The sequence below is a fragment of the Neisseria sp. 23W00296 genome, assembly GCF_044772855.1.
In the GTDB taxonomy this organism is placed as follows: Bacteria; Pseudomonadota; Gammaproteobacteria; order Burkholderiales; family Neisseriaceae; genus Neisseria.
The window spans coordinates 1,620,450-1,848,441 of sequence record NZ_CP173024.1; the positions used below are offsets into that span (position 1 = coordinate 1,620,450).

The following is a 227,992-nucleotide window of genomic DNA, read 5'->3' on the forward strand; positions in this document are numbered from 1 at the left end:
GTGCCGTGTCGCCCGCTTTCGCGCCGCTTCGCACATAGGCGTGGTGGCCGACGGACAGCGGTTCGATCAATGCGGCTTGGTCAAGCGGAATTTTGTCGGAAATCGGATGCACCCAGCGGCGTTTGACGGCGATTTTTTCGGACAAGCCGCCGCCGCAACCACCCAAGCCGATGAAGTTCATGTCTTTGGAAAGATGGTAGTTGCTGCCCGGGCCGGTCGGCACGTCATCGCGCACGATGTAAGGTTCGACCACAACGTGCTGGCCGACTTTGATGTCGTCCACGCCTTCGCCGACGGCATACACCACGCCGGAAAATTCGTGTCCCATCGTTACCGGCGCCGATTCGCCGGAAATCGGGTGCGGGTGGCCGCAGGGCGGAATGAAGATCGGGCCTTCCATAAATTCGTGCAGGTCGGTGCCGCAGATGCCGCACCAGGCCACATTGATGCCGACCGTGCCGGGGGCGACGGTGGGTTCGGGGATGTCTTCGATGCGGATGTCGCCTTTGTCGTAGAAACGTGCTGCTTTCATGAGTCTGCTCCTTATTTGAGGTAGGAAGAAAACCGGGCAGGTTGTGCGGGCAGGCGCGGCCGCGGGGCGGGAGGTCTGCCGGACAGCCCGAACCGGCAGTGAAACGTTTGTTTCGGCAGCATTCTACTCCCGCCGCCGTGCTTTGGAGAGAGCGGCGGCACGAAAGATTTTTTTGCAAAACGGCCGTGCAGATGCAGCGGCCGAATGCAGCCGACCGAACTGCGGTATCTGAAAAGTTGAGGCCGTCTGAATGTTGTGGCCGTCTGAATGTTGTGGCCGTCTGAATGTTGTGGCCGTCTGAATGTTGTGGCCGTCTGAATGTTGTGGCCGTCTGAATGTTGTGGCCGTCTGAATGTTGTGGCCGTCTGAATGTTGTGGCCGTCTGAATGTTGTGGCCGTCTGAAAAACGCCGCTTCTGTCGAAGCGGCGTTTTTCAGACGGCCTTTGGCGGTATCAGTCGAGCAGCAGGCTGTCGTCGGCGATCTGTTCGCCGCGCGTCTGCTCGAACAGGGCAAGCAGGTCGGCAACGTCCATGCCCGCGCGTTCGCTGCCGCCGACGTCCAGCACCACCCTGCCCCGGTGCAGCATGACGGTGCGGCTTCCGTAATCGAGCGCCTGGCGCATGGAGTGGGTGACCATCATGGCAGTGAGGCGGTTTTCGGCGATGATTTTTTCTGTGAGTTCGAGCACGAAGGCGGCGGTTTTCGGGTCGAGGGCGGCGGTGTGTTCGTCAAGCAGCAGGATTTTGCTCGGGCGCAGGCTGGCCATCAGCAGGCTGACGGCCTGGCGCTGGCCGCCGGAGAGCAGGCCGATGCGGTCGGTGAGGCGGTTTTCCAGACCGAGTTTGAGCATGGCGAGTTTTTCGCGGAAGAGTTCGCGGTTTTGCCGGTTGAGGGCGAAACCGAGGCCGCGCCTGCTGCCGCGCGCGTAGGCCAGCGCCATGTTTTCTTCGATGCTGAGGGCTTCGCAGGTGCCGGCGATCGGGTCTTGGAAGACGCGGGCTACAAAGTGGGCGCGTTTGTGGGCAGGCTCGCGGGTGACGTCGCGGCCGTCGATGGCGATGCTGCCGCTGTCGACGGCGATGTCGCCGCTGACGGCGTTGAGCAGGGTGGATTTGCCCGCGCCGTTGCTGCCGATAACGGTGACGAACTCGCCTTCGCGGATGTGCAGGCTCATGCCGCGCATGGCGGGATTGGCCATCGGCGTGCCGGCGTTGAAGGTGACTTTGAGGTTGTCGGCGCACATCATGGGGCGGGTTTCCTTTTTTTCAGACGGCCTTTGAGCGCGGGGATTTGCAGGGCGGCAACAACCAGGAGGGCGGTGATGAGGTTGAGGTCGGTGGGGCGCACGCCGAGGTTTTGCAGGGCGTCGTTGCCCAGGGCAAAGGCGATGAGCAGGCGGTAGACGACGGCGCCGATCACGGCGGCGAGGGTGACGAAGACGATGCGTTTGGCGGGCAGTAGGTTTTGGCCGATGATAACGGCGGCCAGGCCGATAACGATGGTGCCGATGCCGCCGGTGATGTCGGCGCTGCCGCTGGTTTGCGCGAACAGGGCGCCGCCGAGGGCGACGAGGGCGTTGGAGAGCGCCATGCCGAGGATGATCATTTTGCCGGTGTTGACGCCTTGGGCGCGCGCCATGCGTTCGTTGACGCCGGTGGCGCGCACGGCGAGACCGGTTTTGGTGTTGAAAAACCAGTCGAGCAGCAGCTTGGCCGCCAGTACGAAAGCGGCGGCGACGAGGGGCTGCACCCAATATTGGTTGGAAAAATCGGCGGCGACAAAGGGGGAGAAGACGCTGGGGCTGTCGATAAGCGGCAGGTTGGGCGAGCCGCCGGCGATACGCAGGTTGACAGAATAAAGCGCCACCATCACCAAGATGCCCGCGAGCAGCGGCAGGATTTTCAGGCCGACGTGCAGCCAGGCGGTGGCCGCGCCCGCCGCCGCGCCCGCGAAGGCGGCGAAAAGGCAGGCAATCCAGGGGTTGACGCCCGCGCCGACGGACACGGCGAACACGATGGCGCCCAGCGGGAAGCTGCTGTCGGCGGTGAGGTCGGGGAAGTCGAGGATGCTGAACGAAATCAGCACGCCGAGGGCGACCAGGGCGTAAATCAGGCCGGTCTCGATACCGCCGAAGAAGGCTATCAGGCTCATGGTTTGTCGGTTCTTTCGCGCTTGCGCTCGATGTTTTCAGACGGCCTCATGTGTACCTGAGGCCGTCTGAAAACGCGTGGCGCTTATTCTTTCACTTCTTTTGCCGTTTTCAGCAGCGCTTCGGGCAGGGCGATGCCCAGCGCGGCGGCGTGTTTTTTGCTGAGGTAGAGTTCGAGGCTGTCGAGTTTTTCCGAGGGCAGTTCGCCCGGTTTTTTGCCTTTGAGCACGGCGGCGGCGAGTCTGCCCGCCTGCTGTCCCGTGCCGAAGGAGTCCATGCCGAGAGCCGCGACGGCGCCGCGTGTGACGGAATCGGCGTCGGAGGCCACCAGCGGGATTTTCATTTCGACGGAGGCTTTGTACATGGATTCGTAGGCGGAGACGACGTTGTTGTCGAGCGAGGTGAAAATCACGTCGGCCTTGCCGCCCAGGCTGCGGGCGGCGGTGAGCACGTCGGCAGAGCGGGCGGCGGGCGCTTCGGCCACTTGCAGACCCTGTTCGGCCGCTTTGGCTTTCAGGCGTTCGAGCACGGTGACGGAGTTGACTTCGCCGGGGCTGTAAACGTAACCGATGGTTTTCAGATTGGGCACGAGCTGTTTCATCAGGTCGATTTGCGGGCCGACGGGCAATTCGTCGGACACGCCGACGATGTTGCCGCCCGAAGGCTCGAAGTTGGCGATGAGTTTGGCGGCAACGGGGTCGGTGACGGCGGTGAAAATGACGGGAACGGTTTTGGTGGCTGCTGCTGCGGCCTGCGCGCTGGGGGTGGTGATGGCGACGATGGCGTCGGGCTGGTCGCCGGCGAATTTTTTCGCAATCTGCGCGGCATTGGCGGTGCTGCCCTGCGCACTTTGGAAGTCGACGGTGAGGTTTTTGCCTTCTTCGAAGCCTTCGCTTTTCAGACCGTCGATCACGCCGGCGCGGATGGTGTCGAGGGCGGGATGGTCGGCGATGGCGGTGATGGAGATTTTTTTCGTATCTGCCGCCGCAGGCTCAGACGCACCGTCGGCAGGAGAAGCATTTTGTTCGGCGGGCGAGCAGGCGGCCAGTACGGCGGCGACAAGCGCGGCGGGGATGGCGGACAGGAAGGCGGCTTTGGCGGTCATGACGACGGGGATTCCATGCGTGTGAAAAGGCGCGATTATAGCGTTTTTTTGTAAGTTTTTGTCAGCGCGGCATAAGGCCGTCTGAAAACGCAAATCGGCGTTTTCAGACGGCCTGTTTGATACTTCGTTGACACTCCGCTTTCAGACGGCCTCCGCGCCCTCTTCCGCTTGCGCCGCATTTTCCTGCGGCGCTTCCAGCTTGGCCAGACGCGCTTCCAGTTCGGCCAGTTTTGTGCGGGTTTTGATCAGCACCTGCTGCTGGATGTCGAACTCTTCGCGCGTCACCAGATCCATTTTGTTGAACGCGCTGCCGAGCATGGCTTTGACGTTTTTTTCCACGTCTTTGGCCGGGCTTTCGGCGATGGTGGCGCTGATTTTGGCGGAGACTTCTTCGAGGATTTTCGAACCGAACATGGCTGCTTCCTTTAATGGCTGAACGATGGTAAGGCGGGCGATTGTAGCGGGAAAGAGGCCGTCTGAAAAGTTGCGGCACGGCGGCGTTTCTTTTGCAAAAAGGCTGTTTTTCCTGACGGGAAACGTCCGCTGCCGCCGAAACTTGCTACAATCGGTTTCCCTTTAACACCCGTTCTCAAGGAGAAAACGATGAAAAAAATCCTGTTTGTTTCCGTATTGGCCGCCGCGGCCGCCGCAGCTTGTGCCGCGCAATACGAAATCGACCCCTTCCACACCAACGCCCGTTTCGAAATCGACCATTTCAGCACCAGCAGCAATGTCGGCGGCGTGTACGAAGTCAGCGGCAAGGTAACGTTTGATGCGGCAAAAAAAACCGGCTCGGTGGAAGCCGTGATGCCGCTCGCCAACCTGCAATCGAGCAGCACGGCGTTCACCAAACATCTGAAATCGGCCGACCTGTTTAACGCGGAAAAATATCCGGAAATGCGTTTCGTGTCGGACAAATTCGTCTTCAACGGCAAAAAAGTCGCCGCCGTGCAGGGCAAACTCACCATGCTGGGCAAAACCCATCCGGTAACGCTCAAAGCAACCAAATTCAACTGCTATGTCAATCCGATGAAAAAGGCCGAAGTGTGCGGCGGCGATTTCACCGCGCTGATCGACCGCACACAGTGGGGCATGGATTATCTGGTATCCGCCGGCATGACGAAAAATGTGAAGCTGGCGATTCAGATCGAGGCGGTGAAGAAATAGGCCGTTTGAACGCAAAACGGCAGGCCGTCTGAAAGCGCCGCTTCGGCGCAGCCAAAACGGGGAGGCGTGTTAAAATCCGCGGCCTTGTTTTTCAGACGGCCTGCTTTTTTGCGCGCCCGAAGGCCGTCTGAATCTCCCCCTTCCCCACCACACTATGATTCCATCCGACTTCATCGACGAGCTTTTGGCCAAAATCGACATCGTCGACATCATCGACGAACAGGTGCCGCTGAAAAAAGGCGGCGCAAACTACATGGCCTGCTGCCCGTTTCACAAAGAAAAAACGCCGTCGTTTTCCGTGAGCCCCAGCAAACAGTTTTACCACTGCTTCAGCTGTGGCGCGCACGGCTCGGCCATCGGCTTCATCATGGAGCATCAGGGGCTGTCGTTTCCCGAAGCGGTGCAGTATCTGGCCGACCGCGCGGGCATGGTTGTGCCGCGTGTGCGCGGGCAAAGCGACAATCCCGAAATCCGCGCTGAGCGCAAAAAAAAGCAGCAGACGCTGGAAGAAACCACCGCCGCCGCCGCCGATTTTTACGCCGGACAACTCAAGCTGCACGCCGCCGCGCAACAATATCTCGACACGCGCGGCCTGAGTGCGGAAATCACCGCCCGCTACGGCTTGGGCTACGCGCCCGACGGCTGGACGCCGCTCGCACAAGTGTTCCAGCCCTACCCCAACACCGCGCTGGTCGAAAGCGGCATGGTCATCCACAACGAAGAGCAAGGCCGCCATTACGACCGCTTCCGCCACCGCATCATGTTCCCCATCCGCGACGCACGCGGCCAGGTTATCGGCTTCGGCGGGCGCGTGCTCGACGACTCCAAACCCAAATATCTCAACTCGCCCGACACGCCGCTGTTTGACAAAGGCAAAAACCTCTACGGCCTCTACGAAGGCCGCGCCGCCGTCAAAGAAGCGGGGCGGATTTTGGTGGTCGAAGGCTATATGGACGTGGTCGCGCTGGCGCAGTTCGGCATCGGCTACGGCGTGGCCGCGCTGGGTACGGCCACCACCGCCGAACATGTCAAAATCCTGATGCGTCAGGCCGACAGCATTTATTTCTGCTTCGACGGCGACGCGGCCGGACGCAAAGCCGCATGGCGCGCGCTGGAAAACGCCCTGCCCCAGCTCAAAGACGGCAAAGCGCTGCATTTTCTCTTCCTGCCCGAAGAACACGACCCCGACAGCTACATCCGCGCCTACGGCAAAGCGCAGTTTGAAGACGCGCTGATACACCAAAGCAAACCGCTGTCGGAATACTTCTGGCACGCGCTTTCAGACGGCCTCAACCTCAACACCCAAGAAGGCAAGGCCGAATTGGTGAAAACCGCCTCGCCGCTTCTGGCGCAGATTACCGCGCCTGCGCTCGCGTTTTTGTTGAAACAGACATTGAGCGAACTGGTCGGCATCGATCCCGCCAACCTCGCCCACCTGCTCGGCCAGGAAGCACCCAAGCGGCACGTCAAAGCCAAAAGCTACAAGCTGCCGCCGCCCGCCATGTCCGGCCGTCCGCAGATACTCACGCTGACACAGCAGCTTATCCGCAGCCTGATGGCCAACCCCGCCTGGGTCGTCCATGTCCGCCTGCCCGAATATTTCGTCCTCGACGGCGACGCCGCCTGCCTCGCCAACATCGCCGACTTCATCCGCAGCAGCCCCGCCCTGCCCGCCCACGCGCAGATTTGGGAACACTTCCGCGGCAGCACCGGCGAACAGATCCTGCGCGGCATCTACCGCAACGGCGGCGCCGACGGAGACGGCGCGGGCGAAGAAGACGAAGCCGCCTTCGCCGAAGGCATGGACAAACTCGCCAAAGCCTTCAAAACCGCCCAAATCGACACCCTAAAACGCAAAGCCGCCGCCGAAGGACTGGATGCGGCGGAAAAACAACTGCTGCTGAAACTGCTGGCTGAGAGGTGAAACCGTTCCCGCCTGCGCGGGAATGACGTTTCTGAAACCTGTTCCTTCTCCTGCTTACAGGATGGGCGGGGGTGATTTGAACGGCATCGATGCGGCGGCAGACAAGCGGTTCTGCGAACCGCCACCCCCTCCCCAGCCCTCCCCCGCGCTTTGGGCGCAGGGGAGGGAGCAGGACGGCTGCGCGACAGCCGAAAATTCAAGAGGCCGTCTGAAAGGGAAACTCCGACGAAGTTAAACACAGTTTCTGTCAAACCAAAATCCGAAAGGCCGTTCCCGCCTTCGCGTGAATGACGTTTCTGAAACCGCCAATCCCGCCGCGCACCAAACTCCCTCCCCTGCGCCAAAGCGCGGGGGAGGGCTGGGGAGGGGGTGGCGGTTCGCAGAACTGCTTTTGTGCCGTTTCTGCAAAAGTGGCCGCAGCGGCGGGACCCCCCAGTCTGCCCCGTTTATGCCCCAACGGGGTACAGGCGGATAGGGAACACGTTTTCAGAAACGTCATTCCCGCGCAGGCGGAAACGGCCTTTGCGGCCGTCTGAAAACAAGTGCGGCGCGGCTCATAGGTAGGGAGTGTCGCCCCCCAAGGCGACGCACGCATCATTCGTGGATTACGTCCCTGAGGCCGTCTAAAGCCGCAAAAAACCGCGTGCGTTGCTGCGCAACACACCCTACAGCCCGATTGGATCTGAAAGCGTTGAGGCCGTCTGAAAGGGGTGAGGCCGTCTGAAAAAACCTGCTTCGCAGGTTTTTTCAGACGGCCTCTTTGCCGTTGCGGCGGCGGTTTGCGGTTTATACGGTTTCGGCGGCGTCGGCTTGCGGCCGGGGTTTGCGCAGCTCTTCCACTTCGTCGAGCAGGCGCATGATGAGGCCGAGGGCGGGAATGCCGGCGTCGAAGTCGCGGCTGATGCGGGCGGCGCGGCGGACACGGGCGAGTTGGAAGCCGCTGAACTGCGCCTGTTCGGGACGGCCTTCGATGCTGATGATGTCTTCTTCTATCAGTTCGAGCAGCCATTCGCGGCGGCATTGTCCGATGCGGACGATTTCTTCAAAGCTGAGGGTGATGTCGGTTTGCATGGTGTTTGTCCTTTGCGGTGTCAGGCTGGGTGGCCGAAGTGGGCGGCAAGCTGCTCCCAGGCGCGGCGGTCGGCTTCGCTTTCGGCTTTGGGTACGGTGATGCGGATGGTGAGGTATAGGTCGCCCGCTTCTTTGGCGGGGATGCCTTTGCCTTTGAGGCGGATGGTTTTGCCGCTTTGGCTGTCGGCGGGCAGGCTGACTTGCAGGCGGCCGCCGGCGGTGGGGACGATGATTTTGCCGCCGAGCACGGCTTCCCAGGGTTTGACGTCGATGGTTTGGTAGACGTCTTTGCGGTTTTTGACGTAGAGATCGGGGCGCTCGTGGAATTTGATTTTGAGGTAGAGGTCGCCGTCGGCGCCGCCGTTGCGGCCGGGCAGGCCTTGTCCGGCAAGGCGTATCTGCTGGCCTTCGCTGATGCCCTGCGGGATTTTGACGTTGAGGGTTTTTTCGCGGTAGACGGGGCGGCCGTATTCGTCGGCGGAGGGGACGTTGAGGGTGAGGGTGCGCTCGGCGCCGGTGTAGGCGGCGTAGATGTCGACGGCGAGTTCGGCGTGCTGGTCCTGCCCTTTTTCGGGGCCTTCGGGGCGGCTTTGTGCGCGGCTGCCGAAGGCGGAGAAGAGGTCTTCGAAGTTGAAGTCGCCCGCGCCGAAGGGTTCGCCGCCGCGGTATTCGTAGCGGAAGCCGCCGTCGGCGAAACCGTTTGCATCAAAGCCCTGGCCGAAGGAGCTGCCGCCCGCGCGTCCGTAGGGGTTGGCCTGTTCTTCGTCGTAGGCGGCGCGTTTTTCGGTGTCGGACAGGGTTTCGTAGGCGCGGTTGATTTCGGCGGTGCGCCCGGCGGCGTCGGGTTCTTTGCTGACGTCGGGATGGTATTTGCGCACGAGTTTGCGGTAGGCTTTTTTGATGGTGTCGGCGTCGGCGGTTTTGTCGACGCCGAGTATTTCGTAGTAGCTTTTTTCTGCCATACGGATGTCCTCTGTAATTTGGTTTCAATTCGGCTGCCATGATGGGGGCGGGGCACCGGGATTCAAGGCGCGGCGGCGGGGAAAAACGGCAGGCCGTCTGAAACGGGTGTTTTGCTTTCAGACGGCCTAAATTTTACGCCTCTTCACGCTGCCACAGGGTTTTCTGGGCGAAGACGAGTTTGTTGTCGGTGTATTTCACGCTGTCGAGTTCGAGCTGCCAAACGTCGGTTTTCAGCGCCATGGCTTTGGCCAGCGGGTGTGTTTCCGTGTAGAGCGCCAGCGCGTTTTTGCGCGCTTCGCCTTCGAGCCGCAGGGCGCGGGCGGAGAGCTGGATGCCGCTGATTTGGCGGAAGCCTTCGGGCTGTCCGGCGATGGTGGCGGCCACCTGCGGCGAGGCCGACATCAGGCGGCCGTGACGGCTGTTGCGCGAGGTGAGGACGATCAGGCGGGCGGCGGCTTCGTCGAAGGCGTAGAAGCAGCAGGCGCTCCAAATTTCGCCCTCTGCTGCCGCGGCAATGCTGACGACGCGGTTGGCGCGGAAGAAGGCGGCGGTGTTTTCGGGCATGCTCTGCACGGTTTTTCCTTTCTCAATCTGTTTCCAATACGTTTTCAGACGGCCTGAAACGGACGGCATTTTAACCGAAAGGCCGCTTTGGTTTACAATGCCGCCCTTTCAGACGGCCTCTAAAAGGACTCTTCTTATGACCATTATCGTCACCGGCGCGGCCGGCTTTATCGGCAGCAACATCGTCAAAGGGCTCAACGCGCGCGGCATCACGGATATTGTCGCCGTGGACAATCTGTCAAACGGCCAAAAATTCAAAAACCTTGCCGACTGCGACATCGCCCATTACCTCGACAAAAACGAATTCATCCGCCAGGTGCGCGACCATATTTTCCCCTTCTCCGACATCGAAGCCGTGTTCCACGAAGGCGCGTGTTCCGACACCATGAACCACGACGGCCGCTATATGATGGACAACAACTACCAGTACACCCTCGATCTGCTGGACTGGTGTCAGGACGAGCGCATCCCGTTTCTTTACGCATCCAGCGCGGCCGTGTACGGCAAGGGCGAAACCTTCCGCGAAGAGCGCGAACACGAAGAGCCGCTGAATGTATACGGCTATTCCAAATTCCTCTTCGACCAAGTCGTGCGCCGCCGCATCGCCGAAGGGCTCAGCGCGCAGGTGGCGGGCTTCCGCTACTTCAACGTCTACGGCGCGCGCGAGCAGCACAAAGGCCGCATGGCTTCCGTCGCCTTCCATCATTTCCACCAATACCGCGAACGCGGCTACGTCGAACTCTTCGGCAGCTACGACGGCTACGGCAGCGGCGAACAGAGCCGCGACTTCGTCAACGTCGAAGACGTGGTAAACGTTAACCTGTTCTTCCTCGACCACCCCGAACAATCCGGCATTTTCAACCTCGGCACCGGCCGCAGCCAGAGCTTCAACGAGCTGGCCGCCGCCACCGTCAACGCCTGCCGCGCCGCCGAAGGCAAGGAAAAACTCGGCCTGGCCGAACTGGTGGCGCAGGGTCTGATCCGCTACACCGAATTTCCCGACGCGCTCAAAGGCAAATACCAAAGCTTCACCCAAGCCGACATCGCCCGCCTGCGCGACGCGGGCTACGCGCAAGACTTCCTCACCGTCGAACAGGGCGTGGAGCGCTACGTCGACTGGCTGCGCGAACACTGAACCTGAGGCCGTCTGAAAAGAGGTTTAAACCCTTTTCAGACGGCCTCTTTTTTTCCGACACACACATGAGACACAACATGGACAAACTCAAAGCATTCAGCGACTTTTTCGGCAAAACCTTCGCCCTGTGGGCGGCGCTCACCGCCCTTGCCGCCTACGCGCAGCCCGAACTCTTCCAATGGGTGAAACCCCTTATCCCGTGGCTGCTGGGCATCGTCATGTTCGGCATGGGGCTGACCCTCAGCCCGTCCGACTTCAAAATCCTCGGCCGCCATCCCAAATCCGTGCTGGTCGGCGTTGCCGCGCAGTTTGTCATTATGCCGCTCACCGCCTTCGTACTGGCCAAAGCCCTCGGCCTGCCGCCGCAGATTGCCGCCGGCGTCATCCTCGTCGGCGCCTGCCCGGGCGGCACCGCGTCCAACGTCATGACCTTCCTCGCCCGCGGCAACGTCGCCCTTTCCGTTGCCGTCACCTCCGTCTCCACCCTGCTCGCCCCTGTGCTGACGCCCGCCGTTTTCTACCTGCTGGCACACCAGTGGCTCGACATCTCCGCCGCCGCCATGCTGGTGTCCATTTTGGAAATCGTGCTGCTGCCCATCGTGCTGGGCGTGTTGGCCAACACCTTCCTGCACCGGCAGACACAGGCCGCGGCCGACGTGCTGCCGCTGGTGTCGGTATTGGCCGTGGCGCTGATTCTCGGCGGCGTCGTTGCCGTCAGCAAAGACAAAATTGCCGAAGCCGGCCTGCTGATTTTCGGCGTGGTCGTGCTGCACAACTGCATCGGCTACCTCCTCGGCTTCTTCGCCGCCAAACTCTGCGGCCTGCCCTATGACGAACAGAAAACCCTGTCCATCGAAGTCGGCATGCAAAATTCCGGCCTCGCCGCCACACTGGCGCTCAAATACTTCGACCCCGTCGCCGCCGTGCCCGGCGCGATTTTCAGCGTGTGGCACAACGTCTCCGGCTCGCTGCTGGCATCCTACTGGGCAGCCAAAGCCGACCGCGCCGCCGGTAAGAAATAAAACACGGCAAAAGGCCGTCTGAAAAACCCAAACAGGTTTTTCAGACGGCCTTAATTTTGCCGGCACGCATTCGGCACAACGACAGAGGCCGTCTGAAAGCACGTTTGTCCTTTCAGACGGCCTCAAACCGCATACCGCACTACGCACCGAACAATGCGCCGTAGTCGTTATCCTGTTTGCGGTAGGGCAGGCGGATGTCGACGCGGTAGATGCCGATGTCGTCCAGCGCCGACAGTTTCAGCTCGGCGTCATTGTCGTACATGATGTCCAGACGCTCCTGCAAATTTTTCAGCGCCATCGAATTGCCGCGGTGCGCCTTTTGCGTGTTTTCCATGTTTTCGTGCGGCGTGTAGGGATTTTCGATGCGGATATACAGCCAGTGTCCCTGCAAAGCGGTTTTCACCACAATATTGCCGGGACGGGCGGTGGTTTCCACGCCGTGGAAAACGGCGTTTTCCAGCAGCGGCTGCAACAGCAGTTGCGGCGTTTCCGCATCGTCGGGCGCTTCGTGCAGCCACTCGACCTGCACGCGGTGCGGCCCCATGCGGATTTGTTCGATGGCGATGTATTCCTGCGCCCATTCGATTTCCTGTCCCAGCGTGCTGAACTGGTTGCCCTCGCGCAGCTGGGCGCGGAACAGGTTGGCGAGGTTTTCCAGCAGGGTTTCCGCGTCATACGGACGCAGGCGGATGAGGCTGATGGCGGCGTTGAGGCTGTTAAAGAGAAAATGCGGGCGGATGCGGGCGGTGAGCGCGGTGAGCCGTGCTTCGGAAACGGCGGGCGACAGGGCGCGCAGGCGGTTGGCCTCGAAATACATGGCAAAGAGCACGCCGACGGTGTAGATAACCAAATGCTGAACGAAATGGGTGCGCTCACCCAATATGACGAAATCGACGACGAAAAGCTGCACCAGGCAAAACAGCAGGTTGAGCACCGCACCCTGCGGATGGCGGACGAGATAGCGGTCGGTGAAATAACCGGTAACGGCGTTGGCCGCCACCAGCGGCACGAGCCAGGCGGCGTGCTGCCACACCAGCATCCCATAGGGCGCACCGCTGCCGGAAATCAGCGGCAGCAGCAGCACACCTGCGGCGCAAAAAAAGAAAATCCGCACGGCCGTGCCCAAATTGCGCATATCGGGAACCGCAAACCACGCGTTTATTTGACGTATAATGTGCATTTCTTAATAGTAATTCGACTGACAAAATCCGCGCATTATATATGTTTCGACATGCAGAGCCATATATTAAAAGTGCCCCGATTCGGATAAAGTCAGGCTCCCCCGCCGCCAAACGGCGGGGCTCCAACCTTCAAGGAAATATTTGATGAACAGCAACAAAACATGGTCGGGAAGATTCAACGAACCCGTGTCCGAGCTGGTGAAAAAATACACCGGCTCGATTGATTTCGACAAACGTTTGGCCGAATGGGACATCCAAGGCTCGCTGGCGCACGCCGAAATGCTGCGGCAGGCGGGCGTGTTGTCGGACGAAGACGCCGCCGCCATACGACAGGGCATGACAGAAATCCTGGCCGAAATCGCAGCGGGCAAAATGGCCTGGTCGCTCGATTTGGAAGACGTGCACATGAACATCGAACGCCGCCTCACCGACAAAATCGGCGACGCGGGCAAACGCCTGCACACCGGCCGCAGCCGCAACGACCAAGTCGCTACCGACATCCGCCTGTGGCTGCGCGACCAAATCAGCATCATCCGCAGCCTGATACGCGACCTTCAGACGGCCTTAATCGAGCTGGCCGAGCAACACGCCGATACCGTGATGCCCGGTTTCACCCACCTGCAAGTCGCCCAACCCGTGAGCTTCGGCCACCATATGCTGGCCTATGTGGAAATGCTCGGCCGCGACGACGAGCGCATGGCCGACTGCCGAGGCCGCGTCAACCGTATGCCCTTGGGCGCGGCCGCGCTGGCGGGCACAACCTATCCGATTCGGCGTGAGATTACCGCCGAAATCTTGGGCTTTGAGCAAATCTGCCAAAATTCCCTCGATGCTGTATCAGACCGCGATTTCGCCATTGAGTTCACCGCCGCCGCCTCGCTGGTGATGGTGCACTTGAGCCGCCTGTCGGAAGAGTTGATTTTGTGGATGAGTCCGCGCTTCGGGTTTATCGACATTGCCGACCGCTTCTGCACCGGCTCGTCCATCATGCCGCAAAAGAAAAATCCCGACGTACCCGAACTTGTGCGCGGCAAATCCGGCCGCGTCATCGGCCACCTTATCGGACTGATTACGCTGATGAAATCGCAGCCTCTGGCCTACAACAAAGACAATCAGGAAGACAAAGAGCCGCTGTTTGACACGGTTGACACACTTATCGGCACCTTGCGGATTTACGCCGACATGATGCGCGGCGTAACGGCGAAACCGGAAAACATGCGCGCGGCCGTGATGCAGGGCTTTGCCACCGCCACCGACCTGGCCGATTATCTGGTGAAAAAAGGCATGCCTTTCCGCGACAGCCACGAAGTCGTTGCCCAAGCCGTGCGCCATGCCGACCAAAGCGGCGTAGATTTGAGCGAATTGCCGCTGGAAGTATTGCAGGGTTTCAGCAGCCTGATTTCAGACGACGTGTACCAAGTGCTCACGCCCGAAGGCAGCCTCGCCGCACGCAACCATCTGGGCGGCACCGCGCCCGAACAGGTGCGTTTCCAAGCCGAACGCTGGCGCAGGCTGCTGGAAAAGGCCGTCTGAAAAAGGCGGATTTCCCCCCGCTGTGCAGAGGCCGTCTGAAAACATTGCGAAAATAGCGGTTGCCCGCCGCGCGGCTTAACCGTATAATGCGCAGCTTCACGGAAAGGTGGATGAGTGGTTGAAGTCGCACGCCTGGAAAGCGTGTATACGTGAATAGCGTATCGAGGGTTCGAATCCCTTCCTTTCCGCCAGATTCGAAAGACAAGCCAGACGGCTTGTCTTTTTTCAGGTTTCAGAAACGCCGATCCCACGGCCGCATCCAAGCATATCCGCATCACCCTTAAATCAAACCGGTATTCTCCAAGCAGCAGCCAAAGCAAAAAACACATACACCGAACACGTGCAGCCGCGCACTTTTCTTTTGCCCTTTCAGACGGCCTCAAAGGCCGCCCTCTCCAACCCGACCAAACCCACTCCTATGCACGTCTCCGAACTACAAACCCAACACATCTCCAAACTGCTCGAACAGGCCGAACAACTCGGCATCGAAGGCGCCAACCGCCTGCGCAAACAAGACCTCGTCTTCGCCATCGTGCGCCAGCTGATGCAGCAGGGACAAGACTTCACCTGCTCGGGCACACTGGAAATCCTGCCCGACGGCTTCGGTTTCCTGCGCAGCGCCGACACCTCCTACCTCGCCGGCCCCGACGATATTTACGTATCGCCCAACCAAATCCGCCGCTTCAACCTGCACACCGGCGACACCATCGAAGGCACCGTGCGCGTGCCGAAAAACGACGAACGCTACTTCGCCCTGGTGCACCTCAACACCATCAACGGCGACCATCCCGAAGTGTGCCGCCACAAAATCCTGTTTGAAAACCTCACGCCGCTGTTCCCCAACAAACAGCTCAAGCTCGAGCGCGACATCAAATCCGAAGAAAACATCACCGGCCGCGCCATCGACCTCGTCTCCCCCATCGGCCGCGGCCAGCGCGCACTCTTGGTTGCCCCGCCCAAATCGGGCAAAACCGTGATGCTGCAAAACATCGCCCACGCGATTACCGCCAATTATCCCGAAGCCGAGCTTATCGTACTGCTCATCGACGAGCGCCCTGAAGAAGTGACCGAAATGAGCCGCTCCGTGCGCGGCGAAGTCGTCGCCTCCACCTTTGACGAACCTGCCGCACGCCATGTCCAAGTGGCCGAAATGGTGATTGAAAAAGCCAAGCGCATGGTCGAGCACAAAAAAGACGTGATCATCCTGCTCGACTCCATCACCCGCCTTGCCCGCGCCTACAACACCGTCGTCCCCACCTCCGGCAAAGTGCTCACCGGCGGCGTAGACGCCCACGCCCTGCACCGCCCCAAACGCTTTTTCGGCGCGGCACGCAACATCGAAGAAGGCGGCTCGCTCACCATCATCGCCACCGCGCTGGTGGAAACCGGCAGCCGTATGGACGACGTGATTTACGAAGAGTTTAAAGGCACGGGCAATATGGAGCTGCACCTCGACCGCCGCATGGCCGAAAAACGCCTGTTCCCTGCCATCAACATCAACAAATCCGGCACGCGCCGCGAAGAGCTGCTCGTACCTAACGACCAGCTCCAACGCATGTGGCTGCTGCGCAAATTCCTGCACCCGATGGACGAGTTGGAAGCAGCCGAGTTTTTGGTCGACAAACTCAAAGCATCGAAGGACAACAACGATTTCTTCGAACTGATGCGCGGCAAATAAAGCCGCCCGCCGACGATATGAGGCCGTCTGAAACCGTTTTCAGACGGCCTTTGTATCATTAAAGACGTGCCGCGCGACGGCACACGGTTTGCAGTTTTGCGGAAACCCGCGCGGACAGACAAAGGCCATCTGAAAAAACGATTGCGCTTTCAGACGGCCTTCGGGTGTATCGGGTACTGCAGGGAACGCGTGCGCCGCTGCGCGACACAGCCTATTGATGAGCTACGCGACGTTTACTGTTCCGTAAAAAAAAAAACAAAAACGGTTTTTCAGGATACCCTACCGCGCCGTATGCACAACCATGCAACCAGCATTCCGCATGTTCCCATCGACAGCCAGTTTTTTATCAGTGGCAGTGCGCCGATACAGGATGTCAATCCCCACAGCAGAGAACCGGCAAGCAGCCTGCCGTGCCAGCGCGGATGCCATATCTGATCCGACATCATCCAAGCCGGAACTGCCGCTGTCAGAGAGAAAATCAGTGCATTAAACAGACTCCACGGCAGCAGAGCCGTCAGAAAAAAAACAAGGGCTTTATCCATGTCAAAAAACGCTGCGAAAACCAAATTCGACACCGCTCCTACCAACAGATTGCCTGCAAATGCCGTTTTCACCACACGCCACAAATTGCGCCGTTCCATCTTGCACTATCCTCTTGCCCGCTATTTTTACTTTTCACCGAACCGCTGGGGCGGTTAATAAGCCCTGCCGACATGCGAACGGTCGACAGCCTTGTGCGTATTCCGACGCAAGGCAAAAGCCTGCGCGGCAGATTGTCCGCCGCGTTTACCGCGCGTGCAGGCTGTCGACATAGGCCACTTCGTCGCAGCTGCCGAGGACGACGGCGACGCGCTGGTGCAGCCCCTGCGGCTCGATGTCGAGTATCTGCCGTGCGGTGTCGGAGGCCGCGCCGCCCGCTTCGCGCATAATCAGGCTCATGGGGTTGGCTTCATACATCAGGCGCAGTTTGCCGGGTTTGGACGGATCGCGCGCGTCCTGCGGATATATGAACACGCCGCCGCGCATCAGGATGCGGTGCACTTCGGCCACCATGCTGGCCACCCAGCGCATATTGTAGTTTTTGCCGCGCGGCCCGGTTTCGCCCGCCAGCAGTTCGTCGATATATTGCCGCACGGGGGCGAACCAGTGACGGCGGTTGGAGGCATTGATGGCGAATTCCTTCGTCTGCGGCGGCACTTGCGGATTGCTCTGCGTGAGGATGAATTGGTTATCGGCGTTGAGCGTAAAGACGTTGACGCCGCGGCCGAAGGTGACAACCAGCTGGGTTTGCGGGCCGTAGAGCACATAGCCTGCGGCAAGCTGCTTACTGCCGCTTTGCAGGAAGGAGGCGGTGTCGAGCGCGCCTGCGGGTTTGGCGAGCACGGAAAATATCGTGCCGACGGAGATGTTGACGTCGATATTGGACGAGCCGTCGAGCGGGTCGAACAGCACGAGATAGCGGCCGTCTGAAGCGCAGGCGACGAAGCTGTCTTCTTCTTCGCTGGCGAGACCTGCCACATGAGGGTTGGCTTTGAGCGCGTCGATCAGGATGTTGTTGGCAATCACGTCGAGCTTTTTCTGCTCTTCGCCCTGGATGTTGCCGCTGCCCGCCGTGCCGAGCACGCCCGCCAGCGCGCCGAGACGCACTTGTGCGCCGATGTTCACGCAGGCGGCGGCTATGGTTTGCACGACACCGCCCAGCTCGGCGCTCAGGCCGTGTTGCTCGATGTGTTGTTGCAGGAATTCGGGGAAGGTGGTGTTCATGGCGTTATCCTTTGCTGAGGCCGTCTGAAAAGGCCGTCTGAAAACGAAAGCTGCGGTTTATACCCGTTTCAGACGGCCGCAACAAGCGCGGTTTTGCCCGTATGGCCGTCTGAAAGGCGCAGGCGGCGAAAATTCTTGGAAAAAAACCGCGCGCCATTTAGAATACGCCGTTTTTCGCGGCGCTTGCGCCGCAGCCGTTTTTTCCACACGAGACAAGGACAGAACCATGATTGGATTAGCCTACGCCGCCGATGCCGTGCAACAGCCCGGCGCCCTGATGCAGTTTGCACCCCTCGCGCTGATTCTGGTGGTGTTTTACTTCCTGATTATGCGGCCGCAGCAGAAGAAATTTAAAGCCCATCAGGAAATGCTGGCCTCATTGAAAGCCGGCGACAAAGTGCTTCTGGCTTCGGGCATTGCCGGCAAAATCACCAAAACCGGCGAAAAATTCTTCACGGTGGAAATCGCCCGCAATGTCGAAGTGCAGGTCGAACGCAACTCCGTGGCCGCGAAAAACCCCGAATAAGCCGTTTCTTTCCGACAAGGCCGTCTGAAAACGCCGCCTGTGATTGCAGGCATCAGACGGTTTTCCCTTTGAAGGTTTGATTATGAACCGTTATCCCCTGTGGAAATATCTCCTGGTCACAGCCGTGCTCGCGCTGGGGCTGCTCTACACCATACCGAATTTCTACGGCGACACGCTGGCGGTGCAGGTGTCCACCAACCGCCAGTCGCTCGCCATCGACAGCCGCACGGAGGCACGCGTTGCCGAAGCGCTCAAAGCGGCGGACATTGCCGACGACGGCATGTTTATTGCCGACGGCTCGCTCAAAGTGCGTTTCAAAGACTCGCAAACGCAGATGAAAGCCCGCTCAGTGATTGAAAACGCGCTGGGCGAAGGCTATATCACGGCTTTGAACCAAATCGCCAACACGCCCGACTGGATGGCGAAAATCGGCGCGAAACCGATGTTCCTCGGCCTCGATCTGCGCGGCGGCGTGCATTTCACCATGCAGGTGGACATGAAGGCCGCGATGCAGAAAACCTTCGAGCGCTACGCGGGCGACATCCGCCGCGAACTGCGCAAAGAGAAAATCCGCAGCGGCCAGATTGCCGTCAACGACAACAGCCTGGCCGTGCCCTTCCAAGACGCGGCGGAATTGGAAAAAATCCTGCCGCAGCTGCAACGCCTGTTTCCCGAAGCCACCCTCACTTCCGACGGCAGCCGCCTGATTCTCACCCTGCCCGAACAAACCGTGGCCAACATCCGCAAACAGGCCGTCGAACAAAACATCACCACCCTGCACAACCGCGTCAACGAATTGGGCGTGGCCGAGCCGGTTATCCAACAGGCGGGGGCCGACCGCATCGTCGTCCAACTGCCCGGCGTGCAGGACACTGCCAAGGCCAAAGACATCATCGGCCGCACCGCCACGCTCGAAGTGCGCATGGTCAACGAAGACCAGTCCGCCTATGCCGCCGCGCGTGAGGGCAATGTGCCCGAAGGCTACGAGCTGCTGAAAACCGCCGGCGAGCAGCCCGCCCAACTGCTGCTGAGCAAACAGGTGGAGCTGACCGGCGACAACATCGACGACGCGCAGGCCGGGCAAAACGACCGCGGCCTGCCCGGCGTCAACGTCAGCTTCAACAACGCCGGCGCCGCCATCTTCGCCGACCTCACCCGCAACAATGTCGGCAAACGCATGGCGATGGTGCTGGTGGAACAGGGCAAGGCCGAAGTCGTCACCGCGCCGGTTATCAACGAGCCGATTCCCAACGGCAAAACCATTATCTCCGGCAGCATGAGCCGCGCCGAAGCCGAAGACATTTCCCTGCTGCTGCGTGCCGGTTCGCTGGCCGCGCCGATGGAAATCGTCGAAGAGCGCACCATCGGCGCCTCGCTCGGTGCGGAAAACATCAAAAAAGGCATGGATTCGACGCTGTGGGGCTTTGTCGTCGTGGCCGTGTTCATGGTGGTCTACTACCGCCTGATGGGCTTCTTCTCCGTGATCGCGCTGGTGTCCAACCTGCTGCTTCTGGTGGCCGCCCTCTCCTGGCTGGGCGCCACGCTCACTCTGCCCGGCATCGCCGCCATGGCGCTGACGCTGGGTATGGCCATCGACTCCAACGTATTGATTAACGAGCGTATCCGAGAAGAATTGCGCGACGGCGTCAAGCCGCAGGCCGCCATTGCCGAAGGCTACAAACACGCCTGGGACACCATCGTCGATTCCAACATCACCTCACTGATTGCCGGCATCGCCCTCCTGCTGTTCGGCTCCGGCCCCGTGCGCGGCTTCGCCGTGGTGCACTGTCTGGGCATTCTGACCTCGATGTTCTCGTCGGTGGTCGTGTCGCGCATGTTCGTTAACCTGTGGTACGGCCGCAAACGCAAGCTGCAAAGCATTTCCATCGGCGGCGACATCCGTCCCGCCGCCGCGGCAGACAAGGAGTAAACCAATGGAACTGTTCCGCTTCAAACGCGACATCCCGTTTATGAAATACGGCAAGCTCACCACCTTCATCTCGCTTGCCACCTTTATCCTCGCCGTCGTTTTCCTTGCCGTCAAAGGCTTGAATTTCTCGGTGGAATTCACCGGCGGCACGGTGATGGAAGTCGAATACGCCCAAGCGGCCGACGTCGACAAAGTGCGCACGGATCTCGACGCGCTCAATCTGGGCGACGTGCAGGTGCAAACCGTCAACAGCGACCGCCACCTGATGATCCGCCTGCCCAACAAAGCGGGTACCACCACCGCCCAGCTCTCCAACCAAACCATGGACATCCTAAAAAAAAGCGATGCTTCCGTGCAGCTGCGTCAGGTCGAATTCATCGGCCCGCAGGTCGGCGACGAGCTGGTGCACAACGGCCTGATTGCGCTGGGCATGGTCGTCGTCGGCATCATCCTCTACCTCTCCATGCGTTTCGAGTGGCGCTTTGCCGTGTCGGCCATCATCGCCAATATGCACGACGTGGTCATCATCCTCGGCTGCTTCGCCCTCTTCCAATGGGAATTTTCCCTCACCGTGCTGGCCGGCGTGCTGGCCGTTTTGGGCTACTCGGTGAACGAATCGGTGGTGGTGTTCGACCGTATCCGCGAAAACTTCCGCAAAAGCACCATGCGCGACCACACCGTGCCCGAGGTTATCGACAACGCCATCACCGCCACCATGAGCCGCACCGTCATCACCCACGGCTCGACCGAAGCCATGGTGCTCTCCATGCTCCTCTTCGGCGGCGCCGCGCTGCACGGCTTTGCGATGGCGCTCACCATCGGCATCGTCTTCGGCGTCTACTCTTCCGTTCTCGTCGCCAGCCCGCTGCTGCTACTGTTCGGCCTCAGCCGCGAAAACATCGCCCGCGTGAAAGAGAAAAAAGAAGAAGCCGTCGTCTGACGCGGACAAAGAGGCCGTCTGAACGGAATGTTTTCAGACGGCCTCTTTCTTCCGCCGCCCCCGCAACGCCACACCGAGAGGCCGTCTGAAACCATGATTAGCAAACAACAATACCTCGCCCAAGCCGCCGCCGGCTACAACCGCATCCCCCTCGTGCAGGAGCTGCTGGCCGACCTGGATACCCCGCTGTCCATCTACCTCAAACTCGCCAACCGCCCCTACACCTACCTGCTCGAATCCGTCGTCGGCGGCGAACGCTTCGGCCGCTACTCCTTCGTCGGCCTCGGCTCGAACACCTACATCAAAGCCTCCGGCCGCGAAATCAGCCTGTATGAAGACGGCGTCATTATCGAACAGCACAGGGGCAACCCGCTGGAATTTATCGAAGCCTTCCACAAGCGTTTCCACACGCCCGAAATCCCCGGCCTGCCGCGCTTCACCGGCGGCCTCGTCGGCTATTTCGGCTACGAAACCGTCTATTACTTCGAACACCTCGCAGGCCGTCTGAAACACCCCGTCAAAGCCGACCGCATCGGCGCGCCCGACATCCTCATGATGCTCTCCGAAGAGTTGGCCGTTATCGACAACCTCAGCGGCAAAATCCACCTTATCGTTTACGCCGACCCGGGCGAGGCCGACGCATACGAGCGCGCCCGCGCCCGCCTCGAAGACATCCGCGTCCAGCTGCGGCAAAACTGCGCCATCCCGCTTTCCCTGGGCAGCGGCAAAACCGAAGCCGCCAGCAGCTTCGGCCAAGAACCGTTTAAAGCCTGTGTCGAAAAAATCAAAGACTACATCTGTGCAGGCGACTGCATGCAGGTCGTCCCCAGCCAACGCATGGGCATGCCCTTTGCCGACAGCCCGCTCTCGCTCTACCGCGCCCTGCGCACGCTCAACCCCTCACCCTATCTGTTTTATTACAATTTCGACGACTTCCACATCGTCGGCTCATCGCCCGAAATACTCGTGCGCCGCGAAAAAGACAAAGTCATCGTCCGCCCCATCGCCGGCACCCGCCTGCGCGGCACCACGCCCGAAGAAGATGCCGCCAACGAACAGGATTTGCTGAACGACGCCAAAGAAACCGCCGAACACGTCATGCTCATCGACCTCGGCCGCAACGACGTCGGCCGCATCAGCCAAACCGGCCAAGTGCGCGTGACCGAAAAAATGACCGTCGAAAAATACTCGCACGTGATGCACATCGTCTCCAACGTCGAAGGCCGTCTGAAAGAAGGCGTAAGCAACATCGACATCCTCGCCGCCACCTTCCCCGCCGGCACGCTCTCCGGCGCGCCCAAAGTGCGCGCGATGGAAATCATTGAAGAGCTCGAGCCCGAAAAGCGCGGCATCTACGGCGGCGCAGTCGGCGTATGGAGCTTCAACAACGACATGGATCTGGCCATCGCCATCCGCACCGCCGTGATTAAAAACGGCACGCTGCACGTGCAAAGCGGCGCGGGCGTGGTGGCCGATTCCGACCCCGAAGCCGAATGGCAGGAAACCCAAAATAAAGCCCGCGCCGTTATCCGCGCCGCGCAGATGGTGCAGGAAGGGCTGGACAAATAGTTTCAGACGGCCTCAATACAGCTTGAGGCCGTCTGAAAACATTGCCGCAACCTGCACCCGCCCCATCAAAAGAGATACGCAATATGAACCCGACTCCCATCCTCCCTCCCGCCATGCTCGGCATACTCGGCGGCGGCCAGCTCGGCCGTATGTTTGCCGCTGCCGCCAAAACCATGGGCTACGGCGTAACCGTGCTCGACCCCGACCCGAACGCGCCAGCCGCCGCGTTTGCCGACCGCCATTTGTGCGCGCCGTTTGACGATGCGGCCGCGCTCGCCGAGTTGGCAAAATGCGCCGCCGTAACCACCGAGTTTGAAAACGTCAATGCCGACGCGATGCGCGAACTGGCGCGGCATACAATCGTATCGCCAAGCGGCGACTGCTTGGCCGTAGCGCAAAACCGCATTTTGGAAAAAGCGCGTATCCGCGCGGCCGGTCTGCAAACCGCGCCGTATCAGGCGGTGAAATCTTCAGACGACCTTAGCGAAAACAGCGCGGCTCTGCTGCCCGGCATTTTGAAAACCGCCATGCTGGGCTACGACGGCAAAGGCCAAATCCGCGTGAAAACGGTTGACGAAGCCAAAGCCGCGTTTACCGAATTGGGCGGCGTGGAATGCGTGCTGGAAAAAATGGTGGATTTGCGCGGCGAAATTTCCGTAGTCGTATGCCGTCTGAACAGCGAAAACGTGTGCACCTACGACCCGGCCGAAAATATTCACGAAAACGGCATTTTGGCTTATTCCATCGTGCCTGCGCGTTTGAGTGCGGACATCCAGCAGCAGGCGCGGCAAATGGCCGTGCGCCTGGCCGACGAGTTGGACTATGTCGGTGTGTTGGCGGTGGAAATGTTTGTCGTCGGCGACACGAAAGAGCTGGTTGTCAACGAAATCGCGCCGCGCCCGCACAATTCCGGCCACCACACCATCGACGCCTGCGCCGCCAGCCAGTTCCAGCAGCAAGTGCGCCTGATGTGCGGCCTGCCGCCGGCCGATACCCGCCTTTTGTCGTCCTGCTGCATGGCCAATATTTTGGGCGACGTATGGGGCGCAGACGGCAGCGAACCGAATTGGCTGCCGCTGCAAAGCGACGCGCGCGCCCATCTGCACCTGTACGGCAAAAAAGCCGCCCGACCCGGCCGCAAAATGGGACATTTCACCGTGTTTGCCGACGATGCCGACACCGCGCTGCAACAGGCGCAAAAGCTGCACAGCCTACTGTAACCGCCGCTCCGTGCAACACAGAGGCCGTCTGAAAAGTGCTTTTCAGACGGCCTCTGTGTTGCAACTGTATCCCCCATCCCGCACGCGGTTTCGGCTGCCGGCACGATAAAACGCACGGCTGCCGTTTTCCGACAGGCACGCGGATTCGCCGCGATGCGGGGAGCGCATTACACATTTTTCAGACGGCCTTTTACCGCATGGTAGGGCGGCGGCGTGCCTTTATCCGCTATAATCGCCGCCTGCCCGCTTCCCGTTTGACCCGAGTTCCGCCCACAGGATATGTCATGCCCATCCTAACCGTACTGCGCCCCGCCGCACCGGCCGACTGCGCCGACATCTACCACGTCCACGAATACGCCGTCCAATACACCTGCCGCAGCAGCTACGACGCCACCGTCCTCGAAGCCTGGCGCGAACTGCTCGCGCCCGACAGCTACCTGGAAACGCTGGCCGACCCCAAACGCGAGCTGTGGGTGGCCGAATTCAAAGGCAACATACAGGGTTTCTTTCAGCTCGATTTGAAAGAAGCGCAGCTCGACGCCCTCTACGTCCACCCCTTCATGCACAACCAGGGGCTGGGCACCGCCCTGCTGCAACGCGCCGAAACCCTGGCCGAACAAGCCTTGCTGGGCTTTCTCAAACTCTACGCCTCCACCAACTCCGTCAGCTTCTACCGCCTCAACGGCTACGAATCGCTGGGCAAAGCCGTGCTGCCGCTCAATCCCTCCGTTTCCGTCGGCTGCGAACTGATGCGCAAAAACCTGTAACGCGGCACGCGGCCGCAAGCGGATAAGGTTTCAGACGACCTTCGGGGCATCCGCTGCGCCAACCCTGCGCCGCCTGATGAAAACCAAACCCGTTCAGGCCGTCTGAAAGCCCGTTTCGCCCTTTCAGACGGCCTCCGTCCGATACGCCGCCGCACAAAATCCGTATAATCCGCCTTCTTTTTCACACCACACACACTTTCGCCCATGACCGCACAATTCCCCGCCGCCGCTTTTTCAGACGGCCTTTACAGCTTTCTCGCCAGCCTGTTCGCCCCGTCCGAATTTACCTCCCACCTGCTCGAAAGCAGCATCCGCCAGACCTCGGGCTGGGTGGAGCTGGGCATCGCGCTGGCGCTGATGGCGGCAATGTGGCAGCTCTCCGAATGGCTGCTCAAACGCCGCCCCTCCCCGGAACAACACAAGCTGCTGCACCATATCGGCAGGCGCATCCTCTGGCCGCTGCTGATGTGGGTGGCGGCGGCGCTGGTGCTGGCGGCGTGGAACGCCTTCGGCCTGCGCTCCGTGTGGCTGCGCCTACTGCTCTTGGCCGCCAACTGGATGTTCGCCATCCGCATCGTCATGGCCGTGCTCCATGCCGCGCTGCCCGACAAACCGTGGAGCGACCGCCTCGAACGCAGCCTGTCCGCCGTTTTGTGGTGCGCCTTCGTGCTGTGGGTGTCGGGCATCGACGACATCATCATCCGCTGGATGCAGGGGCTGGTTTTCTCCGTCGGCTCGGCCAAATTGAGCCTGTGGACAGTGAGCACCGGCCTGCTGTGGATAGGCGTGATATTGGTCTTCACCATGTGGCTGGCGCAGTTTGTGCAGGCGCGGCTGATGGCCAACACCCATCTGGATTTGAGCCTGCGCATCATGCTGTCCAACATCGTACGCATCGTGCTCATCGTCCTCTCCGTGCTGATCGCCCTGCCGCTGGTGGGCATAGACCTCACCGTGCTTTCCGTCTTCGGCGGCGCGCTCGGCGTCGGCATCGGTTTCGGTTTGCAGAAAGTGGCGAGCAACTACATCTCCGGTTTCCTTATCTTGGGCGACCGCTCCATCCGCCCCGGCGACCGCCTCACCGTCAACAGCTTCACCGGCTACGTCACCAAAATCACCTCCCGCTTCGTCGTATTGCGCAGCGGCGCGGGCACGGAAGCGCTGATACCCAACGAAACCTTTATCACCAACATGGTGATCAACGAATCCTACACCGCCAAAGCCCTGCGCCAGAGCATCGACATCCAAGTCTCCTACGACTCCGACATCCTGCGCGCCATGCAAATCATGACCGAAGCCGCCGCCAAACAAAGCCGCATCGACACTAGCGAAGGCAGCCGCCCCAAAGCCTACCTCACCGGCTTTGCCGCCGACGGCATCGACCTGCAGCTGGGCTTTTGGGTGAAAGACCCGGAAAACGGCTTCCTCGACCTCTTCTCCGCCATCCGCCTCGACATCTGGCAGCGTTTCAAAGAAGAAAATATCTCCTTCCCCTACCCCCAGCGCGAGGTACGCATTCTCAACGACCTCCCTCACACCGCAGGCGGACAGGCCGATGCGCAGACCAAGCAGCAGGAAAACGACCATGCCGTCTGAAAACCGCCCCGCCAAAGCGCCGAAAATTCCCGTGTCCGTGCTCGTCGTCCTGCACGACGGACACGGCAACGCCCTGCTGCTCGAACGTGCCGACCGCGCAGGCTTCTGGCAGTCGGTCACCGGCAGCCTCGAAGCAGGCGAAAGCCCCACCGACGCCGCCCTGCGCGAAGTGTACGAAGAAACAGGCATCGCCCTTAAACGCGAAAACCTGCACGACTGGCAATACAGCACCGAATACGAAATCTACCCCCACTGGCGCCACCGCTACCCCGCAGGCGTCACCCGCAACACCGAACACCTCTTCTCTGCCCAAATCCCACGCAACACCCCCGTCCGCCTGAGCGAACACACCGCCCTCCTCTGGCTGCCCGCCGAAAAAGCCGCCGAAAAAGCCACCTCCCCCTCCAACCGCGACGCCCTCCTGCGCTTTGTGCAGCAAAAGGCCGTCTGAAACGCCCGATTCGAGATTTTCAGACGGCCTTCGGGCACAGGTATCCTACTACCTACGGGCTGCGTTCCCTCTCCCGCCCCTGCGGGGGAGGGAGTCAGGTATCGGCGTTTCGGTTTCAGACGGCCTTTTAGGTTTCAAACTGATTTGAGGCCGTCTGAAACCTATCGGGTAACAGCGTTCCCTCTCCCGCTTGCGGGGGAGGGTTAGGGTGGGGGCTTGCGCCGCTGCGGCAGCTTTTGCAGGACATCGGCCAAATGCAGTTCTGCGAACTGCTACCCCCTCCCCAACCCTCCCCCGCGCCTGGAGCGCAGGAGAGGGGGCAGGTGCGCGGCGGGATTTTCGGTTTCAGACGGCCTTTTGGGTTTCAAACCGATTTGAGGCCGTTCCCGCCTGCGCGGGAACGGCCTTTACCATTTGGCGGTGATGCCGAAGCGGAGGGTGCGGCCGGGGGCGGGCATGTAGGAAGGACTAAGCGGATCAAGATAATAGCGGTCGGTCAGATTCGTCCCCACCAGTTCGGCGGTGATGTTTTTGCGGATTTTGTAGCGCAGGTATAAATCCCATGTGGCGACGGGCTGCCATTCCTGCCCGATGATTTGATAATTGGGATACAGTGCTTTTGGGTCTTTGCGGTAATTTTCCCATGCCTCATCACGGTTTTTCTTAATGCGGCTGTGGTAGTGGAAGCGCAGTCCTGTTTCCAGTTTTTCGCCGAAGAAACGTGCGCCGAGGTCGGCATCAATCGACCAGCGCGGTTGCAGCGCAGAAGCCAGATAACCCGAATCGCTGACTCCTCCGTGGTTGCAAGAAGGTGCTTTACCGCCCGAGCCGGGTTTTAAATAGTCGTAATTTGATGATTCATCCCGCAGTATGGCATACAGCTCATCGCACATTTCATTTTTAAGATTTCTCAATACGCCCAAGCTTCCGAATACTCTGCCGCTGTCGAAGCGGGCAGAAAGCTCCACGCCTGTCTTCACTTGTTTTTCAAACTGTTCAAACTCCAAATATTGATCACGGTCGATGATGTTTTTGGTTTTGTTGTGGAAGTAGTTGACGCGGAAGTCGGCGCGGCGCATTTTGGGGAATGCGCCCGTTAAATCATGGATGTAGCCGACTTCCCAGTTTTTGGCGTGTTCGGGTTTCCAGCCCCAGCCGGCACGGTTGAAGCCGCCGTCAAAGTTGGAGAATCCGTATGTGCCTTCAAAAATACTGGGATAGCGCAGGGTTTCGGTATAGCGCAGGTAGACACGGGCGTGGTCGGTAAGGTTTATTGTGGCGGAAAAAGCGGGTGCCCAGCCGCCGCCTTTTTGATGCCGGATGCGGTTTAATTCGGCTTGGCTGGCGTTGTTTATATTTTCAAACTTATCCGTAACAATATATTTTTTAGCCGTTTTCGGACTATTAGGGTCATTGGGGTCGTAGGCGGGATTTTCCGCAGCGGCATCCAGAATATCTTTGTGCTGATTATTCAGCATGGGGTTGTTTTCAAGTTTCAGACGGCCTGATGAATCCTTATCCCAATACAAAACAGGCGGCAGAGGTCTGTCATAGGGCTCGGTATAGTGATAGGCAAATTTGGAAAAATCGGGATTGTCTTTTGTTTGCGGATTGATAAATCTCGAATCATATACAAGATAAGGCACGCCCTGATCGTTCAATTTGAGGAATTTCTGCTGCTCTTTAATTGTCTCCGCCCGAACAAACTCCTGCCTTTTCCACATCTCATCAAGCGTTTCATCGGATACGGCTTTTGCTGCTTTATAAACCGCATATTCTTCAGGTGTGGCAATGCGGGTAAAGACTATTCCCTGGCCTCTGTTTATCGGTATCGGATACCCGAAAACGGTCAAACCTTCTTTGGCAACCCTGCCGTCATCGTTAATGCTGAAATGCGTATATCTCACCCCCGCAGTCAAGTCCAGCCAGTTTGTAGGCTTAAAATGAAAATTGAAGCCCAAATTGGCTTCGTGCCGCCGCCCGTTGCGCGGGTAGCCGAAACGGCTTAATTCATAGTTAGCACGGATAGTATTGTTGGTAATTTCGTCTTTGTATTTGTCCATGCCCATCCAGCGCAGTTCGTCGGAATATTCGTCGCGCGAACGCAGTTTTTCGTATTGGTAGTCGCCCATCACGGTCAAATCCAGCTTGGGATGCAGTTTCATGCGGTTGGAGAAAGTGAAGCCGTTGCGGTCGTTTTTGGCGTAATAGGCTTGGCCTTGAACGGTATTGAACCTGCCGTCGGTGTTGGGTGTGGTGGGATCGACTTTGGGCTTTTTGTCGGGGCTGTATCCGGCATCAATCAAGTCCTGCCGTTCGCTGGGGCTCAAATGCGGCCATTGCTGCATCAGGGATTGCCACAAACCGATTTCGCTGTCGTAGCGGCGTTGGAATTCATTGTCTTCATATAAGGTGTCGCCGGGTGCGCCGCCGGCGGTGTTGGTTTTGGATTTGGTGCGGGTTGTCCACAGGGTTGCGGTGAAATCGATCCAGCGGCTGTTTTCGGGTTTGAAGGTGTAATCGATGTTGGCGGAATTCTGTTTCACCCACGAGCGCGGCCATTCGGCGATTTTGTTGAGGTCTTCGGCTTTGCTGCTGATGGGGCCGATGATGCGTGAGGGCATGACGTCACCGAAGGTGGTGTTGGTGCGCCGCAGGCCGAGTTTGAGGGTTTGGCGGTGCGGCAGGCGGAAGGTGGTTTTGCCTATCCATGATTCGGTTTCGAGCGAGGTGTTGGAAACTTCGCCGCCGGGGTGGAAAAACAGACCGACTCGGGCGATATTGGGTGAGCCGAGCATGTTTTCGCTTCCCCAAAACTTTTCTCCTCTTGCAGCGGCTTCTTCTTGGAGGCGTTTGAGCTTGTCTAGGGTTTCCTGCGTCCACGGCCCGATGTAGCCGTAGCGTTCCGCGCCTTTTTTGCCGGAAAAATAATTGCCTTTGCTGCGGTAGGCGTAGGCAAGCATGGCATCGAAGTTGTCCTGTTTGGTGGCGGCGGCGATGCGGTAAGCTTTGTCTTTGAAGAATTTGTTGCGGCCGGAAAAACGCTGATCTACGCGGTCGGAGCCGTCGAGCATGGCACGCCAGATGCCGCCGGTGGCGTAGGCGGGCTCGGGCAGGGTGCGGTAGTCAACCGAATCTTCGTAAACGTTTTTGCGCTGTCTGATGGAATTATTGGAGGTTTCGACTTTGACTTCGAGGCCGTATTTCTGCCCATCGGGGACAATATCGTCGGCGTCGATGGTTTTCATCGCCACCGAGCCGCCGATGCCGCTCTTGATGCCGCGGTTAAACGACGGGCCTTTTTCGACATAGACGCTGCTGATGATGTTGGGGTCGACATAGTTGCGGTTGTTCGCGCCCGCGTAGCCGCGCCACACGGTAATCGCCTGCTCGGTGCCGTCCACGGTTACGGGGATGCGTCCCTGCCCCTGCACGCCGCGTATGTTGGGATCAATGGCGCCGCTGTTGCGCGCGTCGCCGCTGTACACGCCGACCATGCCGCTTAAAAGGTCGGATACGGTGTTGCCTTTGAAGGTTTCGACTTCTTCCTTGCCTTTGTAGAGGTTTACCACTTCGCGGGTGTAGACGCGGTCGCGGCCGGTTTGGTGTTTGTTTTTGTTGCCTTTGACGATAACGGTTTCGAGAGCGGAGGATTCTGCAGCGTCGGCGGCGGTGTTGTCGGCGAAGGCGGCAGGCGTGCCGAGTACGGCGATGCAGGCGGCGAGGGTTTTGAGACGGGTTTTATTCATCGCGGAAGTCCTTGCAGAAACAGATTGATACGAATCTCTTAGATTTGTTTTTGTAAACGGATTATACGCAACTTAACAAATAAAAACAAAACCAAGGAAGAGGCCGTCTGAAAACCGCATTTTTGTTTTTCAGACGGCCTCAGGCTGCAAACAATCACCTGCCGCACATTCATTCTTTCCATCAAGTCTTTAATTTGAAAGGGAAATCAAATCTTCTCAAACCGTATATTGCGCGACATACCCAAGCGGTAACGGCAGAGGCCGTCTGAAACCCGATTCGGGGGTTTCAGACGGCCTCTGTTTTCGCAGGACGTTACACGGCGGTGCGGGCGCGGTGCATGGTTTCTTTCATTTGGGCGATGGCGGCGGGCAGGCCGATGAAGAGGGCTTGGGCGATGAGGGCGTGGCCGATGTTGAGTTCGGCGATAGGGAGGATTTTGGCGACGGGCGTGACGTTGTGGATGTTCAGCCCGTGGCCGGCATTGACAATCAGGCCGCGTTCGGAGGCGAAGTAGGCGGCTTCTTCGATTTGCGCGAGCCTTTGGGCGCGTTCGTTGTGGTTTGCGGCGTCGGCGTAGGCGCCGGTGTGCAGTTCGATTACGGGTGCGTCGAGGTCGGCGGCGGCTTGGATTTGCGCTTCGTCGGCGTCGATAAAGAGGGAAACGCGGATGCCCGCTTCGGCAAGCGTGCGGGTGTAGTCGGCGATTTTCTGCTGCTGCGCCAGGACGTCGAGACCGCCTTCGGTGGTGATTTCCTGCCGTTTTTCGGGGACGATGCACACGTCGCGCGGGCGCACGGCCAGCGCGTGCTCGAGCATTTCGGGGGTGAGCGCCATTTCGAGGTTGATGTGGGTGCGTACGGCGCGGGAGATGGCGGCGACGTCGTCGTCGCGGATGTGGCGGCGGTCTTCGCGCAGGTGCAGGGTGATGTAGTCCGCACCGTGGGTTTCGGCCAACAGGGCGGCTTCGAGCGGGCTGGGGTAGACCGTGCCGCGTGCGTTGCGCAGGGTGGCGACGTGGTCGATGTTGACGCCTAAGAGCATGGGGGTTCCTTTTTGGTGGTTGGTCGGATTCGGCTGCCGTACTTCAACTTCGTTGGCATTTCGGTTTCAGACGGCCTTAACGGGTTTGAGGCCGTCTGAAAAGGGTTTTCCCGTTCAGACGGCCTTTTTGCTGCTTTGGGTTTTTCAGACGGACTCGGGATTTTCAAAATAGGAAAACCAAAACCGCGTGCGTTGCTGCGCAACATACCCTACTTTGAGGCCGTCCCCGCCTTCGCGGGGATGAAGTTTCCGCAAGCCGTTTTACCGTGCCGCTTTGGCGACGCGCCGCCAGTGGTGCAGCAAGGGTTCGGTGTAGCCGTTGGGCTGTTCCGTGCCTTTGAAGACGAGGTCGCAGGCGGCGAGGAAGGCGGGGGAGGTGTCGAAACGTCCGGCCATCGGGGTGTAGGCGGGGTCGCCTGCGTTTTGTTTATCGACAACGGCGGCCATGCGTTCGAGGGCGGCGCGCACTTCGGCGGGGGAGACGATGCCGTGCAGCAGCCAGTTGGCGATGTGCTGGCTGGAGATGCGTAATGTGGCGCGGTCTTCCATCAGGCCGACGTTGTGGATGTCGGGCACTTTGGAGCAGCCGACGCCCTGTTCCACCCAGCGCACGACGTAGCCGAGGATGCCCTGGCAGTTGTTGTCGAGCTCCTGCCGTTTTTCTTCGTCGCTCCATGCGGTGTCGGCGGCGACGGGGATGGCGAGCAGGTCGGGCAGGTAATCGGTGGCGGGCTGCGCGGCGAGTTTGTCCTGCACAGCAAACACGTTCACTTGGTGGTAATGCAGGGCGTGCAGGGTGGCGGCGGTGGGAGAGGGCACCCAGGCGGTGGTGGCGCCGGATTTGGGGTGGCCGATTTTTTGTTTGAGCATTTCGGCCATCAAATCAGGCATCGCCCACATGCCTTTGCCGATTTGCGCTTTGCCGATCAGGCCGCATTGCAGGCCGGTTTGCACGTTGTTTGCTTCGTAGGCGGCGATCCAGCGGCTGGTTTTCATGTCTCCTTTGCGTATCATGGCGCCGGCGTGCATGGAGGTGTGCATTTCGTCGCCTGTGCGGTCGAGGAAGCCGGTGTTGATGAAGACGGTGCGGTCGGCGGCGGCGCGGATGCAGGCAGCGAGGTTGGCGGAGGTGCGGCGTTCTTCGTCCATGATGCCCATTTTGAGGGTGTGGCGCGGCAGGCGGCAGAGGTCTTCGATGGCGGCGAAGAGTTCGTCGGCAAAGCGCACTTCTTCGGGGCCGTGCATTTTGGGTTTGACGATGTACACGGAGCCGCTGCGGCTGTTTTTGTTTTCGCTACGCTCGAAGTCGAAGGGGGCGGTGAGGGCGGTGATGACGCCGTCGAGGATGCCTTCGGGGATTTCGTTGCCTGCGGAATCGAGCACGGCGGGGGTGGTCATCAGGTGGCCGACGTTGCGGATGAAAAGCAGCGAGCGGCCGGGCAGGGTGAAAGTGCCGCTGCCGTCGGGCTTGGTGTATTGGCGGTCGGGGTTGAGGCGGCGGACAAAGGTTTTGCCGCCTTTTTCGACGCTTTCTTCCAGCGTGCCGCGCATCAGGCCGAGCCAGTTGGCGTAGACGAGGGCTTTGTCTTCACCGTCGACAGCGGCGACGGAGTCTTCGCAGTCCATGATGGTGGAGAGGGCGGCTTCGAGGACGATGTCTTTGATGCCTGCGGGGTCTTGGCTGCCGATGGGGCTGTCTTTGTCGATGAGGATGTCGATGTGCAGGCCGTTGTGCAGGAAGAGGAGCGAGGTGGGCGCGGCTTCGCTGCCGTTGTAGCCGGCGAAGAGTTCGGGCGATTTGAGGCCGGTTTCGCTGCCGTTGATCAGGCGTACTTTCAGACGGCCTGCGCCGACGTAATACAGGGCGGCGTCTTTGTGGCTGCCGTGTTCGAGGGGCAGGCTTTGGTCGAGGAAATCGCGGGCGAAGGCGATAACGGCTTCGCCGCGCTGCGGGTTGTAGGTTTTGCCGGGGGCGAGGCTGCCGCTTTGGTCTATTGCGTCTGTGCCGTAGAGGGCGTCGTAGAGGCTGCCCCAGCGGGCGTTGGCGGCGTTGAGGGCGTAGCGGGCGTTGTTGATGGGGACGACGAGCTGGGGGCCGGCCTGTTCGGACAGTTCGCGGTCGACGTTTTGCGTGGCGATTTTGAAGGGGGAGGGTTCGTCGGCAAGATAGCCGATGTCTTTGAGGAAGGCGCGGTAGGCCGCAGCATCGCCGAGGCCGTGTTCTTTGTGCCATTGGTCGATTTTGGCTTGGATTTCGTCGCGTTTTGCCAAGAGTTCGCGGTTGCGCGGGGCGAAGCGTCCGACGAGTTCGGCAAAGCCCTGCCAGAAGGCGTCGGCTTCGACGTTGGGATGGTTCGCCAGAAGGTTTTCGCTGATGAAACGGTAGAGATGGGAGTCGATTTGCAGACTGGCTGCGGGGATGTAGCTGTACGCCATGTTGGTTCTCCTAAAAGTGTTTTTTCTTATTTGCACTGCGTTGCCGCAGCACGGCGCAACCTTAACAGTTTTTTGCAGACGAGAAAAGGCCGTCTGAAAACGCGGCGGCGCTTTCAGACGGCCTCTGCCGTTTGGCTTCAGCCGCGCCAGTAGTTGTTGGCGGCGGCGATGGTTTGAAAGTTGATGGCGATCACCTGCGAAGCGGCGGTGAGGCTGTCGGCATCGTTGGCGTAAACCGAACGCAGCTGTTTCAGCACTTCGACATCGGGCTGGGTGGTTTTCACGCCGCGGCGGCTGAGGGTAACGGCCAGTTCGAAACCGGCCTGCGGCGTGTCGGTGATGAGGGTGGTGAGCCAGGGTTGGTCGCTCATTTTTGTGTCCTTTTATATATGGTTATTGTGAAAAGAAAGCCCGCACGGGGCGCTGCTGCGGCCTTGGTGCGGCGGGGAAACTGCCCCGCCGCTGCCGCAAAAGGCCGTCTGAAACGGGTTTCAGACGGCCTCGATACCTGAATCCGGCTTACTTCGCGGCCACCAGCTCCTGCAATTCGCCCGCTTCGTACATTTCCTGCAAAATATCCGCGCCGCCGACGAATTCGCCGTTGACATAAAGCTGCGGGATGGTCGGCCAGTCGCTGTATTCCTTAATGCCTTGGCGCACTTCGGGGTTTTCCAACACGTTAACGGTAACGTATTGCGCGCCCGCGGCGTTCAGCAGCTGCACCGCGCGCGAAGAAAAGCCGCACTGCGGAAATTGTTTGGTGCCCTTCATAAACAGCACGATGGGATGGGTGGTAACCACTTCTTTGATTTGCTCTTGAATGCTCATGTTTGGTGTTCCTTAAAAAAACCGTTGGCGAAAAACGGCGGCATTATACGCGCCATTTTGATGAATTTGAAACGAATGTTTCGGCCGCCGCGCGGACAGGCTAAAATGCCGCCTTTTTTCTCCCGTCCGTCCGCGCCGCACCATGATCGAACTGAAAAACCTCACCCTGCAACGCGGCAGCAAACTGCTGCTCGACCAAGCAAACCTGACCATCGCCCCCGGCAAACGCGTCGGCCTGATCGGGCGCAACGGCAGCGGCAAATCCAGCCTGTTCGCTCTGATAAAAGGTGAAATTGCGCAAGATGGCGGCGACATTGTCCTGCCGCCGCACTGGAAAACCGCCTCCGTCGCCCAGGAAACCCCCGCGCTCGACACCTCCGCGCTGGATTACGTTTTGCAGGGCGACAAAGAATTGCAGGCTTTTCAGACGGCCTTGGCAGAAGCGCAAGCGCAAAACGACGGCATGAAGCAGGCCGAATACCACGGCAAACTCGAAGAAATCGACGCCTACACCGCCCCCGCCCGCGCCGCCAAACTCCTCAGCGGCCTCGGTTTCGCCCAAGAAGAACACAGCCGCCCCGTCAAATCCTTCTCCGGCGGCTGGCGCATGCGCCTCAACCTCGCCCAAGCCCTGATGTGCCGCGCCGACCTGCTCCTGCTCGACGAACCCACCAACCACCTCGATTTGGAAACCGTGCTGTGGCTGGAAAACCACCTCGCCGACCTGCCCTGCACCCAAATCATCATCTCCCACGACCGCGACTTCCTCAACGCCGCCACGACCCAAACCGTCGAACTCTCCGGCCGCAAACTCACCCTCTACGGCGGCAACTACGACTTCTACCAGAGCGAGCGCGCCCGCCGCCTCGCCCAACAGCAGGCCGCCTACGCCAAACAGCAGGCACACATCAAACACCTGCAATCCTTCATCGACCGCTTCAAAGCCAAAGCCACCAAAGCCGTGCAGGCGCAAAGCCGCATAAAAGCCCTCGACAGGCTCGAACGCATCGCCCCCGCCCACCTCGACAGCGGCTTCTCCTTCCGCTTCGACACCCCCGAACACCTGCCCAACCCCCTGCTCAAACTCGAAAAAGCCGATCTCGGCTACAACGGCGAAACCATCCTGCGCGGCGTCTCCCTCTCCCTCGAAAGCGGCGCCCGCTACGGCCTCCTGGGCGTCAACGGCAGCGGCAAATCCACCTTCATCAAAACACTGGCCGGCAGCCTGCCCCTGATTGCCGGCGGCATCGTCCGTGCCGAAAAACTCAACATCGGCTACTTCGCCCAACACCAGCTCGACACCCTGCGCCCCGACCAAAGCCCCCTGTGGCACATCCAAAAACTCTCGCCCGAAGCCAAAGAACAAGACATCCGCAACTTCCTCGGCGGCTTCAACTTCACCGGCGATGCCGCCCTGCAAAACACCGCCCCCTTCTCCGGCGGCGAAAAAGCCCGCCTCGCCCTCGCTATGCTCGTCTGGCAGAAGCCCAACCTCCTCCTGCTCGACGAACCCACCAACCACCTCGACCTCGACATGCGCCACGCCCTCACCCTCGCCCTGCAAAGCTTCCAAGGCGCACTCATCGCCGTCTCCCACGACCGCAGCCTGCTCGAAGCCACCACCGACAGCTTCCTCCTCATCGAAGAAGGCCGTCTGAAAACCTTCGACGGCGATTTGGAAGACTACCGCCGCTACCGCCTCGCCCGCGAAAACGCCGCCGCCGCGCCCGCCGCCTCCGCGCAAAACCAAAACCGCAAAGACAGCAAACGACTCGAAGCGCAAATCCGCCAGGAAAAAGCCAAACGCGGCAAACCCCTGCAACAGAAAATCGACCAAGCCGAAAAAGAAATCGCCGCCCTCAGCGAAATTCAGACGGCCTGTGAAGCATTTTTGGTACAGGAAAACGCCTACAACGAAGAAAACAAAGGCAAATTGCAGCAAACCCTTAGCCAACTGGCGCAAACCAAAGTAAAATTAGGACAAATGGAAGAAAACTGGCTTGCCTGGCAGGAAGAACTCGAAAGCATCCTGCTCGCCGTCGAAGAAGAACTACGGGGAATATCCGAATGACGAAACGAAACACCATGAAACCCAGCATCCTCACCCTTACTCTTGCCGCCGCCGCATTCTCCGGCGCGGCCGAAGCCAAAGTCTACGAATGCAGCGTCGGCGGCATTACCGTCTACACCTCCCGCCCCTCCGCCAGCTGCCGCGCGTCCGACCTGCCCAAAATCGGCAGCTATTCCAGCCTGCCCGTCCCGCGCAGCGCGCCGCAGCAGTTTGCCGCCCGCCAAGACACAACCGCGCCCGCCGCAACAAGGCACGTTTCCGTCAACAAAGCCTCCGCCACCCCCGTACGCAACGCCCCGTCCCTGCAAGCCGCCGACGCCGCCCTTCTGCCCCGCCCCTCCGGCAGCAGCGGCCGCCGCACCATCTTGGAACAAGAGCTGGCCAACGAGCGCCAGGCGCTCAATCTGGCACAAAACGAACTGAGCACCGCCCGCGCCCAGAAAAACCAAAACCGCGCCAGCCAGCTCACCGCCAGCATCCAAGACCGCCAGCAAAACATCCAGGCGCTGCAACGCGAACTGAGCAGAATGTAAAACCCGTCTTTCAGACGGCCTCCAACCTCCGAAGCCCCTCCGCCTCGGAGGTTTTCCCTATCCGGCGATTCCGCAGAAAATAAAAACCTCCACGCGAAAGGCCGTCTGAAACCGGACGGCGCGGGCATCGTGCAGGGCGTGCCGCCACAGCGGCGTTCCCGTTCCATACAAAGCCCCAATCCGCTTTTAAATTCGTTGAAGCCCCGCTTTCAGAAACGTCATTTCCGCGTAGGCGGGAACGGCCTGTATAATCCGCCGTTTCCCATTCCGCCGAAAAACCCGTCATGGCCAACCAAAGACTCATCTACGGCTTTCACGCCGTCAACGCCCGCCTGTGGCAAAACCCCAAATCCCTTACCGAACTCTACATCCAAGAGGGCAAAAACGATGCCCGCACGCGCGAAGTGTTGGAAAAAGCCGCCGCCGAAAACGTGCGCGTGCATTTTGCCGATGCCGACCGCCTGAACGCTATCGCCAAAGGCGCGCGCCATCAGGGCGTAGCCGGTTTTATCGATGCCTCGAAAAACCACGTCCACCTTGAAGACGTGTTGGAAAACCTGAGCGAACCGCCGCTTCTGCTCATCCTCGACGGCATCACCGACCCGCACAACCTCGGCGCGTGCCTGCGTACCGCCGACGCAATGGGCGTACACGCCGTGATTGCGCCGAAAGACAAAAGCGCGGGGCTGAACGCCACCGTGAGCAAAGTCGCCTGCGGCGCGGCCGAAACCGTGCCCTACATCACCGTAACCAACCTCGCCCGCACCCTGCGCGAGTTGAAAGAATACGGCATCTGGATAGTCGGCACCGACATGGGGGGCTCGGCCGATTTGTACCACGCCGACCTGCCCGAGAGCATCGCCTGGGTGATGGGCAACGAGGGCGAAGGCATGCGCCGCCTCACGCGCGAGCATTGCGATATGCTGGTATCGATACCGATGTTCGGCACGGTGGAAAGCATGAACGTGTCCGTCAGCGCTGGCATGGTGTTGAGCGAAACGCGGCGGCAGCGGGTGTTGAAAACTCTGGGACGCGGTTGAAACGCTGCCTGAAGGCCGTCTGAAAAACAGTAAAGAGGCCGTCTGAAAGATTCAGACGGCCTCCGCATCAAATCCTTGCCCTGCCCTGCTCCGCCAAACCGCGCAGACAGACATTATAGTGAGCCAAAATAAAAAATCTACGGCGTTGCTGCGCCTTGCCGTACTACCTGTACTGTCTGCGGCTTGCTGCCTTGTATCTTTTTTATTTTGACTCACTATATTTCCAAACCACGGCAGCCGTCTGAAAAAACGATAAGGCCGTCTGAAGATTTTCAGACGGCCTTTCCCGTTGGCGGCGTTTGGCGGCGGATTCAGTCGCGCACGTAGATGGTTTCGACGTCGTAGTCGTCTTCGTTCCAATCATTGTCTTCGTCGGCAAAGCGTTCCTGCCATTCTTCTTCGTGGCTGAGGGAGGAATCCATGCCGCTTTCGAGGCGCAGGACGGACAGCAGGTGGTAGATGTCGGCGGGCAGCGGCGCTTCAAAATGCACGGTTTCACCGCTTTGCGGGTGGACGAAGCTGAGGCGGTAGGCATGCAATGCCTGTCTGCCCAGTTGGCGCACGGTGCTTTTGACGGTGTCGGAGCAGGCGTGGCGCGGGTTGCCGTAGACGGGGTCGCCCGAGAGCGGATGGTTGGCTTCGCGCATGTGGACGCGGATTTGGTGGGTGCGGCCGGTTTCCAGTTGGCATTCTATATAGCTGTGCGCCTGATAGCGTTCGAGCACTTTCACGTGGGTGACGGCTTCTTTGCCGCCGAATTTCACCACTGCCATTTTGACGCGGTTGTGCGGGTCGCGGCCGATTTGGGTTTCGATTTTTCCGTCGAAGGGCACGATGCCGTCGGCCACGGCGCGGTAAACGCGTTTGACCGTGCGCTCCTGCATTTGTTTGACCAGGTGGTTTTGCGCGCTCAGGGTTTTGGCAACGACCATCAGGCCGCTGGTATCTTTGTCGAGACGGTGGACGATGCCCGCACGCGGCACGTTCTGCAAGGCTGGGCAATGCGCCAAAAGGCCGTTGAGCAGCGTGCCCGACCAGTTGCCCGCGGCGGGGTGTACGACGAGTCCGGCGGGTTTGTTCAGCACGATCACGCTGTCGTCTTCGTAAACGATGTCCAAATCGATAGGCTCGGGCGTGAAGGCCAGCGTTTCGTTGCTTTCCTGCACCTGTACGGCCAGTTTCTCGCCGCCTATCAGCTTGTCTTTGGGCTTGGCGGGTTTGCCGTCCACCGACACCGCGCCTTCTTTAATCCAGTCGGCCAGGCGCGAGCGCGAGTAGTCGGGCAGCAGCTTGGCTAAGGCGGCGTCGAGACGCAGCCCGGCCAAATCGAGCGGCACGGTTAAATTCAGACAAGTTTCGGCGGCAGGGGCTGCACCAAACTCAAAATCGTCGTTATAATCGCCGCCATTTTCAAATGAAGAGTTCTGCATGAAAAAAATTCTTTTAGTAGCGTTGCTGGGTGCGACGCTGTCCGGCTGTGCAAGTAAAGGCACAAGTGACAAAGACGCGCAAATCACCCAAGACTGGTCGGTGGAAAAACTGTACGCCGAAGCGCAAGACGAGTTGAACAGCAACAATTATACGCGTGCCGTCAAGTTATATGAACTGCTCGAATCCCGCTTCCCGCAAGGCCGTTACGCGCAGCAGGCGCAGCTTGACACGGCCTATGCCTATTACAAGGACGAAGAGCGGGAAAAGGCGCTCGCCGCCGTGGAACGCTTCCAAAAGCTGCACCCGCAGCATCCGAACATGGACTACGCCCTTTATCTCAAAGGGCTGATTCTGTTTAACGAAGACCAATCCTTCCTCAACAAACTCGCCTCGCAGGACTGGTCCGACCGCGATCCCAAAGCCAACCGAGAAGCCTATCAGGCCTTTGCCGAGCTGGTTCGCCGCTATCCGCAGAGCAAATACGTCGAAGACGCCACCAAGCGCATGACCAAGCTGGTGGACGCGCTGGCCGGCAACGAAATGGCCGTCGCCCGCTACTACGCCAAACGCGGCGCCTACCTCGCCGCCGCCAACCGGGCGCAAAACATCGTCACCGGCTTCCAAAACACCCGCTATGTCGAAGAAGCGCTGGCCGTGATGGAACTCTCCTACCGCAAAATGGAGCGCCCGCAGCTTGCCGACGACACCCGCCGCATCTTGGAAAAAAACTTCCCGCAAAGCCCCTACCTGACCCGCTCGTGGAAAGACAACGACGCCCCCTGGTGGCGTTATTGGAAATAACGGGCTTTACACACAACAGGCCGTCTGAAAACCTTTCAGACGGCCTGTCTGCCTATTACAATCCCCCTCTCCAACAGCAAAGCGAGAAACCAAATGGATCTGCGCCACATCCGCGAAGACTACAGCAAACAGCAGCTTTCCGAACAAGACTGCGCCGACAGTCCCGTCGTCCAATTTGAAAAATGGCTGAACGAAGCCGTCAAGGCGCAAGTCAACGAGCCCACCGCCGTCAACGTCGCCACCGTCGGCGAAGACGGCCGCCCGCAAAGCCGCATGGTGCTGCTCAAAGAAGTCAACCCGCAGGGCTTCGTCTTCTTCACGAATTACCACAGCCGCAAAGGCCGCGCCCTCGCCGATTGCCCCTTCGCCGCCCTCACCTTCTTCTGGCCGGAACTCGAACGGCAGGTACGCATCGAAGGGCGCGTCGAAAAACTCTCCGAAGCCGCCTCCGACGAATACTTCGCCTCCCGCCCCTACGCCAGCCGCATCGGCGCGTGGGCAAGCGAACAGAGCAGCGTCATTGCCGACAAAAACGTCCTCATCAAACGCGCCGCCGCCGTCGGCCTCAAACACCCGCTCAACGTCCCCCGCCCGCCGCACTGGGGCGGCTTCCTCGTCATTCCCGACCGCATCGAGTTTTGGCAGGGACGCCCCAGCCGCCTGCACGACCGCATCCGCTACCGCCTTTCAGACGGCCTGTGGATCAAAGAGCGCCTCGCGCCGTAGTTTCAGACGGCCTTTCAGACGGTCTCACGCATACCGAGGCCGTCTGAAAAAGGAAAAACCGCTTTCAGACGGCCTCCCCGAACCCCAAAGGCCGTTCCCGCCTACGCGGGAATGACGTTTCCGAAAACCAAGATTCAATAAAACAAACAAAGGAGAAACCATGCAGAACGCAGCAAAACCTTTTCCCCGCGTCCTCACCATCGCCGGTTCGGATTCCGGCGGCGGCGCGGGCATACAGGCCGACCTCAAAACCTTCGGCGCGCTCGGCGCATACGGCGCCAGCGTTATCACCGCCGTTACCGCGCAAAACACCCTCGGCGTGCAGGCCATACACACCGTCCCGCCCGAAACCGTACGCGCCCAATGCGAATCCGTGCTTTCCGACATCCGCATCGACGCCGTCAAAATCGGCATGCTGCCCGACTGCGAAACCATCCTCACCGTTGCCGCCGCCCTGCGCCGCCATCCCGTTCCCTTCGTCGTTCTCGATCCCGTCCTCATTGCCACTTCCGGCGACCGCCTCGCCCTCGAAAACACCGTCGAAACCCTGTTTGCCGAACTGGTGCCGCTGGCCGATTTGCTGACGCCCAATCTGGCCGAACTGGCAGCACTCGTCGGCAGCAGCCCGCCGCAAGACGAAAAAGAGATGCTGCACCAAGGAGCAACCCTGCTCGGTCGCGGCGCGAAAGCCGTGCTGCTCAAAGGCGGCCATTGGAGCGGCGACACCGCCCGCGACTGGCTGGTGCGGCAGAACGCCGAAGCGCAGTGCTTTATCAACAGCCGCATCAGCACCCGCAATACGCACGGCACGGGCTGCACCCTCTCCGCCGCCATCGCCGCCCTTTATCCGCACCGCAAACAGCTACCGCTCGCCGTGGCCGCCGCCAAAAGCTATCTGCACGGTGCCCTCGACGCAGGCAGCCGCTGGCAGCTCGGCCGTGGCGCCGGCCCCGTCGCCCATTTCTGGCGCACGGTGCGCTAGGTGCTATCAGAAACCCCGCTCGTTTTCCGTTCCGCAAAAAGATACCGCGCCTTTAACGGCGCGGCATTGCTTTTTCTCATGTCTGACCGAAAACGTCCTGCCGCTGCCGCCCGTTATCGGGCGGAACAGCGGCAGGCCGTCTGAAAGGGCGGTTTGTGCTTAAAAACCGGTTCAAAATCTCCGATACGGCTTTCAGACGGCCTGGAAAAGGTTTAAAGACGCGGATCTGTCTGTATGTCTGTTTGACGGCGGCAGGCCGTCTGAAAAGCCGGTTTTATTCTTTCGGGAAGCTCTCTTTAATCCACAGCAGGGCAATCAGCAGGGCGGCGGCCAGCGCGGCAGCGGTCATCAGCATGGCGTGCTGGTAGTCGGCCAGCAGCTCCTGCGTACCGGCGAGCAGTTTGCCCGGCAACCCCACCAGCAGGCCGCCTGCGATAAACATCGAGCCGTTGACGATGGAAGCGGATGTGCCGATCAGGTGCGGCGGAACGTTGTCCGCCGCAGCGGTGAAGTTGAGCATATGGCCGGCGTTGCAGAAGCCGAAGATGAAATACAGTACCATAGCCACGGCACCCGACATCGGCAGGTAAATGACGCACAGCAGCGACAGAACCTGTACCAGCGTGGTGACGGCTATCGGCCATTTGCGCGATTTGAGCGCGTTGGAGATTTTGTTGATCAGCGGGCTGCCGGCCGCCAGTCCCAGCCACAGGCAGGCGGTGGCGTGGTTGGCGGTGCTGGCGTCAATGCCGTGCGCCATCAGCAGTTTCGGCTCCCAGACGACGCCGAACGCCAGAATCATGCCGAATACGATGGCGCCTTGGATGCTGATCGCCCAAATCTGTTCTTTTTTTCAATACTTCGAGGATAGAGCGGAAGACGGAGGCGATGAACTCGCCCGCGCCGGATTTTTCGCCCTCCACTTCGGATGGGTTGTGGACAAACATCACGGCGGCAATCAGCAGAAGAACGCCGAATACGCCGAAGCCGGTAATGATGGCACGCCATTCCCAGCGGCTGAGGGCGAAGTCGAAGGCGGTTTGGCCGAAGGCGGAGGAGAGGGCGGCCACCAGTTGCACAAGGCCGAACATGATGCCGAATTTGGCCATGCCGAACCACACGCCGCCGACGTAGCCCGCGCCGACGAATCCGGCACACGATCCCATTGCCAGCACCACTTGCGAGAGCAGCAGCATTTCAAAACTTTGGGCAAAGGCGAACAGGAACACGCCCAAAATAACCAGGCCGATGGCGGGTATCAGCACTTTGCGGCTGCCCAGTTTGTCCAAGAGCGCGCCGGAGAAGAGTTGGGCGACGGCGAACACCCATGTGTAGGTGGCGGCAATCAGGCCGACTTGCTCGATGCTGAGGTTCAGCGTTTTCGCCACGCTGTTGTTGACGATGGCGTAGCCGGTCTGCACGTTGAACAGCCACACGACGAAAATCACGGCGATCGTCCATACCGTCCAGGCGCGTGCGCCGCCGAGTTCGTAGGTTTTGTTGTTTGTTTGCGTACTCATTTGATTCTCCTATCAATTATGCACTGTAAACTTCTTTGCCCGCGATATAGGTCGCGGCAATGGCGCGGTCGTCGGCCAAAGTCATTTGGATGAACAGCACTTCCTCCAAGCTCTTCGCGTAGCGCATGCGGTATTCGATGATCGGCGTCGATTTTAGGTTGATAACCGCCAAATCCGCTTCCATGCCCGGCTCGATGCTGCCGATTGTGCCGGCCAGCCCCAAGGCTTCGGCCGTGCCGCGTCCGGCAAGATAGAAGCTGTGCAGCGAGCTGTACGGCGTGCCGTTCATCTGAGCGGCTTTGTAGGCTTCGTTCATGGTTTGCAGAATGGAAAAGCTGGTACCCGCACCCAAATCCGTTGCCAGGCCGACATGGACGGGGTGTTGTTCCGATTCCAGTTTTTTCACGTTCAGACAGCCCGATCCCAAAAAGAAGTTGGAGGTCGGACAGTACACCACCGATGCGCCCGTTTCGTTGAACACGCCCAATTCGCGGTCGGTCAGATGGATGTCGTGGCCGTAGATAGCGCGGCGACGCATCAGGCCGTAGCGGGCATAGGCGTCGGTGTAGTCTTTCGCTTCGGAACACAATTCTTTTACCCACGCGACTTCGTTGACGTTTTCGGAAACGTGCGACTGAATCAGCATATCGGGATTTTCCTGCGCCAACGCGCCGATCATTTCCATCTGTTCGGGTGTCGAAGTGGGCACGAAACGCGGCGTAATGACATATTCCGCGCGGCCTTTGCCGTGCCATCTGCCGATCAGCGCTTTGGATTCGTCGTAGGCGCGCTGCGGCGTGTCCAGCAGGGCGGCAGGAGCGTTTCTGTCCATGCACACTTTACCCGCCATAATCCGCATATCGTATTTCGCCGCCGCCTCAAAAACCGCATCGACCGACTGCGGAAAAACCGTGCAGTAAACGGTTGACGAAGTCACGCCGTTACGCACCTGCTCGCGCAGAAACACTTCCGCCACTTCGTCGGCATGCTCTTTGTTTTTAAAGCCCTGCTCTGCGATAAATGTATAGTTGTTCAGCCATTCGATTAACTGTTCTCCGTAGGCTGCGATGATTTCCGTTTGCGGATAGTGGACATGGCAGTCGATAAAGCCGGGAACAATCAGGCTGTCCGCATATCTTTTGACAGGCACGCCGTCCAACTCGGGCAAAATCTTATCCGCCGCGCCCGCTTTGACAATCTTTCCGTTTTCCATCACCACCACGGCATCGGACTCATAAACCAAGCAATCTTCCATATCATGAAAAAACGGGTCTTTGCGAAAAGAAAGCATCGCACCGCGTATCGCAGTTTTTATACTCATAACATTCTCCTACTAAAATTTACACTTCGATTTATTTGCACAAATCAATTTGTGTGATTTAATTACACTATTAATAATGTAATATACATAAGAAGGAAAATGCCATGGGTTTATTGGCAAAAAGAACAGTCACTTTTATGATTTATTTTATTTCCAGATATAAATCAAATACAAATTAGAAAAAATTATTCCAACAAAATAAAATTTCAAAAATAATCCGATATTAATATGGATGTTTCTTTTACATTTGTTGATAAAGGTCAAATAGTGCAGTAGCCGTCAATAACGGCTCTCATTTCAGATTGAAATAAAAAAAGAAAAGGGCTATCCTGCGTTTGCCGGACATTACCGGCACGGCTTTTTTCCTAAACCCAGTCATTTGAGGAGATAGTTTATGACTGCCAAAAACCTGAATGTGTTTGACAAAGAATACGGATTGCTGATCAACGGCGAATGGACGAAGCCCGGTGCGCTTTTGGAATCGTATAACCCCGCCAACAACGAAGTGCTGGCCAAATTCACCGACGCAACCGATGCCGATGTCGATGCCGCCGTGGCCGCCGCGCAGCAGGCGTTTAAAAGCTGGCGCAAAACCACCGCCGCCGAGCGCGCCGCCATTCTGAACAAAATCGCCGACGTAATTGACGAAAACGCCGAGCTGTTTGCCTTGCAGGAAACGCTGGACAACGGCAAACCCATCCGCGAAACCCGCGCCGCCGACATCCCGCTTGCTTCCGACCACTTCCGCTATTTTGCGGGCGTGATTCGCGGCGAAGAGGGCACCTGCAACCAAATCGATCAGGAAGACCTGTCCATCGTCTTGCGCGAACCCATCGGCGTGGTCGGCCAGATTATCCCGTGGAACTTCCCCTTCCTGATGGCCGCCTGGAAAATCGCCCCCGCGCTGGCTGCCGGCTGCACCATCGTTATCCACCCCTCGTCCAGCACCTCATTGAGCCTCTTGTCGTTTGCCCAAAAAATCAACCATCTGCTGCCCAAAGGCGTGCTCAACGTCATCACAGGGCGCGGCAGCAAATCGGGCGAATACATGCTGCACCACAAAGGCTTCAACAAACTGGCCTTTACCGGCTCCACCGAAATCGGCCGCCGCATCGGCATCGCCGCCGCCGAAATGCTGATTCCCGCCACGCTCGAACTGGGTGGCAAATCGGCCAACATCTTCTTCGACGACATGCCGTTTGACAAAGCACTCGAAGGCGCGCAAAAAGGCATTCTGTTCAACCAAGGCCAAGTCTGCTGCGCCGGTTCGCGCATCTTCGTACAGGAAGGCATTTACGATAAATTCGTCGCCGCGCTGGCCGAAGAGTTCAAAAAAGTCAAAGTCGGCCTGCCGTGGGAAGACGACACCCAAATGGGCGCGCAAGTCAGCGCAGGCCAGCTTGAAACCATTTTGAAATACGTCAAAATCGGCGAACAGGAAGGCTGCCGCATCATCACTGGCGGCAAAAAAGTCGAAGGCACGCTGGGTAACGGCGAGTTCCTCGAACCGACCCTGATCGAAGCACCCGACAACAGAGGCCGCGTCGCACAGGAAGAAATCTTCGGCCCGGTGGCCACGGTTATCAAATTCAAAACCGAAGAAGAAGTTATCGCTATGGCCAACGACAGCGAATACGGCTTGGGCGGCGCGGTATGGAGTAAAGACATCAACCGCTGCCTGCGCGTCTCCAATGCGTTGGAAACCGGCCGCGTGTGGATCAACTGCTACAACCGACTGCCCGCAGGCGCGCCGTTTGGCGGCTACAAAACCTCCGGCATCGGCCGCGAGACTCACAAAATGATGCTCGCCGCCTACACCCAGGTGAAAAACATCTACATCAGCGCCCGCGAAGAGCGCGAAGGTTTGTACTGATCCGCAATGTAACCGTGTAATCGCCGCATAAGGCCGAAGGCCGTCTGAACGCTGTTTCAAACGGCCTTTTTTGTGACTCAAACACGCGGAACGCATTCGGCGGCATGGGCATCGGAGACCGTCTGAAAGCGAAGCTTCAACGAAGTTAAAAACCGAAATCTTTGCCCGACTCCGAATCTGCCCGAATGCCGCCAACGTTGTGCAGAGGGTTCAAACTGTCTTTCAGACGGCCTTTTTGTCTTCCCAACACACAACCGCATTCGGCGGCGCAAAAATCGGAGGCCGTCTGAAACCCGAACGGTTTTCAGACGGCCTTTACGCGACATGACTGTTTGCCCAAGCCGTTCAGTCATGTAGGTCGGGCATTCATGCCCGACATTTTCCGTTTTGTTTTTTTTAATCCTTGTCGGGCATGAATGCCCGACCTACGCTTCCCCATCTGCTTTTTTAACTTCATTGAGGCTTCGCTTTCAGAAACGTCATTCCCGCGCTGATGCTCCGAAGGGCTACAGGCAGAACGGCCTCTGTCTGCCCGCACGTTTTCGCAACCCCAATCCGCGCGCGCCATCTGCATTCATTCCGCAACGGCAAAGGCCGTCTGGAAACCCGTAACACAGGTTTTCAGACGGCCTCCGATGGCGTCTGAAAGCAGCTGTCTCATTTACCCAAGCCGTTCAGTTTTTTAATCACCTGCGGCGTATCCAGGCCGTAGCGGAACATATCGTTGGCCTGCCAGAGGTAGATTTTGCCGTTTTTGGCGGCGTTTGTGGCGGCGATTTCGGGGCGCTCGGCGAATTGTTTGACCGAGCCGATCATGGCGGTGTTGTGGTCGGCGATGATGATGATGTCGGGCTTGGCGGCAATCCACGCTTCGCGGCTCATGGGTTTGAGGCCGTCGATGGCGGCGGCGGCGTTGATGCCGCCGGCGCGGCGGATGATTTCGTCGGCGGCGGTGTTTTTACCCGACACGATGCGGCCGTCGTAGCTGAAGAGGTAGCGTTTGCCGTTGGCCGGCTGCTGCGTCATGCCCGCCTGCCAACTTGCGGCGATTTTGTCGGCCTGCGCTTTTTTGCCGATAAGCTCGCCGACGCGGCGGATGCTTTGCGGATATGCGGCGATGCTGTCGTCGGGCGCGACGTTGACGGCGTTGATGCCCGCTTTTTTCAGGTGCTCGAAAATGCTTGCCGGCTGCGCCATCCACGAGCCGATGGCGATGTCGGGCTTCGCGGCGGCGATGGGTTCGACGGTGAGGCGGCGGTGTACGCCGATGCTGGGTTTGCCTTTGAGGGCGGGGTTTTGCACGGTTTGGTCTTTGCCGACAATTTCGTCGAGCGAGCCGAGGGCGACGACCACGTCGGCCACGTCGGGGGTGAGCACGACAATGCGCTGCGCCTGCGCCTGGGCGGCGAGGGCAAGCATCATGGCAAGGGCGGGAAGTATGGTTTTCACGGGGTTTCCTTTGCGGGATGGGTTGGGAAATCGGGTTTCAGACGGCCTTTTGTCCGTTTGCGAGAGTAAAGGCCGTCTGAAAAGCCTTTCAGACGGCCTTTCTCCCTTTAAAACTTGATATGCACGCCTGCGGCGATGTTGCGGCCGCTGTCGGTATACAAATCGTTGAAGGCACTGGATTTGAGTCCGGCCACGTCGGCGTGCTGCCAGTATTTTTTGTTGCCGAGGTTGTAGACGGTGGCGCTCAGTTCGACGTTTTTCACGGGTTTGTACCAGGCGCCGACGTCCCATACGCCGTAGCCGGGGGTTTTGAACACGTCGTCGCTGCTGACGCGGTTTTGTTTGGCCGCCCAGCGCAGCTTGGTACCCGCGCCCCATTTTTCCTGCGCGTAGTCGATGCCGATTACGCCGTTGAGCGGGTGGGCGGAGTCGAGCGGGCTGCCGTCGGCCTGTTTGCCGCGCATCCAGGCGATGCTGCCGTTTGCCTGCCAGTGGTCGGCGAAGGTGTAGGCGGCGGCGGCTTCGAGGCCGTAGGTGCGGACGCGGTCGAGGTTTTGGTACTGGTATTGCAGGATGGGGCGGCCGCCGATGATGGCGGTGCCGATTTGGGTTTGGTCGATGAAGTTTTTGTAGCGGTTGTAGAAGGCGGTGACCTGCGCTTTGGCGCGTTCCCCTTTGAACTTCATGCCCAGTTCGAAGCTGTTGGAGCGCTCGGATTTGAGGTTGGCGTTGGGCACGATGGCGTAGCCGTAAGTGGTGTTGGCGAAGGCCATGGTGGCGCTGTCAAACGGCGGGGTGCGGAAGCCCTGCGAGTAGGTGGCAAAACCGGTGAATTTGTCGCCCAGCGGCACGCTCAGGCGCAGGCTGGGGGTGACGGCGGAATCGCTGAACTCGGGCATATCGGCGCTGTTGGGATTGGCGTTGCGGTAGGCGTCGTCGACGGTGGTGGAGAGCTTGTCTTTTTCGTAGCGCAGCGCGGGGGTGAGAACGATGCCGTTGTTGAAGGTCAGGCTGTCCTGCACATAGAGGCTGAAGGTTTTGCGCGTGCTGTCGGGGAAGGTTTTGTTGGGGAAGAGGCTGCCGGCGTAAATTTTGCTGACTGTGCCGGTGGTGTGGTTGACGGTGAGGCTGTCGCGCGGGCGGGCGGTTTTGGTGTGCTTGTATTCGGCGCCGGCGACGACGGTTTGCTTCACCGCGCCGTCAAACGCCCACACGCCGCGCGTGGTCAGGCCGCGGATGGTTTGGTTGAAGCCGTAGTCGGAATAGCGCGTGCTGCTGCTGGCGGTGCCCATGCGGACGGTGGTGCTGCTGTCGACGGCGTCGTCTTCGTTGCGCATTTTCTGTTGGTAAAGTGTGACGTTGGCTTCTTTCAGACGGCCTTCGCCGGTGTAGCGGTAGCCCGCTTCGATGCGCTGGCGGCGGATGCGGTCGTGCGCTTCGCTGCTTGTGGTGCGGGTGGTGACCGGCCCGTAGGAGGCCGTGCCCAGGCCGTTGGCGAGGACGGTGTCGTTTTTGCGGTAGAAACGCTCGTACAGCGTTTCAAAGCGGTGGCTCTCATTGCCGACGCTGCCTTTGGCGAGGATGTTGTAGGCGCTGTTGTTCTGCGGGTTGGAGGCGGTGCGCGCGGTGGAATAGCTTTTGTCCTTGCCCATGTTTTCGGTTTCGTGGCCGTGGCGGCGCGTGAGCATCAGCAAACCTTCGGCGTTTTCATGGAAACCGGCGGCGGTGGCGGTGACGCCGTGGCTGCGGTCGCGGCTGCGGTAGCCGTATTTCAGGCCGAAGTAGCCGCGTTTTTCCGCATCGACGAAATCGCGCGGCGAGTAGGTCACCATATTCACCACGCCGCCGAGCGCGTCGCTGCCGTAGAGCGCGGAATACGGGCCTTTGACGATGTCGACCTGGCGCAGGGTGTCGGCTTCGACCATGTCGCGGCCGGACACCGCGCCGTTGGTGCCGCCGCCTTCGTAGGCTTCGGGCACGCGCACGCCGTCCACCATCATCAGGATGCGGTTGCCGCCGATGCCGCGGATGTTGAAACCCGCGTGGCCGCGGCGGTTGTTGTCGGAGGCCACGCCCACGCCCGGCTCGTAGAGCGCGATGTCGTCGAGGTTGGCCGCTGCGGCGCGGTCGAGGATTTTGCGGGTTATCACCGACACGTTCGGCGCGGCTTTGTCGAGCGTTTGCGCGTTGCGGTCGGCGGTGACGACCACGGTGTCCAAATCGTTTTGCGAAACGGTTTCTGCCAAAAGCGGGGTAGAAAAAAGCGCGGCGACGGCGCAGGCCAGGAATTTGGGTTTCATGTTTTTCCGTTACGAATATAATAAAAATGGTTCGTGTTTATAAACCTTGCGACGGAAAATTGCAAGCGCGGGTTAAGGGCGGTAAAGACCGGTGTACCGGGCGCTTTATGTCTGTTTCGATGTATAGTGAGCCAAAATAAAAAATCTACGGCGTTGCTGCGCCTCGCCGTACTATCTGTACTGTCTTCGGCTTGCTGCCTTGTATCTTTTTTATTTTGACTCACTATAACGGAATGAGTTTGTTCGGATTTGCCCGACGGCGCTTTCAGACGGCCTCTGCCGCGCCATACAAAAAGGCCGTCTGAAACGCCTTGTGCATTTTCAGACGGCCTTTTGCGCGCCGCTGCGGCAGTCAGGAAAAATCAAACAAATCGGGCTGCGCCGTTTCGCCGGTCACGCGCACGTCGGCCTCGCCCTCGGCAAAAGTGATGTGCAGTGTCTGCCCCTGTTTGAGCAGCGCGGCGTCGCGCACGACCTGGCCGCGCCCGTTTTTCACCACGGAAAAACCGCGTGCCAGAATGTGCTGCGGCGACACGGCGTCCAACAGCGCGGCCTGTTTTTCCAAACGCTGCCGTTTCGCCGCCGACAGCAGGGCGAAGTTGCGCGACAAGGCCGTCTGAAAAGCGTTCAGACGGCCTTTTGCCGCCGCCGCATCGGGGCGGGCGTGTTGCAGCAGCAGGCTCTGCCGCGCCAGCGTTTCCCCTTGCAGGCGCAGGTTGGCACGCATGGCGGCGGACAGCCTTTGCGCGAGGACGGCGGTTTGCCCGCGCTGCGCGTCTAGTTTCTGGCGCGGGTGGCGGATTTGGCGGGCAAACCAGTCGACGCGCTGGCTGGCATCGTGGTAACGCTGCGTCAGCGCATCTTTCAGACGGCCTTCGGCCTGCGCCAGCTTGTGCAGCAGCTCGGTGCGGTTGGGCGACACCAGCTCGGCGGCGGCGGTGGGCGTGGGCGCGCGCACGTCGGCGGCAAAGTCGGTGAGGGTGAAATCGGTTTCGTGGCCGACGCCGCTGACCACGGGAATGCGGCAGGCGGCGACGGCGCGGACGACGGCTTCTTCGTTAAACGACCACAAATCCTCAATGCTGCCGCCGCCCCGGCAGACGATTAGCACGTCGCATTCGCCGCGCTCCGATGCCGCGTTTACGGCACGGGCAAGCTGCGCCGCGCTGTCCGCGCCCTGCACGGCGGCGGGATAAAGGATAACGGGAATGTCGGGCGCGCGGCGGCGCAGGGTGGTGAGCACGTCGCGCAGGGCGGCGGCGGCGGGGCTGGTGACGATGCCGATGCGCTGCGGATGCGCGGGCAGCGGCCGCTTGTTTGCTGCGGCGAACAAGCCTTCGGCCTGCAAGGCGGCTTTCAGTTTTTCGTAGGCTTCGTAGAGCCGCCCCAAGCCTTTGAGGCGCAAATCGTTCACCGTAATCTGAAATTCGCCGCGCGCCTCGTAAATGGAAATGCGGCCGCTCACTTCGACATGGTCGCCCTCTTTCAGGGCGGCAAACCGCTGCGCCGTGCCCTTGAACATGGCGCAGCGCACTTGGGCGCGGCTGTCTTTGAGCGAGAAATAATAATGCCCGCTGGCGGCGCGGGTGAGGTTGGACACTTCGCCCGCCACCCACAGGCCGGAGAGCTTGTCTTCCAGCAGCATTTTGGCGGCGGCGTTGAGTTCGGAAACGGACAGGGCGGCGGGTGCGAACAAATCGGACATGGCTTCGGGCGGCGGCAAAAGTGGCGGATTATACGGGAAAACGGCAGGCGGCTATAATGCGCGGCCTGCGCCGCCTGACCCCGGTTTTTCAGACGGCCTCATTATGTTTTTTCCCACGGAGAACAAGCACCATGAAACCCCGCCTTTCCGCCCTGCTCTGCGCCCTCGTCTGCCTGCCCGCCTTTGCCGCACCGCAGGAAAAAACCGTTTCCTCCGAATGCCACACCGTGATGCGCGATGCCGTGCTGCTGCAAAGCGCCTTCATCTTCTGCCCGCAAGAAATGTCGGCGGCAGCGGGCGGCTTGGGCAAGCTGGCAGACATCTACAAGCAGCTCGACGCGCCGGTGAGAGCCTGCGAGCAAAAATACGGCCGCCTGTCCGAGCAAAACGATATCGTCCGCAGCATCCCCGGCCTCATCGACCTCCTCGACACGGTGAAAATGGCCGACATGAAAGCGCCAAGCCCCGCCCTGCAAAAAAAAGCCGCCGCCTACTGCGCCGCGCAGAATGAGGAAATCGTCCGCGTTATCGGCCGACGCAAATAAGGGCGGAGGCCGTCTGAAATATGCGTTCAGAAACGTCATTCCCGCGAAGGCGGGAACGGCCTCATTCTGTTTTTCCCCCAAGAGAACAAGTGCCATGAAACCCCGCCTTGCCGCCCTGCTCTGCGCCCTCGTCTGCCTGCCCGCCTTTGCCGCGCCGCAGGAAACAACCGTTTCCGCCGAATGCCGCGCCGTGATGCGCGATGCCGTGCTGCTCAAAAGCGCGGAAACCTTCTGTTTTAAAGAAACCGTGGCGGCAACGGGCGGCTTGGGCAAGCTGGCAGACATCTACAAGCAGCTCGACGCGCCGGTGAAAGCCTGCGAGCAAAAATACGGCCGCCCGTCGCCGCAAAGCGCCATCGTCCGCAGCATTCCCGGCCTCGCCGATCTGCTCGGCATGGTTTGGACGGCCGGCCTGAATGCACCCACCGCCCCGCTGCACGCCAAAGCCGAAACCTACTGCGCCGCACAGAACGCGGAAATTGTCCGCGTTGTCGGCAAATACAAATAACAGAGGAGGCCGTCTGAAAGCCCGTTTTGTGCTTTCAGACAGCCTCCTTTATGCCGCTCCAAGCATTCAGGCCGTCTGAAAACGAAGTTTCAACGAAGTTAAAACCGTTTTTCAAATATCTATTATCTGTCTTCCCGCACCCGCCCAAAGTCATGCCCGTCTCCCGCCGCCAGTTTCTCGTTTCCGCCGCCGCCCTCGCTGCCGCTTCCGCCGCATCGTGGCAGACATGGCGGCATTTGAACCGCCTGCCGCCGGTCAGCGTCCGCCGCCCGGGTCTGCCGCCCGGCCACCTGCTGCGCGACGGCATGCTGGCGGAGGGCACGGACAGGCCGCCCTCACACCGCTGCGGCACGCTCATTCTCGGCAGCGGCGCGGCGGCGCTCTCGGCGCTGTGGTATCTCGTGCGAAACGGCCACCGCGACATCCTGCTGGCCGAAGGCTTGGAGCGCAACGGCAACAACGCGGGCTTTTACGATGCGGAGCTGGCCGCGCCGACGGGCGCGCACTATCTCGCCCTGCCCCCGCCGGAAAGCGTGTATGTCCGCCTGATGCTCGACGATCTCGGCATCATGCAAAACGGTGTGTTCAACGAAACGGATTTGGTGTACGCGCCGCAGGAGCGGCTGTGGTATCGCGGCAAATGGCAGGAAAGCCTGCTGCCGCAGCAGGACGCCGACAGCCGCCGTTTTTTCGCCCTCACAGGCCGTCTGAAAACCGCGTGCGGCCGCGACGGACGCAAGATTTTCGCCATTCCCGTCGCCCTGTCTTCGCAAGACGGAGAATGGCGGCGGCTCGACCGCCTGACCTTCGCGCAGTGGCTCGCACGCGAGGGCTACCGCTCTCCCTCCCTGCTCTGGTATCTCGACTACTGCTGCCGCGACGACTACGGGCGCGGCATTGCCGACGTATCGGCCTTTGCAGGACTGCATTATTTCTGCGCGCGCGGGCTGCACGCCGACGCGGTGCTGACCTGGCCGGACGGTTTGGCGCACGTTTCCGAAGCGCTGCGGCGGCATTGCGGCCTGCAAACGCTCGCGGCGCTGCCCGCAGCCGCTCAATGGCGTTTTACCGCGCCCGCAGCTTGGGACGGGGCTGCGGTGAAAATCGAAGAGCGCGAAGACGGCGCGGCGGTGTGGCTGCGCGGCAATGCCGACGGCAAAACCGTGGCGGTGCTCGCGCGGCACGTTGTCTGCGCCATGCCGCTGTCGGTGGCGGCGCACATCGTGGCAGACGCGCCGCGCTACGGCCTGAGGCCGTCTGAAAGCGCGCCGTGGCTGGTGGGCAATTTCGTCCTCAACCGTTTCCCCGCCGAACCAAACGGCAGCGGTTTGGCATGGGACAACGTGGTATACGGCAGCCCGCATTTGGGCTACGTTGCCGCGGGCAACCAGCTGATCCGCACCGCCAAGCCGCCGCGCACGGTGTTCACGTCCTACACCGCGCCCGTGCACGACACGCCGCGCAAGGTCCGCCGCTACCTGCTCGATGCCGACGCCGGCGAATTGCTGGCTTTGGCCGCCGCCGACCTTACCGCCGTATACGGCAGCGGCTTTTGGCGCCATGTGGAGCGCGTTTCCCTCACCGTGCGCGGCCACGGCATGGCGGTTCCCCGCCCGGGCTACCTCGACGCCGCCCCGCCGCAAACCGGCCGCCGCTCCGCCCTCTTCTTCGCCCACAGCGACATGAGCGGCTATTCGGTATTCGAGGAAGCGGCCTATTGGGGCGTGGAAGCGGCAAAACGGATATTGGAGGCCGTCTGAAAGGGCAGAGGCCGTCTGAAAAAACGGAAAGGAAGTAGCCACACGCCGCGTTTTAACGTAATCTCACGTTCCCTCTCCATTTCCTAACGCAAACGCCATGCCCGTTTACAACCACGCCGCCGCCTACACGGCCTTTCAGGATTTCTACCGCGAAGCGCTCGAAGGCAACCCGCTCTACGGCCATCTTGCCGAAGCGCTGAAAAACCCCGAAGCGCTGCCCGAAGCCGCCTACCGCGCCGCCGTGGCCGATCTGCACGAATTCGAGCGCGAGTGTTTTCAGACGGCCTATGCCCGCCTGAACGCGCTCTCCGACGGCCACGCCTGCGATGTGATCAGCCCCAACGATTTTTTCTTCTTCCGCACGCAGTTTGGCGGGGAATAAAGCGCCGCACGCATTCCGAACGGGTTGTCAGGCCGTCTGAAAAGCATCCGTTTTTTCAGACGGCCTGATTTCAGACGGCCCGAACAGCCGCCGCACGCTATAATCCCGCCCCTTTTGCATCCGAGCGAAACAGATTTATGCAGACACCCCCCCTCCCCTCCCCCGCGCAGGAATTCCGGCGCGGCATCCGCGACTGCCTGCCCATCATCATCGGCATGCTGCCCTTCGCCCTGATTCTCGGCATACAGGGCGCGCAAAAAGGCATGAGCGTGGTCGAAATGCCGCTGATGACCGGCCTGAACTTCGCCGGCGGCTCGGAATTCGCCACCGTCGGCCTGTGGGCAAAACCGCTGCCCATACTGCTGATTGTCGGCGTTACCTTTATGATCAACACGCGCCACATCCTGATGGGCGCGGCGCTCGCCCCCTATATCCGCCATCTGCCGATGAAAAAAGTGCTGCCCGCCCTTTTTCTGATGACCGACGAGAGCTGGGCGATGGCGATGGCCGACATCCGCAAGCGCAAAGACGCGGGGCTGGCGCTGTTCAGCCTGCAATACTATTTGGGCGTGAGCCTGACGCTGTATGTGGTGTGGGTGATTACTTCCGCCGTCGGCGCGGCTGTCGGCCCGGTGCTGGGCGATGTGGCCGCGTGGGGCTTCGGCATGGCCTTTCCCGCCGTGTTCCTCGTGCTGCTGCGCGGCATGTGGAAAGGCTGGCGCCCCGCCCTGCCCTGGCTCGTCAGCCTGATTGCCGCCGCCGCGGTCTACCGCACGACAAAAGGCGCGTGGTACGTTCCCGCCGGCACCGCCGCCGGATTGCTGACGGCCTATTTCCAAGGGAAGGACGCATGATTTCCCTTGATTCCGTCCTCGTTATCCTCGGCATGCTGATGGCAACATACAGCACGCGGCTGATCGGTTTTTTCGCCCTGCGCAACCGCACGCTGGGCAAACGTGCCGCCAAAGTGATGGACGCCGCGCCCGGCTGCGTGCTGATTGCCGTGATCGCCCCCTACTTCGCCTCCGACAAACCGCACGAGCTGATTGCCGTTGCCGTTACCGTGCTCGCCGCCAGCCGCCTGCCCATGCTGCCGACCGTGCTGATTGCCGTCGCGACATCGGGCATACTCGGTTATCTGATGGGCTGACCGCGCACACAAAAAGGCCGTCTGAAACTTCGCTTTCAGACGGCCTCTTGCCTTTGATCCGCCGCTCACACGGCAAACACCGGCCTGCCGCCGGCAGGCACATAAGCATCCAAAAGCCGCACCCCCGCCACCCGTTTCACGCACACCGCCGCGTAAACCAGCGCCAAAACCGGCAGCCCCGCCTCCCCATGCTGCGGCGTGTCCGCCAGCGGCCAGCAGACCAGCCATTCCACCGCCTCCGTCTCAAACCCCGCCTCTTCCAAAACCGCCTTCAAACGCCCCCAAGGCAGCGTGCGGCCGCTGTTGGGAAACAGTTTTCCCTCGGCACGGTAAAGCAGCCGCCACAGCGAATGCGGATTCAGCCCGCACAACACCAGCCGCCCGTTGCCCGCCAGCACGCGCCAGGCCTCGCGGGCAAACGCTTCACAATCCCCGTTTTCAAAACCGTGCGGCACCAGCAGCAGATCCATACTCTCCGCCGCAAACGGCAGCGCGGCAAAATCCGCCATCACATCGCGGCCGACGCACGGCACGCCGTCGGTTTCCCATTGCGGCATCCCGATCTGCAAGGCCGTCTGAAAAGGCCGCACCCGCGCCATGCTCTTGAGAAAATCCCGTTCGCAGCACGCCGCATAACGCCCCACCGCACCGCGTTCGAACCAAACCGTCCAATCCATAACGCACCCTCCTTCTTGCGTCCGAAAAAACGACAAATGCTTATTCTACCCCCGATGCCCGCCCGCCGCACCATTGCACAAAAATACGACGAACGGTCTAACGCATTGAAAATTTTTACACTTGGCAAACCTTGACGCTTCATGCCTGTCAAGTTAGTATCCCGCGCTGTTCCAGCGTCCGCCGAAACCCAAATACATGAAACCGATAAAAACACTCGTCATCGCCATTACGGGCCTCTCCTTCGCCTCGGCCGCCTCCGGCCAGACCTACACCAAAAACCAAATCGGCATGGCGCTGATGCGCGCCAACACCGTCGCCCTCGACCACGGCAAAACCAAAACCGGCCACAACAGCGTCTGGGCGCATCTGCGCAGCGACTTCCGCATGAACGAAGTCAACCCCGAACTGGTGCGCCGCCACGAAAGCAAATTCGCCGCCTCCGCTGCCTATTTCAACCGCACCATCGAACGCAGCCGCCCCTACATGTACCACATCAGCCGCGAAGTGGCCAAACGCAACATGCCCGCCGAAATCGCGCTGCTGCCCTTCATCGAAAGCGCCTATGTCACCAAAGCCAAATCCACCGTCGGCGCCTCCGGCCTGTGGCAGTTCATGCCCGCCACCGGCCGCCACTACGGCCTCGAACAAACCCCGCTCTACGACGGACGCCACGACGTCTACGCCGCCACCGACGCGGCGCTGAACTACCTCGAATACCTGCACGGCCTGTTCGGCGACTGGTCGCTGGCGCTGGCCGCCTACAACTGGGGCGAAGGCAACGTCGGCCGCGCCGTCAACCGCGCCCGCGCCCAAGGCTTGGAGCCCGTTTACGAAAACCTGAAAATGCCTGCCGAAACGCGCAACTACGTGCCCAAACTGCTCGCCGTGCGCAACATCGTCAACAACCCGCAATATTTCGGCATGAACTTCGCCGACCTCGACAACAAACCCTTCTTCAAAGCCGTCGACATCGACCAACCCATCGATTTGAGCGCCGCAGTCCGCCTTTCAGGCATCAGTCAGGCCGAATTCGACGCCCTCAACCCCGCCTTCAAAACCCCCGTCTACATCCCGAAAATCGGCCGCAAGCTGCTGCTGCCCGCGTCCGCCGCCGCCACTTTCGAGCGCAACTACAAAAAAGCCGACCGCGCCACCCTGCTCTCCTGGGACGTCTACACCCCCTACGCCGACACCGACATCTCCTCCATCGCCGCCGAAACCGGCATGAGCACCGCCGAAATCAAACGCCTCAACGGCCTGAGCAAAAACAACATCGCCGCCGGCCGCAGCATCCTCGTGGCGAAAAACAACTTCAGCGGCAAAACAGGCGGCACGCCCCTCAACTTCGCCGCACTGGACACCGACACCAACCCCAACGACAACAAGCTGCAAACCGTGCCACAGATGGGTACCGCCGCCGCAGTCGCCACCGCCCAGCCCAAGCTGATGCCCGCGCCGCGAACCCTGCCCGAATCCGCGCCCGTTTTTACCCAAACCGCCCCGCAGCCTACCGTCTCCGCCACACCCGTCTTTACCGCATCGGACAAACCGGCTCCCGCCCCTGCCGCCGCTCCTGTCGATTTTACCCGCGCTGCCGCACCCGCGCTGCCTGACGATCTGACCGTCAAAACAGAACCCGCCGCTCCGGCCGCCCCCGTTGTCGAAACCGCCGCCGCTCAAACGGCCTCCCCCGTTCAGACGGCCTCAGCCGCCCCCGCGCCCGCCGCAGAAGACGGAAACAGCGATCTGATCATGAACTTCGTCCAAACTTCCGGCCTGCAACAGGCAGAGACCGCACCCGTGCAAACCGCCGAAGCCGAAGCGGCAGAACACAACCGCCAGGCCAAAGCTGCCGCCGAAGCCCGCGCCAGACAGAAACAGGCGGCCGAAGCCCGCGCCTTGGCCGCGGCCAAAGCCGCCGCACCCGGTACCCACAAAGTTGCAGACGGCGACACCCTGTTCAACATCGCCAAACGCTACGACATGAACGTGGCCGATCTTGTTGCCGCCAACAACATCAAAGGCAACACCATCCGTCAGGGGCAGATACTCAAAGTGGCCGCCTCCAAAGGCAGAGCCGCCCCCGCAGCCGTCCGCCCCGTTTCCTACACTGTCCGCCAAGGCGACACGCTGGCCGAAATCGCCCGCCGCTTCAACGTCGATGTCAAAGACGTGCGCCGCTGGAACAACAACAGCACCGTCATCCGCCCCGGACAAAACATCAGACTCCAAGGCAGCTAAACCCGCCTTCCCGTTTCAGACGGCCTGCCCGCAGCAGGCCGTCTGAATATTTTTCCCCTTCCGCAAACAGGACAACGACATGGCACAAACCGCCCCCGAAATCTTCAAAGCCTACGACATCCGCGGCATCGTCGGTCAAACCCTAACCGAAGACACCGCCCGCCTGATCGGCCGCGCCATTGCCGCACGCGCCGCCGCGCAGGGCATCGGCAGCATCGCCGTCGGCCGCGACGGCCGCCTCAGCGGCCCCGCGCTTACCGCCGCACTCTGCCGCGGCCTGACCGAAAGCGGCATCAGCGTCACCGACGTCGGCATGGTCGCCACCCCCATGCTCTACTTCGCCGCCGTAAGCGAATGCGGCGGCAGCGGCATCATGATTACCGGCAGCCACAACCCGCCCGACTACAACGGCTTCAAAATCATGCTCGGCGGCGAAACCCTCGCCGGCGAAGCCATACAGCAACTGCGCGAAACCATCGAAGAGAATGCCTTCGTCAGCGGCAGCGGCAGCATCCGCCAAACCGACACCGCAGCCGCCTACCAAAATGCCGTCACCTCCCACATCCAACTCGCGCGCCCGATGAAAATCGCCATCGACGCGGGCAACGGCATTGCCGGCGCATACGCAGGCAGCCTCTACCGCGCCCTCGGATGCGAAGTGGAAGAACTCTACTGCACCGTCGACGGCAGCTTCCCCAACCACCACCCCGACCCCGCCAAACCCGACAACCTGCGCGACCTGATTGCCGCCGTGCAAAACGGCAGCGCCGAAATCGGCCTCGCCTTCGACGGCGACGGCGACCGCCTCGGCGTCGTCACCAAAAACGGCAACATCATCTACCCCGACCGCCAGCTCATGCTCTTCGCCCGCGACGTCCTCAGCCGCAACCCGCAGGCCAAAATCATCTTCGACGTCAAATCCACCCGCCTGCTCGCCCCCTGGATACGGCAGCACGGCGGCGAACCCGTCATGGAAAAAACCGGCCACAGCTTCATCAAATCCGCCATGAAACGCAGCGGCGCCCTCTTGGCGGGCGAAATGAGCGGCCACACCTTCTTCAAAGAACGCTGGTACGGCTTCGACGACGGCATGTACGCCGGCGCCCGCCTGCTGGAAATCCTCTCCCGCAGTGCCGACCCATCCGCCGAACTCGACAGCCTGCCGCAGGCAGTGTCCACCCCCGAAATCAACATCGCCCTGCCCGCAGGCCGCAACGGCCACGACACCGTCGCCGAACTGGCCGCCGCCGCCCGCTTCGAAGGCGCACAAGACATCGTCACCATCGACGGCCTGCGCGTCGAATACCCCGACGGCTTCGGCCTGATACGCGCCTCCAACACCACCCCCGTGCTGGTGCTGCGCTTCGAAGCCGACAACCGCGACGCCATCACCCGCATCCAAAACCAGTTCAAAACCGCCCTCGCCGCCCTGCCCGACCTGGCCTGGCCGCTGTAAATCCCAGCCGCGGCAAGGCCGTCTGAAAAAACGCCCGACATTGTCGGGCGTTTTTTCAGACGGCCACTTTCAGACGGCCACTTTCAGACGGCCACTTTCAGACGGCCACTTTCAGACGGCCACTTTCAGACGGCCTCTCGGCTGCATCGGCATTTCACTCCTTCCCTGCACCAAAGCGCGGGGGAGGGTTGGGGTGGGGGTGGCGGTTTGCAAAACCGCTTAGCTGCAAACCTTACCGATTCTGTCGGAACGTTGGAAACCGTGCATCGCGGGGCGGCACATTCCCCGCTGTCGAAAATAAAAAGGCCGTCTGAAACGGTGTTCAGATGGCCTTTTGCCATTGGCGGCTGCACGGGAAACGCGTTTGCAGAAACGCCATTCCCGCATTTATGCCCCGAAGGGGTATAGGCAGGGACGGCCTTATTTTTTCAGATCGGCCAGAATTTCGTCGACGGTTTTTTTCGCGTCGCCGAAGCACATAACGCTGTTTTCGTTGAAGAACAGCGGGTTTTGCACGCCTGCGTAGCCGGTGTTCATCGAGCGTTTGAAGACGACGACTTCTTTCGCCTTCCACACTTCCAGCACGGGCATGCCGGCGATGGGCGAGTTGGGGTCGGTTTGCGCGGCGGGGTTGACGGTGTCGTTCGCGCCGATGACCAGCACCACGTCGGTTTCGGGGAAGTCGTCGTTGATTTCGTCCATTTCCAGCACGATGTCGTAGGGTACTTTGGCTTCGGCCAGGAGCACGTTCATGTGGCCGGGCAGGCGTCCGGCGACGGGGTGGATGCCGAAGCGTACTTCCGTGCCGTTTTTGCGCAGGAGCTCGGTGATTTCGGCAACGGGATACTGCGCCTGCGCCACGGCCATGCCGTAGCCCGGGGTGATGATGACGCTTTTGGCTTCTTTGAGCATGTCGGCCACTTGCGCGGGTGAGGCTTCGCGGTATTCGCCGACTTCGCCGCCGCCATCTGCCGCCGCGCCGCCGTCTGTGCCGAAGCCGCCGGCGATGACGGAGATAAAGGAGCGGTTCATCGCTTTGCACATGATGTAGGACAGAATCGCGCCGCTGCTGCCGACCAGTGCGCCGGTAACAATCAACAGGTCGTTGGAGAGCATGAAACCAGCCGCCGCCGCCGCCCAGCCCGAATACGAGTTGAGCATGGACACGACCACGGGCATGTCGGCACCGCCGATGGAGGCGACCAGATGCCAGCCGAAGGCGAAGGCGATCAGGGTCATGAGTATCAGGGCGAAGGCACCGCCGCCGTTGGACACGAACACCAGCAGCAGGATAAAGGAGACAATCAGCGCGGCGAGGTTGAGCTTGTGTTTGTGCGGCAGTTTCAGCGGCGCGCTGCTGATTTTGCCGTTGAGTTTGCCGAAGGCCACCAGCGAGCCGGTGAAGGTGACCGCGCCGATAAAGATGCCGAGGAAGACTTCGACCAGATGGATGGTTTCCATATCGGCGGAGACGCTGCCCGGTTCGATGTAGCTGTTGAAGCCGACCAGCACGGCGGCGAGGCCGACGAAGCTGTGCAGGAGGGCGATCAGTTCGGGCATTTCGGTCATTTCGACTTTTTTCGCCTTATAGATGCCGACGGCGGCACCGATCAGCATGGCGATAATGATCCAGCCGAAGCCGTGCGTGTCTTCGGCGAAGACGGTGGCAATCAGGGCGGCAGCCATGCCGGCGATACCGGCGTAGCAGCCCTGTTTGGCGGTTTCCTGTTTGGACAGTCCCGCCAGGGAAAAGACGAACAGCACGGCGGCAACGATGTAGGCCGCTGTAACGATTCCTTGGGACATGGTGGTTCTCCTTAATGGGGCGGATGGTAAAAAACGGGGGCAAGAGGGCGGGAGGCCGTCTGAAAACGGGTTTATGCGCGCGAGTGCAGGCCGATGCGGTTGCCTTCCGTGTCTTCGATAAAGGCGGCGTAGCCGTCGGCGATGGGGTATTTGCCCTGCAACAGTCTGCCGCCTGCGGCAACGGCGGCCTGTGCGGTGGCTTCGCAGTCGGCGCACTCGAAGAAAATGGTGGTGCCGCCGTGGCCTGTTGCGGTGTCGGCGGGGTCGTGCCAGAGCATGCCGCTGGTGCCGTGGCTCTGCCAGTTGGCGGGGAATATGAAGAAGCGGTTGGCGCCCTCGGCTGCGCCCGCCTGTTGCAGGGTAAAGTCGAAGACGGTTTCGTAAAAGCGTTTGGCGCGGTCGAGGTCGGCGGCACGGATGCCGAACCAGGCGACGGGATTTTGCGGGGTGTTCATGGGTTTCCTTTCGCGGTGGGGTTTTCAGACGGCCTTGATGGAGCGGAGGCCGTCTGAAAACGGGTTTCGGGTTTCAGACGGCCTGAACGGCGCTGCTTTCCGCTGCCGCCTGTTCGTGGAACGCCCGTGCCTGCCGCTCGGCCTGTCTGCCCAAGTCGTCGAGCATAAAGCCGACGTATTCGGGAAAAATATAGGCGGAGCCGAGTTTGGCTTGTGCGGCTTCGGTGGCGGGCATCAGACTGGGGATGGGGGTGGTTTGGTCGATTTCGCCGTCCCATCCGATGATGAAACGCTTTTCTTCATAGCGGAAGGGGACAATCGGGCATTCGCGCTCGTGCCGCACGATGCACAGGGCTTGGCGGGTGAACACGTCGTACAGCCAGCCGTCGCCCCGGTCGGTGGAAAACAGCAGAAAGGCCGACGGCTCGGCGGTTTCGAAACCGGTGGCGGTAACGTAGTCTTCGCCGCGCCGGATGTGCTCTTCAAGGGTGTAACACTCTTCGGTCAGCGGGGTGCGGCCGTAACGTTCGCCTGCGGCATGGCAGGCTTGGGCATGCGACCAGTTTTGGTAGCCGGCTGCTTTGGCGGCAGCGCCGAGCAGGGCAGACATCTGCCCGCCCTGTTTGGACTGCTGTTTTTTCGCCTGCGCGCGCAGGTGTTCCAGGGTTTCGCCGGTGGTGTGGATGTATTTCATTTTTTGCTTTCGGGTTTCTTTGGAGGCCGTCTGAAAGCCTTTTTTTCTTTCAGACGGCCTTTTTCAGACGGCCTATCCTTTGCGGAACATATTGAGCATGCGGCGGGTGACGAAGAAGCCGCCGAAGATATTGATGCTGGCAATCAGGATGGCGATGAAGGCAAGCAGGGTAACGAAACCGTTGCCTTGGCTGATTTGCAGCAGTGCGCCGACGACGATGATGCCGGAAATGGCGTTGGTCACGGACATCAGCGGGGTATGCAGCGAGTGGCTGACGTTCCAGACGACGTAGTAGCCGATAACGCAGGCGAGGACGAACACGATGAAGTGGTTCAAAAACGCTTCGGGCGCGACCGCGCCGACCCACAGCACCAACACGGCGGCGATGACGGCGGGAGCGAGTTTTTTCCACAGGGGAACGGGTTTCGGCTCCGGTTTGGCGGCAGGCGCGGCTTTTTCAGACGGCGTTTGCTGCGGCTGTGCGGAAACCTGAATCGGCGGAGGCGGGAAGGTGATTTCGCCGTCGCGGGTAACGGTCATGTTGCGGATAATCACGTCTTCAAAATCCAGCGTGATTTCGCCGTCTTTGTTCGGGCTTAACAGCTTGGTCAGGTTCACCAAGTTGGTGGCGTAAAGCTGGGAAGACTGTCCGGCAAGGCGGTTTGCCATATCGGTGTAGCCGATGATTTTCACGCCGTTGTCGGTCACAAACAATTCGCCCGGTTTGGTGAGTTCGCAGTTGCCGCCCGTCGCCGCCGCCAAATCGACGATGACGGAGCCGGATTTCATGCTTTCCACCATTTCTTTGGTAATCAGCTTGGGCGCGGGTTTACCCGGAATGGCGGCGGTAGTGATGATGATGTCCACTTCTTTCGCCTGCTCGGCAAAGAGCTTCATCTCGGCGGCGATAAATTCGTCGCTCATCACTTTGGCGTAGCCGTCGCCGCCGCCGCCCGATTCTTGCGGGAAGTCGAGTTTCAGGAACTTACCGCCCATCGATTCGATTTGTTCCGCTACTTCCAAGCGGGTATCGAACGCGCGTACCACTGCACCGAGCGAGTTTGCCGTACCGATCGCCGCCAAACCCGCCACGCCCGCGCCGATAACCAAAACCTGCGCGGGCGGCACTTTGCCGGCGGCGGTAATCTGGCCGGTGAAGAAGCGGCCGAAGGCGTTGGCCGCTTCGATTACGGCACGGTAGCCCGAAATATTGGCCATCGACGAGAGGGCGTCGAGCGACTGGGCGCGGGAGATGCGCGGCACCATGTCCATCGCCAGTACGTTGATTTTCTTGTCGGCCAGTTTCTGCACCAGCTCGGGATTCTGCGCCGGCCAAATGAAGCTGACGAGCGTCTGCCCTTCTTTCAGACGGCCTGTCTCTTTGCCGTTGGGAGCGTTCACTTTGTAAATCAGCGGACATTTCCACACTTCGGCGGCGCTGCCGGTTTGCGCGCCTGCGGCTTCGTAGGCCGCGTCGTCAAAACTCGCGCCCAAGCCCGCGCCGGTTTCCACCAGCACGTCGAAGCCGAGCTTTTTCAGCCCGGCCACGGTATCGGGGGTGCAGGCGGTTCGGGTTTCGCCTGCCAGGGTTTCTTTCGGGATGCCGATTTTCATCATTCGCTCCTTACGGTTGGCGGTTTAATCAAAAAAACTGTACGGCGGATCGCCGTTAACGTTGTTTAACCTTATAACCGAAACGCTTCCCCCCCGCAACCGTTTTGCCGCTTTTGCACGCAGTTTGCCACCCGCAGCCGCGCTGCCTTACAATCGGCCGTCTGAAAAACCACAACGAAAAAGGAACACGAAAATGCGCCTGCTCCACACCATGCTGCGCGTCAGCGATTTGCAAAAATCGCTCGATTTCTACCAAAACGTCCTCGGCATGAAGCTGCTGCGGAAAAACGACTACCCCGAAGGCCGCTTCACGCTGGCCTTTGTCGGCTACGGCGAAGAAGCCGACAGCACCGTGCTCGAACTCACCCACAACTGGGACACGTCTGCCTACGATTTGGGCAACGCCTACGGCCACATCGCCATAGAGGTGGACGACGCCTACGCCGCCTGCGAAAAGGTCAAAGCCAAGGGCGGCAGGGTTACGCGCGAGGCCGGGCCGATGATGCACGGCACAACGGTAATCGCCTTCGCCGAAGACCCCGACGGCTACAAAATCGAGTTTATCCAGAAAAACAGCGGCCGCGATTCGGTGCAATACTGATTTGATTCCGCCCGTGCGGCAGGAGGCCGTCTGAAAGCGCAGCTTCGGCGTTTCGCTTTCAGACGGCCTTTTCGCTGCACCGGCCAAAGGTTCTTCCCTCCGAGATGCCTGTTTTTCAGACGGCCTGTTGTCCCCGCCGCCGCACATGTTTGCCGCCGCTTAACCTTTGTATTGACCGCTTAACCAAAATTAACTTAAAATTGTTATGGTATAACAAGGTTAAGAAAGTGCAAACACGCCATGTTCCATCAAAAAATCATTGTCTTATCCCTTCTCTCACTTCACGCCCTCGCCCGCGCCGAAACGGCCGACGATACCGGCACGCTGGACGAAGTCCGCGTCAGCGGCAAACGCAAACCCGTGCAAACCCTGCCTTTAACCGGCGGCCGAAAGGCCAGCGACGTCGTTATCGACGGCGAAAAATTCCACGCGCGTTCGGCCACTTTGGGCAACGCTCTGGCAAGCGAGCGCGGTGTGCACAGCAATCCTTTCGGCGGCGGCGCGAGTGCGCCGGTGATACGCGGTCAGGAAGGCGTGCGGGTGAAAATGCTGCAAAACGGTTCGGACGTTATCGATATGTCGGCCATCTCGCCCGATCACGCGGTGGCCGCCGATACGCTGCTGGCCAAGCAGGTTGAGCTGGTGCGCGGCACGCCGACGCTGCTGTACGCTTCGGCTTCGCCCGCCGGCGTAGTGAACGTGGCCGACGGCCGCATTCCCGAAAAGCAGCCTGAAAACGGCATCGAGGGTGAAATGCTGGTGCGTGCCGACTCGGCAAGCAAAGAACGTGCGGCCACGGCGGGTGTTACGCTGGGTTTGGGCAGACATTTCGCACTGCGGCTGGAAGGTTTGAGCCGCAAATCCGATTTGTACAAAGTGCCGGGCGTGAAGCTGGAAGAAACGGTTTTCAGGCTGCCCGATTCCAACAACAAATCCCACGTCGGCACGGTCGGCCTGTCGTATGTGGGCAGCAAAGGCTATCTCGGCGCGGCTTACAGCTACCGCAAAGACGATTACGGCGTAGTCGGCCACAACCATATGTTCGACCCGTGCAGCGCGCACATTTTCGACCCCGAGAGCGAGAAAACGCTGAAAAACCGCTACTACCTGCTGATGTATCCGCACCTGATGGACGACAGCGACCTCAACGAAAGCCTGCATTTCCACTGCGGCACGCCCTACGACGAAAACAAGCCGCACAGCCACGACAACGTTTACGGCCACAAACACGACCACAGCAGCCCCGGGCCGCAAATCGCCCTGTTTTCCAAACGCCTCGACCTGCGCGGCGAATGGCGGCAGCCCTTTGCCGGATTCGACAAATTCAAAATCAGCGCGGCGCGCGCCGAATACCACCACGACGAACTGAACGACGGCAAGTTCTACACCGACCCCTTCTACCCCGAAAGCGAACAGAAACGCCGCGCCGAAACCGCCGCCAAGCGCAAAGGCCGCCCCGACACCGTGTTCGACAACAAAGGCTTCAACGCCCGCCTCGAAGCCTACCACGCGCCCGTGGCAGGCCGTCTGAAAGGCGTGTTCGGCGCACAATACCAAACCCAAAAAAGCAGCGCCGTCCGCCTGATGGAAGACCGCGACGTCGAAAAAAACCGTTTCGCCCTTGTGCCCAACACCAACAGGCAATTCAGCCTGTTTGCCCTCGAGCAGCTCAAACTCGGCAACCTCACCCTCGAAGCAGGCGCGCGCTGGGAGCGGCAGACCGTTCCCGTCCACTACGACACCGACGCACTCGAGCGGTTTATCAAACGCCGCGAAAGCAAAACCTTCCGCGCCGAACGCCCCGACTTGAGCGCGTACCGGCAAAAAGCCCTTTCCTATTCCGGCACCGTATTGTGGGATTTCCACCCCGGCTACCGCCTCTCGCTCACCGCCTCGCACAACGAACGCCTGCCCGCCCCGATGGAGCTGTACTACCACGGCAAACACCTGGCCACCAACTCCTTCGAGCACGGCAACAAAAACCTCAAAACCGAGCGTTCCAACAACTTTGAAATCGGCATCGCCCACCACGGCACGCGCCTGCACTACAAAATCAGCGCCTACCACAACCGCTTTGCCAACTACATCCACAACGAAAACCTGCACCGCAGCGGCAACCTCTTCATCCGCCGCTACAACCAGGCCGCCGCCCGCTTCAGCGGCCTCGAAGGCGAAATCGGCTTCCACATCACGCCCAAACACGAATTCACCCTGTTTGGCGACTACGTCAGAGGCCGTCTGAAAAAACTGCCCGCCATCACCGGCGAAAAAATCTACAGCCAACGCGAAGACTGCACCGACGAAGACGGCGACCCGACCTACTGCGTACTGGGCACCGACACCCTGCCGCGCCCCGACCGCCACGCCGCCCGCGTGCCGCCCGCAAGGCTCGGTTTCCGCCTCGAGAGCGCTTTTGGCAAACATTGGACGGCCAATCTCGAATACACCCGCGTCTTCGCCCAACGCCGCACCTCGCAGGGCATGTTCAGCAAAACCTACCCCAAAGTCGATATGGACGACGAAGACATCAGCGACGAAGAAAAAGCGCACTCCGGCCGCCTGTATGCCGTACCCGTGCCCGAAGACTCCACGCGCGGCTACCACCTGGTCAACGCCGGCATCCGCTACAAAAACCGCATCGGCAAAGCCGACTACACCCTCTCGCTCGACGGCAACAACCTGCTGAACCAAAAAATCTACATCCACAACTCCTACCTGCCCTATGTGCCGCAGATGGGGCGCAACTTTGTGTTTGGTGTGAACGTGAAGTTTTGAGGCCGTCTGAACGCAGGCAATATCAAAGGCCGTCTGAAAACAGCTTGGCGCTTTCAGACGGCCTTTTCGATTTTGCCAAGACCGTGTTTTCAATTTGGCTTTAAGGCCGTTCCCGCCTTCGCGGGAATGACGTTTCCGAAATTTATCGGCACAACAGAATCCCCCCACCGGTACCCTTCGGGGCGCGCTGGGGTGGGGGTCTGGCACCGTTACAGCTTGCACGGCAGCATATGCAGTTCTGCGAACTACCTCCCCCTCCCAACCCTCCCCGCGCTTGGGTGCAGGGGAGGGAGTTTGGTGCACGGGGGATTTTCGGTTTCAGAAACGTCATTCCCTCCCCTGCGCTTGGGTGCAGATAAAGGAGAAAAAGGCCGTCTGAAACCCTAAAACGGGCTCTCAGACGGCCTTTGGGTATGACGCGCTTTACGGGTTGTTCATTTGCGCCAGTTTTTCCTGTACCCAAGCCATGGTTTCGCCGAAGGCGGCGCGCTCGGTGTGGCGGTTGATGTATTGCTCGAACACGTCGCAGGCGAGGCCGGGTACGGGCATGACGCGGGTGAATTGTGCCAGCAGCATGGCGTAATAAATGTCGAGTGCGGAAAAACGGTTGCCGACGATAAACTCGCGTGCGGCCAAATGTCGGCGCAGCGTGCCGAAGGCGGTGTCGAAGTCGCCGTAGCCGATGGTGTTGCGCCGCTCTTCGCTGCTTTGAATTTGGTTACGGCGGTCGAAGGCGGCGTATTCCAGTTGCAGGGCGAAGCAGAGCCAGCGGTAGTATTCGCCGCGCGCCAGCGTGCCTGCGGCGGGAATCAGGTTCTTTTCGGGAAACTGCTCGGCTAGAAAGGTAACGATGGCGGCGGTTTCGGTGATAACCGTATCGCCCGCTTTGAGCGCGGGCACTTTGCCCATCGGATTGACGGCGAGGTATTCGGCGGATTTCATCGCTTCGCCGAAGGGCAGCAATACGGTGTCAAAGGCTGCGCCGCATTCTTTGAGCATCCAAACTACGATGGTGCCGCGCGATTGGGGGTAGGTGTAGAGGGTGAGCTTGTTCATGGGGTTTCCTTTGTTGTGGGTAACGGGGCGAGTATAGGCGCGGCGGTTGACAGCTTTTGTCAGCAGCGTTTCAGACGGCCTTTTTGCAGCGGCAGGCCGTCTGAAAGCCCGTGGTTCCTTCAAATTTCAAACGCCGACAAATCCAGCCCTTCGCGTTTGAGCCATTGGCGCAGCAGCACCATGCGCTCGGCGGGGAACGCGCTGCCCGTAGCGGGGCGGGCGATGCGGTCGGTGCGGAAATGGCGGAAATCCTGCCGCATTTCGCACCATGCCGCCAGCACGCGGGCATCGTCGAAATAGCCCACGGCCAGCGGCCATACCGTGCGGCGGGTGGCGTTTTTCGCGGCATCGGTGTAATCGAACGAGAGCGCGAGGTTGCCGCGCATGGCGGCGCGAATCAGCGCGAGGGTTTCGCTTTCGGCGGGGGAGGCCGTCTGAATGCGGCTGAGTGGGTAAAGCGACTGGCTGTCGATGCGTTCGCGCAGCTTGGGCGGCAGCGCGGCATGGATTTTCGCCAGCGAGGAGCGGGCGTGTTGCGCCATTTCGCCGTCGGCATTGGCCGCCGCCCAACGCATTCCGAACACGAGTGCCTCGATTTCCGCTTCGTCAAACATCAAAGGCGGCAGGCCGAAATCGCCGCGCAACACAAATCCCAAACCCGCTTCGCCGCGTATGTCCGCACCCTGTGTGCACAAATCGGCAATATCGCGGTACACCGTGCGCGCGCTCACGTTCAGACGGCCTGCCAGCGTTTCGGCGGTAACGGGATGGCGGCGGCGGCGCAGCAGATCGAGCAGGGCAAGGAGGCGTTGGCTTTTGTTCATATTTGGTTTTCCGGTCGGAGGGCGGGCGGTTCAAATAGAGAAAGGCCGTCTGAAACGCGCTGCGCGGCGGCGGGTTTCAGACGGCCTTAGGGTCTGTTGACGATCAGCCTTGCGGCGGTGTTTGGGCAAAAATACCCGCAAGCCGAATGTCAACAGACCCTGCCGTTGATGAAAACAAAGCGGCTTAGCGGATGCCGCTGCCGATGCGTCCCAATTCGCCCAAATTCATCCAGATAAAGAAGGCCTTGCCGACGATGAGTTTGTCGTCCACAAAACCCCAGTAGCGGGAATCGGCGCTGTGGTCGCGGTTGTCGCCCATCATAAAGTAGCTGCCCTGCGGCACGGTGCAGGTGAAGCCGCTGCCGTCTTCTTCGTAACGGCAGTTTTGGTGCTGAATGTCGGTTTGCGCTTTTTTCCCCTGCGAATCGGCGGTGAAGACGTAGTTGCCGAGAGATTCGGTGCTGACGGAAGGCACGCCGTCGGCTTTGAGCACGTCGAAGTTCCGTCCGGAAAAATCGGCAGCAAAGCGGCGGGCTTCGACGGTTTGCTGCGGATTGTCGTCGTGCGGGTAGGCGTAGGCGCCCGCTTCGGTGTCGGTTTCGACGATGCTGCCGTTGACTTTGAGCACTTTGTCTTTGTATTCGACGGTATCGCCCGGCAGGCCGACGGCGCGTTTGATGTAGTTGACGGAGGGTTCGAGCGGATAGTTGAACACCACCACGTCGCCGCGCTCCACTTTGCCCGTGTCAATCAGAACGTTGTTGACAATCGGCGTGCGGATGCCGTAGGCGAATTTGTTGACGAGGATAAAGTCGCCTTTTACCAGCCCCGGGCGCATGGAGCTGGACGGGATTTGGAAAGGCTCGGCCACGAAGGTGCGCAGCACGAAAACGGCGAGGATGATGGGAAAAAAGCCCGCCATATAGTCGCGGAAGTGGTTTTCGTCGTCGAGCGAGCCGGTGAGGATTTTCTGGCCTTTTTCGTCGGTCTGCACCTGCCGCGTCGGCTTGAACGAGAGCTTGCGCCACAGCCACACGGCGCCGGTAAAGGCGACAAAAATCAGCAAAACGGCGGTGAAGCTGAGTTTGACCGCCAGCACGCCGAACACGCCGACCATCATTAAGAGGTAGCCCCATTGCAGGCCGTCGCCCCACTCGCCTTTTTCGTTGCGCTCTTTGCTGCTGAGGGAAAACAGGCCGATGCCCGCGATCAGGGCGGCAACGGCGAGATAGACAAATTGGTTCATGATGTTTTTTCCTTGTTGTTTGTGATTGTTTTCAGACGGCCTTTTCAAGCGTTGAGGCCGTCTGAAAGGTATTTCAGACAGGGACGAACTGCCGTTTGTAAGCAATGTGGTTGCGGATGTTTTCGGCGGCGTCTTTTTCGTCCCAGATTTGCAGTTCCCACGGGTAGCAATCATCGGGTTCAAAATAAATGTGTACGCCGATGCAGCCGTTTTCGTCGCGCAGATACCGGTTTTTCAGGCTGTATTTTCCAGTCGTCCAGCCGCTGCATGATTTCGGCGACGCTCTCCGACGGCAGAATCACGCGCGCGCCGAAGATGTCGTTCAGGATATTGTTGACGGGATATTGGTTTTCACGCTCGGTGTAGCGGCGGATTTTGTCGGCGATGCTTTCGGCGGTTTTGACGCGGTAGAAAAAGTCTATGCCGCGCGTGTCGGCGAATGCCAAGTAGTCGTTAATCGCTTCGTGCAGGTTGAGACGGTAGGACAAAATATGTTCGGCCGGCACATGGGCAAGCGTGCGGCTGAGATTGAGCTTGGCGACTTTGCCGGTTTCAAAATAATCCTGCGAATATTGGGCGTGGATGCGGTTGATTTCGCGGATTGGCGTTCGGTTTTTTGCAGGTTGGTTTCTTGCATGGTTTTGCCTTTCAGGCCGTCTGAAAACGGCTTTTACAGCTTTCAGACGGCCTTTTATCAACCTAGGCCGTCTGAAACCCTACTTATCCCCCACCTGCAAAATCGCCAAAAACGCGCTCTGCGGAATCTCCACATTCCCCACCTGTTTCATGCGTTTTTTACCTGCCTTTTGTTTTTCCAACAGTTTTTTCTTACGGGTAATGTCGCCGCCGTAGCATTTGGCGAGTACGTTTTTGCGCAGGGCTTTGACGTTTTCGCGGGCGATAATCTGCCCGCCGATGGCAGCCTGAACGGCGATGTCAAACATTTGGCGCGGGATGAGTTCGCGCATTTTGCTGGCGAGTTCGCGCCCGCGCTGCACGGCGGTTTGGCGGTGGACAATCAGGCTGAGTGCGTCCACTTTGTCGCCGTTTACCATAATGTCCAGCTTCACCAAATCGGCAGGCTGAAATTCTTTGAACTCGTAGTCCAGCGAGGCATAGCCGCGCGAGGTGGATTTGAGTTTGTCAAAAAAGTCCATCACCACTTCGTTCATCGGCAGGTCATAGGTCAGCATCACCTGCCGCCCCATGTATTGCATATTGCGCTGCACACCGCGTTTTTGGTTGCACAGCGTCATCACGTTGCCGACATAATCCTGCGGCACGAGGATGGTGGCGGTGATAATCGGCTCCATAATCGTGTCGATGGTGGCAATGTCGGGCAGTTTGGACGGGTTTTCCACGTCGATTTTTTCGCCGCTTTTCAAAATCACTTCGTAAACGACAGTCGGCGCAGTCGTAATCAAATCCATGTCGAATTCGCGTTCCAAGCGTTCCTGAACGATTTCCAAGTGCAGCAAGCCCAAGAAGCCGCAGCGGAAACCGAAGCCCAAAGCCTGCGACACTTCGGGTTCAAATTTCAGCGAGGCATCATTGAGTTGCAGTTTTTCCAGCGCATCGCGCAGGGCTTCGTAGTCGTGGCTTTCCACGGGATAGAGACCGGCAAACACTTGGCTTTGCACTTCTTTAAAGCCTGCCAGCGGCTCGGCGGCGGGGTTGTTGGCAAGGGTAACGGTGTCGCCCACTTTCGCCTGCCCCAGCTCTTTCACGCCGGTAATCAGAAAGCCCACTTCGCCCGCTTTGAGTTCTTGTTTTTGCACGGATTTTGGTGTAAACACGCCGAGCTGTTCCACTTGGCTTTCGGCTTTGGTGGACATGAAGCGCACTTTGTCTTTGAGCTTGATGGTGCCGTTTTTCACCCGAATCAGCATCACCACGCCAACGTAGTTGTCAAACCACGAATCAATAATCACAGCCTGCAAAGGCGCGTTTTCATCGCCTTCGGGCGCGGGGATTTTGGCGACGATTTCTTCCAGTACGTCTTCCACGCCGATACCGCTTTTGGCGGAACACTGCACCGCGCCCACGGCATCGATGCCGATGATGTCTTCAATTTCCTGCGACACGCGGTCGGGGTCGGCGGCGGGCAGGTCGATTTTGTTCAATACGGGCACGACTTCCACGCCCAAATCAATCGCCGTGTAGCAGTTGGCCACGGTTTGCGCTTCCACGCCCTGCGACGCGTCCACTACGAGCAACGCGCCTTCGCAGGCGGAAAGGCTGCGCGAGACTTCGTAGGAGAAGTCCACGTGTCCGGGGGTGTCGATGAGATTTAGGAGGTAGGTTTCGCCGTTTTTGGCTTTGTAGTTAAGCGCGGCGGTTTGCGCTTTGATGGTGATGCCGCGTTCTTTTTCAATATCCATGCTGTCCAGCACCTGGGTGCTCATTTCGCGCTGTTCCAAGCCGCCGCAGTATTGGATAAAGCGGTCGGCAAGGGTGGATTTTCCGTGGTCGATGTGGGCGATGATGGAGAAATTTCGGATGTTTTTCATGGCAGCGTTTTATTTAAGTTTGGAGGCCGTCTGAAAGCCTTTCAGACGGCCTGAATCTTCAAAAATGCAAACAGCCGCGCATTCTAGCGGAAAACGGCCTGTTCTGCGCACTCAAAGCAGAGTGAGGCCGTCTGAAAGGTTTTCAGACGGCCTCTGCCCCGTCGATGCCTGCGGCGTGGATTCAGACGGCCTTGTCCGTTTTCGCGGGACGTTTGATCCAAACGAAAAACAGCGGCACGAACAGCAGCCCGAGCACGGTGGAGGCGGCGGTGCCGCCGAGCACCGCCGTGCCGATGGCGATGCGTCCGCCCGCCCCCGCGCCCGTACCCAGCGCCAACGGCAGCACGCCGAGGCCGAAGGCGAGCGAGGTCATGACGATGGGACGCAGGCGCAGGCGGGCGGCTGCGACGGCAGCCTGCATGGGCGTTTCCCCCTGCCGCACGAGCTGCATGGCGAATTCCACAATCAGGATGGCATTTTTGGCGGCAAGGCCGACGGTGGTGAGCAGGCCGACTTGGAAGAAAACGTCGTTGTCCAGCCCGCGCAGGGCGGTGGCGGAAAGTGCGCCAAGCACGCCCAAGCCTGCGGCAAGGATAACGGCAAACGGGATGCGCCAGCTTTCGTACAGAGCGGCCAGACACAGGAAAACGAACAGGACAGACAGAGCATACAGCGCGGGTGCCTGCGAGCCGGCCTGTTGTTCCTGCAAAGACGCGCCCGTCCATTCGTAGCCGAAGCCTGCGGGCAGTTTGGCCATCAGGTTTTGCACTTCCTTCATCGCGCTGCCCGAGCTTTGTCCGGGCTGCACGCCGGCCTGCATGTCCATGGCGAGGCTGCCGTTGAAGCGTATCAGCTGCGGCGGCGCGGTTTCCCAACGCACGCTGCTGAATGCCGACAGCGGAATCATCTCGCCCGCACCGTTGCGTACCTGCCAGAGGCCGATGTCCTGCGGCTGCATACGGTAAGGCGCGTCGGCCTGAACGTATACGCGTTTGACGCGGCCTTTGTCGACGAAATCGTTGACATAGCTGCCGCCCAGCGCCTGGTTGAGCAACTGGTTGACGGCGGCGGGGGCGATCTGCATGGAGGCGGCCAGGTCGTTGTCGATATCGACGACAAGCTGCGGGCGCGGGTCTTGGTTTTTGGCGCGCACTTTGCGCAGATAGGGGCTGTCAGCGGCCGCTTCGATAAATTGGTCTTTGGCGGCGACGAGTTTGTCGTAGCCCGCGCCGTTCATGTCCTTGATAACGAAGCTGATGCCGTTGCCCGAACCCAGTCCGCGCACGACGGGCGGCTGGCTGACGACGATGCGCGCACCCGAGCGGCCGCCCGTTTCTTTGCCGTAGCGCGTTTCCAGCGCGGCGGCGCTCTGGTCGGGGCGGCGGCGCTCGTCCCACGGCTTGAGTTTGAGGAACATGGCGGCATTGCCCTGGCTGCCGCCGTTGCCGGTGATGGCGAGAAAACTGTCGATTTCGGGCTGCTTGGCAAAGTAGTGCGTCAGGTCGGCCACGGTTTTCTGCACCGATTTGTCGGTTGCGCCCACCGGCAGCGTGATGTCTACGGTGAGAAAACCCTGGTCTTCGTCGGGCAGGAAGGCCGTGGGCAGGTGTGCAAACAAAAAGGTGCAGGCAGCCAACACGGCCAAAAAGGCGGCAAACATGATTCTGCCGTGTGCAAACAGGCGGTTTACCGTCCGCCCGTAGCGCTCCGAGAGGCTGTCGAAGCCTTTGTTGAAGGCGCGGAACAGGCCGCCGGCGGGTTTGTCGTGCGGACGGGCTTTGAGAAATTGGGCGCACATCGCAGGCGAGAGCGTCAGCGCCACCAACACCGAAAAGCCCATCGCCGCAATCAGCGTTACCGAAAACTGGCGGTAAATCACACCGGTCGATCCGGGAAAGAACGCCATCGGCACAAACACGGCCGACAGCACCATGCCCACGCCCACCAGCGCCGAAGAAATCTCGTCCATCGATTTTTCTGTGGCCGCTTTCGCATCCAAACTCTCTTCGTGCATCAGCCGCTCGACGTTTTCCACCACCACGATGGCATCGTCCACCAGCAGGCCGATGGCCAGCACCAGCGCAAACATCGTCAGCATGTTCACCGAATAGCCCAAAAGCGAGAGTACGCCCAGCGTACCCGCCAACACCACAGGCACGGCCACGGCGGGCACCAGCGTCGCCCGCGTGCTCTGCAAAAACAGATAAATCACCACCACAACCAGCAGAACGGCCTCGCCCAGCGTGTGCAGCACTTCCTGTAACGAGGCTTTGACAAACGGAATGCTGTCTTGCGCGGTATCCGCTTTCAAACCGTAGGGAAACAGCGGCTCCATCTCGCGGATTTTCGCCTCCACGGCCGTGGCGACGTCGAGCGCGTTTGCGCCGTCGGCCATCACAATGCCCAGCGCACCCGCCACTTTGCCGTTGAGCATCGAATTGACGTCGTAGCCGTCGGCGCCCAATTCCACCCGCGCCACGTCTTTGAGGCGCACCACCATGCCGTCCGTGCCGCTGCGCAGAATGATGTTTTCAAACTGGGCGGCGTCGGTAAAGCGCCCGCGCGCCTGCACCGGCACGTTCAAATCCTGCCCGGGAACGGAAGGAAGCTGGCCGAGCTGGCCGGCCGACACCTGCGTGTTCTGCGTCTGGATGGCCGACACCACGTCGGAAGGCATCATCGCCAAAGCGGCCAGCTTGTGCGGATCGAGCCAGATACGCATCGCGTGCTGGTTGCCGTAGAGCGAGATTTCGCCCACACCGTCCACCCGCGAGAGCACGTCCATCACATTGCTCGCCAGATAATCGGTCACTTCCACGCGCGAAACGTGCTGATCCGTGGCAAACGTCCATGTGACCAGATTGTCCTGCCCGCCCTTGGTGACCGACACGCCGCGGTTCTGCACGTCCTGCGGCAGGCGCGACAGCGCACCCTGCAAGGCGTTCTGCACCTGCACCTGCGCCACGTCGGTGTCCGTGCCCGGCAGGAAAGTGAGCGTCGTGCGCGATTTGCCCGACGAATCGGCGGTGGAACTCATATAAATCAGCCCGTCCAAACCCTTCATCTGCTGCTCGACTATCTGCGTTACCGAGTCGTTCACCGTTGCCGCCGACGCGCCGCTGTATCTGGCGCTCACCGAAATCTGCGGCGGCACGATGTGCGGATACTGCTCCAAAGGCAGCGTGCGTGCCGCCAGCACGCCTGCCAGCACGACAAAAATCGCCAAAACCCACGCAAACACGGGGCGGTTGATAAAAAAAACGGGCCATAGGAAAACCAATCGTAACGGTGGAAAAACGCGCCGGCGCGAAAACGCGGGCGAAAAAAGGCCGCCAGCATAAAGCAGGCGGCAGCGGCGAACCTTAAGCCAAACTTAAGCAGGTGTAAAAACCTTCGTCAAAGGCCGTCTGAAAACCGCCCTGCCCTCTTTCAGACGGCCTTTTCACACCCCCGCAACGCATCTTTCAGACGGCCTCATCCTATAAACAAAGGCCGTCTGAAAACGGTATAATCCGCGCCTTAAATTTTTTACCGAAAGACATCCGCCATGCAAGAGCACTACCACCCCTCCGCCGTCGAACCCGCCGCCCGCCGAAAATGGGATGAAGCGGGCATTTTTCATGCCGCCGAAGATGCGTCCAAACCGAAATATTATTGTTTGTCGATGTTCCCCTACCCCAGCGGCAAGCTGCACATGGGGCATGTGCGCAACTACACCATCGGCGACGTATTGAGCCGCTTCAAGCTCTTAAACGGCTTCAACGTCATGCAACCTATGGGTTGGGACGCGTTCGGCATGCCTGCGGAAAATGCGGCGATGAAAAACAACGTTGCCCCCGCCGCTTGGACGTACGACAACATCGAATACATGAAAACCCAGCTCAAAAGCCTGGGTTTTGCGATTGACTGGGAGCGCGAAGTCGCCACCTGCAAACCCGAATACTACCGCTGGGAACAATGGCTGTTTACCAAGCTGTTTGAAAAAGGCATCGTCTATCGCAAAAACGGCACGGTAAACTGGGACCCTGTCGACCAAACCGTCCTTGCCAACGAGCAAGTTATCGACGGCCGCGGTTGGCGTTCCGGCGCGTTGATCGAAAAACGCGAAATCCCGATGTATTACTTCAAAATCACCGATTACGCCGAAGAGCTGCTCAATGATTTGGACAAGCTGGAACACTGGCCGGAACAAGTCAAAACCATGCAGCGCAACTGGATCGGCAAATCTCGCGGTATGACCGTGCGCTTCGCCGTTTCAGACGACAGCAAACAAGGTTTGGAAGGTGATTACGCGAAATTTCTGCAAGTTTATACCACCCGTCCCGACACGCTGATGGGCGCGACTTATGTTGCCGTTGCCGCCGAGCATCCGCTGGCAACCGCCGCAGCCGCCAACAAACCCGAATTGCAGGCATTTATCGCCGAATGCAAAGCCGGCTCGGTTGCCGAAGCCGATATGGCGACGATGGAGAAAAAAGGCGTGCCGACCGGCCGCTACGTCGTCAACCCGCTCAACGGCGACAAGCTGGAAGTGTGGATTGCCAACTATGTATTATGGGGCTACGGCGACGGCGCGGTGATGGCGGTTCCGGCGCACGACGAACGCGATTTCGAGTTTGCCACTAAATACAATCTGCCGAAAAAACAAGTCATTGCCGTCGGCGACAACGCATTCGACGCAAACCAATGGCAAGAATGGTACGGCGACAAAGAAAACGGCGTATTGGTCAACAGCGGCGACTTGGACGGCATGAATTTTCAGACGGCATTCGACGCCATCGCCGCCAAACTGCAAAGCCAAGACGCAGGCGAACCGAAAACCCAATACCGCCTGCGCGACTGGGGCATTTCGCGCCAACGCTACTGGGGCTGCCCGATTCCGATTGTGCATTGCGACACCTGCGGCGACGTGCCCGTACCTGCCGAGCAGCTGCCCGTGGTATTACCCGAAAACGTCGTGCCCGACGGCATGGGTTCGCCACTGGCCAAAATGCCCGAATTTTACGAAACCGCTTGCCCCAAATGCGGCGGCGCAGCCAAACGCGAAACCGACACCATGGATACCTTCATGGAATCGAGCTGGTATTTCTTCCGCTATATGTCGCCCGCGTTTTCAGACGGCATGGTCAAGCCTGAAGCGGCGCAATACTGGGGCGCGGTCGACCAATACATCGGCGGCATCGAACACGCCATTTTGCACCTCCTGTACGCCCGCTTCTTCACCAAACTGATGCGCGACGAAGGCTTGGTGAAAGTGGACGAGCCGTTTGAACGCCTGCTCACACAGGGCATGGTGGTGTGTGAAACCTACTACCGCGAAAACGCCGACGGCAGCAAAGACTGGATCAACCCGGCCGATGTGGATTTGACCTTTGACGACAAAGGCCGCCCCGTGTCCGCAATCCTCAAAGCCGACGGCCTGCCCGTGGTCATCGGCGGCACGGAAAAAATGTCCAAATCCAAAAACAACGGCGTCGATCCGCAAGAGCTGATTAACGCCTACGGCGCGGACACCGCCCGCCTGTTTATGATGTTTGCCGCCCCGCCCGAACAGTCGCTCGAATGGAGCGACAGCGGCGTAGAAGGCGCGCACCGCTTCCTGCGCCGCCTGTGGCGCACCGTGTACGAACACGTTTCCCACGGCATCGTGCCCGCCTTTTCAGACGGCCACGACAGCCTGGATAAAGCGCTGAAAGAACTGCGCCACAAGCTGCACGCCACCGTCGCCAAAGTTTCCGACGACTACGGCCGCCGCCAGCAGTTCAACACCGCCGTCGCCGCCGTGATGGAACTCTTAAACCAATACGACAAAACCGACACCGCCTCCGAACCGGGCCGTGCCGTCGCCCAAGAAGTATTGGAAGCCGCCCTGCGCCTCTTGTGGCCGATTGTGCCGCACATCTGCGACGAACTCTGGAGCGCGTTGAGGCCGTCTGAAACCCTGTGGGACGCAGGCTGGCCGAAAGTGGACGAAGCCGCCCTCGTCAAATCCGAAATCGAAATCATGGTGCAGGTAAACGGCAAGCTGCGCGGCAAAATCACCGTTGCCGCCGACGCGCCCAAAGACCAAATCGAAGCCGCCGCCCTCGCCACCGACGGCGCGATTAAGTTTATGGAAGGCAAACCGGCCAAGAAAATCATCGTCGTACCCGGCCGGCTGGTGAATATTGTGGTGTAAACCGCCATGCGGAAGGCCGTCTGAAAGCGCAGCTAAAACCTTTTCAGACGGCCTTTTCCACTTTAATACATCCGAGGCCGTCTGAAACCGCGCAACCGATTTTCAGACGGCCTGTCTTTACGGGAACCCCCATGACCGACTACACCGCCCACCCCACCGCCATCATCGACGAAGGCGCCAGCATCGGCGCAGGCTGCCGCATCTGGCATTTCGTCCATATCTGCGCCGGTGCGAAAATCGGCCGCAACTGCTCGTTCGGCCAAAACGTATTCGTCGGCAACAACGTCATTATCGGCGACGGCTGCAAAATCCAAAACAACGTCTCCGTGTACGACAACGTATTTCTCGAAGACGGCGTGTTTTGCGGCCCCAGCATGGTGTTCACCAATGTGTACAACCCGCGCTCGCTGATTGAACGCAAAAGCGAATACCGCGACACACGCGTCAAAACCGGCGCGACGCTGGGCGCAAACTGCACCATCGTCTGCGGCGTTACCGTCGGCCGTTTCGCCTTTGTCGGTGCGGGCGCGGTAGTCAACAAAGACGTGCCCGACTACGCGCTGGTGGTCGGCGTGCCCGCCCGTCAAATCGGCTGGATGAGCGAATACGGCGAACAGCTCGAACAACTGCCGCTCACAGGCAGCGGCAAAGCCGTCTGCCCGCACAGCGGCGAAACGTATATCCTTTCAGACGGCCTCCTCAGCAAAGCCTGAGGCCGTCTGAAAAATGCCCTACCCACCATGAGAAATACCATGCAATTTATCGACCTCGCCGCCCAGCAGGCGCGCATCAAACCCCAAATCGACGCAAACATACAAAAAGTCCTCTCGCACGGCCAATATATTTTGGGGCCGGAAGTGGCCGAACTGGAAGACAAACTCAAAGCCTACTGCGGAGCGAAACACTGCATCGGCGTCGCCAACGGCACCGACGCGCTGCAAATCGCCCTGATGGCTTTGGGCGTAGGCGCGGGCGACGAAGTGATTACTCCCGGCTTTACCTACATCGCCACCGCCGAAACCGTCGCCCTGCTCGGCGCAAAACCGGTTTACGTCGATATCGTCGAACAAACCTACAACCTCGACCCCGCCAAGCTCGAAGCCGCGATTACCCCGCGCACCAAAGCCATCGTGCCCGTATCGCTCTACGGCCAGTGTGCCGATTTCGATGCGGTTAACACCATCGCCGCCCGCCACAACCTGCCCGTCATCGAAGACGCGGCGCAGAGTTTCGGCGCATCTTACAAAGGCCGCAAATCAGGCAGCCTGACCACTGTTTCCTGCACCAGCTTCTTCCCCAGCAAACCTTTGGGCTGCTACGGCGACGGCGGCGCGGTTTTTACTGACGACGACAATCTGGCCGCCGTCATCCGCCAAATCGCGCGCCACGGCCAAGACCGCCGCTACCACCATATCCGCGTCGGCGTAAACAGCCGTCTGGACACGCTGCAAGCTGCCATCCTGTTGCCCAAACTGGCGATTCTGGAGGAAGAAATCGGCCTGCGCGGGCAGGTTGCCGCCGTTTACGCGCAGGAACTGGATAAAGCCGGTATCGCCGCACCGTTTATCGAAAGCCACAATATCAGCGCGTATGCCCAATACACCGTGCGCGTGAAAAACCGCGATGCCGTTCAGACGGCCTTGAAAGCGGCAGGCATCCCGACCGCCGTCCATTATCCGATTCCGCTCAACAAGCAGCCCGCCGTCGCATCCGATGCCGTGCTGCCCGTGGGCGATTTGGTGGCCGAAGAAGTATTGAGCCTGCCGATGCACCCGTATATGACGGAGGAACAGGTGCGGCAGGTAGTCGGCGCGCTGCATCAGGCTGTGAAACGGTAAACCCCGCAGGCATTAAGCGGCACGATTGAGGCCGTCTGAAACACCGTTTTACGGGCTTTCAGACGGCCTCAAACCGTTTTTGTGCAGGACGTGCACACAACGGCGAACGCGTTTTTTTGGGTTTTGTCGGAAACCGTGCGGGGGCGCGAAAGGCCGTCTGAAAGCCCCCAATCCGTTTTCCAACTCCGTTGAAACCGCACTTTCAGACGGCCTCCGCGTCCGTTTTCCCCTGCGGCGCGTCGGCGAAGTCGGGCTGTTTCACCAACACCAGCGCCAGAAGCAGGGCGAGGGCGGCGAGGCTGCCGCCTGCGTAGCCGATGTTGTTCAGGCCGAACCATTGGGCGGCGTAGCGGCCGAACAGGGCGCCGCCGCCGATGCCGACGTTGAACAGCGAGGAGTAGATGGAGCTGGCGACGTCGGTGGCGTCGGCGGCAAAGTGCAGCACGCGCGAAATCATGGCGAGGCTCAGGGCGGTAATCACGATGCCCCAGAAGAAGCACAGCGCCATCAGCAGCCAGGCGGGGGCAGACAGGGGCAGCAGCAGGAACATGGCGGCGGCCGTGGCGGCGGTGCCTGCGGCGAAGAAAACGCGGGCATTGCGGCTGAAATACCGTCCGAAAAGATACGATCCGGCAAAGCCCGCCGCGCCGTATACCAGGAGCAGCAGGGTGGCCTGCTGCGGGGCGAAACGCGCGCTTTGCAGGGCGAAGGGTTCGATGTAGCTGTATGCGGTGAAATGGGCGGTGATCATCAGGATGGTGAAGGCGTAGAGCAGCATCAGGCTTTTGCGTTTGGCCAGCACGGGCAGGCTGTCGAGCGAGCCGGTGTTGGCGCTGGGCAGCCTGGGCAGGCTTTTCGCCAGCACGAGGGCGACGGGCACGGCGGCCAGGCCGATAAGCAGGAAGCTGAGCCGCCAGCCGTAGGCGTTGCCCGCCAGCCGCCCCAGCGGGATGCCGAACACCATCGCCAGCACGGTGCCGGTGCTCAAAATGCCGAGCGCCTGGTTGCCCTTGCCCTGCGGTGCGACGCGCACGGCCAGCGCGGCGGTAATCGACCAGAACAGGGCGTGGGTCAGGGCGACGGCGACGCGCGAGGCGAGCAGCACGGCGAAACTCTGTGCAAAATACGACAGCACGTGGGCGGCGGAGAACACGGCAAACAGCACGAGCAGCAGGCCGCGCCGTTCGGTGTTGCGGGTAGCGAGCATCAGCGGCAGCGACATCAGGGCGACGACCCAGGCGTAGACGGTAATCATGATGCCGGTGTCGGCGGGTTTCATGGCAAAACCGGCACCGATGTCGCTGAGCAGGGCGACGGGGATGAATTCGGTGGTGTTGAAGATAAAGGCGGCGCAGGCAAGGGCGAAGACGCTGAGCCAGCGGGCGGATTCGCTGTTGGGCATGGGGGCTTTCGGGGTTGGGTGTATGGTGTGATTTCAGACGGCCTAAAACAACAAACGGCGTCATTCCCGCGCAGGCGGGAATCTTTCAGGAATTTCGGCAACGGATTGTTTTGTCGGAAATCGGCGGATCTCAAACAAGATTCCCGCCTGCGCGGGAATGACGTTGTTGGCAGACCGTCCGAACGTTTGGCAAATATGGCGGCGCGGCGTGTTCATACCACGCGAAAGGCCGTCTGAAAGCCTGTTTTCGCGCTTTCAGACGGCCTCTTGCCTTTATAGTGAAACAACATGGAAAGATACAAGGCAGCAAGCCGCAGACAGTACAAGTAGTACGACAAGGCGCAGCAACGCCGTAGATTTCCGTGTTGACTCACTATACATTCAGGCAAACGGGTGTTGCAGCAGAATAGTCTGCTCGCGGTCGGGGCCGGTGGAGATGATGGCGACGGGTGCGCCGCACACCTCTTCGATGCGTTTGAGATAGCGGCGGGCGTTTTCCGGCAGCGCGTCGTATTCGGTCACGCCGAAGGTAGATTCCGTCCAGCCGGGCAGGGTTTCGTACACGGGCACGCATTTGGCGACGGCGTCCGCGCCGAAGGGCAGGATGTAGGTGCGTTTGCCTTCAAATTCGTAGCCGACGCAGATTTTGATTTCTTCGATGCCGTCCATCACGTCGAGCTTGGTGATGCACATGCCGGTGATGCCGTTGATTTGGATGGAGCGTTTGAGGGCGGCGGCGTCGAACCAGCCGCAGCGGCGCGGACGGCCGGTGACCGAGCCGAACTCGTGGCCGCGCTCGGCCAAACCCTCACCCACTTCGTCGAAGAGCTCGGTCGGGAACGGACCCGAGCCGACGCGGGTGGTGTAGGCTTTGACGATGCCCAGCACGTAGTCGAGCATATGCGGCGGCACACCCGCGCCGGGGGCGGCGGCGCCGGCAGAGCAGTTGGACGAGGTGACGAAGGGATAAGTGCCGTAGTCGATATCGAGCAGCGTGCCCTGCGCGCCTTCAAACAGCAGGTGTTCGCCGCGCGCGTTTTTTTCGTAGAGCGTGCGGGCGACGTCGTGAATCATCGGCAGGATGCGGTCTTTGAAGCCTTCGATTTTCGCCATGATGTCTTCGTAGGAGACGGGCGCGGCGCCGTGCAGGTGTTGCAGCTGGATGTTGTAGAGTTCGACGTTGGCGCGGACTTTTTCCGCCAGTTTGCCGCAGTCGAAAAGGTCGACGGCGCGTACGGCGCGGCGGGCAACTTTGTCTTCGTAGGCCGGGCCGATGCCGCGGCCGGTGGTGCCGATTTTCTGGTCGCCCTTCGAGGCTTCGCGCGCTTGGTCGAGGGCGATGTGGTAGGGCAGGATAAGGGTGGCGGTGGGGGCGATTTTCAGACGGCCTTCGACGTTTTTCACGCCGGCGGCGGTGAGCTCGTCGATTTCGCCCAACAGGGCTTCGGGTGAAACGACGACGCCCGAGCCGATAAAGCAGTCGAGTTTTTCGTGCAGGATGCCGCTGGGTATCAGGCGGAGGATGGTTTTTTTGCCGCCGACGACGAGGGTGTGCCCGGCGTTGTGGCCGCCCTGGAAGCGGACGACGCCGCTGCTCTGCTCGGCCAGCCAGTCTACGATTTTGCCTTTGCCTTCGTCGCCCCACTGCGAGCCGACGACTACTACGTTTTGTGCCATATTGTGTTTGCCTTAAATGAGGGGAAAACGGGAGGCCGTCTGAAAAAGGCGGCCGCTGGAAATGTGCTGCTTGCTTGGCTTTTCAGACGGCCTGATGCTGCGTGCTTGGAGGCCGTCTGAAAACGCCGTATCGGGTCTGCCCTATTCCGTGACCGTCCACACGCCGTTTTGTTTTTGCAGGCGGCGCGTGCTGCCGCTGCTGCTGTTGGAGGGCAGACCGTAGTCGATAACGACGGTTTCACCCGCCGCGCGCAACTGTGCGACAGCTTCGGCGGCTTCGGCCGCGTCGGCCAGGGCGACGGAAATAGCGGGACGGCGCTCGTTTTGCGGCAGGCGTCCGAGGAATTTGCGCAAATCGAAGCTGAAACCGGTGGCGGGGCGGGCGCGGCCGAAGTGGACGCCCAAGCCGTCGTAACGGCCGCCGCGAGCTACCGCATCATGGCCGCCGCTGCCGTAGGCGGCGTAGAGCAGGCCGCTGTGGTAGTTGTCGACGCGCAGCTCGGCCAAATCGATGTGGACGCGCTGCTGCGGGAAGGCGGCGCACACGGCTTCGAGTTCGTCGAGGGCGCGGCTGACGGCGGAGAGTTCGGGCAGTTTCTGCCGCGCGGCGGCGAGGATTTCGCGGCCGCCGTAGAGCGCGGGCAAGAGGGCGAGGGCTTTCTGCCACATGCCGTCGAGCCGCCATTCTTTCAGACGGCCTGCGACGGCGGCGCCGTCTTTGTCCTGCATCAGCTCGAGCAGGGTTTCCGACTGCTGCGCGTCCAGCCCTGCGGCGGCGGAGAGGGCGCGGAAAACGCCGATGTGGCCGAGCGAGAGCAAAACGTCGCCGAAATCGGCGGTATTCAGGCTGTCGAGCATCAGGCCGATGATTTCGATGTCGGCTTCGATGCCGCCGTAGCCGTAAAGCTCCGCGCCCACCTGCAAAGGTTCGCGGGTGTTTAAAAAGCCTTCGGGGCGGGCGTGCAGCACCGAGCCTGCGTAGCACAGACGGTTGATGCCTTGGTTGGACGAGAGGAGGTGGGCGTCGATGCGGGCGACCTGCGGCGTGATGTCGGCGCGGATGCCGAGCTGGCGGCCGCTGATTTGGTCGGTGACGCGGATGGTTTTGAGAGAGAGGCCGGAGTCGATATGGGTGAGCAGCGAGCGGCTGTATTCCATCAGCGGCGGATGCACGAGTTCGTAGCCGTGCGAGCGGAACAGGGCGAGGATTTTTTCTTTCGCGCTTTCAAGCTGCCGCGCCCCGGTGGGCAGGATGTCGGCGACGTATTCGGGTAGCTGCCAAGACTGCATAGTAGTGGACGACGCATAAAAAAGCGGCCGTAAGACCTGCGTCTGCGTTGTTTTTAAAGCCGCACTTTAACATAAAAAAACAGCTTGTGCAGTTTGCTTTTCCATCGTTAAGCGGGGCAGACAGGGGCGGGACTGAGGCCGTCTGAAAGGCGGGAAACGGGCTTTTTAAACGGCCTCAAACCGCCCTGCCCCGCTACCGTTTCGGCGGCGGCGCGGAATGGGCAAACCGGGCCGCCCGCAGCATGCGGGCATCGCGAAAACGGTTGAGGTCGTCTGAAAACGCGGCTTCAACGAAGTTAAAACCCTTTTCAGACGGCCTGTTTTCTTTGGCTGACGGTCTGCTTAATACATTGAGATACTAGATATATTCGTCAAACACACTGCGCCCGGCCTTACGTTCTGCCTCGCGTTTTTTCATTTCATTACGGAAACTGCGCCGAGCGTCCGCTTCCCATTTTTTGCTGCCGAAATATTCTTCGGACTGTTTTTTCTTGGCCTGCTTGCCGGGCTTTTTGTTCTGCGCCGCATTGTCGCGGACGCTTGTTTTGCGCGGGGGCGACTGCACAAACGCTTTGGTTTGCTGCGCCCTTTCGTTCAAATACCGAGAACGCTCCGCCCCGTTTTCCACCACTCCCGATTCACGGAAGGACGCCCCTTCCGTTTGGCTGATACCCCTGCCGAATTCATAAACTTCTTCCGCCGCAACAACTGCCGGCGCAGCCAGCAAAGCCGAAACAAGAGAAACCCGTAAGATTTTGTATTTTTTATTTTTTTATCCATAATCAATGTTGCAATGAAATTAAAAAAACTTCCGAATAGACATAAACAAAAGGCAGCAAAATTATAGTTAACCAAAACAAAAAGTATATAATTCTCTCCCTTAACTCCACACCTTACCCGTTCCCGTTTTATGGCCTACTCACTCTATCGATTTCCGTCAAAAAGCATTAGACCACTACGAACAGCACGGCAACATCAGCCAAACCGCACGCACCTTCCGCATTACCAACCGAACCCTTTACCAATGGATTGCCCTCAAAAAGGAAACAGGTTCGCTGCAACACCGCACCAAAGGCGGCAATTCGGAACGTATCGACAAAGAAGAACTGCGCCGCTATGTGGCAGAACATCCCGATGCCTATCAATACGAAACAGCACAGCACTTGGGCTGCACCGCATCCAATGTCGGCTACCTGCTCAAAACACTCAAGATCACGCGTAAAAAAGACAACCGTCTACAAAGAACAAGACCTCCAAAAAGTAACCGCCTACCGAAAACAGCTGGAACAATATTCGGAAATGCCAAAGGTTTACTTGGATGAAACGGGTTTTGATACTTTCTATTACCGCCCGTATGCCTATGCCTTGAGGGGACAGATTGTCAAAGCGCGGATTTCCGGCAAGCGCTATGAAAGAATGTCATTGGTTGCCGCCCGTGCGGATGGGAAACTGATTGCGCCGATGGTTTACAAAGGCACAATGGACAGCAGCTTGTTTGAAGCGTGGTTTGGGCAGTTTCTGTTGAAGGAACTTAAAGAGCCTTCGGTCATTATTATGGATAACGCCCGTTTTCACAGGATGGCGGTACTGCGTGAAATGGCGCAGAGGGCAGGACATATCATTCTGCCGCTGCCGCCATATTCGCCTGAGTTGAACCCGATAGAAAAGGTGTGGGCGAATATCAAACGGCATCTGAGAAAAGTGATGTCCGGCTGTTTGTCTTTTGAGCAGGCTTTGTTGGATATTTTTTGTTTTGTTTGACTATATACGGCGGCGGACAAGCGGTTCTGTGCCCCCTCCTCTGCCCTCCCCCGCGCTTGGGCGCAGGGGAGGGAGTGAAATGCCGATGCAGCCGAGAGGCCGTCTGAAAAAGGCCGTCTGAAAAACCGCTTTCGCGGTTTTTCAGACGGCCTTTTGTTGCGGAACGGAAGTCTGCTCAGTCGCCCATTGCCATCAGGCTGGCGTTGCCGCCTGCGGCGGTGGTGTTGATGCTGCACGAAATTTCTTCAAACACTTGCAGGACATCGAGGCCGTTTTCCGAGGGCAGGATGCGGATGAGTGCGCCGTCGGTTTTGGCCAGCTCTTCTTTGCGTTCGGCGGGCAGTGCGTCCAGGGCGGCGACATGGCTGATGCCGAGGACTTCGGGGCGGTCGTTTACCGCCAGCAGGCCGTCGAGTTTGTCGGCGTATCCGGCCAGGGGGTGGCCGGGTTCGACGACGGTTTGGATGCCGGAGGCGGCCAATTGGGCGAGGGCGGCAAAGCTGCGGGCGAGGTCGCCGCCGTAGAGCCAGACGCGTTTGGGGGCGTGCCAGCTGGCGGCGTTGCGCTCGCCTGTGGGGCCGGGCAGGAGGGCTTCGGCTGCTTTCAGGGTGCGGAAGCGTGCCTGGCCGAGGGCGGCGGCGGCTTCGAGTTTCTGCTCTTGGGTAAGCGGCAGGCCGTGCAGGACGGTTTCGAGTTTTTTCAGCGCGGCTTCGTCGGCCTGGCCGGGGGTGGTCAACTCGGGCTGCACCCAGTGGCTCAGGCGGCTGAGGCGTTGCAGGTAGAAGGAGCCGCCTGCTTTGGGGCCGGTGCCGGAGAGGCCGTGGCCGCCGAAGGGCTGCACGCCGACAACGGCGCCGACGATGTTGCGGTTGACGTAGACGTTGCCCGCTTCGATGCGGCTGCGGATGTGGTCGACTGTGCCGTCGATGCGGCTGTGGATGCCATGGGTGAGGGCGTAGCCTTTGCCGTTGATTTGGTCGATCAGGCGGTCGAGTTCGCCGGCGCGGTAGCGGACGACGTGCAGGACGGGGCCGAAGACTTCGCGTTGCAGCTGGTCGAGGTTGTCGAGTTCGAACAGAACGGGGTTGACGAAGGTGGAGGCTTCGCCGTTCACGCTTTCAGACGGCCTGATTTCGTGGCAGGCTTTGGCCGCGCCTTTCATTTTGCCGATGTGGGCGAGCAGGTTGTGCTGTGCCTCGGCGTCGATAACGGGGCCGACGTCGGTGTGGAGCTGCTGCGGGTTGCCGAGGACGAGTTCGTCCATCGCGCCTTTGATCATGCCTACCATGTGGTCGGCCACGTCTTCCTGCACGCACAGGATACGCAGGGCGGAGCAGCGCTGGCCTGCGCTGTCGAAGGCGGAGTTGACGACGTCGGCGCACACTTGCTCGGACAGGGCGGTGGAGTCGACGATCATGGCGTTCTGGCCGCCGGTTTCGGCGATGAGGACGGGGTTGTCGCTGCGGCGCGCCAGGGTTTGGTTGATGAGACGTGCGACTTCGGTCGAGCCGGTGAAGATAACGCCGGCGATGCGTTCGTCCTGCGTCAGCGCCGCGCCGACGTCACCCGCGCCGAGAACGAGTTGCAGGGCTTCGGCGGGGATGCCCGCCTGATGCATGAGGCCGACGGCGTAGTGGGCGATGAGGCCGGTTTGCTCGGCGGGTTTGGCAACGACGGTATTGCCTGCGGCGAGGGCGGCGACGACTTCGCCGGTGAAGATCGCCAGCGGGAAGTTCCACGGGCTGATGGCGACGACGGTGCCGATGCCGTGCGTGCCTGCGGGCAGGGTGTGCTCGGCTTCGTCGGCGTAGTAGCGGCAGAAGTCGACGGCTTCGCGCACTTCGGCGATGGCGTTGTTGAGGGTTTTGCCTGCTTCGCGCACGGCCAGCATCATCAGTTGCGCGGTGTGCTCTTCAAAGAGGTCGGCGATGCGGCGCAGGATGGCGGCACGCTCGGCGGCGGGGGTGCCGCCCCACGATTTTTGCGCGGCAACGGCGGCGGCAACGGCTTTTTTCGCGGTGTCGGCATCGGCGAAGCTGGCTGTGCCGACGATGTCGCTGTGGTCGGCGGGGTTGCGCACTTCGGTTGCGGGCAGGCCTTGGGCGGCTTTGCCGTTGATAATCGAAGCGGCTTGGAAGGTGTCGGCGGTAGCGGCGTTCAGGTCGGCCTGAAGCTGCTGCAAGACGTTTTCGTTGCTCAAATCCACGCCCTGCGAATTCAGACGGCCGTTGCCGTAGAGCTTGCGCGGCAGGGGCAGCGCGGGGTGCAGGTGGATGCCTTCTTTTTCGATGGTGTCGAAGGGGCTGCGGATGAGTTCGTCGATGCTGATGTTTTCGTCGACGATTTGGTTGACGAAGGAGGTGTTGGCGCCGTTTTCCAACAGGCGGCGCACGAGGTAGGCCAAAAGGGTTTCGTGCGTGCCGACGGGGGCGTAGATGCGCACGCGGCGGCCGAGGTTCTGCGGGCCGACGACTTGGTCGTACAGGGTTTCGCCCATGCCGTGCAGGCATTGGTGTTCGAACTCTTTACCTTTGCCCATTTGGTAGATGGCGGCGAGTGTGTAGGCGTTGTGGGTGGCAAACTGCGGGAAGACAGCGTCTTGTGCGTCTAAGAGTTTGCGCGCGCAGGCCAGATAGGAGATGTCGGTGTGGACTTTGCGGGTGTAGACGGGGTAGCCGTTGAGTCCGTCGACCTGCGCCCATTTGATTTCGCTGTCCCAATACGCGCCTTTTACCAGGCGGATCATCAGTTTTTGGTTGTTGCGGCGGGCAAGGTCGATCAGATAGTCGATCACGAAGGGGCAGCGTTTCTGGTAGGCCTGCACGACAAAGCCGATGCCGTGGTAGCCCGCCAGATCGGGATCGGAAACGAGCGCTTCCATCAGATCGAGCGAGAGTTCGAGGCGGTTGGCTTCTTCGGCGTCGATGTTGATGCCGATATTGTATTGTTTGCCGAGCAGGAACAATTCTTTCAGGCGCGGCAGCAGTTCGGCCATGACGCGCTCGTGCTGGGCGCGGGCGTAGCGCGGGTGGATGGCGGAGAGTTTGACGGAAATGCCGTTGCCTTCGTATACGCCCTGTCCTGCGGCGTCTTTGCCGATGGCGTGGATGGCGTTCACATAGTCTTGGAAATAGCGTTTGGCGTCGGCTTCGGTCATGGCAGCTTCGCCGAGCATGTCGAAGGAGTAGCGGTAGCCCATTTTTTCGCGCTCTTTGCCGTTTTGCAGGGCTTCTTCGATGGTTTGTCCGGTGACGAACTGTTTGCCGAGCATACGCATGGCGTAGTCGACGCCTTTGCGGATCAGGGGTTCGCCGCCTTTGCCCAATAGGCGGGTGAGCGCGGCGCCCAGGCTGTCGTCGCTGTTGGGCTTGGTGAGTTTGCCGGTAATCAGCAGACCCCATGCGGCGGCGTTGACGAACATCGAGGGGCTGTTGCCCAAATGGCTTTTCCAGTCGCCGCCGGAGAGTTTGTCCTGAATCAGTTTGTTGCGGGTTTCTTTGTCGGGGATGCGCAGCAGGGCTTCGGCCAGACACATCAGTGCCACGCCTTCTTCGCTGGACAGGGAAAATTCGTGCATCAGCGCGTCGACGCCGCTGGCTTTGGTGCGGTCGGCGCGCACTTGGGTGACGAGGCGTCGGGCGAGTTCGTCGGCGTTTTTACGCTCTTCTTCGCTCATTTGCGCGCGTTGCAGCATATCGTTTACCGCTTCGATTTCGTCGCGGCGGTAGGCATCGGTGACGGCTTGGCGCAGGGCGGTTTGCGCCGGAAAGGCAAAATCAAACATTTTTTGAGGTTCTCCAAGAGGGTTTCGGTAGTGTCGTTTCAGGCGGCCTCCAACCTGCAAAAGGCCGTCTGAAAAATCTTGTCAATTATACGCCGCACATGGTTTCGGCGCAGCGTTTTCAACGGCTCTGACGGCTTTTCAGACGGCCTCAGCAGGAGGCCGTCTGAAAAGGGATAGGCAGAGCCGGAAACGGGGGTCAGCGGCTGGCGCGGTAGTCGGCGTCGGCCTTTTCAAAACGCTCCTGCACCTCCTGCGACGGAGCCTTGCCGATCAGCGACACCAGCACGGCAACCAGGGCGCAGGCGATAAAGCCGGGGACGATTTCGTACACGGTGAGCCAGCCGTTTTGGCCTGCGGCGATGGCGGGTTTTTTCACATACTCCGCCCACATCACCACGGTCACAGCACCGGCCACCATGCCCGCCAGCGCGCCCGATGCGGTAATGCGTTTCCAAAACACCGACAGAATGACGACGGGTCCGAATGCGCCGCCGAAACCTGCCCAAGCGTAGGACACCAGCCCCAGCACTTTGCTGTTCGGGTCAGCGGCAATCAGGATGGAAATCACGGCAATCGCCAACACCATCAGACGGCCGACCCACACCAGCTCGGCCTGCGGCGCGTTTTTACGCAGAAAGCCTTTGTAGAAGTCTTCGGTAATCGCGCTGGAGCATACCAAAAGCTGGCAGGACAGGGTGGACATCACCGCCGCCAGAATCGCGCTCAGAATCACGCCGGCAATCCACGGATTAAACAGCAGGGTGGACAGGGCGATAAACACGCGCTCGTGGTTGCCTTTCATTGCGGCAACGTCGGCCGGGTTGGCGGCAAAGTGGGCGATGCCGAAATAGCCGACGGCCACCGCGCCGCCCAAACACAGAATCATCCAGGTCATGCCGATGCGGCGGGCGGATACCAGCGATTTGGCGCTTTCGGCCGCCATAAAGCGCGCCAGAATGTGCGGCTGGCCGAAATAGCCCAAGCCCCAGGCGGCGGTGGAAACGATGCCGACAAAAGTCGTACCGGCCAGCAGGCTGCCGTATTGTTTGCCGGTTTCGGCGGCCACGCCCTGGATGGCGGCGGACATCTGCTCGGCGCCGCCCAAGCCCAGATACACCATCACCGGCGTCAGAATCAGGGCGAAAATCATCAGCGAAGCCTGCAGGGTGTCCGTCCAGCTCACGGCCAAAAAGCCGCCGAGGAAGGTATAGACGATGGTTGCGCCCGCACCCAGCCACATGGCCTGGTTGTAAGTCATGCCTTCAAACAGGCTCTGGAACAGAGTTGCCCCCGCCACGATGCCCGAAGCGCAGTAAATGGTGAAGAAAAACAGAATGATAATCGCGGAAACCACCTTCATCAGATGGCCGCCGGCGCCGAAGCGGTGGAAGAAATAGTCCGGCAGCGTCAGCGCGTTGTTGGCATGCTCGGTGTGCACGCGCAGGCGGCCGGCCACCAACAGCCAGTTGAAATAAGCGCCGACGGTTAAGCCGATGGCGATCCAGGCTTCGCTCAGGCCGCTCAGATAAATCGCGCCGGGCAGACCCATCAAAAGCCAGCCCGACATATCGGACGCGCCCGCCGACATGGCGGTAACGAAGGGGCCGAGACTGCGGCCGCCGAGAATGTAGTCGTCGAAATTGCGGGTGGAGAAATATGCGGCCAGGCCGATCAGGAGAACCGCCACCAGATAGATGGCGAAGGTGACATACATGGGATTCATAAGCTCTACTCTTTCTTCAAGGTTTTTCTTTTTTAGGTCGGATCCGCAGCTGCGGCGGCGCCGCGCGGATGCGCCGCCGTTATACTTGACTTGGCTATTTTTTGTCAATAATTGCAAAGAAAGGCGTAGTTTGTGCTAAGCAAAACGGGTTTTCACGCGCCCGAACGTTTTTCAGACGGCCTCCCGCATACTCGGAGGCCGTCTGAAAACGGAGTTTCAACGGAATGAAAAGGCGGCGGGCTCAGTCTATCTTCACATAAGCCACTTCGAGAATTTCGATCCGCTCCCTGCCCTCGGGCGTGTGCAGCAGCACCTCGTCGCCCTCGCGCGCCTTAATCAGGCTGCGCGCCAGCGGCGAAATCCACGAAATTTTGCCCAGCGCCGTATCGGTTTCGTCGATGCCGACGATGCTCACCGTCTGCTCCGCCCCGCTGCCGCGCAGCAGGGTGACGGTTGCGCCGAAAAACACCTGATCGGTCGGCTCGCGAGTTTCGGGATCGACCACCTGCGCCGCTTCCAGCCGCTTGGTGAGGAAACGGATGCGGCGGTCGATTTCGCGCATCCGCCGTTTGCCGTAGAGATAGTCGCCGTTTTCGCTGCGGTCGCCGTTGGAAGCCGCCCAGTTCACCACCTGCACGATTTCGGGGCGCTCTTTGTTCACCAAATGATAAAGCTCGTCTTTCAGGCTCTGCCAGCCTGCGGGCGTGATGTAGTTCGGAGTGTCGCTCATGACTCGGGTAGGCCGTCTGAAAAAAGCGCGATTTTAACAAAAGACCGCGCCGCGCACGCTGCCGGCAAAGCGCCGCCGCCACACCACTCCTTTACACAACTTAAAGTCCGATAATATTGTTTGACAATGCGCACAAAACTTTATACATTTTGCAGCCCCGCGCAACGGCGGCACGAAAAACACCCCTCCCGCGTGCGTTTTGTGTCCGATTGCGCCGCCTGCCGGACGATACGTCCCGCCGCCTGCACCGCCGAAAAGGCTGTGCGCACGGCGCGGGCGACAGAAAAAGAAAACCGACAAGAGGAGCACCCGTTTCATGAACCCCACCTCCAAAACCCTCCCCGCCGCCTGCCTGGCCGCCTGCCTCGCGCTGGCGGCCTGCGGCGGCAGCGAACCCGTTGCCAAGCCCTTCAAACGCAGCAACTACAACCGCATCGTTATCGGCAACAGCGTCGAACCCGGCACCCTCGATCCGCAAAAAAGCGGCGATTCGGCCGCAGGCGCCATTATCCGCCAGATGATGGACGGCCTCGTCGGCACCGACGGCGAAGGCAAAACCGTTCCCGCGCTGGCGGAAAAATGGGAAAGCGACGGCGACAAAGTCTGGACCTTCCACCTGCGCGACGCGAAATGGTCAAACGGCGACCCGATCACCGCCGAAGATTTCGTTTACAGCCTGCGCCGTCTCGCCGACCCCGAAACCGGCGCGCCCTATGCCGGCTACCTGGCCGACGGCAAAGTCATCAACGCCGAAGAAGTGCTCACCGGCAAAGCCAAGCCCGAAGCGCTCGGTATCCGCGCCCTCGACAAAAAAACCCTGCAATTCACCCTCAGCATGCCCGTGCCCTACTTCCCCGACATGCTCGTCCAGCCGTGGATCTACCCCGTGCACAAAGCCACGGTGGAAAAATACGGCGACAAATGGACGCAGCCGGAAAACTATGTCGTCAGCGGCGCATACAAACTGAAAGAATGGCGCGTCAACAGCCACATCCTGCTGGAAAAAAATCCCGCCTATTACGACAAAGCCTCCGTGTCCGTACCCGAAGTCATGTTCCTGCCCGCGCCCAACGAATTCAACCGCTACCGCGCAGGCGAAGCCGACGTGACCTACGGCATTCCGTCCGACCAGATCAAAACCGCCGACAAGGAATTCCCCGGCCAGGTGCGCAGAACCACCATCTTGTGCACCTTCTATCTCGAACCGAACAACAAAGCCTTCCCTTTCGACAACCCGAAAGTGCGCCGCGCGCTCAATATGCTCGCCGACCGCACCATCGTCACCAAAGTCAGCGGCAGGGGCGACGTGCCCGCCTTCCAGCTCACTCCGCCCGAAATGCAGGGCATCACCCAAACCGCGCCCGACTGGAAGGATTGGAGCAAAGAGAAAAAAACCGCCGAAGCCACGCGCCTGCTGAACGAAGCGGGCTTCAACGAGTCCAACCCGCTGACCTTCGAAGTGCTCTACAGCACCAACGAAACCTCGCGCAAGCAGATTACCGCGCTGCAATCCATCTGGAAAACCGCCGTGCCATTCATCCAGCCCAACCTGATCAACCAGGAATGGAAAACCTATCTGGACACGCGCCAGTCGGGCAATTTCGCCATCGCGCTCGCTGGCTGGTGTTCCGACTACAACGAACCTTCGGGCATGCTCAACACCTTCCGCTCCAACAGCCCGAACAACCGTTTCTTCTACCACAACCCCGTCTTCGACCAAACGCTCGACGCCACACTGGCCGCAGGCGCCACGCCCGAAGAGCGTGCGAAACTCTACACGGAGGCCGAAGCGATGCTGCAACGCGATTCCGTCTTCATCCCGCTCTACCACCAGGTAGCCGTCCAACTGGTGAAACCCGACATCGAAGGCTTCTCCACCCACGACCCGCTGCGCAACTACACCGTCAAACACTGGTCGATCGCGCCGAAAAAATAACAAGCCCTTTTCAGACGGCCTCATGCAGCACGGAGGCCGTCTGAAAAAGGCCGTCTGAAAAACACACAGAATCCGCTAGGAGCAAAACATGACTGCAACACCTCGAGAAAACTTGGCCGCGCTTCGCCAAGCCATGAAAAAACACGGTTTGGACGCTTTCGTCATTCCTTCCGCCGACCCGCACCTTTCCGAATACCTACCCGAACACTGGCAGGCGCGGCGCGATTTGTCGGGCTTTACCGGCTCGGTGGGCACACTGGCCGTAACTGCCGACGATGCCGGCGTGTGGGTGGACAGCCGCTATTGGGAGCAGGCCGAACACCAGCTTGCCGGCACCGGCATCGGTTTGCAAAAAAGCGGCCAAGTCGCCCCCTACACCGAATGGCTGGCCGCCAACCTGCCCGAGGGCGCAACCGTAGGCGTGCCCGCCGATATGCTGTCGCTTACCGGCAAACGTGCGCTGGAGCAGGCGCTCGCGGCGAAAAACATCCGCGTTGCCCATCCTGAAACTTTGTTGGACGAAGTATGGGCAAACCGCCCGGCCATGCCGTCTGAAACCGTTTACATCCACCATCCCGATTATGTATCCGAAAGCGCGGCGGAAAAACTCGCCCGCGTGCGCGCCGCCATGAAAGAGCAGGGCGCGGATTACCATCTGGTTTCTTCGCTCGACGACATCGCGTGGATTACCAACCTGCGCGGCAACGACGTACCCTACAACCCCGTATTTCTGTCTTTCCTGCTGATTGGTGCGGACACGGCCGTATTGTTTGCCGACCACAGCCGCTTCAACGCCGATTCTGCCACCGCGCTCAAAGCCGCCGGTATCGAAGCGCGCGCTTATGCCGAAGCCGCCGCCGCGCTGGCCGCCTTGCAGGGCAGCCTGCTGGTCGAGCCGGGCAAAACCGCCGTCAGCACGCTGGCCAAGCTGCCCGAGTCGGTAAACCTGATTGAAAACATCAACCCCAGCACGCTGTTTAAATCGATGAAATCCGATGCCGACATCGCCCATATCCGCGAAGCGATGGCACAGGACGGCGCAGCCTTGTGCGGCTTTTTTGCCGAGTTTGAGCAGAAGCTGGCCGCCGGCGAGCGCGTTACCGAAGTCGATGTCGATACCATGCTGCTGAAACACCGCAGCCAACGTCCGGGATTTATCTCGCCCAGTTTCGGCACGATTGCCGGTTTCAACGCCAACGCGGCGATGGCGCATTACAGCGCAACGCAAGAGAGCCACAGCGTCATCGAAGGCGACGGTATGCTGCTGATCGATTCGGGCGGCCAATACTGGGGCGGCACCACCGACATTACCCGTGTCGTACCCGTGGGCAGGCCGTCTGAAGCGCAAAAACGCGACTACACGCTGGTGTTGAAAGCGCACATCGCGCTGGACGAAACCGTGTTCCCCGAAAACATCGCCGGGCCGATGATTGACGCTGTCTGCCGCAAACCGCTGTGGCAGGCGCAATGCGACTACGGCCACGGCACGGGACACGGCGTGGGCTATTTCCTCAATGTGCACGAAGGCCCGCAGCTGATTGCCTGCGCCGCCGTGCCCAATCCCAACCACGCCATGAAAAAAGGCATGGTTACCTCTATCGAACCCGGCCTTTACCGCCCGGGCAAATGGGGCATCCGCATCGAAAACCTCGCCGCCAATATGCCGGTAGAACACCCCGCAGAAACCGAGTTCGGCAAATTCCTGTATTTCGAAACACTCACCCTCTGCCCGATCGACACGCGCCTGATGCTGCCCGAACTGATGAGCGACGAGGAAATCCGCTGGGTCAACGACTACCACGCCCAAGTCCGCAGCCGCCTTGCCCCCTTAACCGAAGGCGCGGCCAAAGGCTGGCTCATCGAACGCACCGAGCCGCTGACGCGCGGATAAGCGCCGCCGCACAGGCCGTCTGAAACCGAAAGCGCTTTTCAGACGGCCCCTTCCGACCAACCCCTGCCCTGCCCCGCCGTTTTCCCTTCGTCGAAACCCCGCTTTCAGACGGCCTCACAAACGCGGCAGCACGGCAGAGCAAGACGGCGCAAGCCGTCGGAAACCGACCCGATTATGCTGAAATTCATCATCAAACGGATATTGGCCGCCATCCCCACCATGCTGGTGCTGATTACCGTATCCTTCTTCCTGATGCGCCTCGCGCCGGGCAGCCCCTTCACGGGCGAACGCAACCTGCCGCCCGCCGTACTGGCCAACATCGAAGCCAAATACCACCTCAACGACCCGATGTATTTGCAATACTTCCACTATGTGAAGCAGCTGGCGCAGGGCGATCTCGGCCCCTCGTTCAAATACAAAGACTTCTCCGTCAACGAGCTTTTGGCGCAGGCGCTGCCCGTGTCGCTGGAAATCGGCCTCTACTCCTTCGTTATCGCCGCCGTGCTCGGCATGCTTTTGGGCATCGTCGCCGCGCTCAAACAGAACACTTGGGCGGACTACACCCTGATGACGCTGGCGATGACCGGCGTGGTCGTGCCCAGCTTTGTCAAAGCGCCGATTCTGGTGCTGATTTTCGCCGTTATCCTGCAATGGCTGCCCGCAGGCGGCTGGAACGACGGCGCGCTGCCCAACCTGATTCTGCCCGTGGCCGCGCTGTCCATCAGCTACGTGTCGAGCATCTCCCGCATCACGCGCGGCGCGATGATCGAAGTGCTCAACAGCCCGTTTATCCGCACCGCCCGCGCCAAAGGCCTGCCGATGCGCACCATCGTATTGAAACACGCGCTGCGCCCCGCCCTGCTGCCGATTGTGTCCTACCTCGGCCCGGCGCTGGTCGGCATCATCACCGGCGCGATTGTGGTGGAAACCATCTTCAACCTGCCCGGCATCGGCCAGCTTTTCGTCAACGGCGCACTCAACCGCGACTACGGCATGATCCTCGGGCTGACCATATTGGTGGGCGTGCTCGCCATCCTCTTCAACGCCGTTCTCGACATCCTCTATGCCCTGATCGATCCAAAAATCCGCTACTGACACCGCGCGCCGCACAGCGCACCCTTTCAGACGGCCTCACAGCACGTCAGGCCGTCTGAAACACCCGCGCGCGCGGCCGGACATTGAGAGACACAAACATGATATTTAAGAAAAAAACCGCCGAAGCCTTGGCCTCGGCCGCCGCAAGCGCTCCGATCGAAGGCAGCAGCCTGTGGCAGGACGCATGGCGCCGTTTCCGCAAAAACAAAGCCGCGTTTTACAGCATCGTCGTACTCGTCCTGATCACCCTGTTCGTCATTTTCGTGCCGCTTATCGCGCCCTACACCTACGATTTCACCGACTGGGACGCCATGTCCTCGCCGCCCGCCTTTGCCGACAAACACTTCCTCGGCACCGACTCCCTCGGCCGCGACCTGCTCTCGCGCGCCGCAGTCGGCGGCCGCATTTCGCTGCTCGTCGGCCTGTCGGGTGCGCTGGTTGCCGTCGTCATCGGCACGCTCTACGGCGCGCTGGCCGGCTTCTTCGGCGGCAAAATCGACTCGCTGATGATGCGTTTTCTCGAAATCCTCAACGCCTTCCCCTTCATGTTCTTCGTTATCCTGCTCACCACCTTCTTCGGCCGCAACCTCATCCTGATTTTCGCCGCCGTCGGCCTGGTGTCGTGGCTGGACGTCGCCCGCATCGTGCGCGGCCAGACCCTGAGCCTGAAACACAAAGAATTCGTCGAAGCCGCCCGCGTCAGCGGCCTGTCGCGGCGCAAAATCGTCGTCCGCCACATCATCCCCAACGTGTTGGGCGTAGTGATGGTGTACGCCTCCCTGCTCGTGCCCGGCATGATTATGTACGAATCCTTCCTCAGCTTCCTCGGCTTGGGCGTGCAGGAGCCGATGACCAGCTGGGGCTCGATGCTGCAAGAGGGCGCGCTCACCATCGAAACCGCCCCCTGGCAGCTGCTCGTACCCAGTTTCTTCCTCGTCACCACCCTCTTCTGCTTCAACTTCATCGGCGACGGCCTGCGCGACGCGCTCGACCCGAAAGACAGATAATCCGCAGCCGCAAAGGAAACACACGATGAACGAAAACAAAGAAAACCTGCTGACGGTAGAAAACCTCAACGTCTATTTCGACCTGCACAACCACACCGTCCACGCCGTGCGCGGCGTCAGCTTCAAAGTTGCCAAAGGCGAAACCCTCGCCCTCGTCGGCGAGTCGGGTTCGGGCAAATCCGTCACCTCCATGTCCATCATGCGCCTTCTGCCCGAAAAGCTCACCCGCTACGGCAGCGGCTCGCGCATTGTCTTCGACGGCACCTCCATCCTCGATGCCGGCGAAAAAACCCTGCGCAACCTGCGCGGCGGCCGCATCAGCGTCATCTTCCAAGAGCCGATGACCTCGCTCAACCCCTTTATGCGTATCGGCAAACAGCTCATGGAAACCGCGCTCCTGCACAACAAAGGATGGAGCAAAGCCGAAGCGCGCAAACGCATCCTCGAACTGCTCGAACGCGTCGGCATCCGCGAAGCCGAACGCCGTCTGAAACAATATCCGCACGAATTTTCCGGCGGCCAGCTCCAGCGCATCATGATTGCCATGGCGCTCATCAACAGCCCCGACCTCCTGATTGCCGACGAACCGACCACCGCCCTCGACGTCACCATCCAGGCCGAAATCCTCGACCTGTTGCACGATCTGCAAAAACAGATGGGCATGGCCATCATCTTCATCACCCACGACTTGGGCTTGGCCGAACACTACTCCGAAACCGTCTGCGTCATGCGTAACGGCGAAATCGTCGAACGCGGCAAAATCAAACAGGTTTTTGCCGAACCCAAACACGACTACACCGTCGAACTCATCAACGCCATTCCCACCGGCGTACGCGAACCCGTGCAGGGCGATCCCGACCTGCTGATCGACGCCAAAGACGTGCGCGTGCGCTTCACGCTGGAAAAAACCTTCTTCGGCAAACCGAAAAAAGTGTTCGACGCCGTCAAAGGCATAGACGTGCGCGTACGCTGCGGCGAAACCCTCGGCATCGTCGGCGAATCCGGCTCGGGCAAATCCACCTTCGGCAAAGCCGTGATGCAGATGCTGCCCTACACCGGCCAAATCTCCTTCGAAGGCCGCGATTTGCAAAACCTGTCCAAAGAAGAAACACGCCGTCTGCAAGCCGAACGGCAAATCGTCTTCCAAGATCCCTACGGCTCACTCTCGCCGCGCCTCACCGTCGGCGAAATCGTCGGCGAAGGCCTGAGCATCCACCAGCCGCAGCTGTCGAAAAAAGAGCGCATCGAACGCGTGCTGGAAGTGCTCGAAGAAGTTTCCCTGCCCACCTCCGCCCTCAACCGCTACCCGCACGAATTTTCCGGCGGCCAGCGCCAGCGCATCGCCATCGCCCGCGCCGTCATCCTGCGGCCGAAGTTCATCCTCCTGGACGAACCCACCTCCGCCCTCGACCGCTCCGTGCAGGTCAAAGTCGTCGAACTCTTGTGCGGCCTGCAAGACAAATACGGCCTGACCTATATGTTCATCAGCCACGACCTCTCCGTCGTGCGCGCCGTCAGCAACAACGTCATCGTCATGCGCCAAGGCGAAATGGTCGAATACGGTACGTCGGAACAGATTTTCAGCAACCCGCAAACCGAATACACGCAGCGCCTCATCAACGCCGCATTCGATTTGTAAACAGGCACAGCAAGACAAGGAGGCCGTCTGAAACATTTTCAGACGGCCTACTGATACAAACGGCGGCATCGTGGCGGCACGCCTTCCATCGGTGTCCGCCTGATACAGCGAAACCGCATTACCAACGGCAAAAGGCCGTCTGAAAACCAATATTCCAGTTTTCAGACGGCCTTTAAACACTCAAAACGACTTTTCCACGCTGACAAACCACTGCGCATTTTTGCGCGAATAAAACGCAGGCATATTGCTGCCGATATGCAGATAGCGGAAATTCAAGCGCGGCGTGAAGCCTTTCCATGAAATCTTTCCGTGCCACAGCGAAACATGAGCCTGAAATTCGCGGTCTTTACGGGGAAAAAGGTAAACCAGCGAACCGTCGCCGTCAAAACTGCGGCGCGTATAGCGCAGATTGGCGCGGATGCCCAAGCCGTCTGAAAAGGTTTTCGCCGTACCGATGCGGATGCCTTTGCGTATCGAAGCCTGCTCAGTTTCGCGCGTCAGATCGTGCGACCAGTCCGCGCCGCCGTAAAGCAGCCAGCCCTTTGGCGCGGCATACATCAGCGTTACTCCCGCCAGCGGCATTTTGCCGTTGTAGCGCTCTGCAATATGCGGCTCCCGATAGCGTTTGCGGACATATCCCGCATTCAGCATCACGCGCCATTTCGCACCGAAGCGGCGGGAAAAATCGGCCTGCACCCCATCGGCGCGGTTGTAGCGGCTGCCGCCCAGCCAATTGGTTTCGGCAAACGGCACAAGGCCGAACGAGCGCGCCGCCGAATGGTTTTTATAGCCTGCGGCAATGTTCAGGCTCTGCTCGTCGAAATCATGGCTGTCCCAATAAGCGACACCGTCGCCGCCCAGTTTGGCGTAGGCATAATGGTGTCCGCCGAGATTTTTTTCGCGCGACACAGATACGCCGTAACGCAGCCCGTGTGCCCGCTGCGGCAGGCTGTCGGCGGTTTTCTGCCATCTTTTGCCGTCGATTTCGATAAAACGTGCGTCGGCGGCATTGTTCACATTGTCCGTGGCCTCGTATTGCAGCGAGACATCGGGCTGCCAGCTTTCGGCCTCGCGGACGGCGGCCAAATATCGGCCGGCAATGTTCTGCATTTCGGGCGACAAATCAGGCAGGGCGCGTTGCAGCTCGGTTTCGGCAGCGCGGTATTGCCGGTCTTCAAACAGCATCACACCCAAGTCGAAACGCGGATAGGCCAAATCGGGATGCCGCCCGACAATGCCGCGATACAGCGCGATTGCTTCCTTATGGCGCAACTGGGCGCGGCGCAAAGCGCCCAGCGCGTAATCGTAAAGCGTTTGGTCGCGTGCGGGCAGATTGCGGTAACGCGCCAGCAGCGGCGGCAAAGCCTGCCAGTCGCGGCGGAAAACCGCATAATTGATTTGTGCTTCCAAACCGTTTTGCGGCGAAAGGCCGTCTGAAAGCGGCGCGGCAGACGCAGGCTCGGGCAGGTTTTCAGACGGCATCTGCGCCTCCTCGCGGTTTTCAAAAAACAGCGGATCGGGCACGCGCACGGTCGGCCCGTCGGCCAGTGCCGCCAGCGGAAACGGCAGCAGGAGCAGAGGAAGTTTGTTCATGGTTTCGGGTATCGGAGATTGTTCGGATTGCGGAAAAAGGCCGTCTGAAAACGGAAAACGCTTTTCAGACGGCCTGTTGCGGTTTAAAGCCCTTGCCGTGCGGGTTTATTTTTTGATTTCGCCGCGCTGGCCGCCAAAACCGATAGTATCTTTGTTATTGAATAAAACTTTGCCTGCGATCTCTTCTGCGGCTTTACCGTAGAAATCCAACAAATAACTACCTGTACGATAACCCTATTCAGCAGTTGAACTAATGCCTGAACCCGAGATGCTGCCTTGTTTCAAATCAATCTTGTCGCCTAAGCCAGTAATCGAACCAAATCCGGTTCTGTCGGCAAAGTTAACTGTATAAGACAAAACCCCTTCTTTAATTTTGTTGGAGCTTTCATATGTATTCCAATCAAAGATACTTTGGTATGCCCCGTTAAATGCCTTTCCGTTATAAATTGCCGAACCAATAGTAGGAATGGCATTTTCTAATGTTTTCAAACCACTGATAACAATAGACGAAGTTCGATCATCCGAAAGGATTTGTCCGCTTTGATTGTTATAGGACAAACTACCCGAATAATCCCCCACGACAATCGAATATGGTTGGTTATAAACAACTGTCTGAGTCCGATCTTCCTGTGTATAGGCATTTCTAGTTGCAGATGCGCTCGAACGACTATTGGCAATAATTTCCCCAATTGCATATTGTGAAGCAAACGAGCCTTTCGCATTGTCAATTGCGGCTTGTAACACAGCAGCATCCAGAGCTGACTTAATCTCGGAATCAGCCACTTCTAAGTTAGCAGCAGCAAAATCTTCGGCCTGTTTTTGGTTCAAACCCGCTTCGGTGGCTTTTTTCACCAAATCGGCCTTACGCGCGGCAATACGCGCTTCTTCAGCTTTGCGGGCTTCCTCAGCCTTGCGTTTTTCTTCGGCTTTGCGGGCTTCTTCGGCTTTACGTGCCTCTTCGGCTTTGCGGGCTTCCTCAGCCTTGCGTTTTTCTTCAGCTTTACGGGCTTCTTCGGCTTTGCGGGCTTCTTCGGCTTTGCGTTTTTCTTCGGCTTTGCGTTTTTCTTCGGCCTTGCGGGCTTCTTCAGCTTTACGAGCTTCTTCGGCTTTGCGGGCTTCTTCAGCTTTGCGGGCTTCCTCAGCCTTGCGTTTTTCTTCAGCTTTACGGGCTTCCTCGGCTTTGCGGGCTTCCTCAGCCTTGCGTTTTTCTTCAGCTTTACGGGCTTCTTCGGCCTTGCGTTTTTCTTCGGCCTTGCGGGCTTCCTCAGCTTTGCGTTTTTCTTCAGCTTTACGGGCTTCCTCAGCTTTGCGTTTTTCTTCCGCTTTTTTTGCTTCGTCGTTTTTCGACTGGTTTCCGGGTTTGACCGAAGGAGCGGTAGGGGCAGATTTGGTGGAGGGGCTGCTGCCGCCTCCACCGCCGCAGGCGGCGAGACTGAGGGCGATAACGGTTAGTGCGCTGACTTTTTGTAAAGACATAGTATGATTCCCTATATGGTTGGTAATGTGTTATGGATTGTATTTACTCTTTCTTTACGTTTGTTAATAGTTAAGTTTAAATTACCAACCTTTCTGTTTAAATTTCACGACAGACGCTTATACATAATCCGCCGCTATGCATACCGAACAAGATAAGGTGGATTTCAGCCAAAGGCTGCAAACCGCGCTCAAGCTGGCGGGGCTGGATACGCTGTCGGGCGCGAATCTGGCCAACCGTTTCAATCTGCGCCATCCCAACCAGCCGGTGAGCACCCAGGCTTTCCACCATTGGCTGACGGGGCGTTCAATTCCGACTGCGGACAAAATCGATACGCTGGCAAAATGGCTGGATACCACTCCGGAATGGCTGCGCCACGGCAGGATGGCGCTTGATTGCGGCAATGTTTCGGCAGACGAGATGCTGCTGTTGTCGTATTTCCGCGCGCTGTCGCCGGAAAAACGCCGCGCTTTGATTGTGCTGCTGCATCAAGGCGGATAACGGGGTTTGCCGGAGAGGCCGTCTGAAAGCGGCAAAAAGGCCGTCTGAAAACATTTTTTGTTTTCAGACGGCCTTTCCATTTCAAGGGCTTTACTGTGCGCAGCGGAAGCCTAAGTTGTGGACGGAGAATTTGGATTGCAGGCTGGTGCGGAAACCGTAGCGCAGGAAAGCGGCGTAGTTGCTGGGGTCGGTTGCTCCGGCCGCAGCGCCGCTGCAGAACATGGAGGCATCGACGCCGCCGGCGTTGAGCAGGCTGCTGTTGAAGTCTTCCGTCCATTCCCAAATCAAGCCGTGCATATCGTGGATGCCCCAGTAGTTGGGTTTCAGACGACCTACTTCGCGCAGACCGTTGCGGCTGCCTTGGGCGTACCAGTTGAGGATGGTGTCGCGGTAGGCTTTTTCGTTGGCACCGTTGGGTTTGAGTTCGGATGCCTGCCCGGCGAATTCCCACTGGTTGATGGTGGGCAGATGTTTGCCCTGTGCGGTGCAGTAGGCATTGGCGGCAAACCAGGAAACGAAGACGACGGGCTTGTTCAGGTCGGCTTTCTGCGGGGCGTAGCCGTCTGCTGTTTTAACCCAATGGGAGAGGTAGTGGCGGTCGCTCTGTTTGCTGCCGAGTTTGCCGCGCTGCCATTGGGGATTTTTTTTGACGAATTCGTAGAATTGGGCGTTGGTAACGGGCAGTTTGTCCATTTTGAAGGCGCCGACTTTGGCCAGCGGGGCGTCGGCGGCAAGGTAGAGGGGGCGGTAGGTGCCGCCGGGCAGGTCGGCCATTTCGCCTGCCGCCGCGAGTGCGGGCAGGAGGGCAAGCAGGCTGCAAAGTACGGTTTTTTTCATATTGCGCTCTCTTCGGATGGGTTGTCGGGTTATTTTGTTTTGCGGTAGGCGGCAACTTCGTTGGCGCTGATTTCTCCGCCGCCGTTGCCGAACGAGTTTAATACATAGGTGGAGACGGCGGCCACTTCTTCGTCTTTCATGGGGAAGGAGGGCATGATTCCGTCGTATTCTTTGCCGTTAACGGTGATTTTGCCGCGTATGCCGTGCGTAATGGAGGCGACAAGCTGCATTTTGTCGCCGGCGAAATAGTCGGCTTGGGCAAGCGGCGGCAGGGCGGCGTTCGAGCCTTTGCCGTCGATGCCGTGGCAGGCTTTGCAGCGTTTGTCGTAGATGTCTTTGCCTGCTTTGAGGTGCGCGGGCACTTCGACCTCGGCGCTTGTTTGTGCGGCAGAAGCCTGCTCCGATGCTGCCGCCTGCGTGTTTTCAGACGGCTTCAAAGCTGCCGGCGGTTGTTCGGAAGGCGTTGGAGCAGCGGTCTGTTTCTCCCCGCCGTTGCAGGCAGCAAGCAGCAGGCAGAGTGTGGCGGCAAACGGCTGTGTGTATTTCATGATATGTTCCTTTGCGGTTTCGGCAGCCGGTTGTTTGTTGTCGGTTATTGTCCGGCGGTGTTGGAATGGTTGCGGGCAGACAGGATTTTTGCCCTTAATCTACGGTTAAAAAAGGCATCCGCATGCCTGAATATCCGTTCGTCGATACCCTCGCGGATATTTTCAGACGGCCTGATTCAAGAATACGGATGCCTCGTATCGCTTTGAGTCTGTATCCGGCCGGTTGCCCGACCGGATGTGTCAGCCTTATTTGCTTTCGGCAGAAGCGCCGGAAGCGGCAGGCGCGGAAGCTGCTGCGGATGCGGCAGGTGCTTCGCCACCGGCAGGCTGGTAGGCGTTGTCGCTCAGTTTTTTGGTCATGATGTTGTCTTGGTGTTCGCCTTCGACAACCAGCTGACCCAGTGCACCTTTGTTGAACGCACGGAAGATGGAGTGGTCAACGATGGTGAAGCTGCCTGTGGTATCGACTTTGAATTCGATGATAGCTGCGCCACCGGCAGGAATCAGGGTGCTCTGCACGTTTTCGTTCACCAGTTTGCCCGCTTCGACGTAAACTTTGTCGAAGATCTCGCCGATAACGTGGAAGGAAGAAACGAGGTTCGGGCCGCCATTGCCGACGAACATACGGACGGTGTCGCCTACTTTGGCTTTCAGGGCTTTGTCGCCGGCAATCGCGCCTACATGACCGTTAAATACGACATAGTCTGCGTCTTCGCGGATGGCTTTGTCCATGCTGAACGGTTGCAGGCCGGGTTCGCCGTATTTGCCTTTGGTGTAGAAGTCGCCTTGGACAATGTAGAACTCTTTGTCCACTTTCGGCAGACCTTCTTTCGGTTCAACCAATACCAAGCCGTACATACCGTTACCGATGTGCATACCGACAGGAGCTACGGCACAGTGGTAAATATACAGGCCAGCCTGCTTGGCTTTCCAACGGAAGGTGGAGGTGCGGCCGGGAGCAGTGAAGGAGGCTTCTGCGCCGCCGCCTTGGCCGGTTGCGGCATGGAAGTCGACATTATGCGGAACGGTGGAAGTTGGGTTGTTGGAGAATTCCACTTCTACGGTATCGCCTTCGCGCACACGGATCATCTGACCCGGAACGTCGCCGTTGAATGTCCAGTAGGTGTAATCAACGCCGTCGGCCATTTTCATGGTTTTTTCAACGGTTTCCATTTTCACCTTAACCAGAGCGGCATGATCGCGGTTAACGGGAGGAGGCGCTTCCGGAGCGTGTGTCATCACAGCTTCAATAACCGGCAGCTGATCGACGGGAACATCGGCCTCGGCGGCACTCTGTTGCTCGGGAGTGGCAGGTGTTGCGGAAGCAGTTTGCGCCGCAGCAGGAGCGCTGTCGTTAGCAGGCTGAGCGGGAGCTTGTTTGTCGTCGTTACAGGCTGCCAGTGCAAATGCAGCGGCAATTAAAGCAGCTAGGGTTTGGCGTTTCATAGTTACTTTCCTTTTACTGGGTTACGTTCACAATTTACGTGGGGCAATTATGGATTACCCACCTTAACATCTATTTGATATAAATCAAATAAGCGGCATTAACATTTTATTTCGCTTGCTTTACCCATTCCAACACAAAGGCAATGTGCCTTAAACTACGGAAAAATCAGCTTAATTGCAACGGAAGATTTTCAAACGGAAATAAACGGTTTTCCCATCCTGCGCCGTGTTGCCGAAAAAATACGGTTGCACGGCATCCGGCTTTATTTCCCCGTTCAGTCATGCTACAATTTTTAACATTCATATTTCATGAATTTTTAACACAACCACCCAAGGAGCTCAATCATGGGACAGTATAAGAAGCTTTGGTATCTGCTTTTCGCAGTACTGGCTGTCTGCTTTACCATCCTCGGCTACATGGGCGCGGAAGTCTATAAAAAGGCTCCGCCCTATCCCGAGCAAGTTGTAACCACTTCCGGCCAGGTCGTCATGACGAAAGACGACATTCTGGCCGGCCAGTCTGCCTGGCAGTCTACCGGCGGCATGGAAGTCGGCTCGATTCTGGGTCACGGTGCCTATCAGGCTCCGGACTGGACTGCCGACTGGCTGCACCGCGAACTGGTTGCCTGGTTGGATTTTACCGCCCAAGACCAATTCGGCAAGAAATACGAAGAGCTGGACGCATCCCAACAGTCCGTTCTGCGCACACAGCTGGCTGACGAATACCGCAACCAAAGCCGTGTGAAAGAAGACGGCAAAGTGGTTATCAGCGAAACCCGTAAAAAAGCGATTGATGCGGTTGCCCCGTATTACATCACCCTTTACGGCAACGATCCTTCCATGATCAAAACGCGCGACAACTTCGCAATGAAAAACAATACATTGCCTAGTGAAGAAGCACGTAAAAAGCTGACCAACTTCTTCTTCTGGACTGCATGGTCGGCTTCGGCCAACCGTCCGGATAAGGACTTCACCTACACCAACAACTGGCCTCACGAACCCCTGATCAACAACGTGCCGACTACTGAAAACTACATGTGGTCGTTTACCAGTATCGTATTACTGCTCAGCGGTATCGGTCTGTTGCTGTGGGGCTACTCCTTCCTGACCAAACACGAAGAAGTACAGCCGCCCGCTGAAGATCCTCTGGCCAAACTCGAGCTGACTCCCTCGCAAAAAGCATTGGGCAAATACGTCTTCCTGACTGTCGCCCTGTTTGTCGCACAAGTCCTGCTCGGCGGCCTGACAGCCCACTACACCATTGAAGGCCAGGAATTCTACGGCATCGACTTCTCCGCATGGCTGCCCTACGCATTGGCGCGCACATGGCACATTCAGTCCGCCATTTTCTGGATCGCTACCGGCTTTTTGACCGCCGGCCTGTTCCTTGCCCCGATCATCAACGGCGGCAAAGACCCGAAATTCCAACGTGCGGGCGTCAATTTCCTGTACATCGCCCTCTTCATCGTGGTGCTCGGTTCCTACGGCGGCAACTTCCTTGCCCTGAGCGACAACATGCCCTCACAGCTGAACTTCTGGTTCGGCCACCAAGGCTACGAGTTCCTCGACTTGGGTCGTTTCTGGCAGCTTCTCCTGATGGTCGGCCTGCTGCTGTGGCTCTTCCTGATGGTACGCTGCACATTCGGCGCGTTTAAAGAGAAAAACACCGACAAAAACCTGCTGGCCATCTTCGTAGCCTCCATGTTCGGCGTCGGCGTGTTCTACGCGCCCGGCCTGTTCTACGGCGAGCACACCCCGATTGCCGTCATGGAATACTGGCGTTGGTGGGTAGTGCACCTGTGGGTGGAAGGCTTCTTTGAAGTGTTCGCCACCGCATCGTTCGCCTTCATCTTCTACAACATGGGCTTCGTGCGCCGCAACACCGCCACCGCAGCCACCCTGGCCGCAGCCGCCATCTTCATGCTCGGCGGCGTGCCCGGCACCCTGCACCACCTCTACTTCTCCGGCTCCACTTCCGCCTCCATGGCCATCGGCGCATGCTTCTCCGCGCTGGAAGTCGTGCCCCTGATCCTGCTGGGACGCGAAGCCTACGAACACTGGTCTTACCAAAACGCCGCACCGTGGGCCAAACGCCTGCGCTGGCCGCTGATGTGCTTCGTGGCCGTGGCCTTCTGGAACATGATCGGCGCAGGCGTGTTCGGCTTCCTGATCAACCCCCCGATCTCCCTGTTCTACATCCAAGGTCTGAACACCACTGCGGTACACGCCCACGCGGCACTGTTCGGCGTATACGGCTTCCTGGCACTGGGCTTCGTCCTCCTCGTCGCCCTCTACCTGAAACCGAACGACCATTTCAACGACAACCTGATGACATGGGGCTTCTGGATGATCAACGGCGGCCTGGTCGGCATGATCGCTACCAGCCTGCTGCCCGTCGGCGCCATTCAGGCCGCAGCCAGCATCACCCACGGCCTGTGGTATGCCCGCAGCGAAGACTTCATGCAACAGGATCTGCTGGAAACCCTGCGCTGGATCCGCACCCTGTCCGACCTGATCTTCATCGGCGGCGGCTGCTGCTTCGCATGGCAGGCAACCAAAACCGTATTCGGTTTCGGCAAATCCGCCAAATAAGGCTTGGCAGTTGATGCAATAAAGGCCGTCTGAATATCAAACCCGCCAACCCGGCAGGTAAAATCCAACGGCTTTCAAAAACCGAATCCCGTACCGCACGGGATTCGGTTTTTTTCATTCGAGCTTTATCCCATCGTGATTACATAGTAACCTGCGGCTTGCCATATCTTGCCGCCTCCGACACCGCCCGCAGATTCTTAAAAGTCGAAACTCCGGGATCGGCTTTGCCGTGCAAACCCGAATTTCCCCGCTCTGAGGCCGTCTGAAAGCGAAACTTCAACGAAGTGAAAACCCCGCTTCGGCAAGACCGAAATCCATCCCGCCATATTGATAAGAAAGCCCCGCCATGTCCGATTTATTCACCCGCGAACCCGAAGCCCCGCTTGCCGAACGCCTGCGCCCGCAATCGCTTGCCGACGTCATCGGCCAGCAGCACCTGATCGGCGAGGGCAAACCGCTGCGCGTGGCGGTGGAAGGCGGCAAACCGCATTCCATGCTGCTCTGGGGGCCGCCGGGCGTGGGCAAAACCACGCTGGCGCGGATTCTGGCGCAGAGTTTCAACGCCCAGTTTCTGCCCGTGTCGGCCGTATTCTCCGGCGTGAAAGACATCCGCGAAGCGGTGGAAAAAGCCGAAATCGCGCTTCAGCAAGGCCGCGCGACGATTTTGTTTGTCGACGAGGTACACCGTTTCAACAAAGCCCAGCAGGACGCATTTTTACCCTATGTCGAAAGCGGCCTCTTAACCTTTATCGGCGCAACCACCGAAAACCCGTCTTTCGAGGTCAACCCCGCCTTACTCAGCCGCGCACAAGTTTATGTGTTGCAGGCACTCTCGCCCGACGACTTGGCCAAGCTCGCCGCCAAAGTGCTCGCCCTGCCCGAATATCAAGGTTTTGCCATCGAGGCCGACGCGCAGGAGCTGCTCATCAACACCGCCGACGGCGACGCACGCAGATTGTTGAATTTATTGGAACAACTCTTGCGCGCCGCCGCCACACGCCGTCTGAACACGCTTGATGCCGCCTTTCTGGCCGACAGCTTGGGCGCACAAATCCGCCGCTTCGACAAAGGCGGCGAAAGCTTTTACAACCAAATCTCCGCCCTGCACAAATCCGTGCGCGGCTCGCACCCCAATGCCGCGCTGTATTGGTTTTGCCGAATGCTCGACGGCGGCACCGACCCGCGCTACCTCGCCCGCCGCATCGTCCGCATGGCTTGGGAGGACATCGGCCTCGCCGACCCCCGCGCCATGCAGATTGCCAACGATGCCGCCGCCACTTACGAGCGGCTCGGCTCGCCCGAGGGCGAACTGGCTTTGGCGCAGGCCGTGCTGTATCTGGCCGCCGCCGCCAAATCCAACGCAGGCTATACGGCGTATAACCAAATGCGCCGCTTTGTGAAAGAAAACGCCAGCGACGAAGTACCCGTGCATCTTCGCAACGCGCCTACCAAACTGATGAAAGAACTCGGCTACGGCCGCGAATACCGCTACGCCCACGACGAGCCGCACGCCTACGCCGCCGGCGAAAGCTATATGCCCGACAGCCTCACCGAGCCCGATTTCTACCAACCCGTACCGCGCGGGCTGGAAATCAAAATTGGCGAAAAACTCGCATGGCTCAAATCGCTGGACGACGCGGCAGGCGAAAAAAGCTAAAGGATGCCGCAGCACAAAGGCCGTCTGAAAACCGCTTTTCGGCTTTCAGACGGCCTTTGTTTTGCCTGCCCGCAACCGGCAAAAGCACCGTTTTTCTTTTTCTATAGTGAGCCAAAATAAAAAAGATACAAGGCAGCAAGCCGCAGACAGTATGAGTAATACGGCAAGACGCAGCAACGCCGTATATTTTTATTTTGGCTCACTATAAAAACGTAAAGGCGCTTGCCATAACATTTTTTCCGTCTTATTATGTTACGACATAACAACGAAGGAGCGTAGCAAAAAAATGAAAACAGGCATCCATCCCGACAACTACCGCACCGTGCTCTTTTTCGACAGCGGCGCGAACGAAGGCTGGCTCATCCGCTCGTGCGCCGACACGCACGGCAAAACCATGGTGTGGCACGACGGCGCGGAATACCCCGTCTTCATGCTCGACACCTCCTCCGCCTCCCATCCCGTCTACACCGGCAAACGCCGTGAATACAGCAGCGAAGGCCGTGCCAGCAAATTCCAACAGCGCTATCAGAGCATGATGGGCGCATTGAGAAAGGACAAATAATGCAGGTTTTATCCTCACTGAAAACAGCCAAAGCCCGCCACCGCGACTGCCAGATCGTCCGCCGCAGAGGCAAGGTCTACGTTATCTGCAAGAGCAACCCCCGTTTCAAAGCCCGGCAGCGTTAATCCTTGGATTGCGTTGCGTTCACAGGGCAGAGGCCGTCTGAAAACCTGTTCTCAGACGGCCTCTGCCCGTGTATTGCCCGTGTTTGCAGACCATCACGGCAGATGCGGCGCAAACCGCCATTTGCCCAAAGCCAAGCCGCAGTCAAACAGATTCAGACGGCCTACCGCCACCCGGACCAGCCGCAAACAGGGATAGCCCGCCTTCGCCGCCATCCGCCGCACTTGTCGGTTTTTCCCTTCCGCAATACGGATTTCCAGCCAAAAATCGGGCACTGTTTTACGCACGCGCACCGGCGGCACACGCGGCCACAGCCTGCCTGTTTCCGCCGCGGCCAACAAACGGACTTTCGCCGGACGCGCCGTAAAATCCCCCAAATCCATCGGTCGGGAAAACGCGGCCAGTTTGTCCGCATCCGCGCTGCCTTCGAGCTGCGCCCAATAGGTTTTTTCCAGCTTGAACCTCGGCTCGGCAATCCGCGCCTGCAAACGGCCGTCGTTGGTGAGCAGCAGCAGCCCCTCGCTGTCGGTATCCAGCCGCCCCGCCGGATAAAAGCCGGGCGCGTCGATAAAGTCTTTCAAACTACGGTGTTTTTCGTGCGCGGAAAACTGGCAGATCACGCCGCAGGGCTTGTTGAATGCAATCAGATTGTCCATAACCCTTCTTTACACAAATTATTGAATCAAAATAAAAAATCTACGGCGTTGCTACGCCTTGTCGTACCACCTGTACTGTCTGCGTCTTGCTGCCTTGTATCTTTTCCATTTTGATTCACTATCGTTTCAGACGGCCGCAATTGTACGCGCGGAATAGACGCAAACAAACGACGACCTAGCGAAAATTTACAAAATCAAGCATAATCGCGCGGCTGCGTCCGCCAGGACGTGTCAACAAAAGAAGACGATCAACCTAAAGTTTCAGGAGACACCATGAGTCATATCAAAGTACCCGCCGAAGGCAAAAAAATCGTTGCCGGACAACCCGTTCCCAACAACCCGATTATCCCCTTCATCGAAGGCGACGGCATCGGCATCGACATTACCCCCGTGATGATCGACGTAATCGACGCGGCCGTAGCCAAGGCTTATGGTGGCGAGAAAAAAATCCACTGGATGGAAGTCTACGCCGGCGAAAAAGCCACCAAAGTCTACGGCGACAACGTCTGGCTGCCCGAAGAAACCCTCGAAGCCCTGAAAGAATACGCCGTATCCATCAAAGGCCCGATGACCACCCCCGTCGGCGGCGGCATCCGCTCGCTCAACGTCGCCCTGCGCCAGGAGCTCGACCTTTACCAATGCGTGCGCCCCGTGCGCTACTTCAACGGCGTGCCCTCGCCGCTGAAAGACCCGTCCAAAACCGACATGGTCATCTTCCGCGAAAACACCGAAGACATCTACGCCGGCATCGAATGGGAAGCCGAAAGCGACAACTGCAAAAAAGTCGTCTCCTTCCTGCAAAATGAAATGGGCGTGAAAAAAATCCGCTTCCCCGAAACCTCCGGCATCGGCATCAAACCCGTTTCCAAACAAGGCACGCAGCGTCTCGTGCGCGCCGCCATCCAATACGCCATCGACAACGACAAACCCAGCGTCACCCTCGTGCACAAAGGCAACATCATGAAGTTCACCGAAGGCGGCTTCCGCGACTGGGGCTACGAGCTGGCGCAGAAAGAATTCGGCGCCCAGCCCATCGACGGCGGCCCGTGGTGCTCCTTCAAAAACCCGAAAACCGGCAAAGAAATCATCATTAAAGACGCCATTGCCGACGCCTTCCTGCAGCAAATCCTGCTGCGTCCCGCCGAATACAGCGTCATCGCCACTTTGAATCTGAACGGCGACTACATCTCCGACGCACTGGCCGCGCAGGTCGGCGGCATCGGCATCGCCCCGGGTGCAAACATCTCCGACCAATACGCCATCTTCGAAGCCACCCACGGCACCGCGCCCAAATACGCCGGACAAGACAAAGTGAACCCCGGTTCGCTGATCCTCTCCGCCGAAATGATGCTGCGCCACCTGGGCTGGAAAGAAGCCGCCGACCTCGTCATCAGCGCCATGGAAAAAGCCATCGGCGACAAACAGGTCACCTACGATTTCGCCCGCCTGATGGACGGCGCCAACGAAATCTCCTGCTCAGCCTTCGGCAAAGCGATGATCGAACGCATGTAAACCCTTTGCAGGCAGACAGAGGCCGTCTGAAAACCCCGCCGGGCGCTTTCAGACGGCCTTTTCCCACTCATGGCAATTTCGGCCGAACCCCTGTATAATCCGCCCTTCCTATCTGGGGGCGATCTTGGTTTCGACGGGGGTTGCGAAGCAGATGCGGGCATACCGGGGTCTCAGATTTCCCGTAAAACACTGAACACAAATAGTCGCAAACGACGAAACTTACGCACTGGCCGCCTAAGGCCTGCCGTTGCAGCAGTTAGTCAATGGGCTGTGCGGGGCAACCCGCCGCAACGTCATCTTACATTGACTGGTTTCCTGTCGGGTTACTTGGCAGGGAATAAGATTTAAGGTAACTGGCTTCCAAACAGCCTGTCGGTTGGCGGAATGGAAGCGAGATTCCAAATAAACACGACTAAGTATGTAGAACGCTTTGTAGAGGACTTTCGGACGGGGGTTCAATTCCCCCCGCCTCCACCAGACACTTTTCCGGCGTGTGCCGGAAAGCCCAAACCGCCGGTTCGACAAGAATTGGCGGTTTTTAATACCCGGAACACCGGACGGACAGGCCGTCCGAACACGAGCCGCCGCAATACGGTGCGGCTGCCCGCATCTTTTCACCAACCCCTGCCGCCCAAGCATTTGCCGTCCGCGTCCGCCCTTTTTCGGTGCACGCAGGCAAAGCCAAGCCGCAGAAGAACGGCTGCCGCTCGGCGCGACGGCGCGTTAAGGAGAACATCATGCCGAAACAGAAAACCAGCAAACGCCAATGGCGCGACGGCGCGTCCGCCGCCTCTGCCAAAACACCGCGCGCGGCGAAAAGGCCGTCTGAAAGACACAAGGATTTTTCGCGCGAAGAAAACCGTGCCGCAGGCAAAAGGCCGTCTGAAAACGGCACGCAGCACGCAAACCGACAGCGCTCCGAACGCTCTCGGCAGGCTTCGTCAAACAACAACAGCCGTCAAACATCGGCACGCGGCAGACACACCGACGGAAAACCCTTCACAAACCGCGCCACAGCAGGCAAAAGGCCGTCTGAAAACGGCCGCAGGGAGTTTTCAGACGGCCTTTTGCCGCACGAAAACCGTGCACCCAAGCAGCGCGCATCCAAAGCGAAAAAACTCGTCGTCCGCAATCCCAACCAAAAAATCATGGAGCGCGCGCGCGAATTGAAAGAGCGGCGTAGCGACCTCTCGCACATCGAACCCGAACGCCTGCAAAAAGTGCTGGCCGCATCGGGTGTCGGCTCGCGCCGCGAAATGGAAGAATGGATTGCCGCCGGCCTGGTGCAGGTAAACGGCAAAACCGCAGGCTTGGGCGACAAGGTTACGCCCGACGACCACGTTACCGTCAAAGGCAGCGTTATCAAACTCAAATGGGCAGACCGCCTGCCGCGCATCATTCTGTATTACAAGCAGGAGGGGGAAATTGTTTCGCGCGACGACCCGCAAGGCCGCGTGAGCATTTTCGACCGCCTGCCGCAGGCGGCCAGCAGCCGCTGGGTGGCCATCGGCCGGCTCGACATCAACACCAGCGGCCTGCTGATTCTCACCACATCGGGCGAACTGGTGCAGCGTTTCGCCCACCCCAGCTTTGAAGTGGAACGCGAATACGCCGTTCGCGTGTTGGGCGAAATAACCGCCGAACAGATGCGCGAGCTGACCGAAGAAGGCGTGATGCTGGAAGACGGTTTGGCCAAAGTGGAACGCATCTTCGAGCAGGGCGGCGAGGGTGCAAACAAATGGTACAGCGTCGTGATTAAAGAAGGCCGCAACCGCGAAGTGCGCCGCATTTTCGAGCATTTCGGGATGACAGTAAGCCGCCTCGTGCGCGTGGGATTCGGGCCGATCGGTTTGCCCAACCGCCTCAAACGCGGCCAATTTTACGAGCTTAATCCCGCCGAAGTAGCCAATATTGTGAAATGGGCGGACATGGGTCTGCCAGGCGGGCGGCGGCGCAGGAAATAGGCCGTCTGAAAACGAAGCTGCAAAGAAGTCAAACCTTGCACCCCGACAAAAAGGCGTCCCATGAAACACTTGAAAACCGCCCTGCTCTGCGCATCGCTGGCACTGGCCACCGCCGCGCAGGCCGCAGGCAATCCGCACCGCGAAAGCTACGGCACTTGGGAAGAAACCCTTGTCAAAAACGGCCAAGCGTCCGCGGAACGCTTTGTTATCGCCACGCACGGTTTTGAAGAGTTCGCCAAAATCAAAGCCGGCTGCGACAAGCGCAAAAAAGGCTATGTCCACAACACCGACCGCACCAGCGGCCGCGAACTCGCCAAAAGCATCCGCGCAAGCATCGAAGATCAAAACCGCAACGGCACGAAAGAAGAAGCTGAAGCCTATTCCGCGCCCCTGCAAGAAGCATTGGCGAAAATCAGCGCCGACAAAAAATACCTGCGCGTCAATCTTTCTTTAAGCTGCGCAGACGGCGCGATGTCCTTCATCCAGCTCGACCGCAACGACGGCCTGAAAATGTATGCCGCACCCGACGTTTACCATTTCCCCGTCAAACGCGTGCAATAGGCCGTCTGAACGCCGCATTCTGCCGCCGCGCACGCTCCGTCTGCGCGGCGGCAGAATGTTTTGCGCCCGTCCCTCCTTCGTTTCCCTTTCTTGTGCACTGAAAATGTAATATCATAACGCGCGCGTGCATCCGTGCGCCCGTTTTCCATCCGTTTCCAGAAAGAGAGATTATGAAGAAACTCCTTCCCGCCGCCCTGCTCTGCACCGCCGCTCTTGCCCATGCCCACGAAGTTTGGGTGAACGCGCCCGCTGAGCTGTCCGTTTCCGAAGCCTTGCAGGCCGATTTGGCATACAGCCACGATTTCCCGCACGCGGAAAAAATCCCTGCCGACCGCCTGCACATTTTCGCGCCGCTGCACATCACTTCTCCCGACGGCAAAACCGCCGCGCTCAAACAGCAGGGCGAAAACTACCAATACGCATCAGGCCGTCTGAAAAAAGGCAGCTACATCATCAGCGCCACCTACAAGCCGACTTTCTGGTCGAAAGACGCCGCAGGAAAATGGGAGCAGAAAAACATGGCCGATCGCCCGTCGGCCGTGTCCTGCGAGCAAAGCCAAATGTTCGGCAAAAGCGTGGTGAACGTCGGCGGCGCGGAAGATTTAGCCGCCATCTCCCGCCCTGTCGGCCAGATGTTGGAAATCGTGCCGCTGGCAAATCCGAACACGGTCAAACCCGGCCAGCTCTTCCCCGTGCAAATCCTCTATCAGGGCAAAGCGCTGGCGGGCGCAACCGTCACCGCCACGGCAGACACCATTGTCGCCCGCGATTTGGCGGCGGCACACGACCACCGCGAACCGCAGGCCTTTTCCGGCAAAACCGACAAAGAAGGCAAGGTCAACGTTCTGCCGCTGGTGGAAGGACTGTGGAAAGTGAAAGTCGTGCACAAAGCGCCGTTTGCCGATCCGAAAGTCTGCGGCGAATCGGCCGCCTACGCCACGCTGATCATGCCCGTGGGACAGGAGCGCGCGCACACCGAAGCGCACCACCATCACCACCATTAATAAAGCAGGCAGCACAAAGGCCGTCTGAAACCGCCAAACGGGGTTTCAGACGGCCTTTTGAGTGCAATCCGATTGAACAATTGAAGAGCGGCCAAACGGTCAAACAAACAAAGAGGCTGTCTGAAGACCTGTTTTACGGGTTTTCAGACGGCCTCTTCCGTTCTGCTTTCACTCCGCCGTTCGTCGGACAAACTCTTCGCGCGTTTCCAGATTTTTCAAAAAGCGCGACAGCTCCGACAAGGCACCCTCGTAAACGCCGCGCTTGAAATCGATCACTTCGTCTATCGGCGCCCAGTAATCGTGCCAGCGCCAGCCGTCGAACTCGGGATGGCTGGTGGCGCGCAGGTGCACGTCGCTTTCGCGGCCGGTCAGCCGCAGCAGATACCAAATCTGTTTCTGCCCCTTATACGAACCGCGCCACTCGCGGCGCACCCAGTTGTTCGGCACTTCGTAGCGTAGCCAGTCGCGCGTGCGGCCGAGGATTTTCACATGGTGCGGCAGCAGGCCGACTTCCTCCATCAGTTCGCGGTACATCGCCGTTTCGGGGCTCTCGCCCGGCTTGATGCCGCCCTGCGGAAACTGCCAGGAATGCTCGCGCACGCGCTTGCCCCAAAACACGCGGTTGTGCCCGTTTACCAAAATAATCCCGACGTTCGGACGGTAGCCTTCCCTGTCCAACATGATTCCGCCCCTGCGCTGAATTTTAAAGCGCGCGATTTTCCCATATTCAAGGCCGTCTGAAAAGCAAGCGCGGCGGCCTGCGGCCTGCGTTTTCCCGCACGCAAAACCCGTTTTCAGACGGCCTGCGCGCGCATTTTCCGCCGCCTGCAACATTTGTTAAAAAATGTTGGCAAAACCCCATCAAGCGCTTGCGCCGCTTGGTATTTTGCCGTTTAATGCGCGGCACGCGGCCACCCGCGCGCAACCCTACCGAACACGAGGAAACACAATGAAAAAAACCCTTTTACTGTCCGCAACCGTCCTGCTGCTAGCAGCCTGCGGCAGCGCGGACAACAGCCCGTCCGATAGTGCGGGCGCGGCGGACGGAGACACGGCCGCTCTGCCCGCCACCGGCAAACTCAACATCTTCAACTGGTCGGACTACGTCGATCCCGACACCGTCGCCGCCTTTGAAAAAGCGGAAAAAATCCGCGTGCGCTACGATTTCTACGACAGCAACGAAGCCCTCGAAGCCAAGCTGCTCACCGGCCATTCCGGCTACGACCTCGTCGCCCCCTCCATCTCCAACGCCGGACGCCAGATACAGGCCGGCGCCTATCAGGAAATCGACAAAAGCCTGATACCGAATTACGCCAACATCGACCCCGCTCTGCTCAAACAAATGGAACAGGTCGACCCCGGCAACAAATACGCCGTCCCCTACTTCTGGGGCATCAACACCCTCGCCGTCAACACCGACAAAGTCAAAGAAGCCCTCGGCACCGACAAGCTCCCCGAAAACGAATGGGATCTGGTCTTCAACCCCGAATACACCGCCAAACTCAAACACTGCGGCATCAGCTACTTCGACAGCCCCACCGAACAATACCCGCTCGCCCTCAACTACCTCGGCAAAAACCCCAACAGCGAAAACCCCGCCGACCTCGAAGAAGCCAACCGCCTGATGCAGCGCGTGCGCGGCGACATCAAACGCTTCACCTCCTCCGGCTACATCGACGACATGGCCAGCGGCAACCTCTGCGTCGCCGTCGGCTACGGCGGCGACCTCAACATCGCCAAAAACCGCGCCGAAGAAGCGGGCAACGGCATCAAACTGCGCGTCCTCGCCCCCAAAAGCGGCTTCGGCCTGTGGGTCGACTCCTTCATGATTCCGATGGGCGCCCCCAACGCCGCCAACGCCCACAAATACATCAACCACACCCTCAACCCCGAAGTGGCGGCCAAAAACGGCAACTTCGTCACCTACGCCCCCGCCGCCCAAGCCGCGCGCGGCCTGATGGACGAAAAATACGCCAACGAACCTTCCGTCTTCCCCGACAAAGAAACCCTTACCCGCAGCTTCATCGTCCTGCCCAAATCGCGCGAAACCGTCAAACTGCAAACACGGCTGTGGCAGACACTCAAAGCCGGCCGGTAAACCACAAAAGGCCGTCTGAAACCCTTCAAAACGCCGCCCGCCCAAACGAAGCGGCCGCCCGCCAACCCGACCACGGAGAGCAACCATGACAGGCAAACTCAACGGAAAAACCATCCTGATTACCGGCGCCTCGCAAGGCATAGGCGCCGCCGCCGCCAAACACTGCGCTGCCGAAGGCGCCACCGTCGTCCTCGTCGCGCGGCGGCAGAAACGCATGGAAAAGGTTTACGACGAAATCGTTGCCGCCGGCTCGCCCGAACCCTTTGCCGTCTGCTTCGACCTGCTCACCGCCGAAGAAAACGAATTCGCCCAACTGGCCGCCACCATCGCCGAAGCCACGGGCGGCAGGCTCGACGGCATCGTCCACAGCGCCAGCTGCTTCACCGCCCTCTCCCCGCTCGACTTCCAAACCGTCGCCGACTGGGTCAAACAATACCGCATCAACACCGTCGCCCCCATGGGACTCACCCGCGCCTTCACCCCCCTGCTGATGCAGTCGGAAGACGCCTCCGTCGTCTTCGTCAGCGAAAGCCACAGCGAAACCCCCCAAGCCTACTGGGGCGGCTTCGGCGCATCGAAAGCCGCCCTCAACTACCTCGCCCTCAGCATCGCCGACGAATGGAGCCGCTTCCCCAACCTGCGCGCCAACATCCTGATTCCCGGCGCAGTCAACTCCCCGCAGCGGGAAAAAACCCACCCCGGCGAAGCCAAAAGCGAACGCCGCGACCTCGCCGAAATCATGCCCGCCTTCGTCTACTGGCTGGGCAGCGAAAGCCGCGGCCGCAGCGGCGAAACGGTTTTCCTGTAAAGCGCCAGAAGAAGAAAAAGGCCGTCTGAAACCGAAACAAAGGTTTCAGACGGCCTTTGCCGCATAGATGGGTGTATTGCACCACAATGCACGCGGTTTTGGGGCTTGCGGGAAAACGTGCGGGCAAGAAAAAGGACGTCTGAAAAGCGGATAAGATTTTCAGACGGCCTCTCGGGCTCCGGGCCGATTGGAAGCCTTTCCCGCCCTCGCGGGAATGACGTTTCTGAAACCTATCGGGACAACAGAGTTCCCTCTCCCGCCCGCGGGGGAGGGTTAGGGTGGGGGCTTGCGCCGCAATGCACGAGGTTTGGAGATTGGCAGGGAAATGCATGGGCAAGGAAAAGGCCGTCTGAAAAGCGGATTGGGGCTTTCAGACGGCCTTTGGAGGGACGGCAGGTATTGCAGAACGCATGCGCCGCTTTGCGGCGGCGCCTCCTACGTTTGTTCTGCGTCTGCCCGATGCGTCAGAACTTCTTGCTCACGCCGATGCGGAAGGTGCGGCCGGGGGCCGGGTTGTTGGTGCAGGTGAGCGGGTCGAGATAGTATTGGTCGGTCAGGTTGGTGACGACAAACTCGACATTCAGGTCTTTGCGGAACTTATAGTTCACCCAGGCGTCCATGGTGGTGACTCTGCCCCAGTAGATCGGCACGTTGAACATATCGTTGCCCGAACGGTTTACCTGCGGCAGAAGATCGCCGTAGTTCTCGCGGTCGTGGTTGCGCAGTCCGGCATGGTGCAGGATGCGGCTGCCGACTTCCAGCCTGCGGTTGAGGAAACGCGCGCCCAGGGTGAGGTTGAGCGAGTATTTGGGCGGCGTCATATTGTGCAGGTAGCTGGCGGGCGGCCCGTCTTTCAGGCAGGTGGGGATGCGTCCTACGGGATCGAGGAAAATGGCGCTGCTCTCGTCGCACACTTCGTTTTTCAGGTTGTAGGTGGCGGAGAAGTCGGCAAAGAAGCGGCCGTTGTCGTAGCGGCTTTGCAACTCGATGCCGGCGGTTTTCTGCGCTTCGATATTGCGGAAGTTGAATTCCAGCGTGCGGTCGATCACGTCCTTGACGGTGGTGCGGTAGTAGGCCAGCTTGATGTCGGCCTGCTCGGCCTTGAATAGCGTACTCAAATCATGGGTGTAGCCGAACTCGACATTGGTGGCGCGCTCGGGGACGACCTTGTAAAAGGTGCGGCTCATCCCGGAAAAGCCGACGGTAGCCTCGAAGATGCTGGGAAAGCGGGTGGTGCGGGCATAGCGGGCATAGAGGCGGCTGTTTTCCGTCGGGCGCAGGGTAACGGCCAATACCGGCTGCCAGCTGCTGACGCCGCCTTTTTTCTCCACTTTCGGAAACGGATCGGCGATATCCTCCGTGCCGGGGGCGCCCACTTTGACATCGTGGCCGTTTTCCGCCGCCACCGTGCCGTTAATGGCCGGGCTGTCGTCCTTGTGCAGCTTATTGTCGTCACGGGCACGCCAAATATAGCTTTCTCCGTGGTTTTCCCTGGGATTGCCGCCCTGGATCTCGCCGCCTTGGTATATGCCGTCTTTGGATATGCCGCCGATCAGACCGCCATGGTTGAAATTGCCGTTACGCCGCCATTTGCTGTATGTCGGATGGCTGTCGATAAATTTTTCATAAGGCTCGGCGATGGCCTGATAGCGCGGCAGCAGTTTCTTCCTCAACTGCCGGATTCTGAGCCCCGACACCAGCGTTAACCTACTATATTCGTCGGAATCTTTTACCTCATCGGAGCATGCCTGAAACGCACTGCCGCTCTGGCCCGAGCACATGCTGTCTATCATGTCTCGCTTCTCTTGTGCATTCTGCTTCCATATCGAATCAATCCTCTCGGCTTCCTCGGCTTTAATCTTCCGCAGCTGTGGTTCGTACTGCTCCCATGCCCGCTTCAAATCTTCCGGCACGCGGATTTTCCAATTGATGTAACGGTACTCACGGCCTTTGGCTCTGTATGTATAGTCTTTCTCCGCCCGCCCGCGCGCCAGCCTGCTGTCGAAGGCGGAATAGCCGTTTTTACGCGCGCCGGCGCTGATGCTCAGCCAGTCGGCAGGCCGCCAGTCGAAGCGGAAAGAGGTGTCCCACTGCCTGTGCCAGCCTTCTCGCCCCTTGGCGCGGAAGACAGAAGGAGATGCTGTTTCCCTGGGATCGAGCCACCAATTGTCTTTGGATTTGAACGTTTCTCGCTGGTAGCTGCCCGACAGGGTTAAATCCAGCTTGTCGTGCAGCTTGAATTTGTTGCTGGTGTTGATGCCCCAACGCCTGTCGTCGGAATGGGTGAGCGAGGTGTTGTGCAGGATGTCGTTCCAGTATTTGAGTTCCGGTTTGTCGTCATAGACAGAATAAGGCTCGCGCGGAAGGCCGCCGCTGGTATGGGTGTTCAAATCGTTGCGCGTGGCCCACAGATTGGCATGAAAATCCACATAGCGGCCGGGCGGATTCCATTTGTAATCGAGATTGGCCGCCTGCGTGTGCACCCTGCTCGAAGGCCACTGCGCCACCGTGCCGACAGCGTATTTTTTCAGAAAGCGGGAATAGGCGCTGCCGTCGTTAAAGCGTCCTTCCTGCTCCACATCTTTCAATCTGTAGCGTCCCTCACCCAAGCGCGAAGGCATGATTTCGCCGTATTCGGCGCGGGTGTCGCGCCAGCCCAGCTGCAGGCGCTGATAGGGGGTCGGCCGCCATGTGGCTTTGAGCAGCAGCGATTTCATATCGCTGGAAGTATTGGGCACTTCCGCGCCGGGATAATAAAGATGGGCGAGATAGCGGGTGTATCCGACCGCTTCGAGCGGCGTATTCGGATCGGTTTTATAGTATTTGCTGCCGTTTCTGCCCGCATAGTGGTTGCCCTTGTGCCGCCAGGCATAGGCTGCCAAAAAATCAAAATCGCCCCGGCGCGCGCCTAGGGCGATGCGGGCGGCCTGATCGCGCCCCAATGCGTAGCGCCCGCCCTTTTTGGCATGGCGCATCAGGTCGGAGTCGATAAAATAGTTGAAATCGATGTCTTCTTCCGTGTAGTGATCGGAGCGTGCTTTGATTCCCTGCTGCATGCTCGGCCAGCGCGGGCGTACGGCATTGGTGCTGGCTTCCACTTTCACGTCAACGCCGAAATTACGCCCCTCCTGCACGACATCGTCGATTTCCAGCGTGGTAACCGCCACACCGCCGCCCACCGAATTGGCTACATCGCGCGTCAGCGCCGGCCCTTTTTCCACCGTCATGCCGCCGATCAGCATCGGGGCGATATAGTTGCGGTTGTTGGCGCCGTTGTAGCCGCGCCAGACGGTAATCGCCTACTCGGTGCCGTCAATCGTCACGGGGACGCGGCCTTGCCCCTGAATACCGCGTATGTTCGGGTCTAACGCGCCGCTGTTGCGGGCGTCACCGCTCTGCACGCCGACCAGCCCTTTGAAAATATCGGCTGGCGCCGCGCCTTTGAAGCGTTCGATGTCTTCTTTGCCGGAATAGACGGTGAACATATCGTTGTCGTATACGCGGTCTTTACCCGCCTTGTCGCGCACACCGTGTTTTGCGCCTTGACGGTGACGGTTTCGAGATTGTCGGCTTCGCCAATCTGCTCGGGAACGGCCTCGGCCGCATGGGCGGCAGCGGCCAGCAGCGCCAGAGACACTGCCGCCGCTGCGGGTTTCAAACGGAATCTGTTCATTTCTTTCTCCATTGATTGTCGGAACGCGCGGACGGGCTGCCAAAGACGCCTGACCGCAATTTGTAATTTATTGTAAATTCCGGAAAGCAGTTTCGCAACAAATGTTGAGAATTTTTATTATCTGCTGGCTAGAACCTACAAAACCGATGCAAACGGCGTAGTGAAGTTTGGACAGGCACACGACAAAAAAGAGCCGAGCGACCATAAAGAAACGGGCGGGCTGCTGAAAATGGCCAAAGCAGGCAACAGCGACGTCTACTTCGGCGAGTGGTCGCATACGGGCACGGCCAAAGACGGCAGCCTCAATGTGTTTTATGTCGGCCAAGAGCGGGCAAGCAACCTGCCCGAATTGGGCACGGTCAAATACCATGTGCGCGGCATGAACAATTACAGCGGCGACAATATGCTGACAGGTGTCCTGAATGCCGCCGATTTCGGCTTGGATATGATTTACGGCACCATCGCAAACAAAGACCTCAGCGTCAAAATAACCGCCCTTATGAATCGGGATAACGCCTCTTTTGAAGGAAATGCAAACGCCAGGGGCAAACTGGCAGGAGAAAAAGTAGTTCAGGGCATTTCTGCCGGCCAATTCTTCGGCAACGGTGCTTCTGCTCTGGCCGGCATCGCCACCTTCGGCAGCCGCCGCGATTTGGATACCGCCTTCGGCGGCACGAAACAACCCTAAAACCGCAGCACTCTGAAACTGTCCGCCCTTTTCGGCTTCTTCCCGCAGAGGGCGGGCAGTTTCCGCAGAATCTCCGCCTGCTTTCAGACGGCCTCCCGACCCCAAAGGCCGTCTGAAACCCAGCCGTATCTCAGACACCGGGTCGGAAAGTCCTATGTACAAGCCTTATACCGCCCTACTGCTCCTGTTGTGCTGTCTGCCCGCAGCCGCAGCCGATGAAGACAACGATGCCCAACTGAGGCGCCTGCGTTTTGAAAACCGCGAAGCGCTGCGCCAGCAGGAGGAAAAGACGCTGGAGGAAGGCGGCGAAACCGCGTCCGCTCAAACGGCAGACAATACGGCGCAAAACCTGCCGCTGGGTATTTTGGGTGCGGTCAACCGCGGCGACGCGCGGGAAACCGCGCGCCTTCTGGCGCAATACCGTGCGCTGCCCGGTTACGACGCCGATCTGGCGGACTTCGCCGAGGCCAGCATCAGCCGTCTGAACGGGGATTACGCTCAGGCGCTGGCGGCTTACAAAGCGCTGCTCGAACGCCGCCCCGATTTCACGCGGGCGCGGCTGGACTACGCGCGCACGCTGTTCGACAACCGGCAAACCAAAGAAGCGCAGGCACAGTTTGCCCTCCTGCAGCGGGAGGAGCTGCCCGAAGCGGTGAACCGCAACGCCGACGCCTACCGCCGCGCCGCACAAATGCGCGGCAAATGGCACGGCTCGCTGGCCGTCGGCGCGGTTTACAACAGCAATATCGGCGAAACCACCGGCCGCCTTTACTGCTTCGACCCCTACGGTTTCACTTGCGCCAAAACGCCCCCACCCGAACGGGCGCACGGCTACACCTACGAAGCATCGGCGGAAAAACACCGCCCCCTCTCCGGCCATCACGGCCTGTTTGCCCGCGCCGCGCTCTACGGCACGCGTTATCAGGATTTTCCCGACAACAGCGAAGACACGCTGGCCGTATCGGCGGGCTACCGTTTTTCGTCGGCCCAAAACACCTGGTCGCTCGCCCCCGCGGCCGAATGGTCGCGCGCGGACAGCCGCCTGCTCTACCGCAGCGCGGGGTTGCGCGGCGAATGGCAGCACGATTTTTCCGACACCACGGCGTTCAATTGGGAAGCGGAACACCGCGAAATGCGCTACGCCGACGACTACCGCAGCAACAACGGCTGCCTCTCGGCCTTCCACGCCTCCCTGCTGCACGCCCCGTCGCACAACTGGCTGTTTTACGGCAGCGCCAATGTGCAAAAACGCAAAACGCAGCAGCGCGCCTCGTCTTATCTGCTGCACGGTTTCCAAGCGGGTGCGCAATACCGCTTCGGCGACACCGCCCTGCTGCGCCTCCAGGCCTCGCTGCGTTTCCGCCGCTACGACGGTTTCAACGCCTGGATACAGGTGCGCCGCAGCGATCGGGAGCAGGCATATTCCGCTACCCTGAAAATCCCGCGCCTGAAAGCGGCGGGCTTCTCGCCCGTTTTCCATTTCAAGCACACGCGCGTGCACGACAATGCCGGCTGGCTGGCGGGCTACCGTAAAAACGAAGCGGGCATCCGCTTCGAGCGCTTTTTTAGAAGTTGCGGGATAAAACGGCCGAATGCGGAGGCCGTCTGAAAGCAGATGCAAGAGCTTTCAGACGGCCTCTTTCAGATTCAGACAGCCTTAACGACACGATCCGCGGAGCATTCAGTTTTTCTTGGTGTGCGCCCAGTCGGCGGCTTCGCGCTGCCATTCGACTTCGCCGCCGCTGAGCAGTATCTGCATCATGCCGGCGGTTTCGGCGTCGAGTTTGCGCGATTTTTCCATCAGGGCTTCATTGGCGAACGGCGGGACTTCGGGGTCGTACAGTTCGGACAGGGTGAACAGGTGGTAGCGGTCGCGGGCGGCGTAGAAGTCGCTCAGTTCTTTTGCCCGCTCCTGCGATACGCCGAGGCTTTCGAGGGCGATGCGGCCGCTGCGGATGGCGGCGTCGAAGGTTTCGCGCACGATGAAGTCGGCGCCGGCGTGGTGCAGGTTGTAGGCATGCTGGCGGCCGTGGGCGCGGGCGATGATGGTGAGGTCGGGGTAGTGGCGGCGGACAAATTCGACGACTTCGGTCGATTGCTGGTCGTCGCCGATGGCAACAATGAGCAGCTTGGCCTTGCCCAGTCCGATGGAGTTGAGCAGCTCGGGGCTGGTGGCATCGCCGTAGTAGGTTTTGCTGCCGTATTTGGTGAGGCCTTCAACGGTTTCGGCGTGATGGTCGATCACGGTGGTGTGGAAGCCGCAGCTGGTGAGCATGCTGTTGATCTGTTGGCCGAAGCGGCCGTGTCCGAGCAGGATGATGGGGTTTTCTTCGTGCACTTCGTCGTTCGGACGGCTTTCGTTTTCCGCCGCTATCGCGCGCGGGGCGATGACTTTGTCGTAGAAGATAAAGAGCAGCGGGGTGAGCAGCATGGATAGGGCAACCACCAGAGAGATGCGGTCGGCCAGAGCCTGCGGCAGCACTCTGCTTTGTTGCGAGATGGAGAGCAGCACGAAGCCGAATTCTCCCGCCTGCGCGAGGCTGATGGCGAACAGTTTGCCTGCGGCGGCAGGCAGGCGGAAGAGTTTGCCCAAGATAAACAGCACCGCGGCTTTAAGCAGCATGGTGCCTGCGGTCAGGCCGAGTACCAGTAAAAATTCGCGCCCCAGCAGGCCGAAGTTCATGCCTGCGCCGACGGTGATGAAAAACAGACCGAGCAGCAGCCCTTTGAAGGGTTCGAGATGGCTTTCCATTTCGTGGCGGTAGGAGCTGTTGGCGAGGGCGACGCCGGCGATGAATGCGCCCAAGGCGGGCGAGAGGCCGATCAGGGACATCAGGGTGGCGATGCCGACGACGACGGCCAGGGTGAACAGGGTGAACATTTCCCGCAGGCGGGTTTTGCTGATGAAGCGGAAGGTAGCAGGCACGAGGTAGCGCATGCCGATAACGATGACGGCGATGGCGGCCACGCTGACCAGCGCCGTTACCCAGCCGGGTTGTCCGGCCATGATGTTGGCCTGTTCGTGTCCGTCGCCGCCCTTGACGACTGCAACACCCAGCAGGGGCAGCAGCGCCAGCATGGGAATGGCCGCTACGTCTTGGAATAAAAGGACGGCAAAACCGGCCTGCCCGCCCGCTGTCGGCAGCAGTTTTTTTTCGTTGAAGGTTTGCAGGACGATGGCGGTGGACGACAAAGCCAGTATACAGCCGATGGCGATGCCTACCTGCCAGGTCTGCCCGAGCGCAACCGCGATGGCGGCCACTGCGGCCAGCGTCAGCCCGACTTGCAGGCCGCCCAATCCCAAAAGCTTGTGCCGCAGCCGCCAAAGCATCTGCGGCGCGAGTTCCAAACCAACGAGAAACAGCATCATGACAACGCCGAACTCGGCAACGTGCTGGATGGATTCGGCTTCTTTGCCGACGAAGCCCAATACCGGGCCGATGAGGATGCCGGCCATCAGATACCCCAATACCGATCCCAGCCCTAGTTTTTGCGAAATCAATACCGCGCCGACGGCAAACGCCATATAGATGAAGGTGTACAACAATATTTCAGTCATGGTCTGTTTTGTCTTCCGATAAAGAGGTTTTCAGACGGCCTCCGTCGGAGGAGGCCGTCTGAAAAATCAAAGTTCGATGCCTTTGAGTTTGGCAACGGTGTTGATGTCTTTGTCGCCGCGACCAGAGAGGTTCACCAGTATCACTTGGTCTTTACCCATTTTCGGCGCGTTGGCCACCGCCCAAGCCAGCGCGTGGCTGGATTCGAGCGCGGGAATGATGCCCTCGAAACGGCAGAGCAAATCGAAGGCCTCCAGCGCGGCATCGTCGTTGGCGGCGGTGTATTCGACGCGGCCGATGTCGGCGAGGTGGCTGTGTTCGGGGCCGATGCCGGGGTAGTCCAAACCGGCGGATACCGAGTGCGTACCGAGTACCTGGCCGTGTTCGTCCTGCATCAGATAGCTGCGGAAACCGTGCAACACGCCGATGGGGGCTTTGCTGGTAATCGGCGCGGCGTGGTCTTTCGTTTCCACGCCCAAACCGCCTGCTTCCACGCCCACAAGGCGCACGCCCTCTTCGCCGATATACGGGTAAAACAGGCCGATAGCGTTGGAGCCGCCGCCCACGCAGGCCACGGCCACATCAGGCTGGCGGCCGACGGCTTCGAGCATCTGCTCTTTGGCCTCGTTGCCGATTACGCATTGGAAATCGCGCACCATTTCGGGATACGGCGCAGGGCCGGCGGCCGTACCGATGATGTAAAACGTATCGTCCACGCGGGCGACCCATTCGCGCATCGCTTCGTTCATCGCGTCTTTAAGCGTGCGGCTGCCGCTTTCCACGCCGATGACGTTCGCACCCAAAAGCTTCATGCGGAACACGTTGGGCATTTGGCGTTGGATGTCGTCTGCGCCCATGTATACGTCGCAAGTCATGCCGAAACGCGCGGCCACGGTGGCCGATGCCACGCCGTGCTGGCCCGCGCCGGTTTCGGCAATCACGCGCTTTTTGCCCATGCGCTTGGCCAGCAGCGCCTGGCCGATGGTGTTGTTCACTTTGTGCGCGCCGGTGTGGTTCAAATCTTCGCGTTTCAACCAAATCTGCGCGCCGCCCAAATGCGCCGACAGGCGTTCGGCATGGTAAACGGGGCTGGGGCGGCCAACGTAGTGTTTCAAGTCGCGGCGGAATTCTTCCCAAAACGCGGGGTCGTTTTTCGCTTCTTCATAAGCTTCGGTCAGCTCTTTCAGGGCAGGAATCAGGGTTTCGGCCACATACAGCCCGCCGTGTTTGCCGAAAAAGCCCTGCTCGTCGGGCGCTTGGTAGTTTTTCATAATTTCCTCTATACACACATCAAATTCAAATCGTATTGAATTTTACAAAACTGATTTTAAAACAGGCAAATTAATGGTCTAAGGCTGAATAAATCAACCTTAGACCATTTTTAAACCAAGCTATCAGTAACGCAGCGTACTGCCGAGATTATCGACAATGCGCGGAGTGATAAAGATCAGCAGCTCTTTTTTGCTGTTGTTGCGGGAGCGGTGTTTGAACAGGTTACCCAACACAGGCACATCACCCAACAACGGAACTTTGCTGACACCTTCAGAGTTTTCCTCTTCATAAATGCCACCCAAAATCAGAGTGCCGCCGTCTTCCACCATGGCTCTGGTATCCAAGCGCTTGGTATCGATACAGGGCTCGGAAGCACCACAGTTACGGTTAACAGAGTCTTTGTTTACCTTAATGTCCATAATAATCTGACCGTCAGGTGTAATCTGCGGAGTAACCGTCATTCCCAAAACTGCTTTTTTGAAGGAGGTTGAAGTTGCGCCACTGGAAGAAGCTTCCTGATAAGGAACTTCCGTACCGGACTCAATAACGGCCTCTTTGCGGTCTTGGGTTAACACCCGCGGCGAAGAAATAATTTTAGCCTTTTGTTGGGCTTGCTGTGCGGACAGCTCTAATGCCAACGCGCCTGAAGAAAGGGCATGCACCAAAGCCAGGCTGGATGTCGCAGCACTTGTCGGTAAATTCACATTCGGATCCAGCGTCCAAGTTCTATTGGTATTGTTCTGAAGCGCGTTACCGTAAGTATTGTTATTAGCTTGTGCATTTGCCCAGTTGCTGCCCCAGCTGTTTTTTCCGTTAGAGCCGGCATAACCGAATTTCACACCCAGTTCACGGGAAAAACCGTCGGAAGCCTCAACAATCCTAGCTTCTACCATTACTTGACGTGCAGGCACGTCCAATTCTGCAATCAATTTCTCAAATTTTTGCAAAACAGAAGAATTATCCGTGATAATCAAAGTATTGGTAGCAGGATCAATTAACGCGCTACCTCTATTGCTCAAAATAGTCTTACTATTGTCGGAAGAACTGCTACTGTCATCCAATTTCAAAATCTTGCGGAACTCTTCCACATTTTTGTATTTCAATTGGAATGTACGAGAATACAGCGGACCCAATTCATCAATTTCGCGCTGCTGAGTCAGTATTTCCTTATCTCTAGCCAACAGCTCAGATCTTGGTGCAACATTGATGATATTGCCCGAACGACGCATATCCAAACCGCGAGCCTGCATCACCAAATCAAGAGCTTGATCCCAAGGCACATCTTTCAAAGTAAGAGTCATCTTACCGGTGACACTATCGCTGGCAACGATATTCATGCCTGACTCTTTCGCCAAAATCTGCAAGATGGTACGCACATCTACATCTTGGAAATCGAAGGAAACCCGATTGCCTCTAAAAGATTTCGACTTATTGGATTGCAAACCGTTTACTTCAACAGAAGTTTTAGGAGAAATTTCTACTGAAATTCGTCCTCCGGCCGCCTTGTGGTTATACGACCAATTTCCTTGGTTTTTAATGACAACCTGCGTGTCATTACCAATTCTTTTCATGACCACATTACGGACGGGCGTACCAAAATCGCTTACATCCAAATTGCGTTGGGCTTGAGTCGGCAAAGGATGGTTTTTTAAAGTAATTGTAATGCTGCTGCTGTTTTGCTTAATGTCAGGCTGCCCCTGAAAACCGGGAACAGAAATATCGACAATGCCTTCGGATTTACCGGATTTTCTAAAATCAACAGTCGAAGCGGAGTTTGCAACCTGTTGCTGGCCGGCTTTGACATTTGCTTGAACACCTACAGATTCGTTAATCCGAATCCAAACTTCATTACCTTTCACTTCAGTTGTATAACGTCCGTTTTTGTTCAAACCGACAACAACTTTAGCCTGTCCGTCCGCCTGCTGAGCAGCCATCACCCGATTTAATAGGGAATCTTCATATTCCAAAACAGGTTGAGACAAGCCAACACCTGTAGTAGGAAAATTAAGAACAAACTGTGTAGGCGAAACACTTGGGGACGCAACGGGTAAAACCGCATCCTTATCAAATTTAATTTTAATAATTTTTTGATTATTCGGCATAGAGGAAACATTGATGTTGGTTATGTTTCCCGCATACACCGAATGACCGATAAATGACAATCCCAATATTGCAAATATACTGTTGATGGTTTTAACTTTATTCATTACCAATACCCCTTAAAATTTAATTTCCTGTTTTTTCAGAACTACTTAAAACTAACTCTGCAGGACGGAAGGTCCAACTGCCGTTTGCGTCTTCAACCAATTCGGTAATCAGGATTGCATCATCCTGAATCTTGGTTACCTTACCATAATTCTGGCCAATATAATTACCTTGAACAACTGTATAAACATGCCCTTCAACCTCTACAAAAGCAGAAGTAGTTCCGGCTTTCTTAAAAGAGCCTACATATTTAATACTGTCCAGATTAAACGCCTCCAATACTTCCTTAGGCCGGTTTAAATCCGGAGCATTTACACCCTTTTGATTGGTATTCAATCGTTTGCTATTAAACGCGTCCAAAACAGGCTGAATAGCGGGAGTATAAGTTAATGCGGGAACACCTGTCGGAATTTCCACCGGCTTCACATTTTTTTGTGCTTCCTTTTTAGTAGTGTCAACCCAAACACGAAGATCCTCGGGTTCATCATCACATGCAGATAAACACAAAAGAGCGGATAGCAAAATTATTTTCTTCATTATCTATAATCCCATTTAGTTACCTGCCGAAGCATCAGAAGCTGCCTGAGCCTGTTCTGCTGCCAGTTCTGCCGCAGGACGTGCCTTATAAGTATTTGCAATGGCATTAAGAGTAATTTGTCCCGTTTTGTCGTCTTTCGTCATATTCAGCTGACTCAGTGTAATAATTCGGGACAACCCGCCAACATCTCTAGCAAATTTCGAAATTTGATCATATTGGCCGCTTATTAAAAGTTTATAGGGTAATCTTTGAATAGCACCATCATTTACAGGATCAAGTGGAGAAAGCGCACCAAGCTGCAAATTATTTGTTGAAGCCGCCTGATTCAATTCTTGAATCAAATTAGGTATTTCTTTATCCGTGGGCAATTGTTGCAATAACTGGTTAAAAGACGTGTGCAACGCAGCCAATTCCGATTTTAAATTCTCTAAATTTGCCGCTTTTACACTTTTTTCCTGATACGATTGTTTCAACTCCTCTTCTTTTGCTTTAGCCGAATCTAGTTCAGCCAACTGGTCTTGGAAAACTACAAAATATCCAATCACGAGTATCACCGCAACCAAAGCAGCAGCGATGCAAATCTTGAATACAAAATTCAACTCATGTAAATTTTGCAAATCGATTTTTTGGTTGTTCTTAGCCATTTACTTCTCCGTAGCACTTGCACTATTTTGACTTACATCTGAAGCAGAAGATGCTGCCTGTTCATTTTCAGATTGCTTTGCCGAATCACCTAATGGCGCAGCAGACGGATTCAAAACTGTTTTAACAACAAATTTCTGACCATTATCCGTCTTCTCAATTCCAAGAAGTTCGGGTTGATTGAATATCCCTGTTGTCGGCAATGCCCTCATAAACATAGCAATACGGTTATCACTGGATGCTTTACCAGTAATGTCATAAGAATCACCGTCTTGAGAAGCTATAGAAAGAACATAGGCTCCCTCTGGAAGTAGTTGATTCAACGTATCTATAATGCGAGCACCCTCAAATCTTTTATTCTGGAGCTCTTCAACCTTCTGCTTCTTAGCTAAGAAATCTGCTTTCTCAGCCTCAAGACTTGCTATTTCTTTAATAGCTTCATCAGTTTTTTGTATTTCCTGCTCCAAGAATGTGTTTCTAGCTTCTTGCGAAGAAATAGCCTGATTTAGACCTACAAAAGCCAATCCTGCCAAACCAATCCCGATTAAGCCGGCAGTCATCATCATGACTTTAAACTTCTGCTTTTCCTTTTGGCTTAATTCTTCCCTATAGGGAAGCAAATTAATTTTAATTAAATCTGCCATAATTACAATCCCCTTAATGCCAAACCAAATGCTATTGCCAATTCCGAACCAACTTGCTGCATTTCAGAAGCATCCGCCCTCATCCCAATTGAAACAGAAGTTGTCAGATCGACACATTCAGCCGATGTATTTGTTTGAGAAAAAATTGTTTCTGCCAAATTAGCCTGCGTAGAAGCTGATCCGGTAAGGAATATATTCCTTACGTTGGCAAACTGCTCACCCGACTGAGTGGTGTAGTAAAACTGCAAAACACGTTGGACTTCCTGAGCAATTTGAGCATTGAAACGATCAGCCACCTGAATCTGATAATCAGCAGGCTTATTTTCACTCTTACGCATAACTTTAGCCTGCTCATCGCTCACCTGATAAGTCCGCTGGATTAACTGACAAAGCTGCTCACCGCCCAAAGAGGATTCTTGCCGATACAGTATTTGACCGTTTTGCAACACCAAGGAAGACATTTCATTTTCTGAAATATGAACAACCATGACCTTATCAGACAAAAACTCAGGATTTTGCTTATCCATCCAATAATTAAAAGCATTAGCCTGAGCAAGCACATCAATATCTAACGATTGCAAACTCAAACCGGCACTATCAAACACTTCAAGCCTGGGCTCCAAATCTTCTTTTCGCGCCGCAACCACCAATACTTTCTTGCCTACAGCACCCGAGCCCTCATGAACAACCCGATAATCATAATTGACCTCGTCCAAGGGCATCTGCTGGGAAACTTCAAACTCAACAAAATCCGCCAAATCCATATCGGCATCTTTTTCGTTATAAGTAACGGTCTCTATATTAGCCAGCGACTGAGGAATAGCTCCGATGATATTACGGCTGTTACCTCCCAGCTGCGTATATGCATGTTGCAAGTACGCTACAAGTTGGTCGTAATCCTGAACGATTGCACCCTTGATGATATTCTTCGGCAGCCGGACGATAGAGTAATTATCCAACTGAACCTGATTCAAATTACGCCCGGACAACTGAACGATTTTTACAGCATCCTGGGCAATATCAATCCCCACCGACGCACGCGAGGAAAAGCTGGAAGAAGCTTTACCTTTTGTATTTTTTTGATTTTTTGTTAAACGCATAACTCATTTCCCTGCCAAATAATATTGGTTACAATATCGGCTTCCGTAAGCGGTTGATAAGAAGGAGCGGCAACAAAATTACCGTCCTGTTTAAACGTTAAGACCATTTTACTTTATTTAATACCCTTTGGGGTAAATATTACTTAGTCATGATTAAAAAAATTTTCACTACCCTAATCGGCCTGTTCATCGGGCTGGCTCTGTTTGCAGTCGGACTGTTGGCCATCGCCGTTCTGACAACCTATCCAAAACTTCCCTCATTAGATGCCGTGCAGAACTACCAACCGAGAATGCCTTTGATGATTTACTCTTCAGACGGCAAACTTATCGGTTCCTATGGTGAGGAACGGCGCGCCTTTACCGAAATCAAAGACTTCCCCCAGGTATTGAAAAACGCGGTTATTGCAGCGGAAGACAAACGCTTCTACGACCACTGGGGCGTAGATGTCATCGGTGTCGGACGCGCCATCATCGGCAACCTCACTTCAGGCGGCGTACAGTCCGGCGCCAGCACGATTACCCAGCAGGTAGCGCGCAATTTCTACCTCACCAACGAAAGAACGCTGACACGGAAATTCAACGAAGCCCTGCTGGCCTACAAAATCGAACAATCCTTAACCAAAGACCAGATTTTGGAGCTGTACTTCAACCAAATCTATCTCGGGCAGCGTGCCTACGGTTTTGCAGCCGCTTCGCAAGTCTATTTCAACAAACCAGTTCAGGAGCTGACTTTGGCGGAAGCCTCCATGCTGGCCGGCCTGCCCAAATTCCCTTCGGCTGCCAATCCTTTGGTCAACCCCAAACGTGCCAAACAGCGTCAGGAATATATTCTGAACAACATGGTCGAACTGGGCATGATTACACCCGAGCAAAAAAACGCCGCATTCAACGAAGAGCTCCATTACGAACACCATGTGCAAGACATCGACCAGACCTCCTTATATGTTGCAGAAATGGCGCGTCAGGAACTGTATGAAAAATACGGTGAAGACGCCTACACGCAAGGCTTCAAGGTCTACACCACCGTCGATACCGACAGCCAGCGCGTCGCCACCAACGCCCTGCGCAAAACCCTGCGAGGATTCGACCGCGGCAGCGCCTACCGCGGTGCGGAAGGCTATTTGGAATTAAGCAAAGACACCGACGAAGACACCGAAGAAATCGTCGGCAAATACCTGTCCACCATGCATGCGGTAGACGGATTGGAACCTGCCGTCGTCATCACCGCATCAAAAAGCAAAGGCATCACCGCCCAAATCACCACCGGCGAACGCATCCAGCTGACACCCGCGCAAATGGGCGGAGCGCGTAATGCCGTTCTCAACGCCAAACTTGAAGAAGCGCAAATCCGCCCGGGAGCGGTCATCCGCGTACAAAAAGTCAAAGGCAGCGGCTGGCGCATCGCCCAAGAACCGGCGCTGCAAGGCGCACTCGTCGCACTAGACGCCCGCACCGGTGCCGTGCGCGCACTGGTCGGCGGCTACAACTTCCACAGCAAAAACTTCAACCGCGCCACCCAGGCCATGCGCCAACCCGGATCATCATTCAAACCCTTCATCTATTCCGCAGGGCTGGCCAAAGGCATGACCGCCGCCACCCTGATTAACGACGAACCCATCTCCATCCCCGGCGCGGGACGTGGCGGACGCCCGTGGACACCGAAAAATTCAGACGGCCGCTACGACGGCCCCATCACCCTGCGCCACGCGCTGACCCGCTCGAAAAACATGGTCTCCATCCGCATCCTGATGGCTACCGGCGTCAACTACACCCAGCAGTACATCCAAAAATTCGGCTTCAAACCCAACAACCACCCGGCCAACCTCTCCATGGCACTGGGCGCAGGATCGAGCACACCTCTGCAAATGGCCGAAGGCTACGCCGTATTTGCCAACGGCGGCTACAAAGTGTCCGCCTACGTCATCGACAAAATCTACGACTCGCAAGACCATCTGAAAGCGCAGATGCAGCCCCTCGTCGCCGGAGAAAACGCACCGCAGGTCATCGACCCGCGCAACGCCTACATCATGTACAAAATGATGCAGGACGTCGTCAAATACGGCACGGCACGCGGCGCGCTCGCCCTCGGCCGCTCCGACATCGCCGGCAAAACCGGCACCACCAACGACAACAAAGACGCCTGGTTCGTCGGCTTCAACCCCGACATCGTCACCGCCGTCTACATCGGTTTCGACAAACCGCGCAGCATGGGACGCGCGGGCTACGGCGGCACCATCGCCCTGCCCGTCTGGGTCGAATACATGCGCCACGCCCTCAAAGGCAAACCGAGCACAGGCATGAAAGTGCCCGGCGGCATGGTTTTGCGCGGCGGCGAATACTTCTATAAAGAGCGCCAAACCACCGACCCCTCACTGCGCATCGACAACAGCAGCAGCCGCTCCGACTCCGACGACACCATCGGCAAACCCGCCGACTCCGACACCGACAGCGGCGCGGCAGCCGAGCGCGAACTCAGGCCGACCAACGTCAACCAAGACGAACAGGAAATCAAGCCGAGCAACCGCCGCCCCGTCAACAACACCGACTTGGACGACCTCTTCTAAACGGCCGCCAATCCAACGGCAAAACGGCAGCCCGCAAAGCTGCCGTTTCCTGTTTTCAGACGACCGCCCCCCACAGACCGTCTGAAAACACAAAGGCCGTCTGAAACACTGCCCCTGAACCGCCTGATAAAAGAAATAAAAAGCGTCTTAACCGCCGCCATGCGTTTTTTAGCATAAAAATAGCGTAAACTACGCGTCTTTCGGGGCAGCCGTCCCGGCAGAAACACCATCCGATTTGAGGAAACACCAATGGCCACAGGTCAAACCACCACCCTCCCCGTCCCCAGCGGACACGGCAGCTTGGAACAATACATCCACACCGTCAACAGCATCCCCATGCTCACCCCCGAAGAAGAACACAACCTCGCCGAACGCAAAATAAGCGGCGACGTCGAAGCCGCCAAACAGCTCATCCTGTCCCACCTGCGCGTCGTCGTCTCCATCGCCCGCGGCTACGACGGCTACGGCCTCAACCAGGCCGACCTCATCCAAGAAGGCAACATCGGCCTGATGAAAGCCGTCAAACGCTACGAACCCGACCGCGGCGCCCGCCTCTTCTCCTTTGCCGTCCACTGGATCAAAGCCGAAATCCACGAATTCATTCTGCGCAACTGGCGGCTCGTGCGCGTCGCCACCACAAAACCCCAGCGCAAACTCTTCTTCAACCTGCGCTCCATGCGCAAATCCCTGTCCGCCCTGTCACCGAAAGAAGCCCAGGCCATCGCCGACGACCTCGGCGTCAAACTGTCCGAAGTCATGGAAATGGAACAGCGCATGACCGGCAAAGACGTCGCCCTCCTCGCCGACAACAGCGACGACGAAGACAGCTTCGCCCCCATCGACTGGCTGGCCGACCACGACACCGAGCCTACCCGCCAAATCGAACAAAAAGCCCACTACGCCCTGCAAACCGAAGGCCTGCAAAACGCCCTCGCCAAACTCGACGACCGCAGCAGGCGCATCGTCGAAACCCGCTGGCTGCAAGACGACGGCGGCCTCACCCTCCACCAGCTTGCCGCCGAATACGGCGTCTCCGCCGAACGCATCCGCCAAATCGAAGCCAAAGCCATGCAGAAACTGCGCGGCTTTCTCGCCGAAGAAGCCGAACAATAATCCGCCAAAGGCCGTCTGAAACCACAAAACCCCGTCCCAACATCCCTCTTTTTCAGACGGCCTCAAACCGGCAAACACAGGACAAAAGGCCGTCTGAAAAACAAGCGCCATACCCGTTTCAGACGGCCTCGAAACACACCGCAAACCCAAGGCCGCCGCCCCGCACAACACCGCGCCCCGTTTCAGACGGCCTTTTGCACAGCGCGCCGTACTTACGCTACAATCCGCGCGTTTTTTCCAACCACCTACAAAGGCTTTCACTATGCTGACAGGCAGCTTGGTCGCACTAGTTACCCCCATGCGCGAAGACGGCAGCGTCGATCTCCCCCAACTCGAAAAACTGATCGACTGGCACATCGCCAACGGCACCGACGCCCTCGTCATCGCCGGCACCACCGGCGAATCCGCCACCCTCTCCATCCCCGAACAAACCCTCGTCATCGAAACAGCCGTCAAGCATAGTGCCAAACGCATCCCCGTCATCGCCGGCACAGGCGCCAACAACACCATCGAAGCCGTCGAACTCTCCCAAGCCGCCAAAAAAGCAGGCGCCGACGCTACACTCTCCGTCGTCCCCTACTACAACAAACCCTCGCAGGAAGGCATCTACCGCCACTTCAAAACCATCGCCGAAACCGTAGACATCCCCATGATCATCTACAACGTACCCGGCCGCACCGTCGTCAACATGGACAACGACACCATCCTGCGCCTTGCCGAAATCCCCAACATCACCGGCGTCAAAGAAGCCAGCGGCGCCCTTGCCCGCGAAATCGACCTCATCAACCGCGCCCCCGAAGGCTTCGCCGTCTACTCCGGCGACGACCCCACCGCCCTGCCCTTCCTGCTCTGCGGAGGCCACGGCGTCATCACAGTCGCCGCCAACGTTGCCCCCAAACTCTTCGCCGACATGTGCCGCGCCGCACTCGCGGGCAACATCGCAGAAGCACGCCGCCTCAACGGACAACTCATCCCCGTTTACGACGTCATGTTCTGCGAACCCAGCCCCGCCGCACCCAAATGGGCGGCCGCGCAATTGGGCGTCTGCACCGAACACGTCCGCCTGCCCATCATCCCCCTCACGCCCGACGGCCAAAACAAAGTGCGCGCCGCACTGCAAACCGCCGGACTGATTTGATTTCATCCCACACGGAGTCTGTATGAATCCCATCAAACCCGCCACACTCGCCATCGCCCTCATCGGCCTCTCGGCCTGCTCCGGCAGCAAAAAAGAACAACCCAAGCTCGACTACCAGTCGGAAAACCGCAAAATCGTCAGCCTCGAAGTCCCGCCCGACCTGACCAACCCCAACCAGGGCAACCTCTACCAACTGCCCGCGGGAGCAGGAGCAGTGCGCGCCAGCGACTTCAACCGCAGCAGCGCCGCCAAACAAAACGCCGCCGGACAAACTGTTCTCGGCAGCGTCAAAGGCGTCAAAATGGAACGCGACGGCAGCCAGCGCTGGCTCACCGTCTCCGGCAAACAGCCCGCCGAACTCTGGCCGCTGCTCAAAGCCTTCTGGCAGGAAAGCGGCTTTACCATCGCCTCCGAAGAACCCTCCATCGGCCAAATGGAAACCGACTGGGCGGAAAACCGCGCCAAACTCGCCGGCGGCGGCCTGCGCAGCATCCTCGAAAAAATCGGCCTCGGCGGCATCTACTCCACCAGCGAACGCGACAAATTCATCATCCGCGTCGAAAAAGGCCGCAACGGCGCCACCGACATCTTCTTTGCCCACAAAGGCATGAGCGAAACCTACGCCGACCGCAAAAAAGAAACCACCATGTGGCAGCCCCGCGCCAACGACCCCAACCTCGAAGCCGCCTTCCTCGCCCGCTTCATGCAATACCTCGGCGCCGACGAGCAGCAAATCCAAAACCAGCTCCAGCAAACCGCCGACAGCGGCAGCGCGGCCGGTCTTGCCAAACTCGAAAACGGCAGCCTCCTCCTGTCGGGCGACTACCAGCGAAACTGGCGCCGCACCGCCCTCGCCCTCGACCGCATCGGCCTGACCGTTATCGGCCAAAACACCGAAAAACACGCCTTCCTCGTGCAGCCCGCACAAAACGAAAGCGCCTCGGTCAGCACGAAAAAACCCGGCCTCATCGGCCGCCTGTTCGGCAAAAAAGCCCCCGAAGCCCAACAGCTTCCCGAACTGATCGTCTTCGTCGAACCCGCCGCCAACGGCGCGCGCCTGCAAATCCTCAACAAAGACGGCAGCCGCTACACAGGCTCGGAAGCCACCGCCTGGCTCGCACGCCTGCACACCGAACTGCGCTGATTGCACGTTCTCACAAAAGGCCGTCTGAAAACCCCGAAAAGGTTTTCAGACGGCCTTTTTATAGTGAGCCAAAATAGAAAAGATACAAGGCAGCAAGACGCAGACAGTATGGGTATAGTGAGCCAAAATAAAAAATATACGGCGTTGCTGCGCCTTGCCGTACTACCTGTACTGTCTTCGGCTTGCTGCCTTGTATCTTTTTTATTTTGACTCACTATAATACGGCAAGGCGCAGCAACGCCGTATATTTTTTATTTTGGCTCACTATATCTGTAACCGCACACACAAACCTAAATCTTTGCAAAACCCTCTAAGGCCGTCTGAAAACCAAGTGCCGCCGTCATTCCCGCGCAGGCGGGAATCTTTTCGGCGTGCGGAAACGGTCGGACAAACAAAATGCGCCAAAACTTCCGTCCAAGAGGGAATGGCGGCAGTCGGGCGGATTCTTAAAACCTGCAAAGACAGCAAACCACGCTTTCAGACGGCCTGCCCTGTCTGAGGCCGTCTGAAAGCACGCAACTTCAAGGCTCGGTTTGCGTACGGATAAGACATGATGCGGACAAACAGCCCGTCACGGCTTTCCACAAGCGGCAAAATACCAGCCCGCGTTCTTTATGGAATAGAGCGGGAAAAGCAAACCGGCCGTATCCGACAAACTCCCCGCCGCAGCCATGGTTTGAAGGCCGTCTGAAAACCTGTTTGAGATTTTCAGACGGCCTCCGATAAAAAGGCTGCCCGCCAAAAAACGGAACAGCCTGTGATTGTCTGGTTTACTGGCTCAACACGTCCACGCCTTTGGGCGGTGTGAACTTGAATGCGCCGCGCGAGAGTTTGGGATGGGTGTCGACGGCGGAGAAGCGGATGGCGGTGTGGTTGCCGAAGCCGTCTTGCAGCTCCATCGCCGCCAGGGTGTCGCCTTTGAAGCCGATGCGGATGAAGCGGTAGCCGGCGTTGTTTTTCTTCGGCGTGGCCAAAACGTAGTCTATGCCTTCGGCCGAGCCGTCTTCTTTCAGGCTGTAGCTGGCGGCCAGCGCGGTTTTGTCGGACAGGATGGCGGCGGGGCTGTCGCCGATGGCCTGCGCCTGGTCGGATTTGGTGACCTGTTTCAAATCGGCGTCGTAAAGCCAGATGTGCGTGCCGTCGCCAACGATGATTTGTTTGTAGGGTTTGGCGTATTCCCATTTGAAGAGACCGGGGCGGAGGATTTGGAAGGTGCCGCCGGATGTTTGCGTTTTCTTTTTGCTTTTCACGGTTTGGCTGAACGTGCCGCTGAGGCCGTCGGCGTCGCTGTTGAATTTTTGCAAGGCGTCGACGGCGCCTGCCTGTGCGAAACCTGCGGCGCAGGCGAGGGCGGCGGCGGCGGTTTTGAGCCATGTGGTGCGTTTCATGCGGTGTCCTTACGGTGGGTTGCAACAGGCGGCAGTATAAAGGCTGCCTGTGTGCAGGCAAGTGCCGCGCGCGGCGTTTAATTTGTGTAAAGCGGATAATGCTTTGTTCAGCAATCGGTTTTTGTTTTCAGACGGCCTTTCGTTTTGACATTTATTTAACCCGCCGCCACGTTTTTACGCGCCGAACGGGCGGCAAAAACCCCCGCAGGCGGCAGGGCGTGCGGGGGCGGAAACGGCATCAAGCGGCTTATTCTTCGATAACGATGCGGGCGTTGAGCGGCTGCACGGGGCGGTTGTTTTCCTGGCCGATCATGGTGCGCATGGCCTCAAGCTGGGCTTCGCTAGCGGTAACGGGGGTTTTGAACACGACCCAGTTCACGCCCTCGCTGCACGGCGGCGTAGTCAGCGAGCCGTTCAGGCGGAAGTGGCGGCGGTCTTTCGGAAAGAGCGGCATCACGTCGAGTTTGCCGTTCAGCGCCGTTTTTTCGCCGCTTTGCAGTTTTTTCGCCAGCAGCGGTTTCAGCGCGGAGTTTTCGCGTCCTTTGGTGAAGACTGCGCCGAGTACGACCAGCTCGCCCGTGTCAGACTGGTGGACGAAATGGACTTCCATCGGATAGGCGTTGCCGCGGAAGGTGTGTTCGCTGGGTGTGTGGAAATGAAACTGCTTGAACGTGAATGTTTTACCGCCGAGGCTGATGGTTTGCGGCTGCCCTTCGGGCGTGGCCTGGATGGTGTGGCCGTTGTTTTCTACGGTGTAGGCCGACGGGGCATAGGCAAATTTCACGCTGTTGCCCGCGGCCGCCTGTGCGGAGGCGAAATCGACGGGCGACTGGTTTTTGCCGCTGCTGCACGCGGCATAGTCTTGTTTGATGCCTCCCCAGTGTTCGGGGCTGCTGTCGCCGGTGTACGACCAGTCGGAATGGGCGGCGGCGAGTGCGGGAAGGGTTGCGGCGCAGACGGCGGCCAATACGGATAAACGCAGTTTCATGTAGTCTCCTATTTGCGTCGGGTTGGGAAAGTGCGGGATTATGCGAACGGCGAGAATTTTTATCAATCGTAAAAACAGCCTTCCTCCCCGTTTTTTCTTGACCTTACGCAAACATATTGCGGATTTTTGTAAACGCGTGCCGCCGCTTCGGATTCACGCGGCCTTTGTCGGGCAAAAAGCATCAGGCCGTCTGAAAACGCCTGCCGCGGTACGGACGGAAGTTTTCAGACGGCCTGATGCGCCGTATTTCAAATTGTTTTGCGCCAAAGCGCTTTTAAAGCACCCGCTGGCCGAAATAGCGGCGGCATTTTTGTCCGCAGCGGTCGTAAAGCCTGCGGCAGTAGGGCAGCAGCGGGGAGGCAAACAGGAAGGAGGCCGCCAGCGCCACGGTTATCACCACCGCCATTGGTTCGGCCAGCATTTTGAAACGGAAGAAATACGCCATCGCGAAATTGACGGCGCAGGTAAAGAGAACGATGTAGCCGAGTCCTACGGCAGCCAGCAGCAGCGGGCAGAAAACCGAGCGTTTCATAAGTCAGAACCGAACCATGTGGGAGGCGCGATTATAAACGGCGCAAACGGCGGGAAAAAGCAAACGGCAGATTAAATCGCGTAAAGACAGACGGCATATTGTGCCGACAAACGGCATTCTTTCGCATTGGCAAACCGCCGCCGCCCGTTTTGAATTTGCCGCCGCATCAGGCATAATCGCGCCCTTTCACAGGCCGTCTGAAACTGCCCGAGGGCTTTTTCAGACGGCCTCAAATACGCGAAGCACTCCGATGGACAAGAAAATCCTGTTGCAAAAAGCCGACATCTACCGCCGCCTGATGCGCACCGACAAGCCGATCGGCACCATGCTGCTGCTGTGGCCGACACTGTGGGCACTGTGGACGGCGGCGCGCGGCCTGCCCGACCTCCTTATTCTGGCCGCCTTCGTACTTGGCACGTTTTTCATGCGCAGCGCCGGCTGCGTTATCAACGATTTTGCCGACCGCGGTTTCGACGGTGCGGTGGAGCGCACGAAAAACCGCCCGTTTGCACGCGGCGAAGTGTCGAAAAAAGAAGCCCTGCTGCTGACCCTCGCTCTGTGTCTGGCCGCCGCGCTGTGCCTCTTGCCGCTCAACCGCGCCACCTGGCTGATGAGCCTGCCCGCACTGTTTCTCGCCCTCAGCTATCCGTTTACCAAACGCTTCTTCCCCATTCCGCAGCTCTATCTCGGTCTCGCCTTTTCCTTCGGCATCCCGATGGCCTTCACCGCCGTCACCGGCGCCGTGCCCCCCGCCGCCTGGCTGCTGTTTGCCGCCAATGTGTTCTGGACGCTGGCCTACGACACTGCCTACGCGATGGCCGACAAGGAAGACGATTTAAAAATCGGCATCAAAACTTCCGCCATCACCTTCGGCCGCCACGACGCCGAAGCCGTGCTTGTCTGCCATCTGCTGTCTACTGCGCTGATGGTGGCGGCGGGCATTGCCATCGGTGCGTCCTGGCTGTTTTGGTTGGCCGTTTCCTTTGTTCTGCGCTTCCAATGGAAACAGTATCTGGCCGTGCGCACGCGCGACCACAACACCTGCTTTCGCGAGTTTCTCGCCAACAACCGCCTCGGCGCACTGTGGTTTGCCGCCATCGCCGCCCACTTTTTCTATCTGCACGCCAGAGAGCTGTTTGACGCCTATACAGGTATGTGAGCGGACGCAAGAAAACAAAATCAGGCCGTCTGAAAAAGCTTTTTCAGACGGCCTGACTGCATTCGCGGCGTGTCAGCCTTCCCGCGTTTCCTCCCCGTTCCAATACTCCGCCGCACCGCCGTGGAAAAAGCCGTGCAAAATCGCCTGCGCGGCCACGCTGTCGAGCATTGTTTTCTGCTTTTTGCCGAACACCCGCGCTTCGGCCAGCAGGCTTTCGGCGTAAAGCGAAGTGAGGCGCTCGTCTGCCCAGTAAACCGGCAGGGAGAAGCGGGCGTGCAGGCGGCGGCCGAATTTGCGGGCGAGGCGCGTGAGTTCGTGTTCCGTGCCGTCGCTGTGCACGGGCAGGCCGACCACCAAATAATCAGGCTGCCATTCGCTTATCAGGGCGGCGATGGCGGCAAACTTGGTTTCGTTGGCTTCGGCGGAAACGGTGGACAGCGGGTGGGCGATGCCGACTTCCGCGCTGCCCTGCGCCACGCCGATGCGTTTTTCGCCGAAATCGAAGGCCAGGCAGGTGCCCTGCGGCGCGGGAAAGGCGTCAGGCATGGCCGGCGCCTTTCACCAGCGAAGCCGGCTCGATGCCGAGTTTGGAGAGGGCGGCGCGGTAGCGGAGGTTGAGCGGCAGGTCGAACAGAATGCTGCCGTCGGCGGGCACGGCAATCCACACGTTTTGCGCCAGCTCGTTTTCCAGCTGGCCGGATTCCCAGTTCGAGCAGCCGATGGTGACGATGGCCTTTTCCACCGCGCCGCTGTCGCCCAGTTTGTCGATGATGTCGCGCGAGGTGGTGACGGCGTTTTCCCCGCCGACGGAAAAGCTGCTGCTCCATTCGCCTGCGGGGCAGTGGACGACGAAGCCGCGGTTTATCTGCACCGGCCCGCCCACCAGTATCGGACGGTTTTTAAAGCGTTCGGGAACGGGCGTGTCGGAAGCGGAAAACACGGCTTCCATCGGTATCGGCGAGGGTTTGTTGATCACGACGCCGAGCGCGCCGTCTTCGTCGTGGCGGCACAGATAAACGACGCTGCCGCTGAAAAACGAGTCTTCCAGCGCGGGCGTGGCGATGAGGAAATGGTCGGTGAGATTGTCCATAATCGGAAAGAGTCGTGGCTGTCGGGCGGCAATATTAGGCCGCGCGGAGAAAATTGCAAGCAAAAGGCCGTCTGAAAAGCGGCGTTTTCAGACGGCCTGCTTATTGCTAAAATCGCGCCCCTCATTTTTCGGCAAACCCACAAGGCGGTTTCAAAACCTGACAAACAGGTTCTCAGGCCGTCTGAAAAACAAGGAAACAGAATATGGCAGGCCACAGCAAGTGGGCGAACATCCAGCACAAAAAAGCCCGCGCCGACGCCCAGCGCGGCAAAATCTTCACCCGTCTGATTAAGGAAATCACCGTCGCCGCCCGCCTGGGCGGCGGCGATCCCGCATCCAACCCGCGCCTGCGTCTGGCAATGGACAAAGCCTGGGACGCCAATATGCCCAAAGACAACGTGCAGCGCGCCATCGACAAAGGCACAGGCAACCTCGAAGGCGTCGACTACATCGAGCTGCGCTACGAAGGCTACGGCATCGGCGGCGCGGCCTTGATGGTCGACTGCATGACCGACAACAAAACCCGCACCGTCGCCGACGTGCGCCATGCCTTCAACAAAAACGGCGGCAACCTCGGCACTGACGGCTGCGTCGCCTTCAACTTTGTCCACCAGGGCTATCTGGTCTACACCGACGCCGACGAAGACGCGCTGATGGAAGCCGCCCTCGAAGCGGGCGCGGAAGACGTTGTCGCCCACGAAGACGGCATCATCGAAGTGATCACCGCCCCCGCCGACTGGGTGGGCGTGAAAGCCAAGCTCGAAGCGGCGGGCTTCACTTCGCAAGACGGCGACGTCACCATGCGCGCGCAAAACGAAACTGTGCTCACCGGCGAAGACGCGGCGAAAATGCAGCGCCTTATCGACGCGCTGGAAAACCTCGACGACGTACAAAACGTCTACACCTCCGCCGTGTTGCAGTTCGACTAACCCTTTCAGACGGCCTTCGGATAACCGGAGGCCGTCTGAAAGCGCAAACGGCTTTCGCAACGTCCCTTTTCAGACGGCCTCTCCGTTAACGGAAGGCCGTCTGAAAACACATTTGGCAACCGCTCCGTTCCCCGAACCCGAGAGAAAACACCATGAAAAAATCCCGCTTTGCCGCCCTTTTCTTGGCCGCCCTCACCGCCGCCGTGCAGGCCGAGCCGCTGAACTACAACGTTGTCGAATTTGCTGAAAGCGCCACCGTCAGCGTGCCGCGCGACACCATGACCGCCGTGTTCACCGTCCGCGCCGAAGCGCGCGAGCGCGAAGCCGCCCACCGCGCCTTTGCCGCCAAAATGAACGCCTTTTCCCGCCGCGCCGCCGACAAAGCCCTCGAAGTGAGCGAAGCCAACCGCAGCAGCCACCCCGTTTACAGCTATCCCGACAACAAACGCGTGCAGACCGGCTGGCAGGAAAGCATCGAATACACCGTCAAAAGCCAAGACTTCGCCGCCCTCAACCGCCTCATCGCCCAATCGCAGAAAGACGCCGAAGTGCAAAACACCCACTTCACCCTGTCGCCGCAAAAACGCAATGCAGCCGTCGACGAAGCCAGCCGCGCCGCTCTGCTGCGCTTCAAAGACCGCGCCGCCGCCCTCGCGCAGACGCTGGGCTTTTCCGGCTACAAAATCGTCTCCCTCAAACTGGGCGAATTGGGCGACGCGCCCGTGATGATGATGTCGGCCAAAGCGGGCTACGCCGCCCCGATGGCGGCCGACAACGAAACCGCCGCCCCGCCCTCGCCCGGCCTCGAAGAAATCCGCATCACGGTCAACGGCTCGGTGCAGATGTAGGCCGTATTCCGTCGGAAGGCCGTCTGAACAGCTTTCAGACGGCCTTCTCCCATCAGCCGTTTATGTAAAAAATATGCCGCCTGTCTTTCAAGTTTCGTAAAGGCGAAGCTGCCCGCTATTATCCGCACTTCCCACAGCGGCCGAGCGGCCGGATACCATAACAAGGAGGACGCACCATGAAATTCAGCACCCTTTTGATCGCAGCGGCCGTTTTCGGCGGCATGTATTTTGTCAAACACCATACCGACACTTCCGTTTTCACCGCCGACAATCTGTTGCAGCCGAAAACAGCACAATCGGCTCAGCGCTAAGCTGCCGATATGCAAACCGCCCTTTTCGGGCGGTTTTGTTTGGCCGTCTGAAAGCGCAGTTTCTACCAAGCGAACACATAAAAGCCGCCCCGGCCAACGGGGCGGCTTTTTGGCAAACGGCAGACAGACAAGCCGCGCGGCAGCCGTTTCTATAATGTCCGCCTGCTTTCAAATCGCCGCACCTGTCCGCTGAACGGGTCGGCAAACTCAATGGCGCGGGCGAGGAGTTTCAGCGGCTTGGCGTAGTCGGTGCTGTCGGCGGGCAGCGGATCGGGATAGAGCGGGTCGTTCAGAATCGGGATGCCGAGGCTTGCCATGTGCACGCGAAGCTGGTGTTTTTTGCCGCTGACGGGGCTGAGACGGTAGCGGCAGAGGCCGTCTGAAACGGCTTCGGCAGCTTCGATAACGGTGTGGGCGTTGGCTTCGCCCGCGGTTTCGCGCGTGAGAAAGAAAGGCTCGCCGCGTTCGAGGCGGGAACGGATGTGCAGGGGAAAGTCCAAGCCGCTGCGTTCGGCGGCGAGGGCTTCGTAGGTTTTGACGACGCGGCGCTCCTGAAACAGGGTCTGATAGGCGCGGCGGCTTTCAGGGCGGCGGCAGAAGAGGACGACGCCCGCCGTATCCTTGTCGAGGCGGTGCAGCGGCGTGATGTCTTCGGGTCGGCCGTTGTGCAACTCAGGGCGCAGGCGCAGGCGGGTGAGCAGGGTTTCGCGCAGGAAGCGGCCGCCGGGCACAACGGGTAGGAAGTGCGGCTTGTCGGCGACAATCAGATGCTCGTCGACGTGCAGGATTTCTTCGCGAAACGGAATGCGCGGCTCGTCTTCGGCGATGGTTTCGCGGTAGTAATAGAGCGTGGCGCCGGGAACAAAGGGCGCGTCTGGCGGCAGCAGGCGGCCGTTTCCATCGAAAATGCCGCCCTTTTCGAGCCGCAACAGCCAGGTTTCGCGCGGCACATAGGGGAAACGGCGGCAGAGGTAATCGAGCAGCGGCGCGTCGGCCAGACGACGGTCGCAGGGCAGATGCAGATAGCTGGGGCGGATGCCGTCGATTGTCGGCAGGGCGGGGGTTGTGTTCATGGCCGCGATTGTAGCGCTTTCAGACGGCCTGCGCCTTCCGAGGCCGTCTGAACGCCCGAAAGCCTTTCAGACGGCCTTATGTTTATAATCCGCTTTTTTTCAGACGGCCAATCCCATGAAAAAACACATTTTCGTCCTCTACACCGGCGGCACCATCGGCATGACCCCGGGCGCCGACGGCCTGCGCCCCGACGCCGCGCTGCTTGCCGACGCCCTTCCCTCGTTTTCAGACGGCCTCTCCTTCGACTGCCGCATCTGCGAGCCGCTGATCGATTCGTCGGCCGTGTCCCTGCAAAACTGGCGCGACTGGCTCGCCCTACTGGCGGAAAACATCCCGCGTTACGACGGCGTTCTGCTGCTGCACGGCACGGACACGCTGGCCTACACCGCCGCGCTGCTTGCCCTCGCCCTGCGCGGACTGGACAAACCCATCGTCCTCACCGGCGCGCAACGGCCGTTCGGCGCGGCGGGTAGCGACGCACCGCGCAACCTCGCCACTGCCGCCGCCGCACTCAAAACCGGTCTGCCGCAGGTGTGCATCGCCTTCAACGGCAGGCTATTTCCCGCCATCGGCAGCAGCAAATGCAGCACGGAAAGCGACGACGGTTTTGCCAACCCGCATTTCGGCGTGTTGGGCACATGGTCGGAAGAGCGCGGGCGCTTGATATTGGAAAGGCCGTCTGAAAACCCGGCCGCCGCGGCAAACGGTTTTTCAGACGGCCTTTCAGACGGCCTCGAAGTCCTGAATATCGACCCGCAGGCCGAAGTCGCCTGCCTGACGCTGATACCCGGTTTCGCCATGCGCCAAGCCGCCGACACCCTGCGCCGCACCGCCGCCCGCGCCGCCATCCTGCAAAGCTACGGCCACGGCAACGCGCCCGACGACGCGGAATTTGCCGACGCCGTGCGCGGCTACACGGAGCGCAGCGGCCTGCTGCTCAACATCAGCCAGGTGCCGCACGGCCGTGCGGCGGCGGTGTACGCGCAGGGCGCGGCGCTGCGGCGCTCGGGCGCGGTATCGGGCGGCCGCTGCAATTTGGAAACGGCCACTGCCCTGCTGACACTGGCCGTTTCCTGCGGCTGGGACAGGGCAAGGCTGGAAGCGGAACTGGCGGCCGCAGGCTTGTAGCGCTCTGCGTTTGGGCAGGAAAAGGCCGTCTGAAAAACCAATGCCGCCATGCACGCGCAGACGGGAATAAGCCCGTTCGGGCGAGGTTGGCGTTTTGCAAAGATCAGGCCGTCTGAAAGCCCAGTTTCAGACGGCCTCAAATCCTTTTGCCGCGCGGCCGCACAGCCCTCAGACCGTCTGAAAGCGAAACTTCAACGAAGTTAAAAACGGCTTTCAGACGGCCTGACAAGACAAAACCCCGTATCGCACGGGGTTTCGTTTTTTCGTTTGATGCCGTTCAGGAAACCAGCGATTTTGCCAGCAGGTAGCCCGCCGACACAAAGATGATCACCAACACCAGCACCACTGCCGTGCCGACCAGCACGCGTTTGTTGTACAGCGCCGACTGCCAGCCGTTGAGTATGCCCAACTCCTGCAACAGCTCGGCTTCCAGCTCGCTGCGTATCCGGCGGCGTATCTGCCGCTCTTCCGCCTGTTTTTCCTTCAACATGCGGTAGGCCAGCTCGTGCTGCTTGCGGTGTTCGAAGGCCAAACGCTCCTGCCATTCGATGCGTTTGCGGTAGATATAGGCTTCGGTGGCGGTTTTCGGATGCAGATGGCAGGTGGGGCATTCGACGGTTTCCGGGTCTTCGAAGATGGTGAAGCACACGGGACACTGCGGCACGGGGCTGGCGCGGTTTTGGCTGCCGTCGTCTTCGTCGTGCATCAGTTCGAGCGACACGCGGATAATGACGTCGAGGCCGAGGTAGCCGAAATAGTTTTGCGCATTGAGGCGCTCTTCGTTGGTGCAGCGCTCGGCAATCAGCGCCTGCGGGTTTTCTTCCAGAGCAAGAATGACTTCGTCCGCTTCTTCGGCGGACAGGTGCTGACGGATGCTGTTGTCCACCTGAGCGTGGTCGATGCCGGGCGGATAGGAGATGTAAACGTCGAACAGTCGTTGATGGGCGCTCATGGAGTGTTCCTGCTGTGGATAAAAAGCCGCCGGCGGGGCAGCGGCGTGGCGGCGGATTATAGCGCATCGGCTCTGCGCGGACGGCTCTGCGCCGTAAAAGGCGTAAATTTGTGATTTTCGGAACGGTATCGGCGGCGCCGCGTGCGGGCAAGAGGCCGTCTGAAACCCTGCCGCACCTTCCGTTTTCCCCGTTTTCAGACGGCCTCGGGCAGATAAGGAAAAGCCCGAAACTTGTCGGGCTTGCTCTGATGCAGCGGCTCAGACGGAGAACGACGAACCGCAGCCGCAGGTGGTTTCGGCATTGGGATTGCGGATAACGAACTGCGAGCCGTGCAGGCTTTCGGTGTAGTCGATTTCCGCGCCGACGAGGTATTGGTAGCTCATCGGGTCGACGAGGAAAGTAAGGCCGTTTTTGACGATTTCGAAATCGTCGTCGTTTTTGATTTCGTCAAAAGTAAAGCCGTATTGGAAACCGGAGCAGCCGCCGCCGTTGACGAACACGCGCAGTTTCAAATCGGGGTTGTTTTCTTCGGCAATCAGATCGGCCACTTTGACGCAGCAGCTTTCGGTGAAAATGATGGGGGATTCGTCCGACATGGTTTTTTCCTTCTTTAAATATATGAGTGCGCCTGTATTTTCGCGCAATCGCGACAGGGTGGCAAGGTGGGGCGCGGCGCGGGGATTTCAAGGCCGCGTTCAGTCGTGCTGCGAAATCGGTACGAGCTGTTCGCCCCAGTGCAGTTTCTGGCGCAGGGTTTTGTAGTAGCTGTAGCCGACGGGATGGAGGACACGCAGGCTGTGGCGGTAGCGGCGGATGCGCAGGATGTCGCCGCTTTGGATGTCGGTATAGGACTGGCCGTCGAAATGGGCGCGCGCGTCGCCCGCTTTGGTAATCAGGATGTCGATTTCGCAGGTGTCGGACACGGCAATCGGGCGGTTGGTCATCGACTGCGGGCAGATGGGCACGAGGGTGAAGGCGCGCAGGCTGGCCTGCAGAATAGGCCCGCCCGCCGCCAGCGCGTAGGCGGTCGAACCGGTGGGCGTGGAGACGATAAGGCCGTCCGAACGCTGGGTGTAGACGAACTCGCGGTTGATAAAGGTTTCAAACTCGATCATCTGCCCCGCGCCGCCGCGCGAAATCACCACGTCGTTGAGCGCGAGCGACTGCTGCACGCATTCTCCTTCGCGTATCAGGTCGGTTTCCAGCAGGATGCGCTCTTCGGGCAGGTGTTTGCCGGTGAGCATACCGCCGATCTGCTGCAACATTTCTTCGCGCGGCACTTGGGTAAGAAAGCCCAAATGTCCCTGGTTGACGCCGATCAGCGGGATGCGGAAAGGGGCGGCTTTGCGGGCGGCGGAGAGAAAAGTGCCGTCGCCGCCCAACACGATAATCAGGCTGCATTCGCGGCCGATGTTGTCCTTGTCCGTTATGCGGCATTGTGCCAAATCTTCCGGCCGAACCACGCCGCCTTCGACGCTTTCGCAATCGACGAACACTTCGATTTTTTCCGCCAGAAGAAAGCCGAGCAAATCGTGCAGACACTCTTCAATCTGCGGCGTTTGCGGGCGGGTGACGATGCCGATGCGTTTGAATTCGGTAATCATGGACTTTGTGCGGGGACGGTTGGACTGGATGGCGGGCGATTATGGCACGGTTAGAGGCCGTCTGAAAGCGGCTTGGCGGCTTTTTCAGACGGCCTCTGCCACACGGTTTGCGCCGCCTTGCCGTAGGTGATTTTCACGGGCGGATAGGGCACGGGGATTTTCTCCGAGATTCTGCCCGAATAGCGGCGTCCGGCAGGCTTTTGCAGGAGCAGGAAGTTCAGTTCGCCGCTTTGTCTGTCGAAACGTGTTTTGATGCCGGACACGCCCATCGCGCTGTTGCCGAGCAGGCCGCCGATTTCGACTTCTGTGCCGTTTGCCGCGACGCGGAAATCCCAAATGTCCTGCCATTGTACTTCCTGTTCGGCGGCGGAGCAGGAAAGCAGGCATATCGCGCCCGATAAAAACACCATAATTTTGCCGTTCATCGAAGCCCTCCCGTTTTCAGACGGCCTTTTCAGACGGCCACAGCCAAGCCCATACCTCGCGTCCTTCGCTTTGCAGCATCATCAGCGTGCGGCAGGCCGCTGCGGTGGACATATATTCGATGCCGATACCGTGCGCGGCCAACGCGGCGTTGAGGCGCGGATGGAGAAACTGCTGCTTCGCCCCCGTGCCGACAATCACCACTTCCGGCCGGGCACCCTCTGCCGGCAGCGCCTCAAAAGAAGCGGGCGACAAATCCTGCGGCGTGCGCTCCGCCGCAGGCCGGCACGCTCCGCCTGCCAGACAAACGGCCGATTCGAATACCCTGCCGTTGATTTTCAGACGGCCTTCCCCGTCCGTTTCCACCTCCCAACCGCCTGTCTGACTGTGCTCTTGAAACTGCATATTCCGCTTTCTGTATAAAGGATTTTCGGGTAGCATTGCGCCTTTTTCGCAGGCAGTTTAACCATTCGGAAAACGCTTAACAAGGAGCAGCGATGAAACCGGTCAGAATCGGCATTTTGGGTTTGGGAACAGTGGGCAGCGGCACGGTGGAAGTGCTGCGCGGCAACGCGGCGGAAATCGCCCGCCGCCTCGGGCGCGGGGTCAATATCTTTATGGTGTCTACGCGCGACGAAGCCAAAGCCCGCGCCCTTTGCCCGGACGGAACGCGGATAACGGCCGACCCGTTTGAAGTCGTGCGCCATCCCGAAGTCGATATTGTCGTGGAACTCTTCGGCGGCACCGGCATCGCCAAAGAGCTGGTGTTTGAAGCCGTGCGCCACGGCAAACACATCGTCACCGCCAACAAAAAACTCCTCGCCGAACACGGCAGCGAACTCTTCGCGCTGGCGGAGAAACACAACGTCATGGTGCAGTTTGAAGCCGCAGTCGCCGGCGGCATTCCCATCATCAAAGCCCTGCGCGAAGGCCTCGCCGCCAACCGCATCCGCAGCATCGCCGGCATCATCAACGGCACCAGCAACTTCATCCTCAGCGAAATGCGCGAAAAAGGCAGCGCCTTTGCCGACGTATTGAAAGAAGCGCAGGCGCTGGGCTATGCCGAAGCCGATCCCACCTTCGACATCGAAGGCCACGACGCCGGCCACAAAATCACCATCATGTCCGCCCTCGCCTTCGGCACGCCCGTCAACTTCGCCGCCTGCTACCTCGAAGGCATCTCCAAACTCGACAGCCGCGACATCAAATATGCCGAAGAACTCGGCTACCGCATCAAACTCTTGGGCATCACCCGCCGCAGCGAAAAAGGCATCGAGTTGCGCGTCCATCCCACCCTGCTGCCCGAAAGCCGCCTGCTGGCCAACGTCAACGGCGTGATGAACGCCGTGCGCGTCAACGCCGACATGGTCGGCGAAACCCTGTTCTACGGAGCGGGCGCGGGCGCGCTGCCCACCGCCAGCGCCGTTGTCGCCGACATCATCGACATCAGCCGCCTCATCGCCGCCGACAGCGGCCACCGCGTACCCTACCTCGCCTTCCAGCCCGCCCAGGTTCAGGCGCAAACCATGCTGCCGATGGACGAAATCACCAGCAGCTACTACCTGCGCGTCCAAGCCGAAGACAAACCCGGCGTGCTCGGCCAAATCGCCGGCCTGCTCGCCGCGCAAAACGTCTCCATCGAAGCCCTCATCCAAAAAGGCGTGCTCGACGGCCACACCGCCGAAATCGTCATCCTCACCCACAGCACCGTCGAAAAACACATCAAAGCCGCCATCGCCGCCATCGAAGCGCTCGACACCGTCGGCGAAAAAGTCATCATGATCCGCATGGAGAGCCTGCATGACTGAAACGGACAACAGGCCGTCTGAAAACGGCGGCGCAGAACCCGGCGACAGCCCCGAAGTACGCGCAGAAGCCAAGCGCAAAGCCAAAGGCAAAATCCGCACCATCCGCATCTGGGCGTGGGTGATTATTTCCCTGTTTCTGGCTACCGCGCTGCTGTCGAGATGCGCCATGTCCAAACCGCAGGCCAAGCAGAACATCATCGAATCCTGCATCCAAAACGTCCCCTACGCCCCCAAATGGCAGGCCGACCTGCAAAGCATGGGACTGGCCGATAACGACGGCAAACTTGTCGCCGACTACTGCCTGTGCATGTGGCAGGAGCCGCTCGACAAACTCAACCACAACCAGCTCAAAACCTTCAGCAGCCTCAAACCGCAGCAGCAGCTCGACCTCCTCGGCGGCGCCGACGCCTTCAACAAGCGCGACAAACAATGCCTGGCTGCCCTGAAAGGCAGATAAAACCAAAGGCCGTCTGAAAGTGCAAAATCATCTTTCAGACGGCCTCAAACTTTGTCCTCCACGATCTTCTCCCATCCCACCTTATCCATGCCGAACAAACCAAAAGGCCGTCTGAATATTCAGACGGCCTTTTCTTAAAAACAGGCTGCAAACGCGGCTTAGAACTTCACGCGCACGCCGCCGTGGAATTCGTTGCTGTGGATTTTAATGCCTTCGTATTTGCCCCAGTGGTTGTAGCGGTATCCCGCATCCAAGGCGACGTTGTCGCTGATATCGTAGCTTGCGCCGACCATCGCGCCCAAGCCGACTTTGGTTTTGCTGTAGGTTTCTTTTTCATAGAATCCCGGAGCGGTTTCGGTGGCTTCCAAAGAAACGCGGTTGATGCCGATGCGTGCGCCGACATAGGGTTTGACCGCTGTGCCGGTGTCGAAATCGTAAATGCCCGACACGCCGACGCTGCGGGTTTTCAGTTTGAAACTGTCTGTGCCCCAGCGGTCGGCAAATGTTTCTTCATAGTTTTTGTAATGGGTGTAATCGACGGCAACGCGGGCGGTGCCGAAGTCGTAGCCTGCGGACAGGCGCGGGCTGAAGCCTTTGGCTTTGAATTTTCCGCCTTCGTCTTTGGCATGGACGCCGGCATAGCCGACATCGCCCTGAACGTAAAAACCGGGGTTGCCGGCAACAGCAGCGGCAGACAGACCGGTTGCAAGGGCAAAGGCAAGTAGTTTTTTCATGGTGTTTTCCTTAAAAATTAAAAATCAAACCAAACCCGTTTTACGGCAAACGGGTTCGGGCGGCATTTTACGCATTTGAGATGGTCTTGAACAGCAGAAAACCTGACCCGCAGGCGGCGGCGCGGCTTTTTCAGACGGCCTTTCTGCCTGCCCCCCGCCGTGCTACCATCTGCCGCGCGGACACACATCCGCCAAAATTCAAACAACCGTACAAAGGAAAAAACATGGCAAACATCCCCCCCCTCCCCCGCCCCGACATCGATGCCGACGGCCTGCTCGAATATTCCGTCGTCTACACCGACCGCTCGCTCAACCATATGTCGCAGAAGTTCCAAAACGCCCTGCGCCATATCTCCGCCACCCTGAAAAAAGTCTACAACGCGCCATACGCCGCCGTTGTCCCCGGCACGGGAACGGCAGGCATGGAAGCCGTCGCCCGCCAGTTTGCGCGCGGCAGAAAATGCCTGATTGTGCGCAACGGCTTTTTCAGCTACCGCTGGACGCAAATCCTCGAACAGGGCGGCATCGCCGCCGAAACAAAAGTCCTCACTGCGCGGCAGGACGACGCCTTCCAAGCCCCCTTCTCCCCCGCACCGATAGACGAAGTGTGCGCCCAAATCGCCGCCTTCCGTCCCGACATCGTCTTCGCCCCGCACGTCGAAACCGCCTCCGGCATCATGCTGCCCGAAGACTATATCGCCCGCCTTGCCCAAGCCGTCCACGCCGTCGGCAGCCTGCTTGCCATCGACTGCATCGCATCGGGCTGCATCTGGCTCGACATGGAAAAACTCGGCATCGACATCCTGATTTCCGCGCCGCAAAAAGGCTGGAGCGGCAGTCCCTGCGCCGGACTCGTCATGCTGAATCAAGCCGCCTATGAGCGTGCGCAGCAAAACGAATCCGACAGCTTCGCCCTCGATTTGAAAAAATGGCTCGCCATCATGCAGGCCTTTGAAAACGGCGGCCACGCCTACCACGCCACCATGCCCACCGACGGCCTGCTCCGGCTGTACGAAGTGATGAAGGAGGCCGAAGCCGCGGGCTTCGACACCCTGCGTGCCAAACAGATCGAATTGGGTGAAAAAATGCGCCGCCTTCTCGAAGCCGAAGGCTTTCCCAGCGTCGCCGCCGCAGGCTTCCAAGCGCCCGGCGTGGTGGTGTCCTACACCGAAAACCCCGACATCCAAAGCGGCAAAGCCTTTATCGGCCACGGCGTTCAGACGGCCTCCGGCGTGCCCCTGCAATGCGGCGAACGCGCCGATTTCCGCACCTTCCGCCTCGGCCTCTTCGGCCTCGACAAACTCGCCGACCCCGACCGCACCGTGCAAACCTTCGCCGATGTGTTGGCTAAGGTGAAACAGGCCGTCTGAAAACGGACTTAGGCAAAGCCGAAACGGCACAAACCGTCTGACACAAAGAGGCCGTCTGAAAGACCCGAAAGGGCGTTTTCAGACGGCCTCTCTTTTCCCCAACAGTCAGACAAATACGGCGCTTGCCGCCAAAGCTGTACAGCATTCAAAGGCGTCCCATATCCTCTCCGCCAAAAGGCCGTCTGAAAAGCGGCTTCGGCACAGTAGAAACGGCGCAAACCGTTTTGATGCCGAAAGGCCGTCTGAACACTCCGTTGCGGAATGTTCAGACGGCCTTTCCGTATCCGCCCTTATTTTCCCTGCCGTTTTTTCACGCTGACTTGGCGGGTTTTCTTTTTGCCGCCGCTGTTGCGTTCTTTTTCGGCTTTGCGGTTTTCGCGTTTGGCGATGCGGTTGCTCAAAGTGACGCGGCGCAGGGGTTTGGATTTGGTCTGCTCGGCAGTTTCTTCGTAGGGGTTTTCGCCGACGTTGTACTGGATGCGCAGCGGCGTGCCTTGCAGGTTGAAGGCTTTGCGGAAGGTCTGCGTCAGGTAACGGGTGTAGGAATCGGAGATGTGTTGCAGGGCGTTGCCGTGAATGACGATAACGGGCGGGTTCATGCCGCCCTGGTGGGCATAGCGCATTTTCGGGCGCACGAGTCCGGCGCGGGCGGGCTGCTGGCGCTCGACGGCGCTTTGCAGCACGCGGGTGATTTTCGGCGTCGGCATTTTGATCATTGCCGCGTCGTAGGCCGCCTGGATGCTGGCAAACAGGCCGTCTATGCCTTTTTCTTTCAGGGCGGAGATGTAGTGGAAGCGGGCGAAGTCGAGGAAGTAGAGTTTGCGGGCGATGTCGCGCTTGACCTGTTCGCGCCGCTCTTCGCCGATACCGTCCCATTTGTTGACGGCAACGACCAGCGCTCTGCCCGCTTCGAGGGCGAAGCCTGCGATGGTGGCGTCTTGGTCGGCGATGTCCTGCTGCGCGTCGAGCACCAAAACGGCGACGTTGGCGGCTTCGACGGCCTGCATGGCTTTGATAACGGAGAATTTTTCCACCGCTTCGTCCACTTTGCCGCGGCGGCGCACGCCTGCGGTGTCGATGATGGTGAAGGGTTTGCCTTCGCGCTCGAAGTCGATGTGGATGCTGTCGCGCGTCGTGCCGGCCATGTCGAAGGCAATCACACGCTCTTCGCCGAGGATGGCGTTGACAAGGGTGGATTTGCCGACGTTGGGGCGGCCGATAACGGCGAAAACGGGGTGTCTGGCGGCCTGCTCTTCTTCTTCGGCGTCGGGGAAGTTTTCCAGCACGTCTTCGATAAGGTGGTAGACGCCGTCGCCGTGTGCGCCGGAGATAACGTGCGGCTCGCCCAGCGCGAGTTCGTAAAACTCGGCCGACAGCACGGCACGGTTGCCGCCCTCGCCTTTGTTCACCGCCAGATAGACGGGGCGCGGGCTTTGGCGCAGGCGGTCGGCGATGATTTTGTCCTGCGGCGTGAGACCGGTGCGGGCGTCGACGAGGAAGACGACGGCGTCGGCTTCGTCAACGGCCTGCAGGGTCTGCTTGGCCATTTCGTGCAGGATGCCGCTGTCGACAACGGGCTCGAAACCGCCGGTGTCGATAACCAGATACGGTTTGCTGCCGAGGCGGCCGTGGCCGTAGTGGCGGTCGCGGGTGAGGCCGGGCAGATCGTGCACGAGTGCGTCTTTGCTGCGGGTGAGGCGGTTGAAGAGGGTGGATTTGCCGACGTTCGGCCTGCCCACAAGGGCGATGGTTGGTTTCATGTTGCGGTTTCCGTACAGGCCGTCTGAAAAGGTGGAAACAGGCTTTCAGACGGCCTGCACCGGTTTATTTTTTGTTTAACAGTTGGCCGATGATGCGGTTGATTTCCGCCTGACGGTTGCCCGTTTTAAAATCGGGGTGCGCGCGCAGACTGGCGACAGCTTGTTTGGGCGTGCGGATAAGCAGGGAGATGTAGTTGACACCGTCGCCTTTGCCGCTGGTGTTATAGCGGAGGTTGTAACGGCAGGCCGGGCTGTACAGACGTTTGCGGTTGGTATCGACATTCACGCTTTCGCTGCTGATACCGTATTTGCTCAGGGCTGTTGCAATCTCCCTTTTCAATTCGGGATTCGGGTCTTTGGATTCGTGGCGGGCCATGATGCAGACATGGCGGATTTTTGCCAGTTCGGCTTCTCCGTTAGCGCCCAGCGAGGGGGTGGTGCTTTGGCATCCGGCAAGCAACATGCCGCCGCCGAGTATAAGCATAAGGGGGAATTTCATCAGTGTCTCCTTAGTGGTTGGTGGGGTTATCAGTAACAATGCGGACTTGTCCGCGATATGGCAGAAGGCCGTCTGAAAACCGGCAGGGCATATGCTGTATGCGGTTTGCCCGCAGTGGTTTTTCAGACGGCCTGATGTCATTTGAGTTCGCCGGCTTTCATCTCGAGGGTTTCGCGGCCGGGCGTGCCTTTCGGGGTTTTGTCCAAGGCCATGCGGTAAGCTTCGGCGGCTTCTTTGCTTTTACCCTGTGCATAGAGCACGTCGCCCTGCGTTTCCAAAAGCACGCCGGAGAAGGCGTCATCGACGGGCGTTTTCAGGGTGGCAAGGGCGGCGTCGTATTTTTTCTGCTGCGCCTGTACGGATGAGAGCCGCTGCACGGCCAGTGCACGGACGAAGGCGTCCTGCTGGTTTTGCAGCACCCAGCCGATCTGTTTTTCCGCTTCGGCATAACGGCCTTTGTCGAAATCGTCGGCGGCGGCCATCATGGTGGCTTGGGCGGCGGAGATGCTGTCGGGATGGTTTTGCTGCAAATTGAGCAGTTCGGCGCGGACGGCTTTGTCGTCGCTGCTGCCCTGCGCTTTTTCGACGAGGGCGGCCAGCGCGGCGGCGGCTTCGCCGTTTTTCTCCAGACGGTGGTGGGCGTACATCACCGAGGCGAAATAGGCGGCGGCGGCCAGCACCAGCGCGGCGAAGACCCAGCGCCCCCATTTGTTCCAGAGATATTTGAAGTTTTCGAGTTCCTGTTGTTCGTCTAAATGTGAAGCCATTTATTCGCTCTTCCATTGTTTCAGTTGTTCGGCCAGCGCGGCGGCGGGCACGGTCTGCTGGCCGCGGCCGCCCTGCATGTCTTTGACGGTTGCCTCTCCCTGCGCCGCTTCGCTTTCGCCGACGATAACGGCAAAACGAGCGCCGCTGGCGTCGGCTTTTTTCATCTGGTTTTTCAGGCTTTGCGCGCCGGAGTGCTGCAATACGGAAAATCCTGCTTCGCGCAGCTGCGCGGCATAGCGCATGGCCGCCGCCAGTCCTTCGGGCTGCTGCATAACGTATACGTCGGGCGCGGACTCGGTTTTCAGACGGCCGTATTCGTCCACCAGCAGCAGCAGGCGCTCGATGCCCATGGCAAAGCCGATGGCGGGGGCGTCTTTGCCGCCGAGTTCGCCGATCAGGCCGTTATAGCGGCCGCCGCCGCAGACGGTGGCCTGCGCGCCGAGTTTGTCGGTCGTCCATTCGAAGACGGTGAGGTTGTAGTAGTCGAGGCCGCGCACGAGGCGGGGGTTTTCGACATAGGCGATGCCCAACGCGTCGAGCAGGTTTTTGAAGCCTGTGTAATGCGCCAGCGATTCTTCGCCGAGGTAATCGAGCAGGCGCGGGGCGGCGTTGCAGATTTCCTGCAAATCGGGATTTTTGCTGTCGAGCACGCGCAGGGGGTTGGTGTGCATGCGGCGGCGGCTGTCGTCGTCCAGCTTGTCTTCGTGGCTTTGCAGGTAGGCGACCAGGGCGCTGCGGTGGGCGGCGCGCTCTTCTTTGTTGCCGAGGTTATTAATTTCCAAAGTCAGGTGCTCGGAAATGCCCAGCTCACGCCACAGATCGGCACACATGGCGATCATTTCGGCATCAACGTCGGGGCCGTCGAAACCCAAAGCCTCGACGCCGACTTGGTGGAACTGGCGGTAGCGGCCTTTTTGCGGCCGTTCGCGGCGGAACATGGGCCCCATATACCAAAGCTTCTGCGGGCTGTTGTACAGCAGGTTGTGTTCGACAACGGCGCGCAGGCAGGAGGCCGTTCCCTCGGGGCGCAGGCTGAGGCTGATGGTGTCGTTGGAATCGGCGAAGGTGTACATTTCTTTGCCGACGACGTCGGTTTCTTCGCCGATGGAGCGGACAAACAGGCCGGTCTGCTCGACGATGGGCGTGCGGATTTGGCTGTAACCGAAGCGCCGCGTCCAACGGGAAACGGTATCTTCAAATGCCTGCCAGAAGGCCGAGGTCAGCCGGAAGTCTTTCTGTCCGACCGGCAAGAGGTCGTTCATGCCTTTTACGGCTTGGATTTTCTGTCCCATGCTTTCACTTTCTGTCGGATGTTTTTGTGCCCGGCGCAGCGGGCGGAACGGGTAGCTCGAACGGCAACAGGAGGAGGGGCGGATGCGGTTTCTATGTTTTCAGACGGCCTGCCGATAGGAGAGGCCGTCTGAAAACGGGAAACGGGCTGCCGGCCAAATATGCTTTCGGCCGGCCGTCAGACCCGCGGGGCAAACTGGCGCAGCATGCTGTCAGCCAACTGCACAAACTGCTGGTATTTTTCCGAACGCTCGATTTTGCCTTTATCCAAACCGATATTGGCCAGCACGCCGGTTTTGTTGCCGTATACCACGGTGTTTTCGATTTCGAAGCCGCCGCTCTGTATCGGCGTGATAAAGGCCTGCAGCATTTCTCCCGCAGGGATATTCTGCAAAACCAGGCTTTTTTTCATGTTCGGCGGCAGGTCGGCGCCGACCAACTGGAAAGGGTTGTGCACCGCGTCGGTAATGCCCAGATAGCTGTAAATATATATCTGGTGGGCGATTTTTGGATTGTTTTGCAGATAAAGGCGTAAGAGTAATTCCCGTAAGTCTTGGCTCATTTTTATGTTCTTCTGTGTTTTTAAATGTACCCGAATGCGGCGGGCACTTACCGTGTTTTCCCTTTTTTAACCCGATGCACGCGCTTAGGCCGTCTGAATCGGGATAATCCGGCTGCGGTCACGCTTTTTGCCGTGTTCGCCGTAATTCGTTTCGACATAGTCGCGCACGATGGCGAGAAATTCGGCAGCCATATTGTCGCCTTTGAGCGTTACCTTGCGTTCGCCGTCGACATAGACGGGGGCGATCGGCGTTTCGCCCGTACCGGGAAGGCTGATGCCGATATCGGCCAGCTTGCTTTCTCCCGGGCCGTTGACAACGCAGCCCATCACCGCGACGTTGAGATTTTCCACGCCGGGATATTGCAGGCGCCACACTATCATCTGTTCGCGCAAATATTGCTGGATGTCGCGCGCCAGTTCTTGAAAAACGGTGCTGGTGGTGCGGCCGCAGCCCGGGCAGGCGGTAACCATAGGTGTGAAAGAGCGCAGCCCCATGGTTTGCAGGATTTCCTGCGCTACGACCACCTCCTGCGTGCGCGAAGAACCGGGCTCGGGCGTAAGCGAAATGCGGATGGTGTCGCCTATGCCTTCCTGCAACAATACGGACAGGGCGGCCGTGGAGGCGACGATACCTTTGCTGCCCATGCCCGCTTCAGTCAGCCCCAAATGCAGCGGATAACGGCAGCGGCCGCCCAAATCGCGGTAGACCTGTATCAAGTCCTGTACCGACGATACTTTGCAGGACAGGATGATTTTGTTTTCCGGCAAACCCAAATCGACGGCTTTTTGCGCCGATTCCAAGGCGGAAACGATTAAAGCCTCCTTCATCACGGCTTCGGGAGACTTCGGCGAGGCGGAAGCCAGGTTGGCATCCATCATGCGCTTTGCCAAGCTTTGGTCGAGCGACCCCCAGTTGACACCGATGCGCACGGCTTTTCCGTGTTCGGCGGCGGTTTGGATCATAAAGGCGAATTTTTCGTCGCCTTTCGCGCCTTTGCCGACATTGCCGGGGTTGATGCGGTATTTGGAGAGCGCTTTGGCGCAATCGGGAAATTCGGCGAGCAGGCGCTCGCCGTTGAAATGGAAATCGCCGATCAGAGGGGTATTGCAGCCCATATCGTCCAAGCGGCTGCGGATTTCCGCCACTTTGGCAGCGGAATCCGGATTGTTGACCGTTATCCGCACCATTTCAGAACCTGCTTCGCTCAACTCTTTTACCTGCAAAGCCGTTGCTTCGGCATCTGCAGTGTCGGTGTTGGTCATCGACTGGACAACAATAGGGGAATCCGAACCCACGGAAATATGGTCGATCTGCACCTGATGGGTTGTTCGGCGTGGAATGGCTGTGTTCATGGATTTATTTACCCGCTGCGAAAGCCGCGGTTTTTTTGTCGATCATGTGATCTGCTACTGTAATATTTTGCGAACCGTAGGAAGCGGTAGCGCCTTTGGCATATCCGATCCACACATCATACGGTGCGGCACCGGAAAAACGGTGTTCGCTGCCTGCGGGAACAACGCGGTTAACGAGTTCTTTGCCAGTTTTATCCTTGATAACCAGCATGGATCGGTAGCGTACTTTCACCACCAGCTCCGCATCTGCCGATTCGGCCGTCTGAACACCGGAAGCGGCCGATGCGCCGGCCTGCATGGGTAAAACAGAAATATTTTCGGCATTGACATTGGGGGCAGCCACCTGCCCCAAGCCGACATCGGCCTCGCTGGTGGCCGTCTGTTTGGTGTTTTCCGCCCGGGATTTCCCCTGCCAGACATAGACGCCGAAACCGATGGCGGCAATCGCCAGCACGCCGAATATCCATGTCGGAAACGGTTTACCGATTTTCTGATTTTGGAAATTCAACGAAGAAGACTGTCTGCCCTGTTCGGCAATATGGCTGCGCACGCCTGTTCCGGGCAGGATTTTGTCGAGATAGGAAGAAACCAGTTGTTCGTCCAAATCCAAAAAGCGGCCGTAGGTGCGCAAAAAACCTCTGACAAAAACCGTTTCGCGCATATTCTCGTAATTGCCCGATTCAAAGGCTTCGATCTGTTTGGCCGACAATTTCAGCCGTTCTGCGGCTTCTCCTAACGACAACTCCCTGCTTTCGCGCCGTTCGCGCAGCAATTTGCCAAACTCTTCGGCAGGAGTTTGCGACACTTGGCTTTCTGCATTCTGACTCATGTTCAGCGTCCTGTTGCGATGGTTTGCAGTTCATCCGAATAAGGATAATTGGCACGAAGCTGCGCTTCGTATTCGTAAGCAGCCTGCGAATTGCCTGTAGCTCTCGCAATCTGCCAGCCCAACAGCAAATCTTCCGCTCCCAAGACATCTACCCGGCTCTGATACTGGCGGAAAAGCTGGTCGGCTTCTCTGATTTGCCCTGCCAGCATTTTGGTTTTGGCCAACTCCCTGCGCAGCGGCATGAAATCGGGAGCAGAAGCGATACCGCGCTCCAAATAAGCCTGCGACAGCGAATACTGCCCCATTTTCGCGCTGCAAATGCCCTTGTTCATATAAGCAACATAGGGCGCGGGATAAGTAGGATCGGACAGCGCCTTGTCAAAATAAGGCATGGCCGCATTGGGATTGTTCATCGAACTGCACAGAAACCAGCCGTAGTTATTGTTGATTTCCGCCCCGTCCGGCTGCAATTGCAGCGCTTCGCGAAAACTGGCCTCCGCCTTATCAAAAACTTTTAAGAACTGATAAATCTGTGCACGCATCAGCCAGGCGATTTCGTTTTTCCTGTCGGCCTGCAACGCTTCTTCGATAGTCGTTACCGCCAAACGGTAATCCTTGGCACGCATATACTCCAAAGCCAACTGCGTTTTAATGCGCGATACTTCTTCGGTACGTTCCTGTCTGCTCGGCTGTTTGACCGAAGTTCCGCCACAGGCGCTCAATGCGCAAGCGAGCAACACCGCTTTCCACAACTGTTTCATGCTAAAACCTTACTGTTGAACCAATAACTGCTGCCATTTTTGCTGGCGTCGGGTCTTGTCCTTTACCTGGCCGGCAAGCTGTCCGCAGGCGGCATCAATATCGTCACCGCGCGTTTTGCGCACCGTAACGACAAAACCGGCCTGCTGCAGAATATCTCTGAACACGCGGATATTTTCCTCAGACGAACGGTCATAACCCGAATTCGGGAACGGATTGAACGGTATCAGATTGAATTTGCAGGGGACGTCCTCCACCAGCTTCAGCAACTCGCGCGCGTGCTCGGCCTTGTCGTTGATACCGTCGAGCATCACGTATTCGAAGGTAACGAAATCACGCGGCGCCTTAACCAAATAACGCCTGCACGCGCCCATCAATTCTTTCAAAGGATATTTTTTGTTCAGCGGCACGATTTGGTCGCGCACCGCATCATTTGAAGCATGCAGAGAAACAGCCAAAGCTACGGGCATATCTTCTTTCAACCTGTCCATTTGCGGCACCATGCCTGAAGTGGATACGGTGACCCGACGGCGGCTCAGACCGTAGCCGTGATCGTCAAGCATTACGGACAACGCACGGACAACGTTTTCATAATTTGCCAGCGGCTCGCCCATACCCATCATCACAACATTAGAGATAACCCGCTCGTCTTTCGGGGTCGCACCCAAAGCCTTGTTCGCCCACCACAACTGGCCGATGATTTCAGCAGTAGTCAGATTGCGGTTGAAGCCCTGACGCCCTGTCGAACAGAAAGTGCACTCCAATGCACAGCCCACTTGTGAAGAAATACAGAGCGTGCCGCGATCGGATTCGGGAATAAAAACGGTCTCTACACCGTTACCCGTACCGACATCCAGCAGCCACTTGCGCGTGCCGTCTCTCGACTCCTGGGACGTCATCAGAGCGGGAACGCCGATTTGCGCTTTTTCTTCCAATTTGGCACGCAGGGACTTAGCCAAATCGGTCATTTCGGTAAAATTTGCAGCACCGCCCCAATGCATCCAGCGCATAACCTGGCGGGCACGGAACGGCTTTTCGCCCATTTCCGCGAACCATGCCGTCAGGCTGTTCAAGTCGTAATCTAACAGATTGTTTTTCATATGTTTGGAATTGGTTTGTTCAAACCGTTAAAGTAAAGCATCTCTATACGATGCTTTTCAGACAGCCTTACGTTAACGGTTTTGCTGCCGCACCCGAGAGGACGGCAGCAAATTAAAGTTCGGCTCAGCGCGGACAAATTTCGTTTTCGCTGAAGAAATAAGCCACTTCGATGGCAGCGTTTTCTTCGCTGTCCGAACCGTGCACGGCATTCTCGCCGACAGAATCGGCAAAGTCGGCACGAATCGTACCGGCTGCGGCTTCTTTCGGATTGGTTGCGCCCATCAGTTCGCGGTTTCTCGCTACGGCATTTTCGCCCTCGAGCACTTGAATCATGACCGGGCCGCTAATCATAAATGCCACCAGTTCACCGAAAAACGGACGGTCTTTATGAACAGCATAAAAACCTTCGGCTTCTTCTTTGCTTAAATGTTTCATTTTGGCGGCAACAATTTTCAAGCCGTTGTCTTCGAAACGGCTGTAGATTTTGCCGATAACGTTTTTACCGACCGCATCGGGCTTGACGATGGAAAGTGTTCGCTGAACAGACATTGAATTCTCCTTATAAAAAACAGGCGACAAATTGCCGCCGAATTGTAGCAAGTTTTTCCTTATTCCGCTTAGTTTTTAACTCTTTGAAACTGCCGCCTGCGGCTTCCCGGATACGGACAGCACCAGATGCGGCAGGTTGAGATATTCCTGCGACTGCATTTCGGTGAGACGGCTGGCCGTTCGGACAAATTCGTTGGCAAAATCGCCTTCGACGTAAATCTCGTCAACGGGAACTTCGCAGGTGGCGCAGAATTTGACGCGGTAGTCGTACATCACGTCTATCAGCCAAGTCAGCCGCCGCGCTTCCGCCCTTTCCGTTTCGTGCAGCTTTTCAATTCCCGATACAAAAATCATCTCATAGCGCTCGGAAAGATAAAGGTAATCTGCCTGCGAGCGCGGGCCGAAACACAAAACGCGGAAATCAAACCAAACAGCCTTATCGGTATGCCCTTTACAGGGCAGCATGCGGCCGTGGATTTCGATTTCAGACGGCCTCACGGCCTGTCCTTCGCTTACCTGTGCAAACAGTTGCGCCAATCTGCTCTCGTTTTCCGCATCTGCGGGAATGTAAAACACTTCTGCCGCCGTCAGGGTTCTGTGCCGGTAATCCTCGCCGCCGTCCACATTCAAAATCGTCAGCTTGTCTTCGATCAGGGCGATGGTCGACAGAAAACTGCTGCGGTTCTGTCCCTGGGGATAAAGCTCGGACGGAGCATAGTTGGAAGTCGCCACCAGCACCACACCTTCGTTGAACAGGTTTTCCAACAGCCTGCCCAAAATCATCGCGTCGGCAATATCGCTGACATGAAACTCGTCAAAACACAATACCCGCGTTTCTTTGGCGATTTCGGCAGCTACGGTTTTCAATGGGTCGGCTTCGCTTTTCAGGGCGCGCAGCCTTTGGTGGATTTCCGCCATAAAGGCATGGAAATGCACCCGTCGTTTGCGGCGGTAGGGCAGGCAGCCGAAGAAGGCATCCATCAGAAAACTTTTCCCCCGGCCGACGCCGCCGTAGAAATACAGCCCCTTGGGCAGTTGCGGCGAACGCAGACTGCGGCCGAGAAAGCGGTTGCGTTTGCGTTTGAACATCATCAGTTCCGTCCACAACCGATCGAGATGTTCGATGGCGCGTGCCTGTGCGGCGTCGCGAATAAACGCGGGCTGCTGCGAAGCTGCCTGATACCAGGTCAGCGGGCTGTGATTTTGATACGGGGGCGGAACAAAACGGGGGGGGTGTTTTTCGGACATGGTTTTCAGACGGCATCTTATTTTTGGCAGCGCGCATTATAGTGTATTTCCGCATGATGTTAAGCGGAGCGGCTGCTCCACCGACCCCCGCACGACAGCAGAAAGCAAAAAAAGAGTGCCGCGCAATGCGGCACCCTCGTTTTTCCGGAAGGACGGTTTATTCGGCAGTCATCGACCGATCGACACGTTCGCGCAATTCCTTACCCGGCTTGAAGTGGGGAACGTGTTTTTCAGGCACATCCACTTTCGCTCCGGTTTTCGGATTACGCCCCTGACGGGCGGGTCTGTGGTTCAAATCAAAACTGCCAAATCCGCGGATTTCGATCCGCTGGCCGCGAGCCAGCGAGCGGGTCATGGTATCCACCAAAACCTTCACGCTGTACTCGACGTCTTTCGCCATCAGGTGCGTGCCGTTTTTCTGGGCAAAAACCTCAGCCAAACGAACCATCAGCTCTGATTTGGTCATAACGATCGCCCCGGATTATTCGTTATCGCCGGACAATTTGGCTTTCAGCAGATCGCCCAGGCTGGTGGTACCGGCATTGGCGGAAGATGCTGCATTGACCGAATTGAGCGCGTCGCGGCTTTCTTTGGCGTCTTTGGCTTTGACCGACAGCTTGATGCTGCGGTTTTTGCGGTCGACAGTCACGATAACCGCTTCCACTTCGTCGCCCTCTTTCAGCTTGGTGGTCAGGTCTTCGACGCGGTCAGCGGCAAATTCAGAAGCGGGCAGATAGCCTTCCACTTCGTCGCCCAAAACAACAACTGCGCCCTTGGCTTCAACGGATTTCACAGTGCCTTTAACCAGCGAGCCTTTGTCGTTGACGCTGATATAGTTGCCGAAAGGATCGCCTTCGAGCTGTTTGATGCCCAGGGAGATGCGTTCTTTTTCCACATCGATGCCCAATACGACGGCTTCGACTTCTTCACCTTTTTTGTATTTGCGTACGGCTTCTTCGCCGGACTCCGTCCAAGACAGATCGGACAGGTGAACCAAACCGTCGATATTGCCGGGCAGGCCGACGAATACGCCGAAGTCGGTAATGGATTTGACGGCACCTTTGATTTTGTCGCCTTTATTGTAGTTGGCGGCGAAATCTTCCCAAGGATTGGGCTGGCACTGTTTCATACCCAGGCTGATGCGGCGGCGGTCTTCGTCGATTTCCAGAATCATCACTTCGACTTCGTCGCCCAGCTGTACGACTTTGCTCGGGTGTACGTTTTTGTTGGTCCAGTCCATTTCGGAAACGTGTACCAAGCCTTCGATGCCCTGTTCGATTTCGACAAACGCGCCGTAGTCGGTGAGGTTGGACACTTTGCCGAACAGGCGTGTACCGGCCGGATAACGGCGTGCGAGGCCGCTCCAAGGATCTTCGCCCAGCTGTTTGATGCCGAGGGAAACGCGTTGTTTTTCCTGGTCGAATTTCAATACTTTGGCTTCGACTTCCTGGCCGACTTCCAGCACTTCGCTCGGGTGTTTCACACGGCGCCATGCCAGATCGGTGATGTGCAGCAGGCCGTCGATACCGCCCAGATCCACGAATGCGCCGTAGTCGGTGATATTTTTGACGATGCCTTTGACAACAGTGCCTTCTTGCAGGTTTTCCAGCAGGGCTTTGCGCTCTTCGCCCAAAGTGGCTTCGAGCACGGCGCGGCGGGATACCACGACGTTGTTGCGTTTTTTATCCAGCTTGATGACTTTGAATTCGATTTCTTTGCCTTCAAAGTGGGAAGTGTCTTTGATAGGGCGCACGTCCAAGAGCGAACCGGGCAGGAAGGCGCGGATGCTGTTGATCATGACGGTGAGGCCGCCTTTGACTTTGCCGTTGATCAGGCCGGAGAGGATGTCGCCGTTTTCCATTGCTTCTTCCAAAGCAATCCAGTCGGCGGCGCGTTTGGCTTTTTCGCGCGACAGTTTGGTTTCGCCGAAGCCGTTTTCCACGGATTCTATGGTCACGGTAACGAAGTCGCCTACTTTGACTTCCACTTCGCCTTGCGGGTTTTTGAATTCGTTGATGTCGATGAGCGACTCGGATTTCAGACCGGCGTTGACGATGACGAATTTGTCTTCAATCGCCACCACTTCGGCGGTAATCACTTCCCCTTGGTTCATTTCCTGAACGGCGGAGTACTCTTCCAACAACTGGGCAAAATTTTCCATATTTGCTAAATCTTTCTTTGCGCTGCCGGAGGGCGCGGGGTTTGGAGTTGTAAAACGGCAGACCCTTCCGGCCGGGCTGCCGCTGCCACATATTTTCAGACGGCCTTCCGTATCAAAAAGGCCGTCTGAAAAACGAAAGCGCGGATTATATACTAGATTTGTTTTTGCTCATACCAATCAACTACTTTTTTTACCGCCTCCTCGATGCCCATGTCCGAAGTATCCAACAGCATCGCGTCGGGCAGCTGCACCAGCGGCGCGGCGGCGCGGCGGCGGTCGGCTTCGTCGCGGGATTCGATGTCGGCGAGAATGCGGTCAAAGGCCACGCCTTCGCACGCAATGCCGAGCTGTTTGGCGCGGCGTTCTGCCCGCACCTGTGCCGACGCGGTCAAAAACACCTTCAACGCGGCATCGGGAAACACCACCGAACCCATATCGCGCCCGTCGGCCACCAGCCCGGAGGCCGTCTGAAAATCGCGCTGGCGCTGCAACAGAGCGGCGCGCACCGCAGGGAACTGCGCCACCGCCGACGCGCCCATGCCGATTTCCTCACTGCGGATGGCGTTGCCGACGTCCTCGCCGTCGAGCAGCACCCGCTGTCCGTCAAACTGCACGGGAAGTGCGGCGGCCAGCGCGGCTACGGCGGCCTCGTCCGTCCACTCTACGCCTTTGCGCCGCGCATAGAGGGCGGCCAGCCGGTACAGCGCGCCCGAGTCGAGATAACTCCAACCCAAGGCCGCCGCCACCCGTGAAGCCACCGTACCTTTGCCCGACGCGCTCGGGCCGTCGACGGCGATTACCTTTGTTGCCATTTTCATTCCTCAAATTAACGCTTTTCGGCATAATAGCAAGCCTCGTTAACAGATTCCAGCGCCGCCATGACCACTCAATCCCTCCGTCTCGAAGCACGCCGTCTGAAACCCTCCTCCGTCGCCCTGCCCGGCTCGAAAAGCATCAGCAACCGCACCCTACTCCTGGCCGCCCTGTCCGACGGCGTCTGCACCATCCGCTCGCTGCTCGCATCCGACGACACCGACCGCATGCTCGACGCCCTCGCCGCCTTGGGTGTACGCATCGAGCGGCTTTCAGACGGCCTCGTGCGCGTACACGGCTGCGGCGGACGCTTTCCCGCCGCCGAAGCCGACTTGTTCCTCGGCAACGCCGGCACCGCCTTCCGCCCGTTAACCGCCGCCCTCGCCGTACTCGGCGGCAACTACCATCTGCACGGCATTCCGCGCATGCACGAACGCCCCATCGGCGACCTCGTCGACGCCCTGCACCTTATCGGCGCCGACATCCGCTATCTCGGCAACGACGGCTACCCGCCGCTCGCTATCGGCCGCCGCAACGATAACGGCGTGCGCAGCGTGCCGATTAAAGGCAACGTATCCAGCCAGTTTCTCACCGCCCTTTTAATGGCACTGCCGCTCACCGGCGAAGCCTGCGAAATCCGCGTCGAAGGCGAACTGATTTCCAAGCCCTATATCGACATCACCCTCAACCTGATGCAACGCTTCGGCGTCGCGGTCGAAAACCGCGCCTACCGCAGCTTCCTCGTCCCCGCCGCCAACTACCGCGCCCCCGAACGCATCACCGTCGAAGGCGACGCATCGAGCGCCTCCTATTTCCTTGCCGCCGGACTGCTCGGCGGCACGCCCGTGCGCGTCACCGGCTTGGGCAAAAACGCCGTCCAGGGCGACGCCGCCTTTGCCGCCGAACTGGAAAAAACCGGCGCGATCGTCACTTGGGGCGACGACTTTATCGAAGTGTCCCGCGCCCCCGGCCAAAGCGTGCGCGCCTTCGATTTGGACGCCAACCACATCCCCGACGCCGCCATGACCCTCGCCATCGTCGCCCTCGCCGCCGACGGAGCGTGCGCCATCCGCAACATCGCCTCGTGGCGCGTCAAAGAAACCGACCGCATCGCCGCCATGGCCGCCGAGCTGCGCAAAGTCGGCGCAACCGTGGAAGAAGGCGCGGACTTTATCCGCATCACCCCGCCCGCCGCCCCCACACCAAACGCCGTCATCGACACCTACGACGACCACCGCATGGCCATGTGTTTTTCCCTTGTTTCCCTGCTCGGCGTGCCCGTCACCATCAACGACCCCGCCTGCGTGCGCAAAACTTTCCCCGACTACTTCGCCGTGTTCGAGTCTCTAAAAGCATAAAACGGGAAAGGCCGTCTGAAAACGCCCTTTCCCGTTTTCCGAAACGTTATCCCCGCACAGGCGGGAACAGCCTCGGATACCGCCCGCGACGCATACCGTTTGAGGCCGTCTGAAAAAACCAAAAACCCGTTTGAACTTCGCCGAAGCCCCGTTTTCAGACGGCCTCTGCCCGCCTTTTCAGACGGCCTGCCCTTTCTATATAATGCGCCACCGGTTTGTTGACAATCCGGGCAGCGGCAATGTTTGCCTGAGGCCGTCTGAAACCCCAAACGGAGAAAAAAGGAGAAACCCCATGCACTACGAATTTGCTACCGCCGACCTGATCGACATTGCGCCCGACACGCCCTCCTGCGAAATCCAGTTCCGCAGTTTCGGCCGCCGCAGCCGTTTTTGCGGCCGCATCCGCACCGTCAGATGTTTCCGCGACAACGGTCTGGTCAAACAGATTTTGAACACGCATTCCGACGGCGAAGTGCTGGTTGTCGACGGCGGCGGCTCTTTGGCGAGCGCGCTGATCGGCGATTTAATCGCCTCGGCGGGCGCGGCCAACGGATGGGCGGGCGCGGTGGTGTACGGCGTCGTGCGCGACAGCGAAGCGCTGAACGAACTCGATTTCGGCATCAAGACGCTGGGCACGAACCCGCGCAAAAGCGCGAAAGAAGGCGCGGGCGAAACGGATGGCGTGCTGACTTTCGGCGGCGTCGATTTCGTGCCCGGCCATTATCTGTACAGCGACGCCGACGGAATTTTGGTAGCCGCCGCGCCTTTCGCATTGGATTGAACACAAATTCGGACACAGGACACATCATGCAGATTACTTCGCAATGGCTCGACGGCCTGTGCTTTGTCGCTTCCACCGAAGCGGGGCACAGTGTTGTGATGGAAGGCTCGGCGGCCGAAGGCGCGGCGCGGCGCGGGCCGACGCCGATGGAAATGCTGCTATTGGGCATGGCCGGCTGCGCCAGTGCCGACGTGGTGCTGATCGCGCAGAAACAGCGCCAGCACATCACCGGCTGCCGCGCTGCGGTCAGCGCCAAACGCGCCGACGAAGCCCCGCGCGTGTTCACCGAAATCCATATCCGTTTCACCGTGTCCGGCCGCAACCTGAAAGAAGCCGCCATCGCCAAAGCGGTGCAGCTGTCGGCGGAAAAATACTGCTCGGCCTCCATCATGCTGGGCAAAACCGCCGCCATCAGCCACAGCTTCGAAATCGAAGAAACACCCGACACCGTTTAAACCGCAGGCCGTCTGAAAAAGGACAACACGCTTTTCAGACGGCCTTTTCATTGCGGCAGGGCGGCCCGCCCGCCGTTTTTCTTATCCGAAACTCCGAAAGGAAGCCCAAATGGCCAACATCCTCGTCATTCCCGTCTGCCCCCATGCCGACGCCGCCAAAGCCGCTGCCAACATCGCCGCGCAGCTGCCCGACGCCGCCGTGTTCAACGTCACCGAAAACGCCGAAGAAGCCGTGCGCCTCGCCTCGACAGGCAAGGCCGACGACTGGTTCGACCTCCTCATCGGCCGCGCCGCCGTCCTGAACGCGCAAAACCTCGTCATCCAAGGCATCGCTCCCAGCGACGCCCATCTTTTTTTAAGCCGTCTGAACAACGACTTGGCCACCGCTTTTAACGCCCGCGTCGTCTTCGCCGTCAGCAGCGGCCACGCCACCACCGACCGGCTGAACATGGCCAAAACCTCCTTCGCCGGACGCGCCGTCGAGTTCGGCGGCGTCATCGGCGCGCCCGCCGCCGTGGCCGAAGCTGCCGGCCTCGCCTTCCTCGGCAGCATCGAGAAACCCGAAAACACCGCCGCGTTAGCCGCGCCGCAAGCCGTGCGTCTGTCGCCCGCCCAATTCCGCTTCAGCATGATGGAAGCCGCCCGCAAGGCAAACAAACGCATCGTCCTGCCCGAAGGCGCGGAAGCCCGCACCGTGCAGGCCGCCGCCATCTGCCACGAAAAAGGCCTCGCCCGCTGCGTACTGCTGGCCAACCGCCACGCCGTGCACACCGTAGCGCAGGAACTGGGCATCACCCTGCCCGAATCGCTGGAAATCATCGACCCCGAAACCATCGTCGAACAATACGTCGCCCCCATGTGCGAGCTGCGCAAATCCAAAGGACTCACGCCAGAAGACGCGCGCAAACAGCTTCAAGACACCGTCGTCCTCGGCACAATGATGATGGCGCAAAACGACGTCGACGGCCTCGTCTCCGGCGCGGTGCACACCACCGCCAACACCATCCGCCCCGCCCTGCAACTGATCAAAACCGCCCCCGGTGCCAGCATCGTATCCAGCGTCTTCTTCATGCTGCTGCCCGGTCAGGTTCTCGTTTACGGCGACTGCGCGGTCAACCCCAACCCCACGCCCGAACAGCTGGCCGAAATCGCCATCCAGTCGGCCGACTCGGCCAAAGCCTTCGGCATCGAACCGCGCGTGGCGATGATTTCCTACTCCACCGGCACATCCGGCGCCGGCCCCGACGTCGACGCCGTCACCGAAGCCGTGAAACTGGCCAAAGCAAAACGCCCCGACCTGGCAATCGACGGCCCGCTGCAATACGACGCCGCCTCCGTGCCCTCCGTCGCCCAATCCAAAGCGCCGAACAGCTCCGTCGCAGGCAAAGCCACCGTCTTCGTCTTCCCCGACCTGAACACCGGCAACTGCACCTACAAAGCCGTCCAGCGCAACGCCAACGTATTGAGCGTCGGCCCGATGCTGCAAGGCCTGCGCAAACCGGTGAACGACCTCTCGCGCGGCGCGCTGGTCGAAGACATCGTCTACACCATCGCCCTCACCGCCATTCAGGCAACGCAAACCGCTTAAACGGATTTCCGTTCCGACAAAAAGGCCGTCTGAAAAAACCTGCGAAGCAGGTTTTTTCAGACGGCTCACCTTTCAGACGGCTCACCTTTCAGACGGCTCACCTTTCAGACGGCTCACCTTTCAGACGGCTCACCTTTCAGACGGCTCACCTTTCAGACGGCTCACCTTTCAGACGGCTCACCTTTCAGACGGCTCACCTTTCAGACGGCTCACCTTTCAGACGGCTCACCTTTCAGACGGCTCACCTTTCAGACGGCTCACCTTTCAGACGGCTCACCTTTCAGACGGCTCACCTTTCAGACGGCTCACCTTTCAGACGGCCTCACCTTTCAGACGGCCTCACCTTTCAGACGGCCTTTCCTATTCCAATCGGGCTGTAGGGTGTGTTGCGTAGCAATGCACGCGGTTTCAGGTTTTCAGACGGCCTTCAAAGGCCGTCTGAAAACCTGTTCCCTCTCCCGCCCCGCAGGGGAGGGAGCAAGGTGCGCGGCGGAATAACCGGTTTCAGAAACGTCATTCCCGCGTTTATACCCCGCAGGGGTACAGACGGGAACGGCCTCAACTTTCAAACGGCACGCAAAAAAAGGCAGACGCACTGTCCGCCTTTCTGATGCCGCGCCTGCCGCTTAGTCGAGGTAGCCGTATTTGCCCGCGTTGAATTCGCGGATGCTTTCGGCCAGCTCTTCCTGGGTGTTCATGACGAAGGGGCCGTAGGCGGCAATCGGTTCGTCGATGGGTTCGCCCGAGAGGAGCAGGATTTCGGCTTTGCCGCTGCCGCTGTTGCGGATGCGGATTTCGCCTTCTTCGCGCTCGAACACGGCCAGCTGGGTCGGCTGTATGGCGGCTTCGCCGTTGAGTTCGATTTCGCCGTGGCGCACGACGATGGCGAGGTTGTGGCCTGCGGGCACGGTGATGGCGGTTTCTGCGCCTTCGTTAACGGTAACATCCCACACGTTCAGCTCGGTGAAGGTGTCGGCCGCGCCGCGTCTGCCTTGGTATTCGCCGGCGATAACACGCACGCTGGAAGCCTCATCGGCAACAACGGGGATTTCAGCCGCGGGCAGGTGCTGGTAGCGCGGGGCGGTGCGTTTGTGCTCGTGCGGCAGGTTGACCCAGAGCTGCGCCATTTCGAAGCTGCCGCCTTTTGCGGAAAATTCGGGGCTGTGGAATTCTTCGTGGACGATGCCGCTGCCTGCGGTCATCCATTGCACGTCGCCCTGTCTGATGGTTCCGCCGCCGCTGCTGTCGCGGTGGGACACTTCGCCGGAGTAGGCGATGGTGACGGTTTCGAAGCCGCGGTGCGGGTGGCCGCCGACGCCGCGCGGTTTGCCGCTGTTGGGGGAAAATTCCATCGGGGCGGCGTAGTCGAACATTAAAAACGGGCTGGTCTGTTTGTCTTCGCCCATGTGGGAGAAGAGCGGGGCGACTTTGAAGCCGTCGCCTACCCAGTGGGTGCGCGGGGCGTTGTAGATTTTTTTGATGCTACGCATGGTGTGGTTTCCTTAATTTAAGTCAGATGATGCGGGTGGGGGTTTGCATATTGCGGACTTGGGCGTCGCGCAGGGCTTCGGGGGTGACGTCGTTGCCCTCGGGGTCGATGATGGTGACGCGGGACAGGTGGCTGTTGATTTGTCCTTTGACGGCCTCGACATAGGCGCGGCGCAGGGTGTCGCGTTCGGCCAGCTCTGCGGCGTTCAGTTCGCGGGTTTTGGCAACGGCGGCCAGTTCGTTGATGCGGTCGAGTTCGGGGATTCTCATAATCCGTTCCTTTCTGTGTGAAAAAATATTGGTGAATTTGTCTGTGTCGCGTATTATATGGGTATCGTTTTTTTAAACAAGTACACACATTTTTTATACTATGGAGAATGATGATGAACGACACCGCAAACGCTTCGCACTGCCCCGTCAACACCACTCTGGAAATCATCGGCGGCAAATGGAAAGTGCTGATTCTTTACCACCTTCTGCCCGAAACCCGCCGCTTCAACGAATTGCAGCGCCTGCTGCCCGACATCACGCAGCGGATGCTGACTTTGCAGCTGCGCGAACTCGAAGGCGCGGGCATCGTCCACCGCGAGGTCTATCCGCAGGTGCCGCCGAAAGTCGAATACTCGCTCACCGCTTTCGGCCGCACGCTCACGCCCGTGATACAGGCGATGCACGAATGGGGGCAGACCTACGAATCCGAGTGCGCCAAATACCGCCAAACGGCCGGCGAGGCGCAGTAAAGGCCGTCTGAAACCCGTGCCGCCTGTGGTAAAATCGCCCCGCCCGCAGCATACGGAAAAGGCCGTCTGAAAGCGCGGGCGCAACGAAGCTGAAAAGGAAAAAACCATGTGCCAGCTCCTTGGCATGAACTGCAACACGCCCACCGACATCGTCTTCTCCTTCGAAGGCTTCCGCAAACGCGGCGGCCTCACCGACCACCACGTCGACGGCTTCGGCATCGGCTTTTTCGAACAAAAAGGCGTGCGCCTCTTCCACGACGACAAACCCAGCGCAAATTCCCCCGTCGCCGACCTCGTCAAAGCCTACCAAATCAAATCCGAAAACGTCATCGCCCACATCCGCAAAGCCACCAGCGGCCGCACCACGCTGGCCAACACCCACCCCTTCGTGCGCGAAATGTGGGGCGGCTACTGGATGTTCGCCCACAACGGCCACCTGCAGGGCTTTGCCCCCGAACAAGGCCGCTACTACCGCCCCGTCGGCGACACCGATTCCGAACGCGCCTTCTGCCACATCCTCGAACAGCTGCGCCGCCGCTTCGACGAGCGCCCCGACGACGACACCCTCTTTGCCGCCGTGTCCGAACTCGTCAAAGACATCCGCCGCAGCGGCCTCTTCAACTTCATCCTTTCAGACGGCCGCGTCATGTTCGCCCACGCCAGCACCCTGCTCCACTACATCGTGCGCCGCGCCCCCTTCGGCGAAGCCCGCCTGCTCGACGACGACGTTTCCATCGACTTTTCCGCCGTCACCACCCCTAACGACCGCGTCGCCGTCATCGCCACCCTGCCGCTCACCGAAAACGAAACCTGGCAGCAGCTGGCCTGCGACGAAATCGTCATGTTCCGCGACGGCGATATCGAACGGCGCGACCGCCCCGAGCCGCCGCACTACCTCAGCACCGAAGAAGGACTCGCCCGCGCCCGCGCCGTCGGCGCCTCCGATTGAGAACCGCCCATGAAATGCCCCTTCTGCCAACAGCCGAACACCCAGGTCAGCGACTCGCGCACCACCGAAGACGGCAACTGCGTCCGCCGCCGCCGCCGCTGCAACGCCTGCGGCAAACGCTTCGTCACCCTCGAAACCCTCGAAGTGCGCCTGCCCGACATCGTCAAAAGCAACGGCAGCCGCGTGCCCTACAACCCGCTCAAACTGCGTACCAGCCTCGAACGCGCCCTGCACAAACGCCCCGTCGGCCGCGAAGCCCTCGACGGCCTGGTGGCCGAAATCGAAGGCCGCCTCTACCGCCTCGGCCGCAAAGAAGTTCCCTCGCGCCTGATCGGCGAAATGGCGATGGACGTTCTGCTCGCCACCGACCAAGTCGCCTACGTCCGTTTCGCCTCCGTCTACAAAAGCTTCAACGACGTTTCCGAATTTACCCAGGCCATCGCCACCCTGCCCGAACAACAGGAAGGCACATAAACCCCCGCAGCCCGAAGGCTGTCTGAAAGCACAGGCCGCACCGCAACCCTTACCCCGCGCAGCCTAGGGCGTGTTGACAATCAGCGTTTTGGCGGCTTTTCCGCCATAAAACGGCATCTGCCACGTTAAAAATACTCGCCTATGGACGGCATAGGCTCGCATTTTTGCCTTGCATCTGCCATTTTCTGACGAAAAATCCACTTCAAAAGCTGAATGTCAACACGCCCTAAGCCGCGCACCCTCCAACCGACCCGTTCCCCAGAAAGGAAAAACCATGTTCTTCGACAAAATCCAAGCCGCACCCGCCGACCCCATCCTCGGACTGGGCGAAGCCTTCAAAGCCGAAACCCGCCCCGAAAAAGTCAACCTCGGCATCGGCGTCTACAAAGACGCAGCGGGCAACACCCCCGTGCTCAAATCCGTCAAAGCCGCCGAAACCCGCCTTTTGGCCGACGAAAAAAGCAAAAACTACCTCACCATCGACGGCGTCGCCGCCTACAACGCCGAAACCCAGAAACTCCTCTTCGGCGAAGGCAGCGAAATCATCGCCGCCCGCCGCGCCAAAACCGCGCAAAGCCTCGGCGGCACCGGCGCGCTGCGCGTCGCCGCAGAATTCGTCAAACGCCAAACCGGTGCGAAAAACGTCTGGATTTCCGCCCCCACCTGGCCCAACCACAACGCCATCTTCCAAGCCGTCGGCATCAACATCCGCGACTACCGCTACTACGACAAAACCGCCCACGCCCTCGACTGGGACGGCCTGATTGCCGACCTCTCCCAAGCCCAAGCAGGCGACGTCGTCCTCCTGCACGGCTGCTGCCACAACCCCACCGGCATCGACCCCACCCCCGAACAATGGGACACCCTCGCCAAAATGTCCGCCGAAAAAGGCTGGCTGCCCCTCTTCGACTTCGCCTACCAAGGCTTTGCCAACGGCCTCGAGCAAGACGCCTACGGCCTGCGTGCCTTCGCCAAACTGAACAAAGAACTGCTCGTCGCCAGCTCCTACTCGAAAAACTTCGGCATGTACAACGAGCGCGTCGGCGCCTTCACCGTCGTCGTCGCCGACGAAGAAACCGCCAACCGCGCGTTCAGCCAGGTCAAAACCATCATCCGCACCCTCTACTCCAACCCCGCCTCCCACGGCGGCAACACCATCGCCCTCGTCCTGCAAGACCCCGAACTCAAAGCGCAATGGATAGCCGAACTCGACGAAATGCGCGCACGCATCAAAGAAATGCGGCAGAAATTCGTCGACCTGCTCAAAGAAAAAGGCGCGAAACAGGACTTCGGCTTCATCATCGAACAAAACGGCATGTTCTCCTTCTCCGGCCTCAGCCCCGAACAGGTCGACCGCCTGAAAGACGAGTTCGCCATCTACGCCGTACGCAGCGGCCGCATCAATGTTGCCGGCATCACCGCCGATAATATCGACTACCTGTGCGAGAGCATCGTCAAAGTGCTGTAAATCCCGCTCGAGCGGCAAAAAGGCCGTCTGAAAAACCTGCGAAGCAGGTTTTTCAGACGGCCTCACCGTTTCAGACGGCCTTTTTATTCCAATCGGGCTGTAGGGTGTATTGCGCAGCAACGCACGCGGTTTTTTGAGGCTTCAGACGGCCTCCAAAGGCCGTCTGAAAACCTGTTCCCCCTCCCGCCCCGCGGGAGAGGGCTAGGGTGGGGGCGGTGCCGCTTCGGTAACTTTTACAGGACATCGACGCGAATGCAGTTCTGCGAACTGCCACCCCAACCCTCCCCCGCGCTTGCGGTGCAGGGGAGGGAGCAAGGTTCGCGGCGGAATGATCGGTTTCAGAAACGTCATTCCCGCGAAGGCGGGAACGGCCTCCAAAGGCCGTCTGAAAAGAAAGGCCGTCTGAAAGATAGGTTTCACTATACTTTCAGACGGCCTTTTTAAACACGCCTTACATCACGTCCAACACATCGATGCCGAGCAAGTCCAAGCCCTGTTTGAGCACGTTGCCGGTGAGGCGTGCCAGTTGCAGGCGGCTGTTGCGGGTTGCGCCTTCGGCTTTGAGTATCGGGCAGGCTTCGTAGAAGCGGGAAAACAGGGTGGCGAGCTGGTAGAGGTAGGCGGCGAGGTAGTGCGGATAGCCGGTGTCGGCCACGTTTTGCAGTATATCTTCAAATTTCAAAAGCTCTACGGCAAGCTGTTTTTCGGCCGGTTCGGCGAGTGTTAATTCTGCTGCCGCGTCCCAGTCGTCCGCTTTGCGGAACACGCTTTGCACGCGGGTGTAGGCGTATTGCAGGTAGGGTGCGGTGTTGCCTTCAAACGAGAGCATTGCGTCCCAGTCGAATACGTAGTCGCTGGTGCGGTTTTTGCTCAAATCGGCGTATTTCACCGCGCCGATGCCGACGGTTTGGGCGATTTTTGCCGCGTCGTCTGCGCCCAAATCGGGATTTTTTTCTTTCACCAGCGCGGCAGCGCGCTCAACAGCTTCGTCCAGCAGGTCAACCAATTTCACGGTGTCGCCCGAACGGGTTTTGAACGGGCGGCCGTCTTTGCCCATCATGGTGCCGAAGCCGATGAATTCGGCTTTCACGTTTTCGGGCAGATAGCCGGCCTTGCGCGAAGTGGTGAAGAGCTGCTCGAAGTGCAGCGACTGGCGGTGATCGACCACATACAGCAGGCGGTCGGCGTGGAGCGTGCCGACGCGGTAGCGCAGACAGGCCAGGTCGGTGGAGGCGTAAAGGAAGCCGCCGCCTTGTTTCTGCACGATAAACGCGGCCGGTTCGCCTTCTTTGTTTTTAAATTCGTCGAGAAACACGACTTTCGCGCCGTCGTCTTCAACGGCCAAACCCTGCCGCACTAAATCGTCCACCGTGTTTTGCAATTCGGGGTTGTATTTCGATTCGCCCGCCACATCGGCCGGCGTGAGTTTCAGGCCGAGCGTGTCGTAAACCGCCTGTGCGTGGCCGAGCGAGATTTCGACAAACTGCTGCCACAGTTTCAACACGTTTTCATCGCCGCCTTGCAGCTTGACGACATATTCGCGCGCGGTGTCGGCAAAGGCCGCGTCTTCGTCGAAGCGCACTTTGGCGGAGCGGTAAAACTGTTCCAAATCAGAGAGTTCAAATGCGGCATTGTCTTTCTGCTGCTCGACCATATAGGCCACCAGCATGCCGAACTGCGTGCCCCAGTCGCCGACGTGATTTTGGCGGATAACGCTGTCGCCCATAAATTCGAGCACGCGCGAGATGCTGTCGCCGATGATGCTGGAGCGCAGGTGGCCGACGTGCATTTCTTTGGCGAGGTTGGGCGAGGAATAATCGATGACCACGGTTTGCGGCGCGGCCTTTTTCGCTACGCCGCAGCGCGGGTCGTTTAAGGCCGTCTGAACGTGGCGGGCGAGAAAATCGGGTTTGAGGCACAGGTTGATAAAGCCCGGGCCGGCCACTTGTGCGCTTTCGATGACGGCATTGCCCGAGAGCGCGTCGGCAACCTTTTGCGCCAGCTCGCGCGGATTTTGCTTGGCCTGTTTGGCCGCGCCCATCACGCCGTTGATTTGGTAGTCGCCGAAATCGGCGTTTTTGGCCGGTTGGAGCACGACATTGGCACCGGCGATGCCTGCGGCGGCAAAGGCGGCGGCGGCTTCGCGCTCGACGGTTTGGTGTAGATTCATGGTTTGCTCTTTCGTTCAGGCCGTCTGAAAAGGTTTTCAGACGGCCTCTTCAATGTGAAAACGCGGCATTTTACCCGAAAGGCCGTCTGAAAAGGTTTGGGAAAGGTTCAGCCGCGCCAAAATCCCTGCTTCTGCAAAAACGCCGCCAACCGTTCGGCAAACAGGGCATAACCCTCGGCGTTGGCATGAATGGCGTCGGATTTGAGCGCGCCGTCGCTCAGGATGCGCGACCAGCCGTCGGCAAACAGCGGCACGCGGTATTTTTCGGCCAAACCGGCATACAGCGGGTGGTCGGACAGGCTGCCGACCAGCGCGCCGAGGCTCGGCTTCGGTTCGGCAATCAGCACGATCGGCACGCCCGCGCCCTGCACGGCGGCGATGGTGTCGCCGATATGGCGGCGGGTGTCGCTTTCGGGCAGGCGGTGCAGGAAGTCGTTGCCGCCGATGCCGAGCAACACCAGCTTGGGCGCGCGTTTGAGCAGCGCGGGCAGACGCGCCAGAGCCTGCGCGGAAGTGTCGCCCGACACGCCGCCGTTGACGACCGTCCAGCCCGTGATGGCGGCAAGGCGCACGGGATAGGCGGCTTCGGGCGGCGCGCCGTAGCCGTAGGTGAGCGAGTCGCCCAAGGCCACAACCGTGCTGCCGCGCGAAATGGCGGCATGGCGGGCGGTTTTGGTGCAGGCGGCTGCGGCCAGCGCGGCGGCGAGGGCGAGGAAGCGGCGGCGGGTGAGGGGCATGGCGTGTTCCGTATCCGTGGAGAAAGCGGCGGATGATACAGGCAAACCGCCCGCCCGTTCCGCTATAATCCGCCGCCAACCGCAACAAAAGGAAAAAACATGGATATTCAGGCCGTCTTAAACGTATTGCGTACCCTGCAAAACCACATCTGCGCCGCGCTGGAAGCCGAGGAGGAAAACGGTGCGGTGTTTCTCGGCGAACACTGGCAAAGCCGCCTCGGCACGGGCGAGAGCCGCGTGCTCAAACAAGGCGCGGTGTTCGAGCAGGCGGGCGTCAACTTCTCCCACGTCAAAGGCGGCGTGATGCCCGCCTCCGCCACCGCAGACCGCCCCGAGCTGGCGGGCGCGGCCTTTGAAGCGGCGGGCGTGTCGCTGGTTATCCACCCGCGCAACCCCTATGTGCCGACCAGCCATGCCAACGTGCGCTGCTTTATCGCCTACCCGCAGGGCGGCGAACCCGTGTGGTGGTTCGGCGGCGGTTTCGACCTCACGCCGTTTTACCCGTTTGACGAAGACATCCTGCACTGGCACCAAACGGCGAAAAACCTGTGCGACAGGTTTTCAAACGGCCTCTATGCCGAATACAAAGACTGGTGCGACCGCTATTTCTACCTGCCGCACCGAGGCGAAACGCGCGGCGTCGGCGGCCTGTTTTTCGACGACCTGAACCGCTGGGACTTCGCCACCTGCCTCGACTTTATCCGCCAGACCGGCGAAGCCTATACCGCAGCCTACCGCCCCATCGTCGCCCGCCGCAAACACACGCCCCACGGCGATCGCGAACGGCAGTTCCAACTCTACCGCCGCGGCCGCTACGTCGAATTTAACTTAGTGTTCGACCGCGGCACCCACTTCGGCCTGCAAAGCGGCGGCCGCACCGAAAGCATCCTGATGTCCATGCCGCCCCTGGTACGCTTCGAATACGGCTATGCCCCCGAAGCAGGCAGCGCCGAAGCGCGTTTGCAGGACTACCTCAAACCGCGCGACTGGCTGTCCGAACTGCGCTGAATCTGTTTGTTCCGAATGCACAAAGGCCGTCTGAAAACCCGATTTGGGGTTTCAGACGGCCTCAAACCGGCCTGAAACCTGAAAGGCCGTCTGAAAAGCGAAGTTTAAAACGGAGTGAAAACGTGGTTTCAAACCTGAAAGGCCGTTCCCGCCTGCACTCCTGCGGGGCATAAACGCGGGAATGCCGTTTCTGAAACCGAACATCCCGCCGCGCATCTGCTCCCTCCCCTGCGCCCGCGCGGGGGAGGGTTGGGGAGGGGTGGCAGTTCGCAGAACTGCATTCGCGCCGATGTCCTGCGAAAGTTGCCGCAGCGGTGCAAGCCCCCACCCTAGCCCTCCCCCCGCGGGGCGGGAGAGGGAACACGTTTTCAGACGGCCTTTGAGGCCGTCTGAAAACCCAAAAACCGCGTGCGTTGCTGCACAACACACCCTACCCGAAACCCAGTAGGGTGTACCGCCCCAAGCGGCGCACGCGTTTTCGGCGATACCGGCTATCCGCGCAGAGGCCGTCTGAAAGCCCGAATCTGCCTTTCAGACGGCCTCAGTTTTTGCCTGTGCCCTGTAAAAACACATCGTAATCCGGCAGACAGGGCAGCAGGCCGTCTGAAACGGTGTGGCGGCTGTCGGCGCGCAGGTTGGCGAGGGCGAGGGGGCGGTTGTTTTCGTCGGCGATCAGCGGCCAGCAGGGGCGGATGAAGGGGGGGATGCGGTGTTCGTGCAGGATTTGTTTGGGCGGTTTGCGGCCGGCGGGGGTGTGCAGCAGGTCGCCTTTTTCTATCGGGCGGATGCGCAGGGTTTGGCTGAGGAGGCCGCGCGGCAGGCCGTGGCGGGCGCGGCGGAACTGCCAGCCTGCGGCCTGTAAGTCTTTCAGGCTGCCTTGCGCGGCGGCGGGGGTGTACTGCCGCTGCCAGTCTTGCGGCAGGAGGAACAGGCGGTTTCGGCTGGCGATGAGGGTGTGATCGGACAGCGGCCATTGTGCTTCGCCTGTGCCGATTTGGTTTAACACGCGGCAGAAGTCGGCGAGGAAGGCTTGGTTTTTCAGGCTGCCGCCCGTTTCGAGCAGCAGGCGGCGGGCGGTTTGGCGGCGGCGGGCGGGGGCGAGCTGCCGCCAAGCGGCGGTGTTGAAGCCGTGTGCGTCGTGCACGGCCTGCCAGTCGGCGTCGGCGGTTTCCTGCAATACGGCCAATTCGTCCTGCAAGAGGGCGACGGCGGCGCGGATGTGGGCGTCGAGCTGCGGCTGTATCTGCCGCAGGCGGGGCAGGCCGTCATGGCGCAGGCGGTTGCGCAGGTAGGCGGGGTCGGCGTTGGCGGGGTCGGTGATGTAGTCGAGGCAGTGTTCTGCGGCGTAGGCGGCCAGTTCGGCGCGGCTGTAGGGCAGAAGCGGCCGCCAGATGTGCACGGCGGGGTTTTCGGCAAGGGGGCGCAGCCCGGGCATGGCGGCAAGGGCGCGCAGGCCGCCGCCGCGCAGGGCGGCGAGGAAGAAGGTTTCGGTTTGGTCGTCGGCGTGGTGGGCGGCGGCGAGGATGTCGGCACGGCTGCGGGCGAAGGCTTGGTAACGCGCTTCACGGGCGGCGGCTTCGATGCCGCGTCCTGCGGGGCGGACGCTGACTTTTTCGACGCGCAGGGGGATGCCGAGGCGCTCGCAGCAGCTGCGGCAGAAATCGAGCCAGCCGTCGGCATCGGCGTGCAGGCCGTGGTGGACGTGGACGGCGGACAGTTCGGCGTTCAGGCTGCCTTTGAGCTGCGCGAGAATGTGCAGCAGGACGACGGAATCGAGCCCGCCGCTGAGGGCGGTTTCAATACGGCGGGCGCGGAGGACGGCTTCGGGCAGGGCGTGGAGGACGGCGGCGGGGACGGGGTGCATAGTTTCGGGTTTTCGGAGCGGGTTGGCGGGAGGCCGTTCCTACCTATACCCCTGCGGGGCATAAACGCGGGAACGATGTTTCTGAAAGCGCGGTTTCGGCGAAGCGAAAACCGCCTTTAAGGCTTCGCCCCGCTGCTTTCGGAAATGTCCAGGGTGGCGGCGCAGGCTGCGGCGGCGCATTCTGTTAGGGTGAGCACGGCGGTGTAGTCGGCGTCGGCGGCTGCCGTCCAAAGCAGGCTCGGGTTTTTCAGGCCGCTCTGTTCGCCCACAAGCGCGCCGTGGCGGGTGGATTCGTCATACAAATCGACATGTGCGCTGCTGTTGAACAGTTGCAGACGCAGTTTGCCGCAGTGTTTGCCGCAGCTGCCGCTGATGCGGTAGGTTTTACCGGCGGCAAGACGGGCGGCGGCGGTGATGGTTTGTCCGGCGGGAAGCTGTTCGGTTTGACTGACGATGCCGCGTGTGGCAGGCGCATTGTCGGCGGCGCAGGCGGCGGATGCGGCAAACAGGGCGGCGAACATCAGGGCGGTTTTTTTCATGGGGTTTCCTTTGGTTGGGGATGGGGTTTGGTTGCGGGGGCGGGTTTCAGACGGCCTCAAAGGCCGTCTGAAAGCCGTAGGATTCAGCGAAGCCAAAACGGGAGGCGGCGTTTCAGGCTGCCTTTAAAGTTCTGAAACCGCGTGCGTTGCGGGGCAACACACCCTACACAGCGGGCTTTCAGGCTGCCTTCGGGCAACTGCAATCCGCTCCCTCTCCTGCGCTTGCGCGGGGGAGGGTTGGGGAGGGGGTGGCGGTTGGAAAACCGCTTTCCCATCGCTCCGCAAAAATTGCCACAGCGGCAACCACCTCCATCCTGCCCCTCCCCCGCGAGCGGGAGAGGGAACGGGGTTTTCAGACGGCCTCTGAGGCAGCCTGAAACGGCAAAACACGGCTTTTCAGGCTGCCTTGGGTTCAGATTTTATACGCCGTTTCGCCCAAGGCTATCGGCGCGGGGTTTTGCGCCACCCATTGCGCGGCGAGTTCGCACAGGCGTTGGGAGAGCGTGCCGTCGTCGCCGAGGATGCCTTTTTGGATGGCGGCGATTTCGGCGAGTGCGTCGGCGGCAAGGGGCGTGCCGAGTTTGGCGTATTTGGGGAAGGCGTTGATCATTTTGCGGTGTTCCCTGCCCCAGTTGCCCATGGCGTTGCGCAGCAGTTCGTCGCGGATGCGTCCGGCGATGCGGATAAGCTCGCCCTGCACGGTGGCTGCCGCGCCGCTTGCGGGGACGAGTTTGTCCCAGCCGTTGATGTATTGATCCCACAGGGTGTCGCCTGCGAGGACGATGGGGGTGGTGAGATCGGGCGACGGCGGCTCTTGGCGCGCGGTTTCGGGATCGACGCCGAACATTTCGCACAGGCGGCGCAGGGCGGCGTAGCCTTCGGGTGTGTGTGGGACTTCAAAGCGTTCCATGTGTTCGTCGTAATGGTCGCGCGACCATGCCACCTGCTCGCGCTGCTGTTCGGTGATGGTCATGCCGGCCTGCAAATAGAGTTCGGCGCAGGCAATCATGTCGGCAATTCTGTCAGAGAGCGGGGCGGTATCCAACAGGCTGTCAAACGGGGTTTGCCCGCGCCGGTTTTTGGCGGCGGGGTTGGCACCGTGCACAAGCAGCAGTTTGACCAGCGGCGCGGTTCGGCGAAATGGAGGATGGTGTTGCCGAACTCGTTGGCGTAATTGGCGTCGGCGCCGTTTTGCAGCAGCACGGCGGCGTGTTCGGCGTTGCCTGATGTAACTTGGTGGTAGAGCGGCGGGCTGTCGTCGGCGGTGCGTTGGAAATTGACGTCCGCGCCGTGGTCGATCAGCCATTGCATAAAGGCGGGCGGGGTGGCGCGCATCGCCAGCGGGTGCGATTTCCCTATGGTGCGCTCGACGGCGTTGATGTCGGTGTCGTCATACACGGCTTGCAGGGCGGCAAGATCGCCTGCTTGGCACAGTTCGCAGAAGTTTTTGGGGAGGGTGGTTTTCTTTTTGGGCATGGGGGAGTCCTTTCTTTGGGTGGAACGGCTTTTCAGACGGCCTTAAAGGCTGTCTGCTTCGGCCGGCACAGTTAACAAAAACAGTCTGTCTGACAGACTAAGGCCGTCTGAAAGCGGAGAAACGGGGCTCTCAGACGGCCTTTTTGTGTTTACGGTTTGGCGTTTGCGGGCGGGGCGGCGGGTTTGGCGTTGTTGAGCCATTGCCATTGTTCGCGGATGGCGCGTTCGAGTGCCTGTTGTTTTTCTTCGGCGTTCGCCAGCCCTTCGGTGAGGCCTTTGTAGTCGAGTGTAACGGAGAGGTTGTCGGGTTTGCCGCGGATGATGAGGGGGACGGGTGTGCCCTGCCCGCCTGCGGGGTAGAGTTTGAGGCGCTCGTTGAGGGTCATGGTGTTGAAGTCGGTGGCGCCGGTGAGTTCGATGCGGAAGGTGTCGGAGTGGAGTTCGGCTTTGTCGTGGCGGCTGATGCCTTTGCCGATGCTGCTGCTCATGGTGAAGCGTTCGAAGGGGGTGGCGGAGTTGCCGTCTGTTTGCACGGGTTGGCTGCCGAGGAGGTTTTGCAGCGCGCGGTTGAGGTTGACGCCGTGCCATGCGCCTTTGCTGAGGTTGAGTTCGAGGGTGCCGGAGAGGGTGCGGGTGAGGCCGGCGCGGCCTGTGCCTTGGGCGGTGAGGTCGATTTCGGCGTCGCCCCTGCCGCTGATGTTGCCGTAGCGGAAGAGATCCTGCATGAGGGGGCGGATATTGATGTTGCGGGCGTATTGTTGCAGGCGGTAGGTGGGCGGGGTGGTGGCGGCCATGCTGATGCCGCCTTCCATCACGCCGTTGTAGAGTTCGGCGCTGAAATCGGGCAGGACGATGCGTTCGCGGTCGGCTTGCAGGCGGGTGGCGAGGTTGTTGATTTCGAGATTGGGCGATTGCAGGGTTTTGACGGCGATGTCGGCTTCGATTTCGGGCGCACCGGGTTTTTGCAGCCAGGCGGGGTAGGCGGCGGCGCTGTCGGCGGGCAGGCTTTCGAGATAGGGAGACAGGGAGAGTTTGTCGAGGCGCAGGTCGGCATTGAGGCGGGCGGGCTGTTTGTCGGCGGCGGGGGTGTAGGCGGCTTTGAGGGCGAGGGCTTCGCGGTCGAGCTGTCCTTTCAGACGGCCTTCCCAAGAGCCGTTGCGGTATGTCCACGAGCCGTCGAGTTCGCTGACGAGGCGGGGGCGGGGGTTGCCGGTGAGGTTGTCGAGGCGGGTGGTGAGTTTGAGGGCGGGCAGCACCCAGTCGGCGCCGCTGCGGTTGACGGCGGTGTCGAGTGTGAAGGCGGTTTGTGTGGCGGCGGTTTTGCGGCTGCCGTTGAGGAGCGCCTGTTCGACGGCCAGCGAGCCGGGGCGCAGGGCGATGTCTTTGGCCGAGAGGGTGGCGTCCCACTGCGCGTCGTCCCATTGCGCGGTGAGCACGGCGTTGGCGGAGCGGGCGGACAGTCCGCCGTCGGCGGCGTTGAGCGCGGGCGCTTCGGCGTTCAGGTGGAGTTTGTAGGCGGGGATGTCGAGCTGCAAACCGGCTTGGGTGAAGCGGATATTGTTGCCGCGCCGCTGCCAGAGGGTGTCGGCGGTGAAACGGAAGGCCAGTTCGGCGTCGCGGTAGCGGCTGCTGCCGGTGAGCGCCATTTCGGGCATCTGCCAGCTGCCGCCGCTGCGGTGGAGCACGCCTTGCAGTTTCCATTGGGCTTCGTTTTCCCACAGCGGGGTTTTCAGACGGCCTTCCGCTTTGATTTGGGTTTGTTCGTCGTCGGCGTTGTTGATGTTGAGGCCGACGCCTTCGAGAACGTGCCGGTGCTGCGGCGTGTCGACCAGCACGCGCCCGTCTTCGACGATGATGCGGTCGACTGCCGCGCCGCTCTGTTTCGCCAGCAAATCGCGCACGTTCCATCCGCCCGCCGCGTCACGCGTCAGGAAAACGACGGGGCGGACGAACACCCATTTTTCTATCCTCGGCTCGCCGAAAAGACTCGCCCAGCCGACGCCCAGCCGCATTTCTTCGGCACGCATTTGTGTGCCTGCGCCGCCGGGCTGCGTCAGCTCTACCTGTTTGAGCGTCACCGTCGGGCGCGGAAAAATGGCGGTGGACACGCCGTTTTCGACAAAACGCACGCGCCGCCCCGTTCCGGCCACCGCTTCGTCTGCCGCGCGCCGCAGGTTTTCCGGCGAAAAAAGCCAAGAGAGCAGGAAATATTTTGCCGCGAAGGCCGACGCGAACAGCAGCGTGCCGCCGCTGATGAGTTTCATCCAGAATTTACCCGATTGCAGACGTTTCATATCCCGTGCCGATGGTGCAAAAAACAGCGGCGGAGTATAGCAGATTGCGCCGCGCCTTTTTCAGACGGCCTCGGCATCTGCCCGGGCGGCGCAAAAGGCCGTCTGAAAAGACAGAGACGCGCCGTTTGAGGCATAAGGCCGTCTGAAAGGCGGCGGTTTCGACTCCGCTTTCAGACGGCCTTTGCATCCTGTGCTACCATCGGCGGCCTTATTCCGCAGGAGCAGCCGAACCATGATTATCGTGATGCACAAACACGCGCCCGCAGAAGCCGTGGCCGCCGTTATCGGATTCATCCGCAGCAAAGGCCTGCGAGAGCACGTTTCACGCGGCGACGAGCGCACCATCATCGGCGCGGTGGGCGACGAGCGCGTGTTCCAACCGCAGGAAATCGAAGCCCTGCCCCACGTCGAACGCGCCATCCGCGTGCTTTCCGACTGGCGCATCATCAGCCGCGAAACCCAGGCCGAAGACAGCGTGATTACCGTGCGCGGCGTTGCTTTCGGCGGCGCGAAAATCCTGTCCGTCACCGCCCTGCCCGACCGCACCGACGCCGACGCACTCTTTCTCGACCCCTTCCGCCTGCCCGCCAGCCCCTACGCCGAGCAACAGCCGCCGAACGAAAAAGAACAAATCCGCCTGCTGCGCGAGAGCACCGCCGCCAACCATGCCGCAGGCCGCCCCGTGCTGGTACGCATCCGCGACGTGCGCCAAATCGAAACCTCCCTGCAGGCCGAAGCCGACATCCTCTATCTCGGCGGAGAACTGATGGCCAACCGCGCCCTGCAGGACGAAACAGGCCGTCTGAACACCCCTCTGGTGCTGTGCAAAGACAAACACCACACCGCCGACGAATGGCTCACCGCCGCCGAACACATCGCTCTCAAAGGCAACCGCCAAATCATCCTCGGCGAAAGCGGTACACTTAGTTTTTCTGCCAACCATCCGCACCGCCTCGACACCGAAGCCGTTGTCCGCGCCCGCCACCTCTGCCGCCTGCCCGTGCTTGCCAACATCACCCGTCTGCACCACAACGACATGCCGCAGGAAATCCTCCTCAAACTCGCCTGCGCCGCAGGCGCGAACGCCGTCGTCCACACCCTGAACACAAGCATCCGTTAATATCGAACCGCCGTCCGCGTCAGGCAGCGGAAACTCGGTGCAAAGGCCGTCTGAAAACGCAGAAAGAGCAAGGCTTTCCCGCGCTTCAGACGGCATCATTGCATTTGTTTATCACAATCCTTTTCACACTGTAAAACCCCCTGCCCTTCGTATTCCTATTTACCAAGATTTGGTTTATAGTTCGGCCACTACTGCAAACTACATTTGCAGTGTTTCAGAAGAAAAACAGCCAAGGAACAATATTATGTTAGAAACTTACCGCAAAGCCGCCGCAGAGCGCGAATCCCTGGGCATCCCCGCCCTTCCCCTCACCGCACAGCAAACCGCCGATCTGGTGGAGCTGCTGAAAAATCCCCCCGCCGGCGAAGACCATGAATTTTTGGTCGAACTGCTTGCCCACCGTGTGCCGCCGGGCGTGGACGACGCTTCCAAAGTCAAAGCCTCTTTCCTTGCCGCCGTTGCCGAAGGCAGCGCCGCAAGCCCGCTGATTTCCCCCGAATACGCCACCGAACTCTTGGGCACCATGCTCGGCGGCTACAACATCCATCCCCTAATCGAGCTGTTGGACAACGACAAGCTCGCCCCCATCGCCGCAGACGGCCTCAAACACACGCTGCTGATGTTCGATTCTTTCCACGACGTGCAGGAAAAAGCCGAAAAAGGCAATCCGCATGCCAAAGCAGTTTTGGAATCTTGGGCCAACGCCGAATGGTTTACCGCGCGCGAAAAAGTGCCGGAAAAAATCACCGTTACCGTATTCAAAGTCGATGGCGAAACCAATACCGACGATCTCTCCCCCGCGCCCGACGCATGGAGCCGCCCCGATATTCCGCTGCACGCGCTGGCGATGCTGAAAAACCCGCGCGAGGGCATCAATCCCGACAAACCGGGCGAAGTCGGCCCGATCAAACTCTTGGAAGAGCTTAAAGCCAAAGGCCATCCCGTGGCTTATGTCGGCGATGTGGTCGGTACCGGCTCTTCTCGCAAATCCGCCACCAACTCGGTGATTTGGCACACCGGCCAGGACATTCCGTTTGTACCGAACAAACGCTTCGGCGGCGTGTGCCTCGGCGGCAAAATCGCACCGATTTTCTTCAATACGCAAGAAGACTCGGGCGCGCTGCCGATTGAAGTGGACGTATCCGCGCTGAAAATGGGCGACGTGGTCGATATCCTGCCTTACGAAGGCAAAATCGTGAAAAACGGCGAAACCGTTGCCGAGTTTGAACTGAAATCGCAAGTGCTGCTCGACGAAGTGCAGGCCGGCGGCCGCATCAATCTGATTATCGGCCGCGGCCTGACTGCCAAAGCGCGCGAAGCGCTCGGCCTGCCCGCTTCCGAGGTTTTCAGGCTGCCTCAAGCGCCTGCCGCAAGCAATGCAGGCTTTACGCTGGCGCAAAAAATGGTCGGCCGCGCCTGCGGTCTGCCCGAAGGAGAAGGCGTGCGCCCCGGCACTTACTGCGAACCGCGCATGACTACAGTAGGCTCGCAGGACACCACCGGCCCGATGACGCGCGACGAACTCAAAGACCTCGCCTGTCTGGGTTTCTCCGCCGACATGGTGATGCAATCGTTCTGCCACACCGCCGCCTATCCGAAACCCGTTGACGTGAAAACGCATAAAGAGCTGCCTGCGTTTATTTCCACGCGCGGCGGCGTGTCGCTGCGTCCGGGCGACGGCATCATTCATTCGTGGCTCAACCGACTCTTGCTGCCCGATACCGTCGGCACCGGCGGCGACAGCCATACCCGTTTCCCGATTGGCATTTCTTTCCCTGCCGGTTCCGGTTTGGTGGCCTTTGCCGCCGCAACGGGCATGATGCCGCTGGATATGCCGGAAAGCGTGTTGGTACGCTTCTCAGGCAGCCTGCAACCGGGTGTGACCCTGCGCGATTTGGTCAATGCGATTCCGCTATATGCCATCAAGCAAGGCTTGCTCACCGTGGCCAAAGCCGGCAAGAAAAATATTTTCTCCGGCCGCATTCTGGAAATTGAAGGCCTGCCTGATTTGAAAGTGGAACAAGCCTTTGAATTGACCGACGCATCCGCCGAACGTTCCGCTGCAGGCTGCACCGTGAAGCTCAATAAAGAGCCGATTATCGAATACATGAAATCCAATATCGTGTTGATGAAAAACATGATTGCCGACGGCTATCAAGACGCGCGTACGCTGGAACGCCGCATTAAAGCGATGGAAAACTGGCTGGCGAATCCACAACTGCTCGAAGCGGATAAAGATGCCGAATACGCCGCCGTGATTGAAATCAATATGGACGACATTAAAGAGCCAATTATCGCCTGCCCGAACGACCCGGACGATGTGTGCTTTATGTCCGAAAAATCCGGCACGGTCATCGACGAAGTGTTTATCGGCTCGTGCATGACCAACATCGGCCATTACCGCGCCGCGTCCAAGCTGCTGGAAGGCAATAGCGACATCCCCGTACGCCTTTGGGTGGCGCCGCCGACCAAAATGGATGCGCACCAGCTTTCGGACGAAGGCCATTATGGCGTACTCGGCCGTGCCGGTGCACGCTTGGAAATGCCGGGCTGCTCATTGTGCATGGGCAACCAAGCGCGAGTACACGAAGGTGCAACGGTCATGTCCACTTCTACTCGGAACTTCCCGAACCGACTGGGCAAAAACGCCAATGTATTCCTAGGTTCCGCAGAGTTGGCCGCCATTTGTTCCAAACTCGGCAAAATCCCGACCGTTGAGGAATACCAAGCCAATATCGGCATCATCAACGAACAGGGCGACCAGATTTACCGTTATATGAATTTCAACGAAATCGACGAATATAACAAAAAAGCCGAAGCAGTAAACGTGTGAGCTGCAGACCTTTCAGACGGCCTCAATGGTTGCTAAAAGGCCGTCTGAAAACCCGAAACAGCAAACGGAACAACACAGCTTGTTCCGTTTTTTCTTGCCCGCAACACAGCCAAAAGGCCGTCTGAAACGCCCGCACCGACAGGGTTTTCAGACGGCCTCATCCATGCCCCGCCCCGACAAAATCGGGTACAATCCGCAGCTTTACGACCACCAACCGAATTCCCATCATGCTCGAAAAAGACCACCTCGACAAAACCCAATTCGCCGACAACCACTTCATCCGCACCATCATCGAAGACGATCTCAAAAGCGGCAAGCACACCGCCATCCAAACCCGTTTCCCGCCCGAGCCCAACGGCTATCTGCACATCGGCCACGCCAAATCCATCTGCCTGAATTTCGGTTTGGCCTATGTTTACGACGGCCTGTGCAACCTGCGTTTTGACGACACCAATCCCGAAAAAGAAAATCAGGAATACGTTGATTCTATTAAGGAAGATGTCAGCTGGCTGGGTTTCGAGTGGGCGGGCGAGCCGCATTACGCCTCGGATTATTTCGACCGCCTGTTTGACTACGCCGTCGGCCTGATTAAAGACGGCAAAGCCTATGTTGATGATTTGACTGCCGAAGAAATGCGCGAATATCGCGGCACACTCACCGAGCCGGGCAAAAACAGCCCCTACCGCGAACGCAGCGTCGAAGAAAACCTCGATCTCTTTATGCGCATGAAAAACGGCGAATTCCCCGACGGCAGCAAAACCCTGCGCCTGAAAATCGACATGGCTTCGGGCAACGTCAATATGCGCGACCCCGTGATTTACCGCATCCGCCGCGCCCACCACCACAACACCGGCGACAAATGGTGCATCTACCCGATGTACGACTACACCCACGCCATCTCCGACGCCATCGAAGGCATCACCCATTCCCTGTGCACGCTCGAATTTGAAGCCCACCGCCCGCTGTATGACTGGGTGCTCGACAACATCCCCGCGCCGCACCCCACCCGCCCGCGCCAATACGAATTTTCGCGCTTGGAACTCCTGTACTCCATCACGTCCAAACGCAAGCTCAACCAGCTCGTTTCAGACGGCCACGTTTCAGGCTGGGACGACCCGCGCATGCCCACCATCTCCGGTATGCGCCGACGCGGCTACACCCCCGAAGGCCTGCGCCTGTTTGCCAAACGCGCCGGCATTTCCAAATCCGAAAACATCATCGACATGAGCGTACTCGAAGGCGCCATCCGCGAAGAGCTGGAAAACTCCGCCCCGCGCATGATGGCCGTGCTCAACCCGCTCAAAGTTACCCTGACCAACTTCGACCCCGCCCAAGCGCAAAGCCGCTACGCGCCCTACCATCCCAACCACGAAGAAATGGGCGGCCGCGAACTGCCGATTTCGCAAACGCTTTACATCGAAGCCGACGACTTCGCCGAAAACCCGCCCAAAGGCTTCAAACGCCTCGTCACCGGCGGCGAAGTGCGCCTGCGCCACAGCTACGTGATGCGCTGCGACGAAGTCGTCAAAGATTCAGACGGCCACGTTGTCGAACTCAAATGCAGCCTTGATTACGACACCCTAGGCAAAAACCCCGAAGGCCGCAAAGTGAAAGGCGTCATCCACTGGCTCTCCGCCGAACACGCCGTACCCGCCACCGTGCGCCTGTACGAGCGCCTGTTCACCGAGCCCCGCCCCGACGCCGTGCGCGGCGCAGACGGCGAATACCTGCCCTTCACTAACTTTCTCAACCCCGAATCCGTGCGCGAAATCCAAGCCTGGGTCGAAGCATCCGCCAACGATTTGCCGCCCGAAAGCCGCTGGCAGTTTGAACGGCTGGGCTATTTCGTTACCGACCGCAAAGACCACCGCCCCGAGCAACCCGTGTTCAACCGCACAGTAACGCTGAAAGATTCTTGGCAGCCCAAGTAATCTGTTTGCAGCAGCTGCACTGAAAAGCCGTCTGAAAACTTGAAATTCGGTTTTCAGACGGCCTTTGTTGATAAAGGATTGAGATGGAACGTTATTCCGTACATTTGAAACTGCTGGGAATGGCGGTGTTGTGGGGCGCGTCTTGGCCGATGGGGCGGATGCTGGGGCAGTCGCTGCCGCCGCTGACGGGCGGGGCGGTTCGGTTTGTATTGGCTTCGGTTTTGCTGTTGGGCTGGTTGTTTGCGCGCAGCAGGTTTGTAACCTTGGCGGCTTTGTCGGCACGGCAATGGCTGGGCTTGACGGTAGCCGCTTCCGTCGGGGTGTGCGGCTATGCGGTGTTTTTCATGCTGGGTTTGCAGGCAATGCCGGCGGGTAAGGCGGCAGTGGTTGTGGCGGTAAATCCCGTGCTGACGCTGCTGCTGGCGGCTTGGCTTTTCGGCGAGCGTTTAAACGCGAAGATTTTGGCGGGTATGCTGCTGGCGGTTTTTGGCGCGATAACGGCGGTCACGCAAGGACAGCCGTTGACGGTATTGTCGGGCGGCATCAAGGCGGGGGAGTGGCTGATTTTCGGCTGCGTGGTCTGTTGGGCAGCTTATACCTTAATCGGACGCGCGGTTTTGCGCGGTATAGATGCGCTGACGGTAACGGTGGCAACTTCGCTTATCGGCGCGTTGATGTTGACGGTGGTGGCGTTGTGGGTCGATGGATTGCCGTTTGAGGCAATGGCGGCGATGGATGCACGCGGTTGGACGGCATTGGCGTGGCTGGTCATCGGCGCGACGGTATTGGCTTACGCGTGGTATTTTGAAGGCGTGAAGACTTTGGGTGCGGGCAGCGCGGCGGCGTATATTACGCTCGTGCCGATTTTCGGTATGCTCAGCTCGGCGTGGGTTTTGGGCGAACCTTTGCATATTTCTCTGGTTGCGGGCTGCGCGGCAGCGGTCGGCGGCATGACGTTGATGCGGTACGGGCAGAAGGCCGTCTGAAATTTTTGTTCGGGCATTTTTACTTTATTGAAATTGGGTTTCAGACGACCTTTTATTTAGGGGCTGTACTAGCCGTAAGTCGGGCATTTATGCCCGACAAACACCGGCAAATTTGAAAAATGTCGGGCATTTATGCCCGACCTACCTACTGAAAAGAGATTTTCAGACGGCCTTCAGCCTTAAAGCAGCCTGAAAACATCCACCAACCCCATACAAGGAAAACAATATGAAACTTCCCGCCCGCGCCGCCCTGATCGGCAGCCTGTCCCTGCTCCTGGCCGCCTGCGCCGCCAAACCCATTGAAGTCAGCATGCAGGCCGCGCGCAACGCCGACTACGGCCGCTACCCCAAAGACTACCAACAGCACATCCGCAGCTATCTGGACGAAAACCTGCGCGATGCGGGCAGCGCGAAAATCCGCATCACCACCCCGCCGCGCAAAGTGCTCCGCCTCAGTAACCAGGGCGTGCAAGGCAGCGGCCGCGCCGGCTGGGATGCCTTCTACCTGGCCTGCGCCGACGTCAACGCCAAAAACGCCTACGGCGGCTACACCGGCTGGCAGACCAAAATGTTCCGTTTTAAAAACAACACAATAGAAGGCAATCCTACAGGCGCTTACGCCGCCTGCACCAGCAAAGACGAAATCTACATCGACACCACCCTCATCTTCGGCGGCGACCAAGTAAATATCGTCCCCTAAGCGGAAACCCGCAGCAGCAGGGTGTGTTGACATTCAACTTTTAAAGTAAGGTAGGTCGGGCATTTATGCCCGACATTTGTCAAATCTGCCGCTGTTTGTCGGGCATCAATGCCCGACCTACTACTGAAAAGAGATTTTCAGACGAACTTCAGCCTTAAAGCAGCCTGAAAACATCCACCAACCCCATACAAGGAAACCAATATGAAACTCCCCACCCGCGCCGCCCTGCTCGCAGCCTGTCCCTGCTCTTGGCTGCCTGCGCCAGCCCGATGGTCGATATCAGCATGCAAAGCATCCGCAGCGCCGACTACGGCATTTATCCGAAAGACTACCGTCAGCGTATCCGGCAACATCTGAACAAAACCCTGCTCGATGCCGGCAGCGCGCGGGTCAATATCACCATGCCGTCGAAAAAAGTATTTGAAATTACGAGGGATTTTAATCCACGACGGGGCGATTATCTGGAAACCCGCCCCTATTATCTCGTTTGCATTGAAATCAATGCCAAAAACGCTTACGGCGGCTACACCGGTTGGCAGACGCAAACTTACGAGTTTGAAAACGGCCGGATGAAATCCGACGCCGTCGTGTCAACCCGCGTATGTGACAGCAAAGACGATCCCTATATCGATAACCGCGACCCTTATGAGCGGATGAATATTCTTCCGTAGGATTTGTCGGCCGGAAAAGCAGCCTGAAAAACCGACAGGCCGTCTGAAACCCGCAAACCGTGTTTTCAGACGGCCTTTTGCCGATGCGGATGGCCGCAGCTTCACATTCGTCAACACTATTCACGCGTTTGTGCCCGCAGGGATACAAGCGAAAGCGGTTTCAAAGCCCGTCCAAACGCAAATCCGCCAAATCCCTGTTTGGGCGGCGGGGGTAAAACTGCTATCATCCGCCCTGTTTTCCTATTCGCCGGAACAGCGCTTTCAGACGGCCTCCATGCCGTCTGAACGTTTTCCGCCAAAGAAAGAACCGCCATGAGAAACACCGTCCGCCTCTCCCTTGCCGCCCTGATACTCGCCGCCTGTACGACGGAGCAGCCCGTCGAACCCGTCAGGCAGGGAACGGAAGCACAAGCAGGCAACGGCTTCGGTCTGCCCACCGTGCGCAGCGGTGAAAGCCCCGCCAAAACCCTCGACGACTACGCGCGCTACGAAGGCGTGATGCGCGCCGCCAAAGCGGGCGACGACATCCAGCCCGCCCAATTCCTTGCCGGGCAGAGCGCCAGCGCGATGGGCGAAAACGTCCGCAACGAATGGCTCAAAAGCCTGGCGCGGCGCGGCAGCTGGCAGACCTTCCAAAGCGAATACGCCAAACTCGAACCCGAAGGCCGCAGCCGCGAAGTGCGCTGCCACGCGGAAAACTTTGCCGACAGCGGCATGGCGGCCGAACTCGTGCGCGAAACCGGCCGCCTGCCGCAGGGCTGCACCGCGCTGGTGGAAGCGCGGGCGGCACAAGGCCGTCTTAATCCTGCCGACGCATGGCGGCGCGTGCGCGGCCTGATTGCCGCCAACCAAACCACCGACGCGGCCAACCTCGCCGCAGCCCTCGGCAGCCCCTTGGGCAGCAGCGGACAAGGGGCGCAGGAAAACCTGTTGCGCGACATCATCGGCGCGGCGGCGCAGAAAGCGCCCGCGGCGGCGGCAGGCCGTCTGAACGCGCTCGAAGGCAGCCTCACGCGCGAACAGGCAGGCTTTGCCTGGGGCGTGCTCGGCCTGCGTCAGGCCAAAAACCAAAACTTCGCCGGCGCCCTCGCCTACTACGCCCGTTCCGAGCGCAAACAGCTCACCGACGAACAGCTCGAATGGTATGCCCGCTCGGCCTTGCGCGTGCAGGACTGGCCGCTGCTGGCCTCCGTGATCGGAGACATGCCGGAAAAACTGCGGCAAGACCCCGCCTGGCTCTACTGGCTCGGCCGCAGCCTGGCCGCGCAGGGAAACCGCAGCGAAGCGCAAAACCTTTACCGCCGCGCCGCCGAAAGCGGCCGCAATTTCTACGCCCTCTTGGCTGCCGAAGAAACCGGCGGCCGCGTCAACACCCGCAACACCGCCGCCGCCACGCCGGCACGCGATTTACAGACGCTGGCGCGTGACGGTGCCATCGCCCGCGCACTCACCCTGTTCCAGGCATCGGGCGGCAACATTGCCATGCGCCGCGCCGCGCAGGCCGAATGGCGCTATGCCACCCGCGCCTTCAACGACGGCGCCAAGCTCGCCGCCGCGCGGCTGGCCGCCGACCACGGCTTTTACGAAATGTCCATCCACTCGGCCGACAACACCTACGGCAAGCTCGACTACACCTTGCGCTACCCCGCCCCCTTCCGCGACACCGCCACCCGCTACGCCGCCGAAGCGGGCGTCGACCCGGCCTGGGTCTACGGCCTGATCCGTCAGGAAAGCCGCTTTATGATCGGGGCGCAATCGGGCGTCGGCGCACAGGGGCTGATGCAGGTGATGCCCGCCACCGCCCGCGAAATCGCCCGCAAAACGGGAATGTCCGACAGCGAGCTCTACACCACCGACGGCAACATCCGCATGGGCACATGGTATTTGGGCGACGCCAAACGCCGCCTGCAAAACAACGAAGTGATGGCCACCGCAGGCTACAACGCCGGCCCCGGTCGCGCCCGCCAATGGCAGGCCGCTTTACCGCTGGAAGGCGCAATCTACGCTGAAACCATCCCCTTCGACGAAACGCGCGACTACGTTAAAAAAGTGATGGCCAACGCCACCTACTACGCCTCGCTGTTCAACGAGCCGCAAACCTCGCTCAAACGCCGCATGGGCGTTGTGCCGGGAAAAATGTAAGGGCGGCGCACCCCATCTGCTCCTCAAACCAATCATCTGAATCCGAGAAAGACCATCTATGACCTGGGAAACCGTAATCGGCTTGGAAATCCACGTCCAGCTCAATACACAATCCAAAATTTTCAGCGGCGCGAGCACCGCCTTCGGCGCCGAGCCCAACGCACACGCCAGCGTGGTGGAATGCGCGCTGCCGGGCACGCTGCCGGTGATGAACCGCGAAGTGGTGGAAAAAGCGATTAAGCTCGGCTTGGCACTGAATGCCAAAATCAACCAGAAAAACGTGTTCGACCGCAAAAACTATTTCTATCCCGATCTGCCCAAAGGCTACCAAATCAGCCAGTTGGACTTACCGATTGTCGAACACGGCAAACTGGAAATTGTCGTGGGCGACGAAGTGAAAACCATCAACGTAACCCGCGCCCACATGGAAGAAGACGCGGGCAAATCGGTGCACGAAGGCTTGAACGGTGCCACCGGCATCGACCTGAACCGCGCCGGTACGCCGCTGTTGGAAGTGGTGTCCGAACCCGAAATGCGCTCCGCTGCTGAAGCCGTGGCCTACGCCAAAGCCTTGCACGGCCTGGTTACTTGGCTGGATATTTGCGACGGCAATATGGCCGAGGGCTCGTTCCGCGTCGATGCCAACGTGTCCGTGCGCCCCAAAGGGCAGGCGGAATTTGGTACGCGCCGCGAGATTAAGAATTTGAATTCATTCCGCTTTTTGGAGCAGGCGATTAACTACGAAGTAGAAGCGCAAATCGAGATTTTGGAAGACGGCGGCAAGGTGCAGCAGGCGACCATGCTGTTTGATCCCGACAAGGGCGAAACCCGCGTGATGCGCCTGAAAGAAGACGCGCACGACTACCGCTATTTCCCCGACCCCGACCTGCTGCCCGTAATCATTTCAGACGGCCAAATGGACAAAGCCCGCGCCGCCATGCCCGAGCTGCCTAAAGAAATGGCGGCGCGTTTTGTAAACGAGTTCGGCGTAAGCGAATACGACGCGCGCCTGCTGACGGCAAGCCGTGCCCAAGCCGCCTTTTTTGAAACCACCGCCCAAAGCAGCGGACAAGGCAAGCTGGTTGCCAACTGGATGAACGGCGAGTTGGCGGCGACGCTGAACAAAGAAGGCTTGGAGCTGGCGCAAAGCCCGATTACCGCCACGCGCCTTGCCGCGCTGGTGGGCAAAATCGCCGACGGCACATTAAGCAGCAAGCTGGCGAAAAAAGCCTTTGAAGCGATGTGGGCGGAACCCGAAGCCACAATCGAACAAATCATTGAAAAACATGGTTTGGTGCAAATCACCGACAGCGGCGCGATTGAAGCGATGGTGGACGAAGTGCTCGCCAACAACGCCAAAGCGGTGGAACAGTTTAAAGCGGGCAACGAAAAAGCGCTGAACGCGATTGTCGGGCAGGTGATGAAAGCCAGCAAAGGCAAGGCGAATCCCGCGCAGGTGCAGGAGTTGGTGAAAGCCAAGCTGGGGTGATGCAGCCTGAAAGCCCAAAGGCAGCCTGAAACCGTTTTCAGGCTGCCTTTGGTACAAGTCTGAAACGTGCTGACTGTTTTGCCGATAATTTTTCAGGCTGCCTGATATAGCGAGTCAAGATGAAAAGATACAAAGCAGCAAACCGCAGACAATACACACGCACGAAAAGACGCAGCAACGCCGCAGATTTTGTGTTGGCTCTATAATTTTAAGAACCGTGGATTAAATTATGAATGTAAACAAAGATTTTTTTCTTGCAAGAGACGGCCATCCGAGCCTGAAACAGTTTTATTTTATTGGCGCGCCATTTGAAAAAGCACTGGATCTCTATTTGAAAAGATTAATGGATTTAAGCGAATTTTATCAGAATTTAAAACCGAAACTATCGTATTTGGATGAGGGATATACCCTCAGTCAGAAATTGGATTTCTTGAATCCGCTTGAGATTACCGGATCATCCAAATATTTATTATTGGAAACACAGTCTGATTGGTCATTGCTAATAGGTAATAACCGGAACGGCACAGACTTTTCAAGTGTGCCGTATCTAGCCTTGCTGTGGAAAATCCAATTATTCACTATGTACTTACGCCCCTATTTTGGCAAAGACGAATTCGGTGCGGTCTCATTTACCCTGTATGAGGGCAGCAAACAGGTTTCCCGTCATGACTGCGAAACCAGAAATGTTATGCTGCATAAAGAAACCAGTCGTGTCGAGTTTATGGAATATGGCACGCCGCTGCCGTTTGAACAAACAGAAAAATACACCGAAAGATTCAAAAAGAACAGGCTAACTGTGGAGATGGTCGAAGAATATTGCAAACATTTAGGCATTTCATTATTTGATTTGGACTTCTACCAGTCTAAAGCTGCCCTAATTGAGATATTGAGAAACAAATAACTTTCGTCTTTTTAAAAAAGCAACCTGAAAGCTGTTTCTAGCGTTTTCAGGCTGCCTTTGCGACAAAAGGAGACGGCAATGAAAGCAAACCAACCGTCCGATATGTGGAAAACCGCACTGAAAATCGCCTATCGCCTGTCTGTTTTGCTACCTGTTTCCTGGTTGGCATGGCATGGTGACGCGGCGGCGGCATAACGCTTGCCCTGCATGTGCCGCTGGCGATAGCGGTATTTTTGATGCTGCAAAACGCGTTTGTCATGCCCTTATCCACGATTGATTCGCAGCGGCATGATGCCGAGCCGCGCCATTTTTCGTCCATGCCATTGGTGGGCGAAATCATGGTTTATCTTTTCAAAATGGCGATGGCGCAAGCGCAAAAATGGCAGCCAAACCATGATTGGCTAGACGTGTAGGCTTGGGTCTTGCTGCCCTTGGCGCTTGCATCTTGGCTGCTTGCGCCGCGGCTGTGGCATCGCTTGGCGAAATGATTTTTCAGGCAGCCTGAAAGCATTGCAAACCCGTTTTCAGGCTGCCTTTGCGACAAAGGAGACGGCAATGAAAGCAAACCGGCAAACCCTGCTGCGCTACCTGCCGCTGGCGCTGTGGCTGCTGATGCTGGCGGCAAACGTGGTCAATGTTTACCTTAACGAGCAATATTGGGCGGCACAGCCGCCGTCCGATTACGCCGCGCAGATGCGGTTTGAAGCGCGCTTGGCATTTGCCCTGATACTGATTTATCTCAGTTTCCCACTCGGCACCGCTGCCGTCTTTTTGCTCTCGTGGCTGACGGAGTGGCTACTGCCCCAATACTGCATGTCGGACAATCCCTACCTTGCCACGGAAGCCTTGGTCTGCGTGCTGTGCTGCAATGGTATGTGGTGCTGCCGCGCCTGTTTCGCCGCTGGAAACGGCGGCGCGATAAGGCAGCCTGAAAGCTGTTTCTGCCGTTTTCAGGCTGCCTTTGCCGCCCTGTCTGATGCTTACCGATAATACGAAAATCCCATATTTTTCTCTCTTTATCAAGCATATTGTCCGGCCTGCTGCTGTTTTGCCAAAGGCCGTCTGAATCCTTTCAGACGGCCTCTTTAACGGAAACCCCGCCATGCCTCCGATGCACAACCGTTTCGACGATTGGCTGACCCGCCGCCGGCCGCGCCCCGATTTGCGCGGCGGGCGGCGGTTTGCCGTCGAATTTTATTTTTTCGGTTTGAAAGAAGCGCGCGCCTGCCTGTTTGCCGGGCTGTTTTTCCTCGCCATGTTCGCCGTGCCGCGCGGCGGGCTGTTCGGCGTCGCCCGCTATGACGTGCTGCTGGTGTTCGCGCTGGCGGTTCAGACGGCCATGTTGGCGCTGAAACTGGAAACGTGGGACGAAGTGAAGGCTGTTACCCTGTTTCATATCGTCGGCTTTGTGCTCGAACTCTTCAAAACCTCGTCGGCCGTCGGCTCGTGGAGCTATCCCGATCCCGCGTTGAGCAAAATCGGCGGTGTGCCGCTGTTTGCCGGATTTATGTATGCGGCGGTTGGCAGCTACATCATTCAGGCGTGGCGGCTTTTCGATTTGAAAATCGAAAGCCATCCGCCCTATTGGCTGGCGACGCTGTGCTCGCTGCTGATTTACGTCAATTTTTTCAGCCACCACTACATCGGCGACTACCGCTGGTATCTCGCCGCCTTCGCCCTCGGCCTCTACGCCCGCACCTCGGTGCGCTTCACGCCCTACGATACCCCGCGCAAAATGCCGCTGCTGCTGGCCTTCGTGCTCATCGGCTTTTTTATTTGGCTGGCGGAAAACATCAGCACCTTCGCCGGCATCTGGCGTTATCCCAACCAAATCGGCGCGTGGTCGGCCGTGCACATCGGCAAATGGAGCTCGTGGGCGCTCTTGGTGATGATGACCTTCACCATCGTCGCCAATCTGAAACACATCAAGCGCACCATTGCCGTATCGAAGGATTAGGCCGTCTGAAAGGCTGAAAGATACAAAAAGGCCGTCTGAAACCCCGTTTTCGGGCCTTCAGACGGCCTCTGTGTTTCAGACGGCCTAATTTCGGTAATCCAACACAAAGCGCGCCCCTTCATCCTGCGCCAGCAGGCGCGCCAGAGCCGGCAGGTTGTCGCGAAGCTGTGCGGCCAGAAGATAGGGCGGGTTGATCAGGAACATGCCGCTGCCGTGCATTCCGAAGCCGTCGGCACGCGGCGTGGCGGCGTGCAGCTCGGCCAGCAGGTAATTGTCGGGCGACAGTTTTTTCAGCTGTTCGGGCAGGCGGCGGCTTTCTTCGCGGCTGAGGCAGGGATACCACAGCAGATAGCAGCCCTGCGCAAAGCGTTTTTGCGCCTCTTTCAGCGTCTGAACCACGCGCGCGTAGTCCTGTTTTTCTTCGTAGGACGGGTCGATTAACACCACGGCGCGGCGGGTCGGCGGCGGCAGCAGGGCAATCAGCCCTTTGAAACCGTCTTCCCGTTTGAGGATGCCGCGCCGTTTCAGCCCCGCCTCACGCATATTGTTTTCCAGCAGGGCAAAATCCGCCGGGTGCAGCTCGAAGAGGCGCAGCTTGTCGTCTGCGCGCGTTTGCGCCTGCGCCAGCCAGGGCGAGCCGCAATAGAGGCTTGCCTGCGGCAGGATGTCTTTCAGACGGCCTCGAAACTGCGCCAAAGGCTCGGGCAGAGCGTCCGCCGCCATCAGACGGGCAATGCCGTCGCGGTATTCGCCGACCTTCTGCGCCTCGCTACCGCCCAAGTCGTACAAACCCGCGCCGCTGTGCGTGTCGACATACCAATAGGGCTTGTCTTTGCGGTTGAAATAATCGAGCACCAGCCAGAGAACGAAATGTTTGAGCACGTCGGCATGGTTGCCCGCATGGAAGGCATGGCGGTAGCTGAGCATAGTAGGGAGGCCGTCTGAAAAAGAAAGGGGCGGATTTTACGGCAAGGGCGGCAAAAAGATAAGGCGGATAATAGGCTTGCCGCCGTTTCTGCTATAAAATACGCGCCTTTGATTTATTGATTTTTTCCTGTGCTTTTCAGACGGCCTAAGGCCGTCTGAAAGCCGTTTGACGAGACAAAACACACTATGAAAACCACCGAACTGCGCCAAAAATTCCTGCAATTTTTCCAATCCAAAGGCCACACCGCCGTCCGCTCGTCGTCATTAGTCCCCCACGACGACCCCACGCTGCTCTTTACCAACGCGGGCATGAACCAGTTTAAAGACGTATTTTTGGGCTTTGACAAACGCCCCTACACCCGCGCTACCACCGCGCAAAAATGCGTACGCGCAGGCGGCAAACACAACGACTTGGAAAACGTCGGCTACACCGCCCGCCACCACACCTTCTTCGAAATGATGGGCAACTTCTCCTTTGGCGATTACTTCAAACGCGACGCCATCCACTTCGCTTGGGAGTTCCTCACTTCCCCCGAATGGCTGAACATCCCCAAAGAAAAACTCTTGGCGACCGTGTATGCCGAAGATGACGAAGCCTACAACATCTGGCTGAACGAAATCGGTATGCCTGCCGAGCGCATCGTCCGCATCGGCGACAACAAAGGTGCGAAATACGCGTCCGACAACTTCTGGCAGATGGGCGACACCGGCCCGTGCGGTCCGTGTTCCGAAATTTTCTACGACCACGGCGAAGAAATTTGGGGCGGCATTCCCGGCAGCCCCGAAGAAGACGGCGACCGCTGGATTGAAATTTGGAACTGCGTGTTCATGCAGTTCAACCGTGACGAGCAAGGCAATATGAACCCGCTGCCCAAACCGTCCGTCGATACCGGCATGGGCTTGGAGCGCATGGCGGCCGTGATGCAGCACGTCCACAGCAACTACGAAATCGACCTGTTCCAAGACCTGCTCAAAGCCGTTGCCCGCGAAACCGGCGCACCGTTCAGCATGGACGAGCCGAGCCTGAAAGTGATTGCCGACCACATCCGCTCCTGCTCCTTCCTGATAGCCGACGGCGTGATGCCGTCCAACGAAGGCCGCGGCTATGTACTGCGCCGCATTATCCGCCGCGCCGTTCGCCACGGTTACAAACTCGGTCAGAAACAAGCGTTTTTCTACAAACTGGTGCCCGATTTGGTGAAAGCGATGGGCGACGCGTATCCCGAGTTGAAAGAAAAACAAGCCCAAATCGAAGAAGCCCTGAAAAACGAAGAAAGCCGCTTCGCCCAAACTTTGGAAACCGGCATGGCTTTGCTGGAAAATGCCTTGACCAAAGGCAGCAACAAACTGGACGGCGAAATTATCTTCAAACTCTACGACACCTACGGCTTCCCATACGATTTGACCGCCGACATCTGCCGCGAACGCAATATTGATTTGGACGAAGAAGGCTTCAACCGCGAAATGGAAGCCCAACGCGCCCGCGCCCGTGCCGCGCAAAACTTCAAAGCCAACGCCCAGCTTGACTACACCGGCGTGGACACCGAGTTCACCGGCTACGAAAAACGCAGCCAAGACACCAAAATCATCGCCTTATACAAAGGCAGCGAAGCCGTGGACGAACTCCAAGCAGGCGAAGCAGGCGTGGTCGTTTTGGAACAAACCCCGTTCTATGCCGAAAGCGGCGGCCAAGTCGGCGACGTAGGCTTCATCTTCGCAGGCGAAAACCGCTTCCGCGTCGAAGACACGCAGAAAATCAAAGCCGCCGTACACGGACAATTCGGCGCAGTCGTTTCAGGTCGTCTGAAAGTGGGCGATGCCGTATCCGCCGAAATCGACAACGACATCCGCAACAGCATCATGCGCAACCACAGCGTTACCCACCTGATGCACAAAGCCCTGCGCGATGTTTTGGGCGCACACGTCGAACAAAAAGGCAGCCTGCAAAACGCCGAGCTGACCCGCTTCGACATCTCCCATCCGCAAGGCATCAGCGCGGAAGAAATCGCCGAAGTCGAACGCCGCGTCAACGCCGCGATTATTGCCAACGTGCCCGTCAAAGTGGAAACCATGTCCATTGAAGACGCGCAAAAATCCGGCGCAATGATGCTCTTCGGCGAAAAATACGGCGACTTCGTCCGCGTGATTACCATGGGCGACTACTCCACCGAACTCTGCGGCGGCACCCACGTCGCCCGCACCGGCGACATCGGCTTCTTCAAAATCATCAGCGAAGGCGGCATCGCCGCAGGCATCCGCCGCGTAGAAGCCATCACCGGCCTTGCCGCACTGGCATGGGCGCAAAACCAAGAAAGCCTGATGAAAAACATCATCGCCGAAGTCAAAGCCCAAACCGAAAAAGACGTACTCGCCAAAATCCAAGCCAACGCCGCAAACGCCAAAGCCTTGGAAAAAGAGCTGGCAAAAGCCAAAGCCGAACTCGCCGTCCACGCAGGCGCCAAACTCTTGGACAACGCCAAAGACTTGGGCGCAGCCAAACTCGTCGCCGCCCAAATCGAAGCCGACGCAGCCGCCCTGCGCGAAATCGTTACCGATTTAACCGGCAAATCCGACAACGCCGTGATTCTTTTGGCGGCAGTAAACGACGGCAAAGTCTCCCTGTGCGCTGGTGTATCCAAACCGCTGACAAACAAAGTGAAAGCCGGCGATTTGGTCAAATTCGCAGCCGAACAAGTCGGCGGCAAAGGCGGCGGCAGACCGGATTTGGCACAGGCAGGGGGGACGGATGCTTCCCAAGTCAGCACAATGCTGGATTCGGCAGAAGGCTGGGTTAGAGAGAAGTTAGCTTAATCCTTTGATTAAATAAGAAAGGTCGTCTGAATTATTTCAGACGACCTCTGTTATAAATTGTTTGAAGGTAAGTAAATGCGTATTAGAAAAGGCCGTTATTTCCTCAGCCGAGTTGTAAAAATCAATCTTTCTCAGGAAAATTTGATAGATGCAATTTGTAATCCTGCAATTATCAAAATTGGAAAATATAACTGGACAATAACGGATATGGTAGACAAAAGGGATGATGAATCTTTACCTTTTATCTATGGTAGATTAGTTAAGTACGCCGATGATACTCAGGACGTAGTGGATGAATATAATCACACACAAGGCCAGTCAATGACAGCAAACCTTGTCAAGGCATCTTCCCCATTTGTTTATTTACCTAGATTTTCTGGATTGTGTTTCTTGCATGTATATAACGGTATAGAGTCCGAAACGTTTCCCCGTAGGTTTAAGAAAATTATAGAGGATGCTCGTAATTTAAAATATAACGATTTATTGATAGAGTGCGATGTAGATGCAATTTCTGATTACGCTTCTTTCCGTAATAAAATCATAATGATTAAAAAAATTACTCAAATTGAAGCTACCGTATCTCCCCCTAATCCTCTGTTTGGCAGAATTTGGAAATCTTTAAAAGAGACCTTGGAAAAAAGGAATACAAGTACACTTAGAATTAATGAGGAAAGCGAAAAAAGAGAAGGATTGAAAACAAATCTTCATGACTTAGTTAATAGTATTGAGAAAAATAATATATCTAATTACAAGCAAGAAGTTGCATTACCTGATGCTGCTATTCTTATGGCAGCAGATGGTTACGGTACAGGAAAAGTTGCAGGGGAGGATAATAATGGAGAAATAATAGAAGTAAGGACTAGAGATGTACAAAAAAGTTTTCTATTTGAAAAAGATCCATCCCCAGATTTCTTAGCACGAAAAGCTAATGAAGAATTTATAAAAGTTAGTGAAGAAAGAAAAATGGAGCATTAAATTTGAAAGAATTTATTAGAACATTTTTTATTAGTTTTGAATTTTTTACAATTTTATTCAGTATATTTGTATATATATTTTTTGGAGGAGTCTTAGGGAATTTGTTAAAGACGATAGCATTAAACGAAGATATGCTTAAATATATTTTGCCCATTCCAGTTGCAATATTCTGCTGGATTTTTAAGGATGGGGGAAAATTTCTCCTTCGTGATACAGAGTATGCAAAAATATTGGTTCACTTAGAAGAATATAAAAAATTAAAAATATGTTTTTATGTTGGCTTTATTTATGCGGTATCTTCGTTAATAATATGTATTATTTCCGCAGTAACTTATCAAAAGACGGCATTGCATACAATAGCTTTTTGTTGTGGCATACTAGTTTTATCAATTGTTGCAATTAGCTTTTATCTCGCTCATGGGGAGATAAAAGACATTTTTGTTAAAAACTCTTCATAATTGCGCATAAGGTTGTTTTGCTAAATCAACGAACTCACAGCAAGTGTGGTTTTGAGTAAGCCATAGCCTGCATTCCCACCAACCGCGTGCGTGGCTACGCCACACACCCTACGCATAAATTACAAGAAACCGAAAATTAATGTGTAGGGTGTGTGCGGTACGCACGCACGCGGTTTTGTTGTTACCGAATGATTCTAAACCATATCGTAATCCAGTCGGCAGCAAACGTAGCTTGGGTCATGACCCAACGAAATCCCCATATTGCCCGTAATCTCAAAGCCGTCTGAGAAATAATTTTCAGACGGCCTCTCTATCGAAAGCAGCCTGCACTTTCAAAAATCGAAGTGCAGGCTGCTTTTCATAAAAATTAGAAAAAAACGCGCAATATTTTTATACTGTACATCATGTAGCAGGCCGTACCTGCTCCCCTGCCAACTTATTGACTGAACGAACAGGAATAACATGCAGACCCCCTCTTCAGAAAAACCGACAGCCGATTATTCGCATCCGTGGCAATACTTTCTACTGGTGTACGCTTTGAGTGCGCCGTTTTGGCTACTGTCTTTGTTTCTCAAACACAGTCCTTTGCCTGATAATTTGCCGCTGACCGACATCGGCGCGGCGCTCACCCCGACGGTTGCCGCCGCGTTACTGCGTTACCGTGAGGGCGGAATGGTCGCGGTGCGCAGCCTGTTTGGCCGTGTGTTTGATTACGGGCGGATCAAGCATTCTGCCTATTTTTGGACGGCAATACTGATTTTTCCCCTGCTTTATCTGCTGACTTATGTCGCGATACGCCAAACAGGACAAACGATACCCACCTTCTCCGTATCGTTTGCGCCGCTTGCCGGTGCGTTCGTCATGTTCTTTATCGCGGCAGTTGCCGAGGAATTGGGCTATGCAGCCTACGCTACGGAAAGTCTGCAACGGCGTTTTACCCCGCTTGTTACGGCGCTGATTATCGGGGTGCCGTGGGCATTGTGGCATTTGCCGTCCATGATTACCGTGGGGCAGTCTGCCGAACTGATCGCATGGGGGCTGGCAGGGACGGTTGCCGTGAGGATTATCTATGTATGGCTGTATAACGGCAGCGGCGGTTCGGTATTTGTATTGATTGCGTGCCACACGGTTGCCAATACCGCGCGCACGGGCTTTCCGGGCGGACGGGCGGCATATGAAAACGGCAACGGTATGATTCCATACGGAGTTATCATCATTGCGGCGGCAATTGTGATGGTGTTTTGGCGTAAGGCGATGTGTTCATCTGATAGCAAGCAGGCGTAGGCCGGGCCATATTCCAACAAAACCTTCAATCCTGCCAAGATATTGGAATTTATCAATCCAACCTATGACGGCACGCCTTGGGTTAGAATAGGATTGTTTCGTTTGTAACCGGACAGGAGAAAACCATGAGAGTAACGAGTGCGGCCATTGTTAATGGTGAGTTTGAAGATAAATACGGCAAGCGGGGCGGGCAGTTTAGTCCGAACGGGATGCCGACTTATTCGGTGCCGTTTGAGATCAGCGGTGCGCCGGAGGGGACGAAATCGTTTGCCGTGGTGCTGGAAGACAAGGATGCCGTTACCGCCAGCGGTTTTGTGTGGATTCATTGGCTGATTGCCGATTTGACGCGCACGTCGGTGGCGGAAAACGACAGTATTTCGGCCACGGATTATGTGCAGGGCGCGAACAGTTGGGCGAGCGTGCTGGGCAAACTCAGTATCGAAGAGGCGTCAAGCTACGGCGGTATGGCGCCGCCCAACTGCCGCCACCGCTACGAGCTGATTGTTTATGCGCTCGACACCAAGCTCAATCTGCCGCAGGGCTTCCGTTTCAACGACTTGCACTTTGCGATGCAGGGCCATGTGTTGGCGAGTGCTTCGGTGATGGGCACTTATGATGTGTGAGGCCGTCTGAAAACAGGCGGTGCGGTCGCACCATGTTCCGAGAGGCCGTCTGAAAAGGTTTTCAGACGGCCTCCTGCGCTATAATCGGCTGCCTTTCGGCTGTGTGTTTCAGGCCGTCTGAAAGCGTTTCAGACGGCCTCTTCAAAAAGGAAAAAACATGATTACCCCCCAACAGGCCATCGAACGCCTGATCAGCAACAACGAGCTTTTCTACGACGAAATGACCGACCTGATGCGCCAAATCATGAGCGGCCAAGTCGCCCCCGAGCAGATAGCCGCCATCATGACCGGCCTGCGCATCAAAGTGGAAACCGTGTCGGAAATCACCGCCGCCGCCGCCGTGATGCGCGAGTTTGCCGCCAAAGTGCCCGTATCGGATGCGGAAAACCTGGTCGACGTGGTCGGCACGGGCGGCGACGGCGCGAAAACCTTCAATATCTCCACCACCGCCATGTTCGTTGCCGCCGCAGCGGGCGCGAAAGTAGCCAAACACGGAGGCCGCTCCGTTTCTTCGTCCAGCGGCGCGGCCGACGTGCTCGAAAGCATGGGCGCCAACCTCGGCCTGACGCCCGAACAAATCGCGCAGGGCATAGAACAAACCGGCATCGGCTTTATGTTCGCGCAAAACCACCACACCGCCATGCGCCACGTCGCCCCCGTGCGCCGCTCGCTGGGTTTCCGCAGCATTTTCAACATCCTCGGCCCGCTTACCAACCCCGCAGGCGCGGCCAACCAGCTTTTGGGCGTGTTCCATACCGACCTGTGCGGCATCCTGTCGCGCGTTTTGCAACAGCTCGGTTCGCGCCACGTCCTCGTCGTCTGCGGCAGCGACGGCCTCGACGAAATCACCCTCACCGGTAGCACCCGCGTGGCCGAACTGAAAGACGGCCGCATCAGCGAATACGACATCCGTCCCGAAGATTTCGGCATCGCCGCACGCCGCAACCTCGATGAAATCCGCGTTGAAGACAGCGGGCAGTCGCTGGCGAAAATGAACGAAGTGCTCGGCGGACAACACGGCGCAGCGCGCGACATCGTCCTGCTCAACGCCGCCGCCACCCTCTACGCGGGCAACACCGTCCCCGACATCGCCCAAGGCATCGAAGCCGCCCGCACCGCCATCGATTCGGGCAAGGCCGAAGCAAAACGGCAGGAGTTTCTGGCTTTCGGTCAGCAGTTTGCCTGACGGGTTTGCCGGTAGAAAAAGGCCGTCTGAAGATTTTCAGACGGCCTTTGGGCTTTCCATCCTTTTGTTTTGCCGACATCCATATTAAAAAAGCAAAAAGGCCGTCTGAAAACCCGAAATCAGCTTTCAGACGGCCTTTTTGTCTGCCCGCCCCACCCTTTCAGACGGCCTCTTCCGTTTCCCCCAAGCGATCGCGCAGCCACTGCTGTGCGGGGTCGGCATGGCTGCGTTCGTGCCAGACGAGAAGTTTGTCGTAGCTGCCGACGGCAAAAGGCAGATCGCGCACGGCAAGATCGGTTTCGTGCCGCACTAGGCGCGAGGGGACGACGGCGAACAAATCGCTTTGGCGCAAAATGGCGGGAATCTGCGCGAAGCCCTGCACGGATACGGCGACGCGGCGAGCGTGGCCGGTTTGCGCCAAGGCTTCATCGACTGCGCCGGAGAAGCCGCCGCCGTAAAACGAGCCGAGTATGAAATCTTGGGCGCAGAAGGTGTCGGTGTTCCAAGTTTGCTTTAAAACAGGGTGGTTGCGGCGCATGGCGCAGACGAAGTGTTCGCGGTAGAGCACTTTGTAGCGCAGCCTCTCGGGCGCGGCGACGTGGGCGGCAATCGCGGCATCCAGCGCGCCCTGCGAGAGCCGCTCTTCCATCTGCTCGTGTTGCAGGCTGAAAATGCGGTTTTCACGTTGGGCGCAAGGGTTTGGATTTTCTGTAAAAACGGCAGCGCAATCGAGGCAAAAGCGTTGTCGGTAATGCCGATTTTAAACACGGTATCCAGCGCGGCGGGGTCAAATGCGGCAGGTTGAACCAGCGCGTCGATGTCGCTCAAAATCCGCGCCAGCGGTGCGGCCAAAGCGCGGGCGCGCTCGGTAGGCACCATGCCCTGCGGCGTGCGCACCAAAAGCGGGTCGTCAAAATGATGGCGCAAACGCGCGAGCATGCCGCTGACCGCCGGCTGCGTAAGCGACAAACGCGCCGCCGCGCGGGTAACGCTCTGTTCTTCAATCGGGCGTGCAGGGTTTTGAGCAGGTTTAAATCGAGATTGGCGGGCATGGAGGGGTTTCCGTGGTGGGGTGGGCTGCCGCGTTTTCAGGCTGCCTTGTGCGTTTCCAAAACCAAATGCAAACATAAGGCCGTCTGAAAACCGGTTTGAGCTTTTCAGACGGCCTTTGGCATCAGCAGACAAACGCATCAGATTTCGCCGAACGGATTAAACAGCGGCACCTGCAAATCGGCAAAATCCCGCGTGTTGCGCGTTACCAAAGTCAAACCGTGGCGGATGGCACTGGCGGCAATCAGCGCGTCGTTGTAGGGGCGGCGGTCGGGGATGTGCAGGCGGGCGCAGACGCGGGCGGTGTGGCGGTCAACGGGCAGGATGCGCGTGTCGAAAGTGGGCAGTACCGTGCCTTCCAGCCAGTTTTCCAAACGCGCAAACTGCGCTTCGTCGCTGCGATGGCGCACGCGCAAAATGCCCTGCTCGATTTCCAGCAGGGTGATGACGCTGAGGTAGCAGCGGTCAAAATCCACGCGCTCCGCCCACGCAGCCACGGCGGGATGGGCTTTGCCCTGGCTGATTTTGCGGATTTCCGATAATACATTGGTATCCAGCAGATACATCAGAAATCCACCTCGCGCTGAACGATGGGGCAGCGGGGGAACTCCACTTCAATCCAGTCGGATTCGGGGTCGCTCAATTTTTGTGCCAAACTCGGTTTGCCCGCTTGCAGCGACTGATACGCCGCATAATTCATCAACACATAAGCCGGTTCGCCGCGGTCGGTAATGCACACGGGCGCGGTGTCGCTCATGTTTTTGGCTTTGGCCACGTTTTGGTTAAATTCGCGGCTGCTGATGGTTTGCATGATGGTCTCCTGATGGTTGTAGCAACGTGCAAGCATTGTAGCACGGTTTGGGAAAAGCGTTTTCAGGCTGCCTTTGATGAATTTTTCTCACAACCGTTACCAGAAATCCCCCGTTTTTCTCAAACAACAAACCCCGTATCATCCGCCCATTCCCATTCAATACGCAGGGCAAACCCAGTGAAATCCGTGAAAACCCTTTTATCCACCGCTGTTATCAGCACACTTTTATTCGGAGCAAACGCCATGGCCGCAGACTACCGCAGCAATCCCTTCACGCTGACTTACGACAACGCCATCACGCAAAACGTGAAAGGCAAAGTCAACATCCATCCCGTGAAATACACGCAAAAGCATACGGGCATTGAAGTTGCCGCCAATGTCTATACGCCCGCCAATTTTGACCCCGCCAAAAAATACCCCGCCATCGTCGTTGCCCATCCGAATGGCGGCGTGAAAGAGCAGGTCGCAGGCTTGTATGCGCAAAAACTTGCCGAGCAGGGCTACATCACCATCGCTTTTGACGCCGCCTATCAGGGCGCAAGCGGCGGCAGCCCGCGCTACACCGATAAACCGCAAAACCGCATTGAAGACATCCGCGCTGCTGCCGACTTTATCAGCCAATATCAAGGCGCCGATGCCGATGACTTGGGCTTGCTCGGCATTTGCGGCGGCGGCGGTTATTCCATCAAAGCCGCGCAGACCGACAAACGCTTCAAAGCCGTGGCAACCATCAGCATGTTTAACACGGGCGACGCGCGGCGCAACGGCTATATGCGCTCGCAAAAAGACACCATCCAACAGCGTTTGCAGGCAGCCGCCGAAGCGCGTCAAAAAGAAGCAGCCACGGGCGAAGTCGCCTACACGCCGCCCTTTGGCGCGGGCATGACCCCCGAGCAGGTGGCCGCCATCAAAGTGGATTTGTACCGCCAAGGCTACGAGTATTACGCACAAAGCCACTTCCACCCCAATTCGCAAACCAATTCCACCGTCGCCAGCCTTGCCGATTTGATGGAATTCGACGTAAACACCAACGTGGATTTGATTAACCAGCCGCTGTTGATGATTGCGGGCGACAAGGCGGATTCCCTGTATATGACCGAAGAAGTGTTCAAAAACGCCACGGGCACGCAAAACAAAGAGCTGTTTAAAATCAAAGGCGCAACGCATATCGAGACCTATTGGAAGCCCGAATATGTGAAGCAGATTGCCGACAAGCTGACCGATTTCTTTGGCAAAAACCTGAAATAGGCAGCCTGAAACGCAAAAAGGCCGTCTGAAACGCTTTCAGACGGCCTTTGTCTGCCCCGCCATTGTTTTCAGGCTGCCTGAAAAGCCGTCTGAAACACCCGCACGAAAGCCCATTATGAAATCCATCCTGCTTGTCCTTTCCCTATTCGCCGCCGTGCCCGCACAGGGAAAAGATTTGATTGTTTATCTAAGCCGCAGCCACAACACCGAAGCCGTCGCCAAAATCATTCAATCGGAAACGGGCGGCGATTTGGTTGCCATCGAACTGCAAACCCCATATCCCGCCGATTACCGCGCCACCGTTGAACAAGTACAGCGCGAAAACGAACGCGGCTACCTGCCGCCGCTGAAAACCCGTATCAGCCCTGCGCAGTACGACCGCATTTTTATCGGCTTCCCCACTTGGGGTATGCGCCTGCCGCCACCTGTGAAAAGCCTGCTCGCCGCCCACGATTTTGGCGGCAAAACCGTCATCCCCTTCAACACCAATGCGGGTTACGGCATCGGCAGCAGCTTTGACGAACTGCGCCGTTTGTGCCGCAACTGCCGCGTCGCTGAAGGCTATGCCACCGAAGGCGGCAAAGAGCGTGACGGGATTTTGTTTGTGATGCAGGGCGAAAAAGCGCAGCAGACACGCAGCCAAATCCGCCGCTGGCTGCAAAAGCTCAAATAAACGTTTTCAGGCTGCCTCAGTCTTCAATTTACCTAAACAACATAAGGAAAATAAAAGGGGCTGTACTAGATAAGCCCTAAATTCCACACCACCGGCGCAGCACTTTAAGCTGCTCGGAGGGTGTGCCAAAGTTAAAACGGAACTCGCATTCTTTCAAGAAAAGCGGGAAAGATTTACGGTCGATTCCATTGTATTTGCGCAGTACGCGCTTTGCCTGATTCCAGAAATTTTCAATGCCGTTGATATGGTTTTGTCTGTCGGCAAACAGCTTGCTGTAGTTGATACGGTGGTGGGTAAATCCGCTTACATCCAACACATCATAGCTGCTCAAACAATCCGTATAGACAATACTGTACTGCCACCTTTCCTGCCGCACCGCGTCCGCGTTTGCCTTTGCGGTGTCCGCCAAAATAACTCTCGTCCAACTCAATTGAGCCGTCAAAAATCGTATCGGCTTCCAATGAAAGATGATGGCTGATGACTTCGCGAATCTTGCGGTAAAACAGCACTGCCGAATTGGGGTGGATGCCCAATAAATCAGCTGCTGAACGGGCAGTAACTTCGAGTACAAAAAACTGAAGCAGTTTCTTTTGAATACTCTTTTTTAGTTTACAACGGGTTATCTTCATTTTTGCAGTCTAACATGACTGCTTATCTAGTACAGCCCCTAGCGAAATCCGCCCCGCGCTGCTGATGAATAAGGGCGGGGCGCAGTTTGAGGTGGAATGAGGAGCCTGAAAACCGATTGCCGCCGCCGCCAAACTCCATCGCAACGGTTTACGCTGTTTTGCCGATTCCGTACATTTTTCCCGACTGTGCCTCCTTATAATGCCGCGCATCCGGCAAGTGCCGGTGTTGTATGAAAAGGAAATGACATGACAGCCAAGAAAACGTTTGCCGCCGCGCTGACCGCTGCCGCCCTGCTGGCCTTTGCTGCCACGCCCGCGCAGGCACGCGGCACGGCCAACCGCACCAAAGCCACGCTGGCCGGTGCGGCCGCAGGAGCGGCACTGGGCGGCGCAATCGGCGGCGACAGCCAGAGCATTCTGCTGGGTGCGGCCGCCGGCGGACTGGCGGGCAATGCCTATGCCTACCACAACAAAGAAATGAACCGCAAAGACGAAGAGATCGAACGCGGACGCCGCTACCGAGAATGGCGCGAAAGCCGCCGCCGCGACCGGTATGACGACCGTGCGGGCTTCCGTCCGCACCGCCACCGCCATCACGATTTCCGCCACGGTTGGGACTGAGCGGACGGACATTCCCGCCGCTATCGCCAAAGGCCGTCTGAAACCCGTTTTCAGACGGCCTTCAGCCTGTCCGGGCGGCGTTTCAGACGGCCCCATCACGCCGCGCGATAAAGCGGCCATGTGATTACCACCTCGTCCGTGGCGGGCTTGAAGGTTTACCCCGGCGCGGCGGTGTATTGCGGCACCAAATGGGCGGTACGCGCGATTATGGAAGCCCTGCGCATGGAATCGGCGCAAGCGGGCACGCACATCCGCACCGCCACAATCTGCCCCGCCGCCGTTCAGTCCGAGCTGGTGAGCCACATCACCGACGAGGGCACGTCCAAAGGCTACCGCGAGCTGTACGACAACTACGAAATCCCCGCCGAGCGCGTGACCAATGTCGTAGCCTTTGCCCTGTCGCAACCCGATGACACCAACGTGAGCGAGTTCACCATCGGCCCGACTACGCAGCCGTGGTAAGCAAGATGTCGGGCATAAATGCCCGACCTACCGCTTGGGTGGTTTTCAGGCTGCCTGCCCGCATCATGTGACGGCAGCCTGAAAGCCCGAAGGCCGTCTGAAACCCTTTCAGACGGCCTTATAGAAGCAATGCCCCGCTTCCCAACCCAAAAGCCGACTATAAACACTGTTAAAAAACGAATTTACATCCGCCGGATTCTGTTTCTAATTCTGCTGCTGGCCGCTTTTCGGCTGGGCATGGCGGTGCAGGCATGGCTCTACGACGATCTGTGCCTGGACTTGGGCGGCGGTGCAAACCATCCCGACGCGGGCGTGTCTTTTCCCATCTGCGTGCTCGATTTCGAAACCTACCGCGAACGGCATGCGAGATAAGGCCGCCTGAAAAGCAAAGGTATAGTGAGCCAAAATAAAAAATCTACGGCGTTGCTGCGCCTTAGCTCACAGAGGGCGGTTTTCTACGGCATTGGAAATGCCAAGAAAACCTGCCCCGTACTACCTGTACTGTCTGCGGCTTGCTGCCTTGTATCTTTTTTATTTTGATTCACTATATCAACGGAATCACAACACGAAGAGGCCGTCTGAAAATCCCAAATCGGGTTTTCAGACGGCCTCTTTGCCGTTCGGACGCGGTTTACTGCCCGGCCACGGTCATTTTGTCTATCAGTATCGAGCCGACTTTGTGCGAGGAGCGGCGCAGGGCGTCGTCGGCCACGCCCGCAATACCAAGCAGCATATCCTGCAAGCGTCCGGCGACGGTGATTTCTTCGACGGGATATTGGATAACGCCGTTTTCCACCCAGAAGCCTGCCGCGCCGCGCGAGTAGTCGCCGGTGAGCATATTGACGCCCTGCCCCATCAATTCGGTGACGAGCAGGCCGCTGCCCATCTGGCGCAGCAGGTCGGCCTGTGTCGGGCAGGTGGCGTTCAGAATCAGGTTGTGCGCGCCGCCCGCGTTGCCCGTGGTCTGCATACCGAGTTTGCGCGCACTATACGACGATAAAAAATAGCCCTGCACGACGCCGTTTTCGATAACGAAACGCGGGTGCGTGGCGACGCCTTCGCTGTCGAACCAGCTGCTGCCCCAGGCGCGGGGAATATGCGGCTCTTCGCGCAGGCTGAGGAATTCGGGCAGGATTTTTTTGCCGATGCTGTCGACGAGAAAGCTGCTCTGGCGGTAGAGCGCGCCGCCGGAGAGGCCGCCGACGATGTGGCCGATGAGGCCGGCGGAGACGGTGGCGTCGAAGAGGACGGGGACGCTGCCGGTGGGCAGGCTGCGGGCGTTCAGACGGCGTACGGTGCGTTCGGCGGCGGTGCGGCCGATGTTTTCCATGCTGTCGATTTCTTCTTTGCTGCGGGCGAGGTCGTACCAGTAGTCGCGCTGCATGGCGCCGTCGGCGTCGGCGGCAACGACGCTGCACGAAACGCTGTGGCGCGTGCCGCGTTCGTGTTGCAGAAAGCCGTGGCTGTTGCCGTAGGCAAACTGGTAGTGCGAGGTCTGGATGCCCGCGCCTTCGGAATTGTTGATGCGCGGGTCGGCGTCGAGGGCGGCGGCTTCGCAGCGGCGGGCGAGTTCGGCGGCTTCTTCGGCGGACAAGTCCCACGGATGGAATTTGTCGAGATCGCCGAAGCGGGTGGCCATCAGACCGGCGTCGGCGAGGCCGGCGCAATCGTCCTGCGCGGTGTAGCGGGCGATGTCGAGGGCAGCCTGAACGGTTTCTTCTATGGCGCGGCGGGAGAAGTCGGCGGTGCTGGCGCGGCCTTTGCTTTGCCCGAGATAGACGGTGATGTCGAGGGATTTGTCCTGCTGGTGCTCGATCTGCTCGATTTCCTGCAAACGCACCTGGACGCTCTGGCCGAGCGATTCGCTCAAATCGGCTTCGGCAGCGCTTGCGCCCCTGCGTTTGGCGGCATCGAGGGCGAAGGCGCACAAATCCGTCAGTTCCTGCGGCGTGTGGTTGAACATAAAATGCTCCGTGGTAGGGTTTTCAGACGGCATTTTACCCGTTTTTGTGCGAAGGCAAGCCGCATTGCTGCTAAAATGCCGCCTCTTGACGGCAACCAGATAGCGAAACAGAAAATGAGCGCCAGCGACAACGAAGAATGGGTAAGCAAAACCCAAATGAAAAAGCGCATGAACGACTTGCAGGATTTAGGCATGGAGCTTACCCGCCTGTCGGCCGAAACGCTGAAAAAACTGCCCCTGTCGGAAGAACTCGCGCAGGCCGTGCGCGACTACAAAAAAATCACCTCCAACGGTGCGCTCAAACGGCAGACGCAGTTTATCGGCCGCCTGATGCGCGACACCGACCCCGAGCCCATCCGCGAATTCCTCGCCCGCCTCAAAGGCGAAAACCGCGCGCACAACGCCTTTTTGCAGCGCGTGGAAAACATGCGCGAACGCCTGCTCGACAACGACGAAGCGTTTACCGAATTTGCCGCCGCCCACCCGCAGGCCGACCTCTCCGCGCTGCGCACCCTCATCCGCAACGCGCGCAAAGAAAAAGAGCAGAACAAGCCGCCGAAAAACTTCCGCGCCCTCTACCAGGCCGTGAAAGCCGAAATGGAAGCCGCCGAATCGGGCGGCGCGGCAGACGAATAAACCGTTTTCAGACGGCCTCACCCCCTGAAAGGAAACCCATGTTCCCCCACCCAGACGACGAAGAATACAACCGCTTCATCCGTGCCGCCCTCGGCAGCCGCACCCTCTACACCCTGGTCTCCCCCGAAGACGACGTTGCCGAATGCCCGTCGGCCGAATACGAAGAAGACGACGGCGAACCCGTGCCCGTCTTCTGCGTCTGGCACGACCGCGCCCAAGCCGAAGCCTGCATCGCCGAAGAATGGGCGGATCACGAAGTCGACGAGCTGCCGCTGGACTTTTTCCTGCACGAATGGCTGGTGGGCATGGATCAGGACGCCGTGCTCTTGGGCATCGACTTCGACCCGCAGCTCTACGGCCTGGAAATCGAACCCGTCGAAGTGCTGGCCGACATCCTCGATGCCGCCGAACAGATGCAGTGCACCGAAATGATCGACGGCTACGGCGAACTGATGAACTACCGCCTCGAATGGGAACGCGAAATGGCGGGGCAAAAACGCCTCAACTGAACGCTGCCCCGCATCAGGCCGTCTGAAAACCCGCTTTTCCGTTTTCAGACGGCCTTTTCACCCCCTCCTCTGCGCCCGCACGGGAGAAGGAGCGCAGCTTCCGCCGTTTCAGACGGCCTCAAAAGACAGTCTGAAACCCGAAAGGCCGTCTGAAAGTGAAGTTGCAACGAAGTCAAAACCCGTTTCCCCGTTTTCAGACGGCCTGACGCTTCCCATACCGCCCGCGCCGCCTTTTCAGACGGCCGCCAACCGCACAGGCAAACAGACACCACGGAGAACCCTCATGCGGAAAATCTTCTCATGGCACACCGTGCGCGAATCCCGCGCCTTCGGTTTCGCCGCCTTCCTCTACCGCCGCTTCGACGAAGTGGACGTGCCGCAAGTGTCGGCCAGCCTCACCTTCACCACCCTGCTCGCCCTCGTGCCCGTGCTGACCGTCGTCCTGTCCGTACTCTCGGCCTTCCCGATGTACGACCGCCTGTCCGCCTCCGTGCTCGGCTTTATCGACGGCAACCTCGTGCCGCAGGGCGCGGACGTCGTGCGCGAATACCTCGCGCGCTTCCAAAGCAACGCCGCCAAACTCACCGCCATCGGCATCGCCTTCCTCGTCGTCACCTCCGTCCTCCTCATCCGCACCATCGACCAAACCTTCAACCGCATCTGGCAGGTCAAAAACCTGCGCCCGCTGTGGATGCAGTTTCTCGTCTACTGGATGCTGCTCACCTTCGCCCCGCTCACCGTCGGCGCGGCCTTCTCCGTTTGGGAACTTCTGCTCTCGCACAGCAGCCTCGCCGCCCTGCCCGCCTGGCTTTCAGACGGTCTCAAAACCGCCGGCTCCCTCGCCCTCGACACCGCTGCCCTCTGGCTGCTCTACCGTCTCGTGCCCAACCGCTACGTCCCCGCCCGCCACGCCCTCATCGGCGCCGCCCTCACCGCCGTCCTCCTCGATCTGCTGCGGCGCGGCTTCGCCTGGTACATCGGCACCTTCAACAGCTACACCCTCATCTACGGCGCCTTCGCCGCCGTGCCCGTCTTCCTCATGTGGCTCAACCTGCTGTGGATGCTCCTGCTGGGCGGCGCCGTCTTCACCTCCTCCCTGTCCTACTGGCAGGGCGACGCCTTCCGCCGCAGCTTCGGCGCGCGCGGCCGCTTCGGCGCGCGCGGCCGCTTCGACGACGTATTAAAAATCCTCCTGCTGCTCAACCGCGCCCAAAACAGCGGACAAACCCTGCGCATCCAAGACTTCCGCCGCCACATCGACATGGGCTACGACGAATTGGGCGACCTGCTCGACAAACTCGCACGGCACGGCTACATCTACAACGGCAACCTCGGCTGGGTACTCAAAACCACAGCCGCCAACATCCGCCTCGAAGAACTCTTCCAACTCTTCGTCTACCGCCCCGCCGCCGACCCCGGCGACTCCGTCGGCCAGGCCGTCTCGCAAATCATGACCCCGGGCCTCGAAAGCATGAACCTCTCGCTCGAAGCATTCGACCGCCGCACCCGGCCGCCGCAGGAGGCCGTCTGAAACACACCAAGCCGCCCGCACGCTTTCAGACGGCCTCCCGCTTCCTACCGCTTAAAAAAATTCCGCAACCGATTATCGGGCAAAACACTTGTTTACCTGTTACCGTTTTATGATGCCGCCCCGCCAAACCGATGATTTTAAGCAAATAGCATCGGAAGGCCGCATTAATGAAAGTATGGAAGCAGCATGACCTTTTCCCACACCGAAACCGCCAAACAACTCACCGTCCTCGCAGAAAACCTGCCCGATTTCCCCCTCGACCGCACCCTCACCTTCCGCATGGTGCGCCTCGCCGCCGAACACCTCGGCACCAACCTCAACCAATGCCTCAAAGCCGAAGGCATCACCGAAAACCTTTGGTTCGCCCTGCTCTCGCTCTACGCCGCGCCCAACCGCGAAACCCTGCCCTCGCGCCTGAGCGACCTGCTCTGCCTCACCCGCACCAGCGCCACCCGCCTGTCCGACGACATGGTCGCACGCGGCTGGGTCGAACGCGGCGGCAACGCCCAAGACCGCCGCCAAACCGTCCTGAAACTCACCGAAGAAGGCGAAGCGTTCATCCGCCGCATGCAGCCGCAAATCACCGAAAAACGCAACCCGATCTGGGCAGGCTTCGACGAAGCCGACCACCGCAAACTGCAACGCCTGCTCGGCAAACTGCTCGACAACCTGGAAAGCGAAAGCGCCGAAGCGCATGAAGGACAGGAAGAAGCGGAAAACTATAGTGAGCCAAAATAGAAAAGATACAAGGCAGCAAGCCGCAGACAGTATGGGTAATACGGCAAGGCGCAGCAACGCCGTATATTTTTTATTTTGGCTCACTATAAACCCCACCGCAGCAACACAGAGGCCGTCTGAAACCCGATTCAGACGGCCTCCGCCGTTTTGCACACCCACACAGGCAGGCGCCGCGCGGACGCAGAAAGGCCGTCTGAAACGCACCTCCCGTTTCAGACGGCCTTTCCTTTCAGACGGCCTTTTCCATCAACTTATCCGCCGCCGCGCTGCCCAATCTTTGCCGCAGCAGCGCTACGGCCGCCCCGTCCGCGTGTCCGTTCGCCCGTGCCGCCGACAGAATCATCACCGCGTCGAGCCAGCCGCCCGCATCGACGGGAAGCTGTGTCAGACATCCGTCGTCGCAGCCGCAACGCCAGATGCGGCCGGTGTTCCGGTGGAAACACCACAGGCCGCCGTCGTCCGGGCTTTCGCCGAAGGCAAGCAGCCCGTCGGCCTGCATGCGGATTGCGTCGGCTTCGGCGGCGGGCAGTTCCGCCCAAATACCGTCCAACCAAAAACAAGCATCGGCCAACGGCTCGATAAGCTCGGGCGTATAAATTGTCCAAGCCGGATACTGCACGCCGATATGTTCGTAATAGGCACGCAGCACGGGCGGCAGCGGGCAGCCGATACGCCGTTCGCAGTCAGCCAAATCGGCGCGGGAAACGGGGAAAAACGGACGATCGCCTCCCCACAAATCCAAGTAGGCGCGAACGCACTGCGCCCACCAGGCCAAACGCGCCGCCTCGTCGGGCAGCGGCGGCAGAGTCAGGGGCGCGGGATGGTGCTGCGTTTGCGCCGTCGGCATTTCAGGCGGCGGCACAAAATAGGCAGACAGCGCGGCCTGCCATTGCCTGTCGCCGGCAGCGGCGGGCAGGGCTTGCGCGATACGGGCGAATACGGGCACGGACAGCCATGCGCGGTAAGCAAAGCGCGCGCGCTCGTCGGCAGCTTGGACGATAAAACGGGCTTGGGGAGAAAACAGGGCGGAAAACGCCCCGTGCGGGACGGGATGGATAAGGACGGCAACCGTTTCCGGAATCAGGATCAGGCCGTTGCGCGGCATCTCGGGCAGCGCGGCGGCAAGGTCTTGCAGGGTATGGAACAGCCGCATCAGGGGCTTTCAGACGGCCTTGGGCTTTCGCCGCT

The 227,992-nt window shown here is 58.8% G+C and carries 200 protein-coding genes, 1 tRNA gene, 1 other RNA gene and 3 pseudogenes (2 of these 205 only partly in view); 104 read left to right on the forward strand and 101 right to left on the reverse strand.

Annotation, left to right across the window (positions count from 1 at the left end):
- The 5 genes from ACG2K1_RS08140 to ACG2K1_RS08160 form a co-directional block, all read right to left on the reverse strand.
- Positions 1-532: the 5' portion of a 2,3-butanediol dehydrogenase gene (locus tag ACG2K1_RS08140; protein ID WP_395429163.1), read on the reverse strand. The gene continues 533 nt to the left of window position 1, outside the view; only the first 532 of its 1,065 coding nucleotides appear in the window; its start codon is at positions 530-532; its stop codon lies off the left edge, out of view.
- Positions 533-985: 453 nt separating this feature from the next.
- Positions 986-1,780 carry an ABC transporter ATP-binding protein gene (locus ACG2K1_RS08145; protein ID WP_395429164.1) on the reverse strand — a complete coding sequence of 265 codons (795 nt, stop codon included), beginning with the start codon at positions 1,778-1,780 and terminating at the stop codon, positions 986-988.
- Positions 1,777-2,685 carry an ABC transporter permease gene (locus ACG2K1_RS08150; protein WP_395429165.1) on the reverse strand — a complete coding sequence of 303 codons (909 nt, stop codon included), beginning with the start codon at positions 2,683-2,685 and terminating at the stop codon, positions 1,777-1,779. The genes ACG2K1_RS08145 and ACG2K1_RS08150 overlap by 4 nt, the downstream gene beginning before the upstream one ends.
- Positions 2,686-2,768: 83 nt before the next feature.
- Positions 2,769-3,788, reverse strand: a complete 1,020-nt coding sequence (locus ACG2K1_RS08155) for an ABC transporter substrate-binding protein (protein ID WP_395429166.1) — start codon at positions 3,786-3,788, stop codon at positions 2,769-2,771.
- 141 nt (positions 3,789-3,929) lie between these two features.
- The gene (locus ACG2K1_RS08160; RefSeq protein WP_009425194.1) at positions 3,930-4,202 is read right to left on the reverse strand and encodes an accessory factor UbiK family protein; all 273 of its coding nucleotides are present in this window, start codon (positions 4,200-4,202) and stop codon (positions 3,930-3,932) included.
- 189 nt (positions 4,203-4,391) lie between these two features.
- On the opposite strand from ACG2K1_RS08160, the gene ACG2K1_RS08165 reads away from it, so the two are divergent.
- A complete protein-coding gene (locus tag ACG2K1_RS08165) occupies positions 4,392-4,955 on the forward strand; it encodes a YceI family protein (RefSeq protein ID WP_395429167.1) in 564 nt (187 codons plus the stop codon).
- 154 nt (positions 4,956-5,109) lie between these two features.
- Positions 5,110-6,879, forward strand: a complete 1,770-nt coding sequence (dnaG, locus tag ACG2K1_RS08170) for a DNA primase (RefSeq protein WP_395429168.1) — start codon at positions 5,110-5,112, stop codon at positions 6,877-6,879.
- A 786-nt stretch (positions 6,880-7,665) separates the two neighbouring features.
- On the opposite strand, the gene ACG2K1_RS08175 is transcribed toward dnaG, so the two are convergent.
- The 3 genes from ACG2K1_RS08175 to ACG2K1_RS08185 form a co-directional block, all read right to left on the reverse strand.
- Complete coding sequence (locus tag ACG2K1_RS08175; protein ID WP_009427161.1) at positions 7,666-7,950, reverse strand: chaperone modulator CbpM; 285 nt, start codon at positions 7,948-7,950, stop codon at positions 7,666-7,668.
- A gap of 20 nt (positions 7,951-7,970) precedes the next feature.
- Positions 7,971-8,912 carry a DnaJ C-terminal domain-containing protein gene (locus ACG2K1_RS08180; protein ID WP_009427162.1) on the reverse strand — a complete coding sequence of 314 codons (942 nt, stop codon included), beginning with the start codon at positions 8,910-8,912 and terminating at the stop codon, positions 7,971-7,973.
- A 133-nt stretch (positions 8,913-9,045) separates the two neighbouring features.
- Positions 9,046-9,486 (reverse strand): pyridoxamine 5'-phosphate oxidase family protein, encoded by a 441-nt coding sequence (locus tag ACG2K1_RS08185; RefSeq protein ID WP_395429169.1) that lies wholly within the window; start codon positions 9,484-9,486, stop codon positions 9,046-9,048.
- A 127-nt stretch (positions 9,487-9,613) separates the two neighbouring features.
- Here ACG2K1_RS08185 and rfaD point away from each other — a divergent pair, with 127 nt between their 5' ends.
- Both rfaD and ACG2K1_RS08195 read left to right on the forward strand, forming a co-directional pair.
- Complete coding sequence (gene rfaD / locus ACG2K1_RS08190) at positions 9,614-10,612, forward strand: ADP-glyceromanno-heptose 6-epimerase (RefSeq protein WP_395429170.1); 999 nt, start codon at positions 9,614-9,616, stop codon at positions 10,610-10,612.
- A gap of 77 nt (positions 10,613-10,689) precedes the next feature.
- Entirely contained in the window at positions 10,690-11,634 is a 945-nt protein-coding gene (locus tag ACG2K1_RS08195) for a bile acid:sodium symporter family protein (RefSeq protein WP_009427165.1), read from the forward strand.
- A gap of 139 nt (positions 11,635-11,773) precedes the next feature.
- Here ACG2K1_RS08195 and ACG2K1_RS08200 read toward each other — a convergent pair whose 3' ends face one another.
- Positions 11,774-12,814 carry a sensor histidine kinase gene (locus ACG2K1_RS08200; protein WP_009427166.1) on the reverse strand — a complete coding sequence of 347 codons (1,041 nt, stop codon included), beginning with the start codon at positions 12,812-12,814 and terminating at the stop codon, positions 11,774-11,776.
- A 145-nt stretch (positions 12,815-12,959) separates the two neighbouring features.
- Between ACG2K1_RS08200 and argH the strand changes: the two genes are divergently transcribed.
- The 3 genes from argH (at position 12,960) to rho (ending at position 16,026) form a co-directional block, all read left to right on the forward strand.
- On the forward strand, positions 12,960-14,348 hold the full coding sequence (gene argH / locus ACG2K1_RS08205; protein ID WP_395429171.1) for an argininosuccinate lyase: 1,389 nt from the start codon (positions 12,960-12,962) through the stop codon (positions 14,346-14,348).
- Between the two features lie 100 nt (positions 14,349-14,448).
- Positions 14,449-14,539: transfer RNA gene (locus ACG2K1_RS08210), tRNA-Ser, on the forward strand.
- A 227-nt stretch (positions 14,540-14,766) separates the two neighbouring features.
- On the forward strand, positions 14,767-16,026 hold the full coding sequence (rho, locus tag ACG2K1_RS08215) for a transcription termination factor Rho (protein ID WP_036496612.1): 1,260 nt from the start codon (positions 14,767-14,769) through the stop codon (positions 16,024-16,026).
- A gap of 269 nt (positions 16,027-16,295) precedes the next feature.
- Here rho and ACG2K1_RS08220 read toward each other — a convergent pair whose 3' ends face one another.
- Both ACG2K1_RS08220 and ACG2K1_RS08225 read right to left on the reverse strand, forming a co-directional pair.
- The gene (locus ACG2K1_RS08220) at positions 16,296-16,667 is read right to left on the reverse strand and encodes a hypothetical protein (protein WP_395429172.1); all 372 of its coding nucleotides are present in this window, start codon (positions 16,665-16,667) and stop codon (positions 16,296-16,298) included.
- 145 nt (positions 16,668-16,812) lie between these two features.
- Entirely contained in the window at positions 16,813-17,790 is a 978-nt protein-coding gene (locus ACG2K1_RS08225) for a class 1 fructose-bisphosphatase (RefSeq protein WP_395429173.1), read from the reverse strand.
- 226 nt (positions 17,791-18,016) lie between these two features.
- Here ACG2K1_RS08225 and yajC point away from each other — a divergent pair, with 226 nt between their 5' ends.
- From yajC to nudB, 8 genes are all read left to right on the forward strand, one after another.
- Complete coding sequence (gene yajC, locus ACG2K1_RS08230) at positions 18,017-18,316, forward strand: preprotein translocase subunit YajC (RefSeq protein ID WP_009427174.1); 300 nt, start codon at positions 18,017-18,019, stop codon at positions 18,314-18,316.
- Positions 18,317-18,398: 82 nt separating this feature from the next.
- Positions 18,399-20,246: a protein translocase subunit SecD gene (secD, locus tag ACG2K1_RS08235; protein ID WP_395429174.1), complete on the forward strand. Its 1,848-nt coding sequence runs from the start codon at positions 18,399-18,401 to the stop codon at positions 20,244-20,246.
- Positions 20,247-20,250: 4 nt separating this feature from the next.
- Complete coding sequence (secF, locus tag ACG2K1_RS08240; RefSeq protein WP_009427176.1) at positions 20,251-21,186, forward strand: protein translocase subunit SecF; 936 nt, start codon at positions 20,251-20,253, stop codon at positions 21,184-21,186.
- A gap of 93 nt (positions 21,187-21,279) precedes the next feature.
- Positions 21,280-22,755, forward strand: a complete 1,476-nt coding sequence (gene trpE, locus ACG2K1_RS08245) for an anthranilate synthase component I (protein WP_036496624.1) — start codon at positions 21,280-21,282, stop codon at positions 22,753-22,755.
- 83 nt (positions 22,756-22,838) lie between these two features.
- The gene (locus ACG2K1_RS08250; RefSeq protein WP_395429175.1) at positions 22,839-23,975 is read left to right on the forward strand and encodes a 5-(carboxyamino)imidazole ribonucleotide synthase; all 1,137 of its coding nucleotides are present in this window, start codon (positions 22,839-22,841) and stop codon (positions 23,973-23,975) included.
- Positions 23,976-24,259: 284 nt separating this feature from the next.
- Positions 24,260-24,742 carry a GNAT family N-acetyltransferase gene (locus tag ACG2K1_RS08255; protein WP_395429176.1) on the forward strand — a complete coding sequence of 161 codons (483 nt, stop codon included), beginning with the start codon at positions 24,260-24,262 and terminating at the stop codon, positions 24,740-24,742.
- 204 nt (positions 24,743-24,946) lie between these two features.
- The gene (locus ACG2K1_RS08260; protein ID WP_395429177.1) at positions 24,947-26,338 is read left to right on the forward strand and encodes a mechanosensitive ion channel family protein; all 1,392 of its coding nucleotides are present in this window, start codon (positions 24,947-24,949) and stop codon (positions 26,336-26,338) included.
- Entirely contained in the window at positions 26,328-26,789 is a 462-nt protein-coding gene (gene nudB, locus ACG2K1_RS08265) for a dihydroneopterin triphosphate diphosphatase (protein ID WP_395429178.1), read from the forward strand. Before ACG2K1_RS08260 ends, nudB begins: the two co-directional genes overlap by 11 nt.
- A gap of 407 nt (positions 26,790-27,196) precedes the next feature.
- Here nudB and ACG2K1_RS08270 read toward each other — a convergent pair whose 3' ends face one another.
- The 5 genes from ACG2K1_RS08270 to grxD all read right to left on the reverse strand — a co-directional run bounded on the left by ACG2K1_RS08270 (position 27,197) and on the right by grxD (position 34,844).
- On the reverse strand, positions 27,197-30,538 hold the full coding sequence (locus tag ACG2K1_RS08270) for a TonB-dependent receptor domain-containing protein (protein WP_395429179.1): 3,342 nt from the start codon (positions 30,536-30,538) through the stop codon (positions 27,197-27,199).
- Between the two features lie 313 nt (positions 30,539-30,851).
- A complete protein-coding gene (gene pdxJ, locus ACG2K1_RS08275; protein WP_395429180.1) occupies positions 30,852-31,580 on the reverse strand; it encodes a pyridoxine 5'-phosphate synthase in 729 nt (242 codons plus the stop codon).
- Between the two features lie 261 nt (positions 31,581-31,841).
- Positions 31,842-34,016: a malate synthase G gene (locus ACG2K1_RS08280; protein ID WP_395429181.1), complete on the reverse strand. Its 2,175-nt coding sequence runs from the start codon at positions 34,014-34,016 to the stop codon at positions 31,842-31,844.
- 137 nt (positions 34,017-34,153) lie between these two features.
- A complete protein-coding gene (locus ACG2K1_RS08285; protein ID WP_009427190.1) occupies positions 34,154-34,387 on the reverse strand; it encodes a hexameric tyrosine-coordinated heme protein in 234 nt (77 codons plus the stop codon).
- A gap of 148 nt (positions 34,388-34,535) precedes the next feature.
- Positions 34,536-34,844, reverse strand: a complete 309-nt coding sequence (grxD, locus tag ACG2K1_RS08290) for a Grx4 family monothiol glutaredoxin (protein ID WP_009427191.1) — start codon at positions 34,842-34,844, stop codon at positions 34,536-34,538.
- Between the two features lie 142 nt (positions 34,845-34,986).
- Here grxD and ACG2K1_RS08295 point away from each other — a divergent pair, with 142 nt between their 5' ends.
- From ACG2K1_RS08295 to rlmB, 3 genes are all read left to right on the forward strand, one after another.
- Positions 34,987-36,915: an ABC-F family ATP-binding cassette domain-containing protein gene (locus ACG2K1_RS08295; RefSeq protein ID WP_395429182.1), complete on the forward strand. Its 1,929-nt coding sequence runs from the start codon at positions 34,987-34,989 to the stop codon at positions 36,913-36,915.
- Between the two features lie 14 nt (positions 36,916-36,929).
- Entirely contained in the window at positions 36,930-37,448 is a 519-nt protein-coding gene (locus tag ACG2K1_RS08300; protein WP_395429183.1) for a hypothetical protein, read from the forward strand.
- Positions 37,449-37,732: 284 nt separating this feature from the next.
- Positions 37,733-38,488, forward strand: a complete 756-nt coding sequence (gene rlmB / locus ACG2K1_RS08305) for a 23S rRNA (guanosine(2251)-2'-O)-methyltransferase RlmB (RefSeq protein WP_009427194.1) — start codon at positions 37,733-37,735, stop codon at positions 38,486-38,488.
- Between the two features lie 311 nt (positions 38,489-38,799).
- Here the strand turns inward: rlmB and rluD are convergent, their stop codons facing one another.
- Positions 38,800-39,918 carry a 23S rRNA pseudouridine(1911/1915/1917) synthase RluD gene (gene rluD, locus ACG2K1_RS08310; RefSeq protein ID WP_395429185.1) on the reverse strand — a complete coding sequence of 373 codons (1,119 nt, stop codon included), beginning with the start codon at positions 39,916-39,918 and terminating at the stop codon, positions 38,800-38,802.
- Here rluD and ACG2K1_RS08315 point away from each other — a divergent pair.
- The 3 genes from ACG2K1_RS08315 to thiD all read left to right on the forward strand — a co-directional run bounded on the left by ACG2K1_RS08315 (position 39,917) and on the right by thiD (position 42,428).
- A complete protein-coding gene (locus ACG2K1_RS08315; protein WP_395429186.1) occupies positions 39,917-40,720 on the forward strand; it encodes an outer membrane protein assembly factor BamD in 804 nt (267 codons plus the stop codon). The two genes, rluD and ACG2K1_RS08315, sit on opposite strands and share 2 nt — an antisense overlap.
- A gap of 93 nt (positions 40,721-40,813) precedes the next feature.
- Positions 40,814-41,446, forward strand: coding sequence for a pyridoxamine 5'-phosphate oxidase (gene pdxH / locus ACG2K1_RS08320; protein WP_094030986.1), 633 nt, complete (start codon positions 40,814-40,816; stop codon positions 41,444-41,446).
- Between the two features lie 160 nt (positions 41,447-41,606).
- Positions 41,607-42,428 (forward strand): bifunctional hydroxymethylpyrimidine kinase/phosphomethylpyrimidine kinase, encoded by an 822-nt coding sequence (gene thiD / locus ACG2K1_RS08325; protein WP_395429187.1) that lies wholly within the window; start codon positions 41,607-41,609, stop codon positions 42,426-42,428.
- A 274-nt stretch (positions 42,429-42,702) separates the two neighbouring features.
- Here thiD and ACG2K1_RS08330 read toward each other — a convergent pair whose 3' ends face one another.
- Genes ACG2K1_RS08330 through guaD form a run of 3 tightly spaced genes read right to left on the reverse strand, consistent with a single transcriptional unit; the run spans position 42,703 to position 45,269 of the window.
- The gene (locus ACG2K1_RS08330) at positions 42,703-43,188 is read right to left on the reverse strand and encodes an MFS transporter (RefSeq protein ID WP_198344882.1); all 486 of its coding nucleotides are present in this window, start codon (positions 43,186-43,188) and stop codon (positions 42,703-42,705) included.
- A complete protein-coding gene (locus ACG2K1_RS08335) occupies positions 43,172-43,948 on the reverse strand; it encodes an MFS transporter (protein ID WP_009427204.1) in 777 nt (258 codons plus the stop codon). Before ACG2K1_RS08335 ends, ACG2K1_RS08330 begins: the two co-directional genes overlap by 17 nt.
- A gap of 16 nt (positions 43,949-43,964) precedes the next feature.
- A complete protein-coding gene (gene guaD / locus ACG2K1_RS08340; protein ID WP_395429188.1) occupies positions 43,965-45,269 on the reverse strand; it encodes a guanine deaminase in 1,305 nt (434 codons plus the stop codon).
- A 394-nt stretch (positions 45,270-45,663) separates the two neighbouring features.
- Between guaD and ACG2K1_RS08345 the strand changes: the two genes are divergently transcribed.
- Complete coding sequence (locus ACG2K1_RS08345; RefSeq protein WP_395429189.1) at positions 45,664-47,142, forward strand: aldehyde dehydrogenase family protein; 1,479 nt, start codon at positions 45,664-45,666, stop codon at positions 47,140-47,142.
- Positions 47,143-47,799: 657 nt separating this feature from the next.
- Here ACG2K1_RS08345 and ACG2K1_RS08350 read toward each other — a convergent pair.
- The 3 genes from ACG2K1_RS08350 to xseA form a co-directional block, all read right to left on the reverse strand.
- A complete protein-coding gene (locus tag ACG2K1_RS08350; protein WP_009427209.1) occupies positions 47,800-48,564 on the reverse strand; it encodes a hemin ABC transporter substrate-binding protein in 765 nt (254 codons plus the stop codon).
- Between the two features lie 134 nt (positions 48,565-48,698).
- On the reverse strand, positions 48,699-50,891 hold the full coding sequence (locus tag ACG2K1_RS08355; protein ID WP_395429190.1) for a TonB-dependent hemoglobin/transferrin/lactoferrin family receptor: 2,193 nt from the start codon (positions 50,889-50,891) through the stop codon (positions 48,699-48,701).
- A 352-nt stretch (positions 50,892-51,243) separates the two neighbouring features.
- On the reverse strand, positions 51,244-52,596 hold the full coding sequence (gene xseA, locus ACG2K1_RS08360; RefSeq protein ID WP_395429191.1) for an exodeoxyribonuclease VII large subunit: 1,353 nt from the start codon (positions 52,594-52,596) through the stop codon (positions 51,244-51,246).
- A gap of 131 nt (positions 52,597-52,727) precedes the next feature.
- On the opposite strand from xseA, the gene ACG2K1_RS08365 reads away from it, so the two are divergent.
- The 6 genes from ACG2K1_RS08365 to ACG2K1_RS08390 all read left to right on the forward strand — a co-directional run bounded on the left by ACG2K1_RS08365 (position 52,728) and on the right by ACG2K1_RS08390 (position 56,941).
- Complete coding sequence (locus ACG2K1_RS08365) at positions 52,728-53,141, forward strand: hypothetical protein (protein WP_395429192.1); 414 nt, start codon at positions 52,728-52,730, stop codon at positions 53,139-53,141.
- A gap of 94 nt (positions 53,142-53,235) precedes the next feature.
- Positions 53,236-53,649, forward strand: a complete 414-nt coding sequence (locus tag ACG2K1_RS08370) for a hypothetical protein (protein WP_395429193.1) — start codon at positions 53,236-53,238, stop codon at positions 53,647-53,649.
- A gap of 152 nt (positions 53,650-53,801) precedes the next feature.
- Positions 53,802-55,409 carry an FAD-dependent oxidoreductase gene (locus ACG2K1_RS08375; RefSeq protein WP_036496627.1) on the forward strand — a complete coding sequence of 536 codons (1,608 nt, stop codon included), beginning with the start codon at positions 53,802-53,804 and terminating at the stop codon, positions 55,407-55,409.
- Positions 55,410-55,506: 97 nt separating this feature from the next.
- The gene (locus ACG2K1_RS08380; protein ID WP_009427216.1) at positions 55,507-55,791 is read left to right on the forward strand and encodes a hypothetical protein; all 285 of its coding nucleotides are present in this window, start codon (positions 55,507-55,509) and stop codon (positions 55,789-55,791) included.
- A 137-nt stretch (positions 55,792-55,928) separates the two neighbouring features.
- Positions 55,929-56,645, forward strand: coding sequence for an AzlC family ABC transporter permease (locus ACG2K1_RS08385; RefSeq protein ID WP_009427217.1), 717 nt, complete (start codon positions 55,929-55,931; stop codon positions 56,643-56,645).
- Entirely contained in the window at positions 56,642-56,941 is a 300-nt protein-coding gene (locus ACG2K1_RS08390) for an AzlD family protein (RefSeq protein ID WP_009427218.1), read from the forward strand. Before ACG2K1_RS08385 ends, ACG2K1_RS08390 begins: the two co-directional genes overlap by 4 nt.
- Before the next feature lie 65 nt (positions 56,942-57,006).
- Here ACG2K1_RS08390 and ACG2K1_RS08395 read toward each other — a convergent pair whose 3' ends face one another.
- A complete protein-coding gene (locus ACG2K1_RS08395; protein WP_395429194.1) occupies positions 57,007-57,618 on the reverse strand; it encodes a class I SAM-dependent methyltransferase in 612 nt (203 codons plus the stop codon).
- A 196-nt stretch (positions 57,619-57,814) separates the two neighbouring features.
- Here ACG2K1_RS08395 and ACG2K1_RS08400 point away from each other — a divergent pair, with 196 nt between their 5' ends.
- Complete coding sequence (locus ACG2K1_RS08400; protein WP_395429195.1) at positions 57,815-59,860, forward strand: LysM peptidoglycan-binding domain-containing protein; 2,046 nt, start codon at positions 57,815-57,817, stop codon at positions 59,858-59,860.
- A gap of 79 nt (positions 59,861-59,939) precedes the next feature.
- Positions 59,940-61,316 (forward strand): phosphomannomutase/phosphoglucomutase, encoded by a 1,377-nt coding sequence (locus ACG2K1_RS08405; protein ID WP_009427222.1) that lies wholly within the window; start codon positions 59,940-59,942, stop codon positions 61,314-61,316.
- 420 nt (positions 61,317-61,736) lie between these two features.
- Here ACG2K1_RS08405 and pntB read toward each other — a convergent pair whose 3' ends face one another.
- The 4 genes from pntB to ACG2K1_RS08425 all read right to left on the reverse strand — a co-directional run bounded on the left by pntB (position 61,737) and on the right by ACG2K1_RS08425 (position 65,885).
- Positions 61,737-63,122 carry a Re/Si-specific NAD(P)(+) transhydrogenase subunit beta gene (gene pntB / locus ACG2K1_RS08410; protein ID WP_395429196.1) on the reverse strand — a complete coding sequence of 462 codons (1,386 nt, stop codon included), beginning with the start codon at positions 63,120-63,122 and terminating at the stop codon, positions 61,737-61,739.
- A 71-nt stretch (positions 63,123-63,193) separates the two neighbouring features.
- Positions 63,194-63,577, reverse strand: coding sequence for a VOC family protein (locus ACG2K1_RS08415; protein WP_395429197.1), 384 nt, complete (start codon positions 63,575-63,577; stop codon positions 63,194-63,196).
- A gap of 73 nt (positions 63,578-63,650) precedes the next feature.
- Positions 63,651-64,271: a hypothetical protein gene (locus tag ACG2K1_RS08420; protein ID WP_395429198.1), complete on the reverse strand. Its 621-nt coding sequence runs from the start codon at positions 64,269-64,271 to the stop codon at positions 63,651-63,653.
- Between the two features lie 72 nt (positions 64,272-64,343).
- Positions 64,344-65,885: a Re/Si-specific NAD(P)(+) transhydrogenase subunit alpha gene (locus ACG2K1_RS08425; protein WP_395429211.1), complete on the reverse strand. Its 1,542-nt coding sequence runs from the start codon at positions 65,883-65,885 to the stop codon at positions 64,344-64,346.
- Positions 65,886-66,078: 193 nt separating this feature from the next.
- On the opposite strand from ACG2K1_RS08425, the gene gloA reads away from it, so the two are divergent.
- Positions 66,079-66,486, forward strand: a complete 408-nt coding sequence (gene gloA, locus ACG2K1_RS08430; RefSeq protein WP_395429199.1) for a lactoylglutathione lyase — start codon at positions 66,079-66,081, stop codon at positions 66,484-66,486.
- A 240-nt stretch (positions 66,487-66,726) separates the two neighbouring features.
- Positions 66,727-69,261 (forward strand): TonB-dependent receptor, encoded by a 2,535-nt coding sequence (locus ACG2K1_RS08435; protein WP_395429200.1) that lies wholly within the window; start codon positions 66,727-66,729, stop codon positions 69,259-69,261.
- Between the two features lie 423 nt (positions 69,262-69,684).
- Here the strand turns inward: ACG2K1_RS08435 and ACG2K1_RS08440 are convergent, their stop codons facing one another.
- The 6 genes and pseudogenes from ACG2K1_RS08440 to ACG2K1_RS08465 all read right to left on the reverse strand — a co-directional run bounded on the left by ACG2K1_RS08440 (position 69,685) and on the right by ACG2K1_RS08465 (position 78,138).
- The gene (locus tag ACG2K1_RS08440; RefSeq protein ID WP_009425309.1) at positions 69,685-70,317 is read right to left on the reverse strand and encodes a glutathione S-transferase family protein; all 633 of its coding nucleotides are present in this window, start codon (positions 70,315-70,317) and stop codon (positions 69,685-69,687) included.
- Positions 70,318-70,436: 119 nt separating this feature from the next.
- Positions 70,437-71,141 carry a helix-turn-helix transcriptional regulator gene (locus ACG2K1_RS08445; protein WP_395429201.1) on the reverse strand — a complete coding sequence of 235 codons (705 nt, stop codon included), beginning with the start codon at positions 71,139-71,141 and terminating at the stop codon, positions 70,437-70,439.
- 184 nt (positions 71,142-71,325) lie between these two features.
- Positions 71,326-72,387 (reverse strand): signal peptidase I, encoded by a 1,062-nt coding sequence (lepB, locus tag ACG2K1_RS08450; RefSeq protein ID WP_009425312.1) that lies wholly within the window; start codon positions 72,385-72,387, stop codon positions 71,326-71,328.
- Positions 72,388-72,460: 73 nt separating this feature from the next.
- Positions 72,461-73,024 (reverse strand): annotated as a pseudogene (locus ACG2K1_RS08455) (GTP pyrophosphokinase).
- Between the two features lie 79 nt (positions 73,025-73,103).
- A complete protein-coding gene (gene lepA, locus ACG2K1_RS08460; protein WP_395429202.1) occupies positions 73,104-74,897 on the reverse strand; it encodes a translation elongation factor 4 in 1,794 nt (597 codons plus the stop codon).
- Positions 74,898-75,078: 181 nt separating this feature from the next.
- Positions 75,079-78,138: a multidrug efflux RND transporter permease subunit gene (locus ACG2K1_RS08465; RefSeq protein WP_395429203.1), complete on the reverse strand. Its 3,060-nt coding sequence runs from the start codon at positions 78,136-78,138 to the stop codon at positions 75,079-75,081.
- Positions 78,139-78,444: 306 nt separating this feature from the next.
- Between ACG2K1_RS08465 and leuS the strand changes: the two genes are divergently transcribed.
- The 3 genes from leuS to ACG2K1_RS08480 all read left to right on the forward strand — a co-directional run bounded on the left by leuS (position 78,445) and on the right by ACG2K1_RS08480 (position 82,913).
- Positions 78,445-81,075, forward strand: a complete 2,631-nt coding sequence (gene leuS, locus ACG2K1_RS08470) for a leucine--tRNA ligase (RefSeq protein WP_395429204.1) — start codon at positions 78,445-78,447, stop codon at positions 81,073-81,075.
- Between the two features lie 131 nt (positions 81,076-81,206).
- Entirely contained in the window at positions 81,207-81,788 is a 582-nt protein-coding gene (locus ACG2K1_RS08475; RefSeq protein ID WP_395429205.1) for an acyltransferase, read from the forward strand.
- 39 nt (positions 81,789-81,827) lie between these two features.
- The gene (locus tag ACG2K1_RS08480) at positions 81,828-82,913 is read left to right on the forward strand and encodes a DegT/DnrJ/EryC1/StrS family aminotransferase (RefSeq protein WP_395429206.1); all 1,086 of its coding nucleotides are present in this window, start codon (positions 81,828-81,830) and stop codon (positions 82,911-82,913) included.
- Positions 82,914-83,115: 202 nt separating this feature from the next.
- On the opposite strand, the gene ACG2K1_RS08485 is transcribed toward ACG2K1_RS08480, so the two are convergent.
- The 4 genes from ACG2K1_RS08485 to ACG2K1_RS08500 form a co-directional block, all read right to left on the reverse strand.
- Complete coding sequence (locus tag ACG2K1_RS08485) at positions 83,116-84,315, reverse strand: sugar transporter (RefSeq protein WP_395429207.1); 1,200 nt, start codon at positions 84,313-84,315, stop codon at positions 83,116-83,118.
- Between the two features lie 381 nt (positions 84,316-84,696).
- A complete protein-coding gene (locus tag ACG2K1_RS08490; RefSeq protein WP_395429208.1) occupies positions 84,697-85,992 on the reverse strand; it encodes an adenylosuccinate synthase in 1,296 nt (431 codons plus the stop codon).
- 141 nt (positions 85,993-86,133) lie between these two features.
- Positions 86,134-87,282, reverse strand: a complete 1,149-nt coding sequence (locus ACG2K1_RS08495) for an ATP phosphoribosyltransferase regulatory subunit (protein ID WP_395429209.1) — start codon at positions 87,280-87,282, stop codon at positions 86,134-86,136.
- Positions 87,283-87,640: 358 nt separating this feature from the next.
- Positions 87,641-88,009 carry a hypothetical protein gene (locus ACG2K1_RS08500; RefSeq protein ID WP_395429210.1) on the reverse strand — a complete coding sequence of 123 codons (369 nt, stop codon included), beginning with the start codon at positions 88,007-88,009 and terminating at the stop codon, positions 87,641-87,643.
- A 247-nt stretch (positions 88,010-88,256) separates the two neighbouring features.
- Here ACG2K1_RS08500 and ACG2K1_RS08505 point away from each other — a divergent pair.
- Both ACG2K1_RS08505 and ACG2K1_RS08510 read left to right on the forward strand, forming a co-directional pair.
- Positions 88,257-88,484, forward strand: a pseudogene (locus tag ACG2K1_RS08505) (IS630 transposase-related protein); the annotation flags it as partial.
- Positions 88,465-89,043 carry an IS630 family transposase gene (locus tag ACG2K1_RS08510; protein WP_402839155.1) on the forward strand — a complete coding sequence of 193 codons (579 nt, stop codon included), beginning with the start codon at positions 88,465-88,467 and terminating at the stop codon, positions 89,041-89,043. The pseudogene ACG2K1_RS08505 and the gene ACG2K1_RS08510, both read left to right, overlap by 20 nt.
- A 175-nt stretch (positions 89,044-89,218) precedes the next feature.
- Here ACG2K1_RS08510 and putA read toward each other — a convergent pair whose 3' ends face one another.
- The 3 genes from putA to greB form a co-directional block, all read right to left on the reverse strand.
- Positions 89,219-92,827, reverse strand: coding sequence for a bifunctional proline dehydrogenase/L-glutamate gamma-semialdehyde dehydrogenase PutA (putA, locus tag ACG2K1_RS08515; RefSeq protein WP_395428783.1), 3,609 nt, complete (start codon positions 92,825-92,827; stop codon positions 89,219-89,221).
- 196 nt (positions 92,828-93,023) lie between these two features.
- The gene (gene putP / locus ACG2K1_RS08520) at positions 93,024-94,550 is read right to left on the reverse strand and encodes a sodium/proline symporter PutP (protein WP_395428782.1); all 1,527 of its coding nucleotides are present in this window, start codon (positions 94,548-94,550) and stop codon (positions 93,024-93,026) included.
- Positions 94,551-94,791: 241 nt separating this feature from the next.
- Positions 94,792-95,280 carry a transcription elongation factor GreB gene (gene greB / locus ACG2K1_RS08525; RefSeq protein ID WP_009425770.1) on the reverse strand — a complete coding sequence of 163 codons (489 nt, stop codon included), beginning with the start codon at positions 95,278-95,280 and terminating at the stop codon, positions 94,792-94,794.
- A gap of 316 nt (positions 95,281-95,596) precedes the next feature.
- On the opposite strand from greB, the gene ACG2K1_RS08530 reads away from it, so the two are divergent.
- From ACG2K1_RS08530 to ACG2K1_RS08550, 5 genes are all read left to right on the forward strand, one after another.
- The gene (locus ACG2K1_RS08530) at positions 95,597-97,216 is read left to right on the forward strand and encodes a peptide ABC transporter substrate-binding protein (protein WP_395428781.1); all 1,620 of its coding nucleotides are present in this window, start codon (positions 95,597-95,599) and stop codon (positions 97,214-97,216) included.
- Between the two features lie 88 nt (positions 97,217-97,304).
- A complete protein-coding gene (locus ACG2K1_RS08535; protein WP_395428780.1) occupies positions 97,305-99,107 on the forward strand; it encodes an aminopeptidase P family protein in 1,803 nt (600 codons plus the stop codon).
- Positions 99,108-99,281: 174 nt separating this feature from the next.
- Positions 99,282-100,202 (forward strand): oligopeptide ABC transporter permease OppB, encoded by a 921-nt coding sequence (oppB, locus tag ACG2K1_RS08540; RefSeq protein ID WP_094030888.1) that lies wholly within the window; start codon positions 99,282-99,284, stop codon positions 100,200-100,202.
- A 98-nt stretch (positions 100,203-100,300) separates the two neighbouring features.
- The gene (gene oppC, locus ACG2K1_RS08545; protein WP_009425765.1) at positions 100,301-101,209 is read left to right on the forward strand and encodes an oligopeptide ABC transporter permease OppC; all 909 of its coding nucleotides are present in this window, start codon (positions 100,301-100,303) and stop codon (positions 101,207-101,209) included.
- Positions 101,210-101,234: 25 nt separating this feature from the next.
- Positions 101,235-102,848: an ABC transporter ATP-binding protein gene (locus tag ACG2K1_RS08550; RefSeq protein ID WP_094030887.1), complete on the forward strand. Its 1,614-nt coding sequence runs from the start codon at positions 101,235-101,237 to the stop codon at positions 102,846-102,848.
- 180 nt (positions 102,849-103,028) lie between these two features.
- Here ACG2K1_RS08550 and ACG2K1_RS08555 read toward each other — a convergent pair whose 3' ends face one another.
- Together ACG2K1_RS08555 and ACG2K1_RS08560 are read right to left on the reverse strand one after the other, a co-directional pair.
- On the reverse strand, positions 103,029-104,441 hold the full coding sequence (locus ACG2K1_RS08555) for a surface lipoprotein assembly modifier (RefSeq protein WP_395428779.1): 1,413 nt from the start codon (positions 104,439-104,441) through the stop codon (positions 103,029-103,031).
- Positions 104,442-104,675: 234 nt separating this feature from the next.
- Positions 104,676-105,917 (reverse strand): factor H binding protein domain-containing protein, encoded by a 1,242-nt coding sequence (locus ACG2K1_RS08560; protein WP_395428777.1) that lies wholly within the window; start codon positions 105,915-105,917, stop codon positions 104,676-104,678.
- A gap of 136 nt (positions 105,918-106,053) precedes the next feature.
- Between ACG2K1_RS08560 and ACG2K1_RS08565 the strand changes: the two genes are divergently transcribed.
- A complete protein-coding gene (locus ACG2K1_RS08565; RefSeq protein WP_395428776.1) occupies positions 106,054-106,416 on the forward strand; it encodes a transcriptional regulator in 363 nt (120 codons plus the stop codon).
- 90 nt (positions 106,417-106,506) lie between these two features.
- Here ACG2K1_RS08565 and ACG2K1_RS08570 read toward each other — a convergent pair whose 3' ends face one another.
- From ACG2K1_RS08570 to nirK, 3 genes are all read right to left on the reverse strand, one after another.
- Positions 106,507-107,253: a formylglycine-generating enzyme family protein gene (locus tag ACG2K1_RS08570; protein WP_395428775.1), complete on the reverse strand. Its 747-nt coding sequence runs from the start codon at positions 107,251-107,253 to the stop codon at positions 106,507-106,509.
- 29 nt (positions 107,254-107,282) lie between these two features.
- Positions 107,283-107,801, reverse strand: coding sequence for a cytochrome c (locus ACG2K1_RS08575; RefSeq protein ID WP_009424877.1), 519 nt, complete (start codon positions 107,799-107,801; stop codon positions 107,283-107,285).
- A gap of 246 nt (positions 107,802-108,047) precedes the next feature.
- Complete coding sequence (nirK, locus tag ACG2K1_RS08580) at positions 108,048-109,247, reverse strand: copper-containing nitrite reductase (protein ID WP_009424879.1); 1,200 nt, start codon at positions 109,245-109,247, stop codon at positions 108,048-108,050.
- A 345-nt stretch (positions 109,248-109,592) separates the two neighbouring features.
- On the opposite strand from nirK, the gene ACG2K1_RS08585 reads away from it, so the two are divergent.
- The 4 genes from ACG2K1_RS08585 to ykgO all read left to right on the forward strand — a co-directional run bounded on the left by ACG2K1_RS08585 (position 109,593) and on the right by ykgO (position 114,183).
- Positions 109,593-111,839 carry a nitric-oxide reductase large subunit gene (locus ACG2K1_RS08585; RefSeq protein ID WP_094030941.1) on the forward strand — a complete coding sequence of 749 codons (2,247 nt, stop codon included), beginning with the start codon at positions 109,593-109,595 and terminating at the stop codon, positions 111,837-111,839.
- Between the two features lie 346 nt (positions 111,840-112,185).
- The gene (locus ACG2K1_RS08590) at positions 112,186-113,496 is read left to right on the forward strand and encodes a replication-associated recombination protein A (RefSeq protein WP_395428774.1); all 1,311 of its coding nucleotides are present in this window, start codon (positions 112,186-112,188) and stop codon (positions 113,494-113,496) included.
- A 286-nt stretch (positions 113,497-113,782) separates the two neighbouring features.
- Entirely contained in the window at positions 113,783-114,058 is a 276-nt protein-coding gene (locus ACG2K1_RS08595; RefSeq protein ID WP_009424885.1) for a type B 50S ribosomal protein L31, read from the forward strand.
- On the forward strand, positions 114,058-114,183 hold the full coding sequence (ykgO, locus tag ACG2K1_RS08600) for a type B 50S ribosomal protein L36 (protein ID WP_009424886.1): 126 nt from the start codon (positions 114,058-114,060) through the stop codon (positions 114,181-114,183). The genes ACG2K1_RS08595 and ykgO overlap by 1 nt, the downstream gene beginning before the upstream one ends.
- 93 nt (positions 114,184-114,276) lie before the next feature.
- On the opposite strand, the gene ACG2K1_RS08605 is transcribed toward ykgO, so the two are convergent.
- Positions 114,277-114,837, reverse strand: a complete 561-nt coding sequence (locus ACG2K1_RS08605) for a pseudouridine synthase (protein WP_395428773.1) — start codon at positions 114,835-114,837, stop codon at positions 114,277-114,279.
- A 273-nt stretch (positions 114,838-115,110) separates the two neighbouring features.
- Between ACG2K1_RS08605 and icd the strand changes: the two genes are divergently transcribed.
- The 5 genes from icd to ACG2K1_RS08630 all read left to right on the forward strand — a co-directional run bounded on the left by icd (position 115,111) and on the right by ACG2K1_RS08630 (position 119,878).
- Entirely contained in the window at positions 115,111-116,349 is a 1,239-nt protein-coding gene (icd, locus tag ACG2K1_RS08610; protein ID WP_395428772.1) for an NADP-dependent isocitrate dehydrogenase, read from the forward strand.
- A gap of 114 nt (positions 116,350-116,463) precedes the next feature.
- Positions 116,464-116,826, forward strand: a transfer-messenger RNA (tmRNA) gene (ssrA, locus tag ACG2K1_RS08615).
- A gap of 260 nt (positions 116,827-117,086) precedes the next feature.
- The gene (locus tag ACG2K1_RS08620; RefSeq protein WP_395428771.1) at positions 117,087-118,313 is read left to right on the forward strand and encodes a pseudouridine synthase; all 1,227 of its coding nucleotides are present in this window, start codon (positions 117,087-117,089) and stop codon (positions 118,311-118,313) included.
- A gap of 60 nt (positions 118,314-118,373) precedes the next feature.
- A complete protein-coding gene (locus ACG2K1_RS08625; protein WP_395428770.1) occupies positions 118,374-118,874 on the forward strand; it encodes a transcriptional regulator in 501 nt (166 codons plus the stop codon).
- Positions 118,875-119,044: 170 nt separating this feature from the next.
- Entirely contained in the window at positions 119,045-119,878 is an 834-nt protein-coding gene (locus ACG2K1_RS08630) for a DUF4198 domain-containing protein (RefSeq protein WP_395428769.1), read from the forward strand.
- Positions 119,879-120,046: 168 nt separating this feature from the next.
- On the opposite strand, the gene ACG2K1_RS08635 is transcribed toward ACG2K1_RS08630, so the two are convergent.
- Positions 120,047-120,559: an RNA pyrophosphohydrolase gene (locus ACG2K1_RS08635; RefSeq protein ID WP_395428768.1), complete on the reverse strand. Its 513-nt coding sequence runs from the start codon at positions 120,557-120,559 to the stop codon at positions 120,047-120,049.
- 268 nt (positions 120,560-120,827) lie between these two features.
- On the opposite strand from ACG2K1_RS08635, the gene ACG2K1_RS08640 reads away from it, so the two are divergent.
- Both ACG2K1_RS08640 and ACG2K1_RS08645 read left to right on the forward strand, forming a co-directional pair.
- Positions 120,828-121,976 (forward strand): polyamine ABC transporter substrate-binding protein, encoded by a 1,149-nt coding sequence (locus tag ACG2K1_RS08640; RefSeq protein ID WP_395428767.1) that lies wholly within the window; start codon positions 120,828-120,830, stop codon positions 121,974-121,976.
- Between the two features lie 85 nt (positions 121,977-122,061).
- A complete protein-coding gene (locus tag ACG2K1_RS08645; RefSeq protein ID WP_009424998.1) occupies positions 122,062-122,784 on the forward strand; it encodes an SDR family oxidoreductase in 723 nt (240 codons plus the stop codon).
- Between the two features lie 464 nt (positions 122,785-123,248).
- On the opposite strand, the gene ACG2K1_RS08650 is transcribed toward ACG2K1_RS08645, so the two are convergent.
- A complete protein-coding gene (locus ACG2K1_RS08650) occupies positions 123,249-126,005 on the reverse strand; it encodes a TonB-dependent receptor domain-containing protein (RefSeq protein ID WP_395428766.1) in 2,757 nt (918 codons plus the stop codon).
- A 78-nt stretch (positions 126,006-126,083) separates the two neighbouring features.
- Positions 126,084-126,311: a Plug domain-containing protein gene (locus ACG2K1_RS08655; RefSeq protein ID WP_009424996.1), complete on the reverse strand. Its 228-nt coding sequence runs from the start codon at positions 126,309-126,311 to the stop codon at positions 126,084-126,086.
- 270 nt (positions 126,312-126,581) lie between these two features.
- Here ACG2K1_RS08655 and ACG2K1_RS08660 point away from each other — a divergent pair, with 270 nt between their 5' ends.
- A complete protein-coding gene (locus ACG2K1_RS08660; RefSeq protein ID WP_402839158.1) occupies positions 126,582-127,145 on the forward strand; it encodes a Slam-dependent surface lipoprotein in 564 nt (187 codons plus the stop codon).
- 154 nt (positions 127,146-127,299) lie between these two features.
- Complete coding sequence (locus ACG2K1_RS08665; RefSeq protein ID WP_395428765.1) at positions 127,300-128,754, forward strand: surface lipoprotein assembly modifier; 1,455 nt, start codon at positions 127,300-127,302, stop codon at positions 128,752-128,754.
- Positions 128,755-128,826: 72 nt separating this feature from the next.
- Here ACG2K1_RS08665 and ACG2K1_RS08670 read toward each other — a convergent pair whose 3' ends face one another.
- The 7 genes from ACG2K1_RS08670 to pilM form a co-directional block, all read right to left on the reverse strand.
- On the reverse strand, positions 128,827-130,704 hold the full coding sequence (locus ACG2K1_RS08670; RefSeq protein WP_395428764.1) for a monovalent cation:proton antiporter-2 (CPA2) family protein: 1,878 nt from the start codon (positions 130,702-130,704) through the stop codon (positions 128,827-128,829).
- A gap of 66 nt (positions 130,705-130,770) precedes the next feature.
- Positions 130,771-131,973, reverse strand: a complete 1,203-nt coding sequence (trpB, locus tag ACG2K1_RS08675) for a tryptophan synthase subunit beta (protein ID WP_395428763.1) — start codon at positions 131,971-131,973, stop codon at positions 130,771-130,773.
- A gap of 123 nt (positions 131,974-132,096) precedes the next feature.
- Positions 132,097-134,181: a type IV pilus secretin PilQ gene (locus ACG2K1_RS08680; RefSeq protein ID WP_009424990.1), complete on the reverse strand. Its 2,085-nt coding sequence runs from the start codon at positions 134,179-134,181 to the stop codon at positions 132,097-132,099.
- Positions 134,182-134,200: 19 nt separating this feature from the next.
- Positions 134,201-134,716, reverse strand: coding sequence for a pilus assembly protein PilP (locus tag ACG2K1_RS08685; protein ID WP_009424989.1), 516 nt, complete (start codon positions 134,714-134,716; stop codon positions 134,201-134,203).
- 15 nt (positions 134,717-134,731) lie between these two features.
- Positions 134,732-135,361: a type 4a pilus biogenesis protein PilO gene (locus ACG2K1_RS08690; RefSeq protein ID WP_009424988.1), complete on the reverse strand. Its 630-nt coding sequence runs from the start codon at positions 135,359-135,361 to the stop codon at positions 134,732-134,734.
- Positions 135,362-136,003, reverse strand: coding sequence for a PilN domain-containing protein (locus ACG2K1_RS08695; protein ID WP_009424987.1), 642 nt, complete (start codon positions 136,001-136,003; stop codon positions 135,362-135,364).
- Between the two features lie 2 nt (positions 136,004-136,005).
- On the reverse strand, positions 136,006-137,103 hold the full coding sequence (gene pilM / locus ACG2K1_RS08700; protein WP_094030945.1) for a type IV pilus assembly protein PilM: 1,098 nt from the start codon (positions 137,101-137,103) through the stop codon (positions 136,006-136,008).
- Between the two features lie 149 nt (positions 137,104-137,252).
- On the opposite strand from pilM, the gene ACG2K1_RS08705 reads away from it, so the two are divergent.
- From ACG2K1_RS08705 to bamC, 4 genes are all read left to right on the forward strand, one after another.
- Positions 137,253-139,667 carry a penicillin-binding protein 1A gene (locus ACG2K1_RS08705; protein WP_395428762.1) on the forward strand — a complete coding sequence of 805 codons (2,415 nt, stop codon included), beginning with the start codon at positions 137,253-137,255 and terminating at the stop codon, positions 139,665-139,667.
- A 249-nt stretch (positions 139,668-139,916) separates the two neighbouring features.
- On the forward strand, positions 139,917-140,780 hold the full coding sequence (rpoH, locus tag ACG2K1_RS08710; RefSeq protein ID WP_009425146.1) for an RNA polymerase sigma factor RpoH: 864 nt from the start codon (positions 139,917-139,919) through the stop codon (positions 140,778-140,780).
- A 262-nt stretch (positions 140,781-141,042) separates the two neighbouring features.
- Entirely contained in the window at positions 141,043-141,918 is an 876-nt protein-coding gene (gene dapA / locus ACG2K1_RS08715; protein WP_009425147.1) for a 4-hydroxy-tetrahydrodipicolinate synthase, read from the forward strand.
- A gap of 22 nt (positions 141,919-141,940) precedes the next feature.
- A complete protein-coding gene (gene bamC / locus ACG2K1_RS08720; RefSeq protein WP_009425148.1) occupies positions 141,941-143,062 on the forward strand; it encodes an outer membrane protein assembly factor BamC in 1,122 nt (373 codons plus the stop codon).
- 770 nt (positions 143,063-143,832) lie between these two features.
- Here bamC and lolA read toward each other — a convergent pair.
- The 3 genes from lolA to ACG2K1_RS08735 all read right to left on the reverse strand — a co-directional run bounded on the left by lolA (position 143,833) and on the right by ACG2K1_RS08735 (position 145,970).
- Positions 143,833-144,450 (reverse strand): outer membrane lipoprotein chaperone LolA, encoded by a 618-nt coding sequence (gene lolA, locus ACG2K1_RS08725; RefSeq protein WP_395428761.1) that lies wholly within the window; start codon positions 144,448-144,450, stop codon positions 143,833-143,835.
- A 247-nt stretch (positions 144,451-144,697) separates the two neighbouring features.
- Complete coding sequence (locus tag ACG2K1_RS08730) at positions 144,698-145,438, reverse strand: carbonic anhydrase (protein WP_395428760.1); 741 nt, start codon at positions 145,436-145,438, stop codon at positions 144,698-144,700.
- 274 nt (positions 145,439-145,712) lie between these two features.
- A complete protein-coding gene (locus tag ACG2K1_RS08735; RefSeq protein WP_036496640.1) occupies positions 145,713-145,970 on the reverse strand; it encodes a hypothetical protein in 258 nt (85 codons plus the stop codon).
- A 250-nt stretch (positions 145,971-146,220) separates the two neighbouring features.
- Here ACG2K1_RS08735 and ubiA point away from each other — a divergent pair, with 250 nt between their 5' ends.
- Positions 146,221-147,129 carry a 4-hydroxybenzoate octaprenyltransferase gene (gene ubiA, locus ACG2K1_RS08740; RefSeq protein WP_395428759.1) on the forward strand — a complete coding sequence of 303 codons (909 nt, stop codon included), beginning with the start codon at positions 146,221-146,223 and terminating at the stop codon, positions 147,127-147,129.
- A 72-nt stretch (positions 147,130-147,201) separates the two neighbouring features.
- On the opposite strand, the gene ruvX is transcribed toward ubiA, so the two are convergent.
- Both ruvX and ACG2K1_RS08750 read right to left on the reverse strand, forming a co-directional pair.
- A complete protein-coding gene (gene ruvX, locus ACG2K1_RS08745; protein ID WP_395428758.1) occupies positions 147,202-147,675 on the reverse strand; it encodes a Holliday junction resolvase RuvX in 474 nt (157 codons plus the stop codon).
- A complete protein-coding gene (locus ACG2K1_RS08750) occupies positions 147,668-148,219 on the reverse strand; it encodes a YqgE/AlgH family protein (protein WP_009427230.1) in 552 nt (183 codons plus the stop codon). Before ACG2K1_RS08750 ends, ruvX begins: the two co-directional genes overlap by 8 nt.
- 203 nt (positions 148,220-148,422) lie before the next feature.
- On the opposite strand from ACG2K1_RS08750, the gene ACG2K1_RS08755 reads away from it, so the two are divergent.
- From ACG2K1_RS08755 to ACG2K1_RS08765, 3 genes are all read left to right on the forward strand, one after another.
- Positions 148,423-149,148 (forward strand): YebC/PmpR family DNA-binding transcriptional regulator, encoded by a 726-nt coding sequence (locus tag ACG2K1_RS08755; protein ID WP_395428757.1) that lies wholly within the window; start codon positions 148,423-148,425, stop codon positions 149,146-149,148.
- A gap of 152 nt (positions 149,149-149,300) precedes the next feature.
- On the forward strand, positions 149,301-149,996 hold the full coding sequence (locus ACG2K1_RS08760; RefSeq protein ID WP_395428756.1) for an SIMPL domain-containing protein: 696 nt from the start codon (positions 149,301-149,303) through the stop codon (positions 149,994-149,996).
- A gap of 176 nt (positions 149,997-150,172) precedes the next feature.
- Complete coding sequence (locus ACG2K1_RS08765) at positions 150,173-150,307, forward strand: hypothetical protein (RefSeq protein WP_009427233.1); 135 nt, start codon at positions 150,173-150,175, stop codon at positions 150,305-150,307.
- Between the two features lie 149 nt (positions 150,308-150,456).
- Here the strand turns inward: ACG2K1_RS08765 and ACG2K1_RS08770 are convergent, their stop codons facing one another.
- Positions 150,457-151,380, reverse strand: a complete 924-nt coding sequence (locus ACG2K1_RS08770; RefSeq protein ID WP_395428755.1) for a pseudouridine synthase — start codon at positions 151,378-151,380, stop codon at positions 150,457-150,459.
- 115 nt (positions 151,381-151,495) lie between these two features.
- Here ACG2K1_RS08770 and ACG2K1_RS08775 point away from each other — a divergent pair, with 115 nt between their 5' ends.
- A complete protein-coding gene (locus ACG2K1_RS08775; protein ID WP_009427237.1) occupies positions 151,496-152,509 on the forward strand; it encodes an asparaginase domain-containing protein in 1,014 nt (337 codons plus the stop codon).
- Between the two features lie 277 nt (positions 152,510-152,786).
- On the opposite strand, the gene ACG2K1_RS08780 is transcribed toward ACG2K1_RS08775, so the two are convergent.
- From ACG2K1_RS08780 to ACG2K1_RS08800, 5 genes are all read right to left on the reverse strand, one after another.
- Complete coding sequence (locus ACG2K1_RS08780; RefSeq protein WP_395428754.1) at positions 152,787-153,461, reverse strand: hypothetical protein; 675 nt, start codon at positions 153,459-153,461, stop codon at positions 152,787-152,789.
- A 258-nt stretch (positions 153,462-153,719) separates the two neighbouring features.
- Positions 153,720-154,058 carry an iron-sulfur cluster insertion protein ErpA gene (gene erpA, locus ACG2K1_RS08785; protein WP_036496648.1) on the reverse strand — a complete coding sequence of 113 codons (339 nt, stop codon included), beginning with the start codon at positions 154,056-154,058 and terminating at the stop codon, positions 153,720-153,722.
- 99 nt (positions 154,059-154,157) lie between these two features.
- A complete protein-coding gene (locus tag ACG2K1_RS08790) occupies positions 154,158-155,066 on the reverse strand; it encodes an NAD(+)/NADH kinase (RefSeq protein ID WP_009427242.1) in 909 nt (302 codons plus the stop codon).
- Between the two features lie 50 nt (positions 155,067-155,116).
- On the reverse strand, positions 155,117-155,491 hold the full coding sequence (locus ACG2K1_RS08795; RefSeq protein ID WP_009427243.1) for a hypothetical protein: 375 nt from the start codon (positions 155,489-155,491) through the stop codon (positions 155,117-155,119).
- Between the two features lie 16 nt (positions 155,492-155,507).
- On the reverse strand, positions 155,508-155,894 hold the full coding sequence (locus tag ACG2K1_RS08800; protein ID WP_009427244.1) for an Mth938-like domain-containing protein: 387 nt from the start codon (positions 155,892-155,894) through the stop codon (positions 155,508-155,510).
- A gap of 92 nt (positions 155,895-155,986) precedes the next feature.
- On the opposite strand from ACG2K1_RS08800, the gene ACG2K1_RS08805 reads away from it, so the two are divergent.
- Together ACG2K1_RS08805 and ACG2K1_RS08810 are read left to right on the forward strand one after the other, a co-directional pair.
- Positions 155,987-157,297, forward strand: a complete 1,311-nt coding sequence (locus ACG2K1_RS08805; RefSeq protein WP_395428753.1) for a homoserine dehydrogenase — start codon at positions 155,987-155,989, stop codon at positions 157,295-157,297.
- Positions 157,290-157,754, forward strand: coding sequence for a hypothetical protein (locus ACG2K1_RS08810; protein WP_009427246.1), 465 nt, complete (start codon positions 157,290-157,292; stop codon positions 157,752-157,754). Before ACG2K1_RS08805 ends, ACG2K1_RS08810 begins: the two co-directional genes overlap by 8 nt.
- Positions 157,755-157,912: 158 nt before the next feature.
- Here the strand turns inward: ACG2K1_RS08810 and ACG2K1_RS08815 are convergent, their stop codons facing one another.
- Positions 157,913-158,488 carry an opacity family porin gene (locus ACG2K1_RS08815; protein ID WP_009427247.1) on the reverse strand — a complete coding sequence of 192 codons (576 nt, stop codon included), beginning with the start codon at positions 158,486-158,488 and terminating at the stop codon, positions 157,913-157,915.
- Positions 158,489-158,712: 224 nt separating this feature from the next.
- Between ACG2K1_RS08815 and ACG2K1_RS08820 the strand changes: the two genes are divergently transcribed.
- Positions 158,713-159,858 carry an aminotransferase class V-fold PLP-dependent enzyme gene (locus ACG2K1_RS08820; protein ID WP_036496653.1) on the forward strand — a complete coding sequence of 382 codons (1,146 nt, stop codon included), beginning with the start codon at positions 158,713-158,715 and terminating at the stop codon, positions 159,856-159,858.
- Between the two features lie 290 nt (positions 159,859-160,148).
- Here ACG2K1_RS08820 and der read toward each other — a convergent pair whose 3' ends face one another.
- The 14 genes from der to cmk form a co-directional block, all read right to left on the reverse strand.
- The gene (gene der, locus ACG2K1_RS08825; protein WP_395428752.1) at positions 160,149-161,618 is read right to left on the reverse strand and encodes a ribosome biogenesis GTPase Der; all 1,470 of its coding nucleotides are present in this window, start codon (positions 161,616-161,618) and stop codon (positions 160,149-160,151) included.
- A gap of 64 nt (positions 161,619-161,682) precedes the next feature.
- Positions 161,683-162,117 carry a hypothetical protein gene (locus tag ACG2K1_RS08830; RefSeq protein ID WP_036496657.1) on the reverse strand — a complete coding sequence of 145 codons (435 nt, stop codon included), beginning with the start codon at positions 162,115-162,117 and terminating at the stop codon, positions 161,683-161,685.
- Positions 162,118-162,254: 137 nt separating this feature from the next.
- On the reverse strand, positions 162,255-162,884 hold the full coding sequence (locus tag ACG2K1_RS08835; protein ID WP_395428751.1) for a YfgM family protein: 630 nt from the start codon (positions 162,882-162,884) through the stop codon (positions 162,255-162,257).
- Positions 162,885-164,177, reverse strand: coding sequence for a histidine--tRNA ligase (hisS, locus tag ACG2K1_RS08840; RefSeq protein ID WP_009427254.1), 1,293 nt, complete (start codon positions 164,175-164,177; stop codon positions 162,885-162,887).
- Between the two features lie 176 nt (positions 164,178-164,353).
- Positions 164,354-164,737, reverse strand: coding sequence for a hypothetical protein (locus ACG2K1_RS08845; RefSeq protein ID WP_009427255.1), 384 nt, complete (start codon positions 164,735-164,737; stop codon positions 164,354-164,356).
- A gap of 84 nt (positions 164,738-164,821) precedes the next feature.
- Positions 164,822-166,090 (reverse strand): flavodoxin-dependent (E)-4-hydroxy-3-methylbut-2-enyl-diphosphate synthase, encoded by a 1,269-nt coding sequence (ispG, locus tag ACG2K1_RS08850; protein ID WP_009427256.1) that lies wholly within the window; start codon positions 166,088-166,090, stop codon positions 164,822-164,824.
- A gap of 4 nt (positions 166,091-166,094) precedes the next feature.
- Entirely contained in the window at positions 166,095-166,919 is an 825-nt protein-coding gene (locus ACG2K1_RS08855) for a helix-turn-helix domain-containing protein (protein WP_395428750.1), read from the reverse strand.
- 2 nt (positions 166,920-166,921) lie between these two features.
- Positions 166,922-167,680, reverse strand: coding sequence for a type IV pilus biogenesis/stability protein PilW (pilW, locus tag ACG2K1_RS08860; protein ID WP_395428749.1), 759 nt, complete (start codon positions 167,678-167,680; stop codon positions 166,922-166,924).
- A 9-nt stretch (positions 167,681-167,689) separates the two neighbouring features.
- Positions 167,690-168,778 (reverse strand): 23S rRNA (adenine(2503)-C(2))-methyltransferase RlmN, encoded by a 1,089-nt coding sequence (rlmN, locus tag ACG2K1_RS08865; RefSeq protein ID WP_395428748.1) that lies wholly within the window; start codon positions 168,776-168,778, stop codon positions 167,690-167,692.
- 124 nt (positions 168,779-168,902) lie between these two features.
- Positions 168,903-169,328, reverse strand: a complete 426-nt coding sequence (ndk, locus tag ACG2K1_RS08870) for a nucleoside-diphosphate kinase (protein WP_009427261.1) — start codon at positions 169,326-169,328, stop codon at positions 168,903-168,905.
- Positions 169,329-169,403: 75 nt separating this feature from the next.
- Positions 169,404-170,576, reverse strand: a complete 1,173-nt coding sequence (gene zapE, locus ACG2K1_RS08875) for a cell division protein ZapE (protein WP_395428747.1) — start codon at positions 170,574-170,576, stop codon at positions 169,404-169,406.
- A gap of 157 nt (positions 170,577-170,733) precedes the next feature.
- Positions 170,734-171,042 carry an integration host factor subunit beta gene (locus ACG2K1_RS08880; RefSeq protein ID WP_009427264.1) on the reverse strand — a complete coding sequence of 103 codons (309 nt, stop codon included), beginning with the start codon at positions 171,040-171,042 and terminating at the stop codon, positions 170,734-170,736.
- A 15-nt stretch (positions 171,043-171,057) separates the two neighbouring features.
- Positions 171,058-172,737, reverse strand: a complete 1,680-nt coding sequence (rpsA, locus tag ACG2K1_RS08885; protein ID WP_009427265.1) for a 30S ribosomal protein S1 — start codon at positions 172,735-172,737, stop codon at positions 171,058-171,060.
- A gap of 152 nt (positions 172,738-172,889) precedes the next feature.
- Entirely contained in the window at positions 172,890-173,555 is a 666-nt protein-coding gene (gene cmk / locus ACG2K1_RS08890) for a (d)CMP kinase (protein WP_009427266.1), read from the reverse strand.
- A 60-nt stretch (positions 173,556-173,615) separates the two neighbouring features.
- On the opposite strand from cmk, the gene aroA reads away from it, so the two are divergent.
- The 4 genes from aroA (at position 173,616) to pta (ending at position 177,732) form a co-directional block, all read left to right on the forward strand.
- The gene (gene aroA, locus ACG2K1_RS08895) at positions 173,616-174,908 is read left to right on the forward strand and encodes a 3-phosphoshikimate 1-carboxyvinyltransferase (protein WP_009427267.1); all 1,293 of its coding nucleotides are present in this window, start codon (positions 173,616-173,618) and stop codon (positions 174,906-174,908) included.
- A gap of 292 nt (positions 174,909-175,200) precedes the next feature.
- Positions 175,201-175,689 (forward strand): ribonuclease E activity regulator RraA, encoded by a 489-nt coding sequence (gene rraA / locus ACG2K1_RS08900; RefSeq protein ID WP_395428746.1) that lies wholly within the window; start codon positions 175,201-175,203, stop codon positions 175,687-175,689.
- Between the two features lie 26 nt (positions 175,690-175,715).
- On the forward strand, positions 175,716-176,144 hold the full coding sequence (locus ACG2K1_RS08905) for an OsmC family protein (protein WP_009427270.1): 429 nt from the start codon (positions 175,716-175,718) through the stop codon (positions 176,142-176,144).
- A 109-nt stretch (positions 176,145-176,253) separates the two neighbouring features.
- Positions 176,254-177,732: a phosphate acetyltransferase gene (gene pta / locus ACG2K1_RS08910; protein ID WP_395428745.1), complete on the forward strand. Its 1,479-nt coding sequence runs from the start codon at positions 176,254-176,256 to the stop codon at positions 177,730-177,732.
- A 626-nt stretch (positions 177,733-178,358) separates the two neighbouring features.
- Here the strand turns inward: pta and ACG2K1_RS08915 are convergent.
- Together ACG2K1_RS08915 and ACG2K1_RS08920 are read right to left on the reverse strand one after the other, a co-directional pair.
- On the reverse strand, positions 178,359-179,222 hold the full coding sequence (locus tag ACG2K1_RS08915; RefSeq protein WP_395428742.1) for a pirin family protein: 864 nt from the start codon (positions 179,220-179,222) through the stop codon (positions 178,359-178,361).
- A gap of 22 nt (positions 179,223-179,244) precedes the next feature.
- Entirely contained in the window at positions 179,245-179,490 is a 246-nt protein-coding gene (locus ACG2K1_RS08920; protein WP_395428741.1) for a DUF896 domain-containing protein, read from the reverse strand.
- 113 nt (positions 179,491-179,603) lie between these two features.
- Between ACG2K1_RS08920 and ACG2K1_RS08925 the strand changes: the two genes are divergently transcribed.
- The 4 genes from ACG2K1_RS08925 (at position 179,604) to ACG2K1_RS08940 (ending at position 182,851) form a co-directional block, all read left to right on the forward strand.
- Positions 179,604-179,960 carry a winged helix-turn-helix transcriptional regulator gene (locus ACG2K1_RS08925; RefSeq protein WP_395428740.1) on the forward strand — a complete coding sequence of 119 codons (357 nt, stop codon included), beginning with the start codon at positions 179,604-179,606 and terminating at the stop codon, positions 179,958-179,960.
- Between the two features lie 106 nt (positions 179,961-180,066).
- Entirely contained in the window at positions 180,067-180,909 is an 843-nt protein-coding gene (locus ACG2K1_RS08930) for a class II glutamine amidotransferase (RefSeq protein ID WP_395428739.1), read from the forward strand.
- A 9-nt stretch (positions 180,910-180,918) separates the two neighbouring features.
- Positions 180,919-181,383, forward strand: coding sequence for a transcriptional regulator NrdR (gene nrdR, locus ACG2K1_RS08935; RefSeq protein ID WP_009427277.1), 465 nt, complete (start codon positions 180,919-180,921; stop codon positions 181,381-181,383).
- 274 nt (positions 181,384-181,657) lie between these two features.
- A complete protein-coding gene (locus ACG2K1_RS08940; RefSeq protein WP_395428738.1) occupies positions 181,658-182,851 on the forward strand; it encodes an amino acid aminotransferase in 1,194 nt (397 codons plus the stop codon).
- 451 nt (positions 182,852-183,302) lie between these two features.
- Here ACG2K1_RS08940 and argS read toward each other — a convergent pair whose 3' ends face one another.
- Both argS and ACG2K1_RS08950 read right to left on the reverse strand, forming a co-directional pair.
- Positions 183,303-185,021: an arginine--tRNA ligase gene (gene argS, locus ACG2K1_RS08945; protein ID WP_395428737.1), complete on the reverse strand. Its 1,719-nt coding sequence runs from the start codon at positions 185,019-185,021 to the stop codon at positions 183,303-183,305.
- Between the two features lie 107 nt (positions 185,022-185,128).
- Positions 185,129-185,758 carry a GDSL-type esterase/lipase family protein gene (locus ACG2K1_RS08950; RefSeq protein ID WP_395428736.1) on the reverse strand — a complete coding sequence of 210 codons (630 nt, stop codon included), beginning with the start codon at positions 185,756-185,758 and terminating at the stop codon, positions 185,129-185,131.
- 99 nt (positions 185,759-185,857) lie between these two features.
- On the opposite strand from ACG2K1_RS08950, the gene hemF reads away from it, so the two are divergent.
- Complete coding sequence (gene hemF, locus ACG2K1_RS08955) at positions 185,858-186,766, forward strand: oxygen-dependent coproporphyrinogen oxidase (RefSeq protein WP_395428735.1); 909 nt, start codon at positions 185,858-185,860, stop codon at positions 186,764-186,766.
- A 541-nt stretch (positions 186,767-187,307) separates the two neighbouring features.
- On the opposite strand, the gene tilS is transcribed toward hemF, so the two are convergent.
- The 5 genes from tilS to ACG2K1_RS08980 form a co-directional block, all read right to left on the reverse strand.
- Positions 187,308-188,630: a tRNA lysidine(34) synthetase TilS gene (gene tilS, locus ACG2K1_RS08960; protein ID WP_395428734.1), complete on the reverse strand. Its 1,323-nt coding sequence runs from the start codon at positions 188,628-188,630 to the stop codon at positions 187,308-187,310.
- A 116-nt stretch (positions 188,631-188,746) separates the two neighbouring features.
- Positions 188,747-189,169, reverse strand: coding sequence for a hypothetical protein (locus ACG2K1_RS08965; protein ID WP_009426800.1), 423 nt, complete (start codon positions 189,167-189,169; stop codon positions 188,747-188,749).
- A 412-nt stretch (positions 189,170-189,581) separates the two neighbouring features.
- Positions 189,582-190,178, reverse strand: a complete 597-nt coding sequence (locus tag ACG2K1_RS08970) for a hypothetical protein (protein WP_009426798.1) — start codon at positions 190,176-190,178, stop codon at positions 189,582-189,584.
- A complete protein-coding gene (locus ACG2K1_RS08975) occupies positions 190,175-190,645 on the reverse strand; it encodes an ankyrin repeat domain-containing protein (RefSeq protein WP_009426797.1) in 471 nt (156 codons plus the stop codon). The genes ACG2K1_RS08970 and ACG2K1_RS08975 overlap by 4 nt, the downstream gene beginning before the upstream one ends.
- 149 nt (positions 190,646-190,794) lie before the next feature.
- Entirely contained in the window at positions 190,795-192,939 is a 2,145-nt protein-coding gene (locus ACG2K1_RS08980; protein ID WP_395428733.1) for an AsmA family protein, read from the reverse strand.
- A gap of 232 nt (positions 192,940-193,171) precedes the next feature.
- Between ACG2K1_RS08980 and ACG2K1_RS08985 the strand changes: the two genes are divergently transcribed.
- From ACG2K1_RS08985 to ACG2K1_RS09040, 12 genes are all read left to right on the forward strand, one after another.
- Positions 193,172-194,059, forward strand: coding sequence for a chorismate mutase (locus tag ACG2K1_RS08985; protein ID WP_395428732.1), 888 nt, complete (start codon positions 193,172-193,174; stop codon positions 194,057-194,059).
- A 244-nt stretch (positions 194,060-194,303) separates the two neighbouring features.
- Positions 194,304-196,892 (forward strand): bifunctional aconitate hydratase 2/2-methylisocitrate dehydratase, encoded by a 2,589-nt coding sequence (acnB, locus tag ACG2K1_RS08990; protein ID WP_395428731.1) that lies wholly within the window; start codon positions 194,304-194,306, stop codon positions 196,890-196,892.
- Between the two features lie 227 nt (positions 196,893-197,119).
- Entirely contained in the window at positions 197,120-198,823 is a 1,704-nt protein-coding gene (locus tag ACG2K1_RS08995; protein ID WP_395428730.1) for a glutamine--tRNA ligase/YqeY domain fusion protein, read from the forward strand.
- An 83-nt stretch (positions 198,824-198,906) separates the two neighbouring features.
- Positions 198,907-199,809, forward strand: a complete 903-nt coding sequence (locus ACG2K1_RS09000; RefSeq protein WP_395428729.1) for a DMT family transporter — start codon at positions 198,907-198,909, stop codon at positions 199,807-199,809.
- Positions 199,810-200,035: 226 nt separating this feature from the next.
- Positions 200,036-200,509, forward strand: a complete 474-nt coding sequence (locus ACG2K1_RS09005; RefSeq protein ID WP_395428728.1) for a hypothetical protein — start codon at positions 200,036-200,038, stop codon at positions 200,507-200,509.
- 269 nt (positions 200,510-200,778) lie between these two features.
- Complete coding sequence (locus ACG2K1_RS09010; RefSeq protein ID WP_395428727.1) at positions 200,779-201,180, forward strand: hypothetical protein; 402 nt, start codon at positions 200,779-200,781, stop codon at positions 201,178-201,180.
- Between the two features lie 312 nt (positions 201,181-201,492).
- Positions 201,493-203,322, forward strand: a complete 1,830-nt coding sequence (locus ACG2K1_RS09015; protein ID WP_395428726.1) for a transglycosylase SLT domain-containing protein — start codon at positions 201,493-201,495, stop codon at positions 203,320-203,322.
- Positions 203,323-203,380: 58 nt separating this feature from the next.
- Entirely contained in the window at positions 203,381-204,811 is a 1,431-nt protein-coding gene (gatB, locus tag ACG2K1_RS09020) for an Asp-tRNA(Asn)/Glu-tRNA(Gln) amidotransferase subunit GatB (RefSeq protein WP_395428725.1), read from the forward strand.
- A 229-nt stretch (positions 204,812-205,040) separates the two neighbouring features.
- On the forward strand, positions 205,041-205,712 hold the full coding sequence (locus ACG2K1_RS09025) for a hypothetical protein (protein ID WP_395428724.1): 672 nt from the start codon (positions 205,041-205,043) through the stop codon (positions 205,710-205,712).
- Positions 205,713-205,969: 257 nt separating this feature from the next.
- On the forward strand, positions 205,970-206,125 hold the full coding sequence (locus tag ACG2K1_RS09030; protein WP_395428723.1) for a hypothetical protein: 156 nt from the start codon (positions 205,970-205,972) through the stop codon (positions 206,123-206,125).
- Positions 206,126-206,267: 142 nt separating this feature from the next.
- Positions 206,268-206,702, forward strand: a complete 435-nt coding sequence (locus ACG2K1_RS09035; RefSeq protein WP_395428722.1) for a hypothetical protein — start codon at positions 206,268-206,270, stop codon at positions 206,700-206,702.
- 112 nt (positions 206,703-206,814) lie between these two features.
- Positions 206,815-207,669, forward strand: a complete 855-nt coding sequence (locus ACG2K1_RS09040) for a DUF817 domain-containing protein (RefSeq protein ID WP_395428721.1) — start codon at positions 206,815-206,817, stop codon at positions 207,667-207,669.
- 84 nt (positions 207,670-207,753) lie between these two features.
- On the opposite strand, the gene ACG2K1_RS09045 is transcribed toward ACG2K1_RS09040, so the two are convergent.
- On the reverse strand, positions 207,754-208,596 hold the full coding sequence (locus ACG2K1_RS09045; RefSeq protein WP_009425892.1) for a 23S rRNA (adenine(2030)-N(6))-methyltransferase RlmJ: 843 nt from the start codon (positions 208,594-208,596) through the stop codon (positions 207,754-207,756).
- A 186-nt stretch (positions 208,597-208,782) separates the two neighbouring features.
- On the opposite strand from ACG2K1_RS09045, the gene alaS reads away from it, so the two are divergent.
- The 6 genes from alaS (at position 208,783) to trpD (ending at position 215,933) form a co-directional block, all read left to right on the forward strand.
- Positions 208,783-211,407 carry an alanine--tRNA ligase gene (alaS, locus tag ACG2K1_RS09050; RefSeq protein WP_395428720.1) on the forward strand — a complete coding sequence of 875 codons (2,625 nt, stop codon included), beginning with the start codon at positions 208,783-208,785 and terminating at the stop codon, positions 211,405-211,407.
- Between the two features lie 75 nt (positions 211,408-211,482).
- A complete protein-coding gene (locus ACG2K1_RS09055) occupies positions 211,483-212,382 on the forward strand; it encodes a hypothetical protein (RefSeq protein WP_395428719.1) in 900 nt (299 codons plus the stop codon).
- Between the two features lie 2 nt (positions 212,383-212,384).
- Entirely contained in the window at positions 212,385-212,840 is a 456-nt protein-coding gene (locus ACG2K1_RS09060) for a hypothetical protein (protein WP_395428718.1), read from the forward strand.
- A 462-nt stretch (positions 212,841-213,302) separates the two neighbouring features.
- Entirely contained in the window at positions 213,303-214,124 is an 822-nt protein-coding gene (locus ACG2K1_RS09065; RefSeq protein ID WP_395428717.1) for a CPBP family intramembrane glutamic endopeptidase, read from the forward strand.
- A gap of 125 nt (positions 214,125-214,249) precedes the next feature.
- Entirely contained in the window at positions 214,250-214,747 is a 498-nt protein-coding gene (locus ACG2K1_RS09070) for a YbhB/YbcL family Raf kinase inhibitor-like protein (protein ID WP_395428716.1), read from the forward strand.
- A 157-nt stretch (positions 214,748-214,904) separates the two neighbouring features.
- Positions 214,905-215,933, forward strand: a complete 1,029-nt coding sequence (trpD, locus tag ACG2K1_RS09075) for an anthranilate phosphoribosyltransferase (RefSeq protein WP_009425900.1) — start codon at positions 214,905-214,907, stop codon at positions 215,931-215,933.
- Between the two features lie 160 nt (positions 215,934-216,093).
- On the opposite strand, the gene ACG2K1_RS09080 is transcribed toward trpD, so the two are convergent.
- The 4 genes from ACG2K1_RS09080 to ACG2K1_RS09095 are packed head-to-tail and all read right to left on the reverse strand — an operon-like array spanning position 216,094 to position 217,794.
- Positions 216,094-216,555 carry a LysR substrate-binding domain-containing protein gene (locus ACG2K1_RS09080; RefSeq protein ID WP_395428789.1) on the reverse strand — a complete coding sequence of 154 codons (462 nt, stop codon included), beginning with the start codon at positions 216,553-216,555 and terminating at the stop codon, positions 216,094-216,096.
- Positions 216,447-217,124: a LysR family transcriptional regulator gene (locus ACG2K1_RS09085; protein ID WP_402835931.1), complete on the reverse strand. Its 678-nt coding sequence runs from the start codon at positions 217,122-217,124 to the stop codon at positions 216,447-216,449. The genes ACG2K1_RS09080 and ACG2K1_RS09085 overlap by 109 nt, the downstream gene beginning before the upstream one ends.
- On the reverse strand, positions 217,124-217,549 hold the full coding sequence (locus ACG2K1_RS09090) for a type II toxin-antitoxin system VapC family toxin (RefSeq protein ID WP_238746020.1): 426 nt from the start codon (positions 217,547-217,549) through the stop codon (positions 217,124-217,126). Before ACG2K1_RS09090 ends, ACG2K1_RS09085 begins: the two co-directional genes overlap by 1 nt.
- Positions 217,549-217,794: a type II toxin-antitoxin system Phd/YefM family antitoxin gene (locus ACG2K1_RS09095; RefSeq protein ID WP_238746018.1), complete on the reverse strand. Its 246-nt coding sequence runs from the start codon at positions 217,792-217,794 to the stop codon at positions 217,549-217,551. The genes ACG2K1_RS09090 and ACG2K1_RS09095 overlap by 1 nt, the downstream gene beginning before the upstream one ends.
- Before the next feature lie 243 nt (positions 217,795-218,037).
- On the opposite strand from ACG2K1_RS09095, the gene ACG2K1_RS09100 reads away from it, so the two are divergent.
- Positions 218,038-219,042 (forward strand): alpha/beta hydrolase, encoded by a 1,005-nt coding sequence (locus tag ACG2K1_RS09100; RefSeq protein ID WP_395428714.1) that lies wholly within the window; start codon positions 218,038-218,040, stop codon positions 219,040-219,042.
- Between the two features lie 115 nt (positions 219,043-219,157).
- Complete coding sequence (locus ACG2K1_RS09105; RefSeq protein ID WP_009425907.1) at positions 219,158-219,715, forward strand: flavodoxin; 558 nt, start codon at positions 219,158-219,160, stop codon at positions 219,713-219,715.
- A gap of 76 nt (positions 219,716-219,791) precedes the next feature.
- Here the strand turns inward: ACG2K1_RS09105 and ACG2K1_RS09110 are convergent.
- A pseudogene (locus ACG2K1_RS09110) lies at positions 219,792-220,344 on the reverse strand (transposase).
- Between the two features lie 246 nt (positions 220,345-220,590).
- Here ACG2K1_RS09110 and ACG2K1_RS09115 point away from each other — a divergent pair.
- The 3 genes from ACG2K1_RS09115 to ACG2K1_RS09125 all read left to right on the forward strand — a co-directional run bounded on the left by ACG2K1_RS09115 (position 220,591) and on the right by ACG2K1_RS09125 (position 221,799).
- Positions 220,591-220,965: a glycine zipper domain-containing protein gene (locus ACG2K1_RS09115; RefSeq protein ID WP_009426187.1), complete on the forward strand. Its 375-nt coding sequence runs from the start codon at positions 220,591-220,593 to the stop codon at positions 220,963-220,965.
- 120 nt (positions 220,966-221,085) lie between these two features.
- The gene (locus ACG2K1_RS09120; RefSeq protein ID WP_395428713.1) at positions 221,086-221,427 is read left to right on the forward strand and encodes an SDR family oxidoreductase; all 342 of its coding nucleotides are present in this window, start codon (positions 221,086-221,088) and stop codon (positions 221,425-221,427) included.
- A 129-nt stretch (positions 221,428-221,556) separates the two neighbouring features.
- Positions 221,557-221,799 (forward strand): hypothetical protein, encoded by a 243-nt coding sequence (locus ACG2K1_RS09125; RefSeq protein WP_009426189.1) that lies wholly within the window; start codon positions 221,557-221,559, stop codon positions 221,797-221,799.
- Positions 221,800-222,058: 259 nt separating this feature from the next.
- On the opposite strand, the gene pmbA is transcribed toward ACG2K1_RS09125, so the two are convergent.
- Positions 222,059-223,390 (reverse strand): metalloprotease PmbA, encoded by a 1,332-nt coding sequence (gene pmbA, locus ACG2K1_RS09130; RefSeq protein WP_395428712.1) that lies wholly within the window; start codon positions 223,388-223,390, stop codon positions 222,059-222,061.
- 114 nt (positions 223,391-223,504) lie between these two features.
- Between pmbA and yjgA the strand changes: the two genes are divergently transcribed.
- The 4 genes from yjgA to ACG2K1_RS09150 all read left to right on the forward strand — a co-directional run bounded on the left by yjgA (position 223,505) and on the right by ACG2K1_RS09150 (position 226,804).
- Positions 223,505-224,026, forward strand: coding sequence for a ribosome biogenesis factor YjgA (gene yjgA, locus ACG2K1_RS09135; protein ID WP_036496150.1), 522 nt, complete (start codon positions 223,505-223,507; stop codon positions 224,024-224,026).
- Between the two features lie 38 nt (positions 224,027-224,064).
- The gene (locus ACG2K1_RS09140; protein ID WP_009426192.1) at positions 224,065-224,535 is read left to right on the forward strand and encodes a DUF2750 domain-containing protein; all 471 of its coding nucleotides are present in this window, start codon (positions 224,065-224,067) and stop codon (positions 224,533-224,535) included.
- A gap of 283 nt (positions 224,536-224,818) precedes the next feature.
- Positions 224,819-226,066: a YihY family inner membrane protein gene (locus tag ACG2K1_RS09145; RefSeq protein WP_395428711.1), complete on the forward strand. Its 1,248-nt coding sequence runs from the start codon at positions 224,819-224,821 to the stop codon at positions 226,064-226,066.
- Positions 226,067-226,252: 186 nt separating this feature from the next.
- Positions 226,253-226,804: a MarR family transcriptional regulator gene (locus ACG2K1_RS09150; protein ID WP_395428710.1), complete on the forward strand. Its 552-nt coding sequence runs from the start codon at positions 226,253-226,255 to the stop codon at positions 226,802-226,804.
- A 229-nt stretch (positions 226,805-227,033) separates the two neighbouring features.
- Here ACG2K1_RS09150 and ACG2K1_RS09155 read toward each other — a convergent pair whose 3' ends face one another.
- Positions 227,034-227,957: an SMI1/KNR4 family protein gene (locus ACG2K1_RS09155; protein ID WP_009426196.1), complete on the reverse strand. Its 924-nt coding sequence runs from the start codon at positions 227,955-227,957 to the stop codon at positions 227,034-227,036.
- 9 nt (positions 227,958-227,966) lie between these two features.
- Positions 227,967-227,992: the 3' end of a hemerythrin domain-containing protein gene (locus tag ACG2K1_RS09160; RefSeq protein WP_009426197.1), read on the reverse strand. 493 nt of this gene lie beyond the right edge of the window; only the last 26 of its 519 coding nucleotides appear in the window; the start codon falls outside the window, past its right edge; the stop codon is at positions 227,967-227,969.

Bases quoted from the DNA above. Each gene is read 5' to 3' on its own strand.
- ACG2K1_RS08270 (WP_395429179.1), bottom strand. From the start codon at position 30,538: ATGAATAAAACCCGTCTCAAAACCCTCGCCGCCTGCATCGCCGTACTC.
- ACG2K1_RS08695 (WP_009424987.1), bottom strand. From the start codon at position 136,003: ATGGCAGATTTAATTAAAATTAATTTGCTTCCCTATAGGGAAGAATTA.
- ykgO (WP_009424886.1), top strand. From the start codon at position 114,058: ATGCAGGTTTTATCCTCACTGAAAACAGCCAAAGCCCGCCACCGCGAC.
- ACG2K1_RS08980 (WP_395428733.1), bottom strand. From the start codon at position 192,939: ATGAAACGTCTGCAATCGGGTAAATTCTGGATGAAACTCATCAGCGGC.
- ACG2K1_RS08810 (WP_009427246.1), top strand. From the start codon at position 157,290: ATGACTGAAACGGACAACAGGCCGTCTGAAAACGGCGGCGCAGAACCC.
- ACG2K1_RS09115 (WP_009426187.1), top strand. From the start codon at position 220,591: ATGACAGCCAAGAAAACGTTTGCCGCCGCGCTGACCGCTGCCGCCCTG.
- pilM (WP_094030945.1), bottom strand. From the start codon at position 137,103: ATGCGTTTAACAAAAAATCAAAAAAATACAAAAGGTAAAGCTTCTTCC.
- ACG2K1_RS08930 (WP_395428739.1), top strand. From the start codon at position 180,067: ATGTGCCAGCTCCTTGGCATGAACTGCAACACGCCCACCGACATCGTC.
- putP (WP_395428782.1), bottom strand. From the start codon at position 94,550: ATGAATCCCATGTATGTCACCTTCGCCATCTATCTGGTGGCGGTTCTC.
- hemF (WP_395428735.1), top strand. From the start codon at position 185,858: ATGGATATTCAGGCCGTCTTAAACGTATTGCGTACCCTGCAAAACCAC.
- ACG2K1_RS08220 (WP_395429172.1), bottom strand. From the start codon at position 16,667: ATGGAACGGCGCAATTTGTGGCGTGTGGTGAAAACGGCATTTGCAGGC.
- dnaG (WP_395429168.1), top strand. From the start codon at position 5,110: ATGATTCCATCCGACTTCATCGACGAGCTTTTGGCCAAAATCGACATC.
- ACG2K1_RS08480 (WP_395429206.1), top strand. From the start codon at position 81,828: ATGCAATTTATCGACCTCGCCGCCCAGCAGGCGCGCATCAAACCCCAA.
- ACG2K1_RS08975 (WP_009426797.1), bottom strand. From the start codon at position 190,645: ATGCCCAAAAAGAAAACCACCCTCCCCAAAAACTTCTGCGAACTGTGC.
- ACG2K1_RS09010 (WP_395428727.1), top strand. From the start codon at position 200,779: ATGGTCGATATCAGCATGCAAAGCATCCGCAGCGCCGACTACGGCATT.
- ACG2K1_RS08995 (WP_395428730.1), top strand. From the start codon at position 197,120: ATGCTCGAAAAAGACCACCTCGACAAAACCCAATTCGCCGACAACCAC.
- ACG2K1_RS09000 (WP_395428729.1), top strand. From the start codon at position 198,907: ATGGAACGTTATTCCGTACATTTGAAACTGCTGGGAATGGCGGTGTTG.
- acnB (WP_395428731.1), top strand. From the start codon at position 194,304: ATGTTAGAAACTTACCGCAAAGCCGCCGCAGAGCGCGAATCCCTGGGC.
- ACG2K1_RS09140 (WP_009426192.1), top strand. From the start codon at position 224,065: ATGTTCCCCCACCCAGACGACGAAGAATACAACCGCTTCATCCGTGCC.
- ACG2K1_RS08620 (WP_395428771.1), top strand. From the start codon at position 117,087: ATGCCGAAACAGAAAACCAGCAAACGCCAATGGCGCGACGGCGCGTCC.
- ACG2K1_RS09065 (WP_395428717.1), top strand. From the start codon at position 213,303: ATGCAGACCCCCTCTTCAGAAAAACCGACAGCCGATTATTCGCATCCG.
- thiD (WP_395429187.1), top strand. From the start codon at position 41,607: ATGCAGAACGCAGCAAAACCTTTTCCCCGCGTCCTCACCATCGCCGGT.
- ACG2K1_RS08585 (WP_094030941.1), top strand. From the start codon at position 109,593: ATGGGACAGTATAAGAAGCTTTGGTATCTGCTTTTCGCAGTACTGGCT.
- ACG2K1_RS08150 (WP_395429165.1), bottom strand. From the start codon at position 2,685: ATGAGCCTGATAGCCTTCTTCGGCGGTATCGAGACCGGCCTGATTTAC.
- ACG2K1_RS08315 (WP_395429186.1), top strand. From the start codon at position 39,917: ATGAAAAAAATTCTTTTAGTAGCGTTGCTGGGTGCGACGCTGTCCGGC.
- pdxH (WP_094030986.1), top strand. From the start codon at position 40,814: ATGGATCTGCGCCACATCCGCGAAGACTACAGCAAACAGCAGCTTTCC.
- ACG2K1_RS08835 (WP_395428751.1), bottom strand. From the start codon at position 162,884: ATGGCTTCACATTTAGACGAACAACAGGAACTCGAAAACTTCAAATAT.
- bamC (WP_009425148.1), top strand. From the start codon at position 141,941: ATGAATCCCATCAAACCCGCCACACTCGCCATCGCCCTCATCGGCCTC.
- ACG2K1_RS09100 (WP_395428714.1), top strand. From the start codon at position 218,038: ATGGCCGCAGACTACCGCAGCAATCCCTTCACGCTGACTTACGACAAC.
- ACG2K1_RS08800 (WP_009427244.1), bottom strand. From the start codon at position 155,894: ATGCAGTTTCAAGAGCACAGTCAGACAGGCGGTTGGGAGGTGGAAACG.
- ACG2K1_RS08255 (WP_395429176.1), top strand. From the start codon at position 24,260: ATGCCCATCCTAACCGTACTGCGCCCCGCCGCACCGGCCGACTGCGCC.
- ACG2K1_RS08365 (WP_395429192.1), top strand. From the start codon at position 52,728: ATGAAACCCCGCCTTTCCGCCCTGCTCTGCGCCCTCGTCTGCCTGCCC.
- ACG2K1_RS08295 (WP_395429182.1), top strand. From the start codon at position 34,987: ATGATCGAACTGAAAAACCTCACCCTGCAACGCGGCAGCAAACTGCTG.
- trpB (WP_395428763.1), bottom strand. From the start codon at position 131,973: ATGAAAAACTACCAAGCGCCCGACGAGCAGGGCTTTTTCGGCAAACAC.
- ACG2K1_RS08180 (WP_009427162.1), bottom strand. From the start codon at position 8,912: ATGGCAGAAAAAAGCTACTACGAAATACTCGGCGTCGACAAAACCGCC.
- ACG2K1_RS08400 (WP_395429195.1), top strand. From the start codon at position 57,815: ATGAAACCGATAAAAACACTCGTCATCGCCATTACGGGCCTCTCCTTC.
- ACG2K1_RS09045 (WP_009425892.1), bottom strand. From the start codon at position 208,596: ATGCTCAGCTACCGCCATGCCTTCCATGCGGGCAACCATGCCGACGTG.
- ACG2K1_RS08435 (WP_395429200.1), top strand. From the start codon at position 66,727: ATGTTCCATCAAAAAATCATTGTCTTATCCCTTCTCTCACTTCACGCC.
- ACG2K1_RS08605 (WP_395428773.1), bottom strand. From the start codon at position 114,837: ATGGACAATCTGATTGCATTCAACAAGCCCTGCGGCGTGATCTGCCAG.
- ACG2K1_RS08820 (WP_036496653.1), top strand. From the start codon at position 158,713: ATGGCAAACATCCCCCCCCTCCCCCGCCCCGACATCGATGCCGACGGC.
- ACG2K1_RS08490 (WP_395429208.1), bottom strand. From the start codon at position 85,992: ATGGCACAAAACGTAGTAGTCGTCGGCTCGCAGTGGGGCGACGAAGGC.
- rlmB (WP_009427194.1), top strand. From the start codon at position 37,733: ATGGCCAACCAAAGACTCATCTACGGCTTTCACGCCGTCAACGCCCGC.
- ACG2K1_RS08530 (WP_395428781.1), top strand. From the start codon at position 95,597: ATGAACCCCACCTCCAAAACCCTCCCCGCCGCCTGCCTGGCCGCCTGC.
- ACG2K1_RS08285 (WP_009427190.1), bottom strand. From the start codon at position 34,387: ATGAGCGACCAACCCTGGCTCACCACCCTCATCACCGACACGCCGCAG.
- ACG2K1_RS08280 (WP_395429181.1), bottom strand. From the start codon at position 34,016: ATGGCGTACAGCTACATCCCCGCAGCCAGTCTGCAAATCGACTCCCAT.
- pntB (WP_395429196.1), bottom strand. From the start codon at position 63,122: ATGTCCCAAGGAATCGTTACAGCGGCCTACATCGTTGCCGCCGTGCTG.
- ACG2K1_RS08880 (WP_009427264.1), bottom strand. From the start codon at position 171,042: ATGACCAAATCAGAGCTGATGGTTCGTTTGGCTGAGGTTTTTGCCCAG.
- ndk (WP_009427261.1), bottom strand. From the start codon at position 169,328: ATGTCTGTTCAGCGAACACTTTCCATCGTCAAGCCCGATGCGGTCGGT.
- ACG2K1_RS08940 (WP_395428738.1), top strand. From the start codon at position 181,658: ATGTTCTTCGACAAAATCCAAGCCGCACCCGCCGACCCCATCCTCGGA.
- pta (WP_395428745.1), top strand. From the start codon at position 176,254: ATGGCCAACATCCTCGTCATTCCCGTCTGCCCCCATGCCGACGCCGCC.
- ruvX (WP_395428758.1), bottom strand. From the start codon at position 147,675: ATGCCTGACGCCTTTCCCGCGCCGCAGGGCACCTGCCTGGCCTTCGAT.
- ACG2K1_RS08690 (WP_009424988.1), bottom strand. From the start codon at position 135,361: ATGGCTAAGAACAACCAAAAAATCGATTTGCAAAATTTACATGAGTTG.
- xseA (WP_395429191.1), bottom strand. From the start codon at position 52,596: ATGTCCGATTTGTTCGCACCCGCCGCCCTGTCCGTTTCCGAACTCAAC.
- cmk (WP_009427266.1), bottom strand. From the start codon at position 173,555: ATGAAAATGGCAACAAAGGTAATCGCCGTCGACGGCCCGAGCGCGTCG.
- pmbA (WP_395428712.1), bottom strand. From the start codon at position 223,390: ATGTTCAACCACACGCCGCAGGAACTGACGGATTTGTGCGCCTTCGCC.
- ACG2K1_RS09150 (WP_395428710.1), top strand. From the start codon at position 226,253: ATGACCTTTTCCCACACCGAAACCGCCAAACAACTCACCGTCCTCGCA.
- ACG2K1_RS09125 (WP_009426189.1), top strand. From the start codon at position 221,557: ATGCCCCGCTTCCCAACCCAAAAGCCGACTATAAACACTGTTAAAAAA.
- ACG2K1_RS08155 (WP_395429166.1), bottom strand. From the start codon at position 3,788: ATGACCGCCAAAGCCGCCTTCCTGTCCGCCATCCCCGCCGCGCTTGTC.
- lolA (WP_395428761.1), bottom strand. From the start codon at position 144,450: ATGAAACGCACCACATGGCTCAAAACCGCCGCCGCCGCCCTCGCCTGC.
- ACG2K1_RS08590 (WP_395428774.1), top strand. From the start codon at position 112,186: ATGTCCGATTTATTCACCCGCGAACCCGAAGCCCCGCTTGCCGAACGC.
- zapE (WP_395428747.1), bottom strand. From the start codon at position 170,576: ATGTCCGAAAAACACCCCCCCCGTTTTGTTCCGCCCCCGTATCAAAAT.
- rlmN (WP_395428748.1), bottom strand. From the start codon at position 168,778: ATGAAAAACAATCTGTTAGATTACGACTTGAACAGCCTGACGGCATGG.
- ACG2K1_RS08680 (WP_009424990.1), bottom strand. From the start codon at position 134,181: ATGAATAAAGTTAAAACCATCAACAGTATATTTGCAATATTGGGATTG.
- ACG2K1_RS09035 (WP_395428722.1), top strand. From the start codon at position 206,268: ATGAAAGCAAACCGGCAAACCCTGCTGCGCTACCTGCCGCTGGCGCTG.
- ispG (WP_009427256.1), bottom strand. From the start codon at position 166,090: ATGAACACAGCCATTCCACGCCGAACAACCCATCAGGTGCAGATCGAC.
- ACG2K1_RS08915 (WP_395428742.1), bottom strand. From the start codon at position 179,222: ATGCGTAGCATCAAAAAAATCTACAACGCCCCGCGCACCCACTGGGTA.
- ACG2K1_RS08195 (WP_009427165.1), top strand. From the start codon at position 10,690: ATGGACAAACTCAAAGCATTCAGCGACTTTTTCGGCAAAACCTTCGCC.
- ACG2K1_RS08985 (WP_395428732.1), top strand. From the start codon at position 193,172: ATGATTATCGTGATGCACAAACACGCGCCCGCAGAAGCCGTGGCCGCC.
- argS (WP_395428737.1), bottom strand. From the start codon at position 185,021: ATGAATCTACACCAAACCGTCGAGCGCGAAGCCGCCGCCGCCTTTGCC.
- secD (WP_395429174.1), top strand. From the start codon at position 18,399: ATGAACCGTTATCCCCTGTGGAAATATCTCCTGGTCACAGCCGTGCTC.
- ACG2K1_RS08385 (WP_009427217.1), top strand. From the start codon at position 55,929: ATGCAGACACCCCCCCTCCCCTCCCCCGCGCAGGAATTCCGGCGCGGC.
- ACG2K1_RS08855 (WP_395428750.1), bottom strand. From the start codon at position 166,919: ATGAGTCAGAATGCAGAAAGCCAAGTGTCGCAAACTCCTGCCGAAGAG.
- ACG2K1_RS08495 (WP_395429209.1), bottom strand. From the start codon at position 87,282: ATGCAGTCTTGGCAGCTACCCGAATACGTCGCCGACATCCTGCCCACC.
- der (WP_395428752.1), bottom strand. From the start codon at position 161,618: ATGAAACCAACCATCGCCCTTGTGGGCAGGCCGAACGTCGGCAAATCC.
- ACG2K1_RS08475 (WP_395429205.1), top strand. From the start codon at position 81,207: ATGACCGACTACACCGCCCACCCCACCGCCATCATCGACGAAGGCGCC.
- ACG2K1_RS09025 (WP_395428724.1), top strand. From the start codon at position 205,041: ATGAATGTAAACAAAGATTTTTTTCTTGCAAGAGACGGCCATCCGAGC.
- ACG2K1_RS08575 (WP_009424877.1), bottom strand. From the start codon at position 107,801: ATGAAATACACACAGCCGTTTGCCGCCACACTCTGCCTGCTGCTTGCT.
- ACG2K1_RS08445 (WP_395429201.1), bottom strand. From the start codon at position 71,141: ATGAACAAAAGCCAACGCCTCCTTGCCCTGCTCGATCTGCTGCGCCGC.
- pilW (WP_395428749.1), bottom strand. From the start codon at position 167,680: ATGAAACAGTTGTGGAAAGCGGTGTTGCTCGCTTGCGCATTGAGCGCC.
- rluD (WP_395429185.1), bottom strand. From the start codon at position 39,918: ATGCAGAACTCTTCATTTGAAAATGGCGGCGATTATAACGACGATTTT.
- ACG2K1_RS08595 (WP_009424885.1), top strand. From the start codon at position 113,783: ATGAAAACAGGCATCCATCCCGACAACTACCGCACCGTGCTCTTTTTC.
- ACG2K1_RS08670 (WP_395428764.1), bottom strand. From the start codon at position 130,704: ATGACTGAAATATTGTTGTACACCTTCATCTATATGGCGTTTGCCGTC.
- ACG2K1_RS09030 (WP_395428723.1), top strand. From the start codon at position 205,970: ATGCCCTTATCCACGATTGATTCGCAGCGGCATGATGCCGAGCCGCGC.
- argH (WP_395429171.1), top strand. From the start codon at position 12,960: ATGAACAGCAACAAAACATGGTCGGGAAGATTCAACGAACCCGTGTCC.
- ACG2K1_RS08330 (WP_198344882.1), bottom strand. From the start codon at position 43,188: ATGGCGCACGGCATTGACGCCAGCACCGCCAACCACGCCACCGCCTGC.
- ACG2K1_RS08735 (WP_036496640.1), bottom strand. From the start codon at position 145,970: ATGAAACGCTCGGTTTTCTGCCCGCTGCTGCTGGCTGCCGTAGGACTC.
- ACG2K1_RS08645 (WP_009424998.1), top strand. From the start codon at position 122,062: ATGACAGGCAAACTCAACGGAAAAACCATCCTGATTACCGGCGCCTCG.
- ACG2K1_RS08775 (WP_009427237.1), top strand. From the start codon at position 151,496: ATGAAAAAACACATTTTCGTCCTCTACACCGGCGGCACCATCGGCATG.
- rho (WP_036496612.1), top strand. From the start codon at position 14,767: ATGCACGTCTCCGAACTACAAACCCAACACATCTCCAAACTGCTCGAA.
- icd (WP_395428772.1), top strand. From the start codon at position 115,111: ATGAGTCATATCAAAGTACCCGCCGAAGGCAAAAAAATCGTTGCCGGA.
- secF (WP_009427176.1), top strand. From the start codon at position 20,251: ATGGAACTGTTCCGCTTCAAACGCGACATCCCGTTTATGAAATACGGC.
- ACG2K1_RS09055 (WP_395428719.1), top strand. From the start codon at position 211,483: ATGCGTATTAGAAAAGGCCGTTATTTCCTCAGCCGAGTTGTAAAAATC.
- ACG2K1_RS08905 (WP_009427270.1), top strand. From the start codon at position 175,716: ATGCAGATTACTTCGCAATGGCTCGACGGCCTGTGCTTTGTCGCTTCC.
- ACG2K1_RS08970 (WP_009426798.1), bottom strand. From the start codon at position 190,178: ATGATTGCCTGCGCCGAACTCTATTTGCAGGCCGGCATGACCATCACC.
- dapA (WP_009425147.1), top strand. From the start codon at position 141,043: ATGCTGACAGGCAGCTTGGTCGCACTAGTTACCCCCATGCGCGAAGAC.
- ACG2K1_RS09040 (WP_395428721.1), top strand. From the start codon at position 206,815: ATGCCTCCGATGCACAACCGTTTCGACGATTGGCTGACCCGCCGCCGG.
- ACG2K1_RS08630 (WP_395428769.1), top strand. From the start codon at position 119,045: ATGAAGAAACTCCTTCCCGCCGCCCTGCTCTGCACCGCCGCTCTTGCC.
- ACG2K1_RS08355 (WP_395429190.1), bottom strand. From the start codon at position 50,891: ATGAAACCCAAATTCCTGGCCTGCGCCGTCGCCGCGCTTTTTTCTACC.
- ACG2K1_RS08160 (WP_009425194.1), bottom strand. From the start codon at position 4,202: ATGTTCGGTTCGAAAATCCTCGAAGAAGTCTCCGCCAAAATCAGCGCC.
- ACG2K1_RS08345 (WP_395429189.1), top strand. From the start codon at position 45,664: ATGACTGCCAAAAACCTGAATGTGTTTGACAAAGAATACGGATTGCTG.
- ACG2K1_RS08380 (WP_009427216.1), top strand. From the start codon at position 55,507: ATGCCCGTTTACAACCACGCCGCCGCCTACACGGCCTTTCAGGATTTC.
- ACG2K1_RS08685 (WP_009424989.1), bottom strand. From the start codon at position 134,716: ATGAAGAAAATAATTTTGCTATCCGCTCTTTTGTGTTTATCTGCATGT.
- ACG2K1_RS08765 (WP_009427233.1), top strand. From the start codon at position 150,173: ATGAAATTCAGCACCCTTTTGATCGCAGCGGCCGTTTTCGGCGGCATG.
- ACG2K1_RS09005 (WP_395428728.1), top strand. From the start codon at position 200,036: ATGAAACTTCCCGCCCGCGCCGCCCTGATCGGCAGCCTGTCCCTGCTC.
- alaS (WP_395428720.1), top strand. From the start codon at position 208,783: ATGAAAACCACCGAACTGCGCCAAAAATTCCTGCAATTTTTCCAATCC.
- nirK (WP_009424879.1), bottom strand. From the start codon at position 109,247: ATGAAACGCCAAACCCTAGCTGCTTTAATTGCCGCTGCATTTGCACTG.
- nrdR (WP_009427277.1), top strand. From the start codon at position 180,919: ATGAAATGCCCCTTCTGCCAACAGCCGAACACCCAGGTCAGCGACTCG.
- ACG2K1_RS08370 (WP_395429193.1), top strand. From the start codon at position 53,236: ATGAAACCCCGCCTTGCCGCCCTGCTCTGCGCCCTCGTCTGCCTGCCC.
- ACG2K1_RS08535 (WP_395428780.1), top strand. From the start codon at position 97,305: ATGACTGCAACACCTCGAGAAAACTTGGCCGCGCTTCGCCAAGCCATG.
- grxD (WP_009427191.1), bottom strand. From the start codon at position 34,844: ATGAGCATTCAAGAGCAAATCAAAGAAGTGGTTACCACCCATCCCATC.
- ACG2K1_RS08815 (WP_009427247.1), bottom strand. From the start codon at position 158,488: ATGAAAAAACTACTTGCCTTTGCCCTTGCAACCGGTCTGTCTGCCGCT.
- ACG2K1_RS08950 (WP_395428736.1), bottom strand. From the start codon at position 185,758: ATGCCCCTCACCCGCCGCCGCTTCCTCGCCCTCGCCGCCGCGCTGGCC.
- ACG2K1_RS08395 (WP_395429194.1), bottom strand. From the start codon at position 57,618: ATGGATTGGACGGTTTGGTTCGAACGCGGTGCGGTGGGGCGTTATGCG.
- ACG2K1_RS09085 (WP_402835931.1), bottom strand. From the start codon at position 217,124: ATGCGTTTGTCTGCTGATGCCAAAGGCCGTCTGAAAAGCTCAAACCGG.
- ACG2K1_RS08415 (WP_395429197.1), bottom strand. From the start codon at position 63,577: ATGAACACCCCGCAAAATCCCGTCGCCTGGTTCGGCATCCGTGCCGCC.
- ACG2K1_RS08570 (WP_395428775.1), bottom strand. From the start codon at position 107,253: ATGAAAAAAACCGTACTTTGCAGCCTGCTTGCCCTCCTGCCCGCACTC.
- ACG2K1_RS08145 (WP_395429164.1), bottom strand. From the start codon at position 1,780: ATGATGTGCGCCGACAACCTCAAAGTCACCTTCAACGCCGGCACGCCG.
- ACG2K1_RS08795 (WP_009427243.1), bottom strand. From the start codon at position 155,491: ATGAACGGCAAAATTATGGTGTTTTTATCGGGCGCGATATGCCTGCTT.
- oppB (WP_094030888.1), top strand. From the start codon at position 99,282: ATGCTGAAATTCATCATCAAACGGATATTGGCCGCCATCCCCACCATG.
- ACG2K1_RS08845 (WP_009427255.1), bottom strand. From the start codon at position 164,737: ATGAGCCAAGACTTACGGGAATTACTCTTACGCCTTTATCTGCAAAAC.
- ACG2K1_RS08665 (WP_395428765.1), top strand. From the start codon at position 127,300: ATGTACAAGCCTTATACCGCCCTACTGCTCCTGTTGTGCTGTCTGCCC.
- ACG2K1_RS08510 (WP_402839155.1), top strand. From the start codon at position 88,465: ATGTCGGCTACCTGCTCAAAACACTCAAGATCACGCGTAAAAAAGACA.
- ACG2K1_RS08250 (WP_395429175.1), top strand. From the start codon at position 22,839: ATGAACCCGACTCCCATCCTCCCTCCCGCCATGCTCGGCATACTCGGC.
- ACG2K1_RS08555 (WP_395428779.1), bottom strand. From the start codon at position 104,441: ATGAACAAACTTCCTCTGCTCCTGCTGCCGTTTCCGCTGGCGGCACTG.
- leuS (WP_395429204.1), top strand. From the start codon at position 78,445: ATGCAAGAGCACTACCACCCCTCCGCCGTCGAACCCGCCGCCCGCCGA.
- ACG2K1_RS08830 (WP_036496657.1), bottom strand. From the start codon at position 162,117: ATGAAATTCCCCCTTATGCTTATACTCGGCGGCGGCATGTTGCTTGCC.
- erpA (WP_036496648.1), bottom strand. From the start codon at position 154,058: ATGTCGGACGAATCCCCCATCATTTTCACCGAAAGCTGCTGCGTCAAA.
- ACG2K1_RS08225 (WP_395429173.1), bottom strand. From the start codon at position 17,790: ATGAACACCACCTTCCCCGAATTCCTGCAACAACACATCGAGCAACAC.
- ACG2K1_RS08550 (WP_094030887.1), top strand. From the start codon at position 101,235: ATGAACGAAAACAAAGAAAACCTGCTGACGGTAGAAAACCTCAACGTC.
- ACG2K1_RS08920 (WP_395428741.1), bottom strand. From the start codon at position 179,490: ATGAGAATCCCCGAACTCGACCGCATCAACGAACTGGCCGCCGTTGCC.
- putA (WP_395428783.1), bottom strand. From the start codon at position 92,827: ATGTTTGATTTTGCCTTTCCGGCGCAAACCGCCCTGCGCCAAGCCGTC.
- ACG2K1_RS08805 (WP_395428753.1), top strand. From the start codon at position 155,987: ATGAAACCGGTCAGAATCGGCATTTTGGGTTTGGGAACAGTGGGCAGC.
- gloA (WP_395429199.1), top strand. From the start codon at position 66,079: ATGCGCCTGCTCCACACCATGCTGCGCGTCAGCGATTTGCAAAAATCG.
- rraA (WP_395428746.1), top strand. From the start codon at position 175,201: ATGCACTACGAATTTGCTACCGCCGACCTGATCGACATTGCGCCCGAC.
- guaD (WP_395429188.1), bottom strand. From the start codon at position 45,269: ATGAGTATAAAAACTGCGATACGCGGTGCGATGCTTTCTTTTCGCAAA.
- ACG2K1_RS08925 (WP_395428740.1), top strand. From the start codon at position 179,604: ATGAACGACACCGCAAACGCTTCGCACTGCCCCGTCAACACCACTCTG.
- ACG2K1_RS08560 (WP_395428777.1), bottom strand. From the start codon at position 105,917: ATGTCTTTACAAAAAGTCAGCGCACTAACCGTTATCGCCCTCAGTCTC.
- hisS (WP_009427254.1), bottom strand. From the start codon at position 164,177: ATGGGACAGAAAATCCAAGCCGTAAAAGGCATGAACGACCTCTTGCCG.
- ACG2K1_RS08965 (WP_009426800.1), bottom strand. From the start codon at position 189,169: ATGAAAAAAACCGCCCTGATGTTCGCCGCCCTGTTTGCCGCATCCGCC.
- ACG2K1_RS08730 (WP_395428760.1), bottom strand. From the start codon at position 145,438: ATGAAACTGCGTTTATCCGTATTGGCCGCCGTCTGCGCCGCAACCCTT.
- ACG2K1_RS08565 (WP_395428776.1), top strand. From the start codon at position 106,054: ATGCATACCGAACAAGATAAGGTGGATTTCAGCCAAAGGCTGCAAACC.
- yjgA (WP_036496150.1), top strand. From the start codon at position 223,505: ATGAGCGCCAGCGACAACGAAGAATGGGTAAGCAAAACCCAAATGAAA.
- ACG2K1_RS08175 (WP_009427161.1), bottom strand. From the start codon at position 7,950: ATGCAAACCGACATCACCCTCAGCTTTGAAGAAATCGTCCGCATCGGA.
- ubiA (WP_395428759.1), top strand. From the start codon at position 146,221: ATGGACAAGAAAATCCTGTTGCAAAAAGCCGACATCTACCGCCGCCTG.
- ACG2K1_RS08760 (WP_395428756.1), top strand. From the start codon at position 149,301: ATGAAAAAATCCCGCTTTGCCGCCCTTTTCTTGGCCGCCCTCACCGCC.
- gatB (WP_395428725.1), top strand. From the start codon at position 203,381: ATGACCTGGGAAACCGTAATCGGCTTGGAAATCCACGTCCAGCTCAAT.
- ACG2K1_RS08200 (WP_009427166.1), bottom strand. From the start codon at position 12,814: ATGCACATTATACGTCAAATAAACGCGTGGTTTGCGGTTCCCGATATG.
- tilS (WP_395428734.1), bottom strand. From the start codon at position 188,630: ATGCACCCCGTCCCCGCCGCCGTCCTCCACGCCCTGCCCGAAGCCGTC.
- ACG2K1_RS08425 (WP_395429211.1), bottom strand. From the start codon at position 65,885: ATGAAAATCGGCATCCCGAAAGAAACCCTGGCAGGCGAAACCCGAACC.
- greB (WP_009425770.1), bottom strand. From the start codon at position 95,280: ATGAGCGACACTCCGAACTACATCACGCCCGCAGGCTGGCAGAGCCTG.
- lepA (WP_395429202.1), bottom strand. From the start codon at position 74,897: ATGAAAAACATCCGAAATTTCTCCATCATCGCCCACATCGACCACGGA.
- ACG2K1_RS08300 (WP_395429183.1), top strand. From the start codon at position 36,930: ATGAAACCCAGCATCCTCACCCTTACTCTTGCCGCCGCCGCATTCTCC.
- ACG2K1_RS08485 (WP_395429207.1), bottom strand. From the start codon at position 84,315: ATGCCCAACAGCGAATCCGCCCGCTGGCTCAGCGTCTTCGCCCTTGCC.
- nudB (WP_395429178.1), top strand. From the start codon at position 26,328: ATGCCGTCTGAAAACCGCCCCGCCAAAGCGCCGAAAATTCCCGTGTCC.
- ACG2K1_RS09105 (WP_009425907.1), top strand. From the start codon at position 219,158: ATGAAATCCATCCTGCTTGTCCTTTCCCTATTCGCCGCCGTGCCCGCA.
- ACG2K1_RS09070 (WP_395428716.1), top strand. From the start codon at position 214,250: ATGAGAGTAACGAGTGCGGCCATTGTTAATGGTGAGTTTGAAGATAAA.
- ACG2K1_RS08635 (WP_395428768.1), bottom strand. From the start codon at position 120,559: ATGTTGGACAGGGAAGGCTACCGTCCGAACGTCGGGATTATTTTGGTA.
- ACG2K1_RS08790 (WP_009427242.1), bottom strand. From the start codon at position 155,066: ATGATTACCGAATTCAAACGCATCGGCATCGTCACCCGCCCGCAAACG.
- trpD (WP_009425900.1), top strand. From the start codon at position 214,905: ATGATTACCCCCCAACAGGCCATCGAACGCCTGATCAGCAACAACGAG.
- ACG2K1_RS08165 (WP_395429167.1), top strand. From the start codon at position 4,392: ATGAAAAAAATCCTGTTTGTTTCCGTATTGGCCGCCGCGGCCGCCGCA.
- ACG2K1_RS08260 (WP_395429177.1), top strand. From the start codon at position 24,947: ATGACCGCACAATTCCCCGCCGCCGCTTTTTCAGACGGCCTTTACAGC.
- ACG2K1_RS09090 (WP_238746020.1), bottom strand. From the start codon at position 217,549: ATGTATCTGCTGGATACCAATGTATTATCGGAAATCCGCAAAATCAGC.
- rpoH (WP_009425146.1), top strand. From the start codon at position 139,917: ATGGCCACAGGTCAAACCACCACCCTCCCCGTCCCCAGCGGACACGGC.
- pdxJ (WP_395429180.1), bottom strand. From the start codon at position 31,580: ATGCTCTTAGGCGTCAACATCGACCACGTCGCCACCCTGCGCAACGCA.
- ACG2K1_RS08405 (WP_009427222.1), top strand. From the start codon at position 59,940: ATGGCACAAACCGCCCCCGAAATCTTCAAAGCCTACGACATCCGCGGC.
- lepB (WP_009425312.1), bottom strand. From the start codon at position 72,387: ATGAACCAATTTGTCTATCTCGCCGTTGCCGCCCTGATCGCGGGCATC.
- ACG2K1_RS08625 (WP_395428770.1), top strand. From the start codon at position 118,374: ATGAAACACTTGAAAACCGCCCTGCTCTGCGCATCGCTGGCACTGGCC.
- ACG2K1_RS08420 (WP_395429198.1), bottom strand. From the start codon at position 64,271: ATGAAATACATCCACACCACCGGCGAAACCCTGGAACACCTGCGCGCG.
- ACG2K1_RS09155 (WP_009426196.1), bottom strand. From the start codon at position 227,957: ATGCGGCTGTTCCATACCCTGCAAGACCTTGCCGCCGCGCTGCCCGAG.
- ACG2K1_RS08390 (WP_009427218.1), top strand. From the start codon at position 56,642: ATGATTTCCCTTGATTCCGTCCTCGTTATCCTCGGCATGCTGATGGCA.
- aroA (WP_009427267.1), top strand. From the start codon at position 173,616: ATGACCACTCAATCCCTCCGTCTCGAAGCACGCCGTCTGAAACCCTCC.
- ACG2K1_RS09015 (WP_395428726.1), top strand. From the start codon at position 201,493: ATGAGAAACACCGTCCGCCTCTCCCTTGCCGCCCTGATACTCGCCGCC.
- ACG2K1_RS09095 (WP_238746018.1), bottom strand. From the start codon at position 217,794: ATGCAAACCATCAGCAGCCGCGAATTTAACCAAAACGTGGCCAAAGCC.
- ACG2K1_RS08750 (WP_009427230.1), bottom strand. From the start codon at position 148,219: ATGGACAATCTCACCGACCATTTCCTCATCGCCACGCCCGCGCTGGAA.
- rpsA (WP_009427265.1), bottom strand. From the start codon at position 172,737: ATGGAAAATTTTGCCCAGTTGTTGGAAGAGTACTCCGCCGTTCAGGAA.
- trpE (WP_036496624.1), top strand. From the start codon at position 21,280: ATGATTAGCAAACAACAATACCTCGCCCAAGCCGCCGCCGGCTACAAC.
- oppC (WP_009425765.1), top strand. From the start codon at position 100,301: ATGATATTTAAGAAAAAAACCGCCGAAGCCTTGGCCTCGGCCGCCGCA.
- ACG2K1_RS08755 (WP_395428757.1), top strand. From the start codon at position 148,423: ATGGCAGGCCACAGCAAGTGGGCGAACATCCAGCACAAAAAAGCCCGC.
- yajC (WP_009427174.1), top strand. From the start codon at position 18,017: ATGATTGGATTAGCCTACGCCGCCGATGCCGTGCAACAGCCCGGCGCC.
- ACG2K1_RS08780 (WP_395428754.1), bottom strand. From the start codon at position 153,461: ATGAGCGCCCATCAACGACTGTTCGACGTTTACATCTCCTATCCGCCC.
- ACG2K1_RS08350 (WP_009427209.1), bottom strand. From the start codon at position 48,564: ATGATGCTTGCCCTCGCCGCCCAGGCGCAGGCGCAGCGCATTGTCGTG.
- ACG2K1_RS09145 (WP_395428711.1), top strand. From the start codon at position 224,819: ATGCGGAAAATCTTCTCATGGCACACCGTGCGCGAATCCCGCGCCTTC.
- rfaD (WP_395429170.1), top strand. From the start codon at position 9,614: ATGACCATTATCGTCACCGGCGCGGCCGGCTTTATCGGCAGCAACATC.
- ACG2K1_RS08640 (WP_395428767.1), top strand. From the start codon at position 120,828: ATGAAAAAAACCCTTTTACTGTCCGCAACCGTCCTGCTGCTAGCAGCC.
- ACG2K1_RS08440 (WP_009425309.1), bottom strand. From the start codon at position 70,317: ATGAACAAGCTCACCCTCTACACCTACCCCCAATCGCGCGGCACCATC.
- ACG2K1_RS08335 (WP_009427204.1), bottom strand. From the start codon at position 43,948: ATGAGTACGCAAACAAACAACAAAACCTACGAACTCGGCGGCGCACGC.
- ACG2K1_RS08705 (WP_395428762.1), top strand. From the start codon at position 137,253: ATGATTAAAAAAATTTTCACTACCCTAATCGGCCTGTTCATCGGGCTG.
- ACG2K1_RS08770 (WP_395428755.1), bottom strand. From the start codon at position 151,380: ATGAACACAACCCCCGCCCTGCCGACAATCGACGGCATCCGCCCCAGC.
- ACG2K1_RS08375 (WP_036496627.1), top strand. From the start codon at position 53,802: ATGCCCGTCTCCCGCCGCCAGTTTCTCGTTTCCGCCGCCGCCCTCGCT.